Origin of the sequence: Azospirillum thermophilum, assembly GCF_003130795.1 — a bacterium.
Lineage (GTDB): Bacteria > Pseudomonadota > Alphaproteobacteria > Azospirillales > Azospirillaceae > Azospirillum > Azospirillum thermophilum.
On the sequence record NZ_CP029354.1, the window covers coordinates 282,373 to 512,352 of the forward strand.

Below are 229,980 nucleotides of genomic sequence, written 5' to 3' on the forward strand. Positions count from 1 at the left end.
TACAGCGTCCAGACCGGGGAGATCCGCTCGCGCGGGATCGAGCTGGAAGGGCGGGCGAGCCTGACCGGCAGCCTCGACCTGATCGGCGCCTACAGCTACATCGATGCCGAGGTGACCAGGTCCAACACCGCGGGCGTCACCGGCCGGCGCGTGCCGCAGGTGCCGCACCACATGGCGAGCGGCTGGCTCAACTACCGCGTCCAGAGCGGCCCGTTCGCCGGGCTGGAGCTGGGCGGCGGCGTCCGCTACATCGGCCGGACCGCCGGCAACGACGTGAACAGCTTCGAGGTGCCCGGCTACACGCTGGCCGACGCGGCGATCCGCTACGACCTGGGCGCGCTGAGGACGGAGCTGGCCGGGGCGGAGGTGACGCTGAACGTCACCAACCTGTTCGACAAGGAGTTCGTGTCGAGCTGCTCCAGCGCCACCGCCTGCTTCTTCGGCGACCGGCGGCTGGTGCTGGCGGGGGTGCGCTACAAATGGTGAGGATCCCGGCCGTGACGCGGCGCAGCCTTCTGGCAGCCCCGGTCGCCGTGGTCGCCGCCGACCTGCCGGCCGGCGGGTCCGCGGTCGCCGGGGAGCCGGCGGCGGTGACGCTTCCCCGCACCGTCCAGTGGGAGATGGCGGCGGGCGGCGATCCCTCCCGTCCCTATCGCATCTTCGCCGCCTGGCCGGAGACGCCGCCGCCGCCGGAGGGCTGGCCGGTGCTGTATCTGCTCGACGGCAACAGCATCTTCGGCACGGCGGCCGAGGCGATGCGGGTGGTCGGCGGACATGGCGCCGCGGTGGGCATCCCTCCCGCACTGGTGGTGGCCATCGGCTATCCGACCGACACGGCTTTCGACCAGCCCCGGCGGGCGCGGGACTACACGCCTCCCGCTGACGGCGCCCCGCCGGGCACCGGCGGCGCCGACGCCTTCCTGGCCTTCATCGAGGAGGAGCTGAAGCCCGAGGTCGGGGGACGCTTCCGCATCGACCGCGGCCGCCAGACGCTGTTCGGCCATTCCTACGGCGGGCTGTTCGTGCTGCATGCCCTGTTCACGCGCTGCGAGGCGTTCCAGCGCTATGTCGCCGCCAGCCCCTCGATCTGGTGGCACGACAAGGCCGTGCTGGCGGAGGAGCGGCGCTTCGCCGAAGCGGTGCCGCCGGCTGCCGCCACCCGCAGCCTGCTGGTGACGGTGGGCGAGAACGAACTGCAGGCTCCACCCGGCGAACCGGTCGATCCGGCGCGCGAGGAGCGGCGGCGCAAGGCGCGGATGGTGGAGAATGCGCGGGAGCTGGCCGAGCGGCTGGCCGGGCTCGGCCCGCGCGGACCGGCCGTCGGCTTCGTGTCCTTCGCGGGCGAGAACCACGGCTCGGTCATCCCGGCGGCGGTCAGCCGTGCGGTCGCCGTGGCGATCCGGCGTTAGCCGCGCGGGTCACGGCTTCCCGGGGGACGCCCGGCCGGGGCTGGCCGGCCGCGGCGATCGCCGGCACACTCTCGAACCAGTCGGCCGCCGAGCCTGCCGGAACCGGATGGATACGCTCCGAAAGGGCGCAGGTGTCGATCAGATGGCTCGCGGATCGATCTCTCGCGGAGGCGTGCGGTTCACGGTTGATCCCGAGATCGACGCCGGCAAGGGGTAAGCCGTGCCTGCAGGTGGCCTCCTGATCAAGCCGACCGGATGGGGATAGCGATGAAGGACTGCCGATGCCAGCCTACATCCGATCCAGGTCGTCCGTCTCCAGCACCGTTTCCGGCAAGGTCAGCACAAGGGAGTCGAAGGGGCGCAGCAGCGCCTTCGGGTCGCGGGTGGTGCCGCAGACGCGGTATTCCAGCCGCACCGCCTCGATCCGCGTCGGCAGGGTGCGCGTGTGGTCGGTGATGAGCTGCCAGGCCAGCACGCAACTGTTCTGCTCGTCATGGGCGACCGCGAAGTCGTAGTCGCCGTAGCGGTTCCGCCGCGCGGCATCGGCGACCTTGGCCGTCATGTCGGGAAACTCGGCCGCCAGCGTCCTGGTCAGCGTCTCCGTGGTGTAGAGCGGCACCGGGAAGATGCGCGGCGGCTGGACCAGCGCGCCCATCAGGCTGTCGGGCAGGGTCTGCACGTCGATGGACAGGCGGTTCTCGCCGGGCAGCACCGTCGGATTGCCCAGCACGGCGATGTAGGACCGGTAGACCTGTCCGGTGCTGCGCGTGCGCGCCGCCACGATGGGGAAGCTGCCGCCGGGCGGCAGGGTCACCGGCAGGGCGTCGGCCTGCACCCGCCGCCAGGGGGTGGAGGACTGGCTCAGGTTGTCCCGCACCCAGCCGGCGCAGCCCGCCGTCAGCAGGGCCGCGGCCAGAACGGACAGCCGAAGGAAGCGCGGAAAGCCGGTCATGCGTGTCGTCCCTGCCAGTCTTGTCTTACCAGTCGCGGCCTTTACCAGTCGTGGCCTTTACCAGTCGTGGCCTTTACCAGTCGTGGCCTTTACCAGTCGTGATAGATCGTCTTCCAGGTGATCGTGACCCCCTCGCGGGATTCCTCGGTGCTCAGCCGGTCGTCGATCGCCTTGAACTGCTTGTAGGCATCCTCCAGGCGGTGGAGGTTGTAGAGCGCCCAGCCGCGCAGGATTCCCAGGTCGCGCGGTTCCGGCTCCAGCTCCTTGCGGGCGTCGAGCAGCCGCAGCACGTCGTGGTAGCGCTTGTCCTCCAGCGCGCGGCCGGCCTCGGCGCCCAGCAGCCGGGCGCGGATCTCGGCGCGCTGGGCGGGCGTCAGGTCGCTGCGCGCCAGATCCCGCGTCAGCCCCACCGTATCGCCGGTCGCCAGCCGGGCCACCGCCTGCCCGTAGGCGTTCTCCTGCGCCGCCGTCGCGCCGGACTCCAGCGGCGATCCCCTGAAGCGCGAGGCGCCGCCCTTGGCCGGCTGGCGCGCGGCCAGCGCCTGTGCCTCCTGGAAGGCGATCTCCGCTTCCGACGGCCGCTTCAGCTCCATCAGGCACCATCCGCGCTGCTGCAGCAGCTCCGCCGTCGGGCCGCTCCTGGCGGTCATCCGCTGGATGGCGGCGAGGCAGCCGGCGAAGTCGCGCCGCGCCAGCGCCAGATCGAGCTCGCTCGGTCCCCGGGGCGCCGCCGGGCCGCCGGTGCCGCCGCGCGGCGGCTCGACCGCCTTCAGCGCCCGGTCGACCCGCGGCGACTTCCCCTTCCAGGCGGCTCCCGCCTCGCGGGCGCGGGCCTTGTCCCCGGCACCGGCATAGGCGAGCACCAGCCCCTCCGCCGCCTTGTCGCTCGGCGACCAGCTGTTGGCCTCGGCGAACCAGGACTGGGCCTGGGCGTAGTTCCTGCGGCCCTGGAAATACCAGCCGAGCGCGATGGCGCCGTCGGCGTCCTGCTTCTCGCGGACGATCTCCTCCGCCCGCGCCAGCTCGGCCGGCGACAGGCTGCCCTTGCCGTCGCCCAGCCGCTGCAGCAGGCGGCCGGTCTCCAGCTCCGCCTCGGCCGCGCGGACGGTCGCGTAGTCCTCGCCGGGCGCCGGGTTGGCGGTGGATCCCAGGGCCGCCAGCTCCCTCACCCGCTCCGGGCCGAGATAGCGCGAGGCCTTGAACAGCGTGTCCCGCCGCTCCTTGGCCTTGGGACACTGGGTGACGATCGTCCGGTAGGTCTCGAAGGCGCGGTCGAGCTGCTTCAGCTCGCCATAGGCCTCGGCCAGCCGCCAGGCATTGTCCAGCCGGCTGCAGGTCACCGCCTCCGGCTGGGCGGCGGCGGCGTCGATCACCTCCTGCCAGCGCTTCGTCTCGCTGGCGCTGCGCAGCCGGCCGCTGCCCTCGGCGAGGTCGAGCTCCTGCAGCAGCTTCTGCGAGGGCTGCCAGTTGGGCGACTTGCGCCGCTGCTCGGCGATGGCGGCGCGGGCCTCGGCCAGCTTGCCGGCGGACAGCAGCGCCCAGAAGGGGCTCTCGTCCACCCCGGCGACGACCGGCTGCGGCGCGAACAGGTCCTTCGGCGGCTCCCAGGACGGGTCAAGGGCGCGCAGCCGCGCGATCTCCGCCTCCAGCCGCTCGACGTCGCCGATGCGGGCGTAGTAGCGCAGGGCGGAATCGTCCGGCGTGCCGGGTGCGGGGGCGGCGCCGCTGCCGGGGGCGGGGGCGACCTCCACCTTCACCCCGGGGGCGAGGGCGCGTCCGCCCGGCTGGCCTCCCGTCTGGGCCAGGGCGTCGGGCGCCAGCGCGGGCAGGGCGGCAAGCAGCGCGGCGATGGTGGCGCGGCACAGGGCGGTGCGGCACAGGACGGCGGGACGCATCATGGGTCGATCCCCAGGCTTTGCGCGGCGAGCGCCGAGAGGTGGAGCAGGGTGGTGGAGTAATAGTCCTCGTCGGCGGCGGGCGGCGGCACCGTCACCGCGGGTCCCCCGCCGGCGACCGCCGCGGCCAGCCGGTAGACCGCCATCATCCCGACCGAGGCGGGGACCTGCGCGGTCGTCCCGCCGGGCAGCGAGACGGTGGCCGGGAGCGCCCCGCTGCCGTACTTCGCCGCCAGCGCGGCGAAGGGCCGGAAATAGTAGGGATCGCGGAAGCCGTCCCACGCCAGGTAGAGCGGCACCCGCACCGCGTCGTAGCCGTACTGCTTGCGGAACCCGTCGGCCAGCGCCACGCCGCCCTTGGCGTCGAGCAGCAGCCAGTCGGGCGGAAGCTGGTAGCCGCCGAAGCGCGCCTTGGCCAGCAGCACCAGCCCGCTGTCGAGCACGCGGTTCCACACCCCGCCGTCCGGCAGGGCGGCGAAGGCGCGCAGCGCCGGGAACACCCAGTAGCTGGGGTTGAGGATCAGCCCGTTCGGCTTGCGGAAGCCGTCGCGCCCCGGCAGCAGCACGGTCATCCCCGCCTGCTCCGCCACCACGCCCGCCGCCAGCGCCTTCACGATGGCGGCGGCGGCCGTGCGGTAGGCGTCGGCCTTCCAGCGGTCGGCGGCGCGCAGCAGCGCCCAGGCGATCAGGATGTCGCCGTCGGACGCGTTGTTGCGGTCGCTCACCCCGCCCTCGGGCTGCCAGCGCCAGGCGACAAGCCCGTCGTCGCGCACCATCAGGGTCCGCCGCGTCCACTCCCACAGGCGGTCGAAGGCGGCGCGGTCGTCCGCCGCCACCGCCAGCAGCATGCCGTAGCCCTGCCCTTCGGAATGGCTGACGCCCTTGTTGCCGGTATCGACGATGCGCCCGTCGGCCGTCAGGAAGCGCCGGGCATAGTCGTGCCAGTCCGCCGGCCCGAAGGGCCGCGCCCGCGCCGGGGCGGGTGCCGCCAGGGGCAGGGCCGCCAGCAGTCCGGCCGCCGCCATCGCCTGCCGCCGCGTCATCCCCGGCCCGATTCGCCGCCCGTCGCCCGTCATGATCCGCTCCGCTCCGCGTGGCCGCGCTTCAGCAGCATGCGCATGCTGATGGTCAGGATCATCGCCGTGCCGAGGAGAAGCGCGAACAGCAGCTCGATCCTCTGCGAGAGATTGCGTGCAAGGATTAAGATCAGGTTGCCGACGTCGAACGGGTCGAGGATCACCTGATAGGGGCGCGAGGCGTCCAGCGTGGTCATCGTCGGCGCCGCACTGCTCCACAGCCCGCCGCCGCCGCGCAGCCTGTCCCACAGCCCGCCCTCGCCCAGGCCGCGCATAGCGCGCTCCACCGCCCGCGAGTCCGAGGCGGTCAGCAGGGTCCAGGTGGTGGCCTCGACGCCCGGCGACTTGTACTGGAGAAGGGCCGCCTCGGGCAGCGTCTCGGCATTCTCGGTCAGCGCCATCACGTCGACCGGCGCCTCCGTCACCGTCCAGCGGTTGATCTGCCGCGCGGCCATGGCCATGCCACGGCGCAGCCAGTCGGGCATCCAGGCGGAGGCCGCCTGCTCCTTGTCGCCGGCGATGCGCTGCCAGCGGCCCTGCATGCCGCCGTCGGCCGGGGCCGGGGCCGCCGCCGTCGCCGCGCCGGCCATTGCCCGCACGGCGCCGGGGCGGCCGGGCGCGCTGCCGGTCCACACGCTGCGCAGCCGCTCGACGAGCTGGCGCCTCTCGGCCGGGGCCATCGGCTCGCCGCGGGCGCTCGCCTGCGCCACCAGCGACCCGGCCTCCAGCAGGGCGGCCAGCCGGTCGGCCGGCAGGGGTGCGCTGGCGAAGGCCGACTGCGGCAGGGCCGCCACCGGCCCGACGATCAGGGCGTTGCCGTCCGGCGTGCCGTCCCAGCCGACATAGGGCACCAGCCGCATCAGCTCGCCCGAGCGCTGGGCCAGCCGGGCGGTCATCGTCCAGGCCGCGGCGAACCAGGACGGCTCCTTGCCCACCACCACGAGGTCGAAGGGGGGAACCGCGTCGCGTCCCGCCCGCCCGCCATAGGGGAAGGCGGTCTGCGCCAGCGTGCCCAGGTTCGGCATCGTCGCCAGCCGGGCGAAGCCGGGGATCTCGATGCTGGAGCTGTCGTGCAGCGTGAAGCTCGGCCGCCGCACGGCGAAGACGCAGTCGGTGCCGCCGGCCGGCGGCAGCTCCGCCTCCACCTCCACGATGTTGGGGCCGGGGCGGAACAGCGCCATCGGCAGCTGCATCTCGCCGTTCTCGATGATGCCGCTGGAGCGCTTGTCCACCTCCATCGCCGAGGCGGAGCGGCCGTTGACCCGGACGTTCAGCACCGCCCCCGGCCCCAGGTTGCCCTCGAAGGCCGCGTTGACGTGGAACAGGATCGGGCGGTCGCCCACCGGCGCGAATCCGCTCGGCAGGGTGACGGTGAAGCGGCCGGTGTAGCGGTAGCCGCTGTGCCGGACCGTCGCGAAGCCGAGGTCGGACAGGCGGTAGCGCCCCTCCTCCTGCACCTCGCGCGGGGACGGCGGCTGGACCGGGCCGGGATCGGCGACCACGGTGGCGGCGACGGGCGGCAGCGGCCGGCCGAGATCGGCGAAGCGCATCACCGCCTGGTCCACCTCCGTCGCGGTGCGGCCGGACAGCACGACGACGAAGCCGCCGGCCGGCCCCGCCGGGTAGACGCCGAGGAAGGGACCCGTCACGCCCTGCGTCCGCGCATCGCCCAGGACGGGGGCGAGCTGGTCGCGGGTGCCGATCAGCACGTTCTTGCCGCCCGGCAGGGCGAGCGAGGCCAGACCATCGGCTCCGGCCGCCCCGCCGCCGGCGGTCCTGGCCGGCAGCGGCAGCGCCGCCACCCGCGGCGCGAGGTCGCCCAGCAGCAGCCCGTAGGCCTGCGCCACCATGGCGCCCCAGCCGAGCTGGTCGGCATCGATCTCGCCGCCCGCCTTCAGGATCGTCAGCGGCTCCCGCGCCCGGTCGGAGGAGGCGAGCAGCCGGCGCACCATGGCGAGATCCGGCTCGGGCAGCGCCGTCTCGGACGACAGGGCGAGCGAGGAGGCGGCGAGGTTCACCCGCGCCCACAGGTCGAAGGTGCCGCGCACCGTGCAGATGGCGCGGTGCTGGGCGTTGGACTGGAAGAGGATCTGGTTCTCGCCCGGCCGGATCAGGCTGGCCGGCAGGGTGATGGCGGCGTTCACCGGTCCCCTGAAGGCCGACAGCGGCAGCTCCGCCACCGGGGAGCCGTTGATGTAGACCGACAGCGCGCCCTTCTCCGGCAGGATGTCGATGCCGTTCTCGTAGGACAGGGTCAGCACCACCGACGACAGCGGCCCCATCGGCGGGACGAAGACGCGCAGGCCCGCCGCCTCCTCCTCGCCGTGCAGCGTGATCTCCGGCGCGCCGTCGCGCAGGTTCGACAGCGGGATGACCCGCTTGTCGGCCGCCTCGGCCGGGGAGCCGGGCAGGCCCGCCAGCAGGGCCGCCGTCAGGGCCAGCACGGCCAGCATCCGGCGGGCGGCGGCGCGGGCGGACGGGAGGGACGGCATCGGCGTCATCGCGGCGTCACGGTGCCTGGAAGGTCAGGATCCGGCGCACCGCTCCGGGCAGCGCCACCAGGACATGGCCCATCCGCGGCACCACCCGCGTCAGGAAGAACAGCAGCCCGCCGAAGAAGGTCGGCGCCTGGACGCGCTTGCGGTCGAGGAAGTCCGCCCAGCCCACGCTGTTGCCGAAGACGAAGCGCGCCATCTGCACGCTGTCCTGCCGGTCGCGCGGCGCGAAGCCGGCCCCCACCGACAGGTCGCCGCCGCGCGGCTCGATGCGCGAGATGCGCACGCCGGTGGTGGTCTCCTCCTCGGTGTCGGTCGCGGTGATGGTCAGCACCGGCGCCTCCGGCCGGGCCAGGACCTCGCGCCAGCGCGCGGCGACCTCCAGCCCGACGCCGCCCGCCGACACGTCGGCCACGGTCACCTCGACGACCGTGCCGTCGGCATAGGTCAGCAGCGCCGGCCGGTCGACCGTGAAGCGCTCCTGCCGGCGCACGCGCTTGCGCTCGTAGACCACCGCGAGGCCGCCGATCGCCAGGATGAAGCTCAGCAGGGTCCATACGGCGACCGGCAGGATGGCCGGCCGGTGTTCCGGGAAGGCGTAATAGCGCCAGGCGCACATGGCGAGCCCCAGCGCCAGCAGGAAGGTCACCAGGATGAAGGGGCCGGCCAGCGGCGAGAAGCCGTCCCTGTCCACCGACTGCCCCTTGGCCGTCACGGTGAAGACCGGGTCGCGCGGCCGGACCAGCGTCGCCAGCGCCGCCCGCGAGACGTGGAAGGACTGCAGATACTCGTAGAGTTCGGAGAACAGCGGCCAGCGCATCCGCCCGTGCAGGAACTGCGTCAGGAAGGCGGCGGCGAAGACGTGCGGAATCACGAAGCAGGCGAAATCCGGCAGGTTGATCCGGTAGATCTCCAGCCCGAACAGGGCGTAGCACAGCGGCGACAGCAGGAAGATCGGCCGCCAGAACCAGAAGAACCAGTAGAGCATCGTGCTGGTGTAGCAAAGCCGCTGCGGCAGCGTCAGGCCGCGCTTGAACAGCGGATTCTTCAGCAGGAACAGCTGGATCATGCCCTGCGCCCAGCGCGAGCGCTGGGCGATGAAGCTGTCGAAGGTCTCCGGCTGCAGCCCGGCGATCAGCGGGCGGGGCAGATAGACGCTGCGCCAGCCGCGGGCGTGCAGCTCCAGCGCCGTCTCGCAGTCCTCGGTCACCGTGTCGCCGGCGAAGCCGCCGACCTCCTCCAGCGCCGCGCGGCGCAGCACGGCCGCCGATCCGCAGAAGAAGGCGCCGTTCCAGCGGTCGAGCCCGGGCTGGATCGAGTAGTAGAACATCTCGTTCTCGCTCGGCATCCGCTCGAAGGTGCCGAGGTTGTATTCGACCGGGTCCGGATTCACGAAGAAATGCGGGGTCTGCACCAGGAACAGCCCCGGGTCCTGCTGGAAGAACCCGACCGTCGCCTTCAGGATCCCGACCGTCGGCACATGGTCGGCGTCCAGGATCAGCACCAGGTCGCCCTGCGTCTGGTGGAAGGCGTGGTTGATGTTGCCGGCCTTGGCATGCTCGTTGCGCGGCCGGGTCATGTAGGTGACCTGCAGCCGCTCGCACAGCGCCATCAGCGTCTCGCGCCGGTCGCGCGCCGCCGCCGCCGCCTCGGGCCGGGAACTGGCCAGCTTCTGGTCGGTGCCGCCGTCGTCCAGCAGATAGACCCGCAGCCTGTCGCGCGGGTAGTCGATGCAGACCGCCGCCGCCAGCGTCGTCTCCAGCAGCTCCGGCTCCTCGTTGTAGCTCGGGATGAAGACGTCGACCGACGGCCAGTCCTCCGGCGCGCCGGTCAGCTCGGCCGGTTCGCGCTTCAGCGGGTCGATGATGACGAACAGCGAGGTCAGGAACAGGACGAAGGACATCGCCTCCGCCGCGAACAGAACGACCCCGGGGATGAAGTTCAGCGGATCGTCCACCGGCGGCAGCGTGCCGGTCACCCGCCAGAAGAAATAGCGGAAGGTGACGAAGGCCAGCAGCAGCACCGTCAGCGTCCGGGCGTGCCAGAAGCGCGAGGCGAAGCGGCCGAGGACGAAGGCCGCCGCCACCACGCCGGCGGAGATCGCGGCGCTCGCCACCCGGCCCACGGGCAAAGCCGCCAGGGCAAGAAAAAACCCTGCCGACAGCAGCAACAGAAAGGAAAGTAACAATCCGCGCAGGGTCAACCAACGGCCCCGCAGTCTCTGCTGGCCTTTTGCCTGCGGCGCCGTATTGCTGGGCGGCCGAACGACGTTCTTTTTGCCCGCCTGAGGTGTCATGCCGAACCGAAAGAAAATAAGCGGGCGCGAAAATACAAGGACGCCCGACGGCACTCAAGCGGCATTACAATTTGTTACGAATCCGAACGGAGGGGTCACGATTAAGAAAGATAGCCTTGCAAATCACCTCTGCGGCGGATGATTGGGCAGTGAAAGGGCGGTCTCCGGCAAGACCGCCCCTTTTCTCCGCTTCAACGGTCCAGGATCGCCAGCGCCTGCGCCAGATCCTCCCGCAGGTCGGCCGCGTCCTCGATCCCGACCGACAGGCGGATCAGCCCGTCGCCGATGCCCAGCCGGCGCCGCTGCTCGGCGGGGATGGAGGCGTGGGTCATGATGGCCGGATGCTCGATCAGGCTCTCCACCCCGCCCAGGCTTTCGGCCAGGGCGAACAGGCGGCAGCGCTCCAGGACCCGCCTGGTCTCCTCGATTCCGGCGTCGAGCTCCACCGTGACGATGCCGCTGGCGGCCCGCATCTGGCGTTTGGCGAGCGCATGCTGCGGGTGGCTGGGCAGACCGGGATAGACGACGCGGCGGACCCGCGGATGCGTCTCCAGCCAGCCGGCGATCTCCAGCGCGTTGGCGCTGTGGCGCTCCATCCGCAGCGCCAGGGTCTTCAGGCCGCGCAGCGCCAGGAAGCTGTCGAACGGGCCGGAGATGCCGCCGACCGCGTTCTGCAGGAAGGCCAGCTTCTCCGCCAGCTCGGCGTTGTCGCCGACCACCGCGGTGCCGCCGACCATGTCGGAATGGCCGTTCAGGTACTTGGTCGTCGAATGCACGACGAGGTCGATGCCGAACTCCAGCGGCCGCTGCACCCAGGGGCTTGCGAAGGTGTTGTCCACCACCGTCCAGATGCCGCGGGACCGGGCGAAGCGGGCGACCGCCTCCAGGTCGACCAGCTTCAGCATCGGGTTGGTCGGCGTCTCCACCCAGATCAGCTTCGTCTCGGGCCGCACCGCCGCGGCCAGCGCCTCGGGGTCGGACAGGTCGGCATAGCCGATCTGCAGCCCCATGGTGCGGCGGCGCACCCGCTCCAGCAGGCGGAAGGTCCCGCCATAGAGGTCGTCCATCGCCACCACGTGGGCGCCGGCGTCCAGGCACTCCAGCACCGTCGCGATGGCGGCGAGTCCGGAGGCGAAGGCGAAGCCGCGCGTCCCGCCCTCCAGGTCGGCGATGCAGCGCTCGAACGCCATGCGGGTCGGGTTCTGGCTGCGGGCGTACTCATAGCCCTTGTGGACGCCGGGGCTCTCCTGCACGAAGGTGGAGGTGGCGTAGATCGGCACCATCACCGCGCCGGTGGCGGGATCCGGCTCCTGGCCGGCATGGATGGTGCGGGTGGCGAAGCCAAGCTGGTTCGGTCTCGACATGACGGTCACACGGCCTCCAGCCGCAAATGCTCAGGCGGCCTCCAGCCGCAGGTGGTTGATCAGGTCCACGCGGGTGGCGAGGCCGAGGAAGCGGTCGCCGTCCACCACGATGGCCACGCGGTCCTGCGCGAACAGGCCGTAGAGCGCGGCGATCGGCGCGTCGGCCGGGGTGGTGACGAGGTCGCGCACCATGGCGTCGCGCACCGGCCGGGCGAAGGAGCCGCCGCCGGTCGCGACGGCGTGCAGGATGTCGCTTTCGTCCAGCAGGCCGGCCAGCCGGCCGTCCTCCAGCACGGGGAGCTGCGACACGTCGGCGGCGCGCATCCGGCTGAAGGCGGTCAGCAGCGTGTCGTCCGGGCTGACGGTGATGGTGCCGCCCTCGTCGAAGCGCCGGGTCACCAGGTCGCGCACCGTCCCGCTGCGGCTGCGCGGCACGAAGCCCTCGTCCAGCAGCCAGAAGTCGTTGAACATCTTCGACAGGTACTTGTTGCCGCTGTCGGCGATCAGCGTCACCACCCGCTTGGGCTCGGTCTGCTCGCGGCAATAGCGCAGCGCCGCCGCGACCAGCGTGCCGGAGGAGGAGCCGGCCAGGATGCCCTCCTGCACCAGCAGGTCGCGCGCCGTCTCGAAGCTCTCGGCGTCGCTGATCGTGTAGGCCCTGCGCACGAGGCCGAGGTCGGAGATCGGCGGGATGAAGTCCTCGCCGATGCCCTCCACTTTCCAGGAACCGGCTTCCAGCAGCTCTCCGGTCGCGATGTAGTGGGCGAGCACCGACCCCTCCGGATCGGCCAGCACCATCTCCGTTTTGGGCGAGACGCGCTGGAAGTAGCGGCCGAGCCCGGTGATGGTCCCGCCGGAGCCCACCCCCGCCACCACGGCGTCGACGTCCCGGCCCATCTGCTCCCAGATTTCGGGCGCGGTCGTCGTCTCGTGCGCCTGCGGATTGGCCGGGTTGCCGAACTGGTTGACGTAGAAGGCGCCGGGGATCTCGGCGGCCAGCCGCTCGGCGAGGTCCTGGTAGTATTCCGGGTGGCCCTTGGGCACGTCGGAGCGGGTGATCCGCACCTCCGCCCCCAGCGCCTTCAGGTGCAGCACCTTCTCGCGCGCCATCTTGTCCGGGACGATCAGCAGCAGCCGGTAGCCCTTCCGGGCCGCCACCAGCGCCAGCCCCAGGCCGGTGTTGCCGGCCGTCGCCTCGATGATCGTGGCGCCGGGGCCGAGCCGGCCGTCGCGCTCCGCCGCCTCGACCATCGCCAGGGCCACCCGGTCCTTGATCGACCCGCCGGGATTCTGGCTCTCCAGCTTCACGAACAGCCGGCAGGGGCCGGTGTCGAGCCGGTTGATCTCCACCATCGGCGTGTTGCCCACCAGCGCCAGCACATTCGGCCGGGCCGCCGGCAGGGGGGAGCGCGAGTCGGGGGTCGCGGTCATGTCGCTCACAGCCTCTCACAGTTGGCGGCGGGGATATGCCTGCTTAAACTCTATTTATCAAGTATGAAATCGTCGCGCCTCAGCTATGCCATTTCTTGTGAAATGGGAGGGCGTCCGGCAGCCTGCAAGCCGATAACGCTCCGGCCCGGCCAAGGTTGCGGCCATCCGGCGGATATGCCCGGTTTATCAGCAAGTTTCTTGATTTGTTCAGGGTATTTCCGTAGGCTTCGCGGCATCGACGGCCGAAATCCGTCCGCGTCGCCTTTCCCGGCCATCGTGCAGGCCCTGCACAACGATCCTCGCGGTCCGGTCGGATAAGTTGTTGATTATCATCGATAAAACGATCGAAATCCGATTGTGCGGCGAAGAAGCGCTGCACAATACGCCCAACGCCGCCCCCTTGCCCCCGCCGGCCGGTTCTGCCGTGCGCTCGGCTATTGACAGCGCGAAGTCACCGCGGTGATATCTCGTAAGTGTGCTGTTGATAGAAAAATATCACATCAACAAACAGTTAAAAACGCGACGGACTGCGCCGCCGGCTCATCCGGCCGGCCGGTCCGTTGACGAAGACCCCGTGCGCAAGACCCAACCATTGGAAAGACAGGGCCTCCCCATGAACAATGTTCCGAAAAGCTGGCTTCGCCGCGCCGGTCTCGCCGGCGGCCTCGCGCTCGCCCTGCTGGCCTCCGGCGCGGCCTCGGCCGCCGAGAAGATCAAGCTCGGCGTGATGGGCGGTGCGGAGGAGGAGATCGCCGAGGTGGCGAAGTCGGTCGCCGCCCGCAACGGGCTGCAGGTCGAGCTGGTCACCTTCTCCGACTATGCGATCCCCAACGCCGCGCTCGAAGCCGGCGACCTCGACGCCAACGCCTTCCAGCACAAGCCCTACCTCGACGCCCAGATCCAGGCCCGCGGCTACAGGATCGTCCCCATCGGCTACACCATCGTCGAGCCCATGGGCCTCTACTCCCGCAAGGTGAAGGCGATCGGCGACCTCAAGCCCGGCGCCAAGATCGGCATCCCCAACGACCCCAGCAACGGCGGCCGCGCGCTGAACCTGCTGGCGGCCAACGGCCTTCTGAAGCTGAAGGACGGCAAGGGCCTGGCCCCGAGCATCCTCGACATCGCCGAGAACCCGAAGAAGCTCGACCTCGTGGAGATCGAGGCCGCCCAGCTTCCCGCGCCATCGAGGATTTCGACGGGGCGATCATCAACACCGACTATGCGGTCAACTCCGGCCTGCATCCGGCCAAGGACGCCCTGATCCAGGAACCGCGCGAGGGCAACCCCTACGGCAACTTCGTCGCCGCGCGCGAGAAGGACAAGGACCGTCCGGCGCTGAAGACCCTGGTCGCGGCCTACCAGTCGGCGGAGGTCAGGCAGTTCCTCGAGACCCGCTTCAAGGGCGCCATCCTGCCGGCCTGGTAACCTCCCCTCCGGCGGACGGGACGCGGGCGGGGTGATCCGTGGGACGCCCCGCCGCGTATCCGCCGCCATGGAGGAGCCATGAGAGGCGTCAGGAAACAGCACCTTCCCGCCAAGACCTGCGTCACCTGCGGCCGGCCCTTCACCTGGCGCAAGAAGTGGGAGCGGGTGTGGGAGGAGGTGAAGCACTGCTCCGACCGCTGCCGGGCCGAGGCGCGGCGCAGGGGGAAGGCGACCCCCTCATAGCCGCTCCCCGCGGTCCAGCCGGTCGAGGGTCCGTGCGGCGCCGTCCCGGCAGGCCGTCCTGGCCTCCGGGGCCATGCGGTCCCAGGTCCGGTAGACGGGGCCGAGCCGGGGGTTGCCGGCCAGCCGCTCGCGGTGGCGGGCGAGGAAATCCCAGTAGAGCGCGTTGAACGGACAGGCCCGCGGCCCCGTCCTGGCCGCCCCGTCATAGCGGCAGCTTCCGCAATAGTCGGACATGCGGCCGATATAGGCGCCGGACGCGGCGTAGGGCTTGGAGGCCAGCAGTCCGCCGTCGGCGAACTGGCTCATCCCCAGCGTGTTGGGCAGCTCCACCCACTCGAAGGCGTCGACATAGACGGCGAGGTACCATTCGTGGAGCGCCTGCGGGCTGATCCCGGCCAGCAGGCCGAAGGTTCCCGTGACCATCAGGCGCTGGATATGGTGGGCGTAGCCCTCGCGCAGGGTCTGGCCGACCGCCGCGCCGACGCAGGCCATGTCGGTGTCGCCGGTCCAGTAGAATCCGGGCAGCGGCCGGTCCGCTCCCAGCGCGTTGAGGTCGCGATACTCCGGCATCTTCAGCCAGTAGATGCCGCGGACATACTCCCGCCAGCCGATGATCTGGCGGATGAAGCCCTCGACGGCGTTCAGCGGCGCGGCGCCCGCCGCCCAGGCCGCCTCGACCCGGCGGCAGAGCGCCAGCGGGTCGAGCAGCCCGACATTCAGGTAGGGCGACAGCAGCGAATGGTAGAGGAAGGGCTGTCCGGCTCGCATGGCGTCCTGATAGTCGCCGAAGTGGCGCAGCGAGTCGGCGAGGAAGCGGTCCGCCGCCGCCTCGGCGTCCCCGGCGGTGACCGCCCAGCCGAAGGGGCGCAGCCGGCCGGGGTGGTCGGGGAAGCGCCGCTCCACGAGTTCCAGCACCTCCCCGGTCACCGCATCGGGGGCGAAGCGGGCGGGCTGCGGCAGGAAGAGGTCGCCGGTCAGCGGCTTGCGGTTCTCGGCATCGAAGTTCCAGCGACCGCCCTCCGGTTCGCCGTCCCGCATCAGCAGGCCGGTGCGGCGGCGCATCTCCCGATAGAAGAACTCCATGCGGAGCTGGCGCCGGCCTTCGGCCCAGGCGGCGAAGTCGGGCAGCGGGCAGAGGAAGCGGTCGTCCTCGAGAATGGTGACGGGCAGGCCGAGCGCCCCGTTCCAGCCGCGCATGGCCTGCAGCACCCGCCACTCGCCGGGGTGGGTGGCGAGGATGCGGGTGGCGCCGTGGCGCGCGGCGGCGCGGGCAAGCTCGCCGGTCAGGCTGCCGCTGTTGGCCGGGTCGTCGAGCCGGACATACTCCACCCGCCAGCCGGCCCGCCGCAGCGCCTCGGCATGGTGGCGCATGGCCGACAGGACGAAGGCGATCTTCTGCCGGTGATGGGGGACGTAGCGCGTCTCCTCCGCCACCTCGGCCATCAGGACGACGCTGTCGGCGGGATCGGCCGCCCTCAGGGCCGACAGGCGGGAGAGAGCTGGTCGCCCAGCACGGGGATCAGGACGGTCATCGCCGGGGCGCCGCTCAGTAGGGGATGCGCTGCCCGTCCCAGGCGAACAGCCCGCCGCTGTCCGCCGGGGTCAGGCCGTTGAGGACGGCCAGCAGGCAGGCGGCCGAGCGCTCGGGCGGGAACAGCCTGTCGGCCGCCACGCCGGCCTGGAAGGGCTTGGAGAGGCCGGTATCGACCGTGCCGGGGTGAAGCGTCACGCAGACCGCCTCTGGCCGCGTGCGGGCGAGTTCGATGGCGGCGGTGCGGACGAGCTGGTTCAGCGCCGCCTTGGCCGCCCGGTAGCCGTACCAGCCGCCCAGCCCGTTGTCGGCGATGCTGCCGACCCGGGCGGAGACGGCGGCGAAGACGCCCCGGCCGCGCCGCGGCAGCAGCGGCAGGAAGTGCTTGGCGACCAGCGCCGGCCCGATGGCGTTGACCTGGTAGAGCGTCGCCATCGCGCCGGGGTCGAGCGCCCGCCAGCTCTTCTCCGGCTGGATCGGTCCGGCATGCAGCAGGCCGGTGGCGACGAAGACGAGATCGACCGTGCCGGCGCCGGCCGCCGCCGCGGCGATGGTCGCCTCGTCGGTCAGGTCGAGATGGCCGGGGCGCAGCCGCTCCGCCGGCTCCACCGGGTGGCGGGCCAGGGCCAGCACCTCCGCCACGCCGGGGTCGGCGAGCAGCAGGCGGGTGACGGCGGATCCGATGCCGCCGCCGGCCCCGACCACGACGGCGCGGACCGGCCGCCCGAAGCCGGCAAGGCCGGGAAAGGAGGGGAGAGCGTCTGCCATGGCCGATAAGCTATGGCTCGGCCGGGCCGGGTCCAGGGGGCGGCGCTCACAGCCAGTCCGCCAGCGCCGGGGCGGGCATGGGTGCGGCATAGAGGAAGCCCTGCGCCTCGTCGCAGCCGAGGTCGCGCAGGATGGCCTCCTGCTCCCTGGTCTCCACCCCCTCCGCCAGGGTGGTCAGCCCCAGCTCCTGGCCGAGCCGGGTGATGCAGGCGGCGATGGTGCGGGCGCTGCGGTCGCTCTCCAGGCTCTTCACGAAGGAGCGGTCGATCTTCACGCAGTCCACCGGCAGCCGTTGCAGGTAGCTGAGCGAGGAATAGCCCGTGCCGAAATCGTCCACCGCGATGCGGAACCCCTCCGACCGCAGGTCGTGCAGCAGGCCCGTCATGGCTTCCCGGTCGTCGAGCAGCAGGGACTCGGTGATCTCCAGCTCGATGGCCGAGGGGGACAGGCCCGCCCGCCGCACCGTGCCGATCGCCATCCGGACGAAGTCGGGGTCGCGGAACTGGCGGGGCGAGACGTTGACCGCCATGCGCGGACAGGCGATGCCGCGGTCGGTCAGGCCGGCCAGGAGCGCGCAGGCCTTGGCCAGGACCCAGGCGCCGATCTCGACGATCTGCCCGGAATGCTCGGCCGCCCGGATGAAGGTGGCCGGCGGGATCATGCTGCCGTCCGGCAGGCGCCAGCGCAGCAGGGCCTCCGCCCCGGAGGTGCGGCCGTCGCGCAGGCGGATCTGCGGCTGGACGTACAGCATCAGCTCGTCCCGCTCCAGCGCGCCGCGCAGCAGCCGCGACACGGTCAGCGTCTCGCGCAGCCGGTCCTGCATCGACTGGTCGAAGGCGACGATGCCGCCGCGCCCCGACCGCTTGGCGGTCTTCAGCGCCATGCTGGCGGCGCGCAGCGCCTTGTCGGACCCGCTGCAGCCGGGACCGGCGACGCAGTAGCCGATGCTGACCGACATCGGCACCTCGCCGTCGGCCAGCGTGACCGGGCTGCTCAGCTCCTTGCGCAGGCAGCCCAGCATCTCGGCGAGGTCGCTGCCGCTGTCGAGCAGGACGGCGAAGGAATCGCTCGACAGGCGGGCCGGGCAGCCGTCGGGCATCGTCTGGACCAGCCGCCGCGCCACCTCGCGCAGCAGGGCGTCGCCGACGTCGGGGCCGAGCCCGTCGTTGACCGTGTGGAAGCCGTCGATGTCGACCACCACCAGCGCCGTCCGCCGCCCGTCGCGCAGCCGCTGGTCCAGCGCCTCCGCCAGGCCGGCGCGGTTGGCGAGCCCGGTCAGCGGGTCGCGGTAGGCGAGGCTGCGGACGTTCTCGAACAGCCGGACGCTGTCGAACCCCAGCGCGATGTTGACGGAGAACAGCTCCAGCAGCTTGCGGTCCACCGGGGCGAGCGGCTTGGCGGTGGTGAAGTGGACGGCGAGGTCGTCTCCCGACGGCGCCGTCATGAACAGCACCTTGTCCCGCTCGGTGAAGACGTGGTCGCGCTGTTCCAGGGCGCGGGCGACCAGCCGCTTGACCGCCCCGTCCGGCAGGATCTCCAGCGGTTCGCCGACATGGGCGGCGAAGCGGCCGGCCGCCGCCAGGACGCGCGGCCCCTCGCCGGAGGCGAGCGGACCGGGCAGCTCGTCCCGCGCCCGGGTGGAGGCGAGCACGATGCCGTCGCGGTCGACCTCGAACAGGCCGCAGATCTGCGTCAGCACGCCCTCGGCGAACAGCGAGATCGACCGGCTGACGAAGAGCGAGGAGGAGGCCGAGACGATCTTCTCCAGCCCGTGGCGGCTCGCCTCGATGGTGGCGATCTGCTGGTAGGAGCGCAGGGCGGCGGTCATGGTCGTCACCAGCCGGGCATGGGTCAGCTCGGCCTTGGTGCGGTAGTCGTTGATGTCGTAGTCCTGGATGACGCTGAGCTCCGGCGCGTAGCCCGGCTGGCCGGTGCGCAGGATGATGCGCAGCGTGGTCAGCCGCTTCTCCTCGCGGATCCAGCGGACCAGCGCCAGCCCGGCGTCGTCGGTCTCCATCACCACGTCGAGCAGGACGGCGGCGATCTCCGGTTCGCGGTCGAGGACGACGCGGGCCTCGGCGGCGGAATAGGCGTGCAGGAAGGCGAAGCCGCGGCCGAGCACCTGCGCCTCGCCCAGCGCGAAGCGGGTGCTGGCGTGCACCTGCTCGTCGTCGTCGACGATCAGGATCCGCCAGGGGGCCGGGCCGGGCAGGGGGGAGCCGGCCTCGTCCTCGATGATCTCGATGACGTCGTCGTCGGGGACGGCCGGGAACTCGCCGGTCATGCGCTGGTCTCCTGAACGGGCGAGGGCTGCGGCTCGGGCGCGGTGAGCGGCAGGACGATGACGAAGCAGGTGCCGGCGCCCGGGGCGCTGTCGACGCGGATGCGACCACCCAGCACGCGGACCACGGTGCCGTAGACGATGTGCAGGCCGAGCCCGCTGCCGCCGGACGACAGGCCGGTGGTGAAGAAGGGCTCGAAGGCCCGGCGCAGGACGTCGGGCGCCATGCCGGCGCCGTCGTCGGCCACGGTGACCTCCAGCCGCTCGTCCTCGACCGGCCGGGCGGCGATGCGCACGGTCCCGCCGCCGCGCTCCCTGAAGCCGTGGGTCACGGCGTTGGAGACGAGGTTGGCGAGCACCTGCCCCCAGGCGCCGGGGTAGCCGTCGACCTCCAGCCCCTCGGGGATGGCGAGGTCGACCGCCAGGTCGATCTGGCGGAAGGTGGGGCGCAGCGTCGCCAGCACCTCCGCCGTCACGGTGCGCAGGTCGAAGCGGCGGCGGCGGTCGCTGGTCTGGTCGACCGCGACGCGCTTGAAGGTCCCGATCAGGTCGGCGGCCTGCCCCAGGCTGCGGACCATCAGCCGGGCGGCCTCGGCCAGATCGTCGGTGAAGGCGGTGATGGTGGACCGCTTCAGCGTGCCGGACTGCACCGCGGCGGCGAAGCGCCCGACCTTCGCCTCCAGCGTGCTGGCGACGGTCAGGCTGCTGCCGATCGGGGTGGCGATCTCGTGCGTCACCGAGGCGACGATGCCGCCGAGCGAGGCCAGCTTCTCCGACCGCACCAGCTCCTCCTGCGCGGCGCGCAGGGAGGCCATGGCCTCCTCCAGCTCCCGCGTGCGCTGGCGGACCGTCTCCTCCACCGATTCATAGAGGGCGCGGTAGCGCTGCTCCGAGCGGGACAGCGCCTCCAGCGCCTGCTCCCGGGCGCGGCGGGCGAAGACGACGGCGATGAGGTCGGCGACGGAGGTGGCGAAGCCGACGTCCTCCAGCGTCCACTCCCGCGGCGGGCCGCGCCAGTCGAAGCAGACGATCCCCTCCACCCCGGCCGGCGACTGGATGCAGACGTCCAGCAGCGAGGTGGTGCCGTTCGGCAGCAGATGGGCTTCCCACATGCCGGCCAGACGCCCGTCGCGGCTGGTGTCGGACGAGCTGAGGATGCGGTCGCGCAGCAGGCTGTCGAAGTAGGCGGGGTAATGGCAATCGGCCAGCAGGTGGTCCCGTCCACCGAGACCGGCGGAATCGGCCACCTTCACCAGCCCCTTGCGCCGGGGGTCGAAGCGCCAGATGCCGACCCGCTCGACGCCCAGCGTATCGCGCGCCTTGCCGGCGATCAGGCCGAGGACGTCGGCGGAGGCCTCCTCGCTCAGCAGGGTCCGGCGGACCAGCTCCAGCATGGCCGCCTGGTTGCGGCGCAGCGCCTTCTCCCGCTGTTCGATCAGGCGGCGCGCCTCGACCGGGTCGGTGATGTCGGTCGAGAGGGTGGCGACCTCGGCGATGTGGCCGCCGCCGTCGGGGATCGGGAACTTGACGATGGAGAGCGCCCGGCCGCCGCCGGCCCCGTCGCGCTCCGGCAGGCTGCAGGACACCGCGGATTCCAGGGCCAGCACGTCGGCGGTGAGCGGCCCGCAGTCCGGGTCGATGCGGCCGTCGGCCAGCGCGTTGCTGTAGGTGACCCGGCCCCGGCGGTCGGTGATCAGCAGGCCGCAGGGCATGTGGTCGACCAGCGTGCGCAGGCGCAGCTCGCTCTCCCGCAGCGCCGCCTCCATGGCGCGGCGCTCCAGCTCCGCCGCGGCGCGCTCGGCGAAGACGCCGACCACGGTCTGCACCAGATCGGGATCGGCCAGCGGCCGGCGCGACAGCACGACGATGATCCCCAGCGGCCGTCCGGCGGAGTCGAGCAGCCGGGTTCCCGAATAGCCCTCCATCCCCATGTCCTGCAGCAGCCGGTCGTCGGGGTAGCGCGCCCACACGCCGGAACAGTGGACGCAGACGGCGCTGTCCATGGCGTCGGCACAGGGCGTGCCGGCCAGCGGGTAGCGGAGCGGCCCGCCCCAGCCGCCGTCGGCATAGAGCGCGATGGTCTCCACCTCGTCGGGGCAGGTCAGCCGGCCGACCAGCGCCGCGTCGACCTCCAGCGTTTCGCAGAGCTGCTGAACGAGGGTCCGGAAGTAGGAGTCGCCGACCCGGTTCAACACCTGCCGGGAGATGGTCTGCAGGATGGCGGTCAGCCGCCCGTCGCGGTCGGCGGTCGTCCGGGACGGCGGGGCCGGAGACGGCGGGCGGCCCTGCCGGTCTCTTCGCTCGTCCAGCTCTGTGCCCGGATCGGCCATCGGCTCAATGGTTACCGCAGGGGAATGGTCAGTGTCCGATGTATTGGGGCTCCCTCGGCCACCCCTTGTCAAGCCTCTGGAGGTAATCCCTCCGGAGGGGGGCCGGCAGCGTCCGGACCGGGCGGCGTTGGGCGCGCTGTGCAGGCCCATTTTGACGCACAATGCACAATCGACCGATTTTCCATTCCGGAACAACGGGTTGGCGAACCCGTTCGCAGGCAGACGTTGTGCAGGGCCTGCACAACGGGGCGGCGGTGCCGGCGGCGAGGGACCCTGGCGGAGATCGTCCGGACATGGGAGGGGCGTCGACGACGTCAGACTATCCGCCCGGCGGGGGAGGGGCAAGGGCAGCCGGCAAAAAGACGATCCGTGTGACCGTTCTGTGGCAATCGCGGCGCCTGCGCCGGGCTTGAGGCAGGTCATGCCGGAAAAGACGGGCCTGTGGCCAGATGGGGGCACAATAAGACAGGGGAGAAACGGCCCATGACGTCGAGCCTGACGGTCAAAGACTTCGCGGAGGTAAGCGCAGCCTACCGCCTTGCCATTACCCGCTTCGACGAATCCGCCTCGATCGATATCGCTACGGAGGTTCTTCGGGCAGCCCGACCGCAACTGGGAAAGGAGGATGCGAGGTGGCTCACCGTGGACGTGGTGGCCCGCGCCGGCCTGCTCTGCAACATCCCGCCGCACTGAGTCCCGCCGCACTGAATACCGCCTCGGTGACGCTGGATCCTCGGCGGCGCATCCGTCCGGCTTTCGGGCGTTGACGGGCCGCCGGAGATTGTTCAACAATCCGGATTGTTGAACAATCCTTGTCCGGGGAGAGCGACCCGATGGTTCCAGGCGCCGGCATTCCGGCCGACGGGCAGCCCGCCGCCGATCTGGCAGCCGCCTCGATCCGCACGGATATCCTGGAGGGACGCCTGGCGCCCGGCCAGCAGCTCGTCGAGGTGGAGCTGGTGGAGCGGCTGGGCATCTCGCGCAACACGCTGCGGGAGGCCTTCCGCCAGCTCTGCCGCGAGGGGCTGGCGGTGCATCACCGCCACCGCGGCGTCTCCGTGCGCACCGTCACCGCGGCCGACGTCGCGGAGATCTTCACCATCCGCCGGACGCTGGAACTCCAGGCGCTCGGCTCCGCCAACCCCTATGTCCCGCCGGATCTGCTGACGGCGATGGACGGGGTGGTGACGGCGTGCGGCGAGGCCGCGGCGCGCGGCGACTGGCGCGGGGTCGGAACCGCCAGCCTGCGCTTTCACGGGCTGATCGTCCGGCTGATCGGCAGCCCGCAGATCGACGTCTTCTTCCAGACCATCCTGGCGCAACTGCGCCTGACCTTCGCCATCCATCCGGACGAGGAGGCCTTCCAGCGCCCCTGGGTGGCGGAGGACCGCGGCCTGCTGACCCTGCTGGAGCATGGCGAGCAGGCGGCGGCGCACGACACGCTCGCCCTCTACCTCGACGAATCCGAGCGCCGCCTGCTGCGGCTGTTCCGACCTTCCGCCGCATTTCCCGGAGACGACCGACGATGAAGAGCTATCCCGCCGCCTACCAGTCCAGCAAGGGCTCCGCCCTGGAGGTGGACCGTCCCTTCTACGGCCGCGTCGCGGAAGAGACCGCGGGGCGCGAGCTGGTGGACAGCTTCGTGATCCCCATCCGCTCCGGCCGGGCCTGGACGGTGCCGGCGGGCCATGTCTTCCGCATCGTGGCGGTGGAGGGGCCGCAGGTCGGCGACTTCAACCTGTGGAACCTGCACAACCCGCGCGAACGCTTCTGGGCGTCGCGGACGCGGCAGCTCCAGCAGGCGCATGTCAGCAGCTTCGACCGGCTGTGGTCCTGCCTGCCTTTCCTGCGGCCGATGGTGACGATCACCAACGACAGCCTGGCCGGCTACGGCATCGACGAGCATGGCGGGCGCGTCCACGACCTGCTGGGCACGCGCTGCGATCCCTACGTCAACCGCATGCTGACGGGCGAGGATTTCCACTTCCACTGCCATTCCAACCTCGTCCGCGCCGTGGCGCCCTACGGGCTGACCGAGTTCGACGTGCATGACGTGCTGAACGTCTTCCAGGTCACCGGGCTGAACGCCGAGGACAAGTATTTCATGAAGGCCTGCCCGGCGGAGAAGGGCGACTTCCTGGAGTTCTTCGCCGAGATCGACCTGCTCTGCGCGCTGTCCACCTGCCCGGGCGGCGACCTCAGCCTGCCGATGTGGGGGCCGGAGGCGCGCGATCCGCTGGAGGTCTGCCGCCCGCTGGGGGTGGAGGTCTACCGGCTCGACCCCGCCCTGCTGGAGGGCTGGCGGTCGCCGCCGGTCGCCGCCTATCGCGGGCAGCACGGCCTGCGGCTGGAGACGCCGGCCTGGGAGAAGTCCCGGGGCTGAGGCCCGGAGGGCAGGGGCTGCGGCTGCCGGCCGGCGGACCGTGAGGTCAGCCGATCAGGCGCAGCAGCAGCCCGGCCGCCGAGCAGCCGGCCAGCGTCACCAGGATGCCCAGCCGGAAGCGGAAGACCGCCAGCAGGGCGGCGGCCGTCAGCAGCAGGGCCGCCGGATCGACCGAGGAGAGCACCGGCAGGTCGACGCGCAGCCAGCCGAGCGCGACCGTCTGCCGGTCGTGGAACAGCACATGCAGCCCGAACCAGACGGCGAGGTTCAGGATCACGCCGACCACCGCGGCGGTGATCGCCGACAGCGCGCCGCCGAGCGCCCGGTTGCCGCGCAGCGCCTCGACGAAGGGGGCGCCGAGGAAGATCCACAGGAAGCAGGGGACGAAGGTCACCCAGGTGGTCAGCAGCCCGGCCAGCGTTCCGGCCAGCAGCGGCGGGAGGGAGCCGGGCTCGCGGAAGCCCGCCATGAAGCCCACGAACTGCACGACCATGATCAGCGGGCCGGGCGTCGTCTCCGCCATGCCCAGCCCGTCCATCATCTCGCCCGGCCGCAGCCAGCCGTAGGTCTCCACCGCCTGCTGCGCCACATAGGCGAGCACGGCATAGGCGCCGCCGAAGGTGACCACCGCCATCTTGGAGAAGAACAGCGCCACCCGGCTGTAGACGTCCGCCGGCCCGAAGACGGCCAGCAGCAGCGCGATCGGCGCCAGCCAGAGGACGAGGCAGACGGCCGAGACCTTCAGCGACCAGCCGAGGCTGGGGCGGGCGTGGTCCGGCGTCTCCTCCCCCAGGAGGGATTCGGAATCGGCGAGCTGGCGGGCGAAGCCGGCATGGCCGCCGCCGGTGCGGAAGGCGGGCAGCCCGCGCCGGCCGCCGATCCAGCCGATCAGCCCGGCCGCCGCGATGATGCCGGGAAAGGGGGCGTCGAACAGGAAGAGGCCGATGAAGGCCAGGGCGGCGAGGGCGAGCATGGTGCCGTTCCTCAGCGCCCGCCGGCCGACGCGCACCACCGCCTCCAGCACGACGGCCAGCACGGCGGCCTTGAGGCCGAAGAACAGCCCCTCCACCACCGGGACGCGGCCGTAGAGCGCGTAAATCCAGCTCAGCGCCATGATCGACAGCAGGCCGGGCAGGACGAACAGCGTGCCGGCGATCAGCCCGCCGGCGGTGCGGTGCATCAGCCAGCCGATATAGACGGCGAGCTGCTGCGCCTCCGGCCCCGGCAGGAGCATGCAGTAGTTGAGCGCGTGGAGGAAGCGGGTCTCGCCGATCCAGCGCTTCTCCTCCACCACGATGCGGTGCATGACCGCGATCTGCCCGGCGGGCCCGCCGAAGCTGAGGGCGGCCACCCGGGCCCAGACGCGCAGCGCCTCGCCCAGGCTGGGATGGCGCAGCGCGGCGGCGGCGCCGGTGGCCGGGACGGGGCCGGGCCCGGTGCCGGGGGAGGGGGCGTGGGTCGACATGGCAGGCACTCTACCAGCCGGACCCGCCGGCGCAATCGCGGCGACGGCCCCCGCCGCTCCCCCCTCCGGAAGATCAGCCGCCGACCACCATGGCGGTGAAGGGCCAGACATAGGCCTGCAGCATCACCAGCCCGCCGACCAGGCAGGCCAGCACGATCGAGTGCCAGAACACATAGCGCAGGATGGTGCCCTCATGGCCGAACCAGCCGGTGGCGGTGGAGGCGACGACGATCGACTGGGCATCGATCATCTTGCCCATGACGCCGCCGGTGGAGTTGGTCGCCGCCATCAGCACCGGCGACAGGCCGAGCTGCTCCGCCGTGATGCGCTGCAGCCCGCCGAACAGAACGTTGGAGGCGGTGTCCGAGCCGGTCAGCGCCACGCCCAGCCAGCCGAGCAGGGCCGAGAAGAAGGGGAACAGCAGCCCGGTCCCGGCGAAGGCGAGCCCCAGCGTGGCGTCCACCCCCGAATAGCGGGTCAGGGTGCCGAGCGCCAGCATCGCCGCGATGGTGATCAGCGAATAGCGCACCACCCACAGCGTCCGGCCGTAGGCGGCGATCAGCCGGGCCGGCGAGTAGCCCATGACGAAGCCGCTGACCACCGCCGCCAGGAAGATGCCGGTGCCGGTCATGGTCAGGATGTTGAAGTTGAAGACCGCGGCCTCCGGCGTCGGCTTGGCGACCACCGGCGGCACCTTCTGGACGAGGTTGTGCAGACCCTCGATGGGGAATTTCGGGAAGAACAGCGGGTTCACCAGATCCTTGAAGGTCTGGGTGCCCCAGATGAAGACGAAGACGCACAGGATGATCCAGGGCGTCCAGGCCCGCATCACCTCGCCGCTGCCGTGGGGATGGCCGTAGGCGGGCGGCCGCGCCGCCGCCCCCAGCGAGCGCGCCTGCGGCAGCACCGCCCCGGCCGACGGGTCGTCGCCGCGCAGGGCCGGGCTGGCCCACAGGGTCCGCGGCTGCCAGACCTTGAGGAAGGCGACGAGGCAGCCCATGGAGACCAGCGCCGCCACCACGTCGACCAGCCACGGCCCGTGATAGTTCGACACCAGGAACTGCGGCACCGCGAAGGTCACGCCGCAGACCAGGATGGCCGGCCAGATCTGCAGCATGCCGCGCAAGCCGGCGAAGGCGGCGATCAGCCAGAAGGGCACCAGCACCGAGAAGAAGGGAAGCTGGCGCCCCGCCATCGCCCCCAGCTCGAAGGGGTCGAGCCCGGTCACCGCCCCCAGCGTGACGATGGGCGTGCCGAGCGCGCCGTAGGCGACGGGCGCCGTGTTGGCGATCAGCGACAGGCCGGAGGCGGCGAGCGGCGAGAAGCCCAGCCCGATCAGGATGGCGCCGGTCACCGCCACCGGCGTGCCGAAGCCGGCCGCCCCTTCGAAGAAGGCGCCGAAGGCGAAGGCCACGAGGAGAAGCTGCAGGCGCCGGTCCGGCGTGATGCCGGCGATGGAGTCCTGCAGGACCTTGAAGGACCCGTTCTCGACCGTCAGCCGGTAGAGGAAGATGACGTTCAGTACGATCCAGCCGATCGGGAACAGGCCGGTCAGCCCGCCGAGCAGCGCCGCCTCCAGCGCCATTCCGGCCGGCATGGTGAAGACCAGGATGGCGATGGCCAGCGCCGCCACCAGCGTCAGCATGGCGGCGAGATGGGCCTGCATCCGGGCGAACGCGATCAGCCCCAGGAGCGCCAGCACCGGAAGGGCGGCGAACAGGGTGGAGAGGATCGCGCTGCCGAAGGGGTTGTAGACTTGACTCCACATCGAAGCGCCCCGCAGCGGTTTTGTTTGATGGGCAAATTATTTGCCCAAGGGCGCAGGGGCGCCATGGCGCATTGGGTCTAGGCCCCTGTCGCAACGGCGGGTGCGGTTGGGGAGCGGTTCGGGGGGCGGGGGCAGGGCTGCGGCGCGTCGCCGCGGCGGCGGCATCGTCCGTGTACTGGCTTTCTTAACCAATGCGGCGCTAGGCTGCGCCCATGATGGTTCGCGTCCTGTTGTCCCTCCTTGCGCTGATCGTGCTTGCCGCCGGCCTGCTGGCCGGCGCGGCGGGGCCGGTCCGTGCCGGGGCGCTTCATCATCATGCCGGGATGCATCATGCCGCGCAGTCCGCGGGACCCGGCGTCCTCGCGGAGGATCCCTGCGCCAGGGCCGCAGTCTCCGATGCCCCGTCATCCGATGCCCTGCCATCCGAAGCCGCCCTGTCCGGGCGCGACTGCGGCGACGGGCACCGGGACGGGCCGGTCCACCGGCACGGCGCGGCCGACTGCCTGTGCATGCCCGGATCCTGCACCCTGGCGGCCTTGCCGTCGCGCTTCGTCACGGTGGCCTATGGGGCCGCCGATGTCCTGCTTCCCCGGGGCGACCGCTCGCTGCCGACGCTCGCCCATGCGCCGCCGCTGAAGCCGCCGCGCGCCTAGCCTCGCCTCTTCGTCCGCCATTCCTTATCGACGCACGCGGCTGCGCCCGCGACGGCGCCCGCACGAGCACGCGAGGCTCATCATGAACATGACCCACTACATGGAACTGCTGGCCGTCAACCAGCCCTGGAACCTGCTGCTGTTCATGGCGGTTCCCGTCATCCTGGCCGAAACGGTGGCCATCACGGAACTGTACCTGCTCTACACCCGCAACTACGCCAGCCCGGTGCGGACGGTGAACCGCGCGGCGGGCATCGCCGGCGGGGTCTACTTCACCGGCGTCTTCCTCTATCTGATGACGACGGCGGTGATCCCGCTGACCGGCTCGGGCGGCTGGCGCGGGCCGGCGGACGTGCTCGCCGTCGGGTTCTATCTGGCCGGCATCGTGCCGCTGCTGGGCATCGCGCTGGTCGACCTCGGCCTCGTCGCGAAGGACCGCGACGAGCATGGCCGCATGGCGGTCCATGCCGGGCTGGTCGCGCTGTTCCTCGTGGTGGCCCACGTCGCCATGATCTTCGGCATGATGGACCCGACGCTGCTGACCGGCGCCGCGGCCGGCGGCCACGGCATGCACTGAGGCCGGGACTCCGCCCGGCGGGGCCGGACGCGGCTCAGGGGTGCCGCGTCCGGTTCCCGGTGGAGGATCACACCCGCTCGAACACCGCGGCGATTCCCTGGCCGCCGCCGATGCACATGGTGACCAGGGCACGGCGCCCGCCGGTGCGGTGCAGCTCGTGGATCGCCTTCACGGTGATGATGGCGCCGGTCGCCCCCACCGGATGGCCGAGCGAGATGCCGGACCCGTTCGGGTTCACCCTGGCCGGATCGAACCCAAGCTCGCGCGAGACGGCGCAGGCCTGTGCGGCGAAGGCCTCGTTCGATTCGATGACGTCGAGGTCGTCGACGCGCAGGCCGGTGCGCTCCAGCACCTTGCGGGTCGCCGGGATCGGGCCGATGCCCATCTGGTTGGGCTCGACGCCGGCATGGGCGTAGCCGACCAGCCGGGCGAGCGGCTTCAGGCCGAGCGCGGCGGCGCGGCCGGCCTCGGCGATCACCACGGCGGCGGCGCCGTCGTTGATGCCCGAGGCGTTGCCGGCGGTCACCGTGCCGTCCTTCTTGAAGGCCGGCTTCATCCTGCCGAGGGTGTCGGCCGTCGTGTCGCCGCGCACATGCTCGTCGGTGTCGAAGACGATGGTGCCCTTGCGGCTGGCGATCTCCACCGGGACGATCTGGTCCTTGAAGCGCCCCTCGGCGATGGCGCGGGCGGCGCGGGTCTGGCTCTCCAGGGCCAGCGCGTCCTGCATCTCGCGGGTGATGCCGAACCGCTCCGCCACGTTCTCCGCGGTGATGCCCATGTGGATCTTCTGCCAGGGGTCGTGCAGGATCCCCAGCATGTAGTCGGTCAGCACGCTGTCGCCCATGCGGCTGCCCCAGCGGGTGCCGCTGGCGAAATAGGGGCCGCGGCTCATCGATTCCGCCCCGCCGCCGATGGCGAGGTCGCAGTCGCCGAGCGCGATGGACTGGGCGGCCGAGACGATGGCCTGCAGGCCCGAACCGCACAGCCGGTTGACGGTGAGGGCCGGGACCTCCTTCGGGATGCCGGAATCGATGGCGGCGACGCGGCTGAGATAGGCGTCGTTGGTGTCGGTCGGAATGACGTTGCCCATCACCACATGGCCGATGGCGTCGGGGGCCGCCCCCGACCGGTCCAGCGCCGCCTTGACGGCGATGGTGGCGAGGCGGGTCAGCGGGACGTCCTTCAGGCTGCCGCCGAAGGTGCCGATGGCGGTGCGCGCCGTGCCGACGACGACGATGTCGCGTTGCATGTGCTGTCTCTCCCGGAAGAAGGCCGTGTTGGTCTTGTGTCGGTCTCTGGTCAGCTGCCGGTGAAGTCCGGCCTGCGCTTGGCGAGGAAGGCGCCGACGCCCTCGCGGAAGTCGGCGGTGCCGGCGGTGGCGACGAAGCGGTCGCGCTCGGCGTCGAGCTGCTCGTCCAGCGTCGCCGTCCAGGACCGGCGCATCAGCCGGCGGATGCCGGCATAGGCGCGGGTCGGCCCGGCGGCCAGCCGCTCCGCCAGGCGGCGCGTCTCCGCCTCCAGCGTCTCGGCGGGGACGATGCGGTTGACGAGGCCGATGCGCAGCGCCTCCGGCGCGTCGAGCGTGTCGGCGAGCAGCGCCAGCTCCATCGCCCGGCGCAGCCCGACCAGCCGCGGCAGGGTGTAGGTGCCGGAGCCGTCCGGCGTGGCGCCGATGCGCGCATAGGCCAGGGTGAACTTGGCGTCGTCCGCCGCGATGCACAGGTCGGTGGCGCAGGCGAGGCTCATCCCCGCCCCGGCCACCGGGCCATGGACCGAGGCGACCACCGGGATCTCCAGGGCGTCGAGGATGCGCAGCGCCTCGTGCAGCGAGCCGATGATCGCCGCCGCCACCTGCGGGGCCGCCGCCGGGTCGGCATTGAAGCGGCCGAGGTCGCCGCCGGCCATGAAGCCGCGGCCGGTGCCGGAGATCACCAGCACGCGGGCCGCCGGGTCCTGCGCCACCGCCCGGCAGGCGTCGCGCAGCGCGTCGGCGCTTTCCTCGTTCAGCGCGTTCAACAGGGCCGGCCGGTTGAAGCGGATCCAGGAGACCGCCCCCTCCCGGCTCAGCAGGACGGGGGCGTCGGCTGGAGTGTCGGTCATATGGTTCCTCCCAGGGTTCCTACCATTTGGAAGGCAGGTTACTTGGGAGTAGAGTGCTTCAGGATGACGCGCGCGTCAACCGCGCGGGTGCCCGACCGCTTGCGGCAGGGCGGCGCGCATGACGTCGATGAAGCGGCGCAGCCGTGCCGGATAGAAGCGGGCCGGCGGGAAGACGAGGTGGACGGGCAGCGGTGCCGCCTGCCATTGCGGGGCGAGGTGGAGGAGGGTCCCGGCGGCGATGTCCTCGTCGACCGCCCAGGACGAGACGACCGCGGCCCCCAGCCCGAGCAGCGCCGCCCGGCGGACGGCGTACAGCCCGTCGGTGGACAGCCGCGGCCGGATGGGAAGGCGCACCTCCTCGCCGGTCGTCTCGTGGGTCAGCACCACTTCGGTGCGGTAGAAGGTCTGCAGGGCGAGCCAGGGAAGCCGCTCCAGCTCCTCCGGCCGGGACGGCGGCGGGCCGCTGCCGATCAGCTCCGGCGCGGCGATGGCGATGCGATGCACCGCCCCCAGACGGAGCGCCACCACGGAGGGGTCGTCCACCTCCCCCACCTTGATGGCGCAGTCGATCCCCTCGGCGGTGAAGTCGGGCACGCGGTCGTGCAGCAGCCACTCCACCGTCAGGCGGGGATGCCGCTTCAGGTAGTCCACCAGCGGGCCGACGAGCTGGTGCTGGCCGAAGGCATGGGGCGCCACGACGCGCAGCCGGCCGGCCGGCTCGTCCCCCGCCCCCCGCAGCTCGCTCTCGAAGCTGTGCCAGTCGGCGATCAGCTCCTTGGCGCGCTCGTAGCAGCGCCGGCCGTCGTCGGTGAGCGTCACGGCATGGGTGGAGCGCTGCAGCAGCCGGACGCCCAGGAGCCGCTCCAGCGTCTGCAGGCGGCGGCTCATGGTGGGCTGGGTGCTGCCCACCTGCAGGGCGGCGGCGGAGAGGTTCCCCGCCTCGACGATGCGGACGAAGCTCTCCAGGAGCGCGATGCGGTCGGTGCCGGCGACCGCGGCCAGGGCCTCTGTGTTCATACGCAGAACGTATAGCACTTCAACGGGGCCGCCTTCTACCGGCAAGGCGGGGATGCGGCCATACTCGCACCAGCTTTGGAAACCGGTCCGTTGCCGAGGAGGCTCCGATGTCGTCCATTCAATCGCCGCATGAAACCGCCGGGGGCGGGGCATCCGGCAGGCCGCCGATCCTGCTGCTCGCCGCCGGCGCCGGCATGGCGGTGGCGTCGATCTACTACAGCCAGCCGATGCTGGGCATGCTGGGGACCGACCTGCAGGTCTCCGGGGGCGCCGTCGGGCTGGTGCCGACCCTGACGCAGCTCGGCTACGCGATGGGATTGCTGCTGCTGGCCCCGCTCGGCGACCGGTTCGACCGGCGGCGCATCATCCTGGCGAAGGTCGCCGTTCTGTTCGGCGCGCTGCTGCTGGCCGGCTGGGCCCCGTCGATCGGTCTTCTGCTGGGGGCCAGCCTCGCGCTGGGGCTGGCCGCCACCATGGCCCAGGACATCGTTCCCGCGGCGGCGGCGATGACGCCGGCGGAGCGGCGCGGCAAGGTGGTGGGAACGGTCATGACCGGTCTGCTGCTGGGCATCCTGCTGTCCCGGGTGGTGAGCGGGCTGGTCGCCGAGCAGTTGGGCTGGCGGGCCATGTTCTTCGCCGCGGCCGCCGGCGTCGCGCTGCTGGGCGCCGCCCTGTGGCGCGGCCTGCCGCGCTTCGCGCCGTCCACGCAGCTCGGCTACGGGGCGCTGATGGGGTCGCTCTTCACGCTGGCGGCGCGGCACCGGGCGCTGCGCCGGGCGGCGCTTGCGCAGTCGCTGCTGGCCGTCGGGTTCAGCGCCTTCTGGTCGACGCTGGCGGTGATGCTGCACGGCGCGCCCTTCGAGCTGGGGCCGGCCGCGTCGGGGGCCTTCGGCCTTGCCGGCGCCGCCGGGGCGCTTGCCGCGCCGCTGGCCGGCCGGATCGCCGACCGGCGCGGGCCGGAGCTGGTGACGCGTCTCGGCGCCGGCATCGCCGCGGCCTCCTTCGCGGTGATGGCGCTTTCCCCCTGGGTCGCGCCGGAGGGGCGGCTGTGGCTGCTGCTGCTGAGCGCGGTGGGGTTCGACCTCGGCATCCAGGCGTCGCTGATCGCGCACCAGACGATCATCTACGGCATCGATCCCGGCGCCCGCAGCCGGCTCAACGCGGTGCTGATGACGAGCATGTTCGTCGGCATGGCGCTCGGCGCGGTGCTGGGCAGCCATGCGCTGGCGGCCTTCGGCTGGATGGGCGTCACCGCCCTCGCCACCACGGCCTCGGCGGCGGCGCTGGCGGTGCGGCTGTGGCCGTCCGCCGAGCGTCCCCGGCCGGTGGAGGAGGGCACGGCCGATGCCGTGGACGGGAGCGGGATCGAGGGAGGGATCGAGCCGGCGCCCGCCCGCTGTTCATGACCGCCGGGAGGCCTGGGGGGACCGCGGGGCCGGTCCCGGAGCCGGCCCCGCGGGCGGGCCCGGCGGCTGCAGCGGCAGGGCGGTCTCGAACTTGATCTCCTTGAGCGCGAAGTTGGAGCGGATCTGCACCTGGAAGGGCAGGGTGAAGACGAACTCCTCCAGGAAGCGGTGATAGTCGGCGATCTCCCGCACGGCGACGCGCAGCAGATAGTCGGCGTCGCCGGAGACGGCGTAGCACTCCATCACCTCGGGCCGGCCGCGCACCGCCTGGACGAACGCGGCGGCGGTCTCCGTCGAGTGATGGTCGAGCGTGACGTGGGCGAAGACGCATTCGGGGATCGCCACCGCCTTGGGATCGACCAGCACGGTGTAGCGGCGGATCACCCCCGTCTCCTCCAGCGAGCGCAGGCGGCGCCAGCAGGAGGAGGCGGAAGTGCCGACGCGGTCGGCCAGCTCCTGCACCGTCAGGCGGGAGTTTTCTTGCAGGGCGGCCAGGATTTTGACGTCCATGTCCCCGAGATCGACGGGCTTCGGCATCGTTGTTCCAGAATAGGCGGTTGCAGCGGGAAATCCTGCCAAAAATGGGGGTCGCGCGCGGCCATTTTGAAGGCTCTTTCCGCGGACTATTTGTTAGACAAGCTTTTGTCAAGAGCGGCGGTGAAGACCGCACCCGCAGGGCAAACGCAGGAAGGAGAGACGGGCCATGAGCGATCTTTGGGAAAACCCGATGGGAACCAACGGGTTCGAGTTCATCGAGTTCACCGGTCCCGACCCGGTGGCGCTGGGTGATCTGTTCACGAAGCTCGGCTTCACCGCCGTGGCGCGCCACCGCTCCAAGCAGGTGACGCTGTACCGCCAGGGCGACATCAACTTCATCCTGAACGCCGAGAAGGCGGGCTTCCCGCGCTCCTTCGCCAGCCTGCACGGCCCGAGCATCTGCGCCATGGCCTTCCGCGTGGCCGACGCGGCGGCGGCCTACCGCCGGGCGCTCGAACAGGGCGCCTGGGGGGTGGAGAACCGCACCGGCCCGATGGAGCTGAACATTCCGGCCATCAAGGGCATCGGCGATTCCCTGGTCTATCTGGTCGACCGCTACGGCGAGCGCGGCACCATCTACGACGTCGACTTCGTGCCGCTGCCCGGCGTCGACCAGAACCCGGCGGGCTGCGGGCTGACCTACATCGACCACCTGACCCACAACGTCCACACCGGGCGCATGGAGGAATGGGCGGGCTTCTACGAGCGGCTCTTCAACTTCAAGGAGATCCGCTACTTCGACATCGAGGGCAAGCTGACCGGCCTGCGCTCGAAGGCGATGACCAGCCCGTGCGGCAGGATCCGCATCCCGATCAACGAGTCGGCCGACGACAAGTCGCAGATCGCCGAGTATCTGAAGGACTATCACGGCGAGGGCATCCAGCACGTGGCACTCGGCACCGCCGGCATCGTCGAGACGGTGGAGGCGATGCGGTCGCTCGGCGTGCCGTTCCAGGACACCCCCGACACCTATTTCGACAGGATCGACCAGCGGGTGCCGGGCCATGGCGAGGACCTGGAGGCACTGCGCAGGAACCGCATCCTGATCGACGGCGCGCCGACCCAGGGACAGGGCCTGCTGCTGCAGATCTTCACCCAGACCATGATCGGCCCGATCTTCTTCGAGATCATTCAGCGCAAGGGCAACGAGGGTTTCGGCGAGGGCAACTTCCGCGCCCTGTTCGAGAGCATCGAGCTGGACCAGATCCGGCGCGGCGTGCTGAAGGACCCGGCCGCCGCCGCCTGACCGCCGGCCGGCCGCTTTCCGCCTGCAAGGGAGGGGGTGCGGGTCGTAGCCGCACCCCCCTTCGATCCCTGCGCAGTTCCTTGACCGGTGCCGCACCCGTCCCTAGAGTGCCCGGCGTTCGGCGGCGCCCTGGTGCCGCCTGATCCAGGGGGGTGCGGATGCGCGGCGAGGACATGCGCGGGTTTCGCGAAGGGCAGGGGCTGAGCCAGCCGGACTTCGCGATCTACCTCAACGAGAAGCTCGGGCGGCGCTACGGCCGCCAGCAGGTGTCGCGCTGGGAGAACGGGGCCGAGCGGATCCCGGAGGCCGTCGCCTCCCTGCTGCGCAAGGAGATGCTGGGCCCCGACCTGCCGCACGGCCCGGCCCTGCTGGTCGTGCTGACCAACCAGAAGGGCGGCGTGGGCAAGACCACCTCCGCCGTCAACGTCGCCAGCATCCTGGCCCAGGACGGCTACAAGGTCCTGCTGATCGACGCCGACGCCCAGGCCAACGCCACGCTTCACCTCGGCGTCAACGCCATGGAGCGGCAGGAGGCGGGCCGCACCCTCTACGACGTGCTGACCGGCAAGGCGGCGGTGCGCGACTGCGTCGTGACGATGGAGCGGACGGGGCTCGACCTGCTGCCCTCCAGCATCCGCCTGTCGCAGGGCGAGGTGGAGCTGGCCGCCCGGCCGGCGTCGAACTTCATCCTGCGCGGCCACCTGTCCGACATCCGCAAGGACTATGATTTCATCCTGATCGACTGCCCGCCCAACCTGGGGCAGATGACGCTGAACGGGCTGACCGCCGCCGACCTCGCGCTGATCCCCTGCCAGGCGGAGCTGATGGCGATCGCCGGGGTGGATTATCTGCTGCAGACGATCGAGCAGCTCCGCCGGCTCTGCCACCCCGACCTGTCGGTGCTGGGGCTGGTGCCGACCATGTACACCCAGCGCAACACCCAGGACCGCGAGAGCCTGAGCCTGATCCACGAGCGCTACGGCCAGGAGATGCGGATCTTCGAGCCGGTGCCGCGCTCCACCACCTATGCCCAGTCGGTGGCCGCCGGCCGCGCCACCATCGAGGTGGCCCCCGAGGTCGCCGGCGGCGCGGTGTTCCGCTCCATCGCCAATGCCCTGATCGCCGAGCGCGGCAAGCGTTTCGGAACGCCGGAGGTCCCCAATGCCGCCTAAGATCCAGCGCACCAACCCCGCCTTCTTCGCCGCCCGCCCGGCCGCGGAGGGCAAGGCGCCGGCCGCCGGCGCCTCGCCGGTCAACGCGCTGGTCGGGGTGCCGGAGAATGCCGCGCAGATCCTGCATCTCGGCGTCGACCTCATCATCGACAACCCGCACCAGACGCGCCGCCATTTCGACCCGGCCGAGCTGGAGAGCCTGCGCAGCTCCATCGCGCGGCACGGGCTGCAGCAGCCGATCGGCGTGCGCAAGCTGGAGGACGGGCGCTATCAGCTCGTCTTCGGCGAACGGCGGCTGCGCTCCGTCCGGGCGCTGGGGCAGCGGACGGTGGCCTGCGTGGTCGTCCCGGCCGACGTCGACGATGCCGAGGTCACGGTCATCGAGAATCTGCTGCGCGCCGACCTGACCCCGTTCGAGCATGCCGACGCGCTCGCCACGCTGAAGGAGCGGCACCACTATTCCCACGCCGAACTCGGCCGGCTGGTCGGGATGGACAAGGGCGACGTGTCGCGCATGCTGTCGCTGCGCAGCCTGCCGGTGGCGATCCGCGAGGCCTACGACACGCTCGCCCACAAGCCGGCCCGCTACAAGCTGTGGAAGCTGGCCGCCCTGCAGGACCCGGCCGAGCGCGACGCCCTGTGGCGCCGGCTGGTCGCCGAGGCGACGCCGGTCGAGGAGGGCGGCGAGGGCCGTCCGCGCCGCAGCGCGCCGCCGCTCCCGCCCAGTTCCTTCGCGCCGCCGGTGGCGCGCGGCCTGCTGCGGACCAGCGAGGCGCTGAAGACCTTCAGCGAAGCCCCCAAGCCGCTGGAGGAGGCTGACCGCGCCGTGCTGCAGGCGATGCGCGAGGCGATCGACGCCATCCTCGGCGCCGACCGCCGATAGGGACCGGGAGCCGGATCACGGCGTCATGCGGGCCTGGTTGCGCCCGGTTGGGAATTTCCAACCGGGCGACGGCCGTGTTCAGGGCCTCGCATCCCCGGCCGCGCGGGTTTCCAGCTCGTCCAGCACGGCCTCGGGGGCGACGTCGCGCTTGATCTCGTGCAGCTCGTGGTCGACGTCGGTGCGCACCTCCAGCCGCTCGGCGATGGCGGCGACCAGCGCGGTCAGTTTGGTTACCTCATGTTCGGCCAGCAGGCTGATCTGCAGGTCGAGGTCGGCGCGCTTGTCGGCGGCGGCGGCCATGCGGTTCTGGCTGATCAGAACGAAGGTCGACAGGAAGATCGCCTCGACCGACGCGAACATCGCCAGCACGACGAAGGACGGATCCCAGCGCGGCAGGACCGGGATCCAGCCGAGATTGGCGGCGATCCAGATGCCGAAGAACCCCAGGTGCAGGTAGACGAACAGCATCGAGCCGGTGAAGCGGGTGATCGCCTCGGCGATCTTCTCCTCGGCCGAGGCATGCGCCTCCTGCCGGCGGCGGCGGTCGTGCAGGGCCTGGATGTTGCGTTCCAGCACGGTGCTGAGCCCCGCATCGCCCGGTCGGTCCGGGCTGGTCGCCGTCACGTCGTGGCGGGGCTGTTCGGTGTGGGGCGGACGGTGTCCGGTCATTCTCAGGCTCCAGGCTGGGCGGTCGGGCGACCGCCGGACGGCCGCTCCAGCCTGTGAACCGGGGGCGGCGTCCGGGGTTCCGGCCGCCGCAGACCGCCGCGTCACCCGGCGGCCGGCTCCCCCGGTACCCGATCCAGCGCCGCGTCCAGCACCGGGCGGAGCGCGGCGGCCAGGGCAGGGGCATGCCGGTCGGCCATCATGGTGACGTGGTCGCCCGGCACCCAATGGACCTGCACCCCGGCGGCGACGGCCCCCCAGCCGAGATCCTCCCGGCCCTGATCCTCGGGCGACCCGCCGCGGGTCAGGGAGGTGTCGGTGGCGCGGAACAGCGTGACGGGAACCGGACAGGGGGCGGGACCGGGGGCGGCGAGATAGGCGGCGCGCGCCTCGCGGTGGGCCTGCCCGACCGCCAGCAGGTTGCGGACGAGCTCCTCCCCGCCGCCGAAGGCGCTGCCGCCGGCGCGGCGGAAGGCCTCCGACACATGGGCGACCTGCTCGTCCACCGGCAGGGCGGCGAGCTCCTCGGCGCGGACCTCCACCTCGTGGCCGGTGTAGCGGCTGTAGATCGCCGCGGCATCGGCGAGGGCCGCGGCGGTGGCGGCGCCATCCGGCCGGCCGGCGGCCTCCTCCTCCCGGCGGGCGAGCACGCTGTCGAACAGGGCGAGCAGGGCGACGGTCTGACCGGCGGCGGTGAGCTGGCGCGCCATCTCGAAGGCGATGAGGCCGCCGAAGCTGTGGCCACCCAACAGATAGGGACCGTCCGGCTGCAGGGCGCGCAGCCGGGCGACATAGTCGGCCGCCATGGCCGGCAGGTCGCGGTGCGGCGGCTCCCGCCCGTCGAGGCCGCGGGCCTGGACGGCGTGGACCGGCAGAGCGGGGGCGAGCGTGCGGACCAGCGGGATGTAGTTGAGGATCGTGCCGCCGCCGGTATGGACCAGGAACAGCACCCGGGGCCCCGGCGCCGACCACAGCCGGACGACGGGGGAGGGGGCGGTCTCCTGCCGGCGGACGACGCTGGCGAGATGTTCGACGGTCGGCCCTTCGAACAGGGCGGAGAGCGGCACCTTGCGGCCGGTCACCTGCTCGATCCGCATCAGCAGCCGCAGCGACAGCAGCGAGTGGCCGCCGAGGTCGAAGAAGCTGTCGGTGACGCCGACCGGGCGGCCGTTCAGCAGTTCCTGCCAGATCTGGGCTATCTGCAGCTCCACCGGGTCGCGCGGCGGCACCGGGCCGTCCTCGCGCCCGCCGTCGCCGGCGCCGGGCGGGGGAGTTTCGCGCGGTCGAGCTTCTGGTTGGCGGTCAGCGGCAGCCGGTCGAGGAAGACGACGGCCGTGGGGATCATCGCCGCCGGCAGGCGGGGCCGCAGGAACTCGCGCAGCCGCTTGGCGCTGCGCCCCGTCTCCTTGCGCGGCACGACATAGGCGACGAGCCGCAGGTCGCCCGGCCGGTCCTCCCGCGCGACGACGGCGCAGGCGGCGACCTCCGGGCAGTCCTTCAGGCAGGCGGCGACCTCCATCGGCTCCACCCGGACGCCGCGGATCTTCACCTGATGGTCCATGCGGCCGAGGAATTCCAGCAGCCCGTCCGCCCCCAGCACGCCGCGGTCGCCGGTCAGGTAGACGAGGTCGTCCGGATCGCCGGTCAGCGGGTTGGGGACGAAGCGCTTCGCCGTCTCCTCCGGCGCGTTCAGGTAGCCCAGGCTGCGGAAGGGGGTGCGGATGGCGATCTCCCCCGGCTCCCCGATGCCGCAGAGGCGGCGGTCGGGGGTGAGCACCAGCGCCTGGGTCTGCGGCAGCGGCGTGCCGAGCGGCTGGACGCCGGCCCGCGGGACCGCGGGCACCCGGTGGAAGAACTTGGCGAGCGTCGTCTCGGTCGGGCCGTAGAGGTTGACGATCTCCCCGGCCTCGGGAAAGGCGGCGCGCCAGCGTTCGACGAGGCCCGCGGCCAGCGGCTCGCCGGCGAAGAAGGCGCGGCGCAGCGCGGCGAGGGTGACGCCGGCCGGCGGGTCGGCCAGCCAGCTTTCCACGACCGAGGGGACGGTGTGGATCAGGGTGATGCGCTGCGCCTCCAGCCATTCGGGGGTGCGGCCGCTGGCCAGCGCCTCCTCCTCGCGCGGCAGGACCAGCTCGGCGCCGGAGGTCAGCGGCAGGAAGACGTCGCGCAGCACCACGTCGAAGGACAGGCCGGTCAACTGGGCGCAGCGGTCGCCGGGGCCGACGCCGAAGGTGGCGCGCTGCCAGGACAGGAAATGGGAGAGGCCGCCGTGGGTGCCGCGCACGCCCTTGGGCACGCCGGTGCTGCCGGAAGTGAAGAAGAGATAGGCGGGATCGGCGGTTCCGGCGGCCGGTTCCGGCGGGGGCGGGGCGGCATCGGGGGCGGTGGCGGCGGCAGGGGACGGGGCGTCCACCGTGCCGTCCGCGCCGACCGGGATGCGCGTCAGGCCCGGCTGCTCCGCCGGCCAGCCGCCGGGCCCGTCCGGCTCCAGCAGCAGGCGGGCGCCGGCCTGCTCCAGCATCGCCCGCTGGCGCTGCTCCGGCAGGTCGAGGCTGAGCGTCAGCAGGACGCCGCCCGCCCGCAGCACGCCGGCCATGGCGACGATGAAGCCCGGGCAGCGCGGCCCCCGCACCGCCACCGCCTCGCCGGGCGCCAGCCCCTCGGCCAGCAGCCGGCGGGCGACCGCCGCGATCCGGTCGTTCATCGCGGCGTAGGAGAGGGTGAGGCCGCCCTGGGTCAGGGCCGGGGCGTCGGGGGTGCGCTCCGCCCAGCCGGCGATCAGGCCGGCGACCGGTTGCTGGGCCGGCCGGTCGAGCGGGGCCGCCGGGTCGGGCAGGGCGGCGGCCGGCACCGCGAGGTCGAAGCGGGACAGCGCCCGGCCGGGATCGGCCGCCGCCTGGACCAGCAGGGCTTCGAGCTGCTCCAGCAGCAGGGCGACGCGCTCGGGCGAATAGCGGGCGCGCTGGTACTGCAGCTTCAGCTCCAGCCGGCCGTCCCATTCCGTGACGTAGAGCGTCATGGAGAATTCGGAGCGCATGGGGGCCGGCGCCTCGAAGGCGGCGCGCAGGTCCGGCAGTTCCAGCACGCGGGCCGGGGCGGGGGTGAAGTTGAAGAAGATCTCGAACAGCGGATGGCTGGAGGCGCTGCGCTCGGGGTCGAGCTCCTGCACCACCCGCTCGAACGGCACCTCGTGGTGCTCCAGCCCGTCGAGGAAACTGCTGCGCACCCGCGCCATCGCCTCGCGGAAGGGCAGGTCGGCGGGCAGCCGGGCGCGCAGGGCCAGCGTGTTGAGGAACAGGCCGATCAGCGCCTCCGTCTCCACCCGGATGCGGCCGCTGACCGGGGTGCCGAGCAGGATGTCGTCGCGGCCCGACAGGCGGGCGAGCAGCGTCATGAAGCCGGTCAGCAGCGTGACGTAGAGGGTGCAGTCCTCGCGCCGGCTGAACTCGTCGAGGGCGGCCTTCAGCTCCCGCCCGATCACCCGTTCGCAGGCGGCGCCGGACAGGTCGCGCTCCGCCGCGCCGTCGCCGTGGAGCAGCCGGTCGGGCGCCAGCTCCAGCACGGGCGGCGGATCGGCGAGCTGGCGGCGCCAGTAGGCGAGGCCGCGGTCGAGCAGCCCGTCGCGCAGCCGCTCGCGCTGCCAGCCGGCGAAGTCCGGGTACTGGATGGGCAGCTCCGGCAGGCCGGGCTCGCGGCCGGTGGCGAAGGCGGTGTAGTGGCGCGCGATCTCCTCCAGCAGCACGCCGATGGACCAGCCGTCCGACACGATGTGGTGCATGGAGAAAATGAGGAAATGCTCCTCCTCCGCCAGCCGGACCAGCGTGACGCGCAGCAGCCGGTCGCGGGCGAGGTCGAAGCCGCGCCGCGTCTCCTCGTCGTAGAGGTCGCGGCAGGCGGCCTCGCGCGCCTCGGCGGCATGGTGGGACAGGTCGACCCGCGCGATGGGCAGCGGGGCGGGCGGCGCGATCACCTGCACCGGCTTGCCGGCCGGCGCCTGGAAGGTGGCGCGCAGCGCCGCATGGCGGCGGACGACGGCGTCGAAGCTGTGGTGCAGGGCGGGGATCGACAGGCTGCCGGTCAGCCGCAGGGCGCCGGTGATGATGAAGGCGGGGTCGCCGGGGGCCAGCCGGTCGAGGAACCACTGGCGTTCCTGCGCGAAGGACAGCGGCGCCTCCGCCGGCCCGGCCGCGGCGGCGGGAGCGGCGCTGCCGTCGCGCGGGGCAAGCGTGGCGGCGGCGCGGCCCGGCCGGTCGGCCTGCGCCAGGCGGCGCAGCAGCAGGTCGCGCTGGGCGGGGGAGAGTTCCTTGATGCGCGAGAGGGTGTCACTCATGCTCAGCGGCCATCGCCTCGGGTTCGGTGTGGGTGGACTCGGCGGGGGTGGACTCGGTGGGCGGAGATTCGGTGGGCGGGGACTGGGCCTCCTCGGCCAGCAGCCGGTCGAGCTCCTCGGGGGACAGGCCGCCCAGCTCGTCCAGCATGGCGGCCAGCGCGTCGGGATCGGCCTCCGCCGCCTGGGCGCCGACGATGGCGGTGGCAAGCTCCGCGATGGTCGGGGCCTGCAGCAGGGTCGCCAGCGACAGCTCCACATGCAGGCGCGAGGAGATGCGGGCGTTGAGCTGCGTCGCCAGCAGCGAATGGCCGCCCAGCTCGAAGAAGTTGTCGTGGATGCCGATGGGGGCGATGGTGAACAGCTCCGTCCAGATCGCCGCCAGCGTCCGTTCCAGATCGCTGCGGGGCTCGGCATAGCCGCTGCGCAGCTCCGGCCGCTGGTGGAGCGGCGCGGGGTCGCCGTCCGTCTTCCCGGCGTCGTCGCGGGCCACCCACTGGCGCAGGCGGCCGTGCAGGTCGCCGGAGGACACCACCACCTGTCCCAGGTCGCCTTGCATCAGGATGCGGTCGAGCGCGTCGGCTCCCTCCTCCGGCTCCATGGTGAAGGCGTTGACGGTGGCGCCGAGCCCGGCGATGGAGGGGCGGACGTCGGCCAGCTTCCAGCTGTCCCAGTCGATGCTGGTCCAGCGCAGGCCGCCGTCGCGGCTGCGCCGCCGGGCGAAGGCGTCGAGGAACAGGTTGCCGGCGCTGTAGGCCGCGAAGCCCAATCCGCCGAGCACCGCGGCCAGCGAGGACATCAGGACGCAGAAGTCCAGCGGCCGGCCGGCCAGCAGGTCGTCCAGCACGAGCAGCCCGTGGACCTTGGCGCGGAACTGTGCTTCGCAGTCGGCGGTGCCGGCCCGGGTGATTTCGCGGAAGGCCTCCACCCCCACGGCGCCGGCGCCATGGATGACGCCGTGGAGCGGGCCGAAGCGATCCTCCGCCAGGGCCAGCGCATGGGCCATCGCCGTGCGGTCGGCGACGTCGGCGGCAACGACCAGCACCTCGGCCCCCAGCGATTCGAGCTCCAGCACCTGCCGGACGCGGGAGGCGGCGCGCCCGTCGCGGGCGGGGTCGGCGAGCAGGCGGGGCCACTCCGCCCGGTCGGGCAGCGGCGTGCGGCCGACCAGCACGAGGCGGGCCTGCACCGTCTTCGCCAGGTGGCGGGCCAGCACCAGCCCGACGCCGCCCAGGCCGCCGGTCAGCAGATAGACCCCGCGCTCGCGCAGCGGCGTCCTCGCCGGCGGCGGCAGCGCCACCGGCTCATAGTCCTGCACCCAGCGCCGGCCGCGGCGCAGCGCGACGGCGGGGCCGGCGGGTTTCGCCATCAGCTCGGTCATCAGGCGGTCCGCCAGGGCGCCGCGGTCGGCGGGCAGCCCGTCGAGGTCGATGCAGCGGCAGACGACGCCCGGCCGCTCCTGCGGCGCCACCAGGATGGGGGCGAGCAGGGTCGCCTTCTCCGCCGCCAGCGGCTCGCCGCCGGTGACGTCGAACAGGCCGTCGGTGACGAGGTCCAGGCGGACGGTGCCTTCCGGATCCTCGGTCCACAGGGCGCGGAACAGCCGCATCAGGCTGTAGAAGCCGACCTCCTGCGCCTGCCGGAACCGCCCGCCGTCGGGCAGGGCGCCGTCCGTTCCGGTGAGCGACCAGAGATGGACGATGCGCGCGGGCAGGCGCCCGGCCTCGCGCAGGCTGCGGGCCAGCGCGCGGTACTCCTCCTCCCGCCGCGGGTCGAGCGTCGCCGCCTCCCCCGTCCAGGCGAAGGCGTCGCCGGGGCTGACGGTGGTGACCCTGACCCCCTGCATGGCGAGGCGGGAGGCCAGCACGTCGCCAGCGCCGAAGCCGTCGCGCAGGACCAGCCAGTCTTCCACTGTCCCCGCCGCCACTTCCTGCGCCGGTGCGGGAAGCGCCACGGCGGGCTTCCAGTAGGGCAGGTAGAACCACTCCTCCACCCGGGCGCGGCGGCGGGCGGGGCCGTCCTCCTCGCGGCCGGCGGCCGGCGGCTCGATCCAGTGGCGGCGGCGCTCGAAGGGGTAGGTCGGCAGGGGTACGCGCCGTTCGCCGCCGCGGACCAGCAGCCGCGCCGGGTCCATCGGCGCCCCGGCGAGCCAGAGCTGGCCGACGGCGCGCAGCAGGACGGCCAACTCCGACTGCTCGGCATAGGCCCAGCGCATCGCCGGGATGATGGGGTTGCGTCGGTCGCGCAGCCGTGCCCGCTCCGCCATCGCGTGGGAGGTGAGGGACTGGCCCGGCCCGACCTCCAGCAGGATGCGGCGGGGATCGTCGAGCAGGCTGGCGAGCCCGTCGCGGAAGCGCACGGTGCGGCAGAGATGCTGCGCCCAATAGCCGGGGTCGGTCGCCTCGTCGTCGGTGATCCAGCGCCCGGTGACGCAGGAGACGTAGGGGATGCGCGGCGGCCGCAGCGTCACCCGCGCCAGCACGGCGCGCAGGTCGGCGACGATCACTTCCAGCATGGCGGAGTGGTAGGCGTGGGTGCTGCGTAGCCGCTGGCAGCTCACCCCCTCGGCGGCAAGGGCCGATTCCAGGGCGGCGATGCCCGTCTCCTCGCCCGACAGGACGGTCAGGCGGGGACCGTTGACGGCGCCGACCGACACCCCGGCGGGCAGGCGGGGGCGTAGCTCCTCCTCCGGCAGGGGGACGGCCAGCATGGCGCCGCGGGCGACGCGGCTCTCGATCAGCCGGGCGCGGGCCGAGACGACGGCGAGCGCGTCGGCAAGCTCGACCACCCCGGCCACGCAGGCGGCGACGAACTCGCCGATGCTGTAGCCGATCAGGCTGTCCGGCTCGACCCCCCAGCTCCGCAGCAGCTGGGCGAGGGCGTATTCCACCACGAAGATGCCGGGCTGGCCCTGCCGGGGCAGGTCGGCGGCCTGGGCGTCGATCCGGGCTCCGGACTGGGCGTCGGCCTGGGCGTTGGCCGGGGCGTCGGTTGCGGCCGGCGGCCTGCGGCGGGCGAGCATGGCGCGCAGGTCGATCTTTCCGCCCTCGGCGGACAGCGGGGCGGCGGGACCGGCCACCGGGTTGCGCCAGTCGCGCCCGGCGAACAGGAAGTCGCGGATGTCGCCGTCCTGATGGTCGCGCAGGATCTCCGCGCACTCGTCCACCGTGCGGCGGAACTGCGGCTCGGCGCAGTACAGCTCCCACCCCATGCCGGCGTAATGGTCGCCGAGGCCGGGGAACAGGAAGGCGACGCCCGGCCGCTCCGCCGGGGCGGCGCCCGCCGGGCAGCGCTGCGGGTCGCGGGCGCGCAGCAGCGCGGCGGCCTCCGCCGCGGTGCCGGCGACCAGGATGCGGCGGTGCTCGAACCCCCGCCGGCCGCGGCGCAGCGTGTGGGCGACGTCGCCGAGCGGCAGGGCGGGATCGCCCTCCAGCCGGTCGGCCAGCCGGTCGCAGGCGGCGTCGAGCGCCGCCGGGCTGCGGGCGGAGAGCAGCAGCAGCTCGAACGGGCGGGGCGGCGGGGCGGCCCGCGGCAGGGCCGGCGGCTCCTCCAGCACCACATGGGCGTTGGTGCCGCCGATCCCGAAGGAGCTGACGCCGGCCCGCATCGGCTCCGCCCGGTCGTAGGGGACGAGCGCCGTCGGCACGTAGAAGGGCGTGCGCTCCAGCCCGAGCTGCGGGTTGGGCGCGGTGAAGTGCAGGCTGGGCGGGATGGCGCGGTGACGCAGCGCCAGCACGGCCTTGATCAGCCCGGCGACGCCGGCCGCGGCGTCGACATGGCCGATGTTGCTCTTGACCGAGCCGATCGCGCAGGAGGCGGGGGTGGCGCAGCCGGCGAAGGCCTCCGCCAGCGCCGCCACCTCGATGGGGTCGCCGAGGCGGGTGCCGGCGGCGTGGGCCTCCAGCAGGGCCAGCGTGTCGGGCTCCACCCCGGCCATGGCCAGCGCCTCGGCGATCACCCGGGCCTGGCCGGCGACGCCGGGGGCGGTGTAGCCGACCTTGTCGCTGCCGTCGTTGTTGATGGCCGAGCCGCGGATCACCGCATGGATGACGTCGCCGTCGGCCACGGCGTCCTCCAGCCGCTTCAGCGTGACGACGCCGGCCCCGTCGCTCGACACCGTGCCGCGGGCCGCCGCGTCGAAGGGGCGGCAATGGCCGTCCGGCGACAGGATGCCGCCATCCTCGTAGCGGTAGCCGGAGACCAGCGGCAGGTGGATCGACACGCCGCCGGCCAGCGCCATGTCGCATTCGTGGGACAGCAGGCTCTGGCAGGCGAGGTGCACCGCGACCAGCGAGGTGGAGCAGGCGGTGCCGACGCTGACCGCCGGCCCCTTCAGGTCGAGCAGGTAGGCGGCGCGCGTCGCCAGGAAGGTCGGGTCGTTGCCGACGGCGAGCTGGAAGGTGCCGGCCGTCTCCACCAGCGACCGGTTCGGCCAGAGATGGCGCAGCAGATAGGTGCTGAGGATCGAGCCGGCGAAGACGCCGATGGCGCCGGGATGGCCCTTGGGATCGTAGCCGGCATCCTCCAGCGCCATCCAGGCGCATTCCAGGAAGACGCGGTGCTGCGGATCCATCAGCGCCGCCTCGCGCGGGCTGAAGCCGAAGAAGCCGGCGTCGAATCCATCGGCCTCGGCCAGCACGCCCTTGGCGGCGACGAAGCCCGGCTGGCCGGTCACGGCGGGGTCGAAGCCGGCGGCCTCCAGCTCCCCGGCGGTGAAGCGGGTGATCGCCTCCCCCCCGCTGCGCAGCAGGCGCCAGAAGGCGTCGGGGCTGTCGGCGCCGGGCAGGCGGCAGGCGAGGCCGACGACGGCGACGGCACCCGGCGGAAGATCCCGGTGCTCCATCAGGCGGCCCCGCTGCCGGCTGTGGTGCGGGCGCGGCGGCGGTCCAGCGCCTCCTGCCGGGCGGCGGCACGGGCGCGGCCGGCGTCGGGCTGCCGGGGCGCATCCTGGCTGCTGCCCTGAAGCTGGTGCAGCCGGGCGGCGAGGCTCTCGACGGTCGGGTACCTGAAGAGGTCGGTGACCTCCACCTGCACGCCGGTCTCGCGCTGCAGCCGGTCCTGCACCTCCAGCAGCAGCAGGGAATGGCCGCCCTGGTCGAAGAAGTTGGTCTGCAAGCCGATGCCCTGCAGCGACAGCACCTCCTGCCAGATGCGGGCGACGGCGGCCTCCGCGGCGCTGCGCGGCGGGGCGAGGGGCTCGTCGGCCGCCGGCTTGTGCCCGGCGGCGAGCCGGGCGAGCGCCCGGCGGTCGAGCTTGCCGCTGGCGGTCAGCGGCAGCCGGTCGAGCGTCAGCAGGGCCGAGGGCACCATCGCCCTGGGCAGCCGGTCGCGCAGCCGCGCCATCAGCCCGTCCGTCAGCGCCGGGGCGGCCGGTTCCACCAGCGGGATCTCGCCGTCATGGAAGAAGGCGTGGTGGAAGGGGTTGGCGCGGAAGACGCGGGCATGGTGGGGCGAGTCGTGGCGGAAGCCGGCCGGCTCGTGCCCGCGGCGGTGCAGCGTGCCCTCGACGTAATAGTCGGTGTGCAGCCGGTCCTCGCACAGGACGGCGCCGCAGGCCGCCGCGATGCGGTCGCCGGCGGCGACGCTGCGGCCGGGATGGAAGGCGGGGAAGAAGACCGGCAGCCAGCAATGCTCGTGGTCGAGGATGTCGATCAGCTCCCCGCCGCCGGTGTCGAGCGTCAGCCAGACCAGAAAGCCGTCGAACCGGCCGTCACGCGTCAGGGCGAACTCGCCCTCGTAGCGGTATTCGGGATCGACCGGGCCGCGGTAGTCGAAATCCTCGAAGGGCAGCGGCTCGGCCAGCAGGTGCGAGCGGTCGAGCCCGCGCACGCACAGGCGCAGGTCGAACGGATAGCCGATCTCCTCGAAGATCCGGTGGACATAGCGGCCGGCCAGCGGGCCGAAGCCCAGCCGCTGCCGGAGCGAGTCGGGAAGCTGCACCGGGGCGTAGAGGGTGGTGCTGCGCGGCGGGATCATCCGCGCATCCGGGGCGAGCAGCGGACGCACCCCGTTCATGATGACGGCGGAGCCCTCGCTGCCGCCGATGGCGCCGACGATCTCCGACACGCAGACCTCGGCGGGTTCCGGCAGGGTCACCTCGGTGGCGTCGCCGTGGATGACGGTGATGCGGTCCTCCAGCCCCAGCTCGCGGACGCGGGCGGTGGCGCGGTTGAAGCTGTCCTCCAGCTTCTCGATGGCATAGACCTTGCGGGCGCCGGCCTCGACGCAGAAGCGCGACAGCAGCGCCTCCGGCCCGGTGCCGACCTCCAGCACGACGCGGCCGGGCACCATGGCCGCCATGGCGGCGCGATAGGCGATGTTGCGCCGCTCGTCGCTGGTCATGGCGTGGTAGGCGAGCTCGTCATAGACGAAGAACTCGGCGATCGACGGCCACCATTCCTGGGGCTTGGCCGCCGGCCGGCCATGGTCGGGCACCACGAAGGCGACGAGGCTCGTGGCGTCGCCCTCGCCGACCGGCAGCACGGCGGCCTCGTAGACGGCGGGATCGGCGCGCAGCACGCCCTCCACCTCGCCGGGCTCGATGCGGATGCCGCGAATCTTGATCTGCTCGTCGAGGCGGCCGAGATACTCGATGCTGCCGTCCTCGCGGAAGCGGGCGAGGTCGCCGGTACGGTAGAGCCGCGCCCCCGGCTCCGCCGCGAAGGGATCGGGGATGAAGGCGGCGGCGGTCTGGCCCGGGCGGCCGGCATAGCCGCGCGACACGCCGGGTCCGCCGACATGCAGATGGCCGGGCACGCCGGCCGGCACCGGGTTCAGGTCGCCGTCCAGCAGATAGACGCGGCTGTCGCCGCTGGGGCGCCCGATCGGCGGCCTGGCGCCGTCCGGCTCCACCGCCGCGATGGTGGCGCAGACGGTCGTTTCGGTCGGGCCGTAGGCGTTGAGGAAGCGGCGCCCCGGCGCCCAGCGGGCGGCGAGGTCGGCCGGGCAGGGCTCCCCAGCCACGACCAGCGTGCGCAGGTCCGGCAGCTCGCCGTCCGGCAGGCGGGCGAGCACCGAGGGCGGCAGGGTCACCGTGTCGATCCGCCAGCGGGCGAGCAGCCGCAGCATCTCCGCCGAGGGCAGCAGCGCCTCGCGCGCGGCCAGGCAGAGGGTGGCGCCGGCCAGCAGGGCCGTGAAGATCTCCGACACCGAGGCGTCGAAGCTGAAGGAGGCGAACTGCAGCACGCGCCCGCCGGCGCGGATGCGGAAGGCGTCGACCTGCGCCTCGACCAGCAGGCGCAGCGACCGGTGGGTGACCAGCACGCCCTTGCGCCGCCCGGTGGATCCGGAGGTGTAGATCAGGTAGGCGGCATGCTCCGGCCCTGCCGTGCCGTCCGGCTCCTCCGGCAGATTCTCCGGCAGATCCTCGGCGGACTCTCCGGCCGCGGCCGACAGGCCTTCGTCCAGCGTCAGCAGGTGGGCGGCGGCGCAGCCGGCGAGCGTCGGGGCGAGGGCCGCGTCGGTCAGCACCACGGCGGCGGCGCAGTCGTCCACCAGCTCGTGCAGCAGGTCGCGCGGGAAGGCGGGGTCGAGCGGGACATAGGCGCCGCCGGCCTTCAGCACCGCCAGGACGGCGGCGAGGCGGGCCAGCGACGGCTCCATGGCGATGGCGACGCGGGATTCCGGCCCGACGCCCAGCGCCTTCAGCCGGCGGGCCAGCCGGTTGGCGGCGGCGTTCAGCCCGGCATAGGTCAGGCTGCGGTCGCCGCCCGTGCCGGCGAACAGCGCGGCCACGGCATCCGGGCTGTGCCGCACCCGCTCCTCGAACAAGCGGGAGACGGGCAGATCCGGCAGGCGGCAGGCGGGATCGACCCCGGCGGGATTGCGGCTCCAGTCGCCGAGCAGCAGCGCGCGCTCCTCCGGCGGCAGCGGGTCGAGCAGGCAGAGCGGCCGGTCGCCGCCGCGGCTCATGTCGGCCAGCAGTGCCCGCATGTGGCCGAGCAGCCGGCGCATCGCCGGGGTGGAGAAGCGCGACCGCTCGTAGCCGACGCCGAGACGGCCGGTCTCGCGGATCGTCAGCGTGACGGTCAGCGGAACGTTGGCGCGCTCCACGAAGTCGCCGGCGCCGACGGCGAGCCCGCCGCCCGCGATCCGCTGCCGGTGCGACGGGAAGTCCTCGAACACCAGCAGGCTGTCGAACAGCGGCGTGCCGCGCGGCACCTCGCACCAGCCCTGGATGTCGGCGAGCGGCGTGTGCTCGTGCCGGCGCGTCTCGGCCTGGGCCTGCTGCAGGTCGCGCAGCCAGCCGGCCAGCGTCGCCTCGGGTTCCAGCCGGGCGCGGACCGGCAGCGTGTTGATGAAGAGGCCGACCATGCCCTCGATGCCCGGCAGCTCCGGCGGCCGGCCGGCGACGGCGGTGCCGAACAGCAGGTCGTGCCGGCCGGAATAGCGGCCGAGCAGCACCGCCCAGGCACCCAGCACCAGCGTGTTGGGAGTGACGCCCATGGCGCGGGCGGCGTCGCGCAGCGCGGCGATCTCCGCCGCCGGCAGCTCGATGAACTCCAGCCCGTACTCCGCGCCGTCCGGCGGGTCGCCGGGGCCGAGGTCGATCGGCGTCGGCTCCTCGAAGCCGGCGAGCTGGGCGCGCCAGAAGCCCTCGACCTCCCCCTGGTCCTGGGCGCGCTGCCACGCGATGAAGTCCTTGTAGGGGCGCGGCGGCTCCAGGGCGGCGGGCGTGCCGCCGAGGCGGGCGGCATAGTCGGCCAGCAGCTCGCCCAGCAGGGTCGGCACCGACCAGGCGTCGAGGATGGCATGGTGCCAGGTCCAGACCAGCCGGTGGTCGGCGTCGCCGAGATGGACGAGCTTCAGCCGCATCAGCGGGGCGCGCGACAGCTCGAAGCCCTGGCGCCGCTCGGCGGCGCGCAGCTCGGCGAGGCCCTGCTCCTGGGCGGCGGCCGGGACGCCGCGCCAGTCCAGCACCTCCAGCGGCAGGCGCACGCGGGGGCCGACGACCTGCAGCGGCTCCGGCAGGCCCTTCCAGGCGAAGGCGGTGCGCAGGACGCCGTGGCGGGCCACCACCGTCTCCCAGGCGGCGCGGAAGGCCTCGCCGTCGAGCGGCCCCTCCAGCACGCAGGCGAGCTGCTCGACATAGACGTCGGAACCGGGGGCCGAGAGGCTGTGGAACAGCATGCCCTGCTGCATCGGCGACAGCGGATAGGCGTCGGGAGTCTCGCTCATGCTCTCTCGTCTTTCGATCCGGGGACGTCTTTTTCGGCAGGAGTCTGGAACGGGGCGGGCGCGTCAGTCGTCGAACCGCACCATGGCCACCGCCTGCTTCAGATGCTCGGCCGCGACCTGCAGGACGGTGTCGTCGAGCAGGTCGCGCGGCGGCGGCGGGGCGGCCGGGCCGCTCTGCGCCGCCTTGTCGGCGAGGGCGGCGACGGTGCGGTGCTGGAACAGGTCGTGCGGCTTCACCGCCAGCCCGGCCCGCTGGCAGCGGGCGGCGATCTGGATGCTGCGGATGGAATCGCCGCCGATGGCGAAGAAGTCCTCCGCCACGCCGACCCGCTCCAGCCCCAGCACCTCCGCCCAGATGGCGGCGATCGTCTCCTCCGCGGGGGTGCGCGGGGCGACGAAGCGCTCCTCGCCGGCCGCCTGCCAGTCGGGGGCGGGCAGCCGCTTCTGGTCCAGCTTGCCGTTGGCGGTCAGCGGCATGGCCGGCAGCACGACGAAGCAGGCGGGGATCATCGGCTGCGGCAGATGGCCGGCCAGGAAGCGGCGCAGTTCCTCCTCCTCCGGCTGCGGGCCGGAGAGGACGAGATAGGCGACCAGCCGCCGCTCGCCCGCGGGGTGCGGGCGGGCCTGGACGCTGGCCTGGGCGATGGCGGGATGGCGGCAGAGCGCCACCTCGATCTCGCCGGGCTCGATGCGCAGGCCGCGCAGCTTGATCATGTGGTCGACGCGGCCGAGGAAGTCGATCAGCCCGTCCGCCCGCCGCCGCGCCATGTCGCGCGTCTTGTAGAGCCGCGCCCCCGGCACCGGGCTGAAGGGGTCGGGGACGAAGCTGGCGGCGGTGCGCGCCGGATCGCCGCGATAGCCGCGCCCGACGCCGATTCCGCCGATGTAGAGCTCGCCCACCACCCCCGGCGGGACGGGGGACAGGCTGCGGTCCAGCACATGGGCGGTCATGTTGCGGATCGGGCTGCCGATGGTCACCACCGGCAGGACCGCGTCGGCCGGCAGCAGCCGCTCCATCCGGTAATGGCACTGGTCGTCCGAGCATTCGGTCGAGCCGTAGGTGTTCAGGACGGGGATCGACGGGTAGAGGTCGAACCAGCGGCGGCACAGCTCGGCCGGCAGCGCCTCGCCGGTCGGCACCATCCAGCGCAGCGCGCCGAGGTCCGGCGGGCCGCAGTCGTGGAGCTCCGCCTCCTCGATCACCGCGCGCATCATGGCGGGAACGATCTGCAACGCGGTGACGCCGCGCCTCGCCACCTCGGTGACCAGGGCGGCGGGATCCTCGGCCTGCTCGTCCGGGATGACGGCGACGCGGCCGCCGACCGCCAGCGGGGCGAGGCACTGCCACACCACCACGTCGAAGGACTGCGGCGCGTTCTGGGCGAGGCAGTCGCCGGGGCCGAACTCCAGGTCCTCCAGCTTGCCCAGCACATGGTTGACCATGCCGCGATGCTCGACCATCACGCCCTTGGGCTGGCCGGTCGAGCCGGAGGTGTACATGACGTAGGCGAGGTCCGCGCCGCCGGGAGAGGGCGGCAGCACGGCGGAGCCCAGGGCGGCGGCGTCCGCGGCGGCCAGCGCCTCGAAGGCCAGCACGCGCGGCCGGGTGCCGGCGGGGATGTCCTCCAGCGCGGTCTCCACCGCCGTCTTCAGCCCGGCACTGGTCAGCACCAGCGGCGCGCCGCTGGTCTCCAGCACGCGGGCGGTGCGCGGGAAGGGATGGCGGGGATCGACCGGCAGGAAGGCGCCGCCGGCCTTGGTGACGGCGAGGAGCGCGGTCACGAAGTCGATGCCGCGCGGCATCATCACCGCGACCAGCGTCTCCTTCGCCACCCTCTCGGCGGCCAGCGCGCGGGCAAGCCGCTCCACCCGGCGGGCAAGCTCGGCATAGGTGACGGACAGCTCACCGCAGTTCACCGCGACTGCGTCGCCGCGGACCGCCGCCTGCGCCTCGAACAGGGCGAGGATGGAGGGTTCGGGCGGCGGGGCCACCGTGGGGCCGCAGCCGCCGGCGATGGTGCGCGCCGCGTCCTCCGCGGTCAGCAGCGACAGCTCGTCCACCGGCCGGGCGGGGTCGGCGACGATCTGGCGCAGCAGCGTCTCGAAGCTGGCGGCCATGCGGTCGACGGTGTCCGGCTCGAACAGGTCGGCGGCGTATTTCCAGGCGCCGGCCAGCCGGCCGGCATCGTCCTTCTTCATCTCCAGGTTCAGGTCGAACTGGCCGTCCTGCTGGGCGAGCGGCCATGGCCGCAGCGCCAGGTCGGCGAAGGGCACCTCCGGCTCGTCGGGGGAGGACAGCAGGGTGCGCTGAAGCTCCTCGTAGCGATGGAACTTCTGGAGGACGAAGCTGGTCTGGAAGATCGGCGAGCGGCTGAGGTCGCGCGCCGGCTGCAGCCGGTCGACCAGCAGCGAGAAGGGCAGGTCGCCGTTGTTGAGCGCCCCGATGACCGTGCCGCGCACCTGGGCCAGCAGGTCGGTGAAGGCGGGATTGCCGGAAAGGTCGGCGCGCAGCGGCACCATGTTGATGAAGTCGCCGAACAGGTCCGGCAGGCCCGGCTGGCCGCGTCCGGCGGTCGGGCTGCCGACCACCAGATCGTCCTGGCCGCTGTAGCGGTGCAGCAGCACCATGTAGGCCGACAGCAGCACCATGTAGAGCGAGGCGTTGGCCGACTGCGCCAGCCCCTCCAGCGCCCGCACCAGCTCCGAGTCGATGCGCCGGGTGACGGTGGCGCCGCGGAAGCTCTGCATCGGCGGGCGCGGATGGTCGGCCGGCAGGTCGAGCACCGGCAGCTCCCCCGCCATGCGCTCCCGCCAGTAGAGCCACTGGCGCTCCGCCGTTTCGCCCTCCACCATCCGCCGTTCCCAGCGGACATAGTCCTCGTAGCCGAGCGACAGGGCGGGCAGCGACCAGGGCCGCCCGGCCGCCTCCGCCGCATAGACGGTGCGCAGCTCGTCCATCAGCACGATCAGCGACCACAGGTCGCCGACGATGTGGTGGACGGTCAGGCACAGCACATGCTCCTGCGGACCGCGGCGCCACAGGGTCACCCGCGCCGCGGCGGAGCGTTTCAGGTCGAAGGGGCGCTGCGCCTCCTCCCGCACGGCCTGCTCCAGGCGATCCCCGCTCCAGTCCGACGCGTCGATGGGGTCGAGGGAGAGGCGGTAGTACGCGACCGCCCGCTGCTCGGTGCGGCCGTTCTCCTCGCGGAACTCGCTGCGCAGGCAGGGGTGGCGGTCGTGCAGCGCCTGCAGGGCGCGGGTCAGCGCCGCCACGTCGAGGGGGCCGCGCACCCCCACCGGCAGCGCCATGCTGTAGGCGTGGCCCTGCGGCGCCAGCCGCCAGAGGAACCACAGCGCCTCCTGCCCGTGCGACAGCGGGAACCAGCCGCCGGTGCTGCCCATGCGGTTGCGCAGCAGGTCCTTCAGCCGCTGTTTCAGCGCCTCGCGCCCGCCGCCCATCGCCTGTTCCAGCAGGGCGGGATTCTGCAGGAGATGCTCCTTGAGGGCGGCCTTGGCGTCGTCCTTGGAGAAGCCCTTGGCCTCGCCCGGGGAGGAGGTGTCGCGGTCCATCGCTTACTCGGCGTCCGAATATTGCGCGACGAGGGAGGCCAGCTCCTCCTCCGACATCTCGTCGATCTGGGCGAGCAGCGACAGCTCGCTGCGCACCGCGTCGCCCGCCGGGGCCCTGCCGCTTCCGCCGGAGAGCGTGGCGAGGTGGGCGGCGAGGCCGCCGACCGTCGGATGGTCCCACACCAGCGTCGGGTTGAGGTCGGCCCCCAGCCACTGCTCCAGCGCACCGGTCAGCATCATGGCCGTCACCGAGTCCATGCCGAACTCGCTGAAGCGGTCGTCCTCGCCGATGGCGGCGGCGTCGCGCTGGAACTCGCCGGCGAGCCAGTCCTTCAGCCAGCCGGCGATCTCCTGCGCCCGGCCATCCGCCACGGCGGTGGCGGCACCTGCGGCGGCAGCGGCGGGAGCGGGTGCGGCCGGGGCGGCCGGCGCGTCGGGCACCGCCGGCGGGCCGAAGGGCGGCGGCGCGGCGCGGCGCATCAGCGGGTCGAGCGACAGCTCCTCCCCGGCCAGCGTCTGCTCGACGTCGCCGATGGTCTCCTCATAGCCGGCGACCAGCTCCTCCACCGCGCGGCTGTCGAGCAGCACGGTCTCCGCCGCGGTGGCCGACAGCGCCTTGGCGAGGCGGCGGTCGAAGCGGACGCGCGCCCACTCCTCCGCCCGGCGCAGCAGGGCGTCCGGCGTGCCGGCGGCGGCGAGAAGGCGTCCGCGGAAACGCACCGCAGCCAGCAGCAGGCCGTAGACGGCGACCTCGCCGGCCTGCAGATAGGCCCACTGCTTTACGGCCGACGGGTCGCCCAGCTTCGCGCCGGCCTGCTGGCAGCGCTCCCAGATGCGGGCGGCGGCGACCTGGATCTCGGCGGCCAGCACCGGCTCGCCCAGCTCGTCGGCGACGAAGCGGCGCAGCTCCTCCGGCGTGTGGATCAGGCGGGAGCCGATGTGCATGTTCATCGGCTCGGTCGGCCCCTCGAAGATGCGCAGCACGCGGGCGTCGCGGAAAATCTGCGGGGCGATGTTGGTCTCGATGTAGCCGCGGCCGGCCATCTGCTGCATCAGGTGGTCGGCGGCCCGCCAGGCATATTCCGGGCCGGCGCTCTTGCAGGCGCAGAACAGGTCGGGCGGGATCGGCAGGTTGCGGTCCAGCCGGTCGGCGACGGTGGAGACCAGCGCCTCGATGGCGGCGGCGGCGGCGGTCAGGTCGCTGATGCGCATCAGCGTCGCCGGGTTGTCGAGCAGACGGCCGGTGGCGATGACGCGACGGCCGCCGTGGCGGGCGGAGAGCTGCAGGCAGCGCTTGATGACGCCGAGGCTCATCGCCGCGACGGCGAAGCGGCCGAACTCCATGGTGTCGATGGCCGGCGTCATGCCGTCGCCGAGCCCGCCCAGCAGGTCGCCGCGGCCGACGCGCACGCCCTCCAGCCGCACCTCGCTCTGCACCATGGCGCGCAGGCCCATGGTCAGCGCCTCCGGGCCGACGCGCAGGCCGGGCGAGCCCTGGCGCAGCACGAAGCCGGTGACGCCCTCCTCGGTGCGCACGAAGGTGTTGATGACGCCGGCCCAGCCGGCCGAGCCGCTCCACAGCTTGGTGCCCCACAGCGTCCAGCCGCCCTGGCCGTCCGGCCGGCCGAGCGCCGACAGGTTGCGGACGTGCGAGCCGGCGTCGGCCTCCGTCATCGCGAAGGAGGCGAGCTGGCGGCCCGGCGCCAGGATGGGCAGCAGCTCCGCCTTCTTCTCGGCGGTGGCGTGGCGCAGGATCGGCCGCAGGCCGAGCGCGTTGTTGACGGCGCAGAAGGAGCCGATGGTGGTGTCGACGGCGGCGAGCTGCTGCAGCGCCACCGCCAGCTCGCGGTTGTCGAGCCCGAGCCCGCCATACTCCACCGGCGCCTGCAGGCCCAGCACGCCGCGATTGCCGAGGTCGAGCACGACATAGGGCGGGATGGAGCGCCGCTCGTCCATCAGGCGGGAGTTCAGCCGCTCCGCCCCGTAGCTGCGCAGCCAGCCGGCAAGGTCCTTCACCTTGTCCGTGAAGCCTTCCTTGCCCGGCACCCGCCGGTCCGCGGTGGCCGCCGCTGCTGTCGTCATGCTCTGCCTCTCGGTGCTGTCGGTTGAGGAGGGGGCCGCCGGGGTCGCGGCGGCGGGCTCCGGGGGTTGGGGCGGCGCCAGCGCGTCCTTCAGCTTCGGCGTCACCCAGCGGGCGACCTCGCGCAGGGCGCCGGCCAGCAGGTCGCGGCGGCAGGCGTGGCGCTGCTTCTTGCCGCTGTGGGTCTTGGGCAGGCCGCGCGGCTTCAGCAGGACGACTGCCGAGACCTCCAGGTCGTGGTTCTCCGACACGGTGCGCAGGATCGCCTTCACCAGCCGGTCGGGGTCGAGGCCGCGCAGCGCGCTGCGCCGGACCTCGTGGGCGATGACCAGCCGGGCCTCGCCCTGAAGCTCCACCGTGAAGGCGGCGCCGCCGCCCGGCTGAAGAGCGGGGTCGCAGCCCTCCACCGTCAGCTCCAGATCCTCCGCGCTGTGGTTGGCGCCGCGGATGATGATCAGGTCGTCCATGCGGCCCAGCACATAGACCTCGCCGTGGTGGATCGCGCCGAGGTCGCCGGTGCGCAGGAAGGGCCGGCCGCCATGGGCGGCGAGGCGGCCGGCGAACTTGCGGGCCGAGAGGTCCGGCCGCTTCCAGTAGCCACCGGCGACCGAGGGACCGGCGATCCAGATCTCGCCGAAGCGGCCGGGGGCGCAGGGCTCGCCGCTCAGCGGGTCGACGACGAGGATCGTCGCCTCCACGTCGGTGCCGCCGGAGGCGACCAGGCGGCGGCCGGGCTCGCCCTCGGCGACCGGCTCGAACACGCCGTCGGCCATGCGGTCGGGGCGCACGGTGCGGATGGTCGGCAGCTTGCCGGGGCCGCAGGCGGTCGCCACCAGCGTGCATTCGGCGAGCCCGTAGCCGGGGCACATGGCGGCGGCGGGGAAGCCCTGCGCCGCGAAGGAGGCGGTGAAGGCCTCCACCGTGTCGGCGCGCACCGGCTCCGCGCCGTTGATGCAGACCTGCAGGCTGGACAGGTCGAGCCCGGCGCGCTGCGCCTCGGGGATGTCGAGGCAGCTCTGATAGGCGAAGTTGGGGGCGCCGGTGTGGGTGATGCGGTGGCGGGTGATCGCCTCCAGCCAGCTCAGCGGCCGCTGGGCGAAGGCCACCGGCGTCATCAGGAAGGCGGCGCAGCCGACGAAGACCGGCTGGAGGCAGCCGAACACCAGCCCCAGATCGTGGTAGTGCGGCAGCCAGGAGAGTGTCCGGCTGTCCGGCCCGACGCCGAACTGGCGCGAGAAGTCGGCCGAGTTGGCCATGATGTGGCCGTGCCCGACCACCACGCCCTTGGGCGCGGCGGTGGAGCCGGAGGTGTATTGCAGATAGGCGACGTGCGCTGCCGCGGCCTGCGGATCGGTCCAGCCCGCGGCCTCCGCCGGATCGATCTCCTCCGGCACCAGCCAGCGGATGCCGGGAAGCTGCTCCGCCACCACGGGCCGCAGCTCCGCCGTCGTCAGGCCGAGCGTGGCGCCGGAGTCGGCGGCGACGCCCTTCAGGTGGGTCAGCGGGCGTTTCGGGTTGGGATAGCGCACCGGCACCGCGACGGCGCCGCCGTACAGGCAGCCGAAGAAGCTCGCCAGGAAGTCGAAGCCGGCGGGGAACACCAGCAGCACGGTTGACTCCGGCGCCCCTCCCGGCGCGGTGCCGACTCCCTCGCGCTGCAGACGCGCGGCGGTGGCGCGGGCGCGCAGGTCGAGATCGCCGTAGGAGAGGCAGGTTTCGCGGGCATCGGCGAGCGACAGGAAGCTGTAGGCGGTGCGCTGCGGCTCCGCCCCGGCGCGGGCGCGGAGCAGCGATACGATGGACGGCCAATTGCTCAAGGCAAACACCTTTGCAAGAAATGGCGAACACCGGTCGTTTCCGGACGGCGCCGGTCCGCCGAGTCGCAAGTTGTCGTCAAGATCGTCGATCGAACCAGCCCGGAGGCCGCTCAGCGGATGCTGCGGGGCGCATGTCCTGCCAGTTTTCCGAAATATAGGCGAGACAGTCGTCCTTCGGCCCCGACTTGCCGGTGTCGGTCCAGCCCGAAGGAATGCCGCGGCCAGCCGGCCACAGAGCGTATTGACCCTCGTCGTTTACCACGACCTTGACCGTTCCATCCTGCCAATCCGACTGTGCCTGGCCCATAGCGTGCGATTCCGACTTTCTGGATGTGCGCGTGCGAATGAACGCGACAGGATTGTTCATCGGTAATTCGCAAAAATCAACAACGAGCTTAGAAAACTTTGTGATTGCGTCGCAGCGTTATCTATGGAATGACTCAAAAGGACGCATACGACGTAATAACGATAAATCACACACGGACGTATGATGTTCAATATCATAAAATTTAGTTGGAAACGACAGGACTGTTTGTCGGCATATCGAGAAAGCCCTTGGCACGATGGTGTGTCTCCTTGGCGATGAGTCGCCTTGAAAAGGAGACATAGGAATTCATTTGTCTGGATAAGGATTCGACGGCGCGCGCAAAAGGGAAAATAAGATAAAGATTTTCCCGCTAACACCGTTGACCTTGCCGATTATCGTATATAACGTGCATCATGTCCACTAACCTAACTGGAGGTTGTTTAATGAGCACCGATCCGAAGGCCGACATCAAGGCGCAGGCCGACCAGAAGAAGGCCGAGGCCAAGGGCGAGCACAAGGCTGCGGCCAAGGCGGACAAGAAGGACGCCGCCAAGGCGCAGAACAAGGTCGCCGAGAAGGCCAAGCTGAAGGGCCAGTACAAGGCCGGCCTGAAGGCCCAGTACAAGTCGGACGAGAAGGGCAAGCTGAAGGCCGACCACAAGCTGGTCGAGAAGCAGAAGGCCCAGGCCGCGGCGCTGTCCGCCGGCCAGTAACCGGACCGGCCCGGATCCGAAGGCCGCGAGGCCGGCGGGTCCGGGATTGCCGAGGCTCGGGGACGGCGGGCGGACCACGGACAGGCCGCCCGCCGGACCTCCGGCCGGCGCGGCCGGGCGGCGATCGCAGCCGAAAAACGACGATCGAAAAAACGACGATCATGGAAGGGACTCGGGCGACATGCCGATTCTGACCAATCCGCTCGACCTGATCTTCCACAACCTGTTCTTCGACGTGCAGGGGATCGCGGGCAGGGGACAGCTCCTGCTGAAGCTGGAAGGCTACAACGTCACCGGCTCGATCAAGATCAAGCCCGCCCTGTTCATGATCAACGAGCTGGAACGCCGCGGGGTGCTGGAGCCCTGCCGCTCCACCGTGATCGAATCCTCCTCCGGGAACCTCGGCATCGCGCTCGCCCTGGTCTGCGCGCTGCGCGGCTATGCCTTCATCTGCATCAGCGATCCCAACATCTCGCCGACCAACCGCCGCTCGATCGAGGCCTATGGCGGCAAGGTCGTGATCGTGGAGCACAAGGATCCGCAGGGCGGCTATCTGGCGAGCCGGATCGAGCATATCCGCGGCCTGCTGGCGGAGAATCCGGACTATGTCTGGCTGAACCAGTACGCCAACCCGGCCAATCTGCAGGCCCACGCCGACTGGACGGCGCTGGAGATCCTGAACGAGGTGCCGAAGGTCACGCATCTCTACGTCGGCTCCGGCACCACCGGCACGCTGATGGGGCTGACGCGGCGCTTCGCCGAGCTGTCGCCCGAGACGAGGATCATCGCGGTGGAGCCCGAGGGTTCCGTCACCTTCGACGAGACGCGGGCCGGCCGCCGCCTCATCCCCGGCATCGGCACCAGCCGCCGGCCGGAGCTGGCCGACCCCGCCGGGCTCGACCGCATCGTCTACGTCCCGGAGGTCGACACCATCCGCATGTGCCACAAGCTGGCGCGGCGCCACGGGCTGCTGCTCGGCGGCTCGACCGGGTCGGTGCTGGCGGCGGTGGCGGCGGACGCCGAGAGCTTCGACGCCGGCAGCACGATCGTCGCCGTCTCCCCCGACCTCGGCGACAAGTATCTCGAGACGATCTTCTCGCCGGACTGGGTGAAGGCCTCCTACGGGGTGAACCCGGCCGTCCTGTCCGACAGCACGCCGGTGGCGCCGTGCGAACCGCTCGGCAGCATCATCGCCCGCCATTCCCCGCCGAAGCCGGGCCGGCTGCGGTCCGCGCCGCCGCCCGCGGTGCGGCGCGAGGCGGTGCGCGAACGGGTCCATGAGGAAGGTGCATGATGAGCGGCCCCGAACAGCGGTTCGACGTGGTCGGCGCCGACGCGATCGCCGACATCCTGGCGTCCAGCCGGGCCGAGGTGGTGTCGCTGGTGCGCGAGGCCTATCTGGCCCACCATGCCGGACGCACCATCAACCCCGACAGCTACTTCCTGCGCTTCCCCGACCGGCCGAGCGCCCGCATCATCGCGCTGCCCGCCCGGCTGCAGGACGGGCAGGACGTCGCCGGCATCAAGTGGATCTCCAGCTTTCCCGAGAATCACGGGCGCGGGCTGGCGCGGGCCTCGGCGGTGGTCGTGCTGAACGACATGGCGACCGGCTTCCCCTATGCCTGCCTGGAAGGCTCGCACATCAGCGCCGCGCGCACCGCGGCCTCCGCCGTGCTGGCGGCCGAGCTGCTGCACGGCGGCAAGCGGGCGCGCACCGTCGCCATCGTCGGCGCCGGGCCGATCGCCGCCACCCATGTGGACTATCTGCTGGAGACCGGCTGGGACGTCGGCGGCTTCCGCCTGGCCGATCTGGTGGCGGAGCGGGCGGAAGCCTTCCGCGACCGGCTGCGCGCCCGCGGCCAGCAGGCGGAGACCGCCGCGACGGTGGAGCAGGCGGTGCGCGGCGCCGATCTGGTGCTGTTCGCCACCACCGCGCCCAGGCCCTATCTCGACGACCCGGCGCTGTTCACGGCGGAGCAGACGGTGCTGCACGTCTCGCTGCGCGACCTCGGCGTGCCGGTGATCCTGTCGGGCCAGAACGTGGTGGACGACGTCGAGCATTGCCTGAAGGCGCAGACCTCGGTCCATCTGGCCGAGCAGCAGACCGGCGGCCGCGGCTTCATCGCCGGCACCATCGCCGACCTGCTGACCGGGCGGGTCCGGCCCGATGCCGGCCGGGTGCGGCTGTTCTCGCCCTTCGGGCTCGGCGTGCTGGATCTGGCGGTGGCCCGCTTCATCCATTCCAGGGCGGTGGACGAGGGGCGCGGCATCGCCATCCCCGGCTTCTTCGCCGCCCCCTGATCCCGCCCCGTCCGTCCTTCCCGACCCGAAACCGCCCCCCGTATCCGCCGGAGCATCATGGCCGAGCCCTGCCGCCTGACCACCGACCGAGCCGACTGCGTCGCCTGCGGGCGTCCGCAGCCGCTGCCGGCCGGCGCGGCGGTCTGCGACTGCGGCCGGCGGGAGAACTTGGCCGTGCGCTATCCGCTCGATCCGGCGCGGCGCGCGGCGCTGCTCGCCGCCGTCGCGGCGGGGGAGCGGTCGCTGTGGCGCTACGCCCCGCTGCTGCCGGTCGGGGCGCGCCATGCCAGCCGGCTGCAGGTCGGCTGGACGCCGCTGATCGATTGCGGCGAGGTGGAGGGCGTCCGGCTCCACCTGAAGGACGAGACGCGCAACCCCAGCGGCTCGCTGAAGGACCGGGCGAGCGAGGTGGTGGTGGCGGTCGCCGCCGCCCGGGGGGTGGAGCGGGTGGTCGTCGCCTCCACCGGCAACGCCGCCGCCTCGCTCGCCTGCATCGCGGCGTCGGCCGGGCTGACGGCGGTGATCCTGGTGCCGCAGACGGTGCCGCAGGCGAAGCTGGCGCAGATCCTGGCCTATGGCGCGACCGTCTACCGGGTCGCCGGCAGCTATGACGACGCCTTCGCCCTGGTCGAGACGGCGTCGGAGAGGCTCGGCCTGTTCAACCGCAGCACCGGCCTCAACCCCTTCACCCGCGAGGGCAAGAAGACGGTGGCGCTGGAGATCGCCGAGCAGCTCGGCTGGCAGGCGCCGGACTGGGTCATCGTGCCGACGGGCGACGGCAACATCCTGAGCGCGGTGTGGAAGGGCTTCCGCGAGCTGGCGGCGCTGGGCCTGATCGCCCGTACGCCGCGCCTCGTCGCCGCCCAGTCCGCCGCCTCCCCGGCCATCGCGCGGGCGCATGGCGCCCATCCGCTGCTGCCGCCGCCGGATGCGGCGGAGACCACCGTCGCCGACAGCATCACGGTCGACCGCCCGCGCGACGGCACCGCCGCCCTGCAGGCGCTCGCGGAGTCGGACGGGCTGGCGGTGGAGGTCGACGACGAGGCGATCGTCGCCGGTGTCGGCGAGGCCGCCGCCCGCTTCGGGCTGTTCGTCGAGCCGTCGGGCGGCGCCGCGGTCGCGGCCTTCCGCAGGCTGGCGCGGGCCGGCCTGTTCGAGCGGAACCAGCGCGTCGTCTGCCTTGCCACCGGCAGCGGGCTGAAGGACCTGCGGCCGATTCTCGGCGCCGTCACGCCGGAGTGGCTGGACCGCAGGGCGCCGCTGGTCCGGCCGGGCGACTGGCAGAGCATCGCGCCCTCCTGAGGCCGGGTCCGCCCGGCGGCCTCCTTCCACCATCGTCACGGTCAATTCCAGGGTTCACGGCTTTGTGCGGCATCTGCGGGGTCTTCCGGATTACGGGCGGGGAGCCGGTCTCCCGGACGGTGGTGGAGGCGATGACCCGCACCATCCTCCACCGCGGCCCCGACGATTCCGGGGTGGCGCTGTTCGACCGGGCGGCGCTGGGCTTCCGCCGGCTCAGCATCATCGACCTCGACACCGGCCATCAGCCGCTGTCCAACGAGGACGGCACGCTCTGGCTGGTCTGCAACGGCGAGATCTACAATTACCGCGCCCTGCGCGAGGAGCTGGCCGCCAAGGGGCACCGCTTCCGCACCCGCACCGACGTCGAGGTGCTGCTGCACCTCTACGAGGAGGAGGGGGAGGCGATGCTGGACCGGCTGAACGGCCAGTTCGCCTTCGCCATCCTCGACACCCGGCGCGACCGGCTGTTCCTGGCGCGCGACCAGTTCGGGGTGGCGCCGCTGTTCTACACGGTGGCCGGCGGCACCTTCCTGTTCGGCTCCGAGGTCAAGGCCATCCTCGCCCATCCCGGCGTCGAGCGGCGGGTGGACCTGACGGGGCTGGACCAGGTGATCGCCCTGCCGGGGCTGGTCAGCCCGCGCACGATGTTCGCCGGCATCGAGAGCCTGCCGCCCGGCCATGCCCTGACGGTCGACGGGGACGGGGTGCGCAGCCGGCGCTACTGGGATCTGGTCTATCCGGCCGAGGCCTCCCCCGCCGATCCGCGCAGCGAGGAGGAGATCCGCGAGGAGCTGACCCATCGCCTGCGCGAGGCGGTGCGGCGACGGCTGCAGGCCGACGTGCCGGTCGGCGCCTATCTCAGCGGCGGGCTCGATTCCTCGCTGGTCGCCGCCCTGATGCGGCAGTGCGGGGCCGAGGCGATCGAGACCTTCTCCATCGCCTTCGCCGACCGGCTGCTCGACGAGCGCGAGCATCAGCGGCTGATGGCCCGCCATCTCGGCAGCCGCCACCATGAGATCGAGCTGGACGACGCGGGGATCGAGGGACGGCTGCGCGCGGTGATCCGCCATTGCGAGTGCCCGATCAAGGAATCCTACAACACCGCCTCGCTGGCGCTGTCGGCCGCGGCGCGGGCGGCCGGCGTGCCGGTGGTGCTGAGCGGGGAGGGGGCCGACGAGCTGTTCGCCGGATATATCGGCTACCGCTACGACGCCTTCCGCCGCGCCCGCGGCCCCATGGTTCCGCCGCAGGGGCGGGAGGCGGCACTGCGCCGCGCGCTGTGGGGCGACGAGACGGTCTTCTACGAGAAGCATCTGGCCGACCATGAGTCCGTGCGCCGCGGGCTCTACGCGCCGGACATCGCCGCGGGCTTCGCCGATTTCGAGTTCGCGCGGTTCGGCCTGATCGATCCGGCGATGCTGCGCGGCCGTCACCCGCTGCACCAGCGGGCCTATCTGGACCTCAAGCTGCGGCTGGGCGACCACCTCGTCGGGGACCACGGCGACCGCATGCTGCTCGGCAACTCGGTGGAGGGGCGCTTCCCCTTCCTCGACGTCGAGGTGGCGGATCTGGCGGCCCGCATGCCGCCGGAGCTGAAGCTGAACGGCTTCACCGAGAAGTACATCCTGAAGCAGGCCGCCCGCCTGCTGTTGCCGCAGGGCATCGTGGAGCGCGAGAAGTACGCCTTCGCCGCGCCGGGCAGCCCGCAACTGCTGCGCGCCGGGGTGCCCTGGGTGGAGGAGCTGCTGTCGCCCGGCACCGTGCGCCGCCACGGCTATTTCGATGTCGGAATGGTGGAGGCGCTGAAGGCCCGCTACCGCGAGCCCGATTTCACGCTGGCCGGCGCCAACGAGGAGGACCTGCTGATGATCGTGCTGACCTTCGGCCTCTTCGTCGAGGAGTTCGACATGCCGCGGCTGGGTGCGTGAGGGAGGATCGCGATGGCGACGCGCAAGACCCTGGTGGTGGCGGTCAGCGGCCCGTCCGGCGCCGGCAAGACCAGCCTGATCGAGGCGGCGGCCGGGCGGCTGGGCGACACGGCGCGGCTGCATTTCGACCATTACATCACGCTCGGCAACGACATCGGCGAGATCACCGCCTGGCTGGAGGCCGGCGGCGATCCCGACCGGGTGGCGACGCCGCAGCTCGCCAGCGACCTGCAGCGGCTGATCGACGGCGGCTGGATCGAGCGGCCGCACGACCGCAGCCCGGTCGGTCCCGCCGAGTTCGTGATCCTGGAGGAGCCGTTCGGCCGCTCCCGCACCGAGGTCGGCACGCTGATCGACTTCGCCGTCCACCTCGACGTGCCGCCCGACGTGGCGCTCGCCCGCCGCACCCTGCGGCTGCTCGGCGAGCGGCCGGAGATCGGCGACGCCGCCGTGCTGGGCGAGGTGGAGGGGCAGCTCCGCGCCTTCCTCGCCGCCGGGCGGGAGGCCTATCTCGCCGCCGACCGGGCGGCACGGGCGGCGGCCGACCTCGTGCTCGACGGCATGCGGCCGGTCGAGGGGCTGGTGGAGGAGCTGCTGGCGGCCATCGCCGACCTGCGGCGCCCGGCCGGCGGCGGAGAGTGAGCAGGCGCAAGCGACGGATCAATCGACCAGTCGAGAGGCATCGAAGGGCATGACAGCGAAGACATTCAGGAAGGTCGGCGTGGTTGGCGCGGGCGTCATCGGATCGGGCGTCGGGCATCTGTTCGCCCAGTCCGGCCACGAGGTGGTGCTGGTCGACCGGCGGCCGGAACAGCTCGACACCGCGCGCGGCTGGATCGCGAAGAACGCGCGTCTCTTCGCCTTCCTGCAGAAGGACCTGCCGCCGCCGGGCGAGGTGCTGCCGCGCATCGACTTCACGACCGACCTGGAGAGGCTCGCGTCCTGCGACTTCGTCGTGGAGAACATCACCGAGAACTGGGAGATGAAGCGGGAGCTGCACCAGTCGCTCGACCGCATCCTGTCGCCCGGCACGCCGCTCGCCGCCAACACCTCGGCCATCCCGATCACCCGCATCGCCGGGGTCGGGCGCCATCCGGAGCGCGTGGTCGGCATGCACTTCATGAACCCGGTGCCGGTCATGCCGATGGTCGAGATCATCCGCGCCGTGCACAGCAGCGAGGCGGCGATGCAGGCGGCCCGCACCCTGGTGGAGGAGGCCGGCAAGCAGTCGATCGCCGTCAACGACTCCCCCGGCTTCGTCACCAACCGCGTGATGATGCTGATGGTGAACGAGGCGATGTTCCTGGTTCACGAGGGGGTGGCGAGCGTCCCGGACGTCGACCGGCTGTTCCAGACCTGCTTCGGCCACAAGATGGGGCCGCTGGCGACGGCGGACCTGATCGGGCTCGACACCGTGCTGCTGTCGCTCGACACGCTCTACCTCGAATTCAACGACAGCAAGTACCGGCCCTGCCCGCTGCTGAAGCAGAAGGTCTATGCCGGGCTGCTCGGCCGCAAGAGCGGCGAAGGCTTCCACCGCTACCGCGAGGACTGACCGGCCGGCGCCCGCCGGGCCGCAAGGCAGCCTCTCCCCTTCCAGCCAGGAAAAGGACACCATGGCCAACAGCACCCACATCCGGAAGATCGTCGATTTCATGGCCCGCGCCTTCCAGCGCGACGACGTGCCGGTGGACGAGGACATCTTCGCCTCCGGCTTCGCGACCTCGCTCTTCGCGATGCAGCTCGTCGATTTCGTCGAGCGCGAGTTCGGCATCACGGTGGAGGCCGAGGATCTGGAGCTCGACAATTTCCGCAGCGTCGCCGCCGTCGCCGCCCTGGTCGAGCGCAAGACCGCCCGGGCGGCCTGAGCGGACCGGCAGAAGGGGGACCGCAGCCATGCTGTTGCTGGAAGACTTCCGCGCCCAGCGGGAGGAGTTGCGCGACTTCGCGATGCGGGAGATCGCCCCGCACGCGCAGCGCATCGACCGTGAGGAGCGCATCCCGGCCGAGGTGATCGCCTCCCTGCGCGAGGCGGGCGTCTTCGCCAGCGGCTTCCCCGCGGCCTATGGCGGCACGGCCGGCGACGACCCGGCGGCCGACGCCGTCCGCCACGGCCTGATGCACGAGGCGCTGGGCATGGCGAGCGCCTCGGCCCAGGGGCTGGTCAACGTCCACCACATGGGCGGCTTTCCCATCGCCCGCTGGGGAACCCGCGAGCAGAAGGAGGCCTGGCTGCCGCGCCTGACCTCCGGCGAGTTGCTGGCCGCCATCGCCATCACCGAGCCGAACGTCGGCAGCCAGGCCGGCGCCGTCGAGACGCGGGCGGTGCGCGAAGGATCGGACTATGTGATCACCGGCACCAAGTGCTGGATCACCTGCGGCCAGTCGGCCGACCTGTTCGTGCTGATCACCGGGTCGGACGAGGGGCCGGCCGCCTTCATCCTGCCGCGCGACACGCCGGGCCTGACGATCGAGCCGATCCGCGGGCTGCTGGGCTGCCGCGGCTACATGCTGGCCAAGCTGCACCTCGACCGCTGCCGCGTGCCGGGCGACCGGCTTCTCGGCAAGCCGGGATTCGGCGTCACCCACGTCGCGGCGGCGGGGCTGGATGCCGGGCGCTACAACCTCGCCTGGGGCTGCGTCGGGCTGGCGCAGGCCTGCCTGGACGCCTCGGTCGCCTATGCGCGCAGCCGGCGCCAGTTCAACGCGCCGATCGGCGACCACCAGCTCGTCCAGCGCATGATCACCGGCATGGCGACGGACATCCATGCCGCCCGCCTCACCTGCTGGCATGCCGGCGTCGCCCGCGGCCGGCGCGACCCCTCGGCGGTGAAGGAGGGGGCGATGGCGAAATACCTGGCGTCCAGGATGGTCAACAGGGTGGCGAACGACGCGCTGCAGATCCACGGCGCCAACGGCTGCGGTCCCGACTTCCCGCTGGAGCGCCATTACCGCGACGCCCGCATCATGGAGATCATCGAGGGCACCTCGCAGATCCTCGAAGGCGCCATCGCCCGCTACGTCTACCAGGAGGCGGCGCCATGAGCGCGGTCGAGGACGGGACGGTCCGCCGCAGCTTCGACCTCGGCCGGCTGGGCGAGGCGGGGGTGCGGGCCATCCTCGACGGGCTGCGCAGCGTGGGGGAGGAGGTGCGCGACGCCGCCTTCGACCCCGCCACCGGCCTGCTGACGGTGGAGCTGACCGGCGCGCAGGCGGTGCCGGAGGTCGAGCGCTTCGTCGCCGGCATGCGCCGCACGCTGCGCTTCGTCAACCGCAAGGTGCTGAAGGAGAACCGGGCGGAGCGGCTGGTCCCCGGCCCGATCGACGAGGAGCTGCGCGCCTGCGGCGACCTGCAGATCCTGGGGGAGGGGCTGACCGGCCTGCGCGGCCGGATGCTGGCGCTGTTCCGCTTCTTCGAGCGCGAGGTGAAGGCGATCGCCGACGGCTTCGGCGCGGAGGACAACCACTATCCCGTCATGATCCCCAACGCGCTGCTGGCCGAGATGGGCTATTTCGGCCATTTCCCGCAGCACGTCACCTTCTGCTGCCATCTGCCGGACAGCCTGCCGGTGCTGGAGGCGGTGGCGGCGGAGTCGAAGCAGCCGGCCCTGCACGGGCTGCCGCGGCTGGACGGCCTGCTCGACCCGCCGCAGCATGTGCTGACGCCGGGGGTGTGCCTGCCCTGCTACGTGCAGCAGCGCGACCGCGTGCTGGCGCCGGGCGAGGTGCGCACGCTGACCATGCAGAACCACGTCTTCCGCTATGAGGCCAACAACTTCCGCCCGCTGGCGCGCGGCTGGGACTTCACGGTACGCGACATCGTGTTCTTCGGGGCGCGGGAGGATGTGGAGCGGCTGCGCGGCGAGGTGATGGAGCGCGCCTTCGCGTTCTGCCGCGAGCTGGATCTGGAGGCGACGCTGGAGCTGGCGAACGACCCCTTCTTCCTCGACGCCAGCCGCGACAAGGCGGTGTACCAGCGCATGGGCGAGGTGAAGTACGAGCTGCTGGTCCATCTGCCGCAGCGGCCGGAGCCGCTCGCCGTGTCCTCCTTCAACCTGCACCGCGACTATTACACCGCCATCTACAACACGCGTCTTGCCGACGGCGGGCTGGCGGAGAGCGCCTGCATGGGCTTCGGTCTCGACCGCTGGCTCTACGGCTTCCTCAGCCAGAAGGGGCTTGACCCGGCCGACTGGCCGGAGCGCGTGCGGGCGGCGGTCGCCTGATCCATCCGGCCCCCGGCCCTGTTGTCCTCCCCGGGGGTGCTGTCCCCGGCAGGCATGACAGGGGGCGGGGGACGACATGGGAGCGGCAACGGCCATCGGGCGGATCGTGGCGCGGCTCGACGCGCGGCTGCCGGCGCGGCGCGACCTGCTGTTCTCGCTGAAGACGGCCTTCGCCGGGCTGCTCGCCCTGTTCATCGCCTTCCGCCTGCAGCTGGAGCAGCCGGAATGGGCGATGATGACGGTCTACATCGTCTCCCAGCCGCTGGCCGGCATGCTGATCTCCAAGGGTGTCTACCGCATCCTCGGCACGCTGGCCGGGTCGGCGGCGGCGCTGACGCTGGTCGGGCTGGCCGCCCAGATCCCGGAGCTGTTCATTCCGGCCATCGCCCTGTGGCTCGGCGTCTGCGCCGCCGGGGCGACGGTGCTGCGCTCCAACCGCTCCTACGGCTTCGTGCTGGCGGGATACACGGCGCTGATCATCGGCTTCCCGGCGGCGCAGACCCCGTCGCTCGCCTTCGACCTCGCGGTGGCGCGGGCGACGGAGATCATCCTGGGCATCCTCGTCGCCTCGGCGGTCAACCGGATCGTCTTCCCGCAGTATGTCCGGACCGCCCTGCCGGCCCGCCTGCGCTCCGCCCTGCCGGGGGTGGCGGGCTACGCGGCGCGGGTGCTGCGCGGGGCCGGAACGGAGGTGCGGGAGGCGCGCCGCCGCCTGATCGGCGAGGCCCTGGCGCTGGAGGACATGACCGACCTCAGCGCCTTCGAGGCGCCGGAGCTGCGCCGCCGCACGCCGCAGGTCCGCCACTTCATCGGCGGCCTGCTGTCGGTGCTGTCCTCGGCCCTGGCGGTCCACGACCACATGGAGCGGCTGGAGACGGACCATGCCGACCGGCTGCTGGCCGATCTCGCCCCGGTGGTCGACCGGGTGGCCGGGGTGCTGGAGCGTCTGGCCGCCGATCCGCGCGCGCTCGACGATCCCGACCGGCTCGACCGCGAGCTGGCCGAGGGGGCGGAGCTGATCGACGCGCATCTGAAGAGCACGGTGACGCCGGACCGGGCGAGCGGGATCGACGTCGCCTTCCATGCGGTGGTGCTCGGCCGGCTGTGGACGATGGTGGCGGACCTGCGGGACTGCATCGCCACCCATCGCGAGATCGTCTCGCCGCGGGGGCGGCTGCCGGCGGCCGGGGCGGTGCGCAGCGGGCCGGCGCTGCACGTCGACTACCGCCGCGCCGCGGTCAACGGGTTGCGCGCCGCCATCGCGCTGCTGATGATCTGCGCGATCTGGATCGTCACGGCCTGGCCGAACGGGCTCACCGCGGTGGTCATCGTCGGCGTGCTGTGCAGCCTGTTCGCCTCGCGCGACAACCCCGTGGCGGTCAGCCGGGAGTTCATCAAGGGGGCCGCCCCGGCGGCGCTCGCCGCCTTCTGCGTCAGCTTCCTGGTGCTGCCGCACCTGTCGGGCTTTCCGCTGCTGGCGGCGGCCCTGTTCCCCTTCCTGTTCGGGGCGGGTCTGGCGATGGTGAACCCGCGCATGGTCGGGCGCGGCACCGCCTTCGGCATCTTCTTCATCTCGCTGACCGCGCCGAGGAACGCGATGGGCTACGACCCCGCCGCCTTCCTCAACAACGCCATGGCGCTGTTCACCGGCATGGCCATCGCGGTGACCGCCTATGCGGTGATCTTCCCCAGCGACCGGCGCAGGATCGTCGACCGGCTGATCGACGGCATGATCCGCGAGCTGCGCCGGCTGGCCGCCGATCCGGTGCTGCCGCGGCGGCGGCGGTTCGAGCATCGCATGTACGACCGCATCAACCTGCTGCTGACCGGCGCCCCGCCGGCCGAGGTGGAGGGGCTGCTGCGCGGCGGGCTGGCGGCGCTGACCGTCGGGCTGGAGATGGCGCGGCTGCGCCGGCTTCTGCCGCAGCTTCCCGACGGCCCGGCGGGGGCGGTGCGCGCGCTGCTGTCGGCCCTGTCGGCGCAGCTCTCCGCCCCGCCCGGCACCGCGCCGGCCGCAGCGGCCGAGGCGGCGCGGCGGACCGAGGAGCGGCTGTTCGCGGCGCTCGGCGGCGGCGGGCCGGTGGTGGAGGCCATCGCCTCCGCAAGGCTGATCGGCGAAAGCCTGGCCGGCCAGCCGGGAGCCTTCACCCGCCGCGGCCGTTAACGAAGTCCGGGAAACCGCGGCGCGAAACGGGGGAGGCTCCATGCGCAGCATCGAGATCGCCGGCGTCACCGTCGCCCCCTTCGCCCTGCATGTGCTGGAGGCCGCCGTCCTCTATGCGCTGCTGCAGGCCCTGCTGGTGCGGCTGAACGCCTACCGGCTGGTCTGGCACCGGCCGCTGTTCGACACGGCCCTCTTCGTCAGCCTCGTGAGCGTGGTGACCCTATGCCAATGATCCTTCCCGCCCTGCGCGTCCTGGTCACGCTGGCTGCGGTGGCGCTCGCCGCCGTGCTCGGCTGGGCGCTCTGGCAGCATTACATGCTGGAGCCCTGGACGCGCGACGCCCGGGTGCGCGCCGACGTGGTGACCATCGCCCCCGACGTGTCGGGCGTGGTGGTCGAGGTGCGGGCGCGCGACAACCAGCAGGTCGCCAGGGGGGAGGTTCTGTTCACCATCGACCAGGAGCGCTACCGGCTGGCGCTGGTCCAGGCGGAGGCCCAGGCGGACTCGCGGCGCAGCGACTGGATGTCCCAGCGCTCCCAGGCGGAGCGGCGCGAGCAGCTCGGCCGTTTCGCCTCGGCCGAGGAGCGCGAGCGGATGGAGGCCGGCGCCGCCATGGCGCGGGGCGCCTACGACCAGGCGCTCGCCGCCCGCGACGTGGCGCGGCTGAACCTGGAGCGGACGGAGGTGAAGGCGCCGGTCGACGGCTATGTGACCAACCTGTCGGTCAATGCCGGCGACTATGCGACGGCGGGCAAGCCGATGCTGGCGGTGATCGACCGGACCTCCTTCTGGGTCAGCGGCTATTTCGAGGAGACGAAGATCCCGGCGATCCACGAGGGCGATCCGGTCACGGTCGAGCTGCTCGGCGGCCGGCAGGCGATCGCCGGCCATGTCGAGGGCGTCAGCCGCGCCATCGCCGACCGCGAGAACCGTACCGGCGACGAACTGCTGGCCGACGTGAACCCGACCTTCACCTGGGTCCGGCTGGCCCAGCGCATTCCCGTGCGCATCCGGCTGGATCAGGTACCGGAGGGGGTGCGGCTGGTGGCCGGGATGACCTGCACCGTGACCGTCACCCCCGGCGGCTCCGGGCGCCGCCCGGCGCTGCTGTCCCTGCGCTGAGCGGTGCCGCGTGGAGCGGTGCCACGGGGAGCTGTGCTACGGGGCGGACCGCCCGGTCGCGGCGCGCAGCTCCTCACCCAGCAGGGTGGAGCGCGGGGTGACGCGGTCGGGCTCGCACAGGTAGATGTCCGGCGCGGCCTGCACGGTCGGCGTCATGCCGGCCGAGCGCAGCATCGCCAGCACCGCCGCGTGGTCGGGAATCCACCAGTTCGTGTGGTCCTTGCAGAAGGAGCCCTCGATGAAGGACAGGCGTGGCCAGCCGGGCTGTCCGATGAGGTCCATGTTCTGGAAGTCGGTGTCGCCGCGCGAGGCCTGCGACACCGCCTCGCCCGGCATGCGCAGGGACTGGAAGACCAGCATGCGGCCCACCTTCTCCGCCACGAGGTCGAGGCCGAGCAGCGGATAGCGCAGGTGGTAGAACACCCCCATGAAGAGGACGAGGTCGAAGCGCTCCGTCCAGCGGGCGAGGTCGTAGACCTGACACTGGCGGAAGCGGATGCGGTCCTCCAGCCCGAACTGGCCGGCCGCCCAGCGGGCCTGGTCCAGATACATGGAGTTCATGTCGATCGCCGTCACCCGCGCGCCGCGCTTGGCCAGCTCCAGGCTGTAGAAGCCGGCGTTGCAGCCGATGTCGAGGGCCGTCCAGCCGGACAGATCCTCCGGGATCCGGTCGCGGAACTGGCGCCACTTCCAACCCGGGAAATCGCCGAAATGGTGGTCCGGGCAGGTCTGCCGGCCGTCGGGCAGATGCAGGTTGTGGAACCAGTGCCCCAGAGCGTCGATGTCCCGGCGCGACGTCTTCCCGGCTGGCGATTTCCCCTCCGGCCGCGGCTGCCCGGGGGTCGGATCCTTCAGCGGAACATCCATGGCGCAACTCTTCCTGGTTTGACGGACAACCTTCCGTCAACACCGGACTGCTGCAGCGGTTCCGCTGCGGCCTCCGCCGGGGAACGGGAAGCGCCGGCCGTCAGGCGGCGCGGATGAAGGAGAGGAAGGTCTCCACCTCCCGGCGCAGGCTGTCCGACTGCGCCGACACCTCCTGCGACGCACCAAGGACCTGGGTGGCGGCGGTGCCGGTCTGGCTGGCGGCCTCGTTCACCTGCACGATGCTGCCGGTGACCATCTCCGTTCCCTGGGCGGCCTGCTGGACGTTGCGGGTGATCTCGCCGGTGGTGGCGTTCTGCTCCTCGATGGCGGCGGCGATGGCCGAGGCGATCTCGTTGATCGAGGCGATGGTGCCGACGATGCCGTCGATGGCCTCGACCGTTCCCTGGGTGGCCGCCTGCACCGCGGCGATCTGGCCGGCGATCTCCTCGGTGGCGCGGCCGGTCTGGGCGGCCAGCGTCTTCACCTCGGACGCCACCACGGCGAAGCCCTTGCCGGCCTCGCCGGCGCGCGCCGCCTCGATGGTGGCGTTCAGCGCCAGCAGGTTGGTCTGGCTGGCGATGTCCTGGATCAGCCGCACCACCTCGCCGATGCGCTCCGCCGCCTCGGCGAGGCCGTGGACCGACAGGATGGTCCGCTGCGCCTGGGTCGCGGCGGTGGAGGCGATGCTGGTCGAGCTGGCGACCTGCCGGCCGATCTCCTGGATCGAGGCGGCCATCTCCTCGGTGGCCGCCGCCACGGTCTGCACGTTGGCGCTGGTCTGTTCCGCCGCCCTGGCCGACTGCCCGGCCTGCGTGTTGGTCCGGTCGGCCAGCACCGCCATCGTCCGGGCGGTATCGGTGAGTTGGGCCGAGGCGGAGGAGACGCTGCCCAGCACCATGGTGACGGAGCGTTCGAAGGCGGCGATGTGCTGCTCGATCTGCTTCTGGCGGGTTTCCTTGCGGGCCTGCTCGGACTGCTTCTCCTCCTCGAGGGCGCGATTGGTGATGGCGGCGTTCTTGAACACCTCCAGGGAGCGCGCCAGCGATCCCACCTCGTCCCGCTGGCCGGTGCCGGCCACCAGGATGTCGAGGTCGCCCCTTGCCAGCCGCTCCATCAGCGTGGCGATGCCGCCGAGCGGCCGGATGACGCGGCCGAGCGTGGTGACCAGAGCGAAGACGATCGAGGCCATCCCCAGCAGGACGCAGAACCCGAGCAGCAGACGGGACCAGCGATAGGTCTCCTGGCCCTCCCCATAGATCGCGGAGGCGCCCTCGATCTGGATGTCCACCAGCCGCCCGATGGCCTCGGTGACCGGATCGATCGCCGGATAGAGCGAGGCCGTCACGAAGCGGTCGAGCCCGTCGCGGTCCCCGGCGGCCAGCAAGGCACGCAGTGCCGAGATCGCGGCGGCGGCCTGCTCCATGCGCTGCCTCGCCTCGCCCGCCTGCCGCTTCTCCTCGTCGTCCATGTAGGTGTCCATGTAGGCCGACCAGCGCGTCCTGATCTCGCCGACCGCCTGATCGATCGCCTGCCCGCCCTGCTCCCAGCCCAGGGCGCCGCTGCGCACCTTGTGTGCGGTGTCCACGATGTTGACGGCATACATGTCCGAAGCGACCTTCAGATCGCGCAAAGGAACGATGCGGTCATGAAAGATGCCCTCGATCCCCTCATTGGATCTCATCAATGAAACCCATCCCGTCGCGGAGATGGCCAGCAGAAGAAGGCTCAATGCGCCGAGAGCAACCAGGAGCCGGGTTTTGATCGTCGTCAAGTCGCTCTCCCTGAGCGGGGGCCGGGGTGCACACAAGGATATGATTGTCTGGAGTTTATATCAAATACTCCGAAGGTCACGAGATGGGGCCGTCCCCTATGACGTAGTGGCGGCTTCGTCATAGGGAGCCGATAGCAAATGACGGTGCCTTGCTCCGATGTGGCGTCCTACAAAAGTACGGTGTTTTGCAGAAATTTCTTGAATGGGAGATCTTTGTTTCCTGGACGTGATCATAAAGTTCATGGCGCCGAATCCATGGCCGGCGATGCCGAGTCCCGTGCTCGTTCCCTTCCGGAGCGGCACACGCTCCCGGCGTCGGCGGCAACCTGCAAAGGTCTCCCCATGGTGGACGGCAGCCGCGCCGCTTGCCGGCCGGTCTCCGCCACCGGAAGGGAGGAATGGCGGCCGGCCCGGTGCAATCCCAGGATCCGGCGGACGGCCGTCGACTGAGGCAGCCTGTCGCTGCGCCAATCTTCTCCTGTTCCCGCCGGGCGATCCGCGATACCAGGGACGGCTCGCGGCGGCAGCCCGTCCACGAGTCCTTAACCTTTCCTTGCGACGATTACGCGTCTTAAATATCGGTATATGCAACCCATTGATGGAATCGGGGAGGTCCGGCATCCGAATGAGTGATCGGCCAATCCCCGCGCCCGGGCCGGCGGACGATGGCGAGGCGGGGCGCTCCCCGGCCATTCCGATGGACCTGCGGCGCCGGCTTGCCGGCCTGCACGGCGATGCGGTCCTGACGGTCGCCGCGGACGGACGGGTGCTGGACAGCCAGCCGGCCTTTCCGCCGCTGGACTGGAGCTTCACGCGCCCCGACGGGACGGAGGCGACGGTCGAGCTGACGATGGTCCCGGTGCCGGAGTGCGGCGGCGCGGCACGGCTGGCCGTCGCCCGCGATGTCAGCGCCCGCCGGCTGATCGAGCAGCGCATGCTGCTGTCGGAGCAGAAGTTCGCCAAGCTGTTCGCCATCAGCCCGGATCCGATGATCGTCTCGGAGATCGCGACGGGCCGTATCCTGGACGTGAACCTCAGCTTCTGCACCACCTTCGGCTTCTCGCGCGAGGAGGTGCTGGGCCGCAGCACGATCGGGATCGGGCTGTGGAACGATCCGCAGCAGCGGGCGGACACGGTGGCGCAGATGCGCCGGCAGGGCCAGCTGCGCAACCACGAGGTGGAGTTCCGCGCCAAGGACGGGCGGCTGATCTCGGTCCAGGGCTCGTCGGCCGAGGTGGTGATCGAGGGGCGGCCCTGCTGGCTGGTGCAGTTCAAGGACATCACCGAGAGCAAGGCCCACCTGGCGATGGTGGAGTTCCTGGCCCACCACGACTCGCTGACCGGCCTGCCCAACCGCAAGCGCCTGCACGAGGCGGTGACCGACCGGATCCTGCGGGACGGCGAGACGAACGGCGGCTTCGCCCTGATGCTGATCGACCTCGACCGTTTCAAGGAGATCAACGACACGCTGGGCCATCATGTCGGGGACGAGCTGCTGCGGCTGGTCGCGGCGCGGCTGCAGGAGACGGCCGCCCTGCGCACCGGCTTCGTGTCCCGGCTGGGCGGCGACGAGTTCGCGGTGCTGCTGCCCGACGAGGGGGTGGAGCAGGCCAAGAGCTGGGCGGCCGATTTCCTGTCCCTGATGCGCCAGCCCTTCGCGCTGGAGGGCCTGCGGATCGAGGTCGGGGCCAGCATCGGCATCGCCGTCTATCCGATCGACGGCCGCGACTCCTCCACGCTGCTGCGCTGCGCCGACGTCGCCATGTACATCGCCAAGCGCAAGCAGACCGGCTATTCGCACTACATCGCCCAGGCCGACACGCACAGCGCCACCCGCCTCGCCCTGATGGCAGAGCTGGGGGAGGCGATGCGCGCCGGCCATCTGTGCCTGCACTACCAGCCGATCCTGCGGGTGCGCGAAGGGACCGTCAGCGGCATGGAGGCGCTGGTCCGCTGGCAGCACCCGCTCTACGGCCTGATCCCGCCCGGCGACTTCGTGCCGATGGCGGAGATGAGCGACCAGATCCACGACCTGACGGGCTGGGTGCTGAACGCCGCGGTGGCCCAGGCGGTGACGTGGCGGCAGTCCGGCCACCGCTGGCGCATGGCGGTCAACCTGTCGGCGCGCAACCTGATCAACGACGGCCTGCCGGACCTGGTGCGCGCGGTCCTGGAGCAGCACGGGCTTCCTCCCGGCCGGCTGGAGCTGGAGATCACCGAAACGGCGATGATGGCCGATCCCGACCGCGCCCTGTCGGTGCTGACCCGCATCGCCGATCTGGGGGTGGAGATCGCCATCGACGATTTCGGGACGGGCTACTCCTCCTTCACCACGCTGCGCCGGCTGCCGCCGGTCGCCACGCTGAAGATCGACCAGTCCTTCGTGCGGCGGATGCTGGGGGGACGCCGACGCGGCGGTGGTCCACACCATGATCCTGCTGGCGAACCGGCTCGGCACCCGCGCCGTCGCCGAGGGGGTGGAGAGCACCGAGCTGCTGGCCGCCCTGCGGCGGATCGGCTGTCCGGAGGCGCAGGGCTATGCCATCGCCCGCCCGATGGAGGCCGCGATGGTCGAGCGCTGGTCCCTGCAGGGACATTGAGGCGGCGCCGCCGCCGTCAGGCGCGGTCCAGCTCCTGCGCCGCCCGGTCGAGCGCGAGGCGGAGCTGGTTGCGGCTGTAGGGCTTGGTCAGGACGGCGAAGGGCTGGGCGGCGGCGGCCCGCTCCAGCGTCGCCCGGTCGTTGTGGGCGGTCAGGAACAGGCTGCGGATGCCGTAGAGCCGCCGGATGTCGTGCGCCGCCTCCACCCCGTCGGTGCCGCCCGCCAGCCGGATGTCCATCAGGACGAGGTCGGGGCGCGTCGCCCCGGCCTCCCGCACCGCCTCCGGCCCTTCGGCCAGGACACCGCACACGCTGTGGCCGAGCACCTCCAGCATCATCTCCAGATCCATGGCGGCGATCGCCTCGTCCTCCACCACGAGGACGCGCAGGCTGCGCGTCCGCCGCCCTTCCGGTCCTGCGCACTCCTCGACGGCGGGAACCGGTGGGATGTCCCGGCCTGCGGCCTGCGTGACGCTGATCATCTCTTCCAGGTCCTGGATGTCCGGTTGCCGATGCACGGCCGATACGGCCTGCTGCAAACCGGTGTGCGGCTCACCACGTTCGGATGTATGCACCCTAGGCAGCTTGAACGGGGCTGACAACCCGCACAAAAGTCATGAAGATGCCGGGGCGAGGCAGGAGAGGGCGAGATGACGGACAACCTGGACGGGCCGCGGACGGCGGCCGACCTACCGATTCCGCTGGAACGCGACCTGTTCCTGCGCACGCTGATCCGCGAACTGGCCGGGACGCTGGAGGAGGTGGTCGGGCTGCGCGAGGCGTCGGGCTACATCAGCGTGGTCGGCGGGCGCATCGGCGAGTGGCTGGACCGCGAGTACCGCGAGGGCTTCGGCACCGGCCGGCTGGACCGCGGGCAGGTGGCCGACGCGCTGGTCGACCTGAAGCGCCGCATCCGGGGCGACTTCTTCATCATGGAGCAGACGGACGACCGCATCGTGCTGGGCAACCGGGCCTGCCCCTTCGCCGAGAAGGTGGTCGGCCGGCCGAGCATGTGCATGATGACCAGCAACGTCTTCGGCCAGATCACCGCGCGCAACCTGGGCTATGCCAAGGTCGAACTGCAGGAGACCATCGCGCAGGGTGCCGCCGGCTGCCGCGTCGTCGTCCATCTCCGCGAGACGCCGGCCGCCGCCGCCGCGGACGGGCGCGAGTATTTCGCTCCGTCCACCCCCTCCGGCTGACCGGCATGGCGATCGACGGATTCCTCATCCCGGCCGACCGGCTGGCCGATCCGCTCCTGCTGGTGACGGCGGACGGCACCGTCCTGTCCGCCAATCCGGCGGCGGTGGAGGCGTTGGGGCTGCGGGCCGGCGGGAGCCTCGCCACGCTGGCCGACGAGGCGGAGCGGCTGGCCGGCTGGCTCGCCCTCTGCGCCACGTCGGCGGAGCCGCTGCCGGGAAGCCTCGCCCTGGCCGACGGGCGGGCCTTCCGCGCCGACGGCTTCCGGATGCCGGCGAGCGGGCAGGGCGCCGCCGCGGCCGTCTGCCTGCGGCTGCGCGAGAAGACGGTCTCCAACGGCTCCTTCGTCGCCTTGAACGAGAAGATCGCCGAGCTGTCGCGCGAGGTCCGCGTGCGGCTGGCCGTCGAGGCGGATCTGCGCCGGACGCTGGAGGAGCGCGACGCGCTGGTCCGCGAGCTGCACCACCGCATCCGCAACACGCTGCAGGTGATCGCCAGCCTGGCGGCGCTGGAGGCGGGCGGCGATGACGCCGGCGCCGGCCGGGCGCTGCGCGACCATGCCAACCGCGTCAAGGCGATCGGCATCATCTACCGCCACCTTTACGGCAAGCACCTGCTGGAGGTGCCGCTGGCCGGTTTCCTGACCGAACTCGCCGGGGAGACGGCCCAGCGGCCGGCGCCGCCCGCCCTGTCGGTGGAGGATGAGCCGGGGGAGGTCCGCCTCGGCCTCGACCGTGCCGTGCCCTTCGCGCTGCTGGTCCATGACCTGATGGCGATGGCGTCGACCCTGGCGGGGGAGCGCGGTCCGGCGGCGGCCCTGACGCTCAGCCTGCGGGTGGACGGGGAGGGGCGGCTGGTCTTCCGCACCGTGGTGACGCCCGCCGCGGCGGGGCAGGGCGCGTCTCCGGCGCCGCTTGGCCGGCGCGAGATGCTGCTGCCCCGGCTGGCGCGGCAGATCGGCGGGACCCTGGCGCTCGATCCCGACGGGGCGGCCCTGACGGTCAGGCCCTGAGCCCGGCGGCGACCGGCTGGCGGTAGCTCCAGGCGGCGGGCACCAGGGCGAGCAGCCCGCCGGCCAGCACCAGGGCCGCGACCATCGCGACCTCGCCGGAGCCGAGCGCCACGGGCAGCGCCAGGCCGGTGCGGGCCCGCAGCACCTCCGAGAAGGCGAGCGCTCCCAGCCAGCCGAGCCCCAGGCCGGCGATGCCGCCCGCCGCCACCAGCAGGGTGACCTGCAGCCAGACCGCGGCGAAGACATAGCCGCGCGACGCCCCCAGCGCCCGCAGCACGGCGAGCGGCCGGCGGCGCGTCGCCAGCGTGGCGAAGACCGCCAGCAGCACGGCGGCCACCACCAGCACCTGCGTCGCCACGGCGATCACCGACACCAGCGCGCGGGCATCGCCGAGGGTGGCGTAGAGCTCCACCAGCACCTCCGCCGGGAAGACGGCCATGGTGACCGGCTGTCCGCCCTGGCCGGGCGCGTTCAGGAGCCCGCGCAGCCGGTAGGCGTCGCCCACCGACTTCGGTTTCACCACCAGCGCCGGCACGCCGGCCGGGGCCGGATCGTCGAAACGGTCGCCGACCACCAGTCCGGACGGCGGACCGGACCGGCCGCGGTCGGCGGCATGGCCGGTCGGCAGCCCGTGCAGCCACCACACCGCCTCCACCGGCACCAGGATGGCGCGGTCCCAGGGCGAGCCCTGGCGGGGCAGCCGGCCGACGACCTGATACTCCAGCTCCTGATGGACGGCCGGATCATGATGATCGCCGTCCTCATGGGCATCGTCATCATCGTCATCCTCGGCGGCGTGGCCCTGGCCGTGGCGCGGCTTGAAGCGGGCGCCGAGCGGAAGCTCCACGTCGGCGCCCACCACCGCTTCCGTCGCGGCGGCGAACAGCCGCCCTTCCGCCGGGCTGCCGGACAGCGCCAGGAAGGCCGCGGTGGTGCCGACCACCGGATAGCGGCCGTGGCTGTCGCCGAAGGCGATGGGTGCGGCCAGCTCCACCCCCGGATCGGCCTGCAGTCGGGAGAGCAGCGAACCGTCCACCAGCCGGAGCGGACTCGGCTGCAGATAGACGGTGGTGAGGACGAGCTGGGTCGGGCTGCCCGGCGCGCCGACCACGAGGTCGAAGCGGTCGGCGGCCCGCGCGCTTCCCTTGCGCAGGGCGCGCTCCTGGGCGGATACCGCGACGCCGAGCGCCACGGCGAGCGCCACGAGGAGGACCACGGCAAGGGCGCCGGCCCAGCCCTTGCGCAGATCGGCGGCGACGACGGGCCAGGGATTCATCGGATCTCTCCCAGCGGAACCGGCTTCGCCAGGGCCAGCACGGAATCGAGCCGGCCGGCGAGCGCCATGTCATGGGTCACCAGCACCAGCGTGCTGCCAGCCTCGCGCACCAGCTCCAGCAGCAGGTCGGCGACGGTCGCGGCGGCGGCGGCGTCCAGGCTGGCGGTCGGCTCGTCGGCCAGCACCAGGGGCGGGCGGAACAGCAGGGCGCGGGCGACGGCCACCCGCTGCATCTCGCCGCGCGACAGGCTCTCCACCGGCTGGTGCGGATCGCGGAGGCCCACCCGCTCCAGCAGGGACAGGGCGGCCCGGCGGGTTTCGGCCGAGGCCCCGGCGGCGCGGAAGCTGGCCGGCAGCAGCACGTTGCCGAGCGCGTCCATGCCGGGGAACAGGTGGAAGTCCTGGAAGATGAAGCCGACCGTCCGGCGCCGCCAGCGGTCGCGGGCCGCCTCCGACAGGGGCGGGAGGTCGGTGCCGCAGACGGTGAGGCGGGTGCAGTCCGGCCGCTCCAGCCCGCTCAGCACCGAAAGCAGCGAGGTCTTGCCGCAGCCGGAGGGACCGGTGACCGCGAGGCTGGCCCCGCCCGCCAGATCGAGCGCCGGGATGTCCAGCACCGGCAGCCGCCCCCCGATCGCGTGCGGCCCGCCCGGATGCGGTAGGAGAGCCGCAGGTCGCGCAGCACCAGCCCGCGGTCGCCGGTCGTCGCGGTCATCGCCATCCCCTCAGTTCAGCGCCCGGAAGGCGGCATCGGTCAGCCGCAGCCGGCTGTGGAAGCCCGAGGCCGGGTCGCGGTAGGGCCCGACCTGCAGCGTGCCGGACACGTCGATCGGCACGGAGTTCCGGACGAACTCCGCCTCGCGGCCGGGATAGACGACGACGATGTCGACCGGCCAGTCGGCGTCGGAGTTGCAGAAGGGGCAGAGGTCCACCGGGTTGCGGGTCAGCACGAAGAAGCTGGCCTCGGCCTTCAGCGGCGGCGCCATGTAGCCCCGCATCGTGACGCGGCGGCCGGCCAGCTCCTTCGTCCGGGGGGAGAACTCCATCCCCAGGATCCCGTCGCCGACATAGAGGTCGTCGAACCTCAGCCGCGCGCCCTCCGCCGCCCCCGCCCCGCCGGCCGGCAGGGCGGCGAGGAGGGGAACGGCGAGACCGCCCAGCACAGCGCGACGACCGATCATCCGATGGACTCCCTTCCCGGGTTACGGCTGCTTGCGCGGGCTGCGGGCGCCGAGGCCCAGCGCGTTGGCCATCACCTTGAACACGTCGACATTCTCCATGAAGCCGTGGATCTGCTCCGACCCCGGCCCCATGGCGGTCAGCAGCGCATCGTCGGCGGCATGGACGCCGTCCGACGCCTCGCGCGGCAGGTTGCCGGCGACGAAGACGGCGCCGGGGACGGACTTGTACGCCTCGTTGGCGACGTAGTTGCCGTCCTTGTCCTTGACCGCCGGGACGAAGGTGCCCTCCATCTTCGGGCGCCAGGTCTCGTAATGGTCGGGATAGTCGCCGATCGTCACGTAGAGCCGCTTGGAGACGTCCGGGCTGTCGGGATAGCCGTCGCGGTCGGCATCGACGTAGTTGGGGTAGCCGGCCTTCTCGTAGACGCCGACCTTCTCGCGCATCTCCTCGCCCTTGGCGTTGTCGTCTACCGTGCCGACGACGGAGATGGCGTGGGTGTGGTCGGGGGTGACGATGACCAGCGTGTCGCCGCGCCTGGAGGCGAACTCCTTCACCACCTCGGTCGTCTTGTCGAGCATGATGGTGTCGTAGACCGCGCGCTCCCAGTCCAGCGGATGGCTGTACTTGTCGATCAGCCCGGCCTCGATCATCAGAACGAAGCCGTTGGGGTTGCGCGACAGCACGTCGAGGGCGGCCTTCGCCATCTCCGGCAGGTCGGGCTGGTTCGGGTACTTCCTGGCGTAGTCCGGCTTGAGGATCGCGCGGTCGAGGTGCCCGTCCATGTTGGAGGGATGGTAGACGCCGAACAGCCTGGTCGTCTTCGGGTCCCTGGCGGCGGCCGTCATGTCGGCGGCGGTGGTCGCCACCTTGTAGCCGTCGGCCTTGAACATCTCGACGAGGTTCTTCTCGTCCTTGCGCTTGGAGCCGGCCACCGACTGCGGCAGGAAATAGGCGGAGCCGCCGCCCATCAGCACCTCGGGCTTCAGGGCGTAGAGCATCTCCGCGATCTCCGCCTTGTCGGCGCGGCGGCGGGTGTGCGCGGCCATCGACGCCGGCGTGGCGTCCTGCAGCTCGGCGTCGGAGACGATGCCCACCGCCATGTTCAGCTTGCGCTTCACGATCTCGCTGATAATCTCGACCTTCGGGTCGTCCAGGCTGTTCCTGGTGCGGTCGGCATAGACGCCGAGCGCGTTGACGCTGGACTTGTGGCCGGTGGTGTAGGCGTGGGCCGAGTTGGCGCTGTCGGTCACGATCGAGTCGACGCCCGAGGTGCCGAGCAGCGCCATGTGCGGCATGTCGTCGATGGCGAGCTTGCCGAAGTACTTTCCCTCCTTGATGCCCTTGGACATGATCCGCGCCGCCGTGCGGTGGCCGACGCTGAGGCCGTCGCCGATCAGGATCACCACGTTCTTCGCCTTGCGCGGGCCGGTGGCGTAGACGGTCCAGGTGACGGTGGCGGTGCTGCTGCCGTCCGTGGCGGTCACCGTGTGCCTGCCCGGCATGTTCAGCGCCACGTCGCGCAGCAGCAGGGCCGACGCGTTGACCCCCTCTTCCTTCTCGATGAAGGTCGCCGCCTTGCCCAGGACGGCGGCGTGGTCCTTGCCGTCGATGGTCACCTTCGCCTTGGCCGGATCGACCACCCCGGCGAACTCCACCTTCAGGTCGAACTTCTGCCCGACCAGCAGGTCGGCGCGGTCGATCGGGTAGACGGTCTGGGCCGCGGCGCCACCGGCCGACAAGCCGGTGGACAGGGCGGCGGCGGCACAGGCCGCGGTCAGCAGATGGCGCAGCGTCTTGGCAGTCACGGACGATCTCCCCCAAAAGTCGGTCCGTCGCCCGTCGGGCAGGTAGCCGGCAGTGCGACGCTCCCGCTTGTAGACCCGCGCCCGTTTCAGTTTTGTGGCGGCTGCGTTGCATTTGCGGGGCGGCTGGTCCCCTCCGGGCGCCGTTACTCCAGCGCCCGGAAGGCGGCGTCGGTCAGCCGCAGCCGGCTGAAGAAGCGGGTCGCCGGGTCGCGGTGGGGTCCCATCTCCAGGATGCCGGTCACGTCGATGGGGATGGAGTTCTTGACGAACTCCGCCTCGCGGCCGGGATAGACGACGAGGAGGTCGGCCGGCCAGTCGGCGTCGGAGTTGCAGTAGGGGCAGAGCCCGACCGGCGTGCTGGTCAGCACGAAGAAGCTGGCCTCCGCCTTCAGCGGCGGCGCCATGTAGCCGCGGATGACCACCCGCCGGCCGACCAGCGCCTTCGCCTTGTCGGAGAACTCCAGGCTGAGGACGCGGTCGCCGGTGTAGATCTCCTCGAACCTCAGCCGGGCGGCGTCGCCCGCCGCCGCCCGGCCGGGCCGGGACAGCAGCAGGGCGGGGGCGAGCGCCAGCAGCGCGCGGCGGCCGATCACCGTGCTCACCGCTTCTTCGGGCGGTGGCCGAGGCCGAGTGCCTCCGCCATCACCCGGAACACGTCGGTGTTGTCCATGAAGCCGTGGATGCGCTCCGACCCCGGGCCCATGGCGGTCAGCAGCACGTCGTCGGCGGCGTGGACGCCGTTCGATTCCGACCGCGGCATGTTGCCCTGCACCAGCACGGCGCCGGGAACCGCCCGGTAGGCCTCGTTGGCGACGTAGTTGCCGTCCTTGTCCTTCACCGTCGGGAAGAAGATGCCCTCGGTCTTCGGTCGCCAGGTCTCGTAATGGTCGGGATAGATGCCGAGCGTCATGAACAGCCGCCTGGACACGTCGGGCCGGTCGGGATAGCCGTCGCCGTTCGCATCGACATAGTTGGGGAAGCCGGCATGCTGGTAGACGCCGACCTTCTCGCGCATGTCGGGGCCGGGGGCGTCGTCGTTCACCGTGCCGACCAGCGAGATGGAATGGGTATGGTCGGGGGTGATGATGACCAGCGTGTCGCCGCGCCGGGTCGCGAACTCCTTCACCACCTCGGCCGTCTTGTCGAGCATGATGGTGTCGTAGACCGCCCGCTCGGTGTCGAGCTGGTGGGTGTACTTGTCGGTCAGCGCCGACTCGATCATCAGCACGAAGCCGTTGGGATGGCGGGACAGCACCTCCAGCGCCGCCCGCGCCATGTCCGGCAGGTCGGGCTGGTTGGGCAGCACGTAGGAGGGCTTCAGGATCTCGCGGTCGAGATAGCCGTCGAGGAACCGCGTGTTGTAGAGGCCGAACAGCTTCCTCGTCCGCGGATCGTGGGCCGCCGCCATCATCTCCTGCGCGGTGCGGGTGACGCGGTAGCCGTCGGCGGCGGCCTGCGCCACATAGTCCCGGTCGTCGGTGCGCTTGGACAGCGGGTTCGACTGCGGCAGGAAATAGGGCGAGCCGCCGCCCATCATCACCTCGGGCTTCAGCGCGTAGAGCATGTCGACGATCGCCTGGTTCTCCGTCCGCTTGGCGGTATGGGCGCCCATCGCGGCGGGGGTGGCGTCGTAGATCTCGGCGTTGGTGACGACGCCGACGGCCATGTTCTTCCGGCGCTTCACGAACTCGCCGATGTATTCGACCCGCGGGTCGTCGAAATGGTCGGGCGTGCGGTCGACATAGACGCCGACGGCGTTGTTGCTCGACTTGTGGCCGCTGGTGTAGGCGCTCGCCGAATTGGCGCTGTCGGTCACGATGGCATCGACCCCGGAGGTGCCGATCAGCGCCATGCGCGGCATGTCGTCGATGGCGAGCTTGCCGTGATACTTCCCTTCCTTGATGCCCTTGGACATGATCCGCGCCGCCGTGCGGTGGGCGATGCCCATGCCGTCGCCGATCATCAGGACCACGTTCTTCACCTTGCGCGGGCCGGTCGCGTAGACGGTCCAGGTGACGCTGCTGCTGCTGGTGCCGTCGGTCGCGGTGACGGTGTAGGTGCCGGGCCGCTCGATCGCCACGTCGCGCAGCAGCAGGGCGGAGGCGTCGACCCCCGACTCGCGCTCGATGAAGCGCGCCGCCTTGCCGAGCACCGCCGCATGGTCCTTGCCGTTGATGGTGACCTTCACCTTCGCCGGGTCGGCGATGCCGGGAAACTCCACCTTGAAGTCGAACTTCTGCCCGATCAGCACATCGGCGCGGTCGACCGGGTAGATCGTCTGGGCGACGGCCGGGCCGCCGGCCAGGATGCCGAGGGAACAGGCGGCGGCAAGAAGGGTGCGGGGCGTCCTGCAGGTCACGAGCGCGTTCTCCCGGAGGCGGTCGCGCCGCCTCTCAATAGTTGCTTTTATGTCATGGGCACGTCCTTCCGATATGTAACGAGACACAACCAGCCAATGTCAATCAGTAGAAATTTCCATACATAGTTGTGTATTGTGCCATGGCGGGCGCCCGGTGCATCGGACGGGCCGCCGGACGCCGCCCCGACGGGATGCGGTAGACGGCATGCCGCAGAAAGCACGACGGCCCGGAGCGGGGCCGGGCCGTGGAGGGGGGAGGGAGGCGGGCCGCTCAGTGGCGGGGCTGGCGCCGGCACTCCGTCTCGAAGATGCGCAGGCGGGCCTGCAGCCGCTCGGCGGTCAGGTGGTCGAAGGGCAGCAGTTCGGCCGGCGTCGCCACGGTGCGCACGCGCATGCGCAGGGCGACCTGCCCGTCATGGGTCAGGCGCATGTCGAAATTGCCGACCAAGCTGTGGATGCCCTCGGAATGGCGGGGACGGTAGAGCAGGGTGACGTCGTCGTCCCGCGTCACGACCTCGATGGTGCCGGCATCCGCCATGCGGCGGGACAGCTCGGCGGCGGCGGACTCCAGCAGGCCGGCCGCTTCGGCGAACCGTCGCCGCGCCTCGCCGGACAGCGTCTCATGGTCGAGCTGGAGCTGGCCCGGGCAGACCGAACCATGGCGGGCGAAGCGGGCGTATTCTGAGCGATGCACGATGGAAACTCCTCAAGGATCATGCGTTTGGATTTTTCTCGGGGCATGTCCTTGAGTGATATATTACGCCGCACTGCAGCATGAGTCCGTGACAATAGTCAAGGTCAGGTCCGCGGGCGACGCATGACTGGTATTACCACTCCCGGGCTTTGAGGTGCGGAGCGCTTGGCTCTGGTGAAGAACTTTCGAGCATTTCGTGCCGTACCATGGTATAGAATCGGCATCGGACTTCGGAAATGAGCAGGTATTGAAAATGGATATCCTGACGGCTGACGATTTCCTGCCAAAGAAAAGCGAACCGTTCCAGATGATTTTGGACGGATCTGACCCTCTGGATCTTGTTTTGTTGGAAATTACAACGAAGACGATTAGGGATTTCCCGGGAAAAATCCGGGATCCCTTTTCCCTGTTCTTCGAAGGGACCAAGGGGATCTACTGCCCCCAGGGTGTCTACCGGCTGCGCCACGGTTCCGGCTGGGAGGTGGAGATCTTCCTGGTGCCGATCGGCGACAACCCGGACGGCACCTACCGGTATCAGGCGGTCTTCAACTGAGGCCGGGGGAGGGTGGCGGGGTCAGCCCCGCCACTCCATCAGCCGGTAGGGCCCGTGCTCGCCGATCTCGACGAAGCCGAGGCGGTCGTAGAGATGGCGGGCCGGGTTGAAGACCTCCACATGGATGCTGACGGTCCGCCCGGCGGCGCGGGCCTCGTCGAACACCGCCTCCAGGATCGCGCGGCCAAGCCCCTGGTTGCGCGCCGCGATCAGCAGCCCGATGTCCACCACGCGGATGTCCGCGGGATTGCCGCGGTAGAGGTAGAGACGCCCGATCGGCTCCCCGTTCCGCTCGATCACCAGGAACTCGGCGTCGAAATAGGCACGGGCATAGTGCTGGCGCTGCGCCTCGTACTGCTGGGCGAGGAAGCCGATCTTCTGCTCCGCGGTCCAGTCCTGGATGGCTGCCAGCTCGTCCCACCGCATCTCGCAATAGAGCCGGCGGACGAAGGAAACATCGTCCTCCGTCTCCAGCCGGAAGGAAAGCCCCAGCGCCGCGAGCGCGGCGCCGGGGGAGAAGACCGGCGCCGCCGGGGGAACGGCGCCGGTGTGTGTGCCCTGCTGCATGGCTTACGGGAAGTCCGGATAGATGCCGTCGGTGCAGATGCAGAAGTTCAAGGCGAGAAACGGCTGCCGGTTCTCGTGAACGCCGTTGCCACCCGCGCCGGAAATGGCGATGGGCGAGAAGGTGGTGTTCGCCGCGGCGTTGGAGAAGGCCGAACTGAACTTGCCGTTGACGATGACGACGTTGGGAAGCACCGTCGGTCCCGGGGTGTTCGTCTGGTTGGCTGCCTGCGGCATGACCTCGCCACCCATGGCGTGGGTATGGGTGGGCATCTGCGCCGGCGTCAACTGCACCGCCTCGGCACCGCTGGCCTGGTTCAGGGCGGTCAGGTTGTTGTTCTGCATGGGGGCGGCGCCCATCGGAACCTGGGACTGCAGGTTCGGCAGGTTGAACGCCGTCGGCGGACTGCCGCTGCCGCCGTAGATGTTGCCGATCAGGGAGAACAGCGCCTGATACTGCTGAACCGGCACGGCCTGGCCATTGCAGTAGGCCCAGTCCTGCGGCGCGTAGTCGAAGCCGAAGATGCGGATTTCACCGATAAAGGGATCCATGGTCGATCCTCCCTGGTCACGGCCGAACGGGATAGGTGCCGCCGGACACGCAGATGATGTAGTTCAGCGTGCGGCTGGGCATCAGGTTGTTGTGGGGCTGGCTTCCGCCGGACGAGGTGAGGGAGGTGGCGTTGAAGGTGAAGTCCGTCCCCACCGCCGCTTCCTTCATATAGGGGCTGATGGTGGTCGCGCTGGTACCCAGCACCAGCGTGTTGCCGGGGGTGTTGGTGGTCGCGGCGTTGGTGCTGGCGAAGACCTGATGCTCGTGCGTCGGCATCTGCGCCTCGGTGAGCGTCACCGTGGTCGAGCCGCCGGTCTGGCCGATGACCCGGGGGGTCGGCGTCAGCGCGCCGTTGGTGCCGGGACCGGTCCCCATGTGCACCGGAACCCGGCCGCGCAGGTCCGGAAGGCCGAAGGTCGTCGTGCCATTCCCGCCGTAGCGGGTGCCGAGGACGGAGTAGAGCGCCTCATTGCCCTGGATGTTCAGGAGGCTGCCGTCGCAGAAATTCCAGCCGGAGGGGCAGCGGGGAATCGGCCAGATCTTGATTTCGCCGATGTAGGAATCCATCGTTCTTTCCTCCCGTCGAGGGATCGATCATGAATGACCGTGCCTGCCGGCTCGTCGGAGACCGGCCGGCGGATGCGCCGCGTCACCAGGGACGCGACGGGTAATAGCCGAGCAGCGCGATGACGAAGTTCAGCACCAGGAAGGGCTGCATGTTGCTGTGCGCCTGGCCGCCGCCGACATCGCTCATGATCTTCGGGTGCAGGGGACCAGGTTCGCAGGGTTGACGTTGCCCGGGTAAACAGATCCCCCGGACCCTGGGAGTACAGGTTGCCGATCGGCGACGGGTTGTTCGCGGCGCTGTTCACCGCCTGCCAGCCATGGTTGTGGGCCGGAATCTGCGCGGTGGTCAACGTCACCGTCTCGCTGCCGCCCTTCTGACCCATATTGTAATGGCTGAGCGGCCCGATGGTCGCCGCATTGGTGTACTGCCCGACCGGAACCCGCCCGCGCAGGTCCGGAAGATTGAAATTCTGCGTGTCCTTACCGTAATAGTTGCCGACCAGCGAAAAGAGAGCGGCATTCTGCTGGATCGGCAGCGACTGGCCGTTGCAGCTCGCCCAGTTCTGTGGCGCGTAATCGAAGGCATTGATTCGGATTTCTCCGATAAACGGATCGGTCATGGCGTCCTCCTTCCCCAATCCCGTGGGACATCACCCGAACTGGTGTGTCACCGGACAGGAGGACATCAGAGTACACAAGTCCGGCAAAGCGATTTTGCCCGCCTGTTACAATTCGTCATATGATCAACGGGCCTATCATACCATTGAATGCGTTGGTGGATTTTGTTGCATACACTTGAATGTCATTGATCAATTCTTAGTAGATGTTGCTAAAAATGAGCATCCTGCGGGTGCCGCATCCATGTGCGACTCGGGGAATGCGGGAGAATGCATCCCCTCCCGCTCCGGATGGCGACATGTCGACGGGAGCGGTCCGCGATGAGGATGTCCGTCACACATAGAGTTACCCGCGACGGCATCGTTCGGGGTAAGGTGACGCATCATGCCGACCCTGTCCCGCCCCGCCCCCGGCCTTCTGCCTTCGACCGACGACCGCATGCTGTGCGGCTGGCGGGTCGCGAGCGCTCTGCGTCTGCCCGATCTGCTGCCATGGACCGGTGACGGCCGTGCTCCCGATCTGGTCATCGATCTGGGGCCGGTGCCGGACCGGCTGGACGATCCGGTCATCGACCACGCGCTGCTCCAGGTCGCCGCCGACGGCGCCTGCCGCTTCGCCATACCGGACGTTGCCGCCTTTCTGATCGACCCGGCCGGCCGGCATGTGACCGTCGATCCGGCGCTGCCGCCGGAGACGCCGGACATCCGCGTCTTCCTCCTCGGCACGGTGTTCGGCATCCTGTGCTACCGGCGCGGGCTGCTGCCGCTCCACGCCAGCTGCGTGCGGGTCGGCGACGGGGCGGTGGCGCTCGCCGGGCCTTCGGGCATCGGGAAATCCACGCTCGCCGCGGCGCTGGTGCGGCAAGGCCATGCGATGCTGGCCGACGACGTGACCGTCCTCGACGTCGTCGGACCGGGAGGGCCGCGGGTGCTGCCCGCCTTTCCCCGGTTGAAGCTGTGGCGGGACGCTTTGGCGCGCATGGGCCGGAATGCCGACGGGCTGGAGCGCAGCCGCGCGGAGCTCGACAAGTTCCATCTGCCCGTCACCGACGCCTTCTGCCCGGAACCGCTGCCGCTGCGCGCCGTGTTCCATCTGGAAGCGGCACGGCACGGGGATGGCGACGGCCTGCGCCGCCTGAGGGGGCCGGAGGCGGTGGCGCGGATGGGGCGCGATCTCTACCGTGGCGGATTGATGATGCGGCTGGGCCTGACCGGACGCGCGCTGCCGGCCATGGTGACGGCGGCCGGCGCGCGGGACGGGACCTGGGCCGTGGCGCACGGGCACGGACCGGGCGGACTGGACCGGAGCATCGCCGGAATCCTCGACCGGCTGCCGACATGACCGGCTTCTACTGGGTCGTCTCCTACCCGAAATCGGGGAACACATGGCTGCGGCTGGCATTGCGCGCGCTGCTCCACCCCGATCGCGGAGCCGGCCCGCTCGATGCCACGGGCTTCGCCCCCGACGCCAGCCAGCGCACCGACATCGAGGAGGCGCTGGACGTGGAGAGCGGCGATCTGACGCCGGCCGAACTCGGGCGCCTGCGGCCGCAGGCCTATCGCGCCCTGGCCGCGACGGCGACCCGGCCGCTGTTCCGCAAGGTCCATGACGCGCAGTCCGGCACGGCGGACGGGCCGCTGTTCCCGCCGGAGGTGACGCTCGGCACGCTGTATGTCGTCCGCGACCCGCGCGATGTCGTGGTGTCCTGGGCTCATTTCGCCGGCGTCGGACTGGACGAGGCGATCGCGATGCTCTGTGATCCCGCGGCCGTCCTGCAGGCCCCGGCAGGGCGGCCGGCATTGACCCTGCCCCAGCGGCTGGGCTGTTGGAGCAGCCATGTCCGGAGCTGGCTGGATGCGCCCGGCCGCTCCTGCTGCCTGCTGCGCTACGAGGACATGCTGGCCGATCCCGCCGCCGTGTTGCGCCGCGCCGCCCTCTACGCCGGCATTCCCCACGGCGAGGCGGACATCCGCAATGCCGTCGCCCTGACCCGTTTCGACGCGCTGCGGGAGCGGGAGGAGGCGCACGGGTTCGACGGCGGACAGTCCGGCGGCGTTCCCTTCTTCCGCAGCGGACGCGCCGGCCAATGGCGCACAGCGCTCAGTCCGGAGCAGGCCGGGCGGGTATGGGACGTCCACCGGGAGATGATGACGAGGATCGGCTACATCGCGGATGGATGGGCTTGAAGTCGCTTTTTCGCCATGATACATGGGTAATCCGAGTGGATGAGGGTGGAAGCGCCATGAATCAGGACGTTCAGAACGGTACGCGGACAGAAACCGGCGCAGGCGGCCGTGCCCCGTGGCGCGCCCCGACCCTTACCGAATACGACATCGCGTCCAGCACCGAAGGAACGAACTGCGGGAACGGGTCGGACGGGTTCATTACCTTCTGCCTGATTGCGCCGTCCTGACCCTCCGACCGTTCGGCCAGCTATCGGAGAGGGCGCGCGCAGGATCGTGACCGGACACTTCATGCGGCTCTCTTCCGACGCCGATGGCTTGCCAGTGATGCACTTGCCAGCGATGCAAGGGGTTGCACGACGGGGCGCCGGAACAGTCGGTCACGGGATGCGGCCATGCCCCACGATGTGACGCTCGTCGATGCCGGGGTGATAGCGGGCTACCGGGATTTCATGCCGGTCGGCCCCCTTTACCTTGCCTCCGCTCTGGCTGCGCGGGGGCGGCGCGTCGAGTTCGCCGATCTCCGTTCGTCCGGCAGCCCCTTCGATTTCCAGTCCATGGCCGACCTGTTCGAGGCGGCCGATTCGCCCGTCATAGGCGTGTCCCTGCTCGGCAACTCCCTGCCGGTGGCATTGGCCGCCTCGCGCGAATACCGCCGGCGGGGCGGCGGCAAGACGATCGTGTTCGGCGGCCCCGGCCCCAACGGCGTCGAGTCGCGGCTGCTGGAGCGGTTTCCCGAAGTCGACATCGTGGTGCGCGGGGAGGGGGAGGTCGTTTTCCCGGACCTGCTGGACGCGCTGGAGCGCAAGGCCTCGCCGGCGGCGCCCGGTGTCGTCTTCCGCGATGCGGACGGCAACATCCAGGGCAGCCAGCCGCAGCGCATCGCCGACATCGACGCCCTTCCATGGCCCGACCGGTCGCTCGCGGCGCACAACCGTTTCTCGGAGACGGCACTTCTCACCGCACGCGGCTGCCCCTTCACCTGCTCCTTCTGCGACATCATCGCGATGTGGGGACGCAGCGTCGGCTACCGCGCGCTCGACGACGTGGTGCGGGAGGCCGCGGCCATCACGGCCAGCGGGTTCGGCCATTTCAACATCATCGACGACACCTTCACGGTGAACCGCAAGCGCGTGCTCGCCTTCTGCCGCGCGCTGCGCGCGGAAGGGCTGACGGCGCGATGGAGCTGCTTTGCCCGCATCGATCTCGTCGACGGCGACCTGCTGGACGAGATGGCGGCGGCCGGCTGCGACACGATCTTCTATGGCGTCGATTCCTCGACCGAGGACGGCTGGAAGAAGATCAACAAGAAGCTGACGCGGGACATGGTGATCGACACCATCGGGCAGACGCTGAAGCGCTGCAACGTCACCCCGTCCCTGATCTGGGGCTATCCCTTCGAGACCTTCGCGGATTTCTGCTCGACGGTCGAGCTTGCCTACGACCTTGCGATGCTGGCCGGGTCGTCCCCGCATCGCATCAACGTCCAGACACACTTCCTGGCGCCGGAGCCCGCCACCCCGCTGTTCGAGGAGTACGGCCACACCGTCAGGTTCGGGGAAACCATGCCTCTGTCCTTCTTCGAAGGCAGCCCGCTGAAGGCCTTCTCCGCCTGCGCGGGCTATGCCGAGTGCCTGGAGCTGGTCCGCAGCGACCCCGTGCTTTTCGCCCCGTTCCACTTCTATCCGTCGGAACGGCTGCTGGAGAAACTGCTGGTCATGCAGGGTGCGCCGGGGCTTCCGGGCCATGCCGGCGCAGCGGACGACGGACAGCCCTGCGGCGACGGACGGGACGTCGCGACCCTTGCGCGGAAGATGCGCTTCGTCCGCTCGATCAAGCCACGGTTCCGGAAGGCGAAGCCGGCGCCGGAACTGCAGGCCACGCCCCGGTGACCCGATGACGCCTCCTCTCCGGACAAGGGCGGGCGGCCATGGGTCGGCGCTTGCCGGCGTCGTCGCGGCTGATGCGATGCCCGACCTGATCCGCGCGCTGTCCACGCAGGTCGGCCCCTCCGTCTCCCTTGGCCCGATCCGGCTGTTCGGATCGTCGGGCAGGCTGCGCAGCGATGTCCGGGGGGCCATTCTCGGCCTCGACGGCCGCATCGACAATGCCGCCGAACTGCGGCGGAGTTTCGAGGCCCGTGGTCCCGCGTCCGACGATGCGTCGCTTGCCCTCGATGCGCTCTCGCGCTGGGGAGCCGATGCGCCCGCCCGGTTCCGCGGCGCCTTCGCCCTGGCCTATTGGGAGGAGGAGGCGGGGCGGCTCCTGCTCGCCGGGGATCACCTCGGCCTGAAGACGGTGTTCCACGCGCGGATCGACGGGGCCCTGGTCTTCTCCACCAGCCTGCGTGTCCTTCTCGCCCTGCCGGGCCTGCCGCGGGACCTGGACGAGGCCTATCTGGCCGCCTTCCTCTCCGACGTGGTGCCGGAGCCGGACGCCACCCTCTACGCCGCCATCCGCCGCGTCCCGTCCGCCTGCACGGCGACCTTCCGTCCGGATGGGTCCCCGGTCATCGGCGAGTATTGGCGGCCGGATTGGGACCGCCGCATCCGCCACCGCGACGACGACACCTATGTGGAGGAGGCGCGCGCCCTGCTGGACCAGGCGGTGCGCCGCCAGCTGCACGGCCCCGGTCCGGTCGTCTGCCAGCTGAGCGGCGGCTTCGATTCCGGCGCGGTCGCGGCCACCGCCGCCCGCCTGTGCGCGCCCGCCGTCGTCCATGCGCTGACCGCCGCCCCGCCCGACGGCGTGCCGCGGTTCGAGCACCCCGCGCTGATCACCGACGAGCGTGCCGCGGCGGCGGCGGTCGCGCGGATGCATCCGAACATGGCGTGGGAAGCGGTGGCATCCGCCACGCTGCATCCGCTCGACGAGAACCCGTTGCGCCTCTTCCTGCCGCTGGGCATGCCGACCCGCAACGTGCTGAACATCGGTTGGTTCGCGCCATCGATGGACCGCGCCCGCGCGCTGGGTGCCCGGGCGGTGCTCGGCGGCTATCTCGGCAACATGACGCTGAGCTGGGACGGGCTCTGCGGCCTCGCCTCCATGGCACGGCGCGGCGACTGGCTCCGCCTGTGGCGGGAGGCGACGGCGCTGGGCCGGCGCCATGGCCTGTCCGCCGCGACGATCCTGCGTCGTCATGCGCTGAAACCGCTGTTGCCGCCGCACCTGCAACGCCGCTGGGACGACCATCGCGGCGCCCCGCGGCCGGAGAGCGAACGCTACGGCGCCATCAATCCCGAATTCGCCCGGTCCGTCGGCATGGACGAACGGCGGCTGGCCATGGGCAACGATTATCCTGGCGATACGGACACCATGCGCCGCCGCTGGATGAGCCGAGTGCAGACCCTGCCGCCGGTGATGGGTGCGATGGGCGAGCTGTTCGGGGTCGAGATGCGCGACCCGACCGCCGACATCGACCTGCTGGAATTCTGCTTCGCCGTGCCGGACGAACAGTATCTGCGCGATGGCCAGACCCGCTGGCTTGCCCGGCGCGTGCTGGCCGACCGGCTGCCTCCGGAGGTGCTGAACGAGCAGCGGCGCGGTTTCCAGTGCCCCGAGTTCCTGCACCGCCTGACCCTGCAGCGTGACGCGATCGTCGAGGGGGTGGAGGCTCTGGACCGCTCGCCGCTCGCCTCCCGCGTGCTGGACGTGGCGCGCATGAAGCGGCTGGCGGCCGACTGGCCGACCGACGCGGCGGCCACCGGGTTCGGCGAGTATGGCGCGGTTCTGCACCGCGGGCTGCATGTCGGCCGCTTCCTGCGCTGGATCGAAGGGGGAACCAATGAGGCGGGCGGTCGTCTGGATCATGATCGGCCTGCTGGCCCTGCTGGCCGCCGGCGGAGCCCTGATGGCGGTGGAGCCGAAGGCCCAGGCCATCGCCCTCCACGTGGCGCACCGGGTGGTCCGCAAGGTGCAGAACCTGATCGACCCGCCCCAGTCGCTCGCCGCCGTCCGCTACCGCCTGTTCGATAAGGCGACGGCCGCGGTCATCGGTCCGCCCGGAGTGCCGGACGAGGCATCGGGCATCGTCGTCTTCATCGACTACAACTGCATCTTCTGCCGCCGCCAGTTCCAGGTCTTCGAGGCCATGGCGGCGGAAGGACGCCCGCCGCGGGTCATCCTGCGCCACCTGCCGCACTCGGTCGACTCCATCGCCCTGGCCCAGGCCCTGCTCGCGGCACGGCAACAGGGCGGCGCCGAGGCACTGCATCGCGTGATGGCGGCGGCCGACCAGCCGCTCGGCCCCGGTGACCTGCCGGACCTCGCCCGCGCGGCGGGGCTCGACCCCGAGCGGCTGCGCGCGGATGCCGCCTCGCCGGAGATCGAGGCCCTGCTCGACGGCGACGTGAAGCTGGCCTGGAGCCTGCGCATCGAGAGTACGCCGACCATGGTGGTCGGGACCGAGCTGCGGCGCGGCGTGCAGAGCGGCGATGCGCTCGCGGCCCTGACGGCTGCCGCGGCCGGCCGCTGAGAGAGCCTCTTCAGCTCTTTCCCGGCCGGATGACCGCCAGCGGGGTCATGCCGACCGCCGCCGGCCCGCCGCAGACGGTACCGCCGGCCGCGGTCAGCCAGGCATGGGCACGGAAGCCGCGGCCACCGCCTACCGCCACGCCGATGCACAGGCTGCAGGGAATGCCGCGGCGGCGCAGCAGGATCGCCGCGGCAAGGGCCTGCTCCAGGCACAGCGGGTGCCAGGGCAGCCGGCGGGCAGCCGCCTCGACGGCGCGGCCGACCGCTGCGGCCAGCGGATCCGGCGTGGGGGAGGGCAGGGCTCCGCCGTGCTTTCCGCCCGCCCGGCCAGCCGGACCACCATGCGGAACGGCAGAACCGCCAGAAGGCTGCTCACGAGCGTCAAAGCCGCCGCGGCTTCCACCACGCGCAGGCGGTGGAGGAGCCTCGTCATTCCGTAACCGAAACCAGTTTGCGGTCGGCCATGCGGCCCAGCAGATCCAGCACGTCACGTTCGATCTGCATGGGATCGCCGTCATAGTCGGCGACGAGGCAAGCGCACAGGTCGGACACGCGGACCGCGGTCTCCATCCGTCGCCAGATGTCGGCGCCGATGGGGTCCAGACCGAAATAGAGCCCCTGCTCGACGCTCATCAGGACGAGTTCGCCATCCACCACGGCCGCCAGGACCTCGTCGTTGCGCACCACCGTCGCCGAAGGACCCACGGACCGTTCAACCATGATGACGCGCTCCACCGCCGGACTGAAACCCTTGCGCTGTCTCTAGCACCGGGATCGCACCGGAGCAAGCCGGGACGGTCCCCCGGCTGCAGGACGTCACGGGCCGCGGACCGCCGGCGTCGGCGGACGCTGACCATCCCAACGTGGGGTCCGTCAGTCCTCGCGCCAACATAGGGTGAAGGCGTAGAGCACGTAGGCTGGGCCGCTTGCGTCGGGTTGCCGGGCGCAGGACGTTGCTCACCTCGTCGTGAAACCGGCGACTGGTTCCATAATACATCTTATCTTGCGTTCGTCCTCCGCCTCCCTCCGTCGCATGCCGTTGCGGCAGGTCGCGCGGTGCTCCACGGAGACGGCGCCCCGCCCGCGGATCCGCCGGGTGAAACGCCCCGGCATCGCGGATCGTTGCGTTCCCGGCTTGACCGCGCCCGATCGCCTGGATAGCTCTGCCGCAACGGGTTAACCCATCGGGACCGCGGCATGTCCGTTCTGATCACGCTTTTCGCCGGGCTCGGCTTCATCTTCATCGGCACACAGTTCCTGACCGCCAACATGAAACAGGTGGTCGGCGCCCGCTTCCACAAGCTGGTGGCGCGGGCGACCGGACATCCGGTGAAGGCGGCGGCGGTCGGCGTCGCCGCCGGGGCGGTGATCCAAAGCACAAACGCCGTCACCTTCATCGTCGTCAGCCTGATCGGCGCCGGGGCCGCGACCGTGCGCGAGGCGATGCCCATCGTCACCTGGTCCTATGCCGGCTCCACCCTGCGCCTGCTGCTCGCCTCGCTCGACCTCGGCACCGCGGTGATGCTGGCGGTCGGGCTGATCGGCATGGCCTTCCTGCTGGGCTACGACCGTTCGGCCAAGCACCGCCATCTCGTGGCGGCGCTGCTGGGCCTGGTCCTGCTGCTCTACGGCGTGCAGCTGATGAACCAGGCGGCGGTGCCGCTGCGCCAGTCGGAGTGGCTGCGCGGCGTGCTGGCCTTCGCCGACCGCTTCTATTTCTGGGGGTTCCTGGCCGGGACGCTGCTGGCCTCGGTGATCCAGGGGCAGACCGTGTCGGTCATCGCGGTGGCGCTCGCCGATGGCGGGCTGCTCGGGCTCGACCAGACGATCCTGGTGGTGATCGGCGCCAATCTCGGCACCGGCATCCAGGCGCTGATCCAGGGGGCCGGGCTGAAGGGAACCAGCCGCCAGCTCAACCTCTACCAGCTCGTCCTCAAGCTGATCGGCGTCGCGGTGCTGCTGCCGCTGCTGACGGCCGAGCATTATGCCGGGCTGCCGGGGGTGAAGGCGGCGGTCGGGCTGCTGACGCAGGACGTCGCCTTCCAGGTGACCGCCGTGCACTGGGCCTTCCAGATCGTGTCGGCCCTGGTGGCGAGCGTCCTCAACAGGCCGCTCTACCGGGTGATCGAGCGGATGAGCCCGCCGACCGGCGAGGAGATCCTGTCCCGTCCGGAGCACATCGACGGCCGGGCCGCGGTCCAGCCGCTGGCGGCGCTGTCGATGGTGGAGCAGGAGCAGGCCCGCCTGCTGCACCGGCTTCCCGACTTCCTGGCCGGCGTGCGCGAGGATGCTTCCGCCCGCCCGCTGGCTCCCGCCCCGGTCCTGCGCTCGGCCGGGAACGAACTGGCCCGCGCCATCGACGCCTTCCTGAAGAGCACGCTGCAGACGCCGATGCCGCCGGAGGAACTCGACCGGCTGATGCGCCGCTGGAACTGCAACGAGCTTCTGCTCGGGCTGCAGGACGCGCTGGCGGAGCTGGCCACCACGCTGGAGAAGGTCCGCCGCAATCCCGAGGTCGCCCGCATCGCCGACGGCATGGCGGAATCGCTGCACATGATGCTGCTGACGCTCGCCGAGGAGGCCGACCCCGCGCATGCGGCCGGGCCGGCGATGCTGGAAACGCTGACCGCCGACCGCTCCGCCCTGATGCGGCGCATCCGCGAGGACTTGACGGAGCGTCTGCCCGACCTGCCCGTCGCCGACCGGCAGGCGGTGTGGCGGGCGACCGACCTGTTCGAGCGGCTGACCTGGCTGATGCGCCGCTATGCCGTGAACCTGCCGCGGCCGGCCGAAGACCCCGCATCCCCCATGGCCGGGGCGTGACGGGCGCCGGCGGCGGTTAAAGCGCGGTGAAAAAGCCCGAGACAGCGTTTGACGGGGCGATTCTTATCTCACTAGGAGGGGGAGAGCTTGGCCATTTGAGGTAGGACCATGAAACTCGCAGTTCGCGGCCTGACGGGCGCGTTGCTGGCTTCCGCGGCATTCTTCGGCCCGCTCCCCGGACCCGCCCTGGCGCAGACCATCGGCGATCCGGCCTCCTTCGTCACCGCGGAATATCTCGCCGACCACGGGCTCGCCCTGTCCAATGCGGCGCAGGCCTACGCGCTGGGCTTCACCGGAAAGGGCGTGATCGTCGGCGTGATCGACACCGGGCTCGACACCAGCCATCCGGAGTTCGCCGGCAAGATCGCGGTGGGCGGGCAGGACCTGCTCTACGGCGTGCCGATGACCGACCGCGACGGGCATGGCACCCATGTCGCCGGCACGATCGCCGCAGCGCGCGACGGGATCGGCATGCATGGCGTCGCCTTCGACGCCCGCGTCATCCCCTTCCGGTCGATCCGCGGCCGCGGCGACACCGAGACCCAGCTTCCCAACGACGTCAGCGCGACCACCCGCGGGATCGACGCCGCCGTGGCGGCCGGCGCCCGCGTCATCAACGGCAGCTACGGGCCGTCCTTCTACGACGAGGCCTACCCGAACACCGCCCAGATGATCGGCCCGTCCGACGCGGCCGAGGCGCAGGCGCTGATCCGCGCGGCACGCGCCGGCGTGGTCGGCGTGTTCGCCGCCGGCAACGAGTACACCGACAATCCCGTCATCAACCGCAACCCGACCGGCAGCGCCTTCCTGCCCTATGTCCGGCCGTCCAACCGCGACAGCGGCGTCTATGTGACGGTGGATGACGACGGCGACCCGACCGAGGCGAACTACGACTTCTCGGAACTGGAGGGGATGGTGGTGGCGGTCGCCTCGGTCGACCGCAACAAGCGGATCTCCTGGTTCAGCAACCGCTGCGGCGTCGCGCGGAACTGGTGCCTCGTCGCCTTCGGCGGCGGTGCCGCGGGCGAGAACCAGCCGTCGACCGCCGACGACGTGCTGTCGGCCAAGGCCGGAGGCGGCTATTTCACGACCTACGGCACCTCGATGGCGAGCCCGCACGTCGCGGGCGGCATCGCCGTGCTGATGGAGGCCTTCCCCGGCCTGTCCGCCCGCGACATCGTCTACATCCTGCTGAACACGGCGGAGGATCTGGGCGCCCCCGGCGTGGACGAGATCTACGGCCACGGGCTGATGGACCTGGGCAAGGCGGTGCGCGGCCCGACCTCCTTCGCCGCGGGCGGCTTCACCACCATCACCGTCGCCAACGGGTCTGGCGCCACCTTCGCCAACGACATCTCCGGCACCGGCGGGCTGATCAAGCAGGGCGCCGGCACCCTGACGCTGACCGGTGCCAACAGCTACACCGGGCTGTCGCAGGTGCAGGCCGGCACGCTGGCGGTCAACGGCACGGTGGCCGGCGGGGTCACCGTCTCGCAGGGCGCCACGCTGCGCGGCACCGGGCGGGTCGACGGCGGCACGCTGGTGGCCGGCACGCTGGCACCCGGCAACTCGCCCGGCACGCTGACCGCCGGCGGCCCGGTGGAGCTCACCCGAACCGCCACCCTGGCGGTGGAGATCGACGGAACGGGCACCGGCAACGGCGCCGGCAACCACGACCGGCTGATCGTCACCGGGACCGGCGGCAGCTTCACCGCCGGCGGCACGATCGCGCCGGTCACCCGCGGGATCAGCGCGCCGGCCACCAACAGCTTCACCCCGACCCTCGGCCAGGGCTTCACGGTGGTGGAGGCGGCGGGCGGCGTGCTCGGCAGCTTCGGCGGCCTGACGCAGCCGACGAGCGGCCTGCCCGCCGGCACGCGGTTCGACGCCGTCTACGGCAGCAGGACGCTGACCCTGCGCGTCACCCCCGCCCGCTACGGCGACATCGCCGCCGCCGGCCTGACCGGCACGCGCAACCGCAATGCCGCGGGCGGCGCGCTCGATGCTGCCCGCCCGGTTGCCGGCACCCGGCCCGACGCGGCGGCCCAGCCGGTGTTCGACGCGCTCTACCCGCTGGCCGGCGAGGCGGTCGGCCAGGCGCTCGACCAGATCGGCGGCGCCATCCATGGCGAGGCGATGCAGGCCCAGCTCGGCGTCCGCCGCGCGGTCGGCGGCGCCATCGGCGACCGCCTCGCCCTGCTGCGCGACGGCAGCGCCGCGGCGCAGGCCTCGGCCGGCCTCGGCCGCGTCGGCGTCACCGGCCGGGGCGCCGCGGCGCTCGGCGTGGCGGAGGGCGGCCTGACGGAGCGCGGCGGAGCGGAAGGTGCCGGCGGCGACCGAGCCGCCTGGATCCGCGTGCTCGGCAGCTTCGGTTCGATCCGCGGCGACGGCAATGCGCCGGGCGTCAAGGCGCGCACCGGCGCGGCGCTGGTCGGTGCCGATGCCGAGGTCGCCCGGGGCGTGACGGCCGGCCTGGCGGTCGGCTACTCCCGGACCGACGCCGATGCCCGCAAGGGCGGCGGCTCCGTCACCATCGACGGCTACCACGCCACGCTCTACGGGGCCGCCAGCGTCGGCAGCGCCTTCATCGAGGGGACGGCCGGCTACAGCTTCGACCGCTACGAGTCCTCGCGCCCGCTCTCCTTCGGCGGCTATTCCGCCGTGGCGTCGGGCAAGGCGGACGGGCACGACCTCTCGGCCTCGCTGACGGCCGGCACCCGCCTCACGGTGGAGGGAGTCACGGTGGAGCCCAGCGCCGGCCTGCGCGTCGACCGGCTGTTCCGCTCCGGCTTCGGCGAGCGGGGGGCCGGGCTGCTGAGCCTGTCGGTGGCGGACGAGACGCTGACCGCCGTCCGGTCCACCATCGGTGCCCGCGCCAACACGCTGGTGACGCTGGAGGACGGCACGGAGATCCGCCCGTCGCTGCGCCTGCACTGGGCGCACGACCTCGCCGACCGCGGGGCGGAAACGCGGGCCGGCCTCGCCGCCGCCAGCTTCACCACTGCCGGCACGCGGGTCGGCCGCGACGCCGCCCTGATCGGCACCGGCGTCTCGGTCGGGCTGTCCGGCAGCCTGGCGCTCTACGCCGACTATGGCGCCGAACTGCGCCGCCACGCGGCCGACCACACGGTGGCGGCCGGCTTGAAGCTCGCCTGGTGAGGCGGCGCACCCGGTAGGCGGTTCGCCTACAGCGCCGCGCTGCGATAGTCCTCGCGGTGGATGGCGGTGTGGGCGACCGCATCGGCGCGGACATAGCCGCGGTACATGCCCGAACAGTTGAAGGGCAGCGACACAGTACCGCGGCGGTCCACCGCGATCAGCCCGCCGGAGCCGCCGATCGGGCCGAGCTCGTCCACCACGACGGCCTGGGCGGCCTCGTCGAGCCCCTGCCCCGCCCAGCGCATGCGGGCGGCGATCTCGTGGGCGACGCCGTGGCGGATGAAATACTCGCCGTGGCCGGTGGCGGAGATGGCGCAGGTCGCGTTGTCGGCCCAGGTGCCGGCACCGATCACCGGCGAATCCCCCACCCGGCCCGGCGCCTTGGCCGTCATGCCGCCGGTGGAGGTGGCGGCGGCCACCGTGCCGTGGATGTCGAGCGCGACCGCGCCGACCGTGCCGTGCTTGCGCTGCTCGTCCCCGTCGTCGGCCGCACCGCTGCGCCGGCGCTCCATCTCGTCCTGCAGGGCGGTCCAGCGCTCCCGCGTGAAGAAGTAGGACTCCTCGGCGAAGGGAATGCCCTGGGCACGGGCGAACTCCTCCGCCCCCTTGCCGATCAGCAGCACATGCTCCGACCGCTCCATCACCGCGCGGGCGGCCAGCACCGGGTTGCGCGGGCCGAACAGGCCGGCGACGGCCCCTGCCGCCCGCTCCCGCCCGTCCATCACCGCGGCGTCCATCTCCTGCCGGCCCTCGCTGGTGAAGACGGCGCCGCGGCCGGCGTTGAACAGCGGCTCGTCCTCCAGCGCCATCACGGCGGCGGTGACGGCGTCGAGCGCGGCGCCTCCCCCGGCCAGCACGGCATGGCCGGCGGCGAGCGCGGCGCGCAGGCCGGCATGGTAGGCGGCCTCCCGCTCGGGCGTCAGGCGGCTGCGGTCGATGGTCCCCGCTCCGCCATGGACGGCCAGGACGAAGGGATAAGAGCTTTCGGTCATCGGGTCCTCCCCCTTGGGTGGGGCTTCTTGTCGGGAGCGTCTTGTCGGGTCAGCGCAGGAAGGCGGACAGGGCGGACAGCGTGTTCACCCAGCCCAGCACGCCGCCCATGCTGTCGGCGTCGAGCGCCACGGTGACGGCGTTCAGCCGCCGCGCCACGGGGATGACGGCGGCGAGATCGGCAAGCGCCGGCGAGGTCATCTCCACCTCGACCGTGAAGGGACCGGTGAGGGCGAAGGGCGGGATGCGGCCGCGGTGGCGCACGGCGCTCTCCGCCGCCGCGCGCAGATGGGCGCAGGCGACGGACGGCGACACGCTGCGCGCCGCCCGCTGGCCCAGCGCCTGCTTGACCACCACCCGCTCCGCCTCGGGGAACAGCGGCTCGACCTCCTCGGCGAAGCGGTCGTCGCCCGACAGCAGGATGACGGGCACGCCGAGGCTGCCGGCATAGGCGCCGTAGAGCCCCGCCTCGCCCAGTTCCAGCCCGTTGACGCAGACGCGCGAGAAGGCGAAGCCGTTGGTGGTGTGGGCCAGCACGCCCCAGCGCCGCGCCCCGCCGTGGAAGCCCAGGCACATCACCCCGGCGAAGCCGGAGTCGAGGCCGGCGAACATGTTCATCGGCTTGGGCTTGCCCAGGATCAGGCCGGCGGCCGGATGCAGCTCGTCTGGCAGCAGGTTGGTCATGGCGCCGTGGGAGTCGTTCACCAGCACCTCCGTCGCCCCGGCGGCGAGCGCCCCTTCGACGGCGGCGTTGACCTCGGCCGTCATCAGGCGGCGGGCGCGCTCGTATTCTCCGTTGCCCGGCGTGACCTGCTGGGGGAGACGACTCCCGCCACCCCCTCGATGTCGGCCGAAACATAGATCCTCATGGCTTGTCCTTCTCCAGCAGGTCGCGCAGGCCGGGGCGCCAGTTGCCGGCGCGTCCGGCCAGCGGCCCGGCGGCGACCAGCGCGTCCAGCACCGCCTCCTGCGTCGCATCGGCCATCGCCTCGAACAGGCGGTCGATGCGGGATTCGTTCAGCATCCGGAACGGCACGAGGTCGTGCGCCTCGTCATGGTTCACGCGGTTGGCGGTGGTGAAGCCCAGCGCGATGTCGCCGCTGCCGTGGCCCCAGAAGGAGCCGACCCGCGCCAGCCCCACCCCGGCCCGCCGCACCACCCGGCGGAGCTGCCGGTGGTCGAGCGGCACGTCGGTCGCCATGACGATGATGACGGAGCCCTTCTCGACCGGCGTCGGCTCGTCGAGCGGCACGAGGCGCCGCCCGTCCGGCAGGCGCAGGTCGCCTGCCCGCCCGAAATTCGCCAGCACCAGCACGCCGAGATGGAAGCGCCCGCCGTCGAAGGTCAGCCGCCGCGAGGCGGTGCCGATGCCGCCCTTGAAGCCGAAGCAGCTCATGCCCCGCCCGGCGCCGACCGCACCGACCGCGACCTCCCCGCCCGCCGCATCGAGGGCGGCGAAGGCATGCTCCTCCGTCACGGCGAGCGCCTGGATGTCGCTGAGGAAGCCGTCGTTGCACTCCATCACCACCGGATTGACGGTGGCGGTGGTGCGGCCGATGTCCGGGTTCTCGCGCAGCGCCCGGCGGATCAGCGCGGTGGAGCAGGTGCCGACCGACAGCGTGTTGGTCAGCAGGATGGGGGTTTCGAGGGTGCCGAGCTCCTCCACCTGGACCAGCCCGGCGCTCTTGCCGAAGCCGTTCAGCACGTCCGCCGCGGCGACCGGCTTGTCGCGGTAGAGGTTTCCGCCATGCGGCAGGATGGCGGTGACGCCGGTCTGCACCTCGCCCTCGGCGATGGTGCTGTGGCCGACCAGCACGCCCGGCACGTCGGTGATGGCGTTGCGCGGGCCCGGCCGGCCCCGTCCACAGGCGAGGCCGTAGGCGCGGGCGCGGGCCTCAATGCTGCCGGAGCTTGGGATCGAGGGCATCGCGCAGTCCGTCGCCGAGGAGGTTGAAGGCCAGCACCGTCAGGAAGATCGCGAGGCCCGGATAGAAGGTGACGTGGTCGGCCACGCCGAGATAGCTGCGGCCGTCCGCCAGCATGGCGCCCCATTCCGGGCTGGGCGGCTGCGCACCGAGGCCGATGAAGCTGAGGCTGGCGGCGGTCAGGATGGAGGTGCCGATGCGCATGGAGAAATAGACGATCACGCTCGGCAGCGTGCCGGGCAGGATGTGGCGCAGCATCAGCAGGCCGTTGCGCACGCCGATGGCGCGGGCGGCGTCGACATAGACCGCCTGCTTCAGCGCCAGCGTGCTGCCGCGCACCAGGCGGGCGAAGACCGGCACGCTGAACACCGCGACCGCATAGATCACGTTCTCGATGCCGGGGCCGAGGATGGCGACGATGCCGATCGCCAGCAGGATGCCGGGGAAGGCCAGCAGCACGTCGCACAGCCGCATCACCAGCGTGTCGATCCAGCGGCCGTAGAAGCCGCTGAACAGGCCGAGCAGGATGCCGACCGCCCCGCCGAGCGTCACCGACAGGAAGCCCACCGCCAGCGAGATGCGGGCGCCCCACAGGATGCGGCTGAAGATGTCGCGCCCGTAGGCGTCGGTGCCGGCCCAGTGCAGGGCCGACACCCCTTCCAGCACATTCTCGTAGTCGGGGGCGGCCGGATCGTAGGGGGCGATCCACGGCGCGAAGACGGCGGCCAGCAGCAGCGCCAGCAGGGCCACGCCGGCGGTGAGCGCCAGCTTCTGCCGGCGGAACTTGCGCCAGAACTCCCGCAGCGGCGAGCGGATCGCCTCGTCGCGGGCGGTGACGGCCTTGGCGGCCGGCGGAGGGGTCTCGGTCGTCGTGGTCATGAGTAGCGGATCTCGGGATTGACCAGGGCGTAGAGCACATCGACCAGCAGGTTGATCAGGATGAACTCCAGCGAGAAGAGCAGGATCTCCGCCTGGATGACGGTGTAGTCGCGGTAGGACACGGAATCGACCAGCAGGCGCCCCAGCCCCGGCCAGGCGAAGACCGTCTCGACGACGATGGATCCGCCGAGCAGGAAGCCGAACTGCAGGCCGACCATGGTGATGATCGGGATCAGCGCGTTGCGCAGCGTGTGCTTCCACACCACCAGCCGGGCAGGCACGCCCTTGGCGCGGGCGGTGCGCACGTAATCCTCGCGGGCGATGTCGATGAAGGCGGAGCGCGTGAAGCGCGCCATCACCGCCGCCACCCCGACGCCCAGCGTCAGCGACGGCATGATGAAGTGCTGCCAGGTGCCGTAGCCGCCGGTCGGCAGCCAGCCGAGCTGGACCGAGAAGAGGTCGATCAGCAGCAGGCCCAGCCAGAAGGACGGGAAGGCGATGCCGGACACCGCGACGACCATGCCCATGTAGTCCGGCCAGCGGCCCCGCCGCACCGCCGACGCCACGCCGATGACCAGCCCCGCCAGCGTCGCCCACACCATGCTGACCACGGTCAGCCACAGGGTCGGCATGAAGCGCTCGCCGATCTCCTCGATCACCGGCCGCTTGGTCTTCAGCGAAAGGCCGAACTCGCCCTGCACCGCGTTGCTGACGAAGCGCAGGTACTGGACGTGCAGCGGCCGGTCGAGCCCGAGGTCCTGGCGGATCAGCGCGATGTCCTGCGCGGTCGCGTCGGGGCCGGCGACCAGCCGGGCCGGGTCGCCCGGCAGCAGATGGACGAACCCGAAGACGAACAGCGAGATGACCAACAGCACCGGCACGATGCCGGCCACGCGCCGGATCAGGTATTTGAACATGGCGGAAACTTCGTCATGAGAGAACCGGCTGCAAAAAAACGGAACGGGGGGCCCCTCCCCCGCCCGGCGCTGCGATCGCGTCGCCGGGCGGAGGGGAGGCTGTCCCTTACTTCAGGTCGGCGTCTTCCATGATCAGGCCGCCGTCGGGAAGCTGGTGCAGGCCGCTCAGCTTCTTGCTCTGGCCGGCCAGCAGGTTCTCGACGATCAGGAAGATCCAGGGGGCGTCCTTCCAGATCTGGGCCTGGGCGACCTTGTAGGCCTCGGCGCGCTTGGCCGGATCGGCGGTGGCGATGGCCGCCTCGATGGCGGTGTCGACCGTCTCGTTCTTGTAGTACGCGACGTTGAAGAACTTCGGCGGGAAGCCCTTGCCCCACAGCAGCGGACGCAGGCCCCAGTCGGCGTCGCCGGTGGAGGCCGACCAGCCGCCATACTGCATCTGCACGGTGCTGTCCTCGGGCTTCTCGACGCTCCACACCTTGGCGGCCTCGATGCCGGCCTCCAGCGGCTGGACGTTCACCTTCACCCCGACCTGGGCCAGCTGCTGCTGCAGGAACTGCATGGCGCGGATCGAGGTGGTGTTGTTGCGGGCGAACATCTCCGTCTCGAAGCCGTTCGGGTAGCCCGCCTCGGCCAGGAGCTGCTTCGCCTTCGCCGGATCATAGGGGTACGGGTCGCCCTGGTCGACGTAGAAGCCGAGGTTCGGCGGCAGGGCCGAGTCCATCGGCTTGGCGAAGCCGTTGTAGACCACCTTGACGAAGGCGTTCTTGTCGACGGCGTGGTTCAGCGCCTGACGGACGCGGACGTCGTCGAACGGCTTCTTCGTCTCGTTCATCGCGACGTAGCGGGCGATGATCGACGGGCCGTTGATGATGTCGAGCGCCGGGTTCTTCTCCACCACCTTCACCATTTCCGGCGGCAGCGGGTAGATGAACTGGGCCTCGCCGGCCTGCAGCGCCGCGACGCGGCTGCCGTTCTCCGGCATGCTCTTGAAGGTGACGCTGTCGACCTTCGGCAGACCCTGCTTCCAATAGCTCTCGTTGCGCGCGACCTTCAGCGTGTCGGCCGACCAGCTCACGAACTTGTAGGGGCCGGTGCCGACCGGATGGCGCCCGATCTCCTTGCCATAGGTCTCCAGCGCCTTCGGGCTGTGCATCATCGCGCCGGGGTGGGCGAGGTTGTTCAGCAGGGCGCCGAACGGCTCCTTCAGGCGCAGGCGGATGGTGTAGTCGTCGATCACCTCCGATTCCGCCAGCATCGACAGCAGGCTCTGCCGCTTCAGCTTGTTGGCCGGGTTGGCCACGCGGTCGACGTTGACCTTCACCGCCTGGGCGTTGAACGGGGTGCCGTCATGGAAGACGACGCCCTTGCGCAGCTTGAAGGTGAATTCCTTGGCATCCGGGCTGATCTCGGCGCTTTCGGCCAGCACCGGGATCAGCTTCATGTCCTTGTCGAAGCCGTAGAGCCCCTGCAGCATGGTGCGGGTGGCCGATTGCGACAGGGTGTCGTTGATGTCTGCCGGGTCTAGGCCGGTCAGGTTGTCGGGAACGCCGACGACCAGATCCTTGGCGGCGAAGGCCGGGCTGGCAAGCGCGGTGCAGAGAAGGGCCGCGGCGAGCGGCGCCTTCATGGAACGGAACGGACGGAACACGGTTGCTGTCTCCTTCCTCTTGTTCTTCGACGTGATGCCTCAGAAGGCGCCGCCGACCGGATGGCGGGCGACGAAATGATCGGGTCCGACGGGAACCAGCGGCTGCACCACCGGCTCGTCGCCGATGCTGCGGATCGGGCTCGGGATCTCGCCGGACAGCAGGGTGGTGTCGCCGGTGCGCCGGCCGGGGTCGGCGACCGGGACGGCGGCCATCAGCCGGCGGGTGTAGGGGTGCTGCGGATTCTCGAAGACCTGCTGGCGCGGGCCGATCTCGACGATCTGGCCGAGATACATGACCGCCACGCGGTGGCTGACGCGCTCCACCACCGCCATGTCGTGGCTGATGAACAGGTAGGACAGGCCGCGCTTTTCCTGCAGGTCCATCAGCAGGTTGACGATCTGCGCCTGGATCGACACGTCGAGCGCCGCCACCGCCTCGTCCGCGATGATGAGCCGCGGGTTGGAGGCGAGCGCGCGGGCGATGCAGATGCGCTGGCGCTGGCCGCCGGAGAACTCGTGCGGGTAGCGCCGGGCATGCTCGGGCTTCAGCCCGACCTGGGTCAGCAGCTCCGCCACCCGCTCCTCGACCTGCCGGCCGTGGGCCAGCTTGTGGACCAGCAGCGGCTCGGCGATGGAGAAGCCGACGGTCATGCGCGGATTCAGCGAGGCGAAGGGATCCTGGAAGATGTACTGGATCTTCTCCTTCAGCTTCGCCCGCCCCTCGCCGCTGAGCGAGGCGAGGTCCTGCCCTTCGAAGCGGATGGAGCCCGAGGTGGACTCCTGAAGCTGCATGATGGTGCGGCCGGTGGTGGACTTGCCGCAGCCGGACTCGCCGACCAGGGCCAGCGTCTCGCCCGGCATCAGGGTGAAGCTGACCTGCTCGACCGCATGGACGCGGGCGGCGAGCCGGCCGAACAGCCCCTTGCGCACGTCGAAGCGGGTGACCAGCTCCCGCACCTCCAGCAGCGGCCCGCCGTCGCGGCGCACCGTGTCCTGCTCCTGCAGCGCGGCTGTCGGCCCGGGCGCGCCGGCATCCTCCAGCGTCAGCAGCGGGAAGCGGATCGGCAGCGGCTTGCCGCTGAGGCTGCCGAGCTTCGGCACGGCGGACAGCAGGGCCTTGGTGTAGGGGTGCTTCGGGTTGGCGAAGATCTCGCCGACCGGCCCCTCCTCCACCTTCCGGCCGCGCCACATGACGACCACGCGGTCGGCCACCTCCGCCACCACGCCCATGTCGTGGGTGATGAAGATGACGCCCATCCGCATCTCCTGCTGCAGCAGGCGGATCAGGCGCAGGATCTGCGCCTGGATGGTGACGTCGAGCGCCGTGGTCGGCTCGTCGGCGATCAGCAGGCTGGGCCGGCAGGACAGCGCCATGGCGATCATCACGCGCTGGCGCATGCCGCCGGACAGCTGGTGGGGATGGCGGTCGAGCAGCCGGGCCGGTTCGGGGATGCGCACCTTCTCCAGCATGCGCAGCGCCTCTTCCCGCGCCGCCTTGCGGTCCTTGCCCTGGTGCAGCATCACCGCCTCGGCGATCTGGTCGCCGATGGTGAAGACCGGGTTGAGCGAGGTCATCGGCTCCTGGAAGATCATCGCGATCTCGTCGCCGCGCAGCGAGGTCAGCGCCTCCGCCGACGGCTTGGAGAGGTCGCGCACCTGGCCGTCCCGGCCGCGCAGCCGGACCGCCCCCGACTTGATCCGCCCGCCGGCATAGTCGATCAGCCGCATGATCGCCATGGAGGTCACCGACTTGCCGGAGCCGGATTCGCCGACGATGGCGACGGTTTCCCCGGCATCGACGGTGAATCCGACATCCTCGACGACGGTGACCGGGCCGCCGTCGGTCGGGAACTCCACCGACAGCCCCTCCACCGAGAGCAGCGGGCCGGCCGCGGGAGACTGGACGGGCGGCGCGCTCATCGGCCGATCCGCTGCTGGAAGCGGGCGTCGATCGCCGTCCACACCGGACCGGGCTTGCCGGTGCCGACCGGACGGCCGTCGATGCGGGTGACCGCGGTGACCTCCTTGCTGGTGCTGGTGATCCACACCTCGTCGGCGGTCGCGAGTTCGTTCGCCGCGACGTCGCGCTCGGCGACCGGCGTTCCGGCCTCCGCCGCGATCTCCAGCACGACGGCGCGGGTGATCCCCGGCAGGATGCGGTGGTCGGCCTTCGGCGTGGCGATGGCGCCGTCCCTGACGACGAAGACGTTGGTCGCCGCCCCCTCGGTCACCAGCCCGTCGCGGAGCTGGATGGCGTCCACCACCCCCTGCTCCACCGCCTTCTGCTGCGCCAGCACGCTGCCCAGCAGCCCGACGGTCTTCAGGTCGCAGCGGCTCCACCGGATGTCCGGCGTGGTGATCGCCGCCACGCCCCCGCTGCGCCAGGACTCCGGCGGCCGCTTCAGGGCGGAGGGCATGGCGAAGACGGTCGGCTTCACCCCGGCCGGGAAGGCATGGCCGCGGCTGGTCGAGGCGCCGCGGGTGACCTGGATGTAGACGGCCTGATCCCCCTGCAGCCCGGAGCGGCGCAGCATCTCCTCCATCAGGGTCAGCCAGTCGGCGTCCGACCAGCCGGTGTCGATGCGCAGTTCCGCAAGGCCGCGCTGCAGGCGGCGGATATGCGCCTGCGGCTCGAACAGCCGGCCCTGGTAGGCGGCGGCGACCTCGTAGAGGCCATCGGCGAACAGGAAGCCGCGGTCGAGCGGGGAAACGCGGATCTCGTCGAGCGGCAGATAGTCGCCGTTCCAGAAGGCAATGGTCATCGCAGATCGCTTCGGGCTTTTCGGGAGGAGGGACAGGCGGTCGAAGGCGGGGACGGACGCGCTAGCGCCGTCTGGGCGGCGGCGTCTCGCCGACATGGAGGTAGGGCAGGATATGCTCGGTCACGTCGGCGGCCATGCCGACCGCGTCCCGGTTGGCGCGGGTGAGGGCTGCGGCCAGCCCCTCGATCAGGGCGACCATGCCGATGTGCGAGCCGTGCAGGATGCCGTGGTCGGAGCCCGCCAGCAGCGCCACGTCGGCCAGCGGCACCAGAGGCGAGGCGGGCGAGTCGGTCAGCGCCATGATCTTCGCCCCCCGCTCCTTCGTCAGGTGCAGGAAGTCGACGGTGCGCCGGGAGTAGCGCGGTACCGAAAGGCCGATCACCAGATCCCCCGGACGGACCCGCAGCAGCCGGCGGATCACCCGCTCGCTGCCGCCGAAGCCGGTGCTCTCGCGGACCATGTCGACATGCGGCTCCAGCGCGTCGGCCAGCAGACCGGCGGTGAAGGCGCTGCCGCCGAGCCCGACGACGAAGACGCGCCGCGCCTCCAGGATCAGCGTGACGGCGGCCTCGCACGGGCCGGGCTGCAGGCGGTCGAGCGTGCGGGCGACGTTGGCCGCCGCCGTCTCCAGCGACTCCCGCATGATCTGGGCGTGGGTGGTCTCGCGGCTGACGGCGGCGCGCAGCTTCTCGACCGGCGCGAAGGTGGAATCATAGGCCCGCAGCAACTCCGCCCGGAAGTCGGGAAAGCCGGCGAAGCCCAGCGCGCGGGCATAGCGGTTGACCGAGGCGACCGAGACGCCGGCGGCCTCCGCCAGCTCGTCGATCTTCAGCGTCGCGGTCCGGAAGGGATAGGCAAGCGCCCAGTCGCCGACCTTGGCGAGGGCGCCGGGCAGATCGTCCTGCGCCCGCGCCATGCGCGCCATGATGGAGCTTGTCGACTCGCCGCCGGCCACGGTGGAACCCCTCGTCGTCGGGCCGCAGCGACAGGCGCGACCTTGACCGAAATGGTTACATAGGGCGGTATGTTCTGTAAATGGATTTTCATCCCAAGCCGCGAAAAATTGCACCCTGATTAATCAGGCGGCGGACATGGTCAAATTATGGGCAGTCCTGGGGAAAACTCCGCAGGAGCGGCCGGCAACTCCCGGAATGATGTCTGCAGCCTTGCGCGCCGCAGCATCCGATTCAATGCCGTTCAGGCCAATCACGCGGTCGAACCACTCGAAGGCGGCGCGCTTGTTGCCATCGACGAACAGGTGATCGCGCCAGATGCCCGGCGCAGGCAGCCGCGGCGATCTCCAAGATCGCCCCACCCGGACGCTCGGCATGCAGGGCAAGCAACGTATGGAGAGGGCAGGCTCAGATGGGCCTGCCCCCGTTTGGACGGCACCTGGATTATGTGATGACGGCCGTTCTCACGTCGAGGCGCCCATGGAGCGGGCTCTCCTCACACGAGCTGGAAGCCGTGGGCGTAGGGATCGCGCTCGTCGACGAAGATCGTGTTGATGCCGGTCACGCGGGCCCAGCCGGCGATGCTCGGGCGCATGGCCTTGCGGCCGGGGATCCCGGCCTCCGCCTCGACGCAGCCTTCGAACAGGCTGCCGATGATGCTCTCATGGACGAACGCGCTGCCGACCGACAGCTCGCCGCGGGCGTAGAGCTGCGCCATGCGGGCAGAGGTGCCGGTGCCGCAGGGGGAGCGGTCGATGGCGCGGTCGCCGTAGAAGACGGCGTTGCGCCGGTGGGCGCGCGGATCGCGGGCCGGGCCGGTCCACATGACGTGGCTGACGCCGCGGATCGTGCTGTCCAGCGGGTGGACCGGCTGGACCTTCTCGTTCACCAGCCGGCGGACGATGGGGCTGAGGCGCAGGATCGCGTCCACCGACAGCTCGTCCAGCCCGCCGAAGCCCGGCTGCGGCTCGACGATCGCGTAGTAGTTGCCGCCGAAGGAGACGTCGAGCACCAGCTCGCCCAGGCCCGGCACGTCGATGCGGATCTCCGACGCCTCCAGGAAGGCGGGGACGTTGAACAGCCGCACCTTCTCGACGAAGCGGCCGGACTGCTCGTACTCCACGTCCACCTTGCCGGCCGGCGCGTCGACCGACAGGCGGCCGGGCGTGCGCGGGGTCACCAGCCCGTGCTCGATCGCCGAGGTGACCGTGCCGATCAGCCCGTGGCCGCACATCGGCAGGCAGCCGGAGGTCTCGATGAACAGGACGCCGATGTCGCAGTCCTCGCGGGTCGGCGGATAGAGGATGGACCCGGACATCATGTCGTGGCCGCGCGGCTCGAACATCAGCGCGCGGCGGATCCAGTCGTAGTCCCGCAGGAAGTGCTGGCGGCGCTCGCTCATCGTCGCCCCCTCCAGCCGGGGACCGCCGCCCGCCACGAGCCGGACGGGATTGCCGCAGGTGTGACCGTCGATGCAGAAGAAGCTGTGCATGATGGAATCCTGGAAAGGGAGGATCAGGCCGGAATCGGAGCGGAAAGGTCGAAGCCGTCGCGCAGCGGGTCGTCGGCCTCCACGATGAACTCGGCGGTGCCGCTGTAGTAGGCCCGCCCGCCGACGCGGACGACGACGCCCTGCCGGTCGCCGACCGCGGCGGAACGGACGGCCATGCCGTCGAAGAGACCACCGGTGACGCTCTCCACCCGGCAAGGCTGGTTCAGCGCGAGGCGCCCGCGCGCGACCTCGACCGCGACGCGGGCGGTGACGCCGCTGCCGGTCGGGCTGCGGTCCACCTGCCCTTCACCGAAGATGCAGATGTTGCGCGACGGCCTTCCGCCCGCCAGCGGCTCGTCGTCGGTCAGGATGGTGCCGTAGAGGAAGGACAGGTCGGGCTCCACCGGATGGCGTACCGAGCGCGCGGCGCGGAAGGCGTCGGTGACGGCGACGCCGGCGGCGGTCAGGGCGGCGACCGGCGTGCGGCGCACATCGAGACCGAGGCGCGAGGCCGGCAGGATGGCGTAGAAGGCACCGCCATAGCCGACGTCGAAGGTCACCTCCCCGAAGCCCGGCACCGGCATCGTCACGCCGGCCTCGGCCAGGAAGGCCGGCACGCTGTCGAAGGACACGGCGCCCGCCCGGCCGCCGCGGGTGTCGACCGCGACCGCCACCGGTCCGCAGGGGCATTCCAGCAGGAAGCGCGTCTCGTCGCCGGCGACCGGCACCATCCCCTCGTCCACCGCCCAGCGGCCGATGGCGATGGTGGCGTGCCCGCACATCGTGCTGTAGCCGGAATGATGGGTGAACAGGACGGCGAGCGCGCAGCCGGGCGTGCTGGGCTCCGTCGGGATCACGCCGTACATCTCGGCATGGCCGCGGGGCTCCAGCATCAGGCGGCGGCGGATGTGGTCGAGCGTGTCGCGGGCGTAGCGCCGCTTCTCCAGCAGCGTGGCGCCGGGAAGCGGCGGATAGCCCGACAGCACGATGCGCACCGGCTCCCCCGCCGTGTGCATGTCCAGGACCCGGTAGCGTTCGCAATCCATCGGTTCGGTCTTGCCTCTATGGGGGCGCATCTCTTGCGGAGCCGTGACCGGCCATCGCGAAGTATATTGGATACAATAGACGGCGCAACAGCGAAGAGGGGGGTCGGACAGCCACGGCCCCTACACAAAGGCGCTGCCCCCTGCCGAAGTCATCTTCGGCAGCAAGCGTCAGGCGCCGCTCTCCGTCTTCAGCGGACCTGTTCCTGCTTGCTGGCGCATGAAAGCCGCGCATGTCATGCACATAATTCGGGAGGCAGGAATACACATTGCAGCTTACGACACAACGGCGAAGAAGCGACCCACGAACGTGTCGCTGAACGAGGATCTGCTGGCGAACAAACCACCGGCCGCGGCATACGACCCAACCGCGATGCCGCCGATCACGGTCAGCGGCGAGACGTTCTTCCTGGACATTCTCGGAATTCTCAACGTTTCGGTGGACCGACTTGGCGAGGTGGTCGCATCCGCAAAGGAGGACCAGGACGCCATCATCAAAGCGTTGGACTGGTTGGTCCGCACCGGGCCGTCCACGCTGGGCTGAGTGGAGAAGCCACCGCGCCTGTCAGGAACAAATCTGGACGTCCATCATGTTGCGCCGCCTGAGATTTCCGCGCCGCGCCGCCTTATGCGTAGGGGTTGGCCGACCGGCCCTCCCCCTCAGCCGGCTGCCGCCCCTTCTGCCGCCTGCTCGCTCAGATGCTTCATCAGCCCGTCGCGCACGTCGCCGATATGCTCCTCCAGCAGGCGGGTCGCGCGCAGCGGGTCGCGCTTGCGGCACAGTTCCAGAAGCTGCTGGTGTTCCTGGTGGGCCTTGCTCTGCCCGACGGTCAGGGAGATCTGCAGGCGCACGTAGCGGTCGACCATGCCGTGCAGCCGGTTGATCAGCTTCAGCGTCTCCATCCGGCCGGAGGGGCGGTAGAGCGCCATGTGGAACTCCCAGTTCAGCGAGCCCCACTGATCGATCCGGTCGTTGGCGATCATCTTCCTGAGGATGGCCTCCGCCTGCTGCAGATCCGCGTCGGTCATCCGCGGGATGGCGAGGCCGAGCACCCAGGTCTCCAGCACCGCGCGCAGGTCGAACAGCTCGGCGATCTCGTCGATGGAGAGCTTGGAGACCACAGCCCCCCGGTGGGAGTGGATGGTCAGGAACCCTTCCGCCTCCAACTGCTTCAGCGCCTCGCGCACCGGGATGCGGCTGACGCCGAGTTCCCCGGCGATCAGCTCCTGCCGGATCTGCTCCCCTTCCTTCAACTGGCCGGAGACGATGCGCCGGCGCAGCTCGTCGGCAACCAGAACCGCCGTCGTCTGCCGTTTCAAAGCGGTTTGCGTCACCCGACCCTCCAAGCCTTCGTCCAAAATCATGTTCCAACAGCGCCCGGACAGATCCATGCTTTCCAGAAGCGCCCGCTGCGCGCAAGCTTTATGCCCGAACGAAGGGGGTGCGGGACGCATCGTGACGCGGCCCCGCCCGGCGACCCTTCGGCCGGCCAACATTCCTGTTGACCAGGATAGCATATTGTATCCAATATGCACGCATCAAGCCGGCCGATCCCGCCGGTCTCCCGAGTCCTGTCCGCTTGCTCCCGAGGTGACACTTCCATGACCAGCCCGTTCAAGAACCGGATCGGCGATGCCTGGATCGGCGACGGCGATGTGACGGAGAACATCAACCCCTCCGACCTGTCCGACGTTGTGGGGCTGTATGCGCGGGCCGACGCCGCGCAGGCGGCCGACGCCATCGCGGCGGCGCGGGCGGCCTTCCCGTCCTGGTCGGCCACCACCGGCCAGATGCGCGGCGACATCCTGGAGCGCGCCGCGGCCGAGATCCTGGCCCGCCGAGAGGAGCTGGGCGAGCTGCTGGCCCGCGAGGAGGGCAAGACCCTGCCGGAAGCGATGGGCGAGGTCGCCCGCGCCGGCCAGATCTTCCGCTTCTTTGCCGCCGAGGCGGTGCGCGCGGCGGGGGAGGTGGTTCCCTCCGTCCGTCCCGGCGTCTCGGTCGAGGTGACGCGGGAGCCGCTGGGCGTCATCGGCCTGATCACGCCGTGGAACTTCCCCATCGCGATCCCCGCCTGGAAGATCGCCCCGGCGCTCGCCTACGGCAACTGCGTGGTCTTCAAGCCGGCCGAGCTGGTGCCGGGCTGCGCCTGGGCGCTGACCGAGATCCTGGTGCGGGCCGGCCTGCCGGCCGGCGTGCTGAACCTCGTCATGGGGCGCGGCTCGGTCGTCGGGGCGGCCATGCTGGAGTCGCCCGAGGTGGACGCCATCAGCTTCACCGGCTCGGTCGGCACCGGCCGCCAGGTGGCGGAGCGCTGCGTCGCCACCATGAAGAAGGTCCAGCTGGAGATGGGCGGCAAGAATCCGCTGATCGTGCTGGACGACGCCGACCTTCCCGCGGCGGTCGAGGCGGCGGTCAACGGCGCCTTCTTCTCCACCGGCCAGCGCTGCACCGCCTCCTCGCGCCTGATCGTCACCGAGGGCATCCACGACCGCTTCGTCGCCGCCGTCACGGCGCGGCTGGAGCGGCTCACCGTCGGCCATGCCCTGCGCAAGGGCACCGACATCGGCCCGGTGGTCAGCCAGGACCAGCTCGAGCAGGATCGCCGCTACATCGCCATCGGCCAGGACGAGGGCGCCCGGCTGGCCTGGGGCGGCGGGCTGGTGGAATGCGACACCAAGGGCTTCTTCCTGCAGCCGGCGCTGTTCACCGAGACCACCAACGCCATGCGCATCAACCGGGAGGAGATCTTCGGCCCGGTCGCCTCGGTGGTCCGGGTGCGCGACTACGAGGAGGCGCTGGCGGCCGCCAACGACACGGCCTTCGGCCTCGCGGCGGGTATCTGCACCACCAGCCTGAAGCATGCCAGCCACTTCAAGCGCAACGCCCAGGCCGGCATGGTGATGGTCAACCTGCCGACCGCCGGCGTCGACTATCACGTTCCCTTCGGCGGCCGGAAGGCCTCCAGCTACGGCCCGCGCGAACAGGGCGCCTACGCCGCGAATTCTACACCACCGTCAAGACCGCCTACATCAACCCCTGAGCCGTTTCCCCGGCAGCGTCGTGCCCGACCGGCGCCGGCCCCGCGGGATGCGTGGGGCCGGCGGACGATCTCCCCTACCCTTCTTCCTTGAGGAGACCCCCACCATGTCCATCTCCTGGCAGGGCGTGTTCCCCGCCGTCACCACCAAGTTCAAGGACGACCACTCGCTCGACATCGCGGAGATGAAGACGCACTTCACCCGCCAGATCGACGCCGGGGTGGACGGCATCATCACCACCGGCTCGCTGGGCGAGGCCGGCACGCTGATCCTGGAGGAGAAGGTCGAGGTCGCCCGCACCGCGGTCGAGGTCAGCCGCGGCCGGGTCCCGGTCCTGGCGACGGTGGTGGAGGCGAACACCGCCCGCTCGGTGGAGTTCGTGAAGAAGGCGGAAGCGGCCGGCGTCGACGGCTTCATGATCCTGCCGGCCGTGCCCTACGTCAGCGACGCGCGCGAGACGCTGACCCACTTCAAGGCGATCGCCGCCGCCGCCAGCAAGCCGATCATGATCTACATCAACCCGGTCGCCTACCGGGTGGACGTCGACCTCGACATGCTGGCCGAGCTGGCGAACGACCCGAAGTTCGTCGCCATCAAGGAGTCCTCCGACGACGTCCGCCGGGTGACGCGCACCATCAACCGCTTCGGCGACCGCTACCGCATCTTCTGCGGCGTCGACAACCTGGCGCTGGAGGCCCTGTTCATGGGCGCCGACGGCTGGGTCGCCGGTCTGGTGGACGCCTTCCCGGAGGAGACGGTCGCCATCTACAAGCTGTTCCGCGCCGGCCGCTTCGACGAGGCGCTGAAGATCTACCGCTGGTTCATCCCGCTGCTGGAGCTCGACGTCTCCACCAAGCTGGTCCAGAACATCAAGCTGGCCGAGGCGATGGCCGGCATCGGCAACGAGCGCGTCCGTCCGCCGCGCCTCCCGCTCGCCGGCGAGGAGCGCGACCGCGTCGTGCGCATCATCGAGCAGGCGCTGAAGACGCGCCCGACCCTGCCCAAGCTCTGAGGTCGGCTCGCGAGAGCTTTACCCCCGCTTCTTCGATGACTGGAACCGCCGGCTCCCCCATGGGGCCGGCGGCTTTTATGTCGGCGGTCCGCGGAAGCGTCCGGAACCGGTGCCCGGGCCTGCTGTCAGCTCCTCCGAATGCGACCGCTCCGCTGCGACGAGAGGCGGTCCGGACGGCTACGCGAAGCGCTCGATGCGGAACGGGGTCAGGTCGATGCCCGGGCTGTTGGTGCCGCGGACGAGGTCGGTGACGATGCGGCTGGTGATGCCGGCCAGCGTCAGGCCGAGATGCTGGTGGCCGAAGGCCCAGATGACGTCCGGCGCGCGCGGCTCCGGGCCGATCACCGGCAGATAGTCCGGCAGGGTCGGGCGGCGGCCCATCCAGGGAACCGCCCCGCCCTCCTCGCCCGGCTTGGACAGGCCGGGCAGCAGCCGGGCGGCATGGCTGCGCAGCACCTCGGCACGGCGGTAGTCGGGCGGCGCGTCGTGGGAGGCGAACTCGACCGTTCCGGCCAGCCGCAGCCCGTCCATCATCGGCGTCATGATGAACTTGCGCTCGCCCGAGGTGACCGGACGGTTCAGGGACACGCCCGGCCGCGGCAGCATCAGGTGGTAGCCACGCTCCGCCTCCAGCGGTACGCTGCGGCCGAAGGAACGGCAGAGCGTGGCGGACAGCGCCCCGCCGGCCACCACCAGCTTGCGCGCGCTCCAGCCCCGGCCGTCGCCGTCCAGCGCCCGCACCCCGCCCGGTCCGGTCTGCAGCGAGACGATCTCCGCCTTCACCAGCCGGCCGCCGCCGGCGCGGAAGCGGTCCGCCAGCCGCTGCACCAGCCGCCAGGGATCGAGCGTGTGGGCGGTCGCCGGAAAGAGGACGCCGCCCGCCATTCCCCCGGCGAGCGCCGGTTCGAGGTCGGCGAGGTCGCCGGGAGACAGCATCTGCACCGGCACGCCGTTGGCCGCCATCGCCTGCGCCTCGTGCCGGCCGGAGGCCAGCCCGCGCGCGGTCTCGAACGCCAGGATCGAGCCGCGACGGACGATCAGATCCTCCATCTCCGCCGCCCGGATCAGGGGCTCGTAGGCCTCGATGGCCCGGGAAGTCAGGCTGCGCAGCGCCTCTGTTCCGGCGGCGAAGGCCTGCGGGCGGGAGGCGGCGAGGCAGCGCATCATCCAGCCGGCGAGCCGCGGCAGATACTGCCAGCGGACCCGCAGCGGGCCGAGCGGGTTGAGCAGCATGCCCGGCACCTCCTTCAGGATGCCGGGGGCGGGCAGCGGAAAGATCTGCTCGGTCGCGAAATGGCCGGCATTCCCGCGGGAGCAGGCATCGCCCGGCTCGCCGCGGTCGACCACCGTGACCGTCAGACCGGCGAGCTGCAGCGCGAGCGCGCTCGCCATCCCGACGACTCCCGCCCCGACCACCAGCACATCGTCCCGCCGATCAACCGTCTGAGCCGTCATCCCGGTCCGTCTCCTGCCTGCCGGCGCGTCGTCGCTCCGCCCGCCGATCCATTCACGGATCATGAGGATATTGTATACAAAATTGCGGCGCAAGCGGATTTCCCGCCCTGTCGTTGCCCGGGGCGGGCCGATCCGGCAGGAGCGCCGCCAGCTCCGGAGTGCTTCGAAAGGCGACCCCGGGGGCCGGGCAAGCGCTGTCATGGCGATTGACATTTTCTTTCGTTGGATACAGTATTCAGCCCATCGTCCGTCCGGGGAACTCTCCGCATGGACCACCATCCGCACCGCGCTGCTTCCGGCATCGCGGCGGCGCCCGCGCGCCGCCGGACGGGCTGTCGTGCGCGGTCCGGGCAATTTCTGGGCGAGGAGGAACGAGAATGAGGACGAGGAACGGCCTGAGCCTGCTGGCGCTCGCGGGCGGCATGGCCCTGACCGCGGCGGCCGGCACGGGCACCGCGCGCGCGGACCTGCTGGTGGGGGTCGCCGGACCGATGACCGGCCAGTACGCGTCGTTCGGCGAGCAGCTCCGCCAGGGGACCGAGGCTGCGATCGCCGACATCAACGCCAAGGGTGGCGTCAACGGCCAGAAGCTGGTGATGACGGTCGGCGACGACGTCTGCGATCCGCGCCAGGCCGTCAGCGTCGCCAACCAGTTCGCCAAGTCCGGCGTCGCCTTCGTGAACGGCCATTTCTGCTCCGGCTCCACCCTGCCGGCCTCGGAGATCTACAACGAGGAGGGGATCCCGGAGATCACCGTCTCCTCCAATCCCAAGATCACCGAGCGCGGCTTCAAGAGCCTGTTCCGCATCACCGGCCGCGACGACCAGCAGGGCGCCGTCATCGCCGACCACATCGCCAGGACGATGGCCGGCAAGAAGGTGGCGCTGGTCCACGACAAGAGCGCCTTCGGCAAGGGGCTGGTCGACAACGTCCGCGAGGCGCTGAAGGCCCACAAGATCACGCCGGAGTTCGAGGAGGCCATCACCGCCGGCGAGCGCGACTATTCCGCCCTGGTCGCCAAGCTGGCGAGTGCCGGCGTCGAGGCGGTCGCCTTCGGCGGCTACCACACCGAACTCGGCCTGATCCTTCGCCAGATCACCGACGCGGGCAAGAAGATCGCCTTCATCTCCGGCGATCCCTCGGCCACCACCGAGCTGTGGTCGATCGCCGGCCCGGCCGCCGAAGGGCTGCTGTTCACCTTCCCGCCCGACCCGCGCAAGATGCCGGGTGCGGCCGAGACGGCCAAGCGCTTCCGCGACAAGGGGATCGAGCCGGAAGGCTACGTCCTCTACTCCTACGCCGCGGTGCAGGCCTTCGCCGACGCGGTCGCCAAGGGCAAGGCCAGCGACGGCAAGACGGTGGCCAAGACCCTGCACGAGCAGGGCGCCGACACCATCCTCGGCCCGGTGAAGTTCGACGCCAAGGGCGACAACGTCGTTCCGGGCTACGTCGTCTATCGCTGGAGCAACGGCACCTTCGATTACCTGAAGTAAGGCTCCGGCCCCGTCCGGCGCCCTCCCCCGCAAAGGGGATGGCGCCGGCCGGCGGTTGGCGCGATGCTGTCTCCCGGACGGCGGCCGGAAAGAGCCGCCCCTTCGGGAGGAAGCCCATGAACGTCGCCCGTCTGCTGGCCCGCTCGGGCCGGCTCGCCGCCGACCGGCCGGCCCTTTTGTCCGGCACGCGCGCCGTATCCCGCTATGACCGGCTGGCCGCCGACGTCGCGGCGATGGCCGGCGCCCTGCGCAACCGCCATGGCCTCGCCCCCGGCGACCGCGTCCTGCTGGCGATGGGCAATGCGCCGGCCTATGTCGAGGCGCTGTTCGCCTGCTGGCATGCCGGGCTGATCGCCGTCCCCGTCAATGCCAAGCTGCACGAGCGGGAGATCGCCTACATCCTCGACCATTCCGGCGCCCGGCTGGTCTTCGCCGGCCCCGATCTCGCCGCCACGGTGAACGCCGCCCTCGCCCATGCCGCCGACGCCCGGCCGCAGGTGGTGGAGGTCGGCGGCGCCGATTGGCAGGCCTTGAAGGCGGGCGATCCGCTGCCCGTCCATGACGCCGCCCCGACCGACCCGGCCTGGCTCTTCTACACCAGCGGCACAACCGGCCGGCCGAAGGGCGCCACCCTGACCCACCGAAACCTGCTGGCGATGACCGCGGCCTATGCGATGGACCTCGACGCCATCGCCCCCGGCGACTGCCTCCTGCATGCCGCGCCGATGTCGCACGGCTCCGGTCTCTACATCCTGCCGCACGTCGCCGCCGGGGCCGCGCAGGCCGTGCCGGAGAGCGGACGCTTCGACCCGGCGGAGGTGCTGTCGCTGCTGCCCGGCCTGCCGGGGACGACGATGTTCCTCGCCCCCACCATGGTGCGCCGGCTGGTCCATTGTCCCGAGGCGGGCGGCGCCGACAGCCGCACCCTGAAGACCATCGTCTATGGCGGCGCGCCGATGTACCGCGAGGACTGCCGCGAGGCGCTGGCGCTGTTCGGCCCCAAGCTCGCCCAGATCTACGGCCAGGGCGAAAGCCCGATGACCATCTCGGTGCTGCCCAAGCGCCTGCACGCCGACACCGCCCACCCCCGCTACGACGAGAGGCTGGGCAGCGTCGGCTACGGCTTCGGACTGGTGGAGCTGCGGATCGCCGATGCCGACGACCGGCCCCTGCCGGCGGGCGGGACCGGGGAGATCCTGGTGCGCGGCGACACGGTGATGGCGGGCTACTGGCGCGACGAGGCCGCCTCGGCGGAGAGCTTGCGCGGCGGCTGGCTGCACACCGGCGACCTCGGCGTGCTGGACGGGGACGGGTTCCTGACGCTGAAGGATCGCAGCAAGGATGTCATCATCTCCGGCGGCAGCAACATCTATCCGCGGGAGGTCGAGGAGGTGCTGCTGACCCATCCGGCGGTGGCGGAGGTCGCGGTGGTCGGCCGCCCGCATCCCGACTGGGGAGAGGAGGTCGTGGCCTTCGTCGTCGCCCTGCCGGAGGCCGCCCTCCCCCGGCGGAGCTCGCCGCTGCGCTCGACCGGCTGTGCGTCGGGGCCATCGCCCGCTTCAAGCGTCCGAAGGACTACCGCGTGGTGGAAGCGCTGCCGAAGAACCATTACGGCAAGGTGTTGAAGACGGCATTGCGGAAGCTCGCCAGCGGAGCGGATGACGTATAGGTCAGCACATTCCAGTGCCTCTACAGGAGACAACCCGCCGTTACTGGAAAGCCATCAACCGCCTCGCAGGCCGGCATGATGTTACTCTCCGGAAACGTATAAATTGCGCTTCCCTGTAGCATCACACGCGCACTTATGTCATATCTTTCCTGCGGTTTTTCTGCGGGGGCGGACATGGCTGGCTGGAATCGCGTGTCGAATACTATGGTATGCAGGCCGTTTGTCTTCCTTATAATTTCATTGTTCCTGTGCGCTCCGGCGACGGCCGACACCGGCCTGCGCTTCGGCACGGTCTTTTCCCCCGGAACCTCGACCTTCCGGATGCTGGTCGATGCCTGCCGCCGCATCGAGGAGGAGACGAACAGGGCCGTCACCATCGACATCCGGCCGAGCGGCGGCTTCGGCAAGCCGACCGAACTGCTGAAGATGGTGGACAGCGGCGAGATCGAGATCGCCTACACCGTGCAGGGCTACAGCCCCGACCGCTTCCCCGCCTCCTCGGTGATGGAGCTGCCGCTGATCCGCCGCTCCGCCGTCGCCGGGACCCGGGCGATCTGGGACCTCCACGAGTCCGGGGCGCTGGCCGGCGATTACGCCGGGCTGAAGGTGGTCGGGCTGTGGACCCTGCCGGCCTACGGCATCTTCACGGCCAGCCGGCCGCTGCAGGGCCCGCGCGACCTGCGCGGCCTGCGGGTGCGCAACCCCAGCACCACGGTGGGGCGCGCGCTCGCCAAGCTCGGCATGGTGCCGGTCGCGCTGCCGTTGAACGGCATGGGCACCGGCCTGAAGGAGCGCATGATCGACGGCATCTCCTACGGCTGGTACAGCTCCACCACCACCGCCGGGGCGGACAACCAGCCGCTGATGGCGCAGCTCACCTACCTGCTGGACATCAACTTCTCCGGGCCGGTCGTGATGCTGGCGATGCGCCAGCCGGTGTTCGACGCGTTGCCCGACCCGGTGAAGGCCGCCTTCGACCGGCACCTGGGCAAGGCCATCTCGCTCGCCATCGCCGAGGAGCGCGACGCGGCGGAGGAGGAGGTCAAGGCGAAGCTCGCCGCCGACGGCACGCACAAGGTGGTCCGCTTCACGCCCGACCAGATGCAGGACGTCCGCGGCGAGCTGGAGGACGTCTACGACGACTGGGTCGCCGGCATCACGCGCCAGGGCGTCGACGGCCGCCGCCTGCTGGAACGGGCGCGCCAGGCCGTCGCGGCGCACGAAAAGCCCTGACCACCCTCCGGCCGGCCCGCCGGCTTCGGCCAGCCGCAGTTCCGCCCGCCAGTACGCCAGCCTGCCAGCCATAAGGACCACGCGCCATGGACACCGATCGCCTGTCCCTTCCCGGCCAGTCCGCCACCGGCCGCCCGCTGAGCGGCCTCAGCCTCAAGGTCAAGCTCGCCGGCGCCTTCGCCGCCATGTTCCTCGCCGCGGCCGGAATCGGCGCCGGCGCGGGGCTGTTCCAGCTCCGCATCGCCGGGCTGTTCCAGCAGGTGCATGAGCGGGACTTCCCGCTGGCGACCGGTGCCCTGAAGATCGCCGACGAGAGCAACGGGCTGGTGGAGGCGGCACGCCTGCTGGCCGCCGCCCCGGACGACCGCGCGCGCACCCAGGCGGTGGCCTTGTTCGACCGCCGGATCGCCGCACTGGAAACCCAGCTCGGCAAGGTCCATGCGCTGGGCGGCGACCCGGCGGCGGGTGACCGGATGGGCGGGCTGCTGCGCGAGGCCGACGGGGCGGCCAAGGCGCTCGACGGGCAGGTGCGCCGCCCGCTGGACGGTGCGGCCCGCCGCGCCAAGCGGATGGAGGAGCTGGGTGCCGCCCACGCCGCCTTCCTCGCCCGGTTCCAGCCGATGGTGCGCGAGCTGACGCTGACCATCCAGAACGTCACCATGGACCTGCCGTCCGACGCCGCCGGGCTGAACAGGCTGGTGCTGACGCTGGTGTCGAAGGACCTGCCGGTACGCCAGGCCCTGTCGGACATCCTGGGCGACGTCAATCTGGCGGTGACCCTGCTCGGCAAGGCGGACGGCACCGGCACGGTGGCGCAGGTGTCGGACCAGGCGCGCCAGTTCGCCGCCGCCGCCAAGCGCGTGGAGTTCTTCGCCGACTTCCTCGCCAACATCCTCACCGACGAGACGCCGCGCCGCATGGCGCAGGCGATCGTCGCCTTCGGCCGCGGCGAGGACGGCATCTTCGCGCTGCGTCAGGCGGAACTGGAGGCGCGCGCCGGCGCGATGGCCGCCGAGGAGAAGCTGTTCGCCCTGATGGACCGGCTGGGCAAGCAGGCGGACGCGCTGGCCGCCGCCAACGAGGCCAGCGCCGCGACCGCCGCGGAGGAGGTCGACGCCGCGATCACCCGTGGTCTGGCCGTCACCGGCATCTTGGTGGCGCTGGCGATGCTGCTCGGCGTGGTGTCGGGCCTGTTCCTGGTCAACCGCTCCATCCGGCTGCTCGACCGGCTGCGCGCGGCGATGGCGGAGCTGGCGGCCGGCCGCCTCGACCTGCACATTCCCGGCCTGTCGCGCGGCGACGAGATCGGCGGCATGGCCCGCTCGCTGGAGGTCTTCCGCGCCAACGCGCTGGAGGTGGGGCGGCTGAAGCAGGAGCAGGAACAGGCCGCCCGCCGCGCCGAGGAGGCCAAGCGCACGGCCCGGCTGGAGCTGGCGCAGCATCTGGAGACCAGCGTCAACACCGTCATCGTCTCGCTGATCGACGCCGCCCGGCGCATGCGCAGCGACGCCCAGGCCCTGTCGGCCAACGCCGAGCAGACCAAGCGCCAGTCGCTCGACGTCGCCGGCGCCTCCGCCTCCGCGTCGGAGCGGGTTTCCTCCGTCGCCACCGCGGCCGACCAGATGGCCAGCTCCATCGAGGAGATCGGCCGCCACATCGACGAATCCTCGCTGATCGCCGGCGACGCGGTGCGCGAGGCGGATTCGACCAACGATGCCATCTCCGGCCTGACGGACGCGGCGGGGCGCATCGACCAGGTGGTGGAGCTGATCAACTCCATCGCCGCCCAGACCAACCTGCTCGCGCTGAACGCGACGATCGAGGCGGCCCGCGCCGGCGAGGCCGGCAAGGGCTTCGCCGTCGTCGCCAACGAGGTGAAGGCGCTCGCCAACCAGACGGCCAAGGCGACCGAGGACATCCAGGCCCAGGTGAACCAGATGCAGCTCGTGACGGAGCGGGCGGTGGCGTCCATCCGCGGCATCGCCGGCACCATCGGCCGCATGAGCGAGATCACCTCCACCATCGCCTCGGCGGTGCAGGAGCAGCACGCCGCCACCCAGGACATCGCCCGCCACGCGCAGGAGGCGGCGTCCGACACCCATTCCGTCTCGCGCACCATCGACGACGTGTCGCAGGCCGCGGCGGAGACCGGCGCCATCGCCGGAACCGCGCTGACGACCGCGACCTCCCTGCATGCCGAGGCCGACCGGCTGCAGACGGAGGTGGCACGCTTCATCGACACCATCCGGGCGGCGTGATGCACCCGGTATCCCCGTCCGACCGGCCGCCGAGGGCTGCGCCATGACCGACCGTCTTCTCGTCCGCGTCACGGTCCCTGCGGATGCGGACTTCATTCCGGCCCTGCAGCGTTTCATGACCGACGCCGCCCGCGCCTGCGTCGACAGCCCCGACGAGCTGCCGCCGCTGGGCGAGCTGGTCAAGGAGGTGGCGCTGCACGTCATCCGCACCGGTTTCGATCCCGGCGAGGAGGGCGAGTACACGGCCGAGCTGCTCAAGCGACGCGGCCAGATCATCTTCGCGGTGGAGGACAAGGGTCTCCCCGCCGCCTATGCCGACGGGCGGCAGGAGGGTGGCGAGCGGGCCGGCATGACGCCCTTCCTGCCGGGGTCGCTCGCCCATGGTGTCGCCTTCCGCAACCTGGGCCGCGCCGGCAAAAGGCTGGAGGTGGCGCGCAACCTGTCGGTGCCGCCCGGCGAGGAGGCCGGCGGCCGGCCGGGGGCGGAGGAGCCGCCGCGCGCCGACGACGGGCTGGCCCTGCGCCTGCTGGAGCCGGAGGATGCGCCCGGCCTGTCGCGGCTGATGTACCGCTCCTACGGCTATACCTACGGGTCGGAGTTCGTCTACTACCCGGAACGCATCTGCGAGATGCTGGCGAACGGCCATCTCGTCTCCTACGTCGCGGTGAACGAAAGCCGCGAGGTGGTCGGCCATCTCGCCATGCTGCTGCACGGCCCGGGCGCGAAGACCGGCGAGACGGCGATGGCCGCCGTCGACCCGCGCTACCGCGGCCGCCGCCTGTTCGAGCAGATGAAGGAGAGCATGGGAGAGCTGGCGCGCGAGCGCGGCATGTACGGCCTCTACAGCGAGGCGGTGGCGGTCCACACCTTCACGCAGAAGGGCAACCTGGCGCTCGGCGGCTTCGAGACCGGCTTCCTGCTGGGCTTCACCCCGGCGACACAGGTCTTCAAGAAGATCAGCGAGGGTGCGCCCGACCGCCGCTCCGCCGTGCTGTTCTACCTGCGCACCAACGACGAACCGGCGCGCAGCCTCTACGCGCCGCCGCGGCACCACGCCATGATGGCGGCGATCGTCGAGCGGGGCGGCATGAACCGGCGCCTGGAACCGCCGCCGAAGGACCTGACGCTGCACAGCCTGCGCGGCCGGGCGACCGAGCTGGACGTCACCGCCCGCATGGATGTCGGCCGCGCCTTCCTGACGGTCCGCGCCTATGGCGGGGACGTGCTGAAGCAGGTGCTGGACGAACTGAAGGCGCTGGTCCGCGGCGGCTACGCCTGCGTCTACCTTGAGCTGCCGCTGTCCGACCCGATGACGGCGGTGCTGTGCAGGGGATTCGAGGCTTTCGGCTTCTTCTTCGCCGGGCTGCTGTTCGAGATCGACGGACGCGACGCGCTGCGCCTGCAATACCTCAACAACGTGGCGGTCAACCGCGACGACATCCAGGTCGCCTCCGACTTCGGCCGGCAACTGCTCGACTATGTGGTGGAGGCGAAGGAGGTGGTGGAGCGGGCGCGCCGGGAACGCCGCCGTGCCTTCCCACCCGGCGATCCCTCTCCCGGCCGCCGCAGGGGCGACCGGCGGATGGGGCGCGTGCTGGAACCGGCGGGGGAGTGAGGGAGCGTGTTTCGCGGAAAGGAGAAGCGGGACGCGATGCGCGCGTCGACGCGGGACGGCCGGGACCGCGGCTGGGCGGGGGAACTGACCGGCGGTCTCGTCGCGGCGCTGTTCGTCATGCCGGCGGTCCTGGGCTGCGGCGTGATCGTCTTCGCCCCGCTCGGCGCCGCCTTCCAGTCCCAGGGCATCCAGGCGGCCTTCGGCGCCACCATCGCCGCGGCCCTGTTCCGCTGGCTGATGGGGGCAGGCAGCCTGCACGTCAACGCGCCGCGCGCCACCCAGGCGGCGCTGCTCGCCGGGCTGCTGGGGCAGGCGATGCATCTGGCCGATGCCGGCGGCTTCGATGCCCCGGCCGGGGTGCTGTTGGCCCTGCCGGTGCTGGCCCTGGGGGTGGCGGCCCTCTTCCAGCTCCTCCTCGGCGCGCTGCGGCTGGGCGACGTGCTGAAGTTCATCCCGCAGCCGGTGGTCGCCGGCTTCGTCAACGGCTTCGCCCTGGTCATCCTGCTGCAGCAGCTTCCCAACCTGCTGGGCCTGCCGGAGGGAACCGGGCTGGCGGCGCTGTGGAGCGGGAACGGAGCGGTCAACCCCTGGGCCTTCGGGCTGGGGGCGCTGGCGGTCGCCGGCGTCTGGCTGCTGGGCGACCGGCTGCCGGGGCTGCCCGGCCCGCTGATCGGGCTCGCCGCCGGCACCCTCGCCTTCCAGGCGCTCGCCACCGCCATCGATCCGGCGCTGCTGGGGGTCACGGTGAAGGCGCCGCCGCCCGGCCTGCCCTTCGCCCCGTCGCTGGAGGCGGTGGCCGGGCTGATCAACCATCCGCTGTCCGGCCTGATGCTGCCCTCCATCCTGGCGACCGGCGTCACGCTGGGCATCGTCTCCTCCATCCAGTCGCTGCTGAGCGCCGCAGCGGCCGACGCCCTGCTGCGCAGCCGGCACGACAGCAGCCGCGAGCTGATGACCCAGGGCGGCGCCAACCTCGTCTCCTCCCTGCTGGGGGGAACGGTGACCGGCGGCTCGCCGCTCTATACCCGCGTCGCCGTGCGCAACGGGGCGTGCAGCGACCGCGCCAACCTGTTCGTCGGGCTGGGGCTGCTCGCCGCCGCCCTCGGGCTCGGCCCGCTGATGGAGAGGATTCCGCTGTCGGTGATGGCCGGCATGGTGGTGATCACCGTGATGCGGCCGGACGACTGGACCCTGCAGATGGTGACGCTGCTGCGCCGCCAGCAGACCCGCGCCACGCGGATCGAGCTGCTGCAGAACCTCGCCATCGTGGTGACGGTGGCGCTGCTGGTGGCGATGGCCGACGTGCTGGTGGCGCTGGCGGTCGGCATGGCGCTCAGCGTCGTCGTCTATCTGCGGCGCTCCGCCGTCTCGGTGCTGCGGCGTTCCTACACCGGCGACCGGGTCCACTCGCAGACCGGGCGGTCCGCCGCCGACATGGAGCTGCTGGAGCGTCATGGCGGCGCCATCGCGGTGATGGAGCTGCACGGGCCTGTCTTCTTCGGCTCCGCCGAAAACCTGGCGCGCAACGCGGAGGCGATGGTGGAGGGGCGCGAGACCCTGATCCTCGACCTCGGCCGCGTCAACGACGTGGAGAGCACCGGCATCCTGGTGCTGCGCCGGCTTGACGAGCGGCTGGCGCGCGAGGGCCGCACCCTGCTGCTGGCCGGCATGGGCAAGGGGCGCGGCCTGCGCCGCATGCTGCGCGACATGGGGTTCGACCGGCCGGAGACGGAGGGGCGGATCCACGCGGATCTCGACGGCGCGCTGGCCGCGGCGGAGGACCGGCTGCTCGCCCGGCTGGCCGGCGGAGAGGCCGTGGAGGACGAGCTGGCCTTGCGCGACCATCCCAGCCTGCTGGGGCTGACGGAGGCGCAGCTCGACCTGCTCTCGCTGACCGCCCGGCGGGTCGTCTTCGCCCCGGGCGACCGTATCCTGCGCGAGGGCAGCACCGACAACAGCCAGTTCTTCCTGGTCAGGGGCCGGGTCCGCGTGGAGAAGCGGGCGCCGGACGGTGAACAGACGGTGCGCGTCGGCTCCATCCGCTCCGGCGCCGTCTTTGGAGAAATGGCGATGCTGACCGGCGAGCCGCGCTCGGCCGACGTGGTCGCCGACAGCCCGGTGGTCTGCTACGAGCTGACGGCCGAGGACGTCGCCATGCTGGACGGCCTCGACCCGTCGATCTCGTTCCTGCTGCTGCGCAACATCGCGGTCGAGCTGACGGGCAAGATCGCCCGCATGTCGCGCGCCGTCACGATGGGCGACGCTTAGGGAGGCGGGGCCCGGCCGGTGCGCCCTACCCGGCGAGCAGGGCCGCCGCGTGGTGGCGCAGGTGGTCGTCGATGAAGCTGGCGATGAAGAAATAGCTGTGGTCGTAGCCCGGCTGCATCCGCAGCGTCAGCGGATGGCCGGCCGCCGCTGCGGCCTGACGCAGCGCCTCGGGCTTGAGCTGGCTGTCCAGGAAGCCGTCCTTGTCGCCCTGGTCGACCAGCAGGGGAAGCCGCTCGGCCGCCTCGGCGAGGAGCAGGGAGGCGTCCCACTCCGCCCAGCCCCGCCGGTCCGGCCCCAGATAGCGGCTGAAGGCCTTCTCGCCCCATGGGCAGTCCGTCGGGTTGGCGATCGGCGCGAAGGCCGACACCGACCGGTAGCGGCCGGGATTGCGCAGGGCGCAGACGAGCGCCCCGTGCCCGCCCATGGAATGGCCGGAGACGCTGCGCCGGTCGCTGACCGGAAAGCTGCGCTCGATCAGCGCCGGCAGCTCCGTCACCACATAGTCGTACATGCGGTAGTGGCGCGCCCAGGGGTCCTGCGTCGCATTGACGTAGAAGCCGGCCCCCAGCCCGAAATCCCACGACCCGTCCGGATCGCCCGGCACGTCGGGGCCGCGCGGGCTGGTGTCGGGCGCCACGATGGCGATGCCCAGCTCCGCCGCCAGCCGCATCGCCCCGGCCTTCTGCATGAAGTTCTCGTCCGTGCAGGTCAGTCCCGACAGCCAGTAGAGGACCGGCACCGGGCTGTCGGGCCCGGCCTGCGGCGGCAGGAAGACGGCGAACACCATCTCGCAGCCGAGCGTCGTGCTGTGGTGGCGGTAACGCTTGTGCCAGCCGCCGAAGCTCTTGTTGGCCGACACGATGGTCAGGGGCTCGCCCATGCTCCGTCGTCTCCCTGTTTCGCCGTGAACCGGCGGTTGCCTTACTGGTTGTAGAGGATGACCGAGCGGATGCTCTTGCCCTCGTGCATCAGGTCGAAGGCCGTGTTGATGTCGTTCAGGCCCATGGTGTGGGTGATGAAGGTGTCGAGCTCGAACTCGCCGCGCAGGTAGCGCTCGACGATCTCCGGCAACTCCGACCGGCCCTTGACGCCGCCGAAGGCCGAACCGCGCCACACCCGCCCGGTGACGAGCTGGAACGGACGGGTGGAGATCTCCTCGCCGGCGCCGGCGACGCCGATGATGACGGACTCGCCCCAGCCCTTGTGGCAGCATTCCAGTGCGGCCCGCATGATCTGGACGTTGCCGATGCACTCGAAGGAGTAGTCGACGCCGCCGTCCGTCATCTCGATCAGCACCTCCTGGATCGGGCGGTCATAGTCCTTGGGGTTGATGACGTCGGTGGCGCCGAGCTGCCTGGCGATCTCGAACTTCGACGGGTTGATGTCGATGCCGATGATGCGGCCGGCCTTCGCCATCACCGCCCCGATGATCGCCGACAGGCCGATGCCGCCGAGGCCGAAGATGGCGACGGTCGATCCCGGCTCCACCTTCGCGGTGTTCATCACCGCCCCCATGCCGGTGGTCACGCCGCAGCCGAGCAGGCAGACCTTCTCCAGCGGGGCGGCCTTGTTGATCTTCGCCACCGCGATTTCCGGCAGGACCGTGTATTCGGAGAAGGTCGAGGTGCCCATGTAGTGGAACACCTGCCGGCCGCGCGCGGTGAAGCGGGTGGTGCCGTCCGGCATCAGGCCCTTGCCCTGGGTGGCGCGGATCGCCTGGCAGAGGTTGGTCTTGCCCGACAGGCAGAACTTGCACTTGCCGCATTCCGGCGTGTAGAGCGGGATGACGTGGTCGCCGACCGCGACCGAGGTGACGCCCGGCCCGACCTCTTCCACCACGCCACCGCCCTCATGGCCGAGGATGCAGGGGAAGACGCCTTCGGAATCCTTGCCGGACAGGGTGTAGGCGTCGGTGTGGCAGACGCCGGTCGCGACGATGCGGACCAGCACCTCCCCCGCCTTGGGGGCGGCGACCTCGACCTCCTCGATCTCCAGCGGGCGGTTGGCCTCCCAGGCCACTGCGGCGCGCGACTTGATCATCTCCCTGCCCTCCCTGACGGCTGGTGATTTGGTATTGCTGCGTCCCACACCCTATCACCACGCCCGCGTTGACAATCGCGCAATTGCGCAGAGGATTATTGCCCATACGGGATAATGGGGCGCGGAGGCCGGCAGGGTGAGCCGATGGGACGGCATCGACGAGTTCGTGGCGGTCGCCGAACTCGGCAGCTTTTCGGCGGCGGCGGATCGGCTGCGCATCTCCTCCTCCCAGGTCAGCCGGCAGGTGGCGCGGCTGGAGGACCGGCTGCACGCCCGCCTGTTCTACCGCACCACCCGGCGGGTCGCCCTGACCGAGGCCGGGCGCGCCCTGCTGGCCCGCTGTCAGCGGCTGGTGGAGGAGCGGGACGAGGCCTTCCTGACCGTCCACGACCTGGAGGAGGAGCCCAAGGGCCTGCTGCGGCTGACCTGCGCCGTCGCCTATGGCGAGCAGTTCGTCGTGCCTCTGGTCAATGATTTCCTCGCCCGCTATCCCGGCCTGCGGGTCGAGATCGAACTGACCAACCGCACGCTCGACCTCGTCCATGATGGGATGGATCTGGCGATCCGGCTGGGCCGGCTGAGCGATTCCAGCCTCGTCGCCACGCGCATCGCGCCGCGGGTGATGCATCTGTGCGGCGCGCCCGGCTATCTGGAGCGTTATGGCACGCCCCACACCCTGTCGGAACTGGCGGGGCACGAATGCCTGATCGGCACGGCCGACACCTGGGTGTTCGACGATGGCGGGCGGGAGTGGCTGTTCCGGCCGCGCGGCCGCTGGCGCTGCAACAGCGGCTTCGCCGTGCTGGACGCCGCGCTGCGCGGCTTCGGCCTGTGCCAGCTTCCCGACTATTACGTCCGCGCCCCGGTGCGCGAGGGGCGGCTGGTCACATTGCTGGAGACGCACCGCCCACCCAACACGGCGGTCTGGGCGGTCTACCCGCAGCGCCGCCACCTGTCGCCGAAGGTCCGGCTGCTGATCGGCCACCTGAAGGACGGGCTCGCCAGACGGCCGGAGTACCAGTAGGCGGCGGACCCACGTCGGGCGCGCGCCGGCCGGCTATACGGCCTGTTCGGAGGCCGCGCGGGACCGCAGCAGCACCATGAAATCCCCGAGATCCTGCCCCTGGACCTGCGCATGATCGCGAGCCAACGCGGCCGCCCGGTCACCGTCGCCGGAAAGGAGCGCGTCCCTCAGGGCCTCATGCTCCGCCTGGGCGAGTTCGACGTGGCGGGAGAGGTGCGATTGCAGGCGCCGATAAGGCTGCAACCGCCGCAGCAGGGCCGAAGCCTGCTCCTCCAGCACGCGGTTGTGGCTGGCCTTGTGGATGGACAGGTGGAACTGTTCGTCCCCGTGGTGGCCGTCGTCGGGACCGCCGGGACAGGCGGCGCCGCTGCACGCGAAGGCCTCCTCGATCGCCCGCCGGTCCTGCTCCGTCAGACGCCGCGCGGCCAGACGGGCGCAGCAGGCCTCCAACTCGGCCATCGCCTCGACCATCTCCAGCACGACGAGCACGTCCAGTTGTGGAACGATGGCTCCCCGCCGCGGACGGAGCTCGACCACCCTGGCCGAGGCCAGTTGCCGCAGAGCCTCGCGCACCGGGGTGCGGGAGGCGCCGAAGCGTTCCGCCAGGGCGCTTTCCTCCAGGTGCGTGCCGGGTGGAAGAGCGCCGGACGCGATGTCGCTTTCCAGGGTTCTCCTTATGGCCTCCGACAGCGGAGCACCATCCCCGGCCTCGTCCTTGATCATGCGCATCAGAGATGTCCTGCGCGGGAGCTAGATGTGCATTACTCCGAAACCGACCCGCTCGTGGTTGGTTTCCGGGTGGAACGCCGACTCGCCATAGGCGGCGACGACCACCCAGCGCCCGTCCGTCGCGATGGCAACCTTCACCTTCAGGCTCGACTCGGCGGCGACGTCCGCGCTCAGCCCTTTCAGGCATTCGAGCCCGGCATGAATCACGCCGTGAATCTCATTGTGGTGATGTTGTATGAGATTCGACTGCATGGCGCAGCCGACAATGGACTTGACGAAGGTCCGGGTCACATCGGTCCGTGTTCCGGATACCATGGTGAAGCCGATCTTCACCTTCGTGTTCTTGGCGATATAGTCCTTGAACAGCCCTTCTTCCTCCCGGGAGCTCAATGCGGCGAGCATGGCGATCTTGCCGAGGCGGTCAGGATGAATGTCCATGTCAGAGACTTTCCAGGAAGCTTGCGTTGATTGAAGGGTGCGGACGGCCATTCGTCGATGACGACGGCGCCGGTCCGGGCATGGGGCGCGGGCGATGTCCGTATCTCGGGACACGCGTCCATCGGATCGATCGGATCGATCGGACGATCCGCCCGCGAGGAGACTTCACGGAACTCCGCCTGTTGCCGACAAAATCCATGGCCCGCGGCTGCAATGGCAGGTTTCAGGCTGCCCCCGCCCGACACGTATCGCGCCGAATCATGCATGTGCTCGGAACGACTCTCATGTGTATACAAGAGGCAGAGGAAAGGCGCAACACGCAAGTCATGCGTATGCATGAAGGGCTCGCAAGAATAAGCGAGCCCATGACTGTATGGCTTGCCGATTATTTGCTGCTTCCACCCGGAGGATCCTGCAAGCTGTCTTGAGGATCAACGTGATTCACTCTCAGGGAGAGACTGCGCGACCTGCGCCCGAAGCCACTCCGGTCACCGGCGTCCCGTCCGCCCTGGGGCTTCGTGCATCCGGTGAGGACCGCAGGACGCTCCATGCCTTCCGTGGCAGGCGGACATGCGATCCATCCCGTGACCGGCCTATGACCGGCGGACGGACGCCAGGAAGCGGTCGACCTCGCCTTGCAGACGCTCGGACTGTTGGGACAGGGTGCGCGCAGAGGCAAGGACCGAGTTGGCCGCCCCGCCGACCTCCGCCGACGACTGGGTGACGCCGGAGATGTTGGCCGACACCTCGCTCGTTCCCTGGGCGGCCTGGCTGACGTTCCGGGCGATCTCGTGGGTGGCAGCGGCCTGCTCCTCGACCGCCGACGCGATGGTCGAAGCGATCCCGTTCAGTTCGGCGATGGTGCCCCCGATGCTGCGGATGGCAACCACGACCTCCTTCGAGATGCCCTGCACGGCGGCGATCTGCTGGGCAATATCGCCACTGGCCTGGGATGCCTGACGGGCAAGCGCCTTGACCTCGTGCGCGACCACGGCGAACCCCTTGCCATGCTCCCCGGCGCGGGCCGCCTCGATGGTGGCGTTCAAAGCCAGCAGATCCGTCTGCGAAGCAATGGACTGGATGAGGCCGATGATCTCGCCGATCTTCTGCGCAGCGACCGACAGCCCTTCGACGGTCGTGTTGGTGCGGCGGGTCTCCTCGACCGCCTTGACGGCGATCTGCGCCGACCGGGTGACCTGCTGGCTGATCTCGCCGATGGAAGCGGTCAGCTCCTCGGACGCCGCGGCGACCGTCTGCACGTTCGTCGTCGCCTGCGTCGCCGCTGCCGCCACCACCGTGGCCTGCTCGTTCGCCCGATCGGAAGTGGTCGACATCGTCTGCGCGGTCTCCTGCATTTCCGACGCGGCGACCGTCAGGGTGCGGGAGATCGCTCCGACGCTGGCCTCGAAATCCCGGGCAACGCGCTCCATGGCCGCCCGCTGCTCCTCCTCGGCCTGCTGCTTGCTCCGCTCCTGCTCCTCGCGCAGCCGATCCGCCTCCTGCGCGCTCTTCTTGAGCACGTCGACCGCACGGGCGATGCGCCCGATCTCGTTGCGACAGTCGGTGAAGGGAACCGGCACCGTCCGATCGCCGTGGGCCAGGCTGTCCAGCGTCCCGCACAGGGCGTGCAGCGGCCGGGTGATCCCGCGCCCGAGCAGGGCAGCCCCCCCACCGGTCAGCAGAAGCACCACCAGCCCGGTGGTGCCGAGGTCGATGGCCTGCCTGCGGACTGCGGCATCCACGTCGTCCACATAGACGCCCGCCTGGATCGCCCACTGCCACGCCGCATAACCGCCGACGAAGGCCAGCTTGGGCACGGCCTCGGTGCCTCCGGTGCGCGGAACGGCGTATTCGGTGAAGCCACTGCCGTTCTTGGCGATCTCGACGATGTCGAAGACCAGGCGCCGGCCGCTCGGATCCTTGTAATCCAGGCGGTTCACACCCTCGTTCTTCGGATTGCTGTGGACGAGGGTCACGCCGTCGAATTGATAGACGGCATAATAGTCCCCGTCACCCCATCGCATCGAGCGCAGCGCGCGCTTGGCCGCATCCTGCGCCTGTTCCCGCGTCAGGCGTCCGGCCTTCACCTCCTCCTCGTAGGCCCCGACCAGTTTCAGAACGCTGCCGACCATGTCACGCAACTTTTCCTGGCGTTCCGTCAGGATGGTCTGCCTGAGGCTCATGATTTGATTGACCGAGATGCCGCAGAAGGCGACCGTCGAAATCCCGATAATCAGTGCAAGACGCCAAAACACCGACAGATTTTTCATTTCGGATCGTCCAGAAAAGATGGTCATGCCATCGCGTGGCGATGACGGAGGCCCTACAACCTTAGGGGAGGAGAGTTAAAGAAAGATGTGAATCTCCGCCCTCCATCGATCTGGACCGTCAATCCGTGCATCACTCAACGACGGTCGAGCGTCATGAAGATCTCGATGCGTCGGCATATAATGGCTGCGAGGACGGCCTTGACGACATCTCCGGGCACAAACAGGAGCGTTCCGAAAAATGCTTTCCCCCAATCAAGGCCCGTGACCAGCGAGAGCCAGGCAACACCGCATGCATGAATGACGATTACTCCGCCAAACAAACATGCACCGATGTAGCACGCTATGCGGGCAACAGAACTTCCGATGCGTTCCCCATGGCGAGCCAGGATGCCGACCACCATGGCGGCGGGCATCCAGCCGAGGAGATACCCGGCGGTCGGCCCGACGAGTATGCCGAAGCCGCCGCGGCCACCGGCGAGAACCGGCAAGCCGATGGCGACGAGGGCGACGAACACCAGCATGGCGGTCGCCCCACGGCGCGGGCCGAGAAGGAGGCCGGCCAGCATGACGCCGAGCGTCTGCAGGGTTATCGGAACCGGCAGGATGCCGAGCGGAATCGGCGGCGCGGCGCCGAGCGCTACGACCAGTCCGGCGCCAAGCGCGGTCAGGGTCAGATCACGGAATCCGAGGGACGGTGCCACGCTGTTCATGAGGCGGCTCGCGATGAGAGGGAGGAGGCAGCGATGGGCCGGCTTCCACCGTGATGGCCGATGGATGCCGGGGGGCCGGCGCGCAGGTCGACGGCCTGGGCGATCTCCTCGGCGCGCAACAGGATGCGCAGCCCGAGAGGAACCACCAGCGCGAGCACCGAGCGGTCGAGGCCGCGCAGGGCCTGGGCCTCGCGGATTTCCGCGATCTCTTGGGCCATCACCGGAACGAAGCGGATCGCGAGCATCAAGGTGAAGGCGCAGCGCTCGGCATCGAGGAGGCCGAGGCGGTCCAGCGGGCGCAGCAGCGTGACCACCGCCCCGGTGAGTTCGGCCCAGCCCCATGACGTCGTGACGATCTGGGCGGCGCAGACCAGCGCCGAGAAGCGCAGGAAGAGCCGCAGGCCATTCATCCCGCCACCCGTCGCCACGTCGAAAAGCGCGGTGATCGCGACGACGAGCAGGGCCATCCTGATGTCGCGGAGGGCCGTCCGGAACGAGCCGTGGGCAATGGCGAGCCCCACCGCGCAGGCGACGGCGGCGGGCGCAAGAAGATCGATCCGATCGACCTGCGTCAGCATCGCTCCGAGGACGGCAAGGGCGCAGAGCGCGGCAAGAGCACCGGACCGCCCGCGGGGGGCACCATGCGAGGTGGTCATCCGCAGCTCCGCCGATAGAAGCCGGTCGCATCCTCCGGGCTGCCGTCGAAGGCGATACGCCCGTCGCCGACCACGAGGACGCGGTCGAACCCGGCGACGAGATCGAGGTCATGGCTGACGACGACCGCCTGCTGCGGCAGGTCGGCGAGCAGGTCGCGGAAGCGGTTGCGATTGGCGAGGTCGAGCTGCGAGGTCGGCTCGTCGAAGAGCAGGGTACGGGGGTTGCGCGCCAGGACACCGGCCAGCACGACCAGTTGACGCTCGCCGCCCGAGAGTTCGTGGATGCGCCGGTCGGCGAGACCGGCGATGCCGAGCCGCTCCAGCGACCGCGCGATGGCCGCGTCGACCTCCCCCGCGTGGCCGCCCAGGCCGAAGGCGAGATCATCGCGGACGACCGGGTAGACGATCTGGTTGTCGGCGTTCTGGAACAGCAGCCCGGTGCGCGCCCGGACGGCCGCGGCATCGGCACAGGGCTCAAGCCCGTCGACGCGCACGCTGCCGGACGACGGCGGGAGCAGGCCCACCATCAGTTTCAGCAGGCTCGACTTGCCGCAGCCGTTGAGGCCGAGCACGCCGATGCGGCGCTCCTCCAGGACCAGATCGATACCGGCAAGAATGCTGCGGCCGCCGCGCTCCAGCCCGACGTCCGAGAAGACGATCGTCTGGGCAACGGGATCAGGCTCGGGAGCGTGATCGACGGTGACCGGGGCGGTCGTCAGCGGGGATGCCGGGTAGAATGCCACATGGCGGATCGATCCCCGGCTCAGGAGGAGCGACTTGTGTCCTCCGGCCAGGGCGACGTCGTCCGGTCCCTGTCCAAGGGCGTTGGCCAGACGGCGCAGCGTGTCCGGCAACCGACGCATCAGGCTCATGGCGACAGTCCTCTCGGTCGAGCGGTACGGACGGCACCCGTCGCGGATCGACACCGCTTCACGTCTTGGAAAACCGCCATGGAAGGGGGCGGGCGGCCCCCTCCGATGGCGGAGCGACGACCTCAGCCGAAGATCGCCTTCATGATGATGAAGCCGATCGACGGACAGACGAGGCAGCCGAAACCGGTATAGAAGGTCGCGGTCAGAGCGCCGTACGGCACCAGGCGCGCGTCGGTCGCGGCGAGGCCGGCGGCGGTGCCGCTGGTGGTTCCCATGAGGCCGCCATAGACCATGGCCGCGGCCGGGTTGGTGAGGCCGAAGGGCTTGGCGAGGAACGGCGTCATGATCATCACCGCGATCGACTTGACGACGCCGGCGGCGACGGAAAGGGCGATCACGGTCGACGAGGCGCCGATCGCCGTGCCGGTCACCGGACCGACGATGAAGGTCACGGCGCCAGCCCCGATGGTGGTCAGCGAGGCCGTGTCACGGTATCCGAAGGCATAGGCGACGGCGACCCCGACCACGAAGGCGAGCGCGGTGCCGATGACCAGCGACAGGACGCCGGCGAGGCCGGCCTTCTTCAACTCCTCGAGCTTCACGCCGTAGGCGGTCGAGACGATGCAGAAGTCGCGCAGCATGGCGCCGCCCATCAGAGCGAAACCGGCGAACATGGGGATGTCGGCGATTCCCTTCTTGCCACCGGTGGTGGCGCCGCCGATATAGGCGAGGGCGAGGCCGATGATGATCGCCACGGCCGACCCGTGGATGCGGCCCTTGGTGATGTTCTTGGAAAAGGCGTAGCAGAGCCAGGTCAGGACGCCGACGACGACGAAGGCGAAGATCAGCGGGCGATCGCCGATCAGGGATGTGAGGAACGCACTGTTCATGGCGGTATCTCCCCGTTTTGGCTTATTTGGACTAGGCTTCGTCGCCGAAGGTCGACGTTGCCGCCCCGGCCATCGCCGCAAGCGGACGGATCAGGGCGAAGCAGACGACAACGGAGAGAATGCCGGCGATGATGGCGATCCAGCCGCCCGACAGGGCAGCCGCAACGTTCTGGGTCGCCGCCATGGCGATGACGACGGGAATGTACATGGCGTTCCAGAACATGATGCCGTCTTCAGACGCCTTGGGCAGCCAGCCCTTCTTCTTCAGAACCGGCGTCAGGAAGACGAGCAGCAGCATCGAGAATCCGACGCCGCCGATGTCTCCGGGAATTCCGAGCATAATGCCGAGGGTCAGGCCGATCGATGTTCCGACGAACATGCACAGGCCTAGAACCATCACACCATAGATGATCATGTGGCGCTCTCCTCGAAGAGAATGCCGGCACGGACGCCCCGAGGCGACCGTCGACATTCATAAGATGGCCTTAGTTGCGTGCACCTACTTCGACTTACCCGATCGCCAATTTTGTCAGAAATGTTCGTCGGAAGTCGAACTCCCGAGAATTGACATTTCAATTCTCGGGAGCGTTGTTCTGGTTTACTCGACAACCATGATGAGAGCGCCCGGCTTCACGCGATCGCCGACGGCGACGGCGATCGACTTGACGGTGCCGTCCACCGGGCAGACGAGCGGGTTCTTCATCTTCATCGCCTCGAGCACCGCAACCTCGGTGCCCTTGGTCACGGTGTCGCCGACCGCAACCTTCAGCGATTCGATCTTGGACGGCATCTTGGACTTGAGTTCCATAACGTCTACTCCTTGATAAGGGCCAGAGGCCCGAAGTTCATGGCACCGGGAAGAGGGGTGGCAACGTGTCGATCTCATCGAGCACCCGGTACCTGTCGACGAGGCGAACGCCGTCGATGCCGCGACCAGCGACCGCGGTGACGTCCGACACGAGTTCTGTGAGCTTGACCCCGAGACCGCCGGGCGTGGCGACCTCGACGTCGTACTTCCGGTTGTACCGCGTCGCGAATCCGGCGAGCGCAGCATGGAAGGAGCGCAGTCCGGCGGACGAGCGGGCGACGACGACCGCGTCGACGTCGGAGCGCGGCTCCATGTAGGGCAGGCCGGTGAGGGCCTGCAGGGCCGCCGATCCGAAAAGACCGACGGCAATTCCGTGGTCCCGGCCGAGAGCGGCGAGCGCAAGCAGCTCGTCCGCCGCCGGGAAGGCGCCGGGGGCGATGCGGTCCATGACCTCCCACGGCGAGTGGACCCCGCAGATCCCGGCACAGGGCAGCGCGACGGCGGAGCGTACCCGGACCCCGTCCTCGCGCAGCGGGAAGGACACCCCGATCCACATCCAGCCTTCCGGCACCGGGGCCTTGGGGGCGCAGACGATTCCGGGGATCCTCCCGGCGAGGAAGATCCGGCGGATGCGATCCACCACGTCGGGCCGGCGGTGCATCGGCAGGAGGCCGTCACCGAGGGAACCGGCGACGAGGTCCCGGTGGGCCGGATCGATGTCGACCATGACATGCCGTCTCGACACCGGCCGGTCCGCCGGGCTCGCCGCCGTGGGCACGATGCAGTCCTGGGATCGGCGGGCGTTCATCGCGTCTTCACCCAGGTCGGATCGGTTTTCGACGTCGCCTGGACCTCGGCCTGGGCCCGGACGAGATCGTCGAAGGCGCGGGTCGCGACCGGCCCGCGGATTTCGAAGGGTTCGGTCCGATCGCCGATGCCGGGGACGAGATGGAGAACGGTCGCCGGGGCGGATGTCTCCAATGCGGGGTCCACCTTCACCACGCGCCCCTTGATGCGCAGGATGGTGCGGGCGGCCCGCTCGATCGTCTCACGGCTGGCCAGCGTCGTGACGCGCACGACGACCTCGTATTCCGGATGGGTGCGCCGGCGGCGATAGCTGATGATCCGCCCCGTCGGCGAGCAGGCGTGGCCCGTTTCCGAGATCGGGAAGCTGTCGCCCATCGGCAGCCCGCCGACCACCATTTCCGCCCATCCCTCGCCGACCGGCGACGGCGCGAGCGAGAGATCGTCGCGCAGGGGATGACCGTCGAGAGTCAGCCAGCCGAACTCCTGGCAGCCGTAGAGGTCATGGACCGGCCAGCCGAACCGTTCCACCCGGGTCAGCAGGTCGAGGTCCAGCGGCGAGCCCGCCACGACGATGCGGCAGCGCTCGGGAAAATCACCGGCGAGGCCGAGGGACTCGGCTTCGCCGATGCTTGCGCGGATGAAGGAGGACTCGCCCAGCACGATGTCCGGGCGATTGCGGCAGAAGGCGGTGATGAAGGCCCCGCGGCTCGACCGGTCGAGGAAGGACCAGTCGATGCCGCAGCGCTCCAGCGCCGTGCGGGAGAACACGTTGACCAGCGGCGGATAGGTGACGAGCATCCGGTCGCCCGGCTTCGCCCCGATCGCCTCCATCACCCGGCGGGTCGCGTCGCAGCGGGCCTCGATCTCGGTGTGGGCGACACCGACGATGTTCTGGAACGCGGACGAGCCGGTCGTGAAGGTGAGATAGGCAAGGTTGAAGGGGGTGTGCACCTCTTCGATGACATGCGCAGCCGTCGGGCCGGCGATCCCCTTGTCCGCCAGCGTGCGGCGCGGCATCTCGGCCAGGGTCGGCACGGTCGAGAAGGCGTCGGCGACCGCCGCGTATCTCTCAAAGGCTTCGGACATGGCACACCCCCTTTCCTTTCCGCCCCGCTTCAGGCGACGCGCGGACGGAAACGCTCCTCGACGGCGGCGAATTCGGAGCGCAGCAGCTCCTGGACCTTCGGGCGCACCACGCGGCCGCCGCGCTCGGCGCCGAGGCTGCCGCGGCCGCGCGGACCGGTGAGCGTCGCCGCACCGTCGGCCTTGGCCTTGCGGATGCCGGCGATCTGGGCGGCGATCGCCGGACGCATGCCGTCGATCGTCTCGACCAGCTGCTCCACGCCGCCGAGCTTGTAGAAGAAGGCCGGACCGGCGGCGAAGACGGGGTTCGACTTCGCCAGGCCCTCCAGCAGCTCGACGTCCTTCTTGATGATGCGCGACACCGAGGTGATCGGCATCACGTGGATCATCGTCTGGAATTCGGAGGTGAGGGAGAGGATCCGGTCGGCCTGCAGTCCATGGCAGAGGAAGGCGCCGGAGATGGCGCGCCCGACGACCATGGCGACGATCGGATGGCCGGCCAGCCGCGCCTCCGCCAGGGCGAGCTGGTAGGCGCCGGTCGCCTTGTTCATGCCGAAGATCTCCTCGACCTTGCCCGGACCGTTGCCGGGGGTGTCGACGATCAGCACGATCGGGCGCTTCCTGGCCGCTTCCTTCTCGGCGTCGGCGGCGAGGGTGGCGTAGACGGCCTGCGCCATCTTGTAGCCTTCCTCGAGACCGATCACGCCCGAATAGACGACCGGGAACTTCTCGTTGAAGGCATCGGCGTCGGAGGCGATGACCGTGACGGTCTCACCCTCGAGCAGGGCGGTGCCGACCACGGCGCCGGGGCCGAAGTCCGGGTCGTCGAAGGTCCGCGCACCGACCTTGCCTTCGGTGAAGCTGCCGGCATCGACGATCAGGTCGATGGCCGCGCGGCCCTGTCCCAACAGAGTTTCCATGGCTTTTCTCCCGATCACAGCGCCAGACGGCGGACGGACTTGCGGAAGTCCGAGAGCGGACCGTCGGCAAGGCCGACAGGGTCGTTGTTGCCGGCGTGGCGCCAGACGTCGCGCGCATCGGTCGGCTTGAGCTCCACGGCGAGGGCGACGCCGCGCAGCTGCTTCTCGACCAGCTCCGGCGACCCGATCCGGCGCATCGGCTCGAAGGAGGCGACCGGCAGCTTGCAGAGCTCGGCGAGCTGGGCGCGGAAGGCGGCGACGGTGTCGTCGACGAGGAAGTTGGCGTCGCCCATGACGTACTTGTGGCGGCCGCCGGTGGTGCGATAGACGAGCGCGCGGTTGGAGGCGTCGAACTCGTCCTTGCCCATCTCCTGCTCGATGACCTCCGGGCCGGTGAGGCCGAGGCGACCGAACTCGCTCATGATGATGGCGTCGGTGGCGGCGGCGACGAAGCCCATGCCGCCGAAGCAGCCGATGCGCGAGCCGATCAGGGCGACGACCGGCACCTTGTGGCGGGCGCGCTGCAGGGCGTCCATCACCTCGGCATGGGCGAGAAGACCGGCGTTGGCTTCGTGCAGACGGACGCCGCCGGTCTCGAAGGAGATGGCGACGAGGGGACGCGCCGACGCCGGCAGGTCGGGATGGTCGGCGACGAGGCGATCGTGGAAGTCGATCGCCATGTCGATGATGCCGACCATCTTGGCGCCGCCGACCTCGCCGACCGAACCGCCGATGAAGCGGCCTTCCTGGGAGATCACGAAGACCGGGCGGTCACCGATGCGGCCGACGCCGGTCACGATGCCGTCGTCGTTCTCCACCGCCTCGCCGAGGGCGACGAGATGGGGGCTGACCAGACGGTCGAAGGGGCCGCCGAGCTCGACGAAGGTCCCGTCGTCGACAAGGCCGACGGCGCGTTCGCGCGCGCTGCATTCCAGGAAGGAGTTCTTCTGAAGTCTGTTCCAGTTGGGCATGCTCGCAGCTCCCGGCTTCAGGCCTGCGCCTCGGCCAGCGCCTGGCGCAGGCGCAGGGCGACGATGGCGGGTGAGGCGTTGTTGTCGTTGATCTCGATCGACAGGCCGGCCAGTCCGGTCTCGGCGACGAAGTGCTCGACCACGCGCTTCCACAGGGCGTCGAAGCCCGTGACCGGGGTGACGATCCGCACCGAAACCGCGCTGTCGCCGGCCTTCGGCTCGAGCATCACTTCGAGGTCGCCGGAGCCGACGACACCGCAGTGGGCCCGCCTGGCGAGGGAGACGGCACGGCCGTCTCCTGCGACTTTGAATTCGATCGTTTCGAGAGACATGACGTACTCCGATCACCAGTTGCGGAAGCGGGCCGGCGGGTTGTAGAGGCCGCCCGAGATGTCGACGAGGTCGCGCATCGAGCGGGCCGCGAGCAGGTCGCGGTTGGCCCGGTTGCGGTCGACGCCGAGGTCTTCCGGGGTCATGAAGATGCGCGCCTCGCGCAGGCGCTTCGTTTCGGCCGGATCGGCCTTGAGGCCGACCTCGGTGTAGCCGGCCGCCGCACGGATGGCGGCCATGCGCGCGGCCATGTCCGGGGCCCGGTTGAGGTAGGCGACGCCTTCCTCGGTGACGATGTGGGTGACGTCGTCGCCGTAGATCATCACCGGCGGCAGATCGAGGCCGGCATTCTCCGCGAGCTGCCAGGCGTCGAGCTTTTCCACGAAGGTCGGGGCGCGGCCTTCGCCGAAGGTCTCGGCACCCTGGACGACCAGGCGCTTGCCGCGCGGCATGTTGCCGATCTGGTCGGCCATGTGCGGGACCTCGCGGCCGCACTTCAGCCAGCTCTCGGTGACGTGGCGGCGCCCCTTGGGATCGCAGCCCATGTTCGGCGCGCCGCCGAAGCCGGAGACGCGGTTGGCGGTCGCGGTGGACGAGTTGCCCCACTCGTCGATCTGCAGCGTGCCGCCGATGAACATGTCGAGGGCGTAGTGACCGGCGGTCTGGGCGAAGGCGCGGTTGGAGCGCAGCGAGCCGTCCGGGCCGGTGAAGAAGATGTCGGAGCGCGCCTTGACGTACTCCTCCATCCCCAGCTCGCCGCCGAAGCAGTGGATGGTGTCGACCCAGCCGGCCTCGATCGCCGGGATCATGGTGGGGTGCGGGTTCAGCACCATGTGGGTGCAGACCTCGCCCTTCAGGCCGAGCTCGGCGCCGTAGGTCGGCAGGATCAGCTCGATCGCCGAGGTGAGGAAGCCGATGCCGTGGTTGATCCGCTTGACCTTGTACTCGGCGTAGATGCCCTTCAGCGCCAGCATGCCGAGAAGGACATGGTTGTCGGTGACGAGGCCGGGATCGCGGGTGAAGAGCGGCTCGATGAAGAAGGGCTTCGGGCTCTCGACGACGGCGTCGACCCAGTCGGCCGGGATGTCGACCCGCGGCAGCTTGTCGACGATCTTGTTCACCTGGGCGATGACGATGCCCTGGCGGAACTTGGTCGCCTCGGCGATGACCGGCGTGTCCTCGGTGTTGAAGCCGGTGTAGAGGTTGCCCTCGCGGTCGGCCTCATAGGCGCAGATCAGCGAGACGCGCGGCGTCAGGTCGAGGAAGTAGCGGCCGAACAGCTCGAGATAGGTATGGATGGCGCCGAGCTGGATCTTGCCTTCGCGGATGAACTTGGCGACGCGGCCGGCCTGCGGCCCGCCGAAGGCGAAGTCGAGCTTCTTGGCGATGCCGCGCTCGAACATGTCCAGGTGCGAGGCCAGCGGCACGCAGGACTGGACCATGTGAAGGTCGTGGATCTCGGCCGGATCGACCTGGTTGAGGCAATCGGCGAGGAAATCGGCCTGCTTCTGGTTGTTGCCTTCGATGTTGACACGGTCGCCGGACCGGATCACCGCCTTCAGCAGGGCGACGGTGTCCTCCGCCTTCACACGCTTGCCGGCGCCGATATAGGCCGCGGCGGCCTCGAGGCGCTGGCGGGTGTCGGCCGCGAGCGTATCCCACCGTTGTTCGGTCTTCATGAGAATGCCCCCATGTGGGTCTTGGGAAGTTGCGAGGCGATCCGGTCCGCGGCCGGAGCCGCGCCGATCTCGCCGGAATGGACGTCGCGAACGGCTCCGGCGGCGTCACGGATTCGCAGCGCTCCGTCGGCGGCGAGGCCGATGAGCGTGGCGCAGACGTCCTCATCGCCATCGGTGAGGCGAACGACGGAGCCGAGCTGAAGGGCGTGGGCGGTCCAGGTCCCGGCGAAGGCGGACAGCCCGTGCCGTTCCCAGAGGGTCACCCAGCGGTCAAAGACGGAGCCGAAGGTCGCCACGAACGCGTCGCGGTCAACCGGACGGCCGGAAAGAGTTGAAAGAGAAACCGCCCTTTCCCGCAGAATATCCGGAAATCCATCATCCGGAACTGACAAATTAAGACCTATGCCGACTACCACGAAGTCGAGATCTCCGCAATCATCGCAAGATGCCTCTGCCAGAATGCCGCAGATCTTCCGACCATCAACAAGGAGATCGTTGGGCCACTTGATGCCGGCGTCGACTCCTGTCTCGGCGAAGACTGCTTCACGCACCGCAACTGCAGCAAGAAGTGTCAGTTGCGCCGCTTCGATCAGCGTGCGCCGGGTCTTCACCAGCACCGACATGCAGAGGCTGCCGTCGGGGGTGGAGAACCACCCCCGCTCGCCCTTGCCGCGGCCGGCGGTCTGATCGCGGGCGACCAGGATCGTGCCGTGGGCGGCCCCGGCCCGGCCGAGTTCGACGAGCCGGCGGTTGGTGCTGTCGACGGACGCGACCTTCATGACGATCCGGCCGATGCCGTCGCCCCGCTCGATCGCAGGCGGCCGCGGGGCGCTGGGATGGTTGGAGGCGACGGGGGGCATGGGACCGATCTCCGTGGAGCAGCCGTGGTCAGTGGGCGGCGACGAGGCCGATGGTCGAGGCGAAGATGCCGACCGCGATGGCGGAGACGATCAGGCCGCAGACGTTGGCCCCCATGGCGACGGGCAGGACCATGGCGTAGGGGTTGTCCTCGGCCGCCACCTTCTGGGCGAGCTTGGCGGTCGTCGGCACACAGGACACGCCGGCGATGCCGACCAGCGGGTTGAAGCCGGTCTTGTTGAAGTACCAGACGATCCAGCCGCCCAGCAGGCCGCCGATGCCGGACACCAGCAGCGCCGTGATGCCGAGGACGAGCAGGATGGCGACGCGGCCGTCGAGCAGGGTCGAGGCTTCGCAGAGCACGCCGAGGACCAGGCCCAGGATGAGGGTCGAGGAGTAGGTGATCGTCTTCTCGAGCAGTTCCTGGTAGGGCTCGATCTCCGCTTCCTTGATGGCGACGCCGAGGAAGAAGGACAGGATCAGCGGCGCGGCCACCGGCAGCAGCAGGCAGAGCAGAGCGGCGGTGACGATGGTGAAGATGAACTTCGACTTCTGCGTGACCTCGGGGAAGTCCATCTCGACTTCCATCGCCCGGTACTTGGCCGGCACCAGCAGCTTCATCAGGTACGGATAGCCGGCGTAGGTCAGCGACAGGTAGAGGTAGGCGATGATCGAGATCGGGACGAAGAGGTCCTTGGCCATCATCAGCGAGGCGAAGAGGACCATCGGGCCGTCGGCGCCGCCGATCGAACCGACAGCCGCCGCCTGGCCGGGGGTCAGGCCGCAGTAGTAGCCGATCACCAGCGTGACGAAGGTGCCCATCTCGGCGAAGATCGCGCAGGTCATCGCCGCCCAGGGACGGGCGAGGATGAACGACACGTCCGCCATCGTGCCGATGCCGAAGAACAGCATGCAGGCGACCAGCGAGTTCGAGAAGGCGAAGTTGTAGATCGGCTGCAGGAAGTAGACCTGCATGTCGTTCACGAGCTGCACCGGATCCGAGATCATCGGATCGAGCATCAGCGTGCCGATCTTCTGCGCCTGCAGGAACATGACGCCGGCGTTGACGCACATCATCGCGACGCCCATCGGCACCATGATGAGCGGTTCGAGCGTGCGCTTGAATCCGAGATAGGCGAGGAAGAAGCCGAAGCCCATCAGGGCGAGGCGGGCGATGGCGATCGTCGGCTCCTGGACGAAGAGCGTGCCGATGCCGGGAAAGACTGTGAAGAGTTGCTGCAACATGGATGATCTCCTCAGCGCACGGCTCAGTCGGCCGAACCGGCCATGGTCTTGTTGAGCAGGACGATCACCCCGATGACGGCGTAGGAGATCACTGCGGTGATCGCGTAGGCCATCAGCGCATAGGCGATGACGTTCATGGGTTTTCTCCTGGAGCGGGTCCGTTCGAGGCGGACATGTCGAAGCGGGACGTGACCTGAGCCGGGAAGCTCCCCGTCTCGAGCAAATGGATGGCGACGGTGACCGCCAGCAAATCGGCGCCACCGCCGGGGCTGAGCCGGCGGGCGACGCAGTCGTCGGCGAAGCGATGGATTTCGGCGAGGCCGCGGCCGGTGAGCGCACCGCCGAGGTCGCAAATGCGGGCGGCACGCTCGCGCACGAAGGCGAGTCCCTCGGGACCGCCGCGCCACAGAACGGTGGTGTCCTCGGCCGCGGCGACGATGGCGATGAGCGCATGCAGCAGCGCGCGGTTGAGCTCGACCTCCTGCGTCAGCGCGGCGCGCAGGGCGGGCAGCCCATGCGCGGCGACGGTCGGGAAGCCGGCCTCGACCTCGCCCCGGATGCCGGTGACGCCGTGACGGTCGAAGAGGATCTCGCCTGCGGTCACGGGATCGCGGCGGCGCGTCTCCAGCTCGCGCTCGACGATGCCGCGCGTGATGGCGGCAGTGGCGGCAAAGACGCGGTCGGGGCACATCGGGCGCCGGTCGTCGTGGCACAGCCCTGCCGCCGCCGCGGTGAGGCCGAGGGCGAACAGCGCGCCGCGCTGCGTGTTGACGCCGTTCGATGCGGCGAGCAGGCGACGGTCATAGTCACGGCCCACGGTACGCACCAGCGCCAGCACGGCGGCCGGATCGTCGGCATGGGAAAGGCCGATGGCGGCACAGCGATGAAAACACGGAGCGATGGCTGCCGACGTCAGCATGAACGTCTGCAGATCCATGTCACGGTGCGCACCCATCGAGCGTGGCGTGACGAGACCGGGCTTGGGGTGGACGGAGACCTCGAGGAGGATGCCGGTCAGGCAGGCCGATCCGATCGTCCAGGTGGCCGGCTCCATCCCTTCGGGACGGGGCGGCGCGATCGGCAGAACGGCAAGAGAAGACATATCCATGACGACAACCCATCGGGCGTCGTCCGTTGGAGCAAAACTCCACAGACGAACCCAATAACGACGCCTGTTCCGCTGAACGCGCGTCGTCCGGAGATCACCGTCACGAAGTCTCTGGTGTCACTTGGTGCTATCCCGGCACGTCCCACTGTCGCTCTGCGCGGGTCAGGACATGTCGGCGTCTGGTGGGTCGATCACATTTCGCTTCGCCGGTCTCGCGACCCCGAGCTGCGGCTTCGATGTGAATGACATGTCCTTCGGGACGAGTCAATCGCCGAACGTCGTACTCCCTGCGCCGATCCGGCAGCCAATCGTATGAAACGGGCGGAACTCCGGGCCTGCGCGGATCCAGTGCGGCAGTATGACGCAAACCCTCCAGGAGGACCGCCTGTGCCGGGCGGCAACGATGCCGGCAAGCCGGCTCACGATGACGGTGCCGCCGACGACCACACGCCGCGCCGCTGCATCCGGTGTTGAACTCGACGGCTGAAGACAGGAAGATGCAGCCACGCGACCGGGGGGACATCGCCCCCACCCATTGCGCCCCCTTCATCAAGACGCGGTTTCCGCTCGGCTGACTGCGAGGGCCGCACACGGGACTTCGGACAGTCCCACCTGCACGAGTTCACCATCATGAGCGTCTTCGCCTCCCTGACCGTCGTCGTCACCGTCATGGCCCCGGTCTTCATCGTCGCCGCACTCGGCTTCATCTGGAGCCGGGCCAAGCTGCCCTATGACAGTGCCTTCATCACGACTTTCGCCATCAATGTCTCCAGCCCCTGCCTGGTCTTCTCATCGCTTACCCGGCTGACACTGGGTGGCGACGAGCTGCTGACCATGACGCTGGCGTCGATCGCCTGCATCACCTCGGCCGCCGTGCTGGCCGTGCCGCTGCTGCTGGCCTTCCGGCTGCCGCTGCGCACCTATCTGCCCGCACTCAGTTTCCCGAACGCCGGAAACCTTGGGCTGCCGCTCTGCCTGTTCGCTTTCGGGGAGACCGGCCTCGGCCTCGGCGTGCTGTTCTTCGCGGTGTTTTCGGTCGCACAGTTCGCCATCGGCCCGGTCGCCGCGTCCGGACAGCTCGACCTGGGGCGGCTGCTCCGCACGCCGGTGATCTACGCCGTCGCCCTGTCGCTGCTGGTGATGCTGGCCGGCGTGCAGCCGCCGCAGTGGGTGGCGAACACCGCGACCCTGCTCGGCAACTGCGCGGTTCCGATCATGCTGCTGTCCCTCGGAGTCGCCCTGTCCAACCTGCGCATGAACAGCCTGATGCGGGCGGGGGCGCTGTCGGCCCTGCGGCTGGTGCTGGGGTTGGGCGTCGGCCTGGCGGTGGCCCACCTGATGCAGTTGACCGGGACGATGCGGGGGGTCGTCGTCCTGCAGAGCTCCATGCCGGTGGCGGTGTTCAATTATCTCTGGGCCCTGCGCTACAACAACGCGCCCGAAGAGGTCGCCGGAATGGTTCTGGGATCGACCGCCCTGGCGTTCCTCGCGCTGCCGGCGCTGCTGCTGGGCGTCATGTGAGCACGGCGGGGGCGCATATCGAGCAGACCTCCTCGAAGGCGCCACCCGCCGAACGGCCGATCCCGACGAGCGCCGTGTCTCCGACACGCCGGCCATAGCGGCAAGATGCGCTGCTGGCCACTGCCACTCGCCAACAACACGCCATTTTATTCCAATACTAGCGCTAACATTGCAATTTTGTTAGCGCAATTGGCGTTCTCCTCGTCCCGCCGCACTGATATGTTAGATATCTACGGTCCAGTTGTTGGACCAAACTGGTGACGCCTCCATGACCGGCATTTCGACCGTTAAGGCCATCTTCGAGGAGTTGCGCAAGGAGATCCCGGAGCGCTACCGCCCCGGCGACATGCTCCCCAACGAGCGGTTGCTGGCCGAGCGCTTCAGCGTCAGTCGCAACACGATCCGGGAAGTCATCATCTTCCTCGAAGCTTACGGCTTGGTGGAGAAGACCAAGCGTGGGTCTCGGGTCAGCAAGCCGGACATCGAGGCGATGTTCCGGGTCATAGACCAGTGCTTTGACCGCAGCATCAAGACATGCCGCGAGGTTCTTCAGTTCCGGCGCATCATCGAGACCGGCATCATGCACGATGTCGTCGACCTGATCACGGATGCCGAAGTCGACAACCTGGAGCGGCTGGCCGACGATCTGGAGCGCCAGTTGACCGTGCGTGAGGCCGCCGAAGCCGACTTCCGCTTCCACGCCGCGATCGTCGCCGCGTCGCGCAACACCATGTTGCAGAAGATGTATCAGGCGATGTCCCAGGCGATGATCTACTACCTGGAAATCGGCAAGAGCAACGTGACCATCGCGCCGGCGACGGTGAACTACCATCGCGAAATCGTCGCGGCTCTGCGCGAGCGCTCCCATTCCCGGGCCCTCGCCGCGAGCAACGCGCACTATGGCTTCAGCGAGAGCGTGTTCAATCAGGAAACCTATCCTATGCACGCGACCGCCACCGACAGCAAAGGACATCGATAATGAAAGCCTTGATGATTGAAGGCGTGAACGCGTGCGCACTGCATGACGTGGAGGAGCCGTCGCTCCGGCCGGGCGAGGTTCTTCTGTCCGTACGTCATGTCGCCCTGTGCGGCAGCGACCTCAGCACCTTCAAAGGGCTCAACCCGCTGGTCGCGCTGCCGCGGATTCCCGGCCACGAGATCGGCGGCGAGATCGCCGCGGTCGGCGAAGGCGTGCCGGCGGACTATGCCGTCGGCCGTCGCGCCATCGTCATCCCCTATACGAGCTGCGGCGTCTGCCCCTCCTGCCGCAAGGGCCGGGTCAATGCCTGCCGCAGCAACCGCACGCTCGGCGTGCAGCAGAACGGTGGGCTGGCGGAGCGGATCGCCCTTCCCTATGGCAAGCTGATCCTCAACGACACCCTCGCCCCGCGCCATCTCGCCCTCGTCGAACCGCTGTCGGTCGGCTTCCACGCCGTGGCCCGCGGCCGGGTCGAGGCCGGCGACAAGGTGCTGGTGCTGGGGTGCGGCATGATCGGCATGGGGGCGATCGCCGGTGCCGTGCATCGTGGTGCCGAGGTGATCGCCGTCGATGTCGGGGCCGCCAAGATCGAGTTGGCGCGCCGCTATGGCGCCTCCCACATCATCGACGCCGCGAAGGAGGACGTCGCCAAGCGGGTCGAGGAGCTGACCGGCGGTGACGGCGTCGACGTGGTCATCGAGGCGGTCGGGCTTCCGGCCACCTTCACGCAGGCCATCGACCTCGTCGCATTCGCCGGGCGCGTCGTCTACATCGGCTACGCGAAGGAGCCCGTGAGCTACAAGACGCAGTTCTTCAACCTCAAGGAACTTGACATCATGGGGTCGCGGAACGCGACCGCCGAGGACTTCCGGAACGTCATCCGTTATTTGGAGTCGCTCGAACGGAAGCCTGACGACCTGATCTCCAAGGTGTTCGCGTTCGATGACGCGGACAAGGCGCTGCCCTACTGGGCGGCCGAACGCGACACCACGCTCAAGGTGATGATCGAGCGGTAACCCCGCGTCATCCCCACCCGGCCAGAGAGACCCCGATCCTCAACCGGAGGCGTGCCGTCCAGTGGACGGCCGCGCCCCGAATCCCTGTCGGCAAGACAGTGCCGGCAACCTGCTCATTGACGTGCCCAACCCGGAGACAATCATGAAACGCTTGTTGATGTCCGCGCTGGCGGCGTGCGCCATGACCATCGGTGCCGCCACCGGTGCGGTGGCCAAGACCGAAATCATGGTCGCGTACGAGAACAATCCGGGCGAGCCGCTCGACCGGGTGATGCATTACTGGGCCGACCTCCTTCAGGAGCGGAGCAAGGGCGAGGTCACCTTCAAGCTGTTCCCCAGCTCGCAGCTCGGCGCCAAGAAGGACGTGACCGAGCAGGCGATGATGGGCATGAATGTCATCACCCTGTCCGACGTCGGCTTCCTGCAGGACTATGATCCTGATATCGGCATCCTGTTCGGACCGTACCTGACCGACGATCCGCAGAAGCTCTTCAAGATCTACGAGAGCGACTGGTTCAAGCAGAAGGACGAGGTCTTGAGGAAGAAGGGCGTGCACATCGTCATGTCCAACTACCTCTACGGCGTGCGTCACATCCTTGCCAAGAAGCCGATCAACACGCCCGCCGACCTGAAGGGCATGAAGATCCGCGTTCCGAACAACGTGATGCAGATCAAGACCATCGAGGCGATGGGCGCCACCGCGACGCCGATGCCGCTCGGCGACGTCTATCCTGCGCTGACCACCGGCCTCATCGACGGCGTCGAGAACCCGATCTCCGTGCTGTACGGCGCCAAGCTGCACGAGCAGGCCAAGTATCTGAGCCTGGTGGGTTACCTGACCAACACCTCGGTGTGGATCGGCGGCGAGGCCTACTTCAAGACGCTGCCGCCGGACGTGGTGAAGCTGGTTCATGAGACCGGCTACCAGGCCGGCCTGTACAGCCAGAAGGTCGCGGCCGAGCAGGACGCCGAGTTCATCGAGAAGATGAAGGCCGCCGGCGTCACCGTGATCCAGCCGGACGTCGCCGCCTTCCGCGAAGCGACCAAGCCTGTCTACAAGCAGTTCCCGAAGTGGTCTCCTAACCTTTACGAGACGATTCAGAAAGAGCTCAAGTAAAGGCGAGCGGGCGCAGGCGACGAATCGAAGTCGCCTGCGCCTGGGAGGACAACGTCATGAACATCATTCGACGCCTGCCATCGATCGTCGCAGGAAGCGCACTGGCCATTCTGGTCGTGATGACGATCGCGGCCGTGATCGCGCGTTACGTCTTCGATGCCCCGCTGCACTGGGGCGAGGAGATATCCGGCCTTCTGATGATCTGGATCATCATGATCGGCGCCATCGTCGCCGAGCGGGACGGACAGCATCTGACCATTCCCCTCCTGACCGATCTGCTGCCTGCGCGTCTGAGGGCCGCGGTCGATCTGGCGGTGTCGGCGCTGTCCATCGCGGTGCTCGGCTATGCCGGCTACCTCGGGTACCGGCTCGCCGAGAGCGCCCAGTACAAGCTGACCGAGATCCTCCAGATCTCCTGGTTCTGGATCGATGTGGCGGTGCCGGTCGGGACTGCCGGGGTCATCATCTACCTTCTGCACCGGTGCTTCACCAACCTCATGGTGATCGTCAGGGGGCCGCTTGAGGAGGCCGCGACCGGCCGGGACCAGCATCCGGCCGCCCGTTCCCTCCAGGCCAATCCGCAATTCGGCTCGAACGGAGACGCGCTATGAGCTGGCCCGTCATCATCCTCATCATGCTGTGCCTGTTCGCGCTGAACATGCGGCTCTACGTGGCCATCCTGGCCTCGGTCCTGGTCTACTTCGTGTTCTTCAGCCGGGTTCCGGACCAGATCGCCGTGCAGCGGCTGATCGGCGCGTCGCAGAACCTGTCGCTGCTGGCCATTCCCTTCTTCATCCTGCTCGGCACGCTGATGGACCACACCGGCGTGGCCAAGCGCCTGCTGCGGGTCGCCGATCTGGTGGTCGGCAAGTTCACCGGCGGCATGGCGCTGACCAACATCATGCTGAGCACGATGCTGGGCGGCGTCAGCGCGTCCAACCTCGCGGACAGCGCCATGCTCACCCGCATGATGGTCCCGGAGATGGAGCGCAAGGGCTACAACCGGGCCTTCGCCGCGGCCGTCACGGCCTCCGGCGCGCTCGTCACGCCGATCATTCCGCCGGGCATCGCGCTGATCATCTACGGCCTGGTGGCGGACGTCTCCATCGGCGCCATGTTCATGGCCGGCATCCTGCCGGGCCTGCTGATGGCGGCACTGCTGATGGTCGCCGCCTACATCGTGTCCAAGCGCCGCGGCTATCCGCCGTCGCGCAGCTCCTGGCCGACCGCGTCGGAGACGGGAAGCGCGCTGCTCGGCGCGTGGCCGGTGCTCGTGCTCCTCGTCGCCATCATCGGCGGCATCCGCGCCAACGTCTTCACGCCGACCGAGGCCGGTGCGGTGGCCGTCGCGCTCGTCCTGCTGATCGGCTTCGTGGTCTACCGCGAGATGCGGGTGTCGCATGTCGTCGACGCGCTGGTGGAGACCTTCAAGTCCACCTCGTCGGTCATGCTGGTCATCATGGCCTGCTCGGCGCTGGCCTGGATCCTGTCGCTGGAGCAGGCGGCGCAGCAGCTCGCCGTCTATATCACCGCCTTCACCGACGACAAGTACGTCTTCCTGCTGGTGCTGAACCTCGTTCTGCTGATGCTCGGCATGCTGATCGAGGGCAACGCCATCCTGATCGTGATGGTGCCGCTGCTCATGCCGACGGTGCATCAGCTCGGCATCGACCCGGTCCATTTCGGCATCGTCATCATCGTCAACCTGGCGCTCGGCTGCCTGACCCCGCCGGTCGGCACCGTGATGCTGCTCGTCTGCAATCTGGCCAAGGTGAAGATCTCGGACTTCATCAGCGAGTCGGGGCTCCTGTTCCTGACCCTGTTCATCTCCCTGCTGATCGTCACCTTCGTGCCCGAACTGTCGCTGCTGCTCGCCCGGTAATCCCCCGGCGGCGTGCCCGCCGCCTCACCGAAGATCCCGAGACCTCGAAGATCCTGAGACATGGCCAAATATCTGAAAATCCACTCGCAAGACACGGTGGCCGTCGCACTGGAGCCGCTGTCCGCCGGCACGGCGATCGAGGCGCTCGGCATCGTTCTGCTCGACGACGTGCCGCAGGGCCACAAGTTCGCCGTGACGGAGCATCGGCCGGGCGACCGGGTGGTCAAGTACGGCAGCGTGATCGGCATCGCCCGGGACGACATCCCCGCCGGCCGGCATGTCCACACGCACAACCTCAAGACCGCGCTGGGCGGCGTGCAGGACTACAGCTACGCCGGGCCGGTCCCGGCCGCCGCGGTGCCCGCCCGCCCGGAGGTGCCGACCATCGAGGCTTACGTCCGCGCCAATGGCGAGATCGGCGTGCGCAACGACCTGTGGATCATCCCGCTGGTCGGCTGCGTCAACGGGCTCGCCAAGAACGCCGCCCGGCGGTTCGAGAAATCGGGCCTGCTGCCGGACGGCGCGCGGGTCATGGTGCTGGAGCATCCCTACGGCTGCTCGCAGCTCGGCGACGATCTGGACAACACCCGCAACATCCTGCGCGACCTTGCGGTCCACCCGAATGCGGGCGGCGTCCTCGTCATGGGGCTGGGCTGCGAGAACAACACGCGCGAGCTGTTCCGCAAGGGGTTCGAGCATCCCGATCCCCGCCGCCTGCGCTACCTGACCACGCAGGAGGTCGAGGACGAGATGGAGGCGGCGCTGGCCGAGCTGACGGCACTGGCCGAGGTCATGCGTGGCGACCGGCGTCAGCCGGTCGGGGCCGACCGCCTGCGCATCGGCCTGAAGTGCGGCGGCTCGGACGGGTTCTCCGGCATCACGGCCAACCCGCTGCTGGGGGCCTTCTCGGACTGGCTGTGCGGGATCGGCGGGGCCACGGTGCTGACCGAGGTCCCGGAGATGTTCGGTGCCGAGCATCTGCTGATGGCGCGCGCCGAGAGCCGCGAGGTGTTCGACAGCGTCGTCACCCTCATCAACGACTTCAAGCAGTATTTCCTGGACCACGACCAGCCGGTCTACGAGAACCCCTCCCCCGGCAACAAGGCCGGCGGGATCAGCACGCTCGAGGAGAAATCGCTGGGCTGCACCCAGAAGGCCGGCCTGTCCCCCGTCCGGGACGTCATCCGCTATGCCGAGCGGATCCGCAAGCCGGGACTGACGTTGCTTGAGGCGCCGGGCAACGACGGCGTGGCGGTGACCGCCCTGGCCGCCGCCGGCTGCCACATCGTTCTGTTCACCACCGGGCGCGGCACGCCGCTGGGCGGCGTCGTTCCGACCATGAAGATCGCCACGAACAGCGACCTCGCCCGACGGAAGCGCCACTGGATCGACTTCGATGCCGGACCGATCGCCGCCGCCGCCGAAACGGTCGACAGCCTGCTGCCGTCCTTCGTCGACGCCGTGCTGGCGGTCGCCGGCGGACAGCAGGCGCGCAACGAGGAGAACGACGTCCATGACGTCGTGATCTTCAAGTCCGGCGTCACCCTGTAGCGCCCCCGGGGCCCATCACCATGCGCCCATCATCATGCCGAGGATGCCCATCATGGAGAGACTGAACGCCGCCTTCCTCAAGGGGCGCCCCCGTCCGACGCCGCGGATCGTGCAGTTCGGCGAAGGCAACTTCCTGCGCGCCTTCTTCGACTGGAAGGTCGACCGCCTGAACGAGACCACGGGCAGCGACTGGGGAATCACCGTGGTCCGGCCGATCGCCGGCGGCTTCCCCCACAGCCTGGACGAACAGGACGGCGTCTACACCGTCCTCTCGCGTGGTGTTGCCGAAAACGGCGAGAAGATCTCGCAGCCGCGCCTGATCGCCTGTGTGCGCAACGAGGTTGCGGCGCACGGCGACTGGCCGGGCGTGCTTGCGCTGGCCCGCGACCCCAACATCGTGGTGGTGGTGTCCAACACGACCGACGCCGGCATCGCCTATGTTCCGTCCGTCGGATATGCGGATGATCCGCCGGCCTCCTTCCCCGGCAAGATGACCCGCTTCCTGCACGAGCGCTGGAAGACCTTCGGCGGCGCGCCGGAGATGGGCCTGCAGATGCTGGCCTGCGAGCTGATCGACCACAACGGCGACGAGCTGAAGCGCATCGTCCTCCTGCATGCCCGGGATTGGGGACTGGAGCCCGAATTCGTGCGTTGGGTCGAAACCGCCAATGCGTTCTACAACACGCTGGTGGATCGCATCGTCCCGGGGTTCCCGCGCGCCGAGGCGGACGAGCTGCGCCGCGATCTGGGCTATGACGACACCTTCATGGCGGCGGCCGAGCTGTTCCATCTTTTCGTGATCGAGCGCAAGGACGGCATGCCCGAGCTGCGCCTGCCGCTCGGCAAGCACGACGAGGGAACGATCGTCACCTCCGACGTCACGCCCTACAAGGCCCGCAAGGTCGCCATCCTGAACGGCGCCCACACGGGTCTTTGTGCGCTCGCCCTGCTGGCCGGCGTCGAGACGGTGGGCGAGGCGGTGAGCCATCCCGCCGGAGCGCGCTTCCTCGACCGGCTGCTGAACGAGGAGGTCATTCCCTTCCTCACCCTGCCCAAGCCGGACCTGGAGGAGTTCGCCTCCGCGGTGCTGCGCCGCTTCCGCAATCCCTACATCCGCCACCTCTGGCACGACATCAGCCTGAACGGCCTCGTCAAGTACCAGACCCGCAACCTGGACCGCCTGCTGGCGTATCGCGAGCGGTTCGGCAAGCCGGCTCCCCTGATGACGCTGTCGCTGGCGTCCTGGCTCGCCTTCTATCTCGGCCGCTTCCAGGGCGCCGGCAAGCTCCCGCCGCGCGACGCCCCGGCGATCATCGAGCGCATCCGCGAGATCGGCGCGCTCGACGACGGCACGGCCAAGGGGCTCGACAGCATGGTCGGCGCCTATCTCGGCGAGGCGGCCTTCTGGGGGCGCAGCATCGACGACCCGCAGCTCCGCGCCAAGGTGGCCGAGGACTATCTCTTCCTGACCGAACAGCCGTTTTCGTTCGAACGGCTTGCCGCGATCCTCGCCGCATAGCGACCGGACCGGTGAATGAGGGAGGCGGGCGGGACACCGTGCGCCTCCCGAGGCCATCCGATCTCCAGGGTCATTTTCTTCAATACCGCCCCTGGCCCGTTCCGCGACAGTCCGCCGGCTTGATCCACCGTGAGGAATGGGAGCCGGACGTGACACGCTGCGCCTTCATCATCGATCGATCCTTGCCGCCGGGGCTGATCGCCAACACCGCCGCCGCCCTGTCGCTGACGCTGGGGAAGCTGCGTCCCGACCTCGTGGGTGACGACCTGCAGGATGCCGATGGCATCGGTCACCGGGGCCTCACCACCATCGTGATGCCGATCCTGGTGTCGGACGCCGACGGGCTGCGGGAGCTGCATCACCGGGCCGCGGAACAGGGGCCGGGCGGGCTCGGCGTGATCGGCATGACCGACATCGCCCAGCGCGCCAAGACCTACGACGACTATCGCAGCCGCCTGGCGGCGACACCGCAGGCCGCGCTGCGCTATCTCGGCCTCTGCCTGTACGGGCCGGCGGCGCTGGTGCGCTCGCTGACCGGCAGCCTGCCGCTGCTGAAGTAGGACCGGCTGTCGGCCTGCCCGACGCCTACGCCAGCGCGTATTGGCCGGGAGTGGCGGCGACGTGCCGCTTGAAGGCACGCTGGAAGTGGGCCTGATCGGCGAACCCGGCGTCGAGCGCGACTTCGACGATGGGCCGGCCGCGCCGCAGCTCCCGCTGGCCGAACTGGATGCGGCGGTTGATCTGGTAGGCATGCGGGGTCATCCCGAACCGGGCCTTGAAGGCCCGCACCAGATAAGAGGGCGACAGCCCCGAGACCTCCGCGATGTCGGCCAGCCGCAGCGGCTGGGTGCAATGGGCCGAGATGAACTCCGCCGCCCGTTTCAGCGCCGCATGCCCGCCGCCGCTGTCATCGGCCGGCCGAGCCCCCGGCATCCCGTTCAGATCCGTGAAAAATGCCACGGCCTCCTCCCCTTTCGCCGTGGATGGGAGCGCCGGGTCGAACAGCCGGACGAACAGCCGGTCCAGCCGCCGCGCCAGGTCCGGATCGCGGCTGACGGCCGGCGCGTAAGGCTTGAAGAACCTTTCCCCCTGCACCCCCGTGAGCCACGCCACGTCGACATACAGCGTCCGGTAGGACCAGGGGCTCCCCTCCAGCGGGTTGCAGGCGTGCGCCGTCTCCGGGTTCATCAACACGACCGTGCCGGCCGAAACCCGGTGACAGGCCCCGTCCGTGCGGAACTCGCTGACGCCACCGGTCACCAGCCCGATGGAGAAGGTCGGGTGGCTGTGCCAGCCATAACAGACCCTGCGGCCGTCCTCGATCGACCGTGCTTCCAGATGGGGAAGGCCAGGGTCCCGCCAGAAGCGGTGCCTGTTCCTGCCGATGCGCGCCATGCCCGTTCCGCTCCGACATCCGTGTGATCCCTGCACGCCGATGATAGCGCCGTTCCCGTCCGGGCTGAACCGGGTCCGGCCCTCTGGTCCGCGGCAACTGATCCGAAGGGCATCTCCTTTGATGAGACGCCGGCGCAAGGCGGCCGGGCCCCGCGCATCCGCTCGTCAGCCGCGCCTCGCCAGTTCCTCGTGGGTGATCCGCTGGGCGCCCCCTTCATGGGAGACCACATAGACCTCGTCGGCATCGCGGATGGTGGCGAGACGGTGTGCGATGACCAGGGTCGTCCGCCCCTCCGCCAGTTCCATCAGGGATTTCTGGATCTCGCGCTCCGTCTCGGTGTCGAGCGCCGAGGTCGCCTCGTCGAGGATCAGGATCGGCGGATTCTTCAGGAACATGCGGGCGATGGTCAGGCGCTGCTTCTGGCCGCCGGACAGCTTCACCCCGCGCTCGCCGATGACGGTATCGAGCCCGTCGGGCAGCGCGGCGATCAGCCCGTCGAGATGCGCCCGCCGCGCCGCCTCCAGGATCTCGGCATCGGACGCGCCGAGCCGGCCGTAGGCGATGTTCTCGCGGATCGTGCCGCCGAACAGGAAGACGTCCTGCTGGACGATCCCGATCTGCCGGCGCAGCGAGGCGAGCGTCATGTCGCGGATGTCGATGCCGTCGATGGTGATGACGCCCCCCGTTGCCTCGTAGAAGCGCGGCAGCAGCGAGCAGATCGTCGTCTTGCCGGCGCCGGAGGCCCCGACGAAGGCGACGGTGGATCCCGCCCTGATGGCGAGGTCGATGCCCTTGAGGACCGGGCGCCCGCCATCGTAGCTGAACGACACGTTGCTGTAGCGGATGTCGCCCCTCAGCGGCGGCGCCGGGATGGCGTGGGGCGTGTCCTCGATGTCCGGCCGGGTATCGAGCAGGGCGGTGTAGCGGCGGAAGCCGGCGATGCCCCTGGGATAGGTCTCGATGACCGCGTTGATCTTCTCGATCGGGCGGAAGAAGGTGTGGACCAGCAGCAGGAAGGCGAAGAAGCCGCCCTGCGTCAGCTCGCCCGTCAGCACGAAGTGCGCGCCGGTCAGCATGACGATGATCAGGATCAGCCGCATGCTCATGTAGCTCAGCGTCGTCGACGCGGCCATGATCCGGTAGGCCTCGAGCTTGGTCCTGCGATAGCGCTCGTTGTCCGCGGCGAACAGCTTGCGCTCATGGTCCTCGTTGGTGAAGGCCTGCACGACGCGCATTCCGCCGACATTCTCCTCGATGCGGACGTTGAAGTCCCCGACGCGCGAATAGAGCGACTGCCAGTTGCGCGTCATCCGCCCGCCGTAGCGGCTCGTCAGCCAGGCGATCAGGGGAACGACCGCCGCGGTGATCAGCGCCAGCGGCAGATGCACCACCGCCATCAGGGCGAAGGCGCCGACGAAGGTCATGACCGCGATCAGCAGGTCCTCAGGGCCGTGATGCGCGACCTCGCCGATCTCGTCCAGGTCCCGCGTGACCCGGCCGACGAGATGGCCGGTCTTGTTGTTGTCGTAGAAGCTGAAGGAGAGCTTCTGCAGATGGTCGAAGCTCTTCCGGCGCATCTCCGTCTCGATGTTGACGCCCAGCTTGTGGCCCCAATAGACCACCACCGCCATCAGCGCGCCGTTCGCCATGTAGATGGCCAGCAGGGCCGCCGTGGCGGCGACGATCAGCGGCCAGTCCTGCGTCGGCAGCAGCCGGTCCACGAAGGCGCGGACGGCCATCGGGAAGCCCAGCTCCAGCAGCCCCGACAGCACGGCGCAGCAGATGTCGAGGAGCAGCAGGCCCTTGTAGGGACGGTAGTAGGCGAGGAAGCGACGGAGCATGGCTCTTCTCGGTGCAGGTGCGCGAAAGGGGATGGGCCGGGCTAGCCGGCGCGGGACCCGGCCCGGCCGAGCAGCCGGATCAGGTAGGGACCGGCGAGCAGCGCGGCGAACAGGCCAAGGGGAAGCTGGTAGGGAAAGGCGACGGTCCGGGCCAGCCAGTCCGACACCACCATCAGCACGGCGCCGATCAAGGCGGCGCCGGCTCCATGCTCCAGCGCGCGGCCGAGCCCGACCAGCCGGGCGAGATGCGGGGCGATCAGTCCGACGAAGCTGAGCGGCCCGACGAAGAGCCCCGCCGTCGCCGTGATCAGGCCGGCGAACAGCACCAGCAGGATCCGGCAGCGCCGCACCGGCAGCCCGAGCGCGCGCGCCGTCCCGTCGCCGAGCGGCAGGATCTCCAGCCACCGGGCCGCCGGGACCAGGGCGCCCAGCAGCAGGACCGCTGCACCGCCGCAAGCCCAGGCGTCGGCCGGACCGGCGTCGTTGGTCGACCCGCTCAGCCAGCGCAGCAGCGCGAAGGCCTGGGGCGTGCCGGTGGCGATGACCGCGGTCAGGACGGCGCTGCACAGGGCGCTCATGGCGATGCCCGCCAGCAGCAGCCGCTCCGGCCCGAAGCCGGCACGCAGCGACAGCACCAGCATGGCCGCCAGCACCAGGACCGCTCCCGCCGCCGAGGCAGCGACCTGCAGGCCGAAACCGGGTCCGGCGACGAGGAACAGCGCGGCGGTCAGCCCGACGCCCGCCCCGGTCCCGACCCCGAGAATCTCCGGGCTGGCGAGAGGATTGGCGGTGACGCGCTGCAGCAGCACGCCGGCCGCCGCCAGCATCGCGCCGGCGGCGGCGGCCACGGCCACGCGCGGTCCGCGCCAGCCGACCAGCCTGTCGAACTGCCGCCCGGTGGCGAGGGTCCAGCCGTCCGGCCCGTAGCCGACGGTCAGGGCGAGAACCATGGCGGCGGCGAGCGAAAGGGCGAACAGGCCGATCAGCAGGCCGGGCCGCCGGCTGCGGCGCGGGGACGCCGGCCGGTTGCCGAGCGACGGCCATTCGACCATGCGCAGGCGCGGCAGCAGCCACAGCAGCAGCGGCGCCCCGAGCAGGGCCGTGGCGGCGCCGGTCGGCACCCGCTCCCCGCCGGCGCCGGCCAGTGCCTGCACCAGCCCGTCGGTGAGCCAGAGCAGGATGGCGCCGATCAGCGGGGCCGCGACCAGCCTCTGCCGCTCGGTCCGCGCGCCGCTCAGATGCGCCAGCGCCGGGGCGGCCAGCCCGACGAAGCCGATCACCCCGACCTCCGCGGTCACGCCGGCCGCCAGCCACACTGCGACGCCGATGATGCCGAAGCGCGTCAGGTTGAGGGAGATGCCGAGGCTGCGGGCGCTCGCATCGTCCAGCCTCAGGATGGACAGCGGCCGCATCATCAGCACGGCGGCGGCGGTGCCGATCAGCAGCCGGACGGTTACGGAGAGGGTGGGATCCCAGCCTTGCTGCGCCAGTGCCCCGCCGCCCCAGATGAAGAGCGAGAAGAGATACTCTCCATTGGCGAGGATCAGCGCCGCGCTCGCCATCGTCGCGGTCAGCGCGACCATCATCCCGGCCAGCACGACGGCGACCGGCTCCAGGCCGCGCCGCCACGTCATGGCGAGGATCAGCCCGACCACCGCCAGCCCGCCGGAAAGCGCCACGCCCTCGCGCGCCCGCTCCATCAGGGCCGGCGCATGGACCGTCGCCGCCGTCATGGCGAGCTGGGCGCCGGCCGACACGCCGAGGGTGGAGGGATCGGCCAGCGGGTTGCGCAGGACACGCTGGAGCAGCAGCCCCGACAGCCCGAGGGTGGCCCCGCAGACCAGCGCCACCGCGATGCGCGGCAGCAGGCTGTGATGGAGGATGACGGCGTCGAGCCATGCCGCGTCGGACGGGACGCTGCCGGCCGGCGGCGGCACGATCGGCGGGGCGGCATACCCGGCGATCTGCACCAGGGACAGGCAGGCGGCCACCAGCGCCAGGCCGCCCCACAGCAGGATCCGGTTCATCGGCACCAGGGTCATGGAGACACGCTCAGCCATGCCGCGCGCCCTCCTGCCGCAGCAGGGCGGCGGTGACGAGGCGGGCGAAGCGCAGGGCGGTCGGCAGGCCGCCGAAGTGATTGACCGGTTCGATCAGGCTCACCCGCCTGTCCCGCACCATCGGCAGCGCTTGCCACAGCGCGCTGTCGACCAGGGCATGGGCCGCGTCGGACGGAAGCGGAGGCACGACGATGACGGTGGCGTCCGGCAGCCGGGCCAGGGCCTCGATGCCCAGGGGGCCGCCGCGCTGTAACGCGATTCCACCGTCCAGGCGTTCCCGATGCCCAGCCGGCCCAGCACGTCGCCGAACATGCTGTCGCTGCCGAAGGCACGGACGTGACGGGCGTCGCCGAAGTTGATGACCAGCACCGGCCGCCGGACGATCCCCTGGAGGGAGCCGCGCAGGCGCGCGATCTCCGCGGCGGCTCCGTCGACCACCTCCTGTGCCTGCACGCCCCGCCCCAGCATCGCGCCGAGAGTGGTCACGGCGGCGGTGGCGGCCGGATAGGGCGGCAGGCCCGGGCTGTAGATGGACAGGGACAGGGTGTCCGCCACCCGCTCCAGGCTCGGCCGCTGGCCCTCGTAGTAGTTGGAGGTGAGGATCAGGTCCGGCTCCGCCAGGATCAGCGCCTCGTAGTTCGGCGATCCGCGCAGCCCGAGGTCGATGACGGAGGCGGGAACGGCCGGCTCGACGGCGACCTTGCGGAACTGGAGCAGTTCGGTGGCGGCGACCGGCACCACCCCCAGCGCCAGCACCGTCTCCAGCACGGCCCAGTCGATGACGGCGATCCGGCGGTAGTCCGGCGTCGCCGCGGGGCCGGTGCGGGGCGGCAGGACCAGCCCCGCCGCCAGCGTCATGGCGTAGCCGAGCGCCCGGCGCCGCGACATCGCCCCCGCCGTCATAGCACATAGCCGATCGGTTCACCCGTCGCCGGGTGCGGGACGATGCCCATGGGAAGGCGGTAGATCGCCTCCAGCGTCCTGCCGGTCATGATCGCTCCGGGCGGGCCCTGGGCGATCAGGGCGCCCCCGCGCATCGCCAGGATCTCGTCGCAGGTCCGGGCGGCCATGTTGATGTCGTGCAGCACGATGACGGCGCCGATGCCGCGCGCCCGGCTCAGCCGGCGCACCAGCCCCAGCAGCTCGACCTGGCTGGCGATGTCGAGCGCCGAGGTCGGCTCGTCGAGCAACAGGCAACGGGTGTCCTGCGCCAGCATCATCGCCAGCCACACGCGCTGCCGCTCGCCGCCGGACAGGCTGTCGACCAGCCGGTCGGCGAAGGCGTCGACGCTGGTCTGCGCCATCGCCTCCGCCACCTTGGCGGCGTCCTGCGCCGCGAAACGGCCCAGCGCGCCGTGCCAGGGAAAGCGGCCGAGCGCCACCAGTTCGCGCACCGTCATGCCGTCGGCCGGCGGGGTGAACTGCGGCATGTAGGCGACGCGGCGGGCGAAGTCGCGCTCGCCGATCGCCGCGATCTCCTCACCCAGGCAGCGGATGCGGCCACCATCCGGGGGGTGCTGGCGGGCCAGCAGTCGGACCAGCGTGCTCTTGCCCGAGCCGTTCGGCCCGACCAGCCCATAGAGGCGCCCCTGCTCCAGCCGGAGCGACAGGCCCGACAGGATGGGCCGGCCGGCGACCGCGACTCCCACCGCGTCGAGCTCGTACAGGGCCGTGTTCCGGTCCGGGCTGCTCATCGGCTCACCAGGACAGGTTGACGGTCAGCAGCGCCGTCCGTCCCTCGGCGTAGCCGCAGGAGAACTGGGTCTGGCAGCTCGCGACATAGGCCTTGTCGAACAGGTTGGTGACCGACAGCTTCGCACCCCAGTTGTCGCGCTTGTAGCCGATCCGCGCGTCGAAGACGGTCGCCGCCGGCACCTTCAGCGTGTTCTCGTTGTCGGCCCAGGACGAGCCGACATAGCGCACGCCGCCCCCGACCGACAGGCCGGCCAGCGCGCTCTCCTGGATCGTGTAGTCGAGGAAGGCCGAGCCCTGGACCTGCGGCACGACGTAGGGAGTCTTGCCGACCAGGGCGGGGTTGGCGTCCTTCTTGATGTCGAGGTCGAGGGCGGTGAAGGCGGCGGTCGCCTTCAGCCCCGGGGTGATGTTGGCCTTCGCCTCCAGCTCCAGCCCCCGCGAGTTGACCTCGCCCAGCTGGGTTTCGGCATTGAAGGCGCCGGTCACCACGTTGGTGCGGGTCAGGTCGAACAGGGCCGCGGTGAAGAGGCCGTCCATCCAGGTCGGACGGTACTTGACGCCGACCTCGTACTGCCGCCCGCTCTCCGGCTTGAAGACGCCGGCGACCGGCGAGGATCCCAGCACCGGATTGAAGAAGGTCGAGGCGCTGACATAGGGCGTCAGACCGTTGGCGAACTCGTAGGCGAGGCCGGCCCGGCCGCTGAGCTTGCCGGTCCTGCCGTCATAGGCGGGGGTCCCGTCGGCGTCGGTCGAGACGATGTCGTAGCGGCCGTTCAGCGTCACCAGGACGCCGCCGCCGAAGCGCATCTGGTCCTGGACATAGACGCCGAGCTGCCGCATCGTCAGTTCCTGGTCGATGTAGGCCGAGCGCAGGTCCTGCGGCGCGCCGTAGACCGGATTGGTGGCGCTGATCGGCGTCGCGGAGCCGGACATCTGCACCTGGTCCATGGCGAAGTACTTGTAGTCGACGCCCGCCAGGGCGGTGTGCGCGACAGCACCGGTCTGCAGCCTGCCTTCGAGCTGGTTGTCGATCAGCAGGCTGTTGACCTCGGTCCTGTGCTCGAAGTTGATGCGCGACAGCAGGTTGTTCGGGTCGGTCGGCGCCGCCGAGAAGCCGCTGTAGCCGTAGGGATAGACCGAGATCTCGTGGACGCGGCTGTAGCCGTAGCGCGCGTTCTGCCGGAAGATCAGGTCGTTGTCGAACCGGTGCTCGAACTCGTAGCCGACCGACACCTGCCGGCGGCGATAGGTGTCGATCCCCGGTTCGGTGAAGTTGCGGGTGCGGTCGATGCGGCCGAAGGGCGCGTCCACCACCGTGCCGACATAGGGCAGGAAGGCGCCCCCGTTGTGCGTCTCGTCGATGTCGGTGTAGTTGGTCAGCACCGTCAGGCTGTTGGCGTCGTTCGGCGACCATTTGAAGCTGGGCGAGACGGTGCCGCGGAAGCCGTCCGCGAAGTCGGTGGAGGTGTTGCCGCCGGCGATGCGGCCGGTCAGCCGGTAGCTCAGCGTCGGATCGACGGCGCCCCCGACATCGAGGCCGAGATGGGCGTTGCCATGCTCGTTGATGCCGGCTTCGACCGTGCGCACGGTCTCGCCGGGCCGCCTGGTGACGTAATTCACCAGGCCGCCCGGGTTGCTGCCGCCATAGAGCACGGAGGACGCGCCGCGCAGGACCTCGATCCGTTCGAGCGTGTAGCTGTCGACGAACTGGCCGCCGAAGCCGTAGCTGTAGAGCTGCAGCCCGTCCTGATAGACGCCGGACTGCGTCGCCTGGAAGCCGCGGATGAACATCCAGTTGGTGTCGGTGTCCTGACCGAAGGGCTGGGCGAAGACGCCGGGGGTGTAGCGCAGCGCCTCGTCGACCTTCTGGGCGCCGCGGTCGTCCATCTCCTCCCGGCCGATCACCGAGACCGACTGCGGAACCTCCTCCAGCGGCGTGTCGGTCTTGGCGCCCGTGGCCGTGCGGCCGGGCACATATCCCCGCAGCGGGCTGGTCGCCGTGTCGGCAGCCTTGCTGCCCTCCACCGTGATGGGGCCGAGAACGGCCGGCGCGGTCGCCTCCTGGGCAAGCGCATCCCGCGCCTGGGTGACGGCCGGCAGCAGCAGGGCGGCGAGCGCCGTGCCGTTCAGAAGAATACGGATCAGCGGTTTCCTTGAAATGGCGACCATCGCAATCGGCCTCGGACTGTATGCACCACCCGCACAACGCCTCCGGACGGGCTGCCCGAAAGTGGGTCGGTTGTTGCGAGTGATTAGCATATGCACTGAGTCCCGGATTGAACCGTCTTTGGACGGGTTGGACGATCTTTCGACATTCGCCCGGCCCCGAGGCCGCCGCCGCGGCTCACCCGGACTGCTCGCGCAGCCACGCGGCGGGCGTCATGCCGACGATCTGCCGGAACACCCGCGTCAGGTGCGCCTGATCGGAAAAGCCTGCCGTGACCGCCACCGCCGCCAGTGTCGTCTCGGTGGTGACGAGAAGGGTCTTGGCCCGCTCGATCCGCGCCCGCATCTGCCACTTGTGCGGCGGAAGGCCGGTCGACGCCTTGAAGGCGGAACAGAAATGCGTGGCGGAGAGGCCGGTCAGATCGGCCAGTTCCTGCAGGCGGACCACCCGGCCGCAATGCTCCTCGATGTAGTCGATGACCCGCCGCAACTGGCGCGGCGGCAGTTGCCCGCGCTTGCGGTCGGCCGGCGCCTGCCCCTGCAGCAGGCCGACGAGCAGCGCCGCCATCAGGCTCTCGCCGTAGAGATCCTGCAGGGTGCCGGCCGTCCGGCACTCGACCGCGATCAGCCGCGCCAGGGAGAGCAGCCGGTCGTCGGAGAACCGCAGCCGCGGCCGGTCCATCGCCGCGGCGTCCAGCCCCTCCAGGAAACGGCCCGCCAGCACCGGCATGTCGAAGTGCAGGTCGAGGTGGGTGAGGCGGCGGAGGTTCTCCGTACGGGACCAGACGCGCAGGCCGGCCGGCACGAAGCTCAGCGGCTCGCGCCGGCTCACCCGGTGGCCCTCGCCGCGGCCGGGCGACGACATGACGTGGAGCCCGCCCTCCCCCACCTGATCGAGCACCACCACGAGCCGCGGCGCCTGCGACACATACTCGCCGCGCGCCTGCCCGTCGCAGGCGACGGTCCAGACATCGGCGATCATGCCGTTCCAGGCCCGCCACTGGAGATCGCCGAGCACGGTGATCCCCTCCGTCCTGCTCTGCATTCTGGGATGGAACGGCATTGAATGGACTTCCCCGGCCACCGGATCGCGCTACCCCTGAAATCCGTGCTTCACCGACGCACCCTGATAGGATAAAGCGTTGTTGCGAACAAGTCTCATTCTTACTTGGGTGGGCTTATCTAGGTGGGCCTATTTGGGCGGGCATCCCCGGCGGGAGGCCACGCCGTGGGTGGAAACGATGAGCAGCAATCCCTCTGACGGCCTCCGCTGGGTGGAGGTGGCCGCGGTCTCCAGCCCGACGCCCCGGACGCGGAGCATCCTCTTCGGCGGGCCGGAGCTTGCCGGCTTCACGCTCAAGCCCGACGTGCTGGCCCCCCATGTCGGCCTCGTCGTTCCCTCGCCGTACGGCTCGGGCATGGCGCCGCCGCGCATCTATTCGGTGCGGCGCTTCGATGCCGCCGCCCCGACCTTGGAAGTGACCATCGCACTGCACGGCGGGGCGGGCATCGCGTCGGCCTGGGCGGCGCGCGCCCGGCCGGGCGACCGGGTCGGCATCTCGGTGGCGGGCGGCCTGCCGATGAAGCCGGCATCCCGCTATGTCGTCGCCGGCGACCACACCGCCGTGGGAGCCATCGCCCACCTGCTCGACCGCCTGCCGGGCACCGCCTCGGCGGAGGTGTTCATCGAGGTCCCCGACCCGGCCGAGCGGCAGGACCTGCCATCGGCCGCCGCCACCGCCATCACCTGGTTCCATCGGGACGAGACCTCCCCGCCGGAGGCGTCGCGCCTGCCGGAGGCCGTCATGGCGGCCACCGCGGCGACGCCGGACGGTCTGGCCCTGTGGGCCGGCGCGGAGCACCACATCGCGACCCGCATCAGGACCCACGTCCGCCGGACGCTGCGCCTGCCGCGCGAGGCCCACTCGGTCGTGGCCTACTGGAAGGCCAGCGCCAGCCAGGGCAGCTACCGGCATTACGACTGAGGCGGCGGTCCCGGCTCCGCCCGCCTCCGGCAGCCCGGCGTCGCGCAGGCCGGGCAGGACTGGGCGCACTGTGCAGCGCACGGATCGCGCACAATGGAGTCTCTCGCCGTTTTTCCTTACGGATCAGGCGGTTGCCGGATCCTTTCGCATGCGGACATCGTGCATCGCCTGCACAATGGCGCGGTCCCATCGGGGTCGCAGGCGCGAGGAGCCGCCGGCGCGGGCTGCGGGCGCACCTCGCCCACCGTCCGGCCCCAGACTATCCGGCCGGCGGCGGGGCGGCAACAGCGGCGGGCAAAACCCCATGCCGGTCCGGGGCAAGCGGGAGAGCATGCGTCTGGCTCCTCCCGCGGCACGTGTGCTATGCTGCCGCCGCCGTGCGAGCGGTCCGGTACACGCAAAACCCCAGGACCCGCTCGCATCGGACGGGGCGTTGATTTCGCTGGATTCTTGGACATTGTCGGGAACGAAACGGAACCAATTTTCCTGACCAGCCGGTCAGGATCCGGAACCGCTCGAGTCCGCCGCCGATTCGGGCCTGTTTTCAGCAGGGTAGAGGGTACCCTGTCTTCCTGGGCAGTAATGCCCAGGCCTCATTGAAGCATCATCTTGTGCCGCGTGCCGTCCTCCAGGCAGAAGATCGTCTTCCCGGGCAGCAATGCCCGGGCCTCGTTGAAGCATGACGGAGATCACCTCCGGGGCGATCTCGTCCCGTGTCGCCGGCAGCGCTGCCGGGGGCGGCGGCATGCGCTTGCCCGGTCCGTTCCGCTCCCGATCAAGGGCCCGCCGCGGCCGGTGCCGGCTGGCGGCCGGCGTCGCAGGAGCATTCGTTGGTGACGGGATCGCGGTGGGGACAGTAGGCGAGCTTGGAGAAGACCTCGTGCTTGATCAGCTTCGCCGGGGCCGGCTTGTGCAGCACCGTGCAGCCGGCGCTCTCCATCTTCGCCCGCGTCTCCGCACTGGTGTCGCCGGTCAGCACGACGCATTTGGTGTGCGGCGAGCGGTTCTGGAGGGCGACGACGCAGTCCTCGCCGGAAACCCCGCGTTCCATCCGGTAGTCGATGAAGGCGACGCAGGGCCGGTCGTTGGCGACGGCGGAAAGATCGGACGGGGTCAGGCTGGCATAGGTCGAAACGCGCACCCCGAAACTCTCCAGCAGGGCCCGGAAACCGCTGAGGCACGCCTCGTTGTCGTCGATCACGACGATGTGCGGCGCTTTCTTCAGGGTCGTCTGCGACACCCCGTCAGAGGAATGCATGGAAGGTCCTCCCCGGACTCCGTCTGCTGCTCTGGGCAATGATCATGCGTATGCAACACGACATAGTCAATTGTCGACTGACCGGGTCGGCAAGATTGGAATTTTTTTACTTGTAACCTACTTGCCCGGCCAGCCGGCCGTCCGCTGCCGCCGGGCCGGAGGCGCCCGGATAGTCTTGTCCGAAGTCAGTGGGACGAACCGATAGTCGCCACGCCCGGACCGCCGCCCGCCATTACTTGAACCTGTCCATCTGCGCCACCCATGCCACCAAGGCGTGTCCCGCGCCGGGGCGCGGGCGGGGCTATCCTGCCGTCATCCGCAGGGTCCGGACGCCGGCATGGGCGCGCACCGGGACCGGCTGCCGCGCCATCGGCGACCGCAAGCGACCGGCGACAGCAAGAGGAGGATGGCATGACCATGTTCCAACGGACATCGGCCGAGTTCCTGGGGACATTCTGGCTGGTTCTGGGCGGCTGCGGCAGCGCGGTGTTCGCGGCGGCCTTCCCGCAGCTCGGCATCGGGCTGCTGGGCGTCTCGCTCGCCTTCGGGCTGACCGTCCTGACCATGGCCTATTCGATCGGACACATCTCGGGCTGCCACCTGAATCCGGCGGTCACCGTCGGGCTGTGGGCCGGGGGCCGCTTCCCGGCGAAGGACATCCTCCCCTATGTGCTGGCCCAGCTCGTCGGCGCCTTCGCCGCCGCGCTGGTGATCTACGCCATCGCGGTGGGCAAGGCCGATTACAGCCTGGCGCAGAACGGGCTGGCGGCGAACGGCTATGGCGAGCATTCGCCGGGCCGCTATGCCCTGGCGTCCGGCCTCGTCGCCGAGGCGGTGCTGACCTTCTTCTTCGTGATGGTCATCCTGGGCTCCACCGACCGGCGGGCGCCGGCCGGCTTCGCCCCGCTCGCCATCGGGCTGGCCCTGACGCTGATCCACCTGATCAGCATCCCGATCACCAACACCTCGGTGAACCCGGCGCGCAGCAGCGGCCCGGCGCTGGTCGTCGGCGGCTGGGCGCTGCAGCAGCTCTGGCTGTTCTGGGTGGCGCCGCTGCTCGGCGGGCTGGCCGGCGGCCTCGCCTACCGGCTGGTCGCCGCCGAGGGAGCCCCGGCCAAGCCCGCCATCACCGGAGAGCCGCGGCCCTCGGTGTGAGCCGCGGCCCCTCACGCTCCCGGCCGGTTCAGCGCAGCGGGCCGAACTCCACCGGGACCCAGGCATAGCCCTGCTGCTCCGCCCGGACATGGCCCAGCCCCGGGAAGGGCAGATGGGCGCCGGCCACCCACAGCTTCTGCGCCGCCGCCTCGGCGAACAGGCGCTGCCGGGTGGCGACCGCCCGGCTCTGGTCGCTGTCGAACTCGATGGCGACCTCCGGCCGGGGGAACTGGACCGCGTGGTTGTGCACCACGTCGCCCCAGACCAGCAGGCTGCGCCCCTGCGAGGCGAACAGGAAGCCGCTGTGGCCCGGCGTGTGGCCGGCGGCGGCGACGGAGGCGATGCCCGGCAGCAGCTCGCCGCCCGGAACGAAGGTCTTGAAGCGGCCGGCCCGGTCATAGGCGGCGACCACCTCGCGGGCCATGGCGAAGAAGGGCTGGACCTCCTTCGGCGCCTGCGCCGCCGCCTGCTCGTCCAGCCAGAAGCCGGCCTCCTCCTGAGCGGTCCAGACGGTGGCGTTAGGGAAGGCGACGGCGCCCCCGGCGGTCATCAGGCCGGCGGCATGGTCGGGGTGCAGATGGGTGAGCAGGACGGTGTCCACCGCCGCCGGGTCGTAGCCGGCCGCCCGGATGTTGGCGGGGATGGCGCCCAGCGTCGGCCCGAACCTGCCGGCCGCCCCGGTATCGACCAGGACGAGATTCCGGCCGGTATGCACCAGGAAGGCGTTGACCGCGGTCTGCATGCCGGGGGTGCTCTCGACGAACATGCGGGCCAGCAGGCCCTGGATGTCCTCGGCGCTCGCCCGCGTCAGGATCCCGGGGTCGAGGTCGATGTAGCCGTCATAGAGCGCCGTGACCTCGAACTCGCCGAGCGCCATGCGGTAATAGCCCGGCACCTGGGTGCGCTGCTGCTGCGGCGGTTCGGCCGCGGCGGGGCCGGACGGCAGGACGGTGGCGGCAAGGCCGGCGAAGGCGAGGGCAAACGCGGTCCTCGCCAGGGAAACGGGCAGGAGTCGGGACATCGGGGGCCTTCCTCTTCGATGGTCTCGGGACTGTGGGGAGTGCGGGATCGCGGCGGTCTCAGGACGATGACGAGGCCGGCGATGATGGGGACGGCGATGATGGGGACGGCGGCGGCCAGGCCGCCATGGCCTGTTCGGCGATGGCGGCCAGCGCGTCCGGGCCGGCGCCGTCGCGCGCCTGGACCGACATGCCCTGGATAACCGCCCCGTAGAAACGCGCGAGAGCGGTGGCGTCGGTACCGGCCGGCAGTTCCCCGGCCGCGATGCCCCGGGCGATGCGCCCGGCGATGGCCGCGACGGCGCCGCTGCGCATCTCCGCCACGCTGCGGGCGACCGGGCCATGCTCCGGCGCGCAGGCCAGCACGGCGCCGGCGATCATGCAGCCGCCGGGCAGGCTGCGGTCGCAATAGGCCGCGGCGGCCTCGCGCAGGATGCGGGCGACGGCGGCGCGGGCGGTCGGCTCCTCCTCCAGGGCGCGGAAGGCGAAGCGGCCGGGGCCGGCGCGGTAGAGCGCGAGCGTCTCGCGGTACAGCGCCTCCTTGGAGCCGAAGGCGGTGTAGAGGCTGGGCGGCGTGATGCCCATCGCCGCGACGAGATCGGCGACGGAGGTGCCCTCGTACCCCCGCTCCCAGAACAGGCGCAGCGCCCGCTCCAGCGCCGCGTCCCGGTCGAAGCCGAGGCGGCGCCCGCGGCGTGCCGCGGCCTGCCGCGGATCGGGGGACGGAGCCGTTTTTTCCATAGCGGTCACTATGAATGCGCTTGACCGCCACCGTCAAGCGGTGTTGGCTAGCGATCACTACGGAATTCATCCCGCGACACCCGCCTTCCGGAGCAGGAGAGCACCCATGCGAGCGACTGCGACCGCCTTGATGATGGCCATGACGATGGCTGCGACGATGGCCGCCCCGACCCCCGCCTTTTCCGCCGATCCCGGCCTTGCCGCCCGTCTCGACTCGGTCGTCGACCGGGCGGTGGCGGAGCAGCGGATCGTCGGGACCGTGGTGCTGGTGGCGGAGGACGGCCGGATCGTCTACCGGCGCGCCGCCGGCCTTGCCGACCGCGAATCGCGGCGGCCGATGCGGGAGGATGCGGTGTTCCGCCTCGCCTCCGTCAGCAAGCCCTTCGTGACCGTGGCCGCCCTGGCGCTGGCGGAGCGCGGGGCGCTGCGGCTGGACGATCCGGTGACGCGCTTCCTGCCGGACTTCCGCCCCGCCCTGCCCGACGGGCGGCGGCCGGAGATCACGGTGCGCCACCTGCTGACCCACAGCGCCGGGCTGACCTACAGCTTCTTCGAACCGCCGGGCGGCCCCTATCACCAGGCCGGCGTGTCGGACGGCATCGACCTGCCGGGCTTCGGGCTGGAGGAGAATCTGCGGCGGATCGCGTCGGCCCCGCTGCTCTACGAGCCGGGGCGGGGGTGGAGCTATTCCGTCGCCACCGACGTGCTGGGGGCGGTGGTCGAAAGGGCCGGCGGCGCCCCCCTGCCCGACATGGTGGAGCGGCTGGTGACCGGGCCGCTGGGGCTGAGGGATGCCGGCTTCACCGCGCGGGAGCCCGACCGGCTGGCCGTTCCCTATGCCGACGGCTCGCCGCGCCCGGTCCGCATGACGACGCTGCAGGAGATGCCCTTCGCGGCGAGCACCATCCTCTATTCCCCGCCACGGGCGCTCGACCCGACCGCCTTCCCGTCCGGCGGCGCCGGCATGGTCGGCACGGCCGGCGACGTGCTGGCCCTGCTGGAGGCGCTGCGCACCGGCGGCGGCCCGGTGCTGTCGCGGGACGGCGTCCGGGCGCTGGTCGCTAACGCCGTCGGCGACCGCGAGTTGGGGCTGATCCCGCCGGGCTGGCGCTGGGGTCTCGGCTTCCCCGTCCTGCAGGACCCGGCGGCGGCGGGAACGCCGCAATCGGCCGGGACATGGCAATGGGGCGGGGTCTACGGCCATAGCTGGTTCGTCGATCCCGCCCGGCGGCTGACGGTGGTGGCGCTGACCAACACCGCCGTGGCCGGGATGGCCGGCGCCTTCCCCGACGGCATCCGCGACGCCGTCTACGGCACCGGTGCGCGGTGAAGCGCGCTCAGCCCTTCAGCAGCGGGCACTGGGACTCGGAGACGGGACGGTAGGCATCCTCGCCCTTCACCGTCTTGACGATCTCCAGATAGTCCCAGGGCTCCTTCGACTCCTCGGGCTTCTTGACGCGGGCGAGATACATGTCCCGCACCACCCGGCCGTCGGCGCGCAGCGTGGCGTTCTTCACGAAGATGTCGTCGATCGGCGTGCGGCGCATCTCGGCCATCACCGCCTGCGCGTCGTCGCTGCCGGTCGCCTTCACCGCCTTCAGGTAATGCATCACCGCGCTGTAGCCGCCGGACTGGATCATCGTCGGCATGGTCCGGGTCCGCTCGTGGAAGCGCTTCGACCAGGCCCGCGTCTCCGGCGTCATGTTCCAGTAGGAGGCGGTGACCATGTAGGCGCCCTGCGCCCCCTTCAGCCCCACGGCATGGACGTCGGTGATGAACATCAGCAGGGCGGCCATGCGCTGCCCGCCCTCGGTCAGGCCGAACTCGTTGGCCTGCTTCAGCGCCGTGTCGGTGTCGGCCCCGGCATTGGCGAAGGCGACCACGTCGGCCTGCGAGGCCTGGGCCTGCAGCAGGAAGGAGGAGAAGTCGAAGGTGCCGGTCGGATGCCTGACCGAACCCTTCACGGTGCCGCCGGCCTCCTGCACGAAGCGGGTGGCGTCCTGCTGGAGCTGGTGCCCGAAGGCATAGTCGGCGGTGACGAAGAACCACGACTTGCCGCCGCCCTTCACGATCTCCGATCCCGCCACCTTGGCGAGCGCGTAGGTGTCGTAGGTGAAGTGGACGGTGTTCGGGCTGCAGATCCGGTCGGTGATGGTGCTGGAGCCCGGCGCGGTCAGCAGCACCACCTTGTTCTTCTCGCGCACCAGATTGTGGACCGCGATGGCGATGGCCGAGTTCTGCACGTCGACGATCGCGTCCACCTTGCCGTTGTCCAGCCATTCCCGCGCGATCTCCAGCGCGAGGTCGGGCTTTTCCTGGTGGTCGGCGACCAGCAGATCGATCCTGCTGCCGGCGACGGTGGGGCCGAACTCCTCCAGCGCCATCTTCACCGCTTCGACCGAGCCGGGACCGGCATTGTCGCGCCCCCAGGAGCTGATGTCGGTCAGCACCCCGATGCGCACCACGCCGTCGGAGATCGTACCCTGTCCCTGTGCCGTCCCCTGCCCCGCCCCCTGCGCCATCACCGGGGCGGCGCACAGCGCCGTCGCCACCGCGCAGGCGGCCGCCGTCATCCTCATGATGTCCCTCCCGTTTCTTGTCCTTTCCGCGGCGGGCGAAACCGTCACGGATGAAACATTTCTATCTTAAAATTTCGGCGGAGCGAAGTGTTTCTTCAGCCCCTGCCAGCAGCGGTAATAGTCATGCTGGAGTTGCGCCGTCTCCAGCGCGTGGCGGGTCGGGCGGATCGGGGCGCGCGTCTCGACCATGAAGGCCATGGTGTCGGCGATCTTCTGCGGTGTGCGGGTGTCGGCGGCGGTCGCCCTGGCGAAGGTGTCGGCGTCCGGGCCGTGGCCGCTCATGCAGGTGTGCAGGGACGCGCCGCCGGGCAGGAAGCCTTCCTCCTTGGCGTCGTAGACGCCGTGGATCAGCCCCATGAACTCGCTGGCGACGTTGCGGTGGAACCAGGGCGGCCGGAAGCTGTCCTCCATCGCCAGCCAGCGCGGCGGGAAGATGACGAAGTCGATGTTGTCCACCCCCGGCGTGTCGCTCGGCGACTGCAGGACCAGGAAGATCGACGGATCGGGGTGGTCGTAGCTGATCGAGCCGATGGTGTTGAAGCGGCGCAGGTCGTACTTGTAGGGGGCGTAGTTGCCGTGCCACGCCACCACGTCCAGCGGCGAGTGATCGATGCGCGCCGACCACAGGCCGCCGCCGAACTTGGCGAGCAGCTCGAACTCGCCCTCCTCGTCCTCGTAGCGGGCTTCGGGCGTCAGGAAGTCGCGCGGGTTGGCAAGCCCGTTGGAGCCGATCGGCCCCAGGTCGGGCAGGCGGAACAGCGCGCCGTAATTCTCGCAGACATAGCCGCGGGCGGTGCCGTCCGGCAGCTCCACCCGGAAGCGGACGCCGCGCGGGATGACGGCGATCTCCTGCGGCTCGACCTCCAGCAGGCCGAGCTCGGTCAGCAGGCGCAGGCGGCCGGCCTGCGGGACGATCAGCAGCTCGCCGTCGGCGTCGTGGAAGAAGCGGCGCTCCATCGGCCGGTTGGCGGCATAGAGATGGATGCCGCAGCCGGTCTGGGCGTCGGGCGAGCCGTTGCCGGCCATGGTCACCAGCCCCTCGACAAAGTCGGTCGGCGCGTCGGGCATCGGCAGCGGATCCCAGCGGAGCTGGTTGGGCGGCGGCGGCACCTCGTCGAAGCGGCTGAGCAGCCGGCCCGGCGCCACCGGGCGGAAGGGCTCGTGCATCACCGCCGGGCGGATGCGGTAGAGCCAGGAGCGGCGGTTGTGCGCCCGCGGGGCGGTGAAGGCGGTCCCGGACAACTGCTCGGCATAGAGGCCGTAGGGCGGACGCTGCGGCGAATTGCGGCCGACCGGCAGCGCGCCGGGAATCGCCTCGGTCGCGAACTCGTTGCCGAAACCCGACTGGTAGCGGGCCTCGCCCTGGATGACGCTGTTCACTGTGACCCTCCTGGTATCGTTGCCGGCCTGAGGCCTTGTCGGCCGGGCGCCTTGCCCGGCGCCTTGTCGGGTGGCGCGCCTTGTTGATTGGTGAATTATACCATTTCATCTGAAACCATCTACAGCCAAGAGGGGGGAACGGTTCCCGCGGCTCGGGAGGGACGGGGAACCAAAGGGCGCTTCTGGAACGGCGTGCGATGCGCTAAGAGAGGGCCATGGCGAGCTTGCGCGAGTTCCAGGACCGTTACGACCTGTCGATGGAGGCGCTGTGCCGGCGCATCCTCGACCGTCATCAGGCGACCATCCGCGTCAGGAAGCCGGCCGTGGCCGTCGCCAACCTCGCCCGCATCATCGAGACGACGCTGACGCTGGCCAACCGCAAGGGCTTCCATTCGACCAGCCTGCGCGATCTCGCCGAGCAGTCGGGCCTCAGCATGGGCGCGCTCTACGCCTATTTCGACAGCAAGGACACGCTGCTGCTGATGATCCTGGGGCAGGTGGTCGGCGCGGTGGAGGAGGTGCTGGAGCGCCCGCCGGCCGGGTCCGCGCCCGATCCGGCGGCCGACCCGGTGACCCGGCTGCGCTGGCTGGTGGAGACGCACGTCTACCTGACCGAGACGATGCACCCCTGGTTCGTCTTCGCCTACATGGAGGCCAAGGCCTTCCCGCGGGAAGGGCGCGATCTCGCCGTGGCGAGCGAGCTGGCGACCGAGCGGCTGATCGCCGACACGCTGGCCGCGGGCGTGCGCGCCGGGCGGTTCCGCGTCGACGACGCGACGATGACCGCGGCGCTGATCAAGCCGCTGCTGCAGGACTGGTACGTCAAGCGCGCCAAGCACCGCCGCCGCGGCCTGACGCCCGAACGCTACGCCCGCGCCGTCACCGCATTCGTCGAGACGGCGGTCGGGCTGCAGCCGGCCTCCCCCTCCCTCACCCCCGCCCCCTGACGAAGAGGATCCCATGGACCCGCAGATGAGCGTCGACGAGGCCGTGGCGACCCGCCGCTCCGTCCGCGCCTTCCTCGACCGCCCGGTGCCGCCGGAACTGCTGCGCGAGGTGCTGGAGCGGGCGGGGCGCGCGCCGTCCGGCGGCAACCTGCAGCCCTGGCATCTGCATGTGGTCTCCGGCCGGCGGCTCGCCGACCTCAAGGCGCTGATGGCGGCCCGCGTGCTGCAGACCAACGCCGAAGAGCCGCTGGAGTACCAGGTCTACCCCTACCCGATGCCGGAGCCCTACAACGCCCGCCGCATCAAGTGCGGCGAGGACATGTACGGCCTGCTGGGCATCGCGCGCAGCGACAAGGCGCGCCGCTGGGACCGCTTCCGCGACAATTTCCAGCTCTTCGGCGCGCCGCTCGGCCTGTTCTGCTGCGTCGACCGCCGGATGGGGGCGGCGCAGTGGGCCGACATCGGCATGTACATGCAGACGGTGATGCTGCTGCTGAAGGCGCGCGGCGTCGACAGCTGCGCGCAGGAGGCCTGGCACCTCTACCACCGCACGATGGCGCAGTTCCTCGGCCTGCCGGAGGAGCAGATGCTGTTCTGCGGCATCGCCGCCGGCTATGCCGACCACGGGGCGCCGGTCAACCGGCTGGTCACCGACCGCGCCCCGCTGGAGGAGTATGTCCGCTTCCACACCGACGAGGCGTAGGAGCGGAGGCTTCCCCCGCGGCCTCACCCCCGGCGCACCTGCGCCACCACAAGGCGCAGGCGGTTGGGGTCGATCGGCTTGGTGAGGTAGCCGTCGAGGCCGGCGGTCATGTGGGCGGCCACCGTCTCGGCGATGGCGTCGGCCGACAGGCCCCAGACCGGCACGCCGGCGGCGGGACCCTCCAGCTCGCGGATCAGGCGGGTCGCCTCGTCGCCGTTCATCCGCGGCATGCGCATGTCCATCAGCACGAGGTCGAAGCCGCCGGGGTTGCCGGGCGACCGGCGGCCGCGGGCGCGCACCGCCTCCACCGCGGCGACGCCGTCCCCGACGCAGGCGATGCGGTGGCCGTCGCGGCGCAGGATCGCCATGATCAGCTCGCGGTTGATCCGGTTGTCCTCGACCAGCAGGATATTGGCGCCGGGCTGGCCGGACGGCAGCTCCGCCGGCGCCTCGCGCTCCGCCGGGGCCGGCATCGCCGGGCGGGCGGGCAGCCGGACGAGGAAGCTGGAGCCCACCCCCGGTTGCGAGCGCAGCGAGATGGTGCCGCCCATCAGCCCGACGATCCGGCTGGCGATGGCAAGCCCCAGGCCGGTGCCGCCGAAGCGGCGCGACACCGATTCGTCGGCCTGCCGGAAGGCTTCGAAGACGTGGGCGGCCTGCTCCCCGGTCATGCCGATGCCGGTGTCGGTCACCTCGAAGCTGACGGTCCCCGCCCCGTCGCCGGACGCCGTCAGGGTGACGCGCCCGTTCTCGGTGAACTTGCAGGCGTTGCTGACGAGGTTGGCGATGACCTGCCGCAGCCGCCCCGGGTCGCCGGCCATGGTGACGGGGGTGCGCGGCTCCACCCGCACCGTCAGGCTGTTGCCGCGCTCGGCCGCGCGCGGGGCGAACAGGTCGGCCACCTGATAGACCAGTTCGCCCGGCACCACGCAGCCCTGCTCCAGCGTCATGCAGCCGGCCTCGATCTTGGAGAAGTCGAGGATGTCGTCCAGCACCCGCAGCAGATCCTTGGACGCCGTGGTGATGGTGTTGGCCCAGGCGCGATGCTCCTCCGAGGCGACATGCTCGGACAGCAGCGAGGCGAAGCCGACCACCGCGTTCATCGGGGTGCGGATCTCGTGGCTCATCATGGCGAGGAACTGGCTCTTCGCCCGCTCGCCGGCCTCCGCCCGCTCCTTGGCGAGCTTGAGGTCGGTGATGTCCACCGCGGTGCCCAGCACGTAGGCGGCGCCGCTGGCCCGGCGGAAGGGCCGCTTGGAGACGCGGTAGTGGCGCGCCCTGCCCTCCACCTCCAGCGTCTGTTCGATCAGCAGTTCCCGCCCGGCCTCGATGACCTGCCGGTTGTCCCTCATCCAGAGGGCGACCACCTCGGGCGGAATGAAGTCGCAGAGGCTGGCGCCCTCGACCTCCTGCGTGGAACGGCCGATCTGCGCGGCGAGCGCCTGGTTGACCAGGACATAGCGGCCATCGGCGTCATGGACGAAGATCTGGTCCGGCACGAGGTCGACCACGGCGCGCAGGAAGCTGCGCTGCTCCTCCAGCTCGATCTCCATGCGGCGGCGGTCGGTGATGTCGCGCTCGTTGATCAGGACGGTGGGCGCGCCGGTGACCGGGTCGATGGCCGGCCGCGCATCCAGCCCGTGCCAGGCCTCGCCATGGACCGTCCGCACCGCCAGCTCGCGGCTGAAGACGCGCCCGCCGGCGATGGCGGACAGCAGGTCGCGGCGGTCGCGCTCGTCGATCAGATGGGCGCCGATCCGGTTGCCCTGCTCCTCCGGATCGATGGGGCCGAAGGCGCGCATCGCCGCCGGATTGCGCATCAGGGGCCGCCCCTCGGCGGAATGGAGGGAGATCATCACGTTGGTGTGATGCAGCGCCTCCACCCCGCGCAGGGTTGCCGGATCGGTCGGCTGGTCGAGGGGCTGCGCCTCGTGCAGCATGGCGCGGCGGCCGTCGGGAAGGGCGATGGCGGTCCGCCGCACCCGCACCGTCACCGGCCGGCCGCGCGGATAGAAGGTCCATTGGTCGACCGGCTGCTCCCCGGCCGACAGCCGCTCGATCAGCGCCGAAAGCCGGGTGCGCGTCGCCTCGGACATGTCGCTGAAGTCCCGGCGCAGGAAATCCTCCAGCGTCGGCGCGTCCCACAGCTCCAGCGCGGCGCGGTTGGCCCAGGCCATGCGCGCCCGCTCGCTGTCGAACACCCAGATGGGCATCCACAGCCGTTCCAGCGCCGGAAGCTGGTCGAACGTGATCAGCCCGCCGCCGTCGGCAGGCGGCGCGGCGGGCGGCCGGGACGCAACATCCAGTATCATTCTGCGATCGCCGCTCAACGTATGACTGGGTGACGGGATTACTTTTAGCCCACGAACCGTTAAGATTTTCTTCCAGAGCAACAATAGATCATACCCGGATACGAGGGAAGTTCTCCTGCGCTCCATGATTCAATTGGTCACATCTGCAAGTTCGTTCGTTTCCTTATTATCGAAACGACCTTTCCCGGCTTCGCCCGCATCATCCGCACGGCAAATCGGTCGGTACGCCAGCAGCTTTCGCAGGGACCTGCCCGCTTCGTTTGCCGGACTTGACCTAGGTCAAGTTCTTCCCGCCCGAAAGAACCGATACTTAAGCATGAGCGGTTGGGCCGTTCGTGCCAGCTCCTGCTGGCCGACAGCCGCAACCGGCTCGATGCCACAGACCTTTCGCCGCCGAACGAGAGCGCTTCCCATGACCCAGACGTCCATGCCCCGGCGTCCATCGCCCCGCAGTCCGCGCAGCAGCCCCGGGGTTCCGCACGCGCGGCCGAGCTTCCGGGCCAGCCGCCGAGCCGCCGGGCAGAGGCGCTGATGTTCCTGGCGCTGGCCATCCTGGTCTGGCCGGTGGTCTCGGTCGGGATCGTCGGGGCCTACGGCTTCTCCATCTGGATGTCGCAGCTCCTCTTCCACAGCCCGCTGCATTGATCCGGATCGCGAGGAGCCCCGCCATGGCCGAAGTCCACATCTCCAGCCTGATCGTCCGGCACCTGCCCGAGCAGGCCGCCGCCGTCCGCGCCGCCGCCGGGGCGCTGTCCGGGCTCGACTGGCATGCCGACCAGGACGGCAAGGCGGTCGTCACGCTGGTGACCGACAGCGCGCGCCGCATCCTGGACTATATCGACGCGCTGAACCTGCTGCCGGGCGTGCTCGGCACGACGCTGGTCTACCACCATTACGAGGATGCCGAGGCCATCGACGGCCCGGCGCCGGACGCGGCCCTGGGGCCGGCGCCCGACGCCGCGACGGCACCCGCCCTGTCCCGCTGACGATACCGACACCGCACGTCCAACGAAGCAGGCCGGCCGGAAGCCCATCCGGAGACGGCCCCAGGAGATCCGCATGCTGCAGTTGTCCCGCCGCGACTATCTAAAGGCCCAGGCCGCCCTCACCGCCGCAGCGGCGGCCGGCGTCAGCCTGCCCGCCGCCGCCGGCAATCTGGTTGCCGGGGCCGATGCCAAGCTCACCTGGTCCAAGGCGCCCTGCCGCTTCTGCGGCACCGGCTGCGGCGTCATGGTCGGGGTCAAGGACGGCCGCGTCGTCGCCACCCACGGCGACGTCAAGGCGGAGGTCAACCGCGGCCTGAACTGCGTGAAGGGCTATTTCCTGTCGAAGATCATGTACGGCGAGGACCGGCTGACCCAGCCGATGCTGCGCATGAAGAACGGCAAGTACGACAAGGACGGCGACTTCACCCCGATCACCTGGGACCAGGCCTTCGACACCATGGCCGCCAAGTGGAAGGAGGTCCTGAAGAAGAAGGGCCCGACCGCGGTCGGCATGTTCGGCTCCGGCCAGTGGACGATCTACGAGGGCTATGCCGCGTCGAAGCTGATGAAGGCCGGCCTGCGCTCCAACAACCTCGACCCGAACGCGCGCCACTGCATGGCCTCGGCGGTGATGGGCTTCATGCGCACCTTCGGCATGGACGAGCCGATGGGCTGCTACGACGACATCGAGGCGGCCGACGCCTTCGTGCTGTGGGGCTCCAACATGGCGGAGATGCACCCCATCCTGTGGACGCGCATCACCGACCGCCGCCTGAGCCACGCCACCGCCAAGGTCGCCGTCCTCTCCACCTTCGAGCACCGCAGCTTCGACCTCGCCGACATCGGCATGGTGTTCACGCCGGGCTCCGACCTGGCGATCCTGAACTACATCGCCAACCACATCATCAAGTCCGGCAAGGTCGACAAGGCGTTCGTCGAGAAGCACTGCGCCTTCAAGCGCGGGCGCGACGACATCGGCTATGGCCTGCGCCCGGAACATGCGCTGGAGCAGAAGGCGAAGAACGCCGCCAAGGCCACCGAGTCCGACCCGATCAGCTTCGAGGAGTTCGCGAAGTTCGTCGAGCCCTACACGCTGGACAAGGCGCATGAGCTGTCCGGCGTGCCGAAGAACCGGCTGGAGGCGCTGGCCGAGCTCTATGCCGACCCGTCGGTGAAGGTCGTGTCCTTCTGGACGATGGGCTTCAACCAGCATGTCCGCGGCGTGTGGGCCAACAACCTCGTCTACAACATCCATCTGCTGACCGGGAAGATCAGCCAGCCGGGCTGCGGCCCCTTCTCGCTGACCGGCCAGCCGTCCGCCTGCGGCACGGCGCGCGAGGTCGGCACCTTCGCCCACCGCCTGCCCGCCGACATGGTGGTGACCAACCCCGAGCACCGCAAGCACGCCGAGGAGATCTGGAAGCTGCCGGAGGGCACCATCCCCGACAAGGTGGGCTTCCACGCCGTGCTGCAGGACCGGATGCTGAAGGACGGCAAGCTCAACGCCTATTGGGTGATGTGCAACAACAACATGCAGACGGCGCCCAACACGTCGAAGGAGACCTATCCCGGCTACCGCAATCCGGAGAACTTCATCGTCGTCTCCGACCCCTACCCGACCGTGACGGCGCTGGCCGCCGACCTGATCCTGCCCACTGCCATGTGGGTGGAGAAGGAGGGCGGCTACGGCAACGCCGAGCGGCGCACCCAGCTCTGGCGCCAGCTCGTCGCCGCGCCGGGCGAGGCGCGCTCCGACCTCTGGCAGCTCATGGAGTTCGCCAAGCGCTTCACCACCGACGAGGTGTGGCCGGACGAGCTTCTCAACAAGAAGCCGGAGTACCGCGGCAAGACCCTCTACGACGTGCTGTTCCGCAACGGGCAGGTCGACCGCTTCCCGCTGACCGACTGCGACCCGGCCTATGAGAACACCGAGGCCAGGCAGGCCGGCTTCTACGTGCAGAAGGGGCTGTTCGAGGAATATGCCTCCTTCGGCCGCGGCCACGGCCACGACCTCGCCCCCTTCGACATGTACCACCAGGAGCGCGGCATGCGCTGGCCGGTGGTCGACGGCAAGGAGACGAAGTGGCGCTACCGCGAGGGCTTCGACCCCTACGTCAAGGCCGGCGAGGGCGTGAAGTTCTACGGCAACAAGGACGGCCGGGCCAACGTCTTCGCCCTGCCCTACGAGCCGCCGGCCGAGGCGCCGGATGCCGAATATCCGTTCTGGCTGTCCACCGGCCGCGTATTGGAGCACTGGCACAGCGGGTCGATGACGCTGCGCGTGCCGGAGCTGCGCAAGGCGGTGCCGAGTGCCGTCGTCTTCATGCATCCCGACGACGCCAGGGAGCTGAACGTCCGGCGCGGCCAGGAGGTGCGCGTGACCTCGCGCCGCGGCGAGGTGCGGGTGCGCGTCGAGACCCGCGGCCGCAACAAGCCGCCGCGCGGCCTCGTCTTCGTGCCCTTCTTCGACCACACGATCCTGATCAACAAGGTGACGATGGACGCCACCGACCCGATCAGCAAGCAGACCGACTTCAAGAAGTGCGCGGTCAAGATCACCCCCGTCAGCGCCTGAGGACGACCACCATGAAGACCCGCTTCCTCCTCGCCATGCTGGCCGCGCTGGCGGCGACCCCGGCGCTGGTCACCGGGGTGACCGCCGCCGATCCCCAGACCGCCAGCGGCGGCCTGAAGCTGCCCGCCGGCCCCCACCCGATCACGCAGGACATGCCGGCGGAGCCCACGGCGCACGAGATCACCGACGACCAGAAGCGCGTGCGCAACTACGCCGACCAGCCGCCGCTGATCCCGCATGCCGTCCGCGACTACCAGATCGACCTGAACGTCAACAAATGCCTGACCTGCCACGACCGGCGCAACACCGCCGGGTCGCAGGCGCCGATGATCTCCGTCACGCATTTCCAGGACCGTGACGGACAGGCGCTGGGACAGGTGGCGCCGCGCCGCTACTTCTGCACCCAGTGCCATGTGCCGCAGACCGATGCCAAGCCGATCGTCGGCAGCAGCTTCCGCGACATCGACAGCGTGCTGAGCGGCAAGGACGGCCCGAAATGAGCATCCGCAGCATCCTGATCCGGCTCTGGCAGCTCTTCGCCCGGCCGAGCGTGCATTTCGGGCTGGGCTTCCTGACGCTGGGCGGCTTCATCGCCGGCGTCATGTTCTGGGGCGGCTTCAACACCGCGCTGGAGGCGACCAACAAGGAGGCCTTCTGCATCTCCTGCCACGAGATGAAGGACAATCCCTACGAGGAGCTGAAGCAGACCATCCACTTCACCAACCGGTCGGGCGTGCGGGCGACCTGCCCGGACTGCCACGTCCCGCACGAATGGACCGACAAGATCGCCCGCAAGATGCAGGCCTCCAAGGAGGTCTGGGGCAAGCTCTTCGGCACCATCGACACGCGGGAGAAGTTCCTCGACAAGCGGCGGGAGCTGGCCGAGCACGAGTGGTCGCGGCTGAAGGCCAACAACTCGCTGGAATGCCGCAACTGCCACAGTGCCGAGTCCATGGACATCACCCGGCAGAACCCGCGCGCCGCCAAGATGCACGAGACCTACCTGTTCACCGGCGAGCGCACCTGCATCGACTGCCACAAGGGCATCGCCCACCGCCTGCCCGACATGCACGGGGTCGAGCCGGGCTGGACGGAGAAGACCAGCGCGCTGCGCTGATCCCTTTCCCCGACAGGCTCCCCGTGTATGGAAGACGCCCCGTTCCGGCCCGTACGGGGCGTCTTTTCTCACACCGTCAGGTACTTGCGCACCTCGCTCTCCTCCAGCCCGTCGCGCGGGCCGGCCAGCATCACCTCGCCGCGCTCCATCACCGCCCAGTCGTCGGCGAGGTCGCGGGCGAACTCGAAATACTGCTCGACCAGCAGGATCGCCATGTCGCCCCTGTCGCGCAGGTAGCGGATGGCGCGCCCGATGTCCTTGATGATCGAGGGCTGGATGCCCTCCGTCGGCTCGTCCAGCACCAGCAGGCGCGGCCGGGTGACCAGCGCGCGGCCGATGGCGAGCTGCTGCTGCTGCCCGCCCGACAGGTCGCCGCCGCGGCGCTCCAGCATGCTCTTCAGCACCGGGAACAGCTCGAACACCTCGTCGGGGATCGAGCGTTTGGCGCGCGGCAGCGGCGCATAGCCGGTCAGCAGATTCTCGCGCACCGTCAGCAGGGGGAAGATCTCGCGCCCCTGCGGCACATAGGCGATGCCGCGCCGCGCCCGGTCGGCGGGGGCGAGCCTCGTGATGTCCGCCCCGTCCCAGCCGATCGAGCCGCCCGACACCGGCTTCAGCCCGATGACGGCGCGCAGCAGGCTGGATTTGCCGACCCCGTTGCGGCCCAGCAGGCAGGTGACCTTGCCGACCTCCGCCCGCAGCGACACCCCGCGCAGGGCCTGGGCGGCGCCGTAATGCAGATCGACCGATTTGACGTCCAGCATGGTTTTGCTCCGGATTCCCTACCGCCCGAGATACACGTCGATGACCTGCTGGTTGCCGCTGACCGAATCCAGCGAGCCCTCGGCCAGCACCGAGCCTTCGTGCAGCACCGTCACCTTCACCCCAGCGCGCGGACGAAGGCCATGTCGTGCTCGACGACGATGACCGAGTGGCGGCCGGCGATGTCGACCAGGAGTTCGGCCGTCTGTTCGGTCTCCGCGTCGGTCATGCCGGCCACCGGCTCGTCCACCAGCAGCAGCTTGGGGTCCTGGGCCAGCAGCATGCCGATCTCCAGCCACTGCTTCTGGCCGTGCGACAGGCTGCCGGCCTGGCGGTCGCGCAGGGCCGACAGGCGGGTGATGTCGAGGATCTCCTCGATCCGGGCGCGGTCGTCGCGGCCGACCGAGTAGGTCAGCGTGTCGATCGGCCGGCGCGGCGCCTTCAGGGCCAGCTCCAGATTGTCCCAGACGCTGTGCGGCTCGAACACGGTCGGGCGCTGGAACTTGCGGCCGATGCCGAGCGAGGCGATGCGGGACTCGCGCAGCTTCGTCAGGTCGGTCCTGCCCTCGAACAGGATGGTCCCGGTGTCGGGCCGGGTCTTGCCGGTGATGACGTCCATCATGGTCGTCTTGCCGGCGCCGTTCGGGCCGATGATCGCCCGCATCTCCCCCGGCGCGATCACCAGCGAGAGGCTGTTCAGCGCCCGGAAGCCGTCGAAGGTGACGGAGACGCCGTCGAGATAGAGCAGGGTGTCTTCCGCGGACATGGTGTCAGGCTCCCTTCCGCTCGGCGGTTGCGTCGGGTGCGGCGGCGAGGCGCTCGCGCCTGGGCAGGCGGGCGGCGACCTGCCCGGCAAGGCCGAGCAGCCCCTTCGGCAGGAACAGGGTGACCAGCACGAACAGGCCGCCGAGCGCGAACAGCCACAGCTCCGGCAGGGCGGCGGTGAAGTAGCTCTTGCCGAAATTCACCAGCACCGCGCCGATGACCGCGCCGGCCAGCGTGCCGCGCCCGCCGACCGCCACCCAGATCACCGCCTCGATCGAGGCGGCCGGCGCGAACTCCGACGGGTTGATGATGCCGACCTGCGGGACGTAGAGCGCCCCGGCCACCCCCGCCATGCAGGCGGACAGCACCCAGGCGAACAGCTTGTAGCTTTCGGTGCTGTAGCCGAGGAAGCGCACGCGGCTCTCGGCGTCGCGCAGCGCGATCAGCACCTTGCCGAGCTTGGAGGCGACGACCGCCGAGGCGATCAGGTAGCCGAGCGCCAGGGCGAGGACCGTGGCGACGAACAGCGCGATGCGGGTCGCCGGGGCCTGGATGTCGGCACCCAGGATCTCCTTGAAGTCGGTCAGGCCGTTGTTGCCGCCGAAGCCCATGTCGTTGCGGAAGAAGGCCAGCATCAGCGCGAAGGTCAGCGCCTGGGTGATGATCGAGAGATAGACGCCCGTCACCCGGCTGCGGAAGGCGAACCAGCCGAAGGCGAAGGCCAGCAGGCCGGGCACCAGCACCACCATCAGGGCGGCGATCCAGAACTGGTCGAAACCCAGCCAGTACCAGGGCAGCTCCGTCCAGTTCAGGAAGACCATGAAGTCGGGCAGCACCGGATGGCCGTAGACGCCGCGCGGGCCGATCTGCCGCATCAGGTACATGCCCATGGCGTAGCCGCCGAGCGTGAAGAAGGCGGCATGCCCGAGCGAGAGGATGCCGCAATAGCCCCACACGAGGTCGAGCGACAGCGCCAGCAGGGCGAAGCACAGGTATTTGCCGAGCAGCGACACGGTGTGGATGGAGAGGTGCCAGGGCGACCCCTCCGGCACCCAGAGCGTCATCGCCGGCACCGCGACCGCGAGGAGGGCGAGCACCGCCAGCATCACGCCGGCGCGGCGGTCGAGGCCCATCAGGAGAAAGCGCGTCAGCATGGGATCAGGCCTCCACCGCCCGGCCCTTCAGCGCGAAGAGACCGCGCGGACGCCGCTGGATGAACAGGATGATGAAGATCAGCACCAGGATCTTGCCGAGCACGGCGCCGGCATAGGGCTCCAGGAACTTGTTGACCGAGCCCAGCGCCAGCGCGCCGACCAGCGTCCCCCACAGGTTGCCGACGCCGCCGAACACCACGACCATGAAGCTGTCGATGATGTAGCTCTGGCCCAGGTTGGGGCTGACGTTGTCGATCTGGCTGAGCGCCACCCCGGCCAGCCCGGCGATGCCGGACCCCAGCCCGAAGGTCAGCGCGTCCACCCGCGCGGTGCGGATGCCCATGGCGTTGGCCATGGCGCGGTTCTGCGTCACCGCCCGGATCGACAGGCCGAACCAGGTCTTCTTCAGCGCCACCAGCAGGGCGGCGAAGACGGCGAAGGCGAAGACGACGATCCACAGCCGGCCGTAGGTGATGGTCAGCCCGCCGAGCTCGAAGGCGCCGGACATCCAGGAGGGCGCGCCGACCTCGCGGTTGGTCGGCCCGAAGAGCGAGCGGACCGCCTGCTGCAGCGCCAGCGACAGGCCCCAGGTGGCGAGCAGCGTTTCCAGCGGCCGGCCGTAGAGCCAGCGGATCACGCTGCGCTCGATGGCGATGCCGACGCCGCCGGCGACCAGGAAGGCGACCGGCAGCGCCACCAGGATCGACCAGTCGAACAGGCCGGGGGCATAGGCGCGGAAGGCCTCCTGCACCAGGAAGGTGGCATAGGCGCCGATCATCACCATCTCGCCATGCGCCATGTTGATGACGCCCATCACGCCGAAGGTGACGGCGAGCCCGATGGCGGCGAGCAGCAGGACCGAGCCCAGCGACAGCCCGTACCACAGGTTCTGCGCCGCGGCCCACATGGCGAGCGTCTGCTCCACCGTCGCGGCGGCGGCGCGGGCGGCGGTCCTGGCCGCGTCCGACGCGTCGGAACCGGCGACCATGGTCAGCAGCGCCAGCGCGTCGCGGTCGCCGCGGTCGGCCAGCGTGGCGACGGCGGCCTGGACATCGGCATCCGGCGCGCCGCCGGCGGTCAGCAGGATGGCGGCGCGGGCCTGCTCCATGGCGCGGCGGACGCCGGCATCGGTTTCCTTGGCGATGGCGGCGGCGAGCGTCTCCAGCGCGGCGGCGTCGCGGCTCTTGAACACCGCGTCGGCGGCGGAGCGGCGCGTGGCGGCGTCGGGGCTCATCAGCGTCAGCGCGCCGAGCGTCGCGCTGATGGCGCGGCGCAGGCTGTTGTTGATCCTGATCTTCTCGACGGCCGCGGCGGGCGCCTCGCCGAGGTCGGCCCTGGTCAGCGGGTCGGAGAGGGCGTAGCCGCCGCCGGCCTTGCGGGCGATGACGACCGCGCCGTCGGCCTTGCGGACATGGAGGTCGCCCGCCTGCAGCGCCTCGATCACCGGAACGGCCGCCGGGTCGCCGGCTTCGGCGAGCCGGCCGAGCGCCTTCTCCGTCCCCGCATAGCCGCCGCTGCCGAGCGCCTGGACAAAGGGCTTCAGGTCGGCCGGCGTCACGTCTGCGGCGAGCGCCGCGTGGGAGCAGAGGACCGCCACGCACAGGGCGAGGCACCAGCGAACTGCGCGTCGCATCTCATGGGTCCTTGGTTCGGGGGAGATACAGGCCCTGCCCCCCGCCGCCCGCGTCCGAACCGTCGGTCGCACGCGGGCGGCGGGGGAGACGGTCACGTCGTCACGAGCCCTTGCCGCCGCACTTGCCGGTCTTCACGTTGAAGTTCCCGCAGGACAGCGGCTTGCGCCAGTCGGCGATCAGGTCCTTGCTGTCCGGCAGGAAGTCCGACCACTCGTCGCCGGGCACCAGGCCGGGGGTCTTGGAGACGATCTCGAACTGGCCGTTCTCCTGCACCTCGCCGATCAGGACCGGCTTGGTGATGTGGTGGTTCGGCAGCATGGCCGAATAGCCGCCGGACAGGTTCGGCACCGCGACGCCGACCATGGCGTCGATCACCGCGTCGGAGCTGGTGGTGCCCGCCGCCGCGACCGCCTTGACCCACATGTTGAAGCCGATGTAGTGGGCCTCCATCGGGTCGTTGGTCACGCGCTTGTCGTTCTTGGTGAAGGTCTTCCAGGCCCTGATGAACTCGGCGTTCACCGGGGTCTCGACCGACTGGAAGTAGTTCCAGGCGGCGAGATGGCCGAGCAGCGGCTTGGTGTCGATGCCCGCCAGCTCCTCCTCGCCGACCGAGAAGGCGACGACCGGGATGTCCTCGGCCTTGATGCCCTGGTTGCCCAGCTCCTTGTAGAAGGGCACGTTGGCGTCGCCGTTGATGGTGGACACCACCGCCGTCTTCTTGCCGGCCGAGCCGAACTTCTTGATGTCGGCGACGATCGACTGCCAGTCGGAATGGCCGAACGGCGTGTAGTTGATCTTGATGTCCTCGTCCTTGACGCCCTTGGACTTCAGGTAGGCTTCGAGGATCTTGTTGGTGGTGCGCGGATAGACGTAGTCGGTGCCGGCCAGCACCCAGCGCTGCACCTTCTCCTTCTGCATCAGGTAGTCGACGGCCGGGATCGCCTGCTGGTTCGGGGCGGCGCCGGTGTAGAAGACGTTGCGGGACGACTCCTCGCCCTCATACTGCACGGGGTAGAAGAGGATGCTGTTCAGCTCCTCGAACACCGGCAGGACCGACTTGCGGCTGACCGAGGTCCAGCAGCCGAACACCGCGGCGACCTTGTCCTTGGTGATCAGCTCGCGCGCCTTCTCGGCGAACAGCGGCCAGTTGGAGGCGGGGTCGACGACCACGGGCTCCAGCTTCTTGCCGAGAACGCCGCCCTTCTTGTTCTGCTCCTCGATCAGCATCAGCATGACGTCCTTCAGCGTCGTCTCGCTGATCGCCATGGTGCCGGAGAGCGAATGCAGGATGCCCACCTTGATGGTGTCCTGCGCAAGCGCCGGGCCGGCGCCCGCCGCCGCATAGAGAGCCAGGCCGGCAAGCGCGCCGAGCGAATAGTTGGTCGCCTTCAGAGTCCGCATTCGTAAGCCCCCTTGTTCGTCAGACGTGGTCGTCCGCGTTGTTCTCTGACGTCTGGCCGGCGGTCTTGACGCCACCGGTGTGGTCGGCCGGAATGCTAGCGCGGGGGTCGGGGCGCGTATCTACGTCAAACGCCCCATATGGCGGTGCAGCATCGGCATGCGGAATGGCCGTCCGCGACCGGAGCCCCGCCTGCGGGCGGCGTGCCCCGGCCGCATGGATCCGTTGCCGATGGGGAGCATCCCGCCCTTGCCAACCGCGCGCAAAGCCCTGACGATGCCGCACGGCGCATCGCCACAGGACCGGACAGGGGGCGGCCGGACGGCCGAACAGATGGGCGCTCGGCAGAGGATCGTTCGGGAACGGCGGCAGTACAACCAGCTCGCCGCCGACCAGACGCTGGAAGACTATGCGCTGCGCTACACGGCGGAGCGGGCGCGGCGCTGGTCCGCCTGGCGGGTGGTCCATACGGCGCTCGGCGCCATCTCCTTCCTCGCCTGCGAGGCCATCGGCGCGGCGGTGACGCTGGCCTACGGGTTCGAGAACGCCATCGCCGCCATCCTGGCGGTGGGGGTGCTGAACATCCTGGTCGGGCTGCCGATCACCTATCACGCGGCGAAGGCCGGCGTGGACATCGACCTGCTGGCCCGCGGGGCCGGCTTCGGCTATCTGGGCTCCACCGTCACCTCGCTGGTCTACGCCTCCTTCACCTTCATCCTGTTCTCGATCGAGGCCAGCATCATGTCGGCCGGGCTGACGCTGGTGCTGGGCATCCCGGATTCGCTCGCCCACGTCATCAGCGCGCTCGGCGTCATCCCGATCGCGGTCTACGGCATCCGCGTCATCAGCCGCATGCAGGTGGCGACCCAGCCGGTCTGGATCCTGCTGCAATGCGTGCCGCTCGCCTATTTCGTCCTGCTCGACCGCTCGGTCTTCGCGGAGTGGACGGGCTTTCCGGGGCTGCAGGGAACCGGCGGCTTCGCCCTGCTGCCCTTCGGCATGGCAGCCTCCATGCTGCTGTCGCTGCTGCCGCAGATCGGCGAGCAGGTGGACTATCTGCGCTTCCTGCCTTCGCCGGCGCGGATGGGGCGGGGCCGCTGGTGGGCGGCGATGCTGGCGGGCGGGCCCGGCTGGTCGGTGATCGGCAGCCTGAAGCTGGCGCTGGGCTCGCTGCTGGCCTTCCTGGCGCTGAAGCACGGGCTGCCGCCGGCCGACGCCATGCAGCCGACGGTGATGTACCACATGGCCTTCTCCGACCTGTTCGGCTGGCCGGCGCTGGCGCTGGCGCTGACCGGGATCTTCGTCGTGGTCTGCCAGATGAAGATCAACGTGACCAACGCCTATGCCGGTTCCATCGCCTGGTCCAACTTCTTCTCGCGCCTGACGCGCAGCCATCCGGGCCGCGTGGTCTGGCTGGTCTTCAACGGGTTGCTCGCCCTGCTGCTGATGGAGATCGGCATCCTCGGCGTGATCGAGAGCATCCTGGCGCTCTACGCCAACGTGGCGGTGGCTGGCTGGGGGCGGTGGCGGCCGACCTCACCATCAACAAGCCGCTGGGCTTCAGCCCGCGGGGATCGAGTTCAAGCGCGCCCACCTCTACGACATCAACCCGGTCGGCGTCGGGGCGATGGGGCTGTCGGTGCTGTCCTCCACCGCCGCCTTCTTCGGGCTGGCGGGGCCGGTGCCGCAGGCGCTGGCGCCCTTCATCGGGCTGGTGGTGGCCATCGCCGCCGCCCCGGTCATCGCCTGGGCGACGCGGGGGCGCTATTACCTCGCCCGCCCGGCCGCCGGCCTGCCGGAGGGGGCGGCGGAGATCCGCTGCTCGATCTGCGAGAACAGCTTCGAGCGGGCGGACATGGCCTTCTGCCCGGCCTACGACGCGCCGATCTGCTCGCTCTGCTGCACGCTGGAGGCGCGCTGCCACGACCTGTGCAAGACGAGGAGCCGCTTCGCCGACCAGATCGCCGGGGCGCTGCGCGCCGTGCTGCCGCCGCGGCTGGCGGCGGGGGTGCACACGCGCATCGGCCATTTCATCGGGGTGATGGCGCTGTTCACCCTGCTGCTGGGCGGGGTGCTGATCGTCATCGACTTCCACTTCGCCAGCGCAGCACCGGAGGAGCTGACGGCGATCCGCGCCGCGCTGACCGCGGTGTTCTTCTGCCTGCTGATCCTGTCGGGGGTCGCCGCCTGGCTGCTGGTGCTGGCGCATGAGAGCCGCCACAAGGCGGAGCAGGAGACCGCCCGCCAGACCGCCATGCTGATGGACGAGATCGCCGCGCACGAGCGCACCGACGCCGCCCTGCAGAAGGCCAAGGAGGCGGCGGAGGCGGCCAACGCCGCGAAGAGCCGCTACATCATCGGCGTCAGCCACGAGATCCGCGCGCCGCTGAACGCCATCTCCGGCTATGCCCAGCTTCTGGAGCGCGGCGCCACCGAACGGCCGCAGGACGCGGTGCGGGTGATCCGGCGCAGCGCCGAGCATCTGTCGAACCTGATCGACGGGCTGCTCGACATCTCCAAGATCGAATCCGGCCTGCGCAAGCTCAGCCGCGACAAGGTGAAGCTGCCGGACTTCCTCGACCAGCTCGCCGACATGTTCCGCATCCAGGCGGAGGCCAAGGGGCTGGAGTTCCGCTATGAACGCGCCCCGCGCCTGCCGGGCTGGGTCCACACCGACAGCCGCATCCTGCGCCAGATCCTGATCAACCTGCTGTCCAACGCGGTGAAGTACACCGAGACGGGATTCGTCGCGCTGACCGTGCGCTACCGCAGCCAGATCGCCGAGATCGAGGTCGCCGACAGCGGCATCGGCATCCGGCCGGAGGATCTGGAGCGGGTGTTCGAGCCGTTCGAGCGCGGGCGCGGCGCCGCCGTGCGGGCGGTGGCGGGCACCGGGCTCGGCCTGACCATCACGCGGCTGCTGACCCAGATCATGGGCGGCGACATCGCGGTGCGCAGCGCCGCCGGCTCCGGCAGCGCCTTCACCGTGCGGCTGCTGCTGTCCGAGGCCGCCCCCGGCGAGGAGGCGGAGCGGCGGCCGGTCGCCGGCTATGCCGGGCCGCGGCTGAAGGTCCTGCTGGTCGACGACGATCCCGAGCAGCTCGGCCTGATGCAGGAGATCCTGCGGCCGCTGGGCTTCCTGCTGTTCACCGCCTCCGACGCCGCGGGCAGCCTCGATCTGGCGGCCCAGTGCCGGCCGGACCTGGCATTGCTCGACATCTCGCTGCCCGGCGAGAGCGGCTGGGACATCGCCGAGGCGCTGCGCGGCCGGTTCGGACCGGCGATCCGCATCGTCATGGTCTCGGCCAACGCCTACGAGGCGGCGGGGCCCGGCGACGGGCGCAGGCCGCACGACGCCTTCGTGGCGAAGCCGATCGACATCGCCCAGCTCCTCGACCGCATCCAGGCGCTGACCGGGCTGGAGTGGCTGCAGGCCGGCGGGCAGGGAGGCGGCGAGCCGGCAGGCGGCGGACCGGGAGCGGGCGAGGCCCCGGCGCCCCCGGCAGCCACGCCGGCGCCCCCACCGCCACCCGGACCGGCAGCCGCGCCGGCGCCGGCCGCCCTGCGTCACCTCGACGACCTGCACCGGCTGGGCAGGATCGGCTATGTTCGGGGGATCGAGGCCAAGCTGCGGGAGATGGAGGCGGAAGACCCCGCGCTGGCCCCCTTCGTCGAGCGGCTGCGCAGTCTGGTGCGTGCATTCGACCTGAAAGGGTATATGAAGGTGGTGGATTTGGCGCGGAGCGATGGGGTCGGGGGATGAAGCGTCGGGACATGATCCTGGTGGTCGACGACACGCCCGAGACCCTGGGATTCCTGACCGACGCGATCGAGGACGCCGGCCTGACCGCGCTGGTCGCCACCGACGGGGACGGCGCGCTGGAACTCGTGGCCCAGATCACCCCCGACCTGATCCTGATGGACGCCATGATGCCGGGGCTCGACGGGTTCGAGACCTGCCGCCGGCTGAAGCAGAGGGCCGAGGTCTCCCACGTTCCCGTCATCTTCATGACCGGCCTGACCGACACCGAGCATGTGGTGCGCGGGCTGGAGGCCGGCGGCGTCGACTACGTCACCAAGCCCATCGTGGTCGACGAGCTGATCGCCCGCATCCGCGTCCACCTCGCCAACGCCCGGGTGTCCTATGCCGCGCGCATGGCGCTGGACGCCACCGGCCGCTTCCTGCTGGCCGCCGACGCCGAGGGCCGCATCCTGTGGTGCACGCCGCAGGCCGAGCGGCTGATGCAGGGCCTGCTGCCGGGACCGGACGGCGCGCCGGCGGCGCAGGCGGACGCGCTGGCCGCCGGGCTGGCCCGGCTGCGGCAGGCGCCGTCCGGCGACGGCCTGGCGCTGACGCTGCCCGACGGCGAGGGCGGCACGCGGCGGCTGGAGTTCTCCTACCTCAGCCCGGCCAATCCGGGGGAGTACCTGTTCCGCCTCAGCGAGCCGGCGGCCGGCCGGCAGGAGGCGATCCTGCGCGACGCGCTGGGGCTGACGGCGCGCGAGGCCGACGTGCTGCTGTGGCTCGCCAACGGCAAGTCCAACCGCGACATCGGCGAGATCCTCGGCATCAGCCCGCGCACGGTGAACAAGCATCTGGAGCAGGTCTTCGCCAAGCTCGGCGTCGAGAACCGCGCCTCCGCCGCCGCACTGGCCATCCGGATGCTGGCGGCCAAGAGCTGATCCTTCCCCCTGCGGCCCTCACCCCCGGCGGCGGGCGGCCAGCACCGCCTCGATCCGGCTGCGCAGCAGGTCGGGCTTGATCGGCTTGACCAGGAAGGCGGTGGCGCCGGCGCCATGCGCCCGGGTGACGATGTCCGCCTCGGTATGGGCGGTCAGCATGATGACGGGGGTCTTCGGGTCGATGGCGTCGGGCGGCACCGGCTGCGCACCCTCCTCCGGCGGCGGGGGCTGGCCGGCGCGCAGCCGGCGCAGGAAGGTGATGCCATCCATCGGCTTCATCCCGATGTCGCACAGGATGACGTCCACCGGGGCGATGCCCAGGATGCGGAAGGCCGCCGGACCGCTCGCCGCCTCGCGGACCGAGCCGACCCCGATCTTGCGCAGGACCGACAGGATCAGATTGCGGGTGAAGTCGTGATCCTCGACCACGAGGACGGAGGCGGCGGCCAGATCGATCGCCATCGTACCAATGCTCCGGGACATGTCCTGCCGACCCCTCTGCCGCGTCTCCGGGAGAATAATTGAAGTAAATTTTCCCTAAAATGCTTTCATGGCCGTGCGGCGAAAGGCCCCATCATTTCCGGTATCCGGCAAAGGACATGGTCGGGCGGTCCCCCGTCAGCCATGCATAACCACGCATGCCAACTTTCCACCAAAACATAAGTGCTCGGCCGAATTCATAACCATTAGGTAATACCCTGGGTGCCAGTATATCAGCACACAGCCGGCCCTTTCGGTTGAGAAGAGCGGCCAGACATGACTGGACCCGACTCCCGGCTTTCGCGTGGGGATCAGCTATGACGATCACCGTCACAATCGCACCTTGCGCGGCAGAACACCGCCCGAAGGTCTATACCGCCACCCGCTCGCCGCTGCTGGACATCGCCCAGGCGATGTCGGACGCCTGCGACGGGCTGCCGATCCGCGTGCTGGACGGCAGCGGCCACCTCGCGGCCGTCATCGGTGACGCGTCGGAAGAGGATTCGGGGGATGTGGAGCTGTTCTGACGAACGGCAGGGGGGCGCCCGCCGCCCTCGGCGGCGCCCGTCCCGGGATGATGTCCGGCCCGGTATGATGTCCGGCCCGGGATGATGTCCGGCCCGGCCGGATGACCGGGATTCGGCCCAAGCCCGCTCAGCGCGTGCGGGAGATGCGGCCGTCGCGGTAGGTCCAGCTCGCGGCGGGGCCGCCGGCCGGGTTGGGCATGGACACGGTCAGCACGCCGTCGGCGGTCGCCACCTCCGGCTCCTTGCTGCAGGTGCCGAAGGGCAGCGACATGCGCGGCGCCGGCCCGGACAGATCCAGCACCCGGTAGCGCGCCGGGCAGTCCTTGGCGTCGCCCTCGTGCTGGAACAGGACCATCCAGCGGCCCTGCACCTGATAGGCGTTGTAGAAGGCGACGGTGTGGCTCTCGCGGTCCTCGAACACCGTCTTCTCGTTGACGACGATGCGGGTGACCTTGGGCTGGTCCTCGATGAGTTGCAGCACCTCGTCGCCCAGCGCCGCCGTCAGGATGGTATCGGATGCCATCGCCCGGCCGCCGGCCAGCGCAACCACCATCGCGCCGGCCACCACCGCGGCGGTCCGTACCGGCATGCTCTTCGTCAGCCCCTTCACGATCACCCTGTCCCTCGCCTCGCGTCACGGCCGCGCCACCGGCATGCGGCCACCATCCCTGATGAGGACGCCACCATAATCGCGATGGCGTCACATCGGAAGCGCGGCGACGGGTCCGGCACGATTCGGTTACCGGAAGGGGATGTTCACCCCGAAGCTGACGCTCGGCGGCGGCGGGGGCGCATAGACCACCGGAGGCGGCGGCACATAGACCGCCCGCGGCCGCGGATAATAGACGACCGGCGGCGGCGGCGCGTAGATCACGGCCGGCGGCGGGGCGCCATAGATCACCCGCGGCCCCTGCCAGCCCCAGTCGCCCCGGTGGTGGCGGTGATGCTTCCAGTCGCCGCGGTCCCACTCCCCGCGGCCCCAGCCGCCCCGGTCCCAGTCATGGGCCGAGGCCGGCGCGGCGAAGCCCGCGGCCAGCGATCCGGCCAGCAGCGCGCCGAGTGCCGCGCCTTTCAGCCCGCGCCATGCCGTGGCGCCAAACCCCTGCCTGTTCTTCCCGGCGACCATTTCCGGATCCTCCTGCGTCAGAGGACGCTGCGTCCTCACACCAGCACGAACGCGGCGCCGCACCGATTCATTCCACGGCCTTCCCGCGCAAAGGAGGTAGCTGCTTCGGCGTAGCCGGCCTTCCCCGACCCGGCGGGGCGGATGGGCGCAAAGGCGGTCTTGTGCCGCCCGTCCAAACATCGGATGTTTGGACCATGTCGATCGTCCCCCCGCCCCCCGCCCCTTCTCCGTCCGGAGCCTGCAGCCTCGCCGCCGTCCCCCGCCGCTCGCTGGTCGAGACCGCCATCGGCATGATGCGCGCCGAGCTGGAGCGCGGCGGCTGGCCGGTCGGCAGCCGCATCCCGCCGGAGGCGGAGCTCGCCGCCGCCCTGCAAGTCAGCCGCAACACGGTGCGCGAGGCGATCCGCGTGCTGTCCCATGCCGGGATGCTGGAGGTGCGGCAGGGCAACGGCACCTATGTCCGCTCCCCCGTCGATCCGGCGGAGACCATGCGGCGCATCGCCCGCACCACGCTGCGCGATCATCTGGAGCTGCGCTGCACGCTGGAGGTCCAGGCGGCCGGCCTGGCGGCGCTGCGCCGCACCGACTCCGACCTGGAGCGGATCCGGGGGGCGCTGGAGGCGCGCGGCGACACCGCCGCCAAAGAACCGGGCGACGCGGCGCTGGAAGCCTTCATCGACCGCGACATCGCCTTCCACATGGCGGTGGCGGAGGCCGCCCACAACGTGGCGCTGGCGGAGCTCTACCGCTATTTCACCGGAACGATGCGCGGCCAGCTCCGCGCCGCGCTGCGCGACAGCGCCCTGCCGGAACCCGACCTGCCGGCCCATCATGCCGTGGCCGACGCGATCGCCGCCCGCGACCGTGCGGCGGCGGAGGAGGCCGCCCGCGCCATCGTCGCCCCGTCGCTGGCGGCGCTGGATGCCCTGCTCGCCCCCTGACCGGCAGTCGCCGGCCTTCGACCGCCGCCCCCCGATCCGCCGCCTTCCGTCCCTCCTTCGATCCGGACCCTCCGCGATGACCGCCAGCCCGTCCGCCGCCCGCGGCCAACCGCTTCCCCACCGCGCCGCCGATCCGGCGCAGCCCGATCACGCCGCCGCCTCCATCCTGGCCGACGACCTGCTGGTCGGGGTGGACGAGGATCCGCCGCCGCCGGCCCGGCGGCCGCGCCACCCCCTGCTGGTGGCGGGCGCCATCGTGCTGGTCGCGCTGAACCTGCGCCCCGCCCTGTCGAGCGTCGGGCCGGTGCTGCAGGAGATGGTGGGGGAGCTGGCGATCTCCGCCACTCTGGCCAGCGTGCTGACCACGCTGCCGGTGCTCTGCCTCGGCCTGTTCGGGCTGAGCGCGCCGGGGCTGGCGCGGCGCTTCGGCAGCGAGCGGGTGATCCTGGCGATCCTGCTGGTGCTCGCCGCCGGGATCGGGCTGCGCGCCGTGCCGTCCTTCCCGGCGCAGATGGTCGCCGCGGTGCTGGCCGGCGCCGGCATCGGCATCATCGGCGCCCTGCTGCCCGGCCTGGTGAAGCGCGACTTCCCCGACCGCGCCGCCCTGATGACCGGCGTCTACACCATGGCGCTGTGCGCCGGGGCGGCGGTGGCGGCCGGCGCCGCCGTGCCGCTGGAGGTGGCCTTCGGCGACCGCTGGAACCTGTCGCTGGCGGTCTGGCTGCTGCCGGCGGTGGTCGCCGCCGCCGTCTGGTTCCCCCTGCTGCCGCCCCGCCTGCCGGCCGGCACGCCGCCCGCCCCGCGGGTGCGCGGGCTGTGGGGCGACGGGCTGGCCTGGCAGGTCACCCTGTTCATGGGGCTGCAGTCCTCGCTGGCCTACATCCTGTTCGCCTGGCTGCCGGTGATCCTGCGCGACCGCGGGGTGGCGCCGGTCGATGCCGGCTTCGTCATGTCGGTGCAGATCCTGGTGCAGGTCGGGGCCGCGCTGGTGGCGCCGCTGCTGGCGGCCCGCTTCCGCAACCAGAGCCTGATCGCCGCCGCCACCCAGGCGATCTCGCTCGCCGGCTTCCTCGGCTGCGTCTATGGGCCGCTCGACCAGCTCTGGGGCTGGGCGGTCCTGCTCGGCATCGGGCAGGGGGCCTCCTTCGCCGTGGCGCTGACGCTGATCGTGATGCGGGCGGGCGACCCGCATGTGGCGGCGCAGCTCTCCGGCATGGCGCAGAGCGTCGGCTACACGCTGGCCGCGATGGGGCCGCTGGCCGCCGGGCTGCTGCACGACCGCACCGGGGCCTGGCACGCCAGCACCGGCCTGTTCGTCTGCGCCGGCCTGTCGGCCGCCCTGTTCGGCCTCGCCGCCGGACGGGCCCGGCTGGTGCTGGAGGGCGGCCAGGGGGAGGGCCGCCGGGGATAGCCGCCCGCCGCGGCGCCGGGCGGCCCGCCGATCCGGCGAAAGTGCGATTTCTCTGGCCTTCGCGCGATAATCGCCCCATGCTGCGGCAAGGACAGCGGGGGGAGGAACGCCATGACCGCGAGGAAGCCGGCCGGTGCGGACGTGACCGGGGAGATCGCCGACGAGGTCTCCGGCGAACAGCCGAACGACCCCAACTTCATGACGTCGCTGGCGCGGGGGCTGGCGGTGATCCGCGCCTTCACGGAGCGCGAGCCCAACCTGACCATCGCCGACATCGCCAGGATCACCGGCCTGCCGCGGGCTGCCGCCCGGCGCTGCCTGCTGACGCTGATGCAGCTCGGCTATGCCGGGACGGACGGGCGGACCTTCTTCCTGCGGCCGAAGATCCTGGCGCTGGGCTATTCCTTCCTGTCCTCCGCCCCGCTTGCCAGCATCCTCGACCCGCTGATCGAGCGGGTGAGCGGGGCCGTGCAGGAATCCTGCTCCGCCGCCGTGCTGGACGAGGACGAGGTGGTCTACATCGCCCGCGCCGCGACCAAGCGGATCATGTCGGTCGGGCTGAATGTCGGCAGCCGCCTGCCGGCCTACTGCACCTCGATGGGCCGCGTCCTGCTCGCCGCCCTGCCGGAGGGGGAGCTGGAGGCCTATCTGCGGCGGGCCGCGCTGAAGCCCTTCACCGAACGCACGATCACCGCGCCCGACGCGCTGCGCCGCGAGCTGGAGCGGGTGCGCGAGCGCGGCTTCGCCCTGGTCGACCAGGAGCTGGAGCTCGGCCTGCGTTCGATCGCCGTGCCGGTGCGCACCGCGGCAGGCGCGGTGGTCGCCGCGATGAACGTCAGCGCCCAGGCCGCGCGCGTCACCTGCCCGGAGATGGAGGTGCAGTTCCTCCCCCACCTGACCCGTGCCGCGGAGGAGGCCCGCGTGCTGCTGGTGCGCACGCGGGGGGTGTGACCTACTCCAGCGGGCAGGAGGCGAATTCCGGCAGCGCCTCCGCCCGTGCGGAGAAGCGCGTCAGCGCCGGGTGGCCGCCCTCCTCCACGATGTCGGGCAGGGCGAAGCGGGAGAAGCGCCAGGCGACCGCCACGGTGACGTCCGCCTGCAGCGGCCGGTCGCCGATCAGCCAGCCCTTGGCCGGCGCCACCTCCTTCTCCAGCACCTGCCAGGCGGCGAGGAGCTGGCCGCGCACCCGGTCGACCCAGGGCTCGTGCTGCTTCTCGCCGGGGCGCAGGTTGCGCTCGTAGACGATCTGCACCGCCTTCTCGCAGGCGGCGAGCGCCAGGCCGGTCAGGCGCTGGCAGCGCAGGAAGTCCGGCAGCGCCACCGGGTTCAGCCGCCGCCCGGTCGGCGCCAGCCGGTCGAGATATTCGAGGATCAGGGTCGAATCGAGCAGGACCGTCCCGTCGTCCGCCACCAGGGTCGGCGCCTTGACCACCGGGTTGATCGCCGCGAAGGCCTCGAAATTGCGGAAGACGGAGAGCGGCGACTGCTCGAAGGGCAGCCCCATCAGCTTCAGCGAAACCGCGACGCGCCGCACATAGGGCGAGTCCATCATGCCGATCAGACGCATCGGAATCCTTCCTTGCAATGGCGGCCGGACCATCGTCGGGCCATGGACTGAACGCGCCACAGCATGATCCGGCTTCGGCCAGGGTGAAAGGGCGCGGATCCCGCCGGCCGGATGCCGGCTACAGCATCGCGTCGGGCGAGATGGCGTCGAGCGAGGCGCGGATGCGCGGCACCAGATAGTCGGCGAAGGCCCGCACCTTGGCCGGCACCAGGGCGCGGTGGGGATAGAGGACGGCCAGCGTCACCGGCTCCGGCCGGAAGTCGGGCAGCACCAGTTCCAGCGCGCCGCGGGCCAGCGGCTCCGCCACCTCCCACAGCGGCTTCAGCGCGATGCCCTGCCCGGCCAGCACCCAGCCGGTCAGCACGTCGCCGTCGTCGGCGTCGTAGCGGCCCGCCACCGGCAGCTTCACCGCCTCGCCGGCCCGGTCGATCAGCGTCCACTGGTGCTGCTGCGTGCCGGGAAAGCGCAGCAGCAGGCAGTTGTGCGCGGCGAGGTCGGCCGGCTCGCGCGGGCGGCCGCGCGCCTCCAGATAGGCGGGGGAGGCCACGAGAACCCGGCGCAGGTCGGCGATCTTGCGCACGACGAAGCTGGAGTCCTTCAGGTCCGCCATGCGCAGCGCCACGTCCACCCCCTCCCGCAGCAGGTCGAGCAGATGGTCGGACAGGCGCAGCCGCACCTCCACCAGCGGATAGGTGGCGCAGAACTCCGGCACCAGCGGGGCGAGCAGGCTGCGGCCGAAGCCCAGCGGGGCGGTGACGCGGAGGCTGCCCGAAGGCACGCCCGATTCGGCGGCGATGCTGGACCGGGCGCGCTCCACCGCCTCCAGCACCTCCAGGCAGCCCTGGTAGAAGGTGAGGCCGGTCTCGGTCGGCTGGAGCTGGCGGGTCGTCCGGTTCAGCAGCCGCACGCCGAGATGGGTCTCGAGCTGCTGGATGCGGTGGCTGACCATCGCCGGCGACATGCGCAGGTTCCGCCCGGCCGCCGACAGGCTGCCGAGATCGACCACCCGCACGAAGATGCGCATGTTCTCCAGCAGGGCCATGACGGCGGCTCAGCTTCCCCGGTAGGTCGAGAAGGCCCAGGGGGAGACCAGCAGGGGCACGTGGTAGTGCTGGGCGGGGTCGGCGATGCCGAAGCGGATCGGCACCTCCTCCAGGAAGGCGATGCCGTCGCCGGTGACGCCGCGGGCGCGGAAGTAGTCGCCGACGGCGAACAGCAGCTCATAGCGCCCGGCCGCGAAGGCCTCGCCCTCCAGGGCCGGCGCGTCGAGCCGCCCGTCCGCGTTGGTGACGAAGCGGCCGAGCACGGCGCCGCCGTCGAGCGAGGTCAGGGTGATGCGCAGGCCGGCGGCGGGACGGCCGGCGGCGATGTCGAGAACGTGGGTCGTCAGGCGGCCCATGATGCATGCCCCATGGCGGAATTCCCCTTCGGGCCGGATTTCCTCTTGCGGCCAAAGGCTTGGCCTCGGGAAACCGGGAGCGTACCCCGTCCGCGCCAGGATGGCGACCCCTGAAAAACCGGAAACTGTCTGAACCGCCCGGCCCGTTGATGCCAAGGCACGCTTTGGCTAGCGTTGCGCAAGGCAGTCCGGCCCCGGCCCTGGGAGATTCCTCGATGACCGCATCCTACCCGCGCGACATGATCGGCTATGGCGCCACCCCGCCGCAGGCCAACTGGCCGGGGGGCGCGCGGGTGGCGGTGCAGTTCGTCATCAACTACGAGGAGGGCGGCGAGAACTGCGTCCTGCACGGCGACGCCGCCTCGGAAGCCTTCCTGTCGGAGATCGTCGGCGCCCAGCCGATCCCCGGCGCCCGCCACATGAACATGGAGTCGATCTACGAGTACGGCTCGCGCGTCGGCTTCTGGCGGCTGCACCGGATGTTCACCGAGCGGCAGATGCCGGTGACCGTCTACGGCGTCGCCATGGCGCTGGAGCGCAACCCGGCGGCGGTCGAGGCGATGCTGGCCGCCGGCTGGGAGATCGCCACCCACGGCTGGCGCTGGATCGACTACCAGCACCTGCCGGCGGAGGTGGAGCGCGAGCACATGATGCGCGCCATCGAGGTCCACACCGCCGTCACCGGCAGCCGGCCGCTCGGCTGGTATCTCGGCCGCTGCAGCCCCAACACCTGGCGGCTGGTCGCCGAGGAGGGCGGCTTCGTCTACAACGCCGACTCCTACGCCGACGAGCTGCCCTACTGGGACCTCAGCCACGGCCGCCCGCAGCTCATCGTGCCCTACACGCTGGACGCCAACGACATGCGCTTCGCCACGTCGCAGGGCTTCAACTCCGGCGACCAGTTCTTCGCCTACCTGAAGGACAGCTTCGACCTGCTCTATGCGGAGGGGGCGACGCAGCCCCGGATGCTGTCGGTCGGGCTGCATTGCCGGCTGGTCGGGCGTCCGGGACGCGCCGCGGCGCTGGCCCGCTTCCTCGACTATGTGCGCGGCCACGACAAGGTGTGGGTGGCCACCCGCCTCGACATCGCCCGCCACTGGATCGCCAGCCACCCGGCCCCGGCCGCCTGAGGAGCCCCGCCCATGCCCGACCGCCCCGCCCACGGCCTCGACGCCGTCAACGCGATGGACCGCGCCGCCTTCGTCGCCGCCTTCGGCGCGGTCTACGAGGACAGCCCCTGGGTGGCGGAGGCGGCCTGGGAGGCCCGACCCTTCGCCGACGCCGCGGCCCTGCGGGCGGCGCTGGCCGGGGCGGTGCGGACGGCGGGACGGGAGCGGCAGCGCGCCCTGATCCTCGCCCATCCCGACCTGGCCGACCGCAAGGCGCGGGCGGCCAACCTGACCGCCTTCTCGCAGACCGAGCAGGCCCGCGCCGGGCTGGACGAGCTGACCGGGGCGGAGGCGGAGGAGCAGCGCGCCCTGAACCGCGCCTATCGGGCGCGCTTCGGCTTCCCCTTCATCATGGCGGTGCGCCACAGCACCAAGCAGCAGATCCTGCAGGCGATGCGCGAGCGCGTCGCCAACGAGCCGGAGGCGGAGTTCGCCCGCGCCCTGCAGGAGATCGACCGCATCGCCGGCTACCGGCTGGAGGAGCTGGTCGCGGGGTGAGCGGCGCCCCTACTCCTCCATGTCCATCTCGCCGATGGTGGCGAGGATGGCCTGGCGGAGCTGCTCCGCCTTGGCCGGGCCGGCGACCAGCTCCAGCAGGCGCAGCGCGTAGAACAGGTTCAGCTCCGCCGCGTCCGCCGCGTCGCGGCTGCCGGCACTGCGGGGATAGTCGTCCAGCAGGGCCTGGGCGCGCCGGGCGAGGTCGCCGGTCATCGCCTTGACCGTGTCGTCCAGCGGCTTCTGCAGCCCCAGCGACTCCGCCAGCGCCTCGCAGCGGCGAAGCGCGCGGGCGTGGTCCTCGGCGGCGGACTGCGCCTCCTCGTCCACCACGGGGACGCCCGCCCCGGCCGGCGGCGGCACGGCGGCGAGGATGCCGCCGGGGGCGGTGTCGAGCACGGAGGCCGAGACCATGTCGCGCACCGCCGCCTTCACGGCGTCCAGCCGCTCGCGGTACATCGGCTCGGCCAGCAGGTCCATGACGGCGTTGGTGGTGTCGACGCTGGCGATCAGCCGCTCGGCGATGGCGATGGCCGCCTCCGGCGAGGCCACGGCGTCCGACGTGCCGGGGTCGAAGCGGGCGGTGCGCTCCTCCAGATTGCTCACCACCAGACCGCTCAGTTGCGCGAACAGCACCGGCTGCTCCTTCCTTGCCCGCCCGAGGTCGAGGTCGTGCAGCACCGTCAGCAGGTCGGCCGGGGTGGCGAGACGGGAGGCCGCGACCAGCAGCACGTAATAGACCGCGCTCGTCGCCTGCCGCGCCGCCGCCTGGGCGGCCTGCTCGATCGCCGCGATGTGCGGCGGCTCCAGCACCGGCACCAGCTTGGGCGACAGGTCGGCCTTCAGCGATTCCAGGACCGGCCCGACCTCCAGGAAGGCGGCGACGTCCAGCGCCTGCCGCCACAGCGCCTCGTCGCCCTGGAAGCGGCGCCACATCAACTGGCGGCCGGCGTCCCGCTGCAGGGCGCCGCGCAGCGCCTCGGCGGCCATCGGCCACAGCTTGCGCCCGACATTGGCCGCCCCGTTGCGGCTGCCGGGCGGCATCTCGCGCACCTGGCGGTCGAACTGGTCGAAGGCGTGGGGGTCCATCGCCTCCCTGACGGTGTCCCAGACCGGCTCGATCACCCGCCGCTCGATCCGGCCGAGCGGCACGTCCACCCCGCCGAAGGTCTCCAGCACGTCCTCGAAGGGCATGCACAGCACGCGTTTCAGCGTCAGGCGGCGGTCCGGGCGGACCTGGACCAGCCGCGGCCGGATGCGGTCGAGCGTCTGGCGGATGTCCGGATGGTCGCGCACCCGCTCCAGCAGCCGCACCACCTCGGCGAACTTCTCGTCCGGAATGTCGAACAGCCGGCCCTCCAGCCCGGGGAGGAGATCGTCCGGCCGGCTCATGCGGCGCGCGCCTTGACCGTCTCGATCCGCCGGATCGCCTCCAGATCCATGCGGCCGGTGCGCCAGTCCTCCAGCATGCGGACGGAGCGGCGGTGGACGGCCTGCAGCTTCTGCGCCTCGCCGTTCAGGTCGCGGCTGGATTCCTCGCGCGGGACCAGCGGGATGATGCGGAACAGCTCGTGCACCGTCAGGGTCTGCTGCTGGCGGTCCTGCGCCAGCGAGGCGTCCCAGGCGTTGATCACATAGTCCCAGCCGTCGAGCAGCCAGGACATGCGGATGGCGTGGCTCCGCACCTCCGCCAGCTCGCCGTCCCAGTGCCGCATCAGACGGCCCATGGCGTCGATGCGGCCGTGGAACGCCTTCAGCACGCCGTCGCCGATGTCGATGGTGTGCTGCGCCACCTCCGCGCAGAAGCTGGCGACCGGCGAGGCGTCGCTGTAGGTCTCCTTCGCCCACTCGTCGACCGAATCGCGGAAGCCCTTCAGCTCGTTGAACACGCGCAGCAGCCGGCCCGGCTTGGGCGACTGGTAGAGCCCGACCGGGGCCACCACCTCCGCCAGCTCCGACAGACGGGCGTACAGCACCGACGGCGCCAGCCGCAGGCTGGTCGCGGCGCGCGTCATCAGGTCGCGCGTGCGCCGCTGCCCCTCGTCGGTGTCGAGGTCGGTGGCCAGCATGTCGGGCGAGGTCATGCCCGCCGCCTTCAGGATGGCGAGGATCAGCAGGTAGTTGGTCAGGGTCCGCTGCTCGTCGTCCTCCTCCAGCGCCGCGCGGGCGGCCTGGGCGGCCTTCGGCCCGGCGAGGCCGCGGCGGGCGACCTTCATCGTCACCCGGCGGATCTCGTGCGGCGAGCAGGCGTCCTCCTTCACGATCAGCTCGTGCAGGTAGCGGTCGTGCATGGTCATCGGCACCATGTCCGGCACCGCCTTCCACGGCACGACATAGATGCCGAGCCCCTCGGACAGGCTGGGGATCAGCACCTCCAGCCGGGAGCGCTCGCCCTTGCGGACCCGCGTCTGCGACAGCAGAGGGGTGGTGAAGGCCACGGCGGCCCCCCGCTCCTCGAAGGTCGACGGCGCGTATTCGATGGTCCCCTTCAACATCCGTCCGGTCCTGGCACGGTCCTGGCCCGCCCCCGGCAGCGGGACCGGCCGACAGCCGCAGTTTGTTTAGACATGGATTATCCAACAGGCGCGGCAAGACCGGTTGCATGAAATTGTTCCAAATTGCATCAAGCTGAGACAGGGCGACGCGGCGTGTTCCCTCCCGCGTCCCGCCGGCGATAGACGCCGCACCTTCCTGGCGATACCGCCACTGCCGCCTCCCTTCCGGTTTCTAGGACTGGTAATGCCCATCCGGCAGGCAAGCCGATACGAAATCATGCAGAAGCCGGGCGGCAGCTCTTGAACCTTTGATTTCTTCTATAGGTGCGCGAAGTATCGATTTTCCGGCGCCGCGCGAACTTTCCGTCCGCCGTCCGCCTTGCCCCTTGCGCTTTGCCGCCGGGGGCGACACCCTGTGCGCCGCCGGACGTTCCGGCAGGCAAACAGGGCCAACCGGTTCCAGATCGAGGGAGTGGCAGAGGGTGAACACCATCGGCATCGTGCTCGGGCGCTTTCATCGGCGCGAGGTGGAGGAGATGCTGGACGAGGCCCGCGCCGTCGCGGCGCGCCGCCAGATCGGCATCGTGGCCGAGGTGTGGGTCCCCGGCTCCATGGAAAAGCCGCTGGCGATCAAGCGGCTGCTGCAGCGCCCGGACGTCGGCGGCGCGGTGGCGCTGGGCATCATCGAGCGCGGCGAGACCGAGCACGGCAACGTCATGGGCCATGCCGTGATCGGCAGCCTGATCAACCTGCAGCTCGAATTCATGAAGCCGGTCGGCGTCGGCATCCTCGGCCCGGGGATCAATCCGTCGCAGATCCCGCCGCGCATCCGCCCCTATGCCGCCGCCGCGGTCGAGGCGGTGGCCGAAATGTTCGCCACGGCATAACGACCCCTCACCACGCGTTGCGGTGTGAAGCAGTTCACTGCGCGCAAGCCTCCGCATGCACATCCTGATGTGCAGCAAGCGATGGAGGCAGCCTTGGAATTCCGCAACGTGAGGGTCAATGGCCGGCGCACCAGCATGCGTCTGGAGACGCAGATCTGGGACGCGCTCGAGGATATCGCCCGCCGCGAGGGAACGGATCTCAACGGCCTGCTGACGCACCTCGACATGCGTCGCGGCAAGTCGTCCCTGGCCAGCGCGGCGCGGCTCTACACGCTGGCCTATTACCGCGCGGCGGCGGAGCAGTCCTTCCCGACCGACTTCGAGCGGCCGGCCCCGATCTTCCGGCCCCAGGGCGCCGGCCACCCCCACCCCCACCCCCATGTCCACGCCGCGTAGGCGGGCACGGATGGTCGGGCGGCCGGGAGCGTCCGCGAGCGGCAGTGGCCGGCCTGCCGCTTTTGCGCGTGCCTCCTTGTCATCACGCCGTCATCTGCGCACCCTACAGTAGGTCCGGGAACATTACCGGCAAGCCCCGCAAATGGGCGGCGAACCAGAACAGCACCCGGAGACGCCCCGGCAAGTCATGCCCAGGACGATCCGGCGACGGCGAGGCCGGTCCCGCCGGTCATACATCCGTATGACGCGGCAATTCCTTGACGGGAGGGGGCGACCATGCCGTTCCGGGTCATCGCAGGGACATTCCAGGCCGTGAACTACTCGCCGGACGGGGATTCCCTCCGGTTCCGCCCCAACGACCCGGAGCTGCTCGGCAGCCTGTCCGGACCGCGCGCCCGGATCAACCGCCGCGGCGACGTCCAGCTCCGCATCGAGGCGATCGACACGCTGGAGACCCACTATTCCGCGGCCGGCGGCGGGACCTTCGGCCAGCCGAAGGACCTCGCCAGGGCCGCCCGTGCCCGTCTGCTGGAGTTCGCCGGCATCACCGACGTCCGGTGGGACCGCAGCGACATGAACGTCGTCGCGGCCCGCGACGGGACCGCAGGCCACATCGTCAGCCGCGCCGTCGACAAGTTCGGCCGCCCCATCGCCTTCGTCTTCGCCGGCGACCCGCCGGAGCAGGACGGCAGCGACCTCTTCCTGGACGTCGCCCGGCTGCGCGAGAGCTACAACCATCTGGCCCTGGCCGAGGGGCTGGCCTACCCGACCTTCTACACGGGCCTGTTCGCCGACCTGCGCGACGCGCTGACCGCGGCGACGCGGCAGGCGCGGGCGGCGCGTCTCGGCATCCATGACCGGGACGTCACCACGGCGGGGTTCGATGCGACCTCCCTGTCGGCGGTGACGGACGAGGCGGTCATCATGCCCAAGCTGTTCCGCCGCATCGTCGAGCATATGGTCGGCCTGGGCACCGCCGTGGGCTTCAAGGACAGCCTGGAAGCCTCGCACGAGCCGGTCCTCGACCTCGCGACGTCCAACTTCACGCATTTCGACAGCTTCGTCGAGCAGGAGCCGGGATCGACCCGGATCCGCCTGACCCGCGAGCCGGAACAGCTCGTCTTCGACGCCATGCCGCAGCGTCCGGCCAACCACTTCGCCGCCCTGCTGTCGGATACCCCGCTCCTGGACGGCGAGCCGCTGCCGGCCTGACCGCCCGTCCGACCGCCCGTCCGACCGGACCAAGCGCCGCTACTGCAGCGGCGGCCCGGCCGTCGCCAGGGCCTCCGCCCGGCGTCGTCCGGGGAAATGGCGCGTCGGCGCCCCACGGCCGTCGTGATGGCCGAGGCTGCGGCCGGTCCGGTGGGCGAGCGACAGCAGGCTGCCGGCCTCGTCCCCGGCGATCCAGCCCGTGCCGGCGTCCAGCGCCAGTTCCAGGATGTCGTCGCCGTCGCCGGCGACCAGGCCGGTCTCGTCGAAGCCGGCACGCAGATAGAGCGCGCGGGCCTTGTCGTTGCCCGGCGTCACCTGCAGCCGGATGCGGCGGCAGCCCTCGCGGTTGGCGAGATGGGTCAGGATGGCGCGGAAGGCGGCCTTGCCGTAGCCGCGGCCCTGCCGGCGGCGGTCCAGCAGGAAATAGCTGAGCCACCAGCAGCTGCGGTCCCGCAGGTCGCGGGTCACCACGAAGAAGCCGACCTTCTCGCCGCCGGCCTGCAGGACGAAGCCCAGCCGGTCGCGGTGCGCGGCCAGCTCGTCGGCGATGTCCGGCAGCGGAACGAACCAGTCGAGCTGGTGCTCCTCGATTTCGAACTGAAGCAGGTCGGACGGGGACTGGAGTTTCGCGAAGACGAGATCCGGGGTTTTGTCGGCCCCCGGGGCCGTGACGGTAGGCATGGGACTCCGCTTGGGAGGACAGGACAGGAGAGGAACCGTTGGCCGCGCGGCATCGCGTCGCGGGGCCGATCCGCCGTCAGGGGCGGACGCGCGGGTTCATCTGCCGGAACCGGACCGATCCGGGCGGAAGGCCCTCCGGGGGGACGATGACGGGCTCATGGGCAGGCGAAGGGCGGCAGGGTCGATCCTGTGCCGCAGCGATGTGAGGGGGTCGCCAGCCGGACGGAAACCTCCGGCACCCTTGTCGGTCCTATCGGCGCCGCCGACCGGGAGGATCGCGGCGCTGCCTCTGCTGAGGCGGGTGGGCATGAAGCACGCTGTGCAGTTTCACCTTCCCGGAAGATGGGGCGGCGGGCGGCGGGCGAAAAGAGGGGGGCGGCTCAATTCGCCGCCGCGGCGGGCCGCAGAGCGAAGCTCCGGCTATGCAGAAAATGCATGACTCCGCCGAGCACCAGCCCCCAGAACGCAGAGCCGATGCCGAAGAAGGACAGGCCCGACGCGGTGACCAGCAGCGTCACCATGGCCGGTCCCCGCGCCTCCTCCTGCTGGACGGCGCCCATCAGCGCACCGCCGAAGGCGCCGATCAGGGCAAGGCCGGCGACCGCCTCGATCAGGACGGGGGGCGAGTGGATGACCAGCGTCGCCGTCACCCCGGCCAGCCCCGCCAGCAGCACGTAACCGACCCCCGCGGTGGCCGCCGCCTGCCAGCGCCGCTCCGGCCGCGGATCGGCGTCGGCACCGGCGCACAGCGCCGCGGTGATGGCCGCCAGATTGATGGTCGGCGCGCCGAAGGGGGCGGCCAGCGCCGACACCGCCCCGGTCAGCAGGAAGATGCCGCGCACCGGCGGCTCGTAGCCGTAGGTCGCCAGCACCGTCAGGCCGGGGATGTTCTGCGAGGCCATGGTGACGATGAACAGCGGCAGCGCGATGCCGACCACCGCCTCCCAGGTGAAGACGGGGGTGACGACCGCGAGGTCCGGCAGCGCCATGCCGGAGACGGCCGCGCCGCCGCTGCCGTCCAGCGCCATGGCGGCGAGCGCCACCACGACCGCCGCCGGCACGGCGTAGAGCTTGGCGACGCGCCCGACCAGCACCCAGGTGGCCAGCAGAAGAAGAAGCACCCCCGGCGCCTTGCCCATGGCGAGGAAGGGGGCGAGGCACAGCTTCATCAGGATGCCCGCCAGCATGGCGCTCGCCAGCGGCTTGGGGATCGCCATCACCCAGCGGCCGAGCGGGGTCCACAGCCCCGCCACCATGATCAGCAGCCCGACCAGGACGAAGGCGCCGACCGCCGCCGGGAAGCCCCCGGCGACCGGCCCGGTGGCGGCGAGCAGGGCGAGGCCCGGCGTCGTCCACACGATGCTGACCGGCATCCGCGTGCGCCAGGACAGCCAGAGCGCCGGCAGCCCCATCGCCACCCCCAGCGCCAGCAGCCCGGAGGCGAGCTGCCGCGGATCGGCCCCGACCCCGGCCAGCCCCTGCACCACCACGGCGACGGAGCTGGCATAGCCGACGAGGGCGGCGATCACGCCGGTGGACATCGCCTGGACCGACAGGCCGCCGGCCGGCGGCGCGGACGAGGGAGGGATGGAGCTGCTCATGGGCGCGACCCTGCTGCGCGGGGTGATGGACATTGTTCGTCCACCCTCTTATATTGGATCCAATATCCGCGCAACCCTTCAGTGAACACCCCTGCCCAGGGAACACGTCCTGCAGCGAGGCCCTTTCCGGTGAAGCCAGCCGTGCCGACGACCAAGCCCTTCGACCTCGCCCCGGTGATCGAGCGGGTGCGCCCGCGCTTCCGCACGGCCACCGAGTTCGTCGAGGCGGTGCTGCGCGAGGCGATCCTCAACGGCACCATCCCGGCCGGCGCGCCGCTGCGGCAGGAGGATCTGGCCGCCCTGTTCGGCATGAGCCGGATGCCGGTCCGCGAGGCGCTGCGCCAGTTGGAGGCGCGGGCGCTGGTCGAGTTCCATCCCCACCGCGGCGCGGTGGCGGCGGAGATCTCGGCGGAGGATTCGGCCGACATCGGCGCCATCCGCGCGGCGCTGGAGCCGGCGGCGCTGCGCCTGTCCCTGCCCCATCTCGGCGCGGAGGATTTCGCGCTGGCCGGGGAGCTGCTGGCCGAGATGGACAGCGTCGACGATCCCGGCCGGCTGGGGGAGCTGAACCGCCGCTTCCACATGACGCTCTACGCGCGGGCGGACAAGCCGCGGCTGCTGGGGCTGGTGGAGCAGCATCTGGCGGCGGCGGACCGCTACCTGCGCTTCCAGTGCGGGGCGCTCGGCTACAACCCGCGCTCCCAGGACGACCACCGCACCCTGCTGGCCGCCTGCCGCGCCGGCGACGCCGACGCCGCCTGCGCCGCCGTGGTGCAGCACATCGAACGGGCCGGCGAACAGCTCACCGCCTTCCTGCGGGGGCGGTGAGGGGCGCCCCCCTCCTCAGGCCGGTCCGAACAGCCGGCCCAGCGCCTGGCTCAACTGCCGCGGGGTGACCGGCTTGTGGATGATGCCCAGGCCATGGGCGGCGGCGTCGCGTTCGCAGTCCGGGCCGGTCTCGCCGGTCAGGATGACGCCGGGGATCGCCTCCTCGTACAGGTCGCGGATGCGCGAGACGGCCTCGGTGCCGAAGCGGCCGTCGCGCAGGCGGTAGTCGGCCACCACGATGTCCGGGCGCTTGCTGGCCTTGCGCAGCCCGTCCAGCGCCCGGTCGGTGGAGCCGGCGACCAGTACCTCGTAGCCCCACTCCTTGAAGATGGTCTCCAGCCCCAGCAGCACGATGGCGTCGTCGTCCACCAGCACGGCGAAGCGGCCGACGCCGGGCGCCTGGGCGGCGGCGGCGGGCTCGGCGCGGGCCGGGCGCTCGCCCAGCGGCAGCTCGATGCCGAAGCAGGCGCCGCGGCCGACGGCCGAGCGCACCTCCACCGGATGGTCGAGCAGGCCGGACAGCCGCTTGACGATCGCGAGCCCGAGGCCGAGGCCGCGGTTGCGGTCGCGTTCCTGGTTGCCGACCTGATGGAACTCCTCCCAGATGCGGTCGAGATGGTCGGGCGGGATGCCGATGCCGGTGTCGCGCACCTCGATGCGCAACCGCCCGCCGGCAGAGTGCCCGCCGGAAGACCCCTCGGCAATGCACCGGGCCTCCACCTCGATGCGGCCGGCCTCGGTGTAGCGCAGCGCGTTCTCGATCAGGTTGCGCACCATGCGCGTCAGCAGGGTGCGGTCGCTGCGCACCGACACCGGCGGGCAGGAGACGAGCAGCAGAAGGCCCTTGGCCGCGGCGACCGGCTGGTAGGCGGCGGCGATGTGCTCCATCAGCGGGCGGATCGGGAAATCCTCGATCACCGGTTCGACGATGTCGGCGTCCAGCCGCGAGATGTCGAGCAGGCTGTCCAGCAGGTCCTTCAGCGCGTCGAGGCCGCGGCCGAGATGGGTCAGCGCGTTGTGCCCGCGCGGCCCGATCACGTGCGGCTTCAGCACGTCGACGAACAGCAGCAGCGATTGCAGCGGCTGGCGCAGGTCGTGGCTGGCCGCGGCGAGGAATTTCGACTTGGCGAGGTTGGCGCGCTCCGCCTCCTCCTTGGCGCGCAGCAGGGCCTGCTGGGCGGTGCGCCGCTCGGTGACGTCGCGGAAGTAGACGGCGAGGCCGGTGCCGCCGGGGCCGCTGGGATGGATGCGCGCCTCGATCCACTGCTGCAGGATGGGCGACAGCGTCTCCACCGTCACCGGCCGGCGCTCGCGCGCCGCGGTCAGGTGGGCCTCGAAGGCCTCGCTGCCGACGATCTGGGGGAAAATCTCCGGATAGATGCGGCCCAGCAGATCCTCGCGCCGCCTGCCCCACAGCTCTTCCGCCTTGTGGTTGACGTAGGTGAAGCGGAACTCGTGGTCCACCGCGTAGAAGGCGTCGCTGGTGCTCTCCAGGATCTCCACCGTGCGGGCGTGCGAGGCGCGCGCCGCCTCCTCGCTCTCGCGCTCGCGGCTGAGGTCGCGCAGGATGCAGAGGAAGCCTTCCATGTCCTCGTCGCGCAGCGGCACCAGCGTGGCGGCGCCCCAGAACCGGCTGCCGTCGCGGCGCTGGTACCAGCGTTCCTCCCGGCAGTGGCCGGCGGCGAGCGCCGCCTCGACCGCGCGGGCAGGCCGGCCGGCGGCGCGGTCCTCGGGCGGGTAGATGACCTCCAGGTGCAGGCCGCGGATGGCCTCGGCCTCCCAGCCCAGGATGCGGCCGGCGCCGGGGTTCCAACTCGTCAGCCGGCCCTGGCGGTCGACGGTCAGGATGGCATGGTCGGTCGCGCTGTTGAACACCGCGCGCAGCCGGCGCTCGCTCTCGGCAAGGGCGCGGCGGCTCTCCTCCAGGTCGCCGTTGACGGCGCGCAGGTCGTCGTTCAGCGCCCTGACGGTCAGCCCGTCGTCCTCCCGTTCCGCCAGCGTCGCCCGCAGCGCCGCGTTCTCGGCCTCCAGCGCCTCTATCCTCTGCAGAAGGGCGGCCGTTCCGGCGGCTGTCTGTGGATCGGACGTCTTCTGCGGGTCGGTCATCGGTGGTGGCGGGAAAGAGGGCGGCCTTTAACACTGCACAACCAATGGGCGTCGTGTAAACCGGCCCAAAGGTGCAGGATCGTCCGGTTTCTCCCCTCCCGGCTGCACGAAAGACATCCATAAGTATGACCATGGCGGTAGTCGCCGCCCGTCGAAAGTGCATTGACCCGGCAGCGGGGCCGTGGATGCTGTCCCGATGACCGCGCCGCCCGCCCCCCGCTTTCCCCTGTGGCTGTTCCTGCTGTGCGCCAGCCGGTTCGGCGCCTCGCTCGCCTTCATGATGTATGCCGGCGCGCTCGCCCCGGTGATGCGGGCGTGGGAGCTGTCGGCCGGGCAGGCGGGATCGGTGCAGACCGCCTTCAACCTCGCCTACGCGCTGTCGCTGGTTCTGTCCTCCTGGCTGGCCGACACGGCGGGGGCGAAGCGGGTGTTCCTGTGGTCGGGCTGGCTGACCGGGGCGGCGGGCATCGCCTTCGCGCTGTTCGCCCGCTCCTACGGCAGCGGGCTGGCGCTGTTCGCCCTGCTGGGGCTGGCGCAGGGCGGCACCTACGGCACGGCGATCATGCTGGTGGCGCAGGGGGTGCCGCCGGCCCGGCGCGGCGCGGCGGTGGGCTGGCTGCTGGCCGCCGGCTCGCTCGGCTATTTCGCCTCCATCGCGCTGGCCGCCGGCCTGGGGGAGGCGCTGGGCTACCGGGCCGCCTTCCTCGCCTGTGCCGCCGGCCCGGTGGCGGCGGCGCTGGCGGCGAGCGTCGCGCTGCGCGGCCGCCCCAACCTGACGAGCTTGCGCAGCCCGCGCGGCCGGGGCGCCTCGCTGCGCGTCCTCGCCGACCGCCGCTCCGCCCTGCTGACCGCCGGCTACACCGCCCATTGCTGGGAGCTGCTGGGCATGTGGGCCTGGCTGCCCGCCTTCCTCGGCATGGCGCTGGCGGGGAGCGGCGCGGCCGTCCAGGGGTTGTGGATCGCCGCCGCCATCCACCTGTCCGGCTGCCTCTCCTCCTTCACCATGGGGCGGGCGTCGGACCGGCTGGGGCGGCGGGCGGTGCTGGCCGCCATGGGGTTGCTGGGGGCCGCCTGCTCCTTCACCATCGGCTGGACGCTGGGCGGACCGATCGGGCTGGTGCTGGCGCTGGGCGCCCTCTACGGCTTCTCGGCACTGGGCGATTCGCCGGTGCTGTCCACCGCGATGACGGAATCGGTGGAGCCCGGCAGCCTGGGGGCGGCGCTGGCGGTGCGCTCCATCCTCGGCTTCGGGGCCGGCGGGCTGGCGCCGCTCGCGGTCGGGCTGGTGCTCGACGCGGCGGGGCGGGACGCCGCCGGCTGGGGCTGGAGCTTCGCCCTGCTCGGCGTCGGCGGAGCGCTGGCGACGCTTGCGGCGCTGCTGCTGCCGGCCGACCGCCCGAAGCCCGGGTGACGCGCCCGGTCAGTCGGCGCCCAGCAGCCGGTCCGGATCCGCCAGGGCTGCCGAACGAGAGGCCGAACGAGAGGCCGAACCAGCGGCCGGCCGCGGCGCCGGCAGGTCGCTCAGCATCGCCTCCAGCGGCAGCTCCTTCGGCGCATCGCTGCCCGGCACCGGCCGGTGGGCGTCGATCACCGCCAGCAGGGTCAGCAGGGCCAGCAGCAGGGCGACGGACTCCAGCCAGGGGAATGGCTGCGGGGCGGAGCCGGTCCTCAACATCGCGGGAACCTCCTGTGGCGGGGCGGCGGCGGTCGCCTCTGCCCATCGGCGTGTGCCCACCAGCTTGCCTGCCGCGGCAAAGCGTCACAAGCTGGATTCGCCGCAGCCTGCCTTCGCCTCCCGCGAAGGCTGCGCCCGCTTCAGGCCGGGCGCCGGCCGTCCTGGGCGGCGCGGCGCCGGGCGACGGCCGCCGCCGGGTTCGGCGGCTGGTAGTCCGGCGCGTCGGCCGGCCGGCCGAAGAAATAGCCCTGCGCCAGCTCGAACCCCCAGGCGGCGAGCTGGGCCGCCTGGTCGCCGGTCTCCACCATCTCGGCGATCACCTGGACGCGCACCTCGCGGCACAGCCCGACCATCGCCCGCAGGATGGCGTCGTCGCGCGGGCTGCCGCCCAGCCGCTTCACGTAGCTGCCGTCGATCTTCACGAAATCGACCGGCAGCGCCTGGATATAGGGGAAGGACGCCGCCCCCGCCCCGAAATCGTCGAGGCAGATGCGGTGCCCGGACCGGCGGAACTCCTCCAGGATGCGGGCGGCGCGCGGCAGGTCGGACAGGCCCGTGGATTCCGTGATCTCCACCAGCAGGCGCGAGCGCAGCGTCGGGTCGCGCGCCACCAGCCGCTGGAAGGAAGCGACGAACAGGTCGCTGCCCAGCGAGGCGGCCGACATGTTGACGGCGATCTGCAGGGACGGGTCGCCGCGGGCGGCGGCCAGCAGCTCCAGCGCCTTCTCGCAGACCAGCAGGTCGACGTCGTGGACGATGCCGAGCTGCTCGGCGAAGGCGATGGTCGGGCCGGGCGCGCCGCCGGGAAAGCGGGCCAGCGCCTCGTAATGGTGCAGGCCGCGCGTGGCGAGCGAGACGATCGGCTGGAACTGCAGCCGCAGCCGGTCGTCCGACAGGGTGCTGCGCAGCGTCGTCACCCGCGACACCGTCTGGTCCACCAGCATCCTCACCGCGTCATGCATGGTGGCGACGTCGAAGGAGACCGCGTCCTCGGCGAAGCTCTTCACCGTGAACATCAGGACGCGGCCGGCATCCTCCGCGCTCAGCCCCGGCGGCTCCATGTCCAGCGTCAGGTTGTCGGCCCGCAGCCGCGGCCCCTGCGGGTCGAGCTGCGCGCCCGACGCCGTGATCTCCGCCGCCAGCGTCGCGCCGTTGACCCCGGCGCCGTGGACCACCCCGAACCGGTCCTCGCCCAGCCGGGTCGCCATGGTGTCGTCGGTGGCGTGCAGGCGCAGCAGCGCCCCGACCTCCGCCAGAAGCCGCATCGTCAGGTCGGGGCCGAGCCGCGACTTCACCTCGCCGAAATCGGCGATCTTGAGCAGGGTGAGCTTCGGCGCGCCCATCTGCACGTCCAGCCCGAACCGCTCGCCGAGCTTCATCTGGAAGGTCTCGGCGTCCAGCAGCCCGGTCTCCTGGTCGCGCGCCAGCATGGAGGCCGGCACCGCGCTGCCGGCGCGGGTCAGGGTCAGCTGCACGTTGGGCGAGCGGCCGAGCCGGTAGCCGGACAGCATGGCCCGCACCCCGGTCAGCCCGCTGTGCAGCGTGACCGCCCGCGGCTCCAGCCGCATGTTGGCCCCGATGGTGTGCAGCAGGCGGCGCACCAGCCCGCGGTCGCACGGCGCGATCAGCATGTCGAGCGACTGGCCCAGCACCTCCTCCTCGCGCAGGCCGAGCAGGCTGTGCAGCGCCCCGGCGGCGAAGCCGATCATGCCGCGCCCGTCCACCTCGACCAACACGTCCGCGTTGGCGAAGGCAAAGCCGAGGAAGCGGGCGACGTCCGTCGTCATAAGGGTGGGCACCGGGGCGGGCGGAGAGCGAAAGCGCCCCCACTCTCGGGCGGCAAAGGTTAACGAAACATTACCCGTAGGGTTTCTATCCACAAATTCGTAGTAGTGGCCGATCGCCCAGGCTGTCCGGACGAGGACTGCACGGGGGAAATTCTGCGGTTCGACTGCCGGCGACTGCGGCGAACCGGCGCAGGAGGGCAACTCCACTCGCCGCGGACGGTGCAAGGACGAACGGGAGAGGAACAGGCGGGGCGCATGGCCGGAAGGGGAGAGACTCGGGAGGGCACGCCTGCCGGCGTCCGTCCCTGTCCCCTCCCCCGCCCGCCGGGCGGCGCCGGATCTCCGGATCGTCAGATCTTCAGCACCACGCGGCCGCGGATCCGGCCGGCCAGGATCTTCGCGGCGAGGTCGGGCAGCGCCTCGAAGGGCTGCACCTCGTACATCGCCGCGAGCGTCCGCGGGTCGAGGTCGCGGGCCAGCCGCTCCCACGCGGCGGTGCGGCGTCCGGCCGGCGCCATGACGGAATCGATGCCGATCAGCGTGACGCTGCGCAGGATGTGCGGCAGCACGGTGCCCGGCAGGTCCGACGAGCCCGCCAGTCCGCAGGCGGCGATGGCGCCGCCCCAGACGGTCTGCGACAGGGCGTTGACCAGCGTGAGGCCGCCGACCGAATCCACGCCGCCGGCCCAGCGTTCCTTCTGCAGCGGCGGCCCCTTCTCCAGCAGGGCGGCTCGGTCGATGAAGCCGGTGGCGCCGAGGCCGCGGAGATACTCGTGGGTCTCCGGCCGCCCGGTCGAGGCGGTGACCGGATAGCCCGCCCTGGCCAGCAGGGCGACGGCGACCGATCCGACGCCGCCGGCCGCCCCGGTGACCAGCACCTCCTTGCCGCCGGGGGCGATGGTCCCCCATTTCACCAGCGCCTCGACGCAGAGCGACGCGGTATAGCCGGCGGTGCCGATGCCCATGGCCTGCTCCAGCGAGAAGGCGTCGGGCAGCCGGGTCAGCCATTCCGGCTTCACCCGCTGGAAGCGGCCGTAGCCACCCCACTGCGTCTCCGACAGGCCCCAGCCGTTGACCACCACCCGGTCGCCGGGCTTCCAGTCGGGGAGCGGGACTCGACCACGGTGCCGGACAGGTCGATGCCGGCGACCATCGGCAGCTTGCGGGCGATCCGGCCCTTGCCGGTGACCGCCAGCCCGTCCTTGTAGTTGACGGTGGAATAGGCGACCTCGACCAGCACGTCATGGTCCGGCAGATCGGCGAGCGTCAGGCTCCTGAAGCCGCCCTTGGGCTTGCCGTCGACGTCCTCGATCACGAATGCGGTGAAGCTCTCGGTCATGGCGCTTGCCTTCTTCAGTGCCCGTTGGTTCCGTGCCCGCCGGCGCGAGGGGAAAACGCTAGGACCGCGCGCCGCCGCCTGTCAAAGGCTCGATGGCGGGGGCAGCGGCTGGGGCAGCGGCTGGGGAAGCGGCGGGATGCGCGCGACGAAGCGGCCCCTGACGCCGGACGGCCACTCGCGGAAGGGAACCTGGCCGTCGCCGGTGCGCAGGTAGGCGCGCAGATAGGCCGTCAGCGTCTCGACCGAGGATTCATCCGCCGGCAGGTCGCCCAGCACATAGCCCATGCGGCCGGGACCGCGGACATGCACCGCGCAGGCGCGCTTGCAGCTCATCAGGCAGCGGATGGTGGAAAGCCGGACGGCGGACAGCTCGGGATCGGCGGCGAAGGCCTCCCGCACCTTCTCCGCCAGGAGGGCACCCGGCCGCGGCTCCCCCTCCGCGCCGGGCGGGCCGGAGGGGCGGCAGGTCTCGCACAGGATCAGCTCGACGGTCATTGCGGCGCTTTCGCTGGGAACGACGGGCCAATCAGCTAGGCGGCGGACGCCCTCCGGTCAATGGCGGGCGCCGCGCAGACCGGGGTTGCGGGGCCGGTCCGGGAGTAATCCGGCGCATCCGGGCGTCCCGGGACCGGCGGGACGGGCTCTCCTTCCCTGCGGCGCGCGATGCACGGCTGCAACAGCCGCGCGAACAGCCCAGGTGACACCAAATGTCGCTTGCACCGCAGCGACTCGTGGTCGAAGGATAGCCCGACTCGAGATTCCCGGTTACCGTCGCGGCATAAGGTCCCATGCAGACCCTCACGCATTCCATCCTCGGACGTACTGCTTCCATCGGGCGTGCGGGCTGCCTCATCGGCATTCTGCTGGCGGTCCCGCTGCACGCCCCGCTGGCGGCGGCCCAGCCGGGGACGCAGGCCGCGGGCGGTCTGCCGGCCGCCGGACCGAGCAATCCCGAGCCGGCGAAGAAGCACGCCCCCACACCCCCCGCCCCCGCAACCCCCGCCGCCGCGCGGCCGGCGCCGCTGGCCGGCGGGCCGGGGCTGATCGCCGCCTGGGCGGCGCGGCTCGACCAGCGCGCGGCGGAGATCGAGGCGGCGCCCAAGGTCAAGGCGACCCGCGTCGGCTACGGCACCGTCCTGAAGAAGGGCGACGGCGGGATGATCGAGATGGTTGTGCCGCCGGTCGAGGTGCCGCCGCCCGGCGCCGCCCCGGCGGCCGGCGAGCCCTCGCCGCTCGCCGACGTCCTCGCCGCCGTCCCGGTGGAGCCGGCGCCGCCGGCCGTCATCAGCGTGCGCTCGCCGCTGGCCGACCGCGTCGGCCGGGTGGCGACCCGCCTGATCGAGCTGGGCTACCTGCAGCCCGACCAGTGGACCGACAGCTTCGACGACCGCGTCGAGACGGCGGTGCGCGCCTTCCAGATCGTCGAGGGGCTGCAGCCCGACGGCAAGGTGGGCGAGGTGACCCGCCAGGCGCTCGACCGCACCCCGGCCCAGGCGGTCGCCATGATGCGCCGCGCCGCCGCCGCCATGCGTTCGGCGCAGCAGGCCATGCCCGACACCGTCGTGCTGGTGAACCTGCCGAGCCAGACCGTCACCTATGTGGAGCGCGGCAAGCCGGCCTTCGCCATGCGCGCCGTGGTCGGCCGCCCCTCGCGCAAGACCCCGCTGCTGCAGGACCGCATCACCAGCGTCACCATCAACCCGACCTGGACGGTGCCGCCCACCGTCCTGACCGAGGACAAGCTGCCGGTCCTGCGCAAGAAGGGCAACACGGGCATCAAGAACGCCATCGTCTATCTCGACGGCAGCCCGGTGGTGCCGGAGACGGTGAACTGGTGGTCGGTCGATCCCGGCCGCATCCGCATCGTGCAGAAGCCGGGCGACGACAACGCGCTGGGCCGCTTCCGCTTCAACCTGACCAACGGCGACGGCATCTTCCTGCACGGCACCAACGACCCGCGCCTGTTCGACCGCGACCTGCGGGCGGCCAGCTCCGGCTGCGTGCGGCTGGCCGACGCGCGGCTGATGGCCGACACGCTGCTGTCCGCCGCCAAGCTCAACCCCGCCTCGATCACCCAGCAGCTCGACAGCGGCGAGACGAAGACGGTCCGGCTGCCGAACGCCATCCCCGTGCGCTTCGTCTACTGGACCGCCTCGGTCGACACCGACGGGACGGTGCGCGTGCATCCGGACATCTACGACGAGCCGCCCGCCCCCGCCCCGGCCACCACCCCGGCGGCCTCCCGGCCCAAGCCGGCCTCGCAGCTTCCGCCGCAGCCGGCGCCGGTTCCCGGCACGCCGCCGATGCGCACCGTGTCGGACCAGCCGGCCGCCCCGGCGCCGGCCCGGATGTAACCCTACAGAAGGCGGGGCAGCGTCACCCGGACGCGCAGGCCGCCGCGCAGGCAATTCGACATCTCGATGCGGCCCTGGTGCGCGTCGATGATCGACTTGACGATGGCGAGGCCGAGGCCGCTGCCGCCGGTCTGGCGGTTGCGCGACGGCTCCAGCCGGACGAAGGGCTTCATCACGTCGGCCATGCGGTCCTCCGGGATGCCGGGGCCGTCGTCGACGATCTCGACCACCACCTCGTGGCTGTCGGCATGGACCGACACGGCGGCCCACACCCCGTACTTCACCGCATTCTCGATCAGGTTGGCGAAGGCCCGGCGCAGGCTGCGCGGCCGGCCGCGCAGCAGCAGCGGGCGGTACTGCTCGAAGCTGACGCGCCCGCCGGCCCCGCCGAACACCGTCCGCACGGTCTCGAACTCCAGCGGCGCCGGGGCGGCGAAATCGACCGGCATCCCCATGTCGGCGTAATCGTCGCACAGGCTCTGCAGCAGGCTGGAGAAGGAGACGACCTCCACCTCCTCCCGCATCACGTCCTCGACCAGGAAATCGAGGATCGAGGTGATCATCTCCTGCATGTCGTCGAGGTCGGACAGGAACTTGGCGCGCAGCGCCTCGTCGTCGATGAACTCCGTGCGCAGCCGCAGCCGCGTCACCGGCGAGCGCAGGTCGTGCGAGATGGCGGCGAGCAGCCGGGTGCGCCCCTCCAGCATGTCGCACAGCGCGACGCGCGTCTGGTGCATGGTGTCGGCCAGCGCCGCGACCTCCTGCGGACCCTGGCGCGGCAGCGGCTCGGGCTTCAGCGGGTCGCTGGAGCGGGCGACCGCCTCGGCCAGCCGCTCCACCGGGCGGGCGAGCAGCCCGGCGGACCACAGCGCCAGCGCCAGCGCCGCCCCCATCAGCGCCGCCACCGTCAGGCCGATCTCCACCGGCGTGGCGCGGGCCCGCCAGTAGCGCGGGCTGGACAGCTCCAGCCAGCTTCCGTCCGACAGCTCGAACATCAGCCGGGCCGGCCGCAGCTCGCGCGCCAGCGCGGTGGACAGGGCGGCCAGCCCGGTCTCCAGGTCGCCGTCGCGCGGCAGCGGCGCCGTGAAGCCCTGCACCGTCCCGCCATCCACCGCCACGAGGGCGGAGCGCGGCCCGCCCTCCCCCGCCAGCGGCACCGGCAGGCTGCGCCAGCGCTTCGGCACGCCGGGCTCCGGGCCGGGCTGCCAGCGGGCCTGCAGCGCCTCGCCGTCGGTCGCCGGCAGGGCCGCCACCACCGGCCCGCCGGTGGCGAGCGCCCGCTCGCAGTCGCGCAGGATGCGGGCGATCTGCGGGCCGAGCCGGTCGGCGGTCAGCAGGTCGGCCTGGCGCCGGCCGAGATGGTCGGCCCCCGCCAGCATGGCGGCGAAGACCAGCAGCAGCACGGCGGCGGCGACCGCGGCGATCCGGTAGCGCAGGCGCCGCGGCAGCAGCGCGTCGGCGAGCGCGCCCGCCGCCACGCCGGTCAGCGCCTCTGCCCGGCGGAGGGGGCGGCCAGCGTCTCCTCCACCGGGACGGTGAACTGGTAGCCGAAGCCGCGCACCGTCTTGATCAGCTGCTCGCCGTTGCCGCTGACCTCCAGCTTGCGGCGCAGCCGGCTGACCTGGATGTCGATGCTGCGGTCGAAGGCCGACACGCTGTCCTTGCGCTGGGCCAGCAGCTCCTCCCGCCCGATCGCCCGCTGCGGGTTCCTGAGGAAGGTGCTCAGCAGGTCGAACTCGCCGGAGCTGAGATGCACCACCACCCCGTCGGGCGAGCGCAGCTCGCGCTGGCCCTCGTCGAGCAGCCAGCCGGCGAAGCGCAGCAGCTTCGGCCGCACCGTCGCCTCGGCATGGGTGGTCCGCCGCAGGACCGAGCGGATGCGCGCCAGCAGCTCGCGCGGGCTGAAGGGCTTCACCAGATAGTCGTCGGCGCCGACCTCCAGCCCGACGATGCGGTCCACCTCGCTGTTGACCGCCGTCAGCATGATGACGGGGATGTCCGACTTGGTGCGCAGCGTGCGGCACAGGCTGGTCCCGTCCTCGCCCGGCAGCATGACGTCCAGGATGATCAGGTCGATCACCCGCTGGTTGAGGACGTTGAACATGGCGACGCCGTCGCCGGCGGTGGAGACGCGGAAGCCGTTCTTGATCAGGAAATCGTGGAGCAGGTCGAGCAGCTCGCGGTCGTCGTCGACGACCAGGATATGACGGTCCCTTTCCATGCTGCGCGCCCTCTCCCGCCAGCGTCACCGCGACAACCGACGCCGAACCCTAGCCAAAAGCCGGGGATCCCGCCAGTGGCAACGACGCGCCCGGCCCTGCTGTCAAAGTCGCCGCCCGGTCTCCGGATCGAACAGGCTGGCCTGCAGCATGTCGATGACGAAGTCGGCGGTGGAGCCCTCCGGCGGGGCGTCGCCCGGCTTGACGCGGGCCGTGGCGCCGGCGTCGCCGAGGTCGATGTGCGTCAGCGTGTCGGCGCCGGTCGGCTCCAGCACCCTGACCCGGCACTCGATGCGCACGCTTTCCGGCTCGCCCGCCGGGGCGCCGCGGCCGCGGGTGATCGCCTCCGGGCGCAGGCCCAGCACGACGCCGCGCCCGACGCCGTCCGGGGGAAGGTCGGCATAGCGCCCGGCCAGCGGCAGGAACTGCACCGTCCGGCGGCCGTGCGCGAGGCAGCGGACCATGACGCCGAGCCGCCCGTCCTCCACCCCCAGGGTGGCCGGCAGCAGGTTCATCGGCGGCGCCCCGATGAAGCCCGCGACATAGATGTTGGCCGGCTCCTCGTAGACGCGCTGCGGCGGATCGACCTGCTGGATGACGCCGTCCTTCAGCACGGCGATGCGGGTCGCCAGCGTCATCGCCTCGCTCTGGTCGTGGGTGACGTAGACGATGGTGGCGCCCAGCCGCTGGTGCAGCCGCTTGATCTCCGTGCGCATGTCGACGCGCAGCTTGGCGTCGAGGTTCGACAGCGGCTCGTCGAACAGGAAGATGCGCGGGTTGCGGATGATGGCGCGGCCCATGGCGACGCGCTGGCGCTGGCCGCCCGAGAGCTGCGCCGGCTTGCGGTCGAGCAGATGGTCGATCTGCAGCATGCCGGCGACCCGCTGCACCGCCGCCGCCCGCTCGGCCCGCGGCACGCCGCGCATCTCAAGCCCGAAGCCGATGTTCCGCGCCACCGTCATGTTGGGGTAGAGCGCGTAGGACTGGAACACCATGGCGACGTCGCGGTCCTTGGGCGGCACGTCGTTCATCAGCCGCCCGTCGATGCGGATGGCGCCGCCGCTCACCGTGTCGAGGCCGGCGATCAGGTTCAGCAGGGTCGACTTGCCGCATCCCGACGGGCCGAGCAGCACCAGCAGCTCGCCGTCCTCCAGCGCCAGATCGATGCCGTTGAGCACGTCCTGCCCGGCGAAGCGCTTGCGGACGTTCTCGAGCGTGAGGGTCGCCATCGTGACTATCCCTTGACGGAACCGGCGGTCAGGCCGCGGACGAAGTAGCGGCCGGCCAGCGCATAGACGAGCAGCGTCGGCAGGGCGGCGATCATCGCGCCGGCCATGTCGACGTTGTACTGCTTCACGCCGGTCGTCGTGTTGACGAGGTTGTTGAGCGCCACCGTCACCGGCTGGGCATCGCCCGCGGCGAAGGAGGCGCCGTAGAGGAAATCGTTCCAGATCTGCGTGAACTGCCAGATGACGGTGACCACCAGGATGGGCCGGGCCAGCGGCAGCATGATCTTGAAGAAGATCTGGAAGAAGCCGGCGCCGTCGATGGTCGCCGCCTTCACCAGATCGTCGGGCAGGCTGACGAAGTAGTTGCGGAAGAACAGCGTGGTGAAGGGCAGCCCGTACACCACATGGACCAGGATCAGCCCGCTGGTCGTGCCGGCGATCTGCAGCCAGCCCAGCGTCTGCGCCATCGGCAGCAGCACGAGCTGGCTCGGCAGGAAGCTGCCGAACAGGATCAGGGCGAAGACGGCGTTGGCGCCGCGGAAGCGCCACTTGGTCAGGGCATAGCCGTTGAAGGCGCCGATCAGGGTGGAGATCAGCACGCTCGGCACCACCAGCAGCAGCGAGTTCCAGAAATAGGGGGCGAGGCCGGAACAGTCGACGCCGATGCAGGCCTTGTTCCAGGCATGGCCCCACGCCTCCAGGCTGATCTCGCGCGGCAGCGACAGCAGCGAGCCCGAGCGGATCTCGTCGATGCTCTTCAGCGAGGTGGAGAGCATGACGAGCAGCGGCGCCAGATAATAGAGCGCGAACAGGCCGAGCACGGCGAACAGGGCAAGCCGGCCGGCCAGTGCCGCCGGCCCGCGGCCGGGCGGCGGGGCGGCATCGTCAGACACGCTTGCCCCCCCTCAGTTCGGAATAGAGATAGGGCACGATGATCGCCATGACGGTCGCCAGCATCATGATGGCGCTGGCGGCGCCGACGTTGATCTGGTTCCGCCGGAAGGTCATCTCGTACATGAAGGTGGCCGGCAGGTCGGTGGCGAAGCCGGGGCCGCCGCCGGTCAGCGCCACGACGAGGTCGTAGCTCTTGACCGCCAGATGGGCCAGGATGACCACCGCGCTGAAGAAGACCGGGCGGACGGCGGGCAGGATGATGCCCCAGTAGATCCGCGCCGTGCTGGCGCCGTCCAGCCGGGCCGCCTTGACGATCTCCCCGTCCACCCCGCGCATCGCCGCCAGGAACAGCGCCATGACGAAGCCGGAGCTCTGCCACACCGCGGCGATCACCAGCGTGTAGACCGCGAGGTCGTGCCGCACGATCCAGTCCAGCGTGAAGTCCTCGAAGCCGAGGTCGCGCACGAACTGCTGGATGCCGATGGTGGGGTTCAGGATCCATTTCCAGGCGGTGCCGGTGA

191 protein-coding genes and 4 pseudogenes (2 of these 195 cut by a window edge) are annotated in these 229,980 nt (G+C 70.8%); 81 read left to right on the forward strand and 114 right to left on the reverse strand.

The features are described from left to right. Together DEW08_RS19565 and DEW08_RS19570 are read left to right on the forward strand one after the other, a co-directional pair. Positions 1–486 carry the 3' portion of a TonB-dependent siderophore receptor gene (locus DEW08_RS19565; protein WP_109330422.1) on the forward strand. 2,037 nt of this gene lie to the left of the window's left edge, so the window shows 486 of its 2,523 coding nt (coding positions 2,038–2,523); its start codon lies off the left edge, out of view; it ends in the stop codon at positions 484–486. An 11-nt stretch (positions 487–497) separates the two neighbouring features. Next, positions 498–1,409: an alpha/beta hydrolase gene (locus DEW08_RS19570; RefSeq protein WP_109330424.1), complete on the forward strand. Its 912-nt coding sequence runs from the start codon at positions 498–500 to the stop codon at positions 1,407–1,409. Positions 1,410–1,698: 289 nt separating this feature from the next. On the opposite strand, the gene bcsN is transcribed toward DEW08_RS19570, so the two are convergent. From bcsN to DEW08_RS19605, 7 genes are all read right to left on the reverse strand, one after another. Further along, on the reverse strand, positions 1,699–2,361 hold the full coding sequence (gene bcsN, locus DEW08_RS19575; protein WP_109330426.1) for a cellulose biosynthesis protein BcsN: 663 nt from the start codon (positions 2,359–2,361) through the stop codon (positions 1,699–1,701). Positions 2,362–2,450: 89 nt separating this feature from the next. After that, positions 2,451–4,259, reverse strand: a complete 1,809-nt coding sequence (locus tag DEW08_RS19580; protein WP_109330428.1) for a hypothetical protein — start codon at positions 4,257–4,259, stop codon at positions 2,451–2,453. After that, the gene (locus DEW08_RS19585) at positions 4,256–5,332 is read right to left on the reverse strand and encodes a family 8 glycosyl hydrolase (protein ID WP_245986782.1); all 1,077 of its coding nucleotides are present in this window, start codon (positions 5,330–5,332) and stop codon (positions 4,256–4,258) included. The genes DEW08_RS19580 and DEW08_RS19585 overlap by 4 nt, the downstream gene beginning before the upstream one ends. Beyond that, positions 5,329–7,824, reverse strand: coding sequence for a cellulose biosynthesis cyclic di-GMP-binding regulatory protein BcsB (locus tag DEW08_RS19590; protein WP_245986785.1), 2,496 nt, complete (start codon positions 7,822–7,824; stop codon positions 5,329–5,331). The genes DEW08_RS19585 and DEW08_RS19590 overlap by 4 nt, the downstream gene beginning before the upstream one ends. Before the next feature lie 16 nt (positions 7,825–7,840). Further along, positions 7,841–10,123: a UDP-forming cellulose synthase catalytic subunit gene (bcsA, locus tag DEW08_RS19595; RefSeq protein ID WP_109330434.1), complete on the reverse strand. Its 2,283-nt coding sequence runs from the start codon at positions 10,121–10,123 to the stop codon at positions 7,841–7,843. Positions 10,124–10,314: 191 nt separating this feature from the next. After that, entirely contained in the window at positions 10,315–11,487 is a 1,173-nt protein-coding gene (locus tag DEW08_RS19600) for a trans-sulfuration enzyme family protein (protein ID WP_109330922.1), read from the reverse strand. A gap of 30 nt (positions 11,488–11,517) precedes the next feature. Further along, positions 11,518–12,918, reverse strand: a complete 1,401-nt coding sequence (locus tag DEW08_RS19605) for a pyridoxal-phosphate dependent enzyme (protein ID WP_109330436.1) — start codon at positions 12,916–12,918, stop codon at positions 11,518–11,520. A 727-nt stretch (positions 12,919–13,645) separates the two neighbouring features. Between DEW08_RS19605 and DEW08_RS19610 the strand changes: the two are divergent. Both DEW08_RS19610 and DEW08_RS19615 read left to right on the forward strand, forming a co-directional pair. Beyond that, positions 13,646–14,343 (forward strand): annotated as a pseudogene (locus DEW08_RS19610) (MetQ/NlpA family ABC transporter substrate-binding protein). Between the two features lie 78 nt (positions 14,344–14,421). Beyond that, positions 14,422–14,586 carry a DUF2256 domain-containing protein gene (locus tag DEW08_RS19615; RefSeq protein ID WP_109330438.1) on the forward strand — a complete coding sequence of 55 codons (165 nt, stop codon included), beginning with the start codon at positions 14,422–14,424 and terminating at the stop codon, positions 14,584–14,586. Here the strand turns inward: DEW08_RS19615 and DEW08_RS19620 are convergent. The 4 genes from DEW08_RS19620 to DEW08_RS33280 all read right to left on the reverse strand — a co-directional run bounded on the left by DEW08_RS19620 (position 14,581) and on the right by DEW08_RS33280 (position 21,496). Continuing rightward, positions 14,581–16,029 carry a cryptochrome/photolyase family protein gene (locus tag DEW08_RS19620; protein WP_342760788.1) on the reverse strand — a complete coding sequence of 483 codons (1,449 nt, stop codon included), beginning with the start codon at positions 16,027–16,029 and terminating at the stop codon, positions 14,581–14,583. The genes DEW08_RS19615 and DEW08_RS19620 overlap by 6 nt on opposite strands. A 103-nt stretch (positions 16,030–16,132) precedes the next feature. After that, positions 16,133–16,885 (reverse strand): SDR family NAD(P)-dependent oxidoreductase, encoded by a 753-nt coding sequence (locus DEW08_RS19625; protein ID WP_109330441.1) that lies wholly within the window; start codon positions 16,883–16,885, stop codon positions 16,133–16,135. Positions 16,886–16,931: 46 nt separating this feature from the next. After that, positions 16,932–19,169, reverse strand: a complete 2,238-nt coding sequence (locus DEW08_RS19630; RefSeq protein WP_109330443.1) for a putative bifunctional diguanylate cyclase/phosphodiesterase — start codon at positions 19,167–19,169, stop codon at positions 16,932–16,934. After that, on the reverse strand, positions 19,166–21,496 hold the full coding sequence (locus DEW08_RS33280) for an ATP-binding protein (RefSeq protein WP_168220431.1): 2,331 nt from the start codon (positions 21,494–21,496) through the stop codon (positions 19,166–19,168). Before DEW08_RS33280 ends, DEW08_RS19630 begins: the two co-directional genes overlap by 4 nt. 483 nt (positions 21,497–21,979) lie before the next feature. On the opposite strand from DEW08_RS33280, the gene DEW08_RS19640 reads away from it, so the two are divergent. The 3 genes from DEW08_RS19640 to DEW08_RS19650 all read left to right on the forward strand — a co-directional run bounded on the left by DEW08_RS19640 (position 21,980) and on the right by DEW08_RS19650 (position 23,879). After that, a complete protein-coding gene (locus DEW08_RS19640) occupies positions 21,980–22,189 on the forward strand; it encodes a hypothetical protein (protein ID WP_109330447.1) in 210 nt (69 codons plus the stop codon). A gap of 140 nt (positions 22,190–22,329) precedes the next feature. After that, positions 22,330–23,025, forward strand: coding sequence for a GntR family transcriptional regulator (locus tag DEW08_RS19645; RefSeq protein WP_109330449.1), 696 nt, complete (start codon positions 22,330–22,332; stop codon positions 23,023–23,025). Next, positions 23,022–23,879, forward strand: coding sequence for an urea carboxylase-associated family protein (locus tag DEW08_RS19650; protein ID WP_109330451.1), 858 nt, complete (start codon positions 23,022–23,024; stop codon positions 23,877–23,879). Before DEW08_RS19645 ends, DEW08_RS19650 begins: the two co-directional genes overlap by 4 nt. Positions 23,880–23,925: 46 nt before the next feature. Here DEW08_RS19650 and chrA read toward each other — a convergent pair whose 3' ends face one another. Both chrA and DEW08_RS19660 read right to left on the reverse strand, forming a co-directional pair. Next, on the reverse strand, positions 23,926–25,344 hold the full coding sequence (gene chrA, locus DEW08_RS19655; RefSeq protein ID WP_109330453.1) for a chromate efflux transporter: 1,419 nt from the start codon (positions 25,342–25,344) through the stop codon (positions 23,926–23,928). Between the two features lie 73 nt (positions 25,345–25,417). Beyond that, positions 25,418–27,112: an L-lactate permease gene (locus tag DEW08_RS19660; RefSeq protein WP_109330456.1), complete on the reverse strand. Its 1,695-nt coding sequence runs from the start codon at positions 27,110–27,112 to the stop codon at positions 25,418–25,420. 212 nt (positions 27,113–27,324) lie between these two features. Here DEW08_RS19660 and DEW08_RS19665 point away from each other — a divergent pair, with 212 nt between their 5' ends. Both DEW08_RS19665 and DEW08_RS19670 read left to right on the forward strand, forming a co-directional pair. Then, positions 27,325–27,765 (forward strand): hypothetical protein, encoded by a 441-nt coding sequence (locus DEW08_RS19665; RefSeq protein WP_109330458.1) that lies wholly within the window; start codon positions 27,325–27,327, stop codon positions 27,763–27,765. An 82-nt stretch (positions 27,766–27,847) separates the two neighbouring features. Next, entirely contained in the window at positions 27,848–28,342 is a 495-nt protein-coding gene (locus tag DEW08_RS19670; protein WP_109330460.1) for a DUF6803 family protein, read from the forward strand. 67 nt (positions 28,343–28,409) lie between these two features. Here DEW08_RS19670 and DEW08_RS19675 read toward each other — a convergent pair whose 3' ends face one another. The 3 genes from DEW08_RS19675 to DEW08_RS19685 form a co-directional block, all read right to left on the reverse strand. Next, positions 28,410–29,591 (reverse strand): acetyl-CoA C-acyltransferase family protein, encoded by a 1,182-nt coding sequence (locus DEW08_RS19675; protein ID WP_109330462.1) that lies wholly within the window; start codon positions 29,589–29,591, stop codon positions 28,410–28,412. Between the two features lie 50 nt (positions 29,592–29,641). Next, positions 29,642–30,442: an enoyl-CoA hydratase/isomerase family protein gene (locus DEW08_RS19680; RefSeq protein ID WP_109330464.1), complete on the reverse strand. Its 801-nt coding sequence runs from the start codon at positions 30,440–30,442 to the stop codon at positions 29,642–29,644. 75 nt (positions 30,443–30,517) lie between these two features. After that, positions 30,518–31,459: a LysR family transcriptional regulator gene (locus DEW08_RS19685; RefSeq protein WP_109330466.1), complete on the reverse strand. Its 942-nt coding sequence runs from the start codon at positions 31,457–31,459 to the stop codon at positions 30,518–30,520. Between the two features lie 107 nt (positions 31,460–31,566). On the opposite strand from DEW08_RS19685, the gene DEW08_RS19690 reads away from it, so the two are divergent. Then, the gene (locus tag DEW08_RS19690) at positions 31,567–32,865 is read left to right on the forward strand and encodes an MFS transporter (protein ID WP_109330468.1); all 1,299 of its coding nucleotides are present in this window, start codon (positions 31,567–31,569) and stop codon (positions 32,863–32,865) included. Here the strand turns inward: DEW08_RS19690 and DEW08_RS19695 are convergent. After that, a complete protein-coding gene (locus tag DEW08_RS19695; protein WP_245986691.1) occupies positions 32,860–33,375 on the reverse strand; it encodes an Lrp/AsnC family transcriptional regulator in 516 nt (171 codons plus the stop codon). The genes DEW08_RS19690 and DEW08_RS19695 overlap by 6 nt on opposite strands. 193 nt (positions 33,376–33,568) lie before the next feature. Here DEW08_RS19695 and hppD point away from each other — a divergent pair, with 193 nt between their 5' ends. The 3 genes from hppD to DEW08_RS19710 all read left to right on the forward strand — a co-directional run bounded on the left by hppD (position 33,569) and on the right by DEW08_RS19710 (position 36,703). Continuing rightward, a complete protein-coding gene (gene hppD / locus DEW08_RS19700; RefSeq protein ID WP_109330472.1) occupies positions 33,569–34,648 on the forward strand; it encodes a 4-hydroxyphenylpyruvate dioxygenase in 1,080 nt (359 codons plus the stop codon). Between the two features lie 158 nt (positions 34,649–34,806). Next, positions 34,807–35,820: an AAA family ATPase gene (locus DEW08_RS19705; RefSeq protein ID WP_245986692.1), complete on the forward strand. Its 1,014-nt coding sequence runs from the start codon at positions 34,807–34,809 to the stop codon at positions 35,818–35,820. Further along, a complete protein-coding gene (locus DEW08_RS19710) occupies positions 35,810–36,703 on the forward strand; it encodes a ParB/RepB/Spo0J family partition protein (RefSeq protein WP_109330474.1) in 894 nt (297 codons plus the stop codon). The genes DEW08_RS19705 and DEW08_RS19710 overlap by 11 nt, the downstream gene beginning before the upstream one ends. 78 nt (positions 36,704–36,781) lie before the next feature. Here DEW08_RS19710 and DEW08_RS19715 read toward each other — a convergent pair whose 3' ends face one another. The 8 genes from DEW08_RS19715 to DEW08_RS19750 form a co-directional block, all read right to left on the reverse strand. Continuing rightward, a complete protein-coding gene (locus DEW08_RS19715) occupies positions 36,782–37,372 on the reverse strand; it encodes a DUF1003 domain-containing protein (protein ID WP_109330476.1) in 591 nt (196 codons plus the stop codon). A gap of 101 nt (positions 37,373–37,473) precedes the next feature. Further along, positions 37,474–38,598: an alpha/beta fold hydrolase gene (locus tag DEW08_RS19720; protein WP_109330478.1), complete on the reverse strand. Its 1,125-nt coding sequence runs from the start codon at positions 38,596–38,598 to the stop codon at positions 37,474–37,476. Further along, positions 38,565–41,696 (reverse strand): non-ribosomal peptide synthetase, encoded by a 3,132-nt coding sequence (locus DEW08_RS19725; RefSeq protein WP_109330480.1) that lies wholly within the window; start codon positions 41,694–41,696, stop codon positions 38,565–38,567. Before DEW08_RS19725 ends, DEW08_RS19720 begins: the two co-directional genes overlap by 34 nt. Beyond that, entirely contained in the window at positions 41,689–46,536 is a 4,848-nt protein-coding gene (locus tag DEW08_RS19730) for a type I polyketide synthase (protein WP_109330482.1), read from the reverse strand. The genes DEW08_RS19725 and DEW08_RS19730 overlap by 8 nt, the downstream gene beginning before the upstream one ends. Next, a complete protein-coding gene (locus DEW08_RS19735) occupies positions 46,536–50,870 on the reverse strand; it encodes a non-ribosomal peptide synthetase (RefSeq protein WP_109330483.1) in 4,335 nt (1,444 codons plus the stop codon). The genes DEW08_RS19730 and DEW08_RS19735 overlap by 1 nt, the downstream gene beginning before the upstream one ends. 63 nt (positions 50,871–50,933) lie before the next feature. Beyond that, positions 50,934–54,440, reverse strand: a complete 3,507-nt coding sequence (locus DEW08_RS19740) for a non-ribosomal peptide synthetase (RefSeq protein ID WP_109330485.1) — start codon at positions 54,438–54,440, stop codon at positions 50,934–50,936. A gap of 3 nt (positions 54,441–54,443) precedes the next feature. Continuing rightward, positions 54,444–58,337, reverse strand: coding sequence for an AMP-binding protein (locus DEW08_RS19745; protein ID WP_146214732.1), 3,894 nt, complete (start codon positions 58,335–58,337; stop codon positions 54,444–54,446). Positions 58,338–58,413: 76 nt separating this feature from the next. Next, on the reverse strand, positions 58,414–58,704 hold the full coding sequence (locus DEW08_RS19750) for an MbtH family protein (RefSeq protein ID WP_245986693.1): 291 nt from the start codon (positions 58,702–58,704) through the stop codon (positions 58,414–58,416). A 383-nt stretch (positions 58,705–59,087) separates the two neighbouring features. On the opposite strand from DEW08_RS19750, the gene DEW08_RS30795 reads away from it, so the two are divergent. The 13 genes from DEW08_RS30795 to DEW08_RS19815 all read left to right on the forward strand — a co-directional run bounded on the left by DEW08_RS30795 (position 59,088) and on the right by DEW08_RS19815 (position 72,400). Next, entirely contained in the window at positions 59,088–59,357 is a 270-nt protein-coding gene (locus tag DEW08_RS30795) for a hypothetical protein (protein WP_146214733.1), read from the forward strand. A 181-nt stretch (positions 59,358–59,538) separates the two neighbouring features. Then, the gene (gene sbnA, locus DEW08_RS19760) at positions 59,539–60,651 is read left to right on the forward strand and encodes a 2,3-diaminopropionate biosynthesis protein SbnA (RefSeq protein WP_109330491.1); all 1,113 of its coding nucleotides are present in this window, start codon (positions 59,539–59,541) and stop codon (positions 60,649–60,651) included. Beyond that, entirely contained in the window at positions 60,648–61,658 is a 1,011-nt protein-coding gene (sbnB, locus tag DEW08_RS19765) for a 2,3-diaminopropionate biosynthesis protein SbnB (protein WP_109330493.1), read from the forward strand. The genes sbnA and sbnB overlap by 4 nt, the downstream gene beginning before the upstream one ends. Before the next feature lie 57 nt (positions 61,659–61,715). Next, a complete protein-coding gene (gene thrC / locus DEW08_RS19770; RefSeq protein WP_109330495.1) occupies positions 61,716–62,960 on the forward strand; it encodes a threonine synthase in 1,245 nt (414 codons plus the stop codon). A 62-nt stretch (positions 62,961–63,022) separates the two neighbouring features. Beyond that, positions 63,023–64,888 (forward strand): asparagine synthase (glutamine-hydrolyzing), encoded by a 1,866-nt coding sequence (gene asnB / locus DEW08_RS19775; RefSeq protein ID WP_109330497.1) that lies wholly within the window; start codon positions 63,023–63,025, stop codon positions 64,886–64,888. A 12-nt stretch (positions 64,889–64,900) separates the two neighbouring features. After that, a complete protein-coding gene (locus DEW08_RS19780; RefSeq protein ID WP_109330499.1) occupies positions 64,901–65,530 on the forward strand; it encodes a nucleoside/nucleotide kinase family protein in 630 nt (209 codons plus the stop codon). A gap of 79 nt (positions 65,531–65,609) precedes the next feature. Further along, on the forward strand, positions 65,610–66,443 hold the full coding sequence (locus DEW08_RS19785; RefSeq protein WP_281262060.1) for a 3-hydroxyacyl-CoA dehydrogenase family protein: 834 nt from the start codon (positions 65,610–65,612) through the stop codon (positions 66,441–66,443). 61 nt (positions 66,444–66,504) lie between these two features. Continuing rightward, positions 66,505–66,756 (forward strand): acyl carrier protein, encoded by a 252-nt coding sequence (locus DEW08_RS19790; RefSeq protein WP_109330503.1) that lies wholly within the window; start codon positions 66,505–66,507, stop codon positions 66,754–66,756. A gap of 28 nt (positions 66,757–66,784) precedes the next feature. Next, positions 66,785–67,933: an acyl-CoA dehydrogenase family protein gene (locus DEW08_RS19795; protein WP_109330505.1), complete on the forward strand. Its 1,149-nt coding sequence runs from the start codon at positions 66,785–66,787 to the stop codon at positions 67,931–67,933. Then, positions 67,930–69,114, forward strand: a complete 1,185-nt coding sequence (locus DEW08_RS19800; RefSeq protein ID WP_109330507.1) for a class-II aminoacyl-tRNA synthetase family protein — start codon at positions 67,930–67,932, stop codon at positions 69,112–69,114. The genes DEW08_RS19795 and DEW08_RS19800 overlap by 4 nt, the downstream gene beginning before the upstream one ends. Before the next feature lie 76 nt (positions 69,115–69,190). Then, positions 69,191–71,278 (forward strand): FUSC family protein, encoded by a 2,088-nt coding sequence (locus tag DEW08_RS19805; protein WP_109330509.1) that lies wholly within the window; start codon positions 69,191–69,193, stop codon positions 71,276–71,278. Between the two features lie 40 nt (positions 71,279–71,318). After that, positions 71,319–71,510 (forward strand): DUF1656 domain-containing protein, encoded by a 192-nt coding sequence (locus tag DEW08_RS19810; protein ID WP_109330511.1) that lies wholly within the window; start codon positions 71,319–71,321, stop codon positions 71,508–71,510. Further along, entirely contained in the window at positions 71,507–72,400 is an 894-nt protein-coding gene (locus tag DEW08_RS19815; RefSeq protein WP_211107238.1) for an efflux RND transporter periplasmic adaptor subunit, read from the forward strand. Before DEW08_RS19810 ends, DEW08_RS19815 begins: the two co-directional genes overlap by 4 nt. Before the next feature lie 36 nt (positions 72,401–72,436). On the opposite strand, the gene DEW08_RS19820 is transcribed toward DEW08_RS19815, so the two are convergent. Beyond that, a complete protein-coding gene (locus tag DEW08_RS19820) occupies positions 72,437–73,267 on the reverse strand; it encodes a TIGR04290 family methyltransferase (RefSeq protein ID WP_109330515.1) in 831 nt (276 codons plus the stop codon). Positions 73,268–73,367: 100 nt separating this feature from the next. Next, entirely contained in the window at positions 73,368–75,074 is a 1,707-nt protein-coding gene (locus tag DEW08_RS19825; RefSeq protein WP_109330517.1) for a methyl-accepting chemotaxis protein, read from the reverse strand. A 589-nt stretch (positions 75,075–75,663) separates the two neighbouring features. Between DEW08_RS19825 and DEW08_RS19830 the strand changes: the two genes are divergently transcribed. After that, on the forward strand, positions 75,664–77,718 hold the full coding sequence (locus DEW08_RS19830; protein ID WP_168220433.1) for a putative bifunctional diguanylate cyclase/phosphodiesterase: 2,055 nt from the start codon (positions 75,664–75,666) through the stop codon (positions 77,716–77,718). Here DEW08_RS19830 and DEW08_RS19835 read toward each other — a convergent pair. Beyond that, complete coding sequence (locus DEW08_RS19835; protein ID WP_109330521.1) at positions 77,655–78,119, reverse strand: response regulator; 465 nt, start codon at positions 78,117–78,119, stop codon at positions 77,655–77,657. The two genes, DEW08_RS19830 and DEW08_RS19835, sit on opposite strands and share 64 nt — an antisense overlap. 168 nt (positions 78,120–78,287) lie before the next feature. Here DEW08_RS19835 and DEW08_RS19840 point away from each other — a divergent pair, with 168 nt between their 5' ends. Next, the gene (locus DEW08_RS19840; protein ID WP_109330523.1) at positions 78,288–78,839 is read left to right on the forward strand and encodes a methanogen output domain 1-containing protein; all 552 of its coding nucleotides are present in this window, start codon (positions 78,288–78,290) and stop codon (positions 78,837–78,839) included. A 5-nt stretch (positions 78,840–78,844) separates the two neighbouring features. Further along, positions 78,845–79,849 carry a histidine kinase dimerization/phosphoacceptor domain -containing protein gene (locus tag DEW08_RS19845; RefSeq protein WP_109330525.1) on the forward strand — a complete coding sequence of 335 codons (1,005 nt, stop codon included), beginning with the start codon at positions 78,845–78,847 and terminating at the stop codon, positions 79,847–79,849. On the opposite strand, the gene DEW08_RS19850 is transcribed toward DEW08_RS19845, so the two are convergent. The 7 genes from DEW08_RS19850 to DEW08_RS19880 form a co-directional block, all read right to left on the reverse strand. After that, positions 79,839–81,125, reverse strand: coding sequence for an FtsX-like permease family protein (locus DEW08_RS19850; protein ID WP_109330527.1), 1,287 nt, complete (start codon positions 81,123–81,125; stop codon positions 79,839–79,841). The genes DEW08_RS19845 and DEW08_RS19850 overlap by 11 nt on opposite strands. Further along, positions 81,122–81,739 carry an ABC transporter ATP-binding protein gene (locus DEW08_RS19855; RefSeq protein WP_245986695.1) on the reverse strand — a complete coding sequence of 206 codons (618 nt, stop codon included), beginning with the start codon at positions 81,737–81,739 and terminating at the stop codon, positions 81,122–81,124. The genes DEW08_RS19850 and DEW08_RS19855 overlap by 4 nt, the downstream gene beginning before the upstream one ends. A gap of 108 nt (positions 81,740–81,847) precedes the next feature. Next, positions 81,848–82,303: a hypothetical protein gene (locus DEW08_RS19860; protein WP_109330531.1), complete on the reverse strand. Its 456-nt coding sequence runs from the start codon at positions 82,301–82,303 to the stop codon at positions 81,848–81,850. 21 nt (positions 82,304–82,324) lie between these two features. Next, entirely contained in the window at positions 82,325–84,109 is a 1,785-nt protein-coding gene (locus DEW08_RS19865) for an alkaline phosphatase (protein WP_245986696.1), read from the reverse strand. Positions 84,110–84,252: 143 nt separating this feature from the next. Further along, the gene (locus tag DEW08_RS19870; RefSeq protein WP_109330533.1) at positions 84,253–84,711 is read right to left on the reverse strand and encodes a hypothetical protein; all 459 of its coding nucleotides are present in this window, start codon (positions 84,709–84,711) and stop codon (positions 84,253–84,255) included. Continuing rightward, positions 84,708–86,468, reverse strand: coding sequence for an alkaline phosphatase (locus DEW08_RS19875; protein WP_109330535.1), 1,761 nt, complete (start codon positions 86,466–86,468; stop codon positions 84,708–84,710). The genes DEW08_RS19870 and DEW08_RS19875 overlap by 4 nt, the downstream gene beginning before the upstream one ends. A gap of 271 nt (positions 86,469–86,739) precedes the next feature. Beyond that, a complete protein-coding gene (locus tag DEW08_RS19880) occupies positions 86,740–87,162 on the reverse strand; it encodes a hypothetical protein (RefSeq protein ID WP_109330537.1) in 423 nt (140 codons plus the stop codon). Between the two features lie 253 nt (positions 87,163–87,415). Here DEW08_RS19880 and DEW08_RS19885 point away from each other — a divergent pair, with 253 nt between their 5' ends. Next, positions 87,416–87,715 carry a DUF6916 family protein gene (locus tag DEW08_RS19885; RefSeq protein WP_109330539.1) on the forward strand — a complete coding sequence of 100 codons (300 nt, stop codon included), beginning with the start codon at positions 87,416–87,418 and terminating at the stop codon, positions 87,713–87,715. 21 nt (positions 87,716–87,736) lie between these two features. Here the strand turns inward: DEW08_RS19885 and DEW08_RS19890 are convergent, their stop codons facing one another. The 4 genes and pseudogenes from DEW08_RS19890 to DEW08_RS33555 form a co-directional block, all read right to left on the reverse strand. Continuing rightward, a complete protein-coding gene (locus DEW08_RS19890) occupies positions 87,737–88,282 on the reverse strand; it encodes a GNAT family N-acetyltransferase (RefSeq protein WP_109330541.1) in 546 nt (181 codons plus the stop codon). Positions 88,283–88,285: 3 nt separating this feature from the next. Further along, a complete protein-coding gene (locus tag DEW08_RS19895; RefSeq protein ID WP_109330543.1) occupies positions 88,286–88,831 on the reverse strand; it encodes a phage tail protein in 546 nt (181 codons plus the stop codon). Positions 88,832–88,847: 16 nt separating this feature from the next. Next, a complete protein-coding gene (locus DEW08_RS19900) occupies positions 88,848–89,399 on the reverse strand; it encodes a phage tail protein (RefSeq protein ID WP_109330545.1) in 552 nt (183 codons plus the stop codon). A 446-nt stretch (positions 89,400–89,845) separates the two neighbouring features. After that, positions 89,846–90,019 (reverse strand): annotated as a pseudogene (locus tag DEW08_RS33555) (phage tail protein); the annotation flags it as partial. A 382-nt stretch (positions 90,020–90,401) separates the two neighbouring features. Here DEW08_RS33555 and DEW08_RS19910 point away from each other — a divergent pair. The 5 genes from DEW08_RS19910 (at position 90,402) to DEW08_RS32690 (ending at position 96,674) form a co-directional block, all read left to right on the forward strand. Then, on the forward strand, positions 90,402–91,358 hold the full coding sequence (locus DEW08_RS19910) for a hypothetical protein (RefSeq protein ID WP_109330547.1): 957 nt from the start codon (positions 90,402–90,404) through the stop codon (positions 91,356–91,358). Next, positions 91,355–92,203 carry a sulfotransferase domain-containing protein gene (locus DEW08_RS19915; protein ID WP_109330549.1) on the forward strand — a complete coding sequence of 283 codons (849 nt, stop codon included), beginning with the start codon at positions 91,355–91,357 and terminating at the stop codon, positions 92,201–92,203. The genes DEW08_RS19910 and DEW08_RS19915 overlap by 4 nt, the downstream gene beginning before the upstream one ends. 392 nt (positions 92,204–92,595) lie before the next feature. After that, the gene (locus tag DEW08_RS19920) at positions 92,596–94,092 is read left to right on the forward strand and encodes a B12-binding domain-containing radical SAM protein (RefSeq protein WP_109330551.1); all 1,497 of its coding nucleotides are present in this window, start codon (positions 92,596–92,598) and stop codon (positions 94,090–94,092) included. Positions 94,093–94,168: 76 nt separating this feature from the next. Next, positions 94,169–96,175: an asparagine synthetase B family protein gene (locus DEW08_RS19925; RefSeq protein WP_168220434.1), complete on the forward strand. Its 2,007-nt coding sequence runs from the start codon at positions 94,169–94,171 to the stop codon at positions 96,173–96,175. 31 nt (positions 96,176–96,206) lie between these two features. Continuing rightward, positions 96,207–96,674: a DsbA family protein gene (locus DEW08_RS32690; RefSeq protein ID WP_245986798.1), complete on the forward strand. Its 468-nt coding sequence runs from the start codon at positions 96,207–96,209 to the stop codon at positions 96,672–96,674. A gap of 10 nt (positions 96,675–96,684) precedes the next feature. Here the strand turns inward: DEW08_RS32690 and DEW08_RS19935 are convergent, their stop codons facing one another. Together DEW08_RS19935 and DEW08_RS19940 are read right to left on the reverse strand one after the other, a co-directional pair. Next, entirely contained in the window at positions 96,685–97,191 is a 507-nt protein-coding gene (locus tag DEW08_RS19935) for a lasso peptide biosynthesis B2 protein (RefSeq protein ID WP_109330557.1), read from the reverse strand. Continuing rightward, entirely contained in the window at positions 97,103–97,393 is a 291-nt protein-coding gene (locus DEW08_RS19940) for a PqqD family protein (protein ID WP_109330930.1), read from the reverse strand. The genes DEW08_RS19935 and DEW08_RS19940 overlap by 89 nt, the downstream gene beginning before the upstream one ends. Before the next feature lie 477 nt (positions 97,394–97,870). Between DEW08_RS19940 and DEW08_RS19945 the strand changes: the two genes are divergently transcribed. Then, positions 97,871–99,496, forward strand: coding sequence for a Na/Pi symporter (locus tag DEW08_RS19945; protein WP_109330559.1), 1,626 nt, complete (start codon positions 97,871–97,873; stop codon positions 99,494–99,496). A 108-nt stretch (positions 99,497–99,604) separates the two neighbouring features. Continuing rightward, positions 99,605–102,655, forward strand: a complete 3,051-nt coding sequence (locus DEW08_RS19950; protein WP_109330561.1) for an autotransporter domain-containing protein — start codon at positions 99,605–99,607, stop codon at positions 102,653–102,655. A 26-nt stretch (positions 102,656–102,681) separates the two neighbouring features. On the opposite strand, the gene DEW08_RS19955 is transcribed toward DEW08_RS19950, so the two are convergent. From DEW08_RS19955 to DEW08_RS20005, 12 genes and pseudogenes are all read right to left on the reverse strand, one after another. Beyond that, positions 102,682–103,647, reverse strand: coding sequence for an isoaspartyl peptidase/L-asparaginase family protein (locus DEW08_RS19955; protein ID WP_109330563.1), 966 nt, complete (start codon positions 103,645–103,647; stop codon positions 102,682–102,684). Positions 103,648–103,696: 49 nt separating this feature from the next. Next, positions 103,697–104,514 (reverse strand): annotated as a pseudogene (locus DEW08_RS19960) (M55 family metallopeptidase). Next, positions 104,511–105,572 carry a DmpA family aminopeptidase gene (locus DEW08_RS19965; RefSeq protein ID WP_211107242.1) on the reverse strand — a complete coding sequence of 354 codons (1,062 nt, stop codon included), beginning with the start codon at positions 105,570–105,572 and terminating at the stop codon, positions 104,511–104,513. The pseudogene DEW08_RS19960 and the gene DEW08_RS19965 overlap by 4 nt, the downstream one beginning before the upstream one ends. Then, positions 105,541–106,449, reverse strand: a complete 909-nt coding sequence (locus DEW08_RS19970) for an ABC transporter permease subunit (RefSeq protein WP_109330565.1) — start codon at positions 106,447–106,449, stop codon at positions 105,541–105,543. Before DEW08_RS19970 ends, DEW08_RS19965 begins: the two co-directional genes overlap by 32 nt. Beyond that, on the reverse strand, positions 106,446–107,366 hold the full coding sequence (gene gsiC / locus DEW08_RS19975; RefSeq protein ID WP_109330567.1) for a glutathione ABC transporter permease GsiC: 921 nt from the start codon (positions 107,364–107,366) through the stop codon (positions 106,446–106,448). Before gsiC ends, DEW08_RS19970 begins: the two co-directional genes overlap by 4 nt. A 106-nt stretch (positions 107,367–107,472) precedes the next feature. Beyond that, positions 107,473–109,014 carry a glutathione ABC transporter substrate-binding protein GsiB gene (gene gsiB, locus DEW08_RS19980; RefSeq protein ID WP_245986701.1) on the reverse strand — a complete coding sequence of 514 codons (1,542 nt, stop codon included), beginning with the start codon at positions 109,012–109,014 and terminating at the stop codon, positions 107,473–107,475. A 39-nt stretch (positions 109,015–109,053) separates the two neighbouring features. Further along, positions 109,054–110,934, reverse strand: coding sequence for a dipeptide ABC transporter ATP-binding protein (locus tag DEW08_RS19985; protein WP_109330571.1), 1,881 nt, complete (start codon positions 110,932–110,934; stop codon positions 109,054–109,056). Then, on the reverse strand, positions 110,931–111,776 hold the full coding sequence (locus DEW08_RS19990) for a D-amino acid aminotransferase (protein ID WP_109330573.1): 846 nt from the start codon (positions 111,774–111,776) through the stop codon (positions 110,931–110,933). Before DEW08_RS19990 ends, DEW08_RS19985 begins: the two co-directional genes overlap by 4 nt. A 61-nt stretch (positions 111,777–111,837) precedes the next feature. After that, positions 111,838–112,731, reverse strand: a complete 894-nt coding sequence (locus tag DEW08_RS19995) for a MurR/RpiR family transcriptional regulator (protein ID WP_245986702.1) — start codon at positions 112,729–112,731, stop codon at positions 111,838–111,840. A gap of 123 nt (positions 112,732–112,854) precedes the next feature. Continuing rightward, positions 112,855–113,106 carry a hypothetical protein gene (locus DEW08_RS30800; RefSeq protein ID WP_146214736.1) on the reverse strand — a complete coding sequence of 84 codons (252 nt, stop codon included), beginning with the start codon at positions 113,104–113,106 and terminating at the stop codon, positions 112,855–112,857. A 119-nt stretch (positions 113,107–113,225) separates the two neighbouring features. Further along, a complete protein-coding gene (locus DEW08_RS20000) occupies positions 113,226–114,221 on the reverse strand; it encodes a 4-hydroxyproline epimerase (RefSeq protein ID WP_109330575.1) in 996 nt (331 codons plus the stop codon). Positions 114,222–114,244: 23 nt separating this feature from the next. Beyond that, on the reverse strand, positions 114,245–115,267 hold the full coding sequence (locus DEW08_RS20005) for a proline racemase family protein (RefSeq protein WP_109330577.1): 1,023 nt from the start codon (positions 115,265–115,267) through the stop codon (positions 114,245–114,247). 307 nt (positions 115,268–115,574) lie between these two features. Between DEW08_RS20005 and DEW08_RS30805 the strand changes: the two genes are divergently transcribed. Further along, positions 115,575–115,808, forward strand: coding sequence for a CcdB family protein (locus tag DEW08_RS30805; protein WP_146214737.1), 234 nt, complete (start codon positions 115,575–115,577; stop codon positions 115,806–115,808). A 116-nt stretch (positions 115,809–115,924) separates the two neighbouring features. Here the strand turns inward: DEW08_RS30805 and DEW08_RS20010 are convergent, their stop codons facing one another. Beyond that, complete coding sequence (locus DEW08_RS20010) at positions 115,925–116,599, reverse strand: GntR family transcriptional regulator (RefSeq protein ID WP_168220436.1); 675 nt, start codon at positions 116,597–116,599, stop codon at positions 115,925–115,927. Positions 116,600–116,866: 267 nt separating this feature from the next. On the opposite strand from DEW08_RS20010, the gene DEW08_RS20015 reads away from it, so the two are divergent. Both DEW08_RS20015 and DEW08_RS20020 read left to right on the forward strand, forming a co-directional pair. Next, positions 116,867–118,396: an aldehyde dehydrogenase family protein gene (locus DEW08_RS20015; RefSeq protein WP_245986704.1), complete on the forward strand. Its 1,530-nt coding sequence runs from the start codon at positions 116,867–116,869 to the stop codon at positions 118,394–118,396. 13 nt (positions 118,397–118,409) lie between these two features. Next, on the forward strand, positions 118,410–119,315 hold the full coding sequence (locus DEW08_RS20020; RefSeq protein WP_109330581.1) for a dihydrodipicolinate synthase family protein: 906 nt from the start codon (positions 118,410–118,412) through the stop codon (positions 119,313–119,315). 177 nt (positions 119,316–119,492) lie between these two features. On the opposite strand, the gene DEW08_RS20025 is transcribed toward DEW08_RS20020, so the two are convergent. After that, positions 119,493–120,770 (reverse strand): NAD(P)/FAD-dependent oxidoreductase, encoded by a 1,278-nt coding sequence (locus DEW08_RS20025; RefSeq protein ID WP_168220437.1) that lies wholly within the window; start codon positions 120,768–120,770, stop codon positions 119,493–119,495. Between the two features lie 377 nt (positions 120,771–121,147). Here DEW08_RS20025 and DEW08_RS20030 point away from each other — a divergent pair, with 377 nt between their 5' ends. The 6 genes from DEW08_RS20030 (at position 121,148) to DEW08_RS20055 (ending at position 131,306) form a co-directional block, all read left to right on the forward strand. Continuing rightward, a complete protein-coding gene (locus DEW08_RS20030) occupies positions 121,148–122,263 on the forward strand; it encodes a branched-chain amino acid ABC transporter substrate-binding protein (RefSeq protein ID WP_109330585.1) in 1,116 nt (371 codons plus the stop codon). A gap of 116 nt (positions 122,264–122,379) precedes the next feature. Then, positions 122,380–123,888, forward strand: coding sequence for an AMP-binding protein (locus DEW08_RS20035; RefSeq protein WP_245986707.1), 1,509 nt, complete (start codon positions 122,380–122,382; stop codon positions 123,886–123,888). A 284-nt stretch (positions 123,889–124,172) separates the two neighbouring features. Next, a complete protein-coding gene (gene dctP, locus DEW08_RS20040) occupies positions 124,173–125,165 on the forward strand; it encodes a TRAP transporter substrate-binding protein DctP (protein ID WP_168220438.1) in 993 nt (330 codons plus the stop codon). An 86-nt stretch (positions 125,166–125,251) separates the two neighbouring features. Beyond that, the gene (locus tag DEW08_RS20045) at positions 125,252–127,423 is read left to right on the forward strand and encodes a methyl-accepting chemotaxis protein (protein WP_109330589.1); all 2,172 of its coding nucleotides are present in this window, start codon (positions 125,252–125,254) and stop codon (positions 127,421–127,423) included. A 43-nt stretch (positions 127,424–127,466) separates the two neighbouring features. Next, positions 127,467–129,038, forward strand: coding sequence for a GNAT family N-acetyltransferase (locus DEW08_RS20050; protein ID WP_109330591.1), 1,572 nt, complete (start codon positions 127,467–127,469; stop codon positions 129,036–129,038). A gap of 36 nt (positions 129,039–129,074) precedes the next feature. Then, a complete protein-coding gene (locus tag DEW08_RS20055) occupies positions 129,075–131,306 on the forward strand; it encodes a SulP family inorganic anion transporter (protein WP_109330593.1) in 2,232 nt (743 codons plus the stop codon). Positions 131,307–131,331: 25 nt separating this feature from the next. Here the strand turns inward: DEW08_RS20055 and fghA are convergent, their stop codons facing one another. After that, positions 131,332–132,186: an S-formylglutathione hydrolase gene (fghA, locus tag DEW08_RS20060; protein WP_109330595.1), complete on the reverse strand. Its 855-nt coding sequence runs from the start codon at positions 132,184–132,186 to the stop codon at positions 131,332–131,334. Positions 132,187–132,227: 41 nt separating this feature from the next. Then, the gene (locus DEW08_RS20065) at positions 132,228–133,343 is read right to left on the reverse strand and encodes an S-(hydroxymethyl)glutathione dehydrogenase/class III alcohol dehydrogenase (RefSeq protein WP_181449468.1); all 1,116 of its coding nucleotides are present in this window, start codon (positions 133,341–133,343) and stop codon (positions 132,228–132,230) included. Positions 133,344–133,482: 139 nt separating this feature from the next. Between DEW08_RS20065 and DEW08_RS20070 the strand changes: the two genes are divergently transcribed. Then, the gene (locus DEW08_RS20070; protein ID WP_109330599.1) at positions 133,483–134,370 is read left to right on the forward strand and encodes a LysR substrate-binding domain-containing protein; all 888 of its coding nucleotides are present in this window, start codon (positions 133,483–133,485) and stop codon (positions 134,368–134,370) included. 33 nt (positions 134,371–134,403) lie between these two features. Here the strand turns inward: DEW08_RS20070 and DEW08_RS20075 are convergent, their stop codons facing one another. The 18 genes from DEW08_RS20075 to mdcB all read right to left on the reverse strand — a co-directional run bounded on the left by DEW08_RS20075 (position 134,404) and on the right by mdcB (position 150,744). Further along, positions 134,404–135,099, reverse strand: a complete 696-nt coding sequence (locus DEW08_RS20075; RefSeq protein WP_109330601.1) for a GntR family transcriptional regulator — start codon at positions 135,097–135,099, stop codon at positions 134,404–134,406. Between the two features lie 21 nt (positions 135,100–135,120). Beyond that, positions 135,121–135,537, reverse strand: a complete 417-nt coding sequence (locus DEW08_RS20080) for a HutP family protein (protein ID WP_109330603.1) — start codon at positions 135,535–135,537, stop codon at positions 135,121–135,123. A 593-nt stretch (positions 135,538–136,130) separates the two neighbouring features. Next, positions 136,131–137,807, reverse strand: a complete 1,677-nt coding sequence (locus DEW08_RS20085) for a methyl-accepting chemotaxis protein (RefSeq protein ID WP_168220439.1) — start codon at positions 137,805–137,807, stop codon at positions 136,131–136,133. 134 nt (positions 137,808–137,941) lie between these two features. Further along, positions 137,942–138,517, reverse strand: a complete 576-nt coding sequence (locus DEW08_RS20090; RefSeq protein WP_109330607.1) for a biotin transporter BioY — start codon at positions 138,515–138,517, stop codon at positions 137,942–137,944. Then, positions 138,514–139,173 (reverse strand): energy-coupling factor transporter transmembrane component T family protein, encoded by a 660-nt coding sequence (locus DEW08_RS20095; RefSeq protein ID WP_109330609.1) that lies wholly within the window; start codon positions 139,171–139,173, stop codon positions 138,514–138,516. Before DEW08_RS20095 ends, DEW08_RS20090 begins: the two co-directional genes overlap by 4 nt. Further along, on the reverse strand, positions 139,170–140,045 hold the full coding sequence (locus DEW08_RS20100; RefSeq protein ID WP_245986708.1) for an energy-coupling factor ABC transporter ATP-binding protein: 876 nt from the start codon (positions 140,043–140,045) through the stop codon (positions 139,170–139,172). Before DEW08_RS20100 ends, DEW08_RS20095 begins: the two co-directional genes overlap by 4 nt. A gap of 122 nt (positions 140,046–140,167) precedes the next feature. Beyond that, entirely contained in the window at positions 140,168–140,935 is a 768-nt protein-coding gene (gene madM, locus DEW08_RS20105; protein ID WP_109330611.1) for a malonate transporter subunit MadM, read from the reverse strand. A 31-nt stretch (positions 140,936–140,966) separates the two neighbouring features. Continuing rightward, on the reverse strand, positions 140,967–141,350 hold the full coding sequence (madL, locus tag DEW08_RS20110; protein WP_109330613.1) for a malonate transporter subunit MadL: 384 nt from the start codon (positions 141,348–141,350) through the stop codon (positions 140,967–140,969). 183 nt (positions 141,351–141,533) lie between these two features. Beyond that, complete coding sequence (locus DEW08_RS20115; protein WP_109330615.1) at positions 141,534–141,743, reverse strand: biotin/lipoyl-containing protein; 210 nt, start codon at positions 141,741–141,743, stop codon at positions 141,534–141,536. Between the two features lie 37 nt (positions 141,744–141,780). Next, a complete protein-coding gene (gene mdcG / locus DEW08_RS20120; RefSeq protein ID WP_109330938.1) occupies positions 141,781–142,470 on the reverse strand; it encodes a malonate decarboxylase holo-[acyl-carrier-protein] synthase in 690 nt (229 codons plus the stop codon). Between the two features lie 77 nt (positions 142,471–142,547). Continuing rightward, positions 142,548–143,636: an AMP-binding protein gene (locus DEW08_RS20125; RefSeq protein ID WP_109330617.1), complete on the reverse strand. Its 1,089-nt coding sequence runs from the start codon at positions 143,634–143,636 to the stop codon at positions 142,548–142,550. Between the two features lie 29 nt (positions 143,637–143,665). After that, entirely contained in the window at positions 143,666–144,553 is an 888-nt protein-coding gene (gene mdcE / locus DEW08_RS20130; protein ID WP_109330620.1) for a biotin-independent malonate decarboxylase subunit gamma, read from the reverse strand. Positions 144,554–144,567: 14 nt separating this feature from the next. Then, a complete protein-coding gene (locus tag DEW08_RS20135) occupies positions 144,568–145,524 on the reverse strand; it encodes a biotin-independent malonate decarboxylase subunit beta (protein WP_109330622.1) in 957 nt (318 codons plus the stop codon). A gap of 17 nt (positions 145,525–145,541) precedes the next feature. Next, positions 145,542–145,856 carry a malonate decarboxylase acyl carrier protein gene (gene mdcC, locus DEW08_RS20140; RefSeq protein ID WP_109330624.1) on the reverse strand — a complete coding sequence of 105 codons (315 nt, stop codon included), beginning with the start codon at positions 145,854–145,856 and terminating at the stop codon, positions 145,542–145,544. Positions 145,857–145,868: 12 nt separating this feature from the next. Further along, entirely contained in the window at positions 145,869–147,533 is a 1,665-nt protein-coding gene (mdcA, locus tag DEW08_RS20145; protein ID WP_109330626.1) for a malonate decarboxylase subunit alpha, read from the reverse strand. After that, positions 147,530–148,393, reverse strand: a complete 864-nt coding sequence (locus DEW08_RS20150) for a biotin--[acetyl-CoA-carboxylase] ligase (protein WP_109330628.1) — start codon at positions 148,391–148,393, stop codon at positions 147,530–147,532. Before DEW08_RS20150 ends, mdcA begins: the two co-directional genes overlap by 4 nt. Positions 148,394–148,421: 28 nt before the next feature. Then, positions 148,422–149,636, reverse strand: coding sequence for a Na+-transporting malonate decarboxylase, carboxybiotin decarboxylase subunit (madB, locus tag DEW08_RS20155; protein ID WP_109330630.1), 1,215 nt, complete (start codon positions 149,634–149,636; stop codon positions 148,422–148,424). Between the two features lie 133 nt (positions 149,637–149,769). Next, positions 149,770–150,744, reverse strand: coding sequence for a triphosphoribosyl-dephospho-CoA synthase MdcB (mdcB, locus tag DEW08_RS20160; RefSeq protein ID WP_245986710.1), 975 nt, complete (start codon positions 150,742–150,744; stop codon positions 149,770–149,772). 630 nt (positions 150,745–151,374) lie between these two features. On the opposite strand from mdcB, the gene DEW08_RS20165 reads away from it, so the two are divergent. The 9 genes from DEW08_RS20165 (at position 151,375) to DEW08_RS20205 (ending at position 160,889) form a co-directional block, all read left to right on the forward strand. Then, positions 151,375–152,265, forward strand: coding sequence for an AEC family transporter (locus tag DEW08_RS20165; protein ID WP_109330632.1), 891 nt, complete (start codon positions 151,375–151,377; stop codon positions 152,263–152,265). 268 nt (positions 152,266–152,533) lie between these two features. Then, a complete protein-coding gene (locus DEW08_RS20170; RefSeq protein ID WP_109330634.1) occupies positions 152,534–153,244 on the forward strand; it encodes a FadR/GntR family transcriptional regulator in 711 nt (236 codons plus the stop codon). Positions 153,245–153,267: 23 nt separating this feature from the next. Then, a complete protein-coding gene (locus DEW08_RS20175) occupies positions 153,268–154,260 on the forward strand; it encodes a zinc-binding alcohol dehydrogenase family protein (protein WP_245986712.1) in 993 nt (330 codons plus the stop codon). A gap of 142 nt (positions 154,261–154,402) precedes the next feature. Then, on the forward strand, positions 154,403–155,377 hold the full coding sequence (locus DEW08_RS20180) for a C4-dicarboxylate TRAP transporter substrate-binding protein (protein WP_168220441.1): 975 nt from the start codon (positions 154,403–154,405) through the stop codon (positions 155,375–155,377). A 56-nt stretch (positions 155,378–155,433) separates the two neighbouring features. Next, positions 155,434–155,988 carry a TRAP transporter small permease gene (locus DEW08_RS20185; RefSeq protein WP_109330640.1) on the forward strand — a complete coding sequence of 185 codons (555 nt, stop codon included), beginning with the start codon at positions 155,434–155,436 and terminating at the stop codon, positions 155,986–155,988. Next, the gene (locus DEW08_RS20190) at positions 155,985–157,259 is read left to right on the forward strand and encodes a TRAP transporter large permease (RefSeq protein ID WP_109330642.1); all 1,275 of its coding nucleotides are present in this window, start codon (positions 155,985–155,987) and stop codon (positions 157,257–157,259) included. The genes DEW08_RS20185 and DEW08_RS20190 overlap by 4 nt, the downstream gene beginning before the upstream one ends. Positions 157,260–157,319: 60 nt before the next feature. Further along, positions 157,320–158,810 carry a UxaA family hydrolase gene (locus tag DEW08_RS20195; RefSeq protein ID WP_109330644.1) on the forward strand — a complete coding sequence of 497 codons (1,491 nt, stop codon included), beginning with the start codon at positions 157,320–157,322 and terminating at the stop codon, positions 158,808–158,810. A 52-nt stretch (positions 158,811–158,862) separates the two neighbouring features. Then, complete coding sequence (locus tag DEW08_RS20200; protein ID WP_109330646.1) at positions 158,863–160,329, forward strand: tagaturonate reductase; 1,467 nt, start codon at positions 158,863–158,865, stop codon at positions 160,327–160,329. Between the two features lie 149 nt (positions 160,330–160,478). Beyond that, positions 160,479–160,889, forward strand: a complete 411-nt coding sequence (locus DEW08_RS20205; protein WP_109330648.1) for a DUF2000 domain-containing protein — start codon at positions 160,479–160,481, stop codon at positions 160,887–160,889. A 25-nt stretch (positions 160,890–160,914) separates the two neighbouring features. On the opposite strand, the gene DEW08_RS20210 is transcribed toward DEW08_RS20205, so the two are convergent. From DEW08_RS20210 to DEW08_RS20240, 7 genes are all read right to left on the reverse strand, one after another. Then, the gene (locus DEW08_RS20210) at positions 160,915–161,724 is read right to left on the reverse strand and encodes a helix-turn-helix transcriptional regulator (protein ID WP_109330650.1); all 810 of its coding nucleotides are present in this window, start codon (positions 161,722–161,724) and stop codon (positions 160,915–160,917) included. Positions 161,725–161,889: 165 nt separating this feature from the next. Beyond that, a complete protein-coding gene (locus DEW08_RS20215; protein WP_109330652.1) occupies positions 161,890–163,566 on the reverse strand; it encodes an ABC transporter ATP-binding protein in 1,677 nt (558 codons plus the stop codon). Between the two features lie 41 nt (positions 163,567–163,607). Then, positions 163,608–165,626, reverse strand: coding sequence for a Fe(3+)-hydroxamate ABC transporter permease FhuB (fhuB, locus tag DEW08_RS20220; protein WP_245986714.1), 2,019 nt, complete (start codon positions 165,624–165,626; stop codon positions 163,608–163,610). A 99-nt stretch (positions 165,627–165,725) separates the two neighbouring features. Next, positions 165,726–166,514 (reverse strand): ABC transporter substrate-binding protein, encoded by a 789-nt coding sequence (locus tag DEW08_RS20225; protein WP_245986716.1) that lies wholly within the window; start codon positions 166,512–166,514, stop codon positions 165,726–165,728. Positions 166,515–166,525: 11 nt separating this feature from the next. Further along, on the reverse strand, positions 166,526–167,320 hold the full coding sequence (locus DEW08_RS20230; RefSeq protein ID WP_109330654.1) for an ABC transporter ATP-binding protein: 795 nt from the start codon (positions 167,318–167,320) through the stop codon (positions 166,526–166,528). 4 nt (positions 167,321–167,324) lie between these two features. Next, a complete protein-coding gene (locus DEW08_RS20235) occupies positions 167,325–169,490 on the reverse strand; it encodes a TonB-dependent siderophore receptor (RefSeq protein ID WP_109330656.1) in 2,166 nt (721 codons plus the stop codon). Between the two features lie 175 nt (positions 169,491–169,665). Beyond that, positions 169,666–170,550 (reverse strand): helix-turn-helix domain-containing protein, encoded by an 885-nt coding sequence (locus DEW08_RS20240; RefSeq protein WP_168220442.1) that lies wholly within the window; start codon positions 170,548–170,550, stop codon positions 169,666–169,668. Between the two features lie 178 nt (positions 170,551–170,728). On the opposite strand from DEW08_RS20240, the gene DEW08_RS20245 reads away from it, so the two are divergent. Continuing rightward, the gene (locus tag DEW08_RS20245) at positions 170,729–171,472 is read left to right on the forward strand and encodes a siderophore-interacting protein (protein ID WP_245986718.1); all 744 of its coding nucleotides are present in this window, start codon (positions 170,729–170,731) and stop codon (positions 171,470–171,472) included. Positions 171,473–172,247: 775 nt separating this feature from the next. Here DEW08_RS20245 and DEW08_RS20250 read toward each other — a convergent pair. Then, on the reverse strand, positions 172,248–172,730 hold the full coding sequence (locus DEW08_RS20250) for a response regulator (RefSeq protein ID WP_109330660.1): 483 nt from the start codon (positions 172,728–172,730) through the stop codon (positions 172,248–172,250). Between the two features lie 411 nt (positions 172,731–173,141). Between DEW08_RS20250 and aqpZ the strand changes: the two genes are divergently transcribed. Continuing rightward, complete coding sequence (gene aqpZ, locus DEW08_RS20255) at positions 173,142–173,885, forward strand: aquaporin Z (protein ID WP_109330662.1); 744 nt, start codon at positions 173,142–173,144, stop codon at positions 173,883–173,885. Positions 173,886–173,913: 28 nt separating this feature from the next. On the opposite strand, the gene DEW08_RS20260 is transcribed toward aqpZ, so the two are convergent. Both DEW08_RS20260 and DEW08_RS20265 read right to left on the reverse strand, forming a co-directional pair. Next, positions 173,914–174,906: an MBL fold metallo-hydrolase gene (locus tag DEW08_RS20260; RefSeq protein ID WP_109330664.1), complete on the reverse strand. Its 993-nt coding sequence runs from the start codon at positions 174,904–174,906 to the stop codon at positions 173,914–173,916. A gap of 58 nt (positions 174,907–174,964) precedes the next feature. After that, complete coding sequence (locus DEW08_RS20265) at positions 174,965–175,645, reverse strand: TetR/AcrR family transcriptional regulator (RefSeq protein WP_109330666.1); 681 nt, start codon at positions 175,643–175,645, stop codon at positions 174,965–174,967. A 106-nt stretch (positions 175,646–175,751) separates the two neighbouring features. Between DEW08_RS20265 and DEW08_RS20270 the strand changes: the two genes are divergently transcribed. After that, positions 175,752–176,975: a serine hydrolase domain-containing protein gene (locus DEW08_RS20270; protein WP_109330668.1), complete on the forward strand. Its 1,224-nt coding sequence runs from the start codon at positions 175,752–175,754 to the stop codon at positions 176,973–176,975. A gap of 7 nt (positions 176,976–176,982) precedes the next feature. Here the strand turns inward: DEW08_RS20270 and DEW08_RS20275 are convergent, their stop codons facing one another. Both DEW08_RS20275 and hmgA read right to left on the reverse strand, forming a co-directional pair. Beyond that, positions 176,983–178,224 (reverse strand): ABC transporter substrate-binding protein, encoded by a 1,242-nt coding sequence (locus DEW08_RS20275; protein WP_109330670.1) that lies wholly within the window; start codon positions 178,222–178,224, stop codon positions 176,983–176,985. A gap of 66 nt (positions 178,225–178,290) precedes the next feature. Further along, entirely contained in the window at positions 178,291–179,604 is a 1,314-nt protein-coding gene (gene hmgA / locus DEW08_RS20280) for a homogentisate 1,2-dioxygenase (RefSeq protein ID WP_109330672.1), read from the reverse strand. Positions 179,605–179,819: 215 nt separating this feature from the next. Here hmgA and DEW08_RS20285 point away from each other — a divergent pair, with 215 nt between their 5' ends. After that, positions 179,820–180,551 (forward strand): TetR/AcrR family transcriptional regulator, encoded by a 732-nt coding sequence (locus DEW08_RS20285; protein WP_109330674.1) that lies wholly within the window; start codon positions 179,820–179,822, stop codon positions 180,549–180,551. Positions 180,552–180,564: 13 nt separating this feature from the next. Further along, the gene (locus tag DEW08_RS20290; protein ID WP_211107247.1) at positions 180,565–181,254 is read left to right on the forward strand and encodes a nitroreductase; all 690 of its coding nucleotides are present in this window, start codon (positions 180,565–180,567) and stop codon (positions 181,252–181,254) included. Between the two features lie 23 nt (positions 181,255–181,277). Here the strand turns inward: DEW08_RS20290 and DEW08_RS20295 are convergent, their stop codons facing one another. Further along, the gene (locus DEW08_RS20295) at positions 181,278–183,566 is read right to left on the reverse strand and encodes a hybrid sensor histidine kinase/response regulator (protein ID WP_168220443.1); all 2,289 of its coding nucleotides are present in this window, start codon (positions 183,564–183,566) and stop codon (positions 181,278–181,280) included. 324 nt (positions 183,567–183,890) lie between these two features. Here DEW08_RS20295 and DEW08_RS33285 point away from each other — a divergent pair, with 324 nt between their 5' ends. From DEW08_RS33285 to DEW08_RS20320, 5 genes are all read left to right on the forward strand, one after another. Beyond that, entirely contained in the window at positions 183,891–184,211 is a 321-nt protein-coding gene (locus tag DEW08_RS33285) for a periplasmic nitrate reductase, NapE protein (protein WP_281262061.1), read from the forward strand. 23 nt (positions 184,212–184,234) lie between these two features. Then, the gene (locus DEW08_RS20305) at positions 184,235–184,552 is read left to right on the forward strand and encodes a chaperone NapD (RefSeq protein WP_109330678.1); all 318 of its coding nucleotides are present in this window, start codon (positions 184,235–184,237) and stop codon (positions 184,550–184,552) included. Between the two features lie 76 nt (positions 184,553–184,628). Beyond that, entirely contained in the window at positions 184,629–187,127 is a 2,499-nt protein-coding gene (napA, locus tag DEW08_RS20310; protein ID WP_211107298.1) for a nitrate reductase catalytic subunit NapA, read from the forward strand. Between the two features lie 11 nt (positions 187,128–187,138). Then, complete coding sequence (locus DEW08_RS20315) at positions 187,139–187,627, forward strand: nitrate reductase cytochrome c-type subunit (protein ID WP_109330680.1); 489 nt, start codon at positions 187,139–187,141, stop codon at positions 187,625–187,627. After that, entirely contained in the window at positions 187,624–188,244 is a 621-nt protein-coding gene (locus DEW08_RS20320) for a cytochrome c3 family protein (RefSeq protein WP_109330682.1), read from the forward strand. Before DEW08_RS20315 ends, DEW08_RS20320 begins: the two co-directional genes overlap by 4 nt. Positions 188,245–188,312: 68 nt before the next feature. Here the strand turns inward: DEW08_RS20320 and urtE are convergent, their stop codons facing one another. The 5 genes and pseudogenes from urtE to urtA form a co-directional block, all read right to left on the reverse strand. After that, positions 188,313–189,008 (reverse strand): urea ABC transporter ATP-binding subunit UrtE, encoded by a 696-nt coding sequence (urtE, locus tag DEW08_RS20325; protein ID WP_109330684.1) that lies wholly within the window; start codon positions 189,006–189,008, stop codon positions 188,313–188,315. 18 nt (positions 189,009–189,026) lie between these two features. After that, positions 189,027–189,772: pseudogene (gene urtD / locus DEW08_RS20330) on the reverse strand (urea ABC transporter ATP-binding protein UrtD). Positions 189,773–189,776: 4 nt separating this feature from the next. Next, positions 189,777–190,925: an urea ABC transporter permease subunit UrtC gene (gene urtC / locus DEW08_RS20335; RefSeq protein ID WP_109330686.1), complete on the reverse strand. Its 1,149-nt coding sequence runs from the start codon at positions 190,923–190,925 to the stop codon at positions 189,777–189,779. A 4-nt stretch (positions 190,926–190,929) separates the two neighbouring features. Then, positions 190,930–192,558 carry an urea ABC transporter permease subunit UrtB gene (urtB, locus tag DEW08_RS20340; RefSeq protein ID WP_109330688.1) on the reverse strand — a complete coding sequence of 543 codons (1,629 nt, stop codon included), beginning with the start codon at positions 192,556–192,558 and terminating at the stop codon, positions 190,930–190,932. 100 nt (positions 192,559–192,658) lie between these two features. Beyond that, positions 192,659–193,960 (reverse strand): urea ABC transporter substrate-binding protein, encoded by a 1,302-nt coding sequence (urtA, locus tag DEW08_RS20345; protein WP_109330690.1) that lies wholly within the window; start codon positions 193,958–193,960, stop codon positions 192,659–192,661. Between the two features lie 331 nt (positions 193,961–194,291). Here urtA and DEW08_RS32700 point away from each other — a divergent pair, with 331 nt between their 5' ends. The 3 genes from DEW08_RS32700 to DEW08_RS20355 are packed head-to-tail and all read left to right on the forward strand — an operon-like array spanning position 194,292 to position 198,641. Then, the gene (locus tag DEW08_RS32700; RefSeq protein ID WP_245986720.1) at positions 194,292–196,169 is read left to right on the forward strand and encodes a purine-cytosine permease family protein; all 1,878 of its coding nucleotides are present in this window, start codon (positions 194,292–194,294) and stop codon (positions 196,167–196,169) included. Between the two features lie 49 nt (positions 196,170–196,218). Further along, positions 196,219–197,721, forward strand: coding sequence for an ATP-binding response regulator (locus DEW08_RS32705; RefSeq protein WP_245986799.1), 1,503 nt, complete (start codon positions 196,219–196,221; stop codon positions 197,719–197,721). Further along, positions 197,718–198,641 carry a response regulator transcription factor gene (locus DEW08_RS20355; protein WP_109330692.1) on the forward strand — a complete coding sequence of 308 codons (924 nt, stop codon included), beginning with the start codon at positions 197,718–197,720 and terminating at the stop codon, positions 198,639–198,641. Before DEW08_RS32705 ends, DEW08_RS20355 begins: the two co-directional genes overlap by 4 nt. An 18-nt stretch (positions 198,642–198,659) precedes the next feature. On the opposite strand, the gene DEW08_RS20360 is transcribed toward DEW08_RS20355, so the two are convergent. Further along, entirely contained in the window at positions 198,660–199,103 is a 444-nt protein-coding gene (locus DEW08_RS20360) for a response regulator (protein ID WP_168220445.1), read from the reverse strand. 335 nt (positions 199,104–199,438) lie between these two features. Between DEW08_RS20360 and DEW08_RS20365 the strand changes: the two genes are divergently transcribed. Continuing rightward, positions 199,439–199,648: a hypothetical protein gene (locus tag DEW08_RS20365; protein ID WP_109330696.1), complete on the forward strand. Its 210-nt coding sequence runs from the start codon at positions 199,439–199,441 to the stop codon at positions 199,646–199,648. Positions 199,649–199,775: 127 nt separating this feature from the next. Here DEW08_RS20365 and DEW08_RS20370 read toward each other — a convergent pair whose 3' ends face one another. Both DEW08_RS20370 and DEW08_RS20375 read right to left on the reverse strand, forming a co-directional pair. Continuing rightward, the gene (locus DEW08_RS20370) at positions 199,776–200,258 is read right to left on the reverse strand and encodes a hypothetical protein (protein ID WP_146214739.1); all 483 of its coding nucleotides are present in this window, start codon (positions 200,256–200,258) and stop codon (positions 199,776–199,778) included. A gap of 129 nt (positions 200,259–200,387) precedes the next feature. Further along, complete coding sequence (locus DEW08_RS20375; protein ID WP_245986722.1) at positions 200,388–200,774, reverse strand: hypothetical protein; 387 nt, start codon at positions 200,772–200,774, stop codon at positions 200,388–200,390. A 194-nt stretch (positions 200,775–200,968) separates the two neighbouring features. On the opposite strand from DEW08_RS20375, the gene DEW08_RS20380 reads away from it, so the two are divergent. From DEW08_RS20380 to DEW08_RS20390, 3 genes are all read left to right on the forward strand, one after another. Then, positions 200,969–201,715 (forward strand): FadR/GntR family transcriptional regulator, encoded by a 747-nt coding sequence (locus DEW08_RS20380; RefSeq protein ID WP_109330701.1) that lies wholly within the window; start codon positions 200,969–200,971, stop codon positions 201,713–201,715. Positions 201,716–201,791: 76 nt separating this feature from the next. Further along, on the forward strand, positions 201,792–203,126 hold the full coding sequence (locus tag DEW08_RS20385) for a CynX/NimT family MFS transporter (protein ID WP_109330703.1): 1,335 nt from the start codon (positions 201,792–201,794) through the stop codon (positions 203,124–203,126). A 111-nt stretch (positions 203,127–203,237) separates the two neighbouring features. Beyond that, positions 203,238–204,077, forward strand: a complete 840-nt coding sequence (locus DEW08_RS20390; RefSeq protein ID WP_109330705.1) for an IclR family transcriptional regulator domain-containing protein — start codon at positions 203,238–203,240, stop codon at positions 204,075–204,077. Position 204,078: 1 nt separating this feature from the next. Here the strand turns inward: DEW08_RS20390 and DEW08_RS20395 are convergent, their stop codons facing one another. From DEW08_RS20395 to uraH, 3 genes are all read right to left on the reverse strand, one after another. Further along, positions 204,079–204,693, reverse strand: a complete 615-nt coding sequence (locus tag DEW08_RS20395) for a glutathione S-transferase (RefSeq protein WP_109330707.1) — start codon at positions 204,691–204,693, stop codon at positions 204,079–204,081. Between the two features lie 118 nt (positions 204,694–204,811). Then, on the reverse strand, positions 204,812–205,735 hold the full coding sequence (locus DEW08_RS20400; RefSeq protein ID WP_109330709.1) for a LysR family transcriptional regulator: 924 nt from the start codon (positions 205,733–205,735) through the stop codon (positions 204,812–204,814). Positions 205,736–205,744: 9 nt separating this feature from the next. Further along, on the reverse strand, positions 205,745–206,092 hold the full coding sequence (gene uraH / locus DEW08_RS20405) for a hydroxyisourate hydrolase (RefSeq protein WP_109330712.1): 348 nt from the start codon (positions 206,090–206,092) through the stop codon (positions 205,745–205,747). Between the two features lie 215 nt (positions 206,093–206,307). On the opposite strand from uraH, the gene puuE reads away from it, so the two are divergent. Then, positions 206,308–207,222 (forward strand): allantoinase PuuE, encoded by a 915-nt coding sequence (gene puuE / locus DEW08_RS20410; RefSeq protein ID WP_109330714.1) that lies wholly within the window; start codon positions 206,308–206,310, stop codon positions 207,220–207,222. A gap of 12 nt (positions 207,223–207,234) precedes the next feature. Continuing rightward, positions 207,235–207,759: a 2-oxo-4-hydroxy-4-carboxy-5-ureidoimidazoline decarboxylase gene (gene uraD, locus DEW08_RS20415; RefSeq protein WP_109330716.1), complete on the forward strand. Its 525-nt coding sequence runs from the start codon at positions 207,235–207,237 to the stop codon at positions 207,757–207,759. A gap of 9 nt (positions 207,760–207,768) precedes the next feature. Here uraD and DEW08_RS20420 read toward each other — a convergent pair whose 3' ends face one another. Continuing rightward, on the reverse strand, positions 207,769–209,148 hold the full coding sequence (locus tag DEW08_RS20420) for a hypothetical protein (RefSeq protein WP_109330718.1): 1,380 nt from the start codon (positions 209,146–209,148) through the stop codon (positions 207,769–207,771). After that, entirely contained in the window at positions 209,145–210,251 is a 1,107-nt protein-coding gene (locus DEW08_RS20425) for a hypothetical protein (RefSeq protein WP_109330721.1), read from the reverse strand. The genes DEW08_RS20420 and DEW08_RS20425 overlap by 4 nt, the downstream gene beginning before the upstream one ends. A 482-nt stretch (positions 210,252–210,733) precedes the next feature. Between DEW08_RS20425 and DEW08_RS20430 the strand changes: the two genes are divergently transcribed. The 3 genes from DEW08_RS20430 to DEW08_RS20440 all read left to right on the forward strand — a co-directional run bounded on the left by DEW08_RS20430 (position 210,734) and on the right by DEW08_RS20440 (position 212,746). Beyond that, positions 210,734–211,138, forward strand: a complete 405-nt coding sequence (locus DEW08_RS20430; protein ID WP_109330723.1) for a 6,7-dimethyl-8-ribityllumazine synthase — start codon at positions 210,734–210,736, stop codon at positions 211,136–211,138. Positions 211,139–211,231: 93 nt separating this feature from the next. Continuing rightward, entirely contained in the window at positions 211,232–211,534 is a 303-nt protein-coding gene (locus tag DEW08_RS20435) for a ribbon-helix-helix domain-containing protein (RefSeq protein WP_168220446.1), read from the forward strand. 276 nt (positions 211,535–211,810) lie between these two features. Next, complete coding sequence (locus DEW08_RS20440; protein ID WP_109330728.1) at positions 211,811–212,746, forward strand: nuclease; 936 nt, start codon at positions 211,811–211,813, stop codon at positions 212,744–212,746. Between the two features lie 39 nt (positions 212,747–212,785). On the opposite strand, the gene DEW08_RS20445 is transcribed toward DEW08_RS20440, so the two are convergent. Further along, a complete protein-coding gene (locus DEW08_RS20445; protein WP_109330730.1) occupies positions 212,786–213,427 on the reverse strand; it encodes a GNAT family N-acetyltransferase in 642 nt (213 codons plus the stop codon). Positions 213,428–213,807: 380 nt separating this feature from the next. Further along, the gene (locus DEW08_RS20450; RefSeq protein WP_181449459.1) at positions 213,808–215,028 is read right to left on the reverse strand and encodes a benzoate/H(+) symporter BenE family transporter; all 1,221 of its coding nucleotides are present in this window, start codon (positions 215,026–215,028) and stop codon (positions 213,808–213,810) included. A 141-nt stretch (positions 215,029–215,169) separates the two neighbouring features. On the opposite strand from DEW08_RS20450, the gene DEW08_RS20455 reads away from it, so the two are divergent. After that, a complete protein-coding gene (locus tag DEW08_RS20455) occupies positions 215,170–215,856 on the forward strand; it encodes a GntR family transcriptional regulator (protein WP_109330954.1) in 687 nt (228 codons plus the stop codon). 15 nt (positions 215,857–215,871) lie between these two features. On the opposite strand, the gene DEW08_RS20460 is transcribed toward DEW08_RS20455, so the two are convergent. Next, complete coding sequence (locus DEW08_RS20460) at positions 215,872–217,962, reverse strand: PAS domain-containing hybrid sensor histidine kinase/response regulator (RefSeq protein ID WP_109330732.1); 2,091 nt, start codon at positions 217,960–217,962, stop codon at positions 215,872–215,874. Positions 217,963–218,158: 196 nt separating this feature from the next. Here DEW08_RS20460 and DEW08_RS20465 point away from each other — a divergent pair, with 196 nt between their 5' ends. Further along, positions 218,159–219,373 (forward strand): MFS transporter, encoded by a 1,215-nt coding sequence (locus tag DEW08_RS20465; protein ID WP_109330734.1) that lies wholly within the window; start codon positions 218,159–218,161, stop codon positions 219,371–219,373. Positions 219,374–219,382: 9 nt separating this feature from the next. On the opposite strand, the gene DEW08_RS20470 is transcribed toward DEW08_RS20465, so the two are convergent. The 5 genes from DEW08_RS20470 to DEW08_RS20485 all read right to left on the reverse strand — a co-directional run bounded on the left by DEW08_RS20470 (position 219,383) and on the right by DEW08_RS20485 (position 223,258). Further along, positions 219,383–219,637, reverse strand: a complete 255-nt coding sequence (locus DEW08_RS20470) for a hypothetical protein (protein ID WP_109330736.1) — start codon at positions 219,635–219,637, stop codon at positions 219,383–219,385. Between the two features lie 140 nt (positions 219,638–219,777). After that, positions 219,778–221,424, reverse strand: coding sequence for an EAL domain-containing protein (locus tag DEW08_RS20475; RefSeq protein ID WP_109330738.1), 1,647 nt, complete (start codon positions 221,422–221,424; stop codon positions 219,778–219,780). Positions 221,425–221,774: 350 nt separating this feature from the next. Then, complete coding sequence (locus DEW08_RS20480; RefSeq protein ID WP_342760780.1) at positions 221,775–222,503, reverse strand: zinc-binding dehydrogenase; 729 nt, start codon at positions 222,501–222,503, stop codon at positions 221,775–221,777. Next, entirely contained in the window at positions 222,440–222,763 is a 324-nt protein-coding gene (locus DEW08_RS33560) for an alcohol dehydrogenase catalytic domain-containing protein (protein ID WP_342760781.1), read from the reverse strand. The genes DEW08_RS20480 and DEW08_RS33560 overlap by 64 nt, the downstream gene beginning before the upstream one ends. 81 nt (positions 222,764–222,844) lie before the next feature. Continuing rightward, the gene (locus DEW08_RS20485) at positions 222,845–223,258 is read right to left on the reverse strand and encodes a DUF1636 domain-containing protein (protein WP_109330740.1); all 414 of its coding nucleotides are present in this window, start codon (positions 223,256–223,258) and stop codon (positions 222,845–222,847) included. Between the two features lie 293 nt (positions 223,259–223,551). Here DEW08_RS20485 and DEW08_RS20490 point away from each other — a divergent pair, with 293 nt between their 5' ends. Then, positions 223,552–225,117: a L,D-transpeptidase family protein gene (locus tag DEW08_RS20490; RefSeq protein ID WP_211107248.1), complete on the forward strand. Its 1,566-nt coding sequence runs from the start codon at positions 223,552–223,554 to the stop codon at positions 225,115–225,117. A gap of 2 nt (positions 225,118–225,119) precedes the next feature. On the opposite strand, the gene DEW08_RS20495 is transcribed toward DEW08_RS20490, so the two are convergent. The 5 genes from DEW08_RS20495 to DEW08_RS20515 all read right to left on the reverse strand — a co-directional run. Next, positions 225,120–226,595, reverse strand: a complete 1,476-nt coding sequence (locus tag DEW08_RS20495) for an ATP-binding protein (RefSeq protein ID WP_245986723.1) — start codon at positions 226,593–226,595, stop codon at positions 225,120–225,122. Positions 226,596–226,600: 5 nt separating this feature from the next. Then, positions 226,601–227,338, reverse strand: a complete 738-nt coding sequence (locus tag DEW08_RS20500) for a response regulator (protein ID WP_109330742.1) — start codon at positions 227,336–227,338, stop codon at positions 226,601–226,603. Between the two features lie 102 nt (positions 227,339–227,440). Beyond that, positions 227,441–228,565: an ABC transporter ATP-binding protein gene (locus tag DEW08_RS20505; protein WP_109330744.1), complete on the reverse strand. Its 1,125-nt coding sequence runs from the start codon at positions 228,563–228,565 to the stop codon at positions 227,441–227,443. A gap of 5 nt (positions 228,566–228,570) precedes the next feature. After that, positions 228,571–229,458 (reverse strand): carbohydrate ABC transporter permease, encoded by an 888-nt coding sequence (locus DEW08_RS20510; protein WP_245986725.1) that lies wholly within the window; start codon positions 229,456–229,458, stop codon positions 228,571–228,573. After that, on the reverse strand, positions 229,451–229,980 hold the 3' portion of the coding sequence (locus DEW08_RS20515; RefSeq protein ID WP_109330746.1) for a carbohydrate ABC transporter permease. It continues 394 nt past the right edge of the window; 530 of the gene's 924 nt are visible here — the last part of the coding sequence; the start codon falls outside the window, past its right edge — the gene reads right to left on this strand; the stop codon is at positions 229,451–229,453. The genes DEW08_RS20510 and DEW08_RS20515 overlap by 8 nt, the downstream gene beginning before the upstream one ends.

Bases quoted from the DNA above. Each gene is read 5' to 3' on its own strand.
- bcsN (WP_109330426.1), bottom strand. From the start codon at position 2,361: ATGACCGGCTTTCCGCGCTTCCTTCGGCTGTCCGTTCTGGCCGCGGCC.
- DEW08_RS19580 (WP_109330428.1), bottom strand. From the start codon at position 4,259: ATGATGCGTCCCGCCGTCCTGTGCCGCACCGCCCTGTGCCGCGCCACC.
- DEW08_RS19585 (WP_245986782.1), bottom strand. From the start codon at position 5,332: ATGACGGGCGACGGGCGGCGAATCGGGCCGGGGATGACGCGGCGGCAG.
- DEW08_RS19590 (WP_245986785.1), bottom strand. From the start codon at position 7,824: ATGCCGTCCCTCCCGTCCGCCCGCGCCGCCGCCCGCCGGATGCTGGCC.
- bcsA (WP_109330434.1), bottom strand. From the start codon at position 10,123: ATGACACCTCAGGCGGGCAAAAAGAACGTCGTTCGGCCGCCCAGCAAT.
- DEW08_RS19600 (WP_109330922.1), bottom strand. From the start codon at position 11,487: ATGTCGAGACCGAACCAGCTTGGCTTCGCCACCCGCACCATCCATGCC.
- DEW08_RS19605 (WP_109330436.1), bottom strand. From the start codon at position 12,918: ATGACCGCGACCCCCGACTCGCGCTCCCCCCTGCCGGCGGCCCGGCCG.
- DEW08_RS19615 (WP_109330438.1), top strand. From the start codon at position 14,422: ATGAGAGGCGTCAGGAAACAGCACCTTCCCGCCAAGACCTGCGTCACC.
- DEW08_RS19620 (WP_342760788.1), bottom strand. From the start codon at position 16,029: ATGGCCGAGGTGGCGGAGGAGACGCGCTACGTCCCCCATCACCGGCAG.
- DEW08_RS19625 (WP_109330441.1), bottom strand. From the start codon at position 16,885: ATGGCAGACGCTCTCCCCTCCTTTCCCGGCCTTGCCGGCTTCGGGCGG.
- DEW08_RS19630 (WP_109330443.1), bottom strand. From the start codon at position 19,169: ATGACCGGCGAGTTCCCGGCCGTCCCCGACGACGACGTCATCGAGATC.
- DEW08_RS33280 (WP_168220431.1), bottom strand. From the start codon at position 21,496: ATGGCCGATCCGGGCACAGAGCTGGACGAGCGAAGAGACCGGCAGGGC.
- DEW08_RS19640 (WP_109330447.1), top strand. From the start codon at position 21,980: ATGACGTCGAGCCTGACGGTCAAAGACTTCGCGGAGGTAAGCGCAGCC.
- DEW08_RS19645 (WP_109330449.1), top strand. From the start codon at position 22,330: ATGGTTCCAGGCGCCGGCATTCCGGCCGACGGGCAGCCCGCCGCCGAT.
- DEW08_RS19650 (WP_109330451.1), top strand. From the start codon at position 23,022: ATGAAGAGCTATCCCGCCGCCTACCAGTCCAGCAAGGGCTCCGCCCTG.
- chrA (WP_109330453.1), bottom strand. From the start codon at position 25,344: ATGTCGACCCACGCCCCCTCCCCCGGCACCGGGCCCGGCCCCGTCCCG.
- DEW08_RS19660 (WP_109330456.1), bottom strand. From the start codon at position 27,112: ATGTGGAGTCAAGTCTACAACCCCTTCGGCAGCGCGATCCTCTCCACC.
- DEW08_RS19665 (WP_109330458.1), top strand. From the start codon at position 27,325: ATGATGGTTCGCGTCCTGTTGTCCCTCCTTGCGCTGATCGTGCTTGCC.
- DEW08_RS19670 (WP_109330460.1), top strand. From the start codon at position 27,848: ATGAACATGACCCACTACATGGAACTGCTGGCCGTCAACCAGCCCTGG.
- DEW08_RS19675 (WP_109330462.1), bottom strand. From the start codon at position 29,591: ATGCAACGCGACATCGTCGTCGTCGGCACGGCGCGCACCGCCATCGGC.
- DEW08_RS19680 (WP_109330464.1), bottom strand. From the start codon at position 30,442: ATGACCGACACTCCAGCCGACGCCCCCGTCCTGCTGAGCCGGGAGGGG.
- DEW08_RS19685 (WP_109330466.1), bottom strand. From the start codon at position 31,459: ATGAACACAGAGGCCCTGGCCGCGGTCGCCGGCACCGACCGCATCGCG.
- DEW08_RS19690 (WP_109330468.1), top strand. From the start codon at position 31,567: ATGTCGTCCATTCAATCGCCGCATGAAACCGCCGGGGGCGGGGCATCC.
- DEW08_RS19695 (WP_245986691.1), bottom strand. From the start codon at position 33,375: ATGGACGTCAAAATCCTGGCCGCCCTGCAAGAAAACTCCCGCCTGACG.
- hppD (WP_109330472.1), top strand. From the start codon at position 33,569: ATGAGCGATCTTTGGGAAAACCCGATGGGAACCAACGGGTTCGAGTTC.
- DEW08_RS19705 (WP_245986692.1), top strand. From the start codon at position 34,807: ATGCGCGGCGAGGACATGCGCGGGTTTCGCGAAGGGCAGGGGCTGAGC.
- DEW08_RS19710 (WP_109330474.1), top strand. From the start codon at position 35,810: ATGCCGCCTAAGATCCAGCGCACCAACCCCGCCTTCTTCGCCGCCCGC.
- DEW08_RS19715 (WP_109330476.1), bottom strand. From the start codon at position 37,372: ATGACCGGACACCGTCCGCCCCACACCGAACAGCCCCGCCACGACGTG.
- DEW08_RS19725 (WP_109330480.1), bottom strand. From the start codon at position 41,696: ATGAGTGACACCCTCTCGCGCATCAAGGAACTCTCCCCCGCCCAGCGC.
- DEW08_RS19730 (WP_109330482.1), bottom strand. From the start codon at position 46,536: ATGGAGCACCGGGATCTTCCGCCGGGTGCCGTCGCCGTCGTCGGCCTC.
- DEW08_RS19735 (WP_109330483.1), bottom strand. From the start codon at position 50,870: ATGAGCGAGACTCCCGACGCCTATCCGCTGTCGCCGATGCAGCAGGGC.
- DEW08_RS19740 (WP_109330485.1), bottom strand. From the start codon at position 54,440: ATGGACCGCGACACCTCCTCCCCGGGCGAGGCCAAGGGCTTCTCCAAG.
- DEW08_RS19750 (WP_245986693.1), bottom strand. From the start codon at position 58,704: ATGAACAATCCTGTCGCGTTCATTCGCACGCGCACATCCAGAAAGTCG.
- DEW08_RS30795 (WP_146214733.1), top strand. From the start codon at position 59,088: ATGAGCACCGATCCGAAGGCCGACATCAAGGCGCAGGCCGACCAGAAG.
- sbnA (WP_109330491.1), top strand. From the start codon at position 59,539: ATGCCGATTCTGACCAATCCGCTCGACCTGATCTTCCACAACCTGTTC.
- sbnB (WP_109330493.1), top strand. From the start codon at position 60,648: ATGATGAGCGGCCCCGAACAGCGGTTCGACGTGGTCGGCGCCGACGCG.
- thrC (WP_109330495.1), top strand. From the start codon at position 61,716: ATGGCCGAGCCCTGCCGCCTGACCACCGACCGAGCCGACTGCGTCGCC.
- DEW08_RS19780 (WP_109330499.1), top strand. From the start codon at position 64,901: ATGGCGACGCGCAAGACCCTGGTGGTGGCGGTCAGCGGCCCGTCCGGC.
- DEW08_RS19790 (WP_109330503.1), top strand. From the start codon at position 66,505: ATGGCCAACAGCACCCACATCCGGAAGATCGTCGATTTCATGGCCCGC.
- DEW08_RS19795 (WP_109330505.1), top strand. From the start codon at position 66,785: ATGCTGTTGCTGGAAGACTTCCGCGCCCAGCGGGAGGAGTTGCGCGAC.
- DEW08_RS19800 (WP_109330507.1), top strand. From the start codon at position 67,930: ATGAGCGCGGTCGAGGACGGGACGGTCCGCCGCAGCTTCGACCTCGGC.
- DEW08_RS19805 (WP_109330509.1), top strand. From the start codon at position 69,191: ATGGGAGCGGCAACGGCCATCGGGCGGATCGTGGCGCGGCTCGACGCG.
- DEW08_RS19810 (WP_109330511.1), top strand. From the start codon at position 71,319: ATGCGCAGCATCGAGATCGCCGGCGTCACCGTCGCCCCCTTCGCCCTG.
- DEW08_RS19815 (WP_211107238.1), top strand. From the start codon at position 71,507: ATGATCCTTCCCGCCCTGCGCGTCCTGGTCACGCTGGCTGCGGTGGCG.
- DEW08_RS19820 (WP_109330515.1), bottom strand. From the start codon at position 73,267: ATGGATGTTCCGCTGAAGGATCCGACCCCCGGGCAGCCGCGGCCGGAG.
- DEW08_RS19830 (WP_168220433.1), top strand. From the start codon at position 75,664: ATGAGTGATCGGCCAATCCCCGCGCCCGGGCCGGCGGACGATGGCGAG.
- DEW08_RS19835 (WP_109330521.1), bottom strand. From the start codon at position 78,119: ATGATCAGCGTCACGCAGGCCGCAGGCCGGGACATCCCACCGGTTCCC.
- DEW08_RS19840 (WP_109330523.1), top strand. From the start codon at position 78,288: ATGACGGACAACCTGGACGGGCCGCGGACGGCGGCCGACCTACCGATT.
- DEW08_RS19845 (WP_109330525.1), top strand. From the start codon at position 78,845: ATGGCGATCGACGGATTCCTCATCCCGGCCGACCGGCTGGCCGATCCG.
- DEW08_RS19850 (WP_109330527.1), bottom strand. From the start codon at position 81,125: ATGAATCCCTGGCCCGTCGTCGCCGCCGATCTGCGCAAGGGCTGGGCC.
- DEW08_RS19860 (WP_109330531.1), bottom strand. From the start codon at position 82,303: ATGATCGGTCGTCGCGCTGTGCTGGGCGGTCTCGCCGTTCCCCTCCTC.
- DEW08_RS19885 (WP_109330539.1), top strand. From the start codon at position 87,416: ATGGATATCCTGACGGCTGACGATTTCCTGCCAAAGAAAAGCGAACCG.
- DEW08_RS19890 (WP_109330541.1), bottom strand. From the start codon at position 88,282: ATGCAGCAGGGCACACACACCGGCGCCGTTCCCCCGGCGGCGCCGGTC.
- DEW08_RS19895 (WP_109330543.1), bottom strand. From the start codon at position 88,831: ATGGATCCCTTTATCGGTGAAATCCGCATCTTCGGCTTCGACTACGCG.
- DEW08_RS19900 (WP_109330545.1), bottom strand. From the start codon at position 89,399: ATGGATTCCTACATCGGCGAAATCAAGATCTGGCCGATTCCCCGCTGC.
- DEW08_RS19910 (WP_109330547.1), top strand. From the start codon at position 90,402: ATGCCGACCCTGTCCCGCCCCGCCCCCGGCCTTCTGCCTTCGACCGAC.
- DEW08_RS19915 (WP_109330549.1), top strand. From the start codon at position 91,355: ATGACCGGCTTCTACTGGGTCGTCTCCTACCCGAAATCGGGGAACACA.
- DEW08_RS19920 (WP_109330551.1), top strand. From the start codon at position 92,596: ATGCCCCACGATGTGACGCTCGTCGATGCCGGGGTGATAGCGGGCTAC.
- DEW08_RS19925 (WP_168220434.1), top strand. From the start codon at position 94,169: ATGCCCGACCTGATCCGCGCGCTGTCCACGCAGGTCGGCCCCTCCGTC.
- DEW08_RS19935 (WP_109330557.1), bottom strand. From the start codon at position 97,191: ATGACGGCGATCCCATGCAGATCGAACGTGACGTGCTGGATCTGCTGG.
- DEW08_RS19940 (WP_109330930.1), bottom strand. From the start codon at position 97,393: ATGGTTGAACGGTCCGTGGGTCCTTCGGCGACGGTGGTGCGCAACGAC.
- DEW08_RS19945 (WP_109330559.1), top strand. From the start codon at position 97,871: ATGTCCGTTCTGATCACGCTTTTCGCCGGGCTCGGCTTCATCTTCATC.
- DEW08_RS19950 (WP_109330561.1), top strand. From the start codon at position 99,605: ATGAAACTCGCAGTTCGCGGCCTGACGGGCGCGTTGCTGGCTTCCGCG.
- DEW08_RS19955 (WP_109330563.1), bottom strand. From the start codon at position 103,647: ATGACCGAAAGCTCTTATCCCTTCGTCCTGGCCGTCCATGGCGGAGCG.
- DEW08_RS19965 (WP_211107242.1), bottom strand. From the start codon at position 105,572: ATGCCCTCGATCCCAAGCTCCGGCAGCATTGAGGCCCGCGCCCGCGCC.
- DEW08_RS19970 (WP_109330565.1), bottom strand. From the start codon at position 106,449: ATGACCACGACGACCGAGACCCCTCCGCCGGCCGCCAAGGCCGTCACC.
- gsiC (WP_109330567.1), bottom strand. From the start codon at position 107,366: ATGTTCAAATACCTGATCCGGCGCGTGGCCGGCATCGTGCCGGTGCTG.
- DEW08_RS19985 (WP_109330571.1), bottom strand. From the start codon at position 110,934: ATGAGCGCGCCGCCCGTCCAGTCTCCCGCGGCCGGCCCGCTGCTCTCG.
- DEW08_RS19990 (WP_109330573.1), bottom strand. From the start codon at position 111,776: ATGACCATTGCCTTCTGGAACGGCGACTATCTGCCGCTCGACGAGATC.
- DEW08_RS30800 (WP_146214736.1), bottom strand. From the start codon at position 113,106: ATGCCGAGCGTCCGGGTGGGGCGATCTTGGAGATCGCCGCGGCTGCCT.
- DEW08_RS20000 (WP_109330575.1), bottom strand. From the start codon at position 114,221: ATGCACAGCTTCTTCTGCATCGACGGTCACACCTGCGGCAATCCCGTC.
- DEW08_RS20005 (WP_109330577.1), bottom strand. From the start codon at position 115,267: ATGGATTGCGAACGCTACCGGGTCCTGGACATGCACACGGCGGGGGAG.
- DEW08_RS20015 (WP_245986704.1), top strand. From the start codon at position 116,867: ATGACCAGCCCGTTCAAGAACCGGATCGGCGATGCCTGGATCGGCGAC.
- DEW08_RS20020 (WP_109330581.1), top strand. From the start codon at position 118,410: ATGTCCATCTCCTGGCAGGGCGTGTTCCCCGCCGTCACCACCAAGTTC.
- DEW08_RS20025 (WP_168220437.1), bottom strand. From the start codon at position 120,770: ATGACGGCTCAGACGGTTGATCGGCGGGACGATGTGCTGGTGGTCGGG.
- DEW08_RS20030 (WP_109330585.1), top strand. From the start codon at position 121,148: ATGAGGACGAGGAACGGCCTGAGCCTGCTGGCGCTCGCGGGCGGCATG.
- DEW08_RS20035 (WP_245986707.1), top strand. From the start codon at position 122,380: ATGAACGTCGCCCGTCTGCTGGCCCGCTCGGGCCGGCTCGCCGCCGAC.
- DEW08_RS20045 (WP_109330589.1), top strand. From the start codon at position 125,252: ATGGACACCGATCGCCTGTCCCTTCCCGGCCAGTCCGCCACCGGCCGC.
- DEW08_RS20050 (WP_109330591.1), top strand. From the start codon at position 127,467: ATGACCGACCGTCTTCTCGTCCGCGTCACGGTCCCTGCGGATGCGGAC.
- DEW08_RS20055 (WP_109330593.1), top strand. From the start codon at position 129,075: ATGCGCGCGTCGACGCGGGACGGCCGGGACCGCGGCTGGGCGGGGGAA.
- fghA (WP_109330595.1), bottom strand. From the start codon at position 132,186: ATGGGCGAGCCCCTGACCATCGTGTCGGCCAACAAGAGCTTCGGCGGC.
- DEW08_RS20075 (WP_109330601.1), bottom strand. From the start codon at position 135,099: ATGCGCATGATCAAGGACGAGGCCGGGGATGGTGCTCCGCTGTCGGAG.
- DEW08_RS20080 (WP_109330603.1), bottom strand. From the start codon at position 135,537: ATGGACATTCATCCTGACCGCCTCGGCAAGATCGCCATGCTCGCCGCA.
- DEW08_RS20085 (WP_168220439.1), bottom strand. From the start codon at position 137,807: ATGAAAAATCTGTCGGTGTTTTGGCGTCTTGCACTGATTATCGGGATT.
- DEW08_RS20090 (WP_109330607.1), bottom strand. From the start codon at position 138,517: ATGAACAGCGTGGCACCGTCCCTCGGATTCCGTGATCTGACCCTGACC.
- DEW08_RS20095 (WP_109330609.1), bottom strand. From the start codon at position 139,173: ATGACCACCTCGCATGGTGCCCCCCGCGGGCGGTCCGGTGCTCTTGCC.
- DEW08_RS20100 (WP_245986708.1), bottom strand. From the start codon at position 140,045: ATGAGCCTGATGCGTCGGTTGCCGGACACGCTGCGCCGTCTGGCCAAC.
- madM (WP_109330611.1), bottom strand. From the start codon at position 140,935: ATGAACAGTGCGTTCCTCACATCCCTGATCGGCGATCGCCCGCTGATC.
- madL (WP_109330613.1), bottom strand. From the start codon at position 141,350: ATGATCATCTATGGTGTGATGGTTCTAGGCCTGTGCATGTTCGTCGGA.
- DEW08_RS20115 (WP_109330615.1), bottom strand. From the start codon at position 141,743: ATGGAACTCAAGTCCAAGATGCCGTCCAAGATCGAATCGCTGAAGGTT.
- mdcG (WP_109330938.1), bottom strand. From the start codon at position 142,470: ATGGTCGACATCGATCCGGCCCACCGGGACCTCGTCGCCGGTTCCCTC.
- DEW08_RS20125 (WP_109330617.1), bottom strand. From the start codon at position 143,636: ATGTCCGAAGCCTTTGAGAGATACGCGGCGGTCGCCGACGCCTTCTCG.
- mdcE (WP_109330620.1), bottom strand. From the start codon at position 144,553: ATGGAAACTCTGTTGGGACAGGGCCGCGCGGCCATCGACCTGATCGTC.
- DEW08_RS20135 (WP_109330622.1), bottom strand. From the start codon at position 145,524: ATGCCCAACTGGAACAGACTTCAGAAGAACTCCTTCCTGGAATGCAGC.
- mdcC (WP_109330624.1), bottom strand. From the start codon at position 145,856: ATGTCTCTCGAAACGATCGAATTCAAAGTCGCAGGAGACGGCCGTGCC.
- mdcA (WP_109330626.1), bottom strand. From the start codon at position 147,533: ATGAAGACCGAACAACGGTGGGATACGCTCGCGGCCGACACCCGCCAG.
- DEW08_RS20150 (WP_109330628.1), bottom strand. From the start codon at position 148,393: ATGCCCCCCGTCGCCTCCAACCATCCCAGCGCCCCGCGGCCGCCTGCG.
- madB (WP_109330630.1), bottom strand. From the start codon at position 149,636: ATGTTGCAGCAACTCTTCACAGTCTTTCCCGGCATCGGCACGCTCTTC.
- mdcB (WP_245986710.1), bottom strand. From the start codon at position 150,744: ATGGATATGTCTTCTCTTGCCGTTCTGCCGATCGCGCCGCCCCGTCCC.
- DEW08_RS20165 (WP_109330632.1), top strand. From the start codon at position 151,375: ATGAGCGTCTTCGCCTCCCTGACCGTCGTCGTCACCGTCATGGCCCCG.
- DEW08_RS20170 (WP_109330634.1), top strand. From the start codon at position 152,534: ATGACCGGCATTTCGACCGTTAAGGCCATCTTCGAGGAGTTGCGCAAG.
- DEW08_RS20180 (WP_168220441.1), top strand. From the start codon at position 154,403: ATGAAACGCTTGTTGATGTCCGCGCTGGCGGCGTGCGCCATGACCATC.
- DEW08_RS20185 (WP_109330640.1), top strand. From the start codon at position 155,434: ATGAACATCATTCGACGCCTGCCATCGATCGTCGCAGGAAGCGCACTG.
- DEW08_RS20190 (WP_109330642.1), top strand. From the start codon at position 155,985: ATGAGCTGGCCCGTCATCATCCTCATCATGCTGTGCCTGTTCGCGCTG.
- DEW08_RS20195 (WP_109330644.1), top strand. From the start codon at position 157,320: ATGGCCAAATATCTGAAAATCCACTCGCAAGACACGGTGGCCGTCGCA.
- DEW08_RS20200 (WP_109330646.1), top strand. From the start codon at position 158,863: ATGGAGAGACTGAACGCCGCCTTCCTCAAGGGGCGCCCCCGTCCGACG.
- DEW08_RS20210 (WP_109330650.1), bottom strand. From the start codon at position 161,724: ATGGCGCGCATCGGCAGGAACAGGCACCGCTTCTGGCGGGACCCTGGC.
- DEW08_RS20215 (WP_109330652.1), bottom strand. From the start codon at position 163,566: ATGCTCCGTCGCTTCCTCGCCTACTACCGTCCCTACAAGGGCCTGCTG.
- fhuB (WP_245986714.1), bottom strand. From the start codon at position 165,626: ATGGCTGAGCGTGTCTCCATGACCCTGGTGCCGATGAACCGGATCCTG.
- DEW08_RS20225 (WP_245986716.1), bottom strand. From the start codon at position 166,514: ATGTCGCGGCGCCGGGCGCTCGGCTACGCCATGACGCTGGCGGCGGGG.
- DEW08_RS20230 (WP_109330654.1), bottom strand. From the start codon at position 167,320: ATGAGCAGCCCGGACCGGAACACGGCCCTGTACGAGCTCGACGCGGTG.
- DEW08_RS20235 (WP_109330656.1), bottom strand. From the start codon at position 169,490: ATGGTCGCCATTTCAAGGAAACCGCTGATCCGTATTCTTCTGAACGGC.
- DEW08_RS20240 (WP_168220442.1), bottom strand. From the start codon at position 170,550: ATGCCGTTCCATCCCAGAATGCAGAGCAGGACGGAGGGGATCACCGTG.
- DEW08_RS20245 (WP_245986718.1), top strand. From the start codon at position 170,729: ATGAGCAGCAATCCCTCTGACGGCCTCCGCTGGGTGGAGGTGGCCGCG.
- DEW08_RS20250 (WP_109330660.1), bottom strand. From the start codon at position 172,730: ATGCATTCCTCTGACGGGGTGTCGCAGACGACCCTGAAGAAAGCGCCG.
- aqpZ (WP_109330662.1), top strand. From the start codon at position 173,142: ATGACCATGTTCCAACGGACATCGGCCGAGTTCCTGGGGACATTCTGG.
- DEW08_RS20260 (WP_109330664.1), bottom strand. From the start codon at position 174,906: ATGTCCCGACTCCTGCCCGTTTCCCTGGCGAGGACCGCGTTTGCCCTC.
- DEW08_RS20265 (WP_109330666.1), bottom strand. From the start codon at position 175,645: ATGGAAAAAACGGCTCCGTCCCCCGATCCGCGGCAGGCCGCGGCACGC.
- DEW08_RS20270 (WP_109330668.1), top strand. From the start codon at position 175,752: ATGCGAGCGACTGCGACCGCCTTGATGATGGCCATGACGATGGCTGCG.
- DEW08_RS20275 (WP_109330670.1), bottom strand. From the start codon at position 178,224: ATGAGGATGACGGCGGCCGCCTGCGCGGTGGCGACGGCGCTGTGCGCC.
- DEW08_RS20285 (WP_109330674.1), top strand. From the start codon at position 179,820: ATGGCGAGCTTGCGCGAGTTCCAGGACCGTTACGACCTGTCGATGGAG.
- DEW08_RS20290 (WP_211107247.1), top strand. From the start codon at position 180,565: ATGGACCCGCAGATGAGCGTCGACGAGGCCGTGGCGACCCGCCGCTCC.
- DEW08_RS20295 (WP_168220443.1), bottom strand. From the start codon at position 183,566: ATGATACTGGATGTTGCGTCCCGGCCGCCCGCCGCGCCGCCTGCCGAC.
- DEW08_RS20305 (WP_109330678.1), top strand. From the start codon at position 184,235: ATGGCCGAAGTCCACATCTCCAGCCTGATCGTCCGGCACCTGCCCGAG.
- DEW08_RS20315 (WP_109330680.1), top strand. From the start codon at position 187,139: ATGAAGACCCGCTTCCTCCTCGCCATGCTGGCCGCGCTGGCGGCGACC.
- DEW08_RS20320 (WP_109330682.1), top strand. From the start codon at position 187,624: ATGAGCATCCGCAGCATCCTGATCCGGCTCTGGCAGCTCTTCGCCCGG.
- urtE (WP_109330684.1), bottom strand. From the start codon at position 189,008: ATGCTGGACGTCAAATCGGTCGATCTGCATTACGGCGCCGCCCAGGCC.
- urtC (WP_109330686.1), bottom strand. From the start codon at position 190,925: ATGCTGACGCGCTTTCTCCTGATGGGCCTCGACCGCCGCGCCGGCGTG.
- urtB (WP_109330688.1), bottom strand. From the start codon at position 192,558: ATGCGACGCGCAGTTCGCTGGTGCCTCGCCCTGTGCGTGGCGGTCCTC.
- urtA (WP_109330690.1), bottom strand. From the start codon at position 193,960: ATGCGGACTCTGAAGGCGACCAACTATTCGCTCGGCGCGCTTGCCGGC.
- DEW08_RS32700 (WP_245986720.1), top strand. From the start codon at position 194,292: ATGGGCGCTCGGCAGAGGATCGTTCGGGAACGGCGGCAGTACAACCAG.
- DEW08_RS32705 (WP_245986799.1), top strand. From the start codon at position 196,219: ATGGACGAGATCGCCGCGCACGAGCGCACCGACGCCGCCCTGCAGAAG.
- DEW08_RS20355 (WP_109330692.1), top strand. From the start codon at position 197,718: ATGAAGCGTCGGGACATGATCCTGGTGGTCGACGACACGCCCGAGACC.
- DEW08_RS20360 (WP_168220445.1), bottom strand. From the start codon at position 199,103: ATGGCGATCGATCTGGCCGCCGCCTCCGTCCTCGTGGTCGAGGATCAC.
- DEW08_RS20365 (WP_109330696.1), top strand. From the start codon at position 199,439: ATGACGATCACCGTCACAATCGCACCTTGCGCGGCAGAACACCGCCCG.
- DEW08_RS20375 (WP_245986722.1), bottom strand. From the start codon at position 200,774: ATGGTCGCCGGGAAGAACAGGCAGGGGTTTGGCGCCACGGCATGGCGC.
- DEW08_RS20380 (WP_109330701.1), top strand. From the start codon at position 200,969: ATGTCGATCGTCCCCCCGCCCCCCGCCCCTTCTCCGTCCGGAGCCTGC.
- DEW08_RS20385 (WP_109330703.1), top strand. From the start codon at position 201,792: ATGACCGCCAGCCCGTCCGCCGCCCGCGGCCAACCGCTTCCCCACCGC.
- DEW08_RS20390 (WP_109330705.1), top strand. From the start codon at position 203,238: ATGACCGCGAGGAAGCCGGCCGGTGCGGACGTGACCGGGGAGATCGCC.
- DEW08_RS20395 (WP_109330707.1), bottom strand. From the start codon at position 204,693: ATGCGTCTGATCGGCATGATGGACTCGCCCTATGTGCGGCGCGTCGCG.
- DEW08_RS20400 (WP_109330709.1), bottom strand. From the start codon at position 205,735: ATGGCCCTGCTGGAGAACATGCGCATCTTCGTGCGGGTGGTCGATCTC.
- uraH (WP_109330712.1), bottom strand. From the start codon at position 206,092: ATGGGCCGCCTGACGACCCACGTTCTCGACATCGCCGCCGGCCGTCCC.
- puuE (WP_109330714.1), top strand. From the start codon at position 206,308: ATGACCGCATCCTACCCGCGCGACATGATCGGCTATGGCGCCACCCCG.
- uraD (WP_109330716.1), top strand. From the start codon at position 207,235: ATGCCCGACCGCCCCGCCCACGGCCTCGACGCCGTCAACGCGATGGAC.
- DEW08_RS20420 (WP_109330718.1), bottom strand. From the start codon at position 209,148: ATGAGCCGGCCGGACGATCTCCTCCCCGGGCTGGAGGGCCGGCTGTTC.
- DEW08_RS20425 (WP_109330721.1), bottom strand. From the start codon at position 210,251: ATGTTGAAGGGGACCATCGAATACGCGCCGTCGACCTTCGAGGAGCGG.
- DEW08_RS20440 (WP_109330728.1), top strand. From the start codon at position 211,811: ATGCCGTTCCGGGTCATCGCAGGGACATTCCAGGCCGTGAACTACTCG.
- DEW08_RS20445 (WP_109330730.1), bottom strand. From the start codon at position 213,427: ATGCCTACCGTCACGGCCCCGGGGGCCGACAAAACCCCGGATCTCGTC.
- DEW08_RS20450 (WP_181449459.1), bottom strand. From the start codon at position 215,028: ATGAGCAGCTCCATCCCTCCCTCGTCCGCGCCGCCGGCCGGCGGCCTG.
- DEW08_RS20460 (WP_109330732.1), bottom strand. From the start codon at position 217,962: ATGACCGACCCGCAGAAGACGTCCGATCCACAGACAGCCGCCGGAACG.
- DEW08_RS20465 (WP_109330734.1), top strand. From the start codon at position 218,159: ATGACCGCGCCGCCCGCCCCCCGCTTTCCCCTGTGGCTGTTCCTGCTG.
- DEW08_RS20470 (WP_109330736.1), bottom strand. From the start codon at position 219,637: ATGTTGAGGACCGGCTCCGCCCCGCAGCCATTCCCCTGGCTGGAGTCC.
- DEW08_RS20475 (WP_109330738.1), bottom strand. From the start codon at position 221,424: ATGACGACGGACGTCGCCCGCTTCCTCGGCTTTGCCTTCGCCAACGCG.
- DEW08_RS33560 (WP_342760781.1), bottom strand. From the start codon at position 222,763: ATGACCGAGAGCTTCACCGCATTCGTGATCGAGGACGTCGACGGCAAG.
- DEW08_RS20485 (WP_109330740.1), bottom strand. From the start codon at position 223,258: ATGACCGTCGAGCTGATCCTGTGCGAGACCTGCCGCCCCTCCGGCCCG.
- DEW08_RS20490 (WP_211107248.1), top strand. From the start codon at position 223,552: ATGCAGACCCTCACGCATTCCATCCTCGGACGTACTGCTTCCATCGGG.
- DEW08_RS20500 (WP_109330742.1), bottom strand. From the start codon at position 227,338: ATGGAAAGGGACCGTCATATCCTGGTCGTCGACGACGACCGCGAGCTG.
- DEW08_RS20505 (WP_109330744.1), bottom strand. From the start codon at position 228,565: ATGGCGACCCTCACGCTCGAGAACGTCCGCAAGCGCTTCGCCGGGCAG.